This is a genomic window from Ruegeria sp. CK3 (assembly GCF_056536565.1).
Genome location: NZ_JBQFPV010000003.1, coordinates 171,239 through 379,520, shown reverse-complemented (window position 1 = coordinate 379,520; position 208,282 = coordinate 171,239). Strand labels below are relative to the sequence as shown.

General features: G+C 57.6%; 175 protein-coding genes, 1 tRNA gene, 2 pseudogenes and 1 riboswitch (1 of these 179 only partly in view). Of the genes and pseudogenes, 76 read left to right on the top strand and 102 right to left on the bottom strand.

Annotated features, from left to right (window positions below; translation table 11 throughout):
• Together ACR0C3_RS05960 and ACR0C3_RS05955 are read right to left on the bottom strand one after the other, a co-directional pair.
• Positions 1–261: pseudogene (locus ACR0C3_RS05960) on the bottom strand (BCCT family transporter); the annotation flags it as partial.
• A gap of 75 nt (positions 262–336) precedes the next feature.
• Positions 337–1,281, bottom strand: a complete 945-nt coding sequence (locus ACR0C3_RS05955) for a PDR/VanB family oxidoreductase (protein ID WP_480757661.1) — start codon at positions 1,279–1,281, stop codon at positions 337–339.
• 256 nt (positions 1,282–1,537) lie between these two features.
• Here ACR0C3_RS05955 and ACR0C3_RS05950 point away from each other — a divergent pair, with 256 nt between their 5' ends.
• The 5 genes from ACR0C3_RS05950 (at position 1,538) to ACR0C3_RS05930 (ending at position 8,010) form a co-directional block, all read left to right on the top strand.
• A complete protein-coding gene (locus ACR0C3_RS05950; protein ID WP_170641360.1) occupies positions 1,538–2,443 on the top strand; it encodes a LysR substrate-binding domain-containing protein in 906 nt (301 codons plus the stop codon).
• Between the two features lie 103 nt (positions 2,444–2,546).
• Entirely contained in the window at positions 2,547–3,704 is a 1,158-nt protein-coding gene (locus ACR0C3_RS05945) for an aromatic ring-hydroxylating oxygenase subunit alpha (RefSeq protein WP_480757660.1), read from the top strand.
• Positions 3,701–5,152 carry an aldehyde dehydrogenase family protein gene (locus tag ACR0C3_RS05940; protein WP_480757658.1) on the top strand — a complete coding sequence of 484 codons (1,452 nt, stop codon included), beginning with the start codon at positions 3,701–3,703 and terminating at the stop codon, positions 5,150–5,152. Before ACR0C3_RS05945 ends, ACR0C3_RS05940 begins: the two co-directional genes overlap by 4 nt.
• A gap of 2 nt (positions 5,153–5,154) precedes the next feature.
• Positions 5,155–5,394 (top strand): hypothetical protein, encoded by a 240-nt coding sequence (locus tag ACR0C3_RS05935; protein ID WP_170463900.1) that lies wholly within the window; start codon positions 5,155–5,157, stop codon positions 5,392–5,394.
• A 195-nt stretch (positions 5,395–5,589) separates the two neighbouring features.
• Positions 5,590–8,010 (top strand): GcvT family protein, encoded by a 2,421-nt coding sequence (locus tag ACR0C3_RS05930; RefSeq protein WP_480757656.1) that lies wholly within the window; start codon positions 5,590–5,592, stop codon positions 8,008–8,010.
• 375 nt (positions 8,011–8,385) lie between these two features.
• Here the strand turns inward: ACR0C3_RS05930 and ACR0C3_RS05925 are convergent, their stop codons facing one another.
• The 4 genes from ACR0C3_RS05925 to ACR0C3_RS05910 all read right to left on the bottom strand — a co-directional run bounded on the left by ACR0C3_RS05925 (position 8,386) and on the right by ACR0C3_RS05910 (position 13,838).
• Positions 8,386–10,599 carry an NADP-dependent isocitrate dehydrogenase gene (locus ACR0C3_RS05925; protein WP_480757655.1) on the bottom strand — a complete coding sequence of 738 codons (2,214 nt, stop codon included), beginning with the start codon at positions 10,597–10,599 and terminating at the stop codon, positions 8,386–8,388.
• 222 nt (positions 10,600–10,821) lie between these two features.
• Positions 10,822–11,853, bottom strand: coding sequence for a trans-3-hydroxy-L-proline dehydratase (locus tag ACR0C3_RS05920; RefSeq protein ID WP_480757653.1), 1,032 nt, complete (start codon positions 11,851–11,853; stop codon positions 10,822–10,824).
• Positions 11,854–11,976: 123 nt separating this feature from the next.
• Positions 11,977–13,035, bottom strand: a complete 1,059-nt coding sequence (locus tag ACR0C3_RS05915; RefSeq protein WP_480757652.1) for an ABC transporter ATP-binding protein — start codon at positions 13,033–13,035, stop codon at positions 11,977–11,979.
• A complete protein-coding gene (locus ACR0C3_RS05910; protein ID WP_170767812.1) occupies positions 13,032–13,838 on the bottom strand; it encodes an IclR family transcriptional regulator in 807 nt (268 codons plus the stop codon). The genes ACR0C3_RS05915 and ACR0C3_RS05910 overlap by 4 nt, the downstream gene beginning before the upstream one ends.
• A gap of 138 nt (positions 13,839–13,976) precedes the next feature.
• Here ACR0C3_RS05910 and ACR0C3_RS05905 point away from each other — a divergent pair, with 138 nt between their 5' ends.
• The 10 genes from ACR0C3_RS05905 to ACR0C3_RS05860 all read left to right on the top strand — a co-directional run bounded on the left by ACR0C3_RS05905 (position 13,977) and on the right by ACR0C3_RS05860 (position 25,265).
• Positions 13,977–15,236 carry an ABC transporter substrate-binding protein gene (locus ACR0C3_RS05905; protein WP_170659262.1) on the top strand — a complete coding sequence of 420 codons (1,260 nt, stop codon included), beginning with the start codon at positions 13,977–13,979 and terminating at the stop codon, positions 15,234–15,236.
• A gap of 93 nt (positions 15,237–15,329) precedes the next feature.
• Entirely contained in the window at positions 15,330–16,253 is a 924-nt protein-coding gene (locus tag ACR0C3_RS05900) for a carbohydrate ABC transporter permease (protein WP_480757651.1), read from the top strand.
• A 1-nt stretch (position 16,254) separates the two neighbouring features.
• Entirely contained in the window at positions 16,255–17,103 is an 849-nt protein-coding gene (locus tag ACR0C3_RS05895) for a carbohydrate ABC transporter permease (RefSeq protein ID WP_170377452.1), read from the top strand.
• 22 nt (positions 17,104–17,125) lie between these two features.
• Entirely contained in the window at positions 17,126–18,466 is a 1,341-nt protein-coding gene (melA, locus tag ACR0C3_RS05890; RefSeq protein ID WP_480757650.1) for an alpha-galactosidase, read from the top strand.
• Positions 18,467–18,521: 55 nt separating this feature from the next.
• Positions 18,522–20,231, top strand: coding sequence for an IlvD/Edd family dehydratase (locus tag ACR0C3_RS05885; protein WP_480757648.1), 1,710 nt, complete (start codon positions 18,522–18,524; stop codon positions 20,229–20,231).
• A complete protein-coding gene (locus ACR0C3_RS05880) occupies positions 20,231–20,995 on the top strand; it encodes an SDR family NAD(P)-dependent oxidoreductase (RefSeq protein WP_480757647.1) in 765 nt (254 codons plus the stop codon). The genes ACR0C3_RS05885 and ACR0C3_RS05880 overlap by 1 nt, the downstream gene beginning before the upstream one ends.
• Before the next feature lie 4 nt (positions 20,996–20,999).
• The gene (locus ACR0C3_RS05875; RefSeq protein ID WP_480757646.1) at positions 21,000–21,893 is read left to right on the top strand and encodes a 2-dehydro-3-deoxygalactonokinase; all 894 of its coding nucleotides are present in this window, start codon (positions 21,000–21,002) and stop codon (positions 21,891–21,893) included.
• The gene (locus ACR0C3_RS05870; RefSeq protein WP_425085378.1) at positions 21,890–22,495 is read left to right on the top strand and encodes a 2-dehydro-3-deoxy-6-phosphogalactonate aldolase; all 606 of its coding nucleotides are present in this window, start codon (positions 21,890–21,892) and stop codon (positions 22,493–22,495) included. Before ACR0C3_RS05875 ends, ACR0C3_RS05870 begins: the two co-directional genes overlap by 4 nt.
• On the top strand, positions 22,492–23,352 hold the full coding sequence (locus ACR0C3_RS05865; protein WP_480757645.1) for an SMP-30/gluconolactonase/LRE family protein: 861 nt from the start codon (positions 22,492–22,494) through the stop codon (positions 23,350–23,352). Before ACR0C3_RS05870 ends, ACR0C3_RS05865 begins: the two co-directional genes overlap by 4 nt.
• Positions 23,349–25,265 carry a beta-galactosidase gene (locus ACR0C3_RS05860; RefSeq protein WP_480757643.1) on the top strand — a complete coding sequence of 639 codons (1,917 nt, stop codon included), beginning with the start codon at positions 23,349–23,351 and terminating at the stop codon, positions 25,263–25,265. The genes ACR0C3_RS05865 and ACR0C3_RS05860 overlap by 4 nt, the downstream gene beginning before the upstream one ends.
• 10 nt (positions 25,266–25,275) lie before the next feature.
• Here ACR0C3_RS05860 and ACR0C3_RS05855 read toward each other — a convergent pair whose 3' ends face one another.
• The 10 genes from ACR0C3_RS05855 to ACR0C3_RS05810 form a co-directional block, all read right to left on the bottom strand.
• On the bottom strand, positions 25,276–27,237 hold the full coding sequence (locus ACR0C3_RS05855; protein ID WP_480757641.1) for a beta-galactosidase: 1,962 nt from the start codon (positions 27,235–27,237) through the stop codon (positions 25,276–25,278).
• A complete protein-coding gene (locus tag ACR0C3_RS05850; protein WP_480757640.1) occupies positions 27,234–28,880 on the bottom strand; it encodes an amino acid ABC transporter permease in 1,647 nt (548 codons plus the stop codon). The genes ACR0C3_RS05855 and ACR0C3_RS05850 overlap by 4 nt, the downstream gene beginning before the upstream one ends.
• 65 nt (positions 28,881–28,945) lie before the next feature.
• Positions 28,946–29,695 (bottom strand): basic amino acid ABC transporter substrate-binding protein, encoded by a 750-nt coding sequence (locus tag ACR0C3_RS05845; protein ID WP_480757638.1) that lies wholly within the window; start codon positions 29,693–29,695, stop codon positions 28,946–28,948.
• A gap of 27 nt (positions 29,696–29,722) precedes the next feature.
• Complete coding sequence (locus ACR0C3_RS05840; protein ID WP_480757637.1) at positions 29,723–30,763, bottom strand: LacI family transcriptional regulator; 1,041 nt, start codon at positions 30,761–30,763, stop codon at positions 29,723–29,725.
• Positions 30,764–31,510: a sugar phosphate isomerase/epimerase family protein gene (locus ACR0C3_RS05835; protein WP_480757636.1), complete on the bottom strand. Its 747-nt coding sequence runs from the start codon at positions 31,508–31,510 to the stop codon at positions 30,764–30,766.
• A 78-nt stretch (positions 31,511–31,588) separates the two neighbouring features.
• A complete protein-coding gene (locus ACR0C3_RS05830) occupies positions 31,589–32,671 on the bottom strand; it encodes an ABC transporter ATP-binding protein (protein ID WP_480757635.1) in 1,083 nt (360 codons plus the stop codon).
• Positions 32,672–32,674: 3 nt separating this feature from the next.
• Complete coding sequence (locus ACR0C3_RS05825) at positions 32,675–34,330, bottom strand: alpha-amylase family glycosyl hydrolase (RefSeq protein ID WP_480757634.1); 1,656 nt, start codon at positions 34,328–34,330, stop codon at positions 32,675–32,677.
• Positions 34,331–34,339: 9 nt separating this feature from the next.
• Entirely contained in the window at positions 34,340–35,488 is a 1,149-nt protein-coding gene (locus ACR0C3_RS05820; protein WP_480757633.1) for a carbohydrate ABC transporter permease, read from the bottom strand.
• 3 nt (positions 35,489–35,491) lie between these two features.
• Complete coding sequence (locus ACR0C3_RS05815) at positions 35,492–36,499, bottom strand: carbohydrate ABC transporter permease (RefSeq protein WP_170377422.1); 1,008 nt, start codon at positions 36,497–36,499, stop codon at positions 35,492–35,494.
• A gap of 55 nt (positions 36,500–36,554) precedes the next feature.
• Positions 36,555–37,913 (bottom strand): ABC transporter substrate-binding protein, encoded by a 1,359-nt coding sequence (locus ACR0C3_RS05810; RefSeq protein WP_480757632.1) that lies wholly within the window; start codon positions 37,911–37,913, stop codon positions 36,555–36,557.
• A gap of 216 nt (positions 37,914–38,129) precedes the next feature.
• Between ACR0C3_RS05810 and ACR0C3_RS05805 the strand changes: the two genes are divergently transcribed.
• The 11 genes and pseudogenes from ACR0C3_RS05805 (at position 38,130) to ACR0C3_RS05755 (ending at position 47,398) form a co-directional block, all read left to right on the top strand.
• Positions 38,130–39,167, top strand: coding sequence for a substrate-binding domain-containing protein (locus ACR0C3_RS05805; protein WP_170481250.1), 1,038 nt, complete (start codon positions 38,130–38,132; stop codon positions 39,165–39,167).
• A pseudogene (locus ACR0C3_RS05800) lies at positions 39,164–40,465 on the top strand (GH1 family beta-glucosidase); the annotation flags it as partial. The gene ACR0C3_RS05805 and the pseudogene ACR0C3_RS05800, both read left to right, overlap by 4 nt.
• Positions 40,466–40,531: 66 nt before the next feature.
• On the top strand, positions 40,532–41,491 hold the full coding sequence (locus ACR0C3_RS05795; RefSeq protein ID WP_480757670.1) for a glucokinase: 960 nt from the start codon (positions 40,532–40,534) through the stop codon (positions 41,489–41,491).
• 28 nt (positions 41,492–41,519) lie between these two features.
• Positions 41,520–42,446 carry a carbohydrate kinase family protein gene (locus ACR0C3_RS05790; protein ID WP_480757631.1) on the top strand — a complete coding sequence of 309 codons (927 nt, stop codon included), beginning with the start codon at positions 41,520–41,522 and terminating at the stop codon, positions 42,444–42,446.
• An 18-nt stretch (positions 42,447–42,464) separates the two neighbouring features.
• On the top strand, positions 42,465–43,130 hold the full coding sequence (locus ACR0C3_RS05785; protein ID WP_480757630.1) for a D-lyxose/D-mannose family sugar isomerase: 666 nt from the start codon (positions 42,465–42,467) through the stop codon (positions 43,128–43,130).
• Positions 43,131–43,280: 150 nt separating this feature from the next.
• The gene (locus ACR0C3_RS05780) at positions 43,281–43,472 is read left to right on the top strand and encodes a hypothetical protein (protein WP_480757628.1); all 192 of its coding nucleotides are present in this window, start codon (positions 43,281–43,283) and stop codon (positions 43,470–43,472) included.
• Complete coding sequence (locus ACR0C3_RS05775) at positions 43,469–43,957, top strand: hypothetical protein (protein WP_480757626.1); 489 nt, start codon at positions 43,469–43,471, stop codon at positions 43,955–43,957. The genes ACR0C3_RS05780 and ACR0C3_RS05775 overlap by 4 nt, the downstream gene beginning before the upstream one ends.
• 35 nt (positions 43,958–43,992) lie before the next feature.
• Positions 43,993–44,196, top strand: a riboswitch (cobalamin riboswitch).
• 58 nt (positions 44,197–44,254) lie between these two features.
• Complete coding sequence (locus ACR0C3_RS05770; RefSeq protein WP_480757625.1) at positions 44,255–44,650, top strand: DUF1636 family protein; 396 nt, start codon at positions 44,255–44,257, stop codon at positions 44,648–44,650.
• Entirely contained in the window at positions 44,647–45,423 is a 777-nt protein-coding gene (locus ACR0C3_RS05765) for an ABC transporter ATP-binding protein (protein ID WP_170641309.1), read from the top strand. Before ACR0C3_RS05770 ends, ACR0C3_RS05765 begins: the two co-directional genes overlap by 4 nt.
• Before the next feature lie 12 nt (positions 45,424–45,435).
• The gene (locus ACR0C3_RS05760) at positions 45,436–46,386 is read left to right on the top strand and encodes an ABC transporter substrate-binding protein (RefSeq protein WP_480757624.1); all 951 of its coding nucleotides are present in this window, start codon (positions 45,436–45,438) and stop codon (positions 46,384–46,386) included.
• Between the two features lies 1 nt (position 46,387).
• Positions 46,388–47,398 carry a FecCD family ABC transporter permease gene (locus ACR0C3_RS05755; protein WP_170641305.1) on the top strand — a complete coding sequence of 337 codons (1,011 nt, stop codon included), beginning with the start codon at positions 46,388–46,390 and terminating at the stop codon, positions 47,396–47,398.
• An 8-nt stretch (positions 47,399–47,406) separates the two neighbouring features.
• Here ACR0C3_RS05755 and ACR0C3_RS05750 read toward each other — a convergent pair whose 3' ends face one another.
• Both ACR0C3_RS05750 and ACR0C3_RS05745 read right to left on the bottom strand, forming a co-directional pair.
• Complete coding sequence (locus ACR0C3_RS05750) at positions 47,407–48,162, bottom strand: response regulator transcription factor (protein WP_480757622.1); 756 nt, start codon at positions 48,160–48,162, stop codon at positions 47,407–47,409.
• Complete coding sequence (locus ACR0C3_RS05745; RefSeq protein WP_480757621.1) at positions 48,135–49,325, bottom strand: GAF domain-containing sensor histidine kinase; 1,191 nt, start codon at positions 49,323–49,325, stop codon at positions 48,135–48,137. Before ACR0C3_RS05745 ends, ACR0C3_RS05750 begins: the two co-directional genes overlap by 28 nt.
• 224 nt (positions 49,326–49,549) lie before the next feature.
• Here ACR0C3_RS05745 and ACR0C3_RS05740 point away from each other — a divergent pair, with 224 nt between their 5' ends.
• From ACR0C3_RS05740 to ACR0C3_RS05715, 6 genes are all read left to right on the top strand, one after another.
• Entirely contained in the window at positions 49,550–50,563 is a 1,014-nt protein-coding gene (locus tag ACR0C3_RS05740) for a substrate-binding domain-containing protein (protein ID WP_480757619.1), read from the top strand.
• Positions 50,564–50,579: 16 nt separating this feature from the next.
• On the top strand, positions 50,580–52,037 hold the full coding sequence (locus ACR0C3_RS05735; protein ID WP_480757618.1) for a sugar ABC transporter ATP-binding protein: 1,458 nt from the start codon (positions 50,580–50,582) through the stop codon (positions 52,035–52,037).
• Position 52,038: 1 nt separating this feature from the next.
• Positions 52,039–52,965 (top strand): ABC transporter permease, encoded by a 927-nt coding sequence (locus ACR0C3_RS05730; protein WP_480757617.1) that lies wholly within the window; start codon positions 52,039–52,041, stop codon positions 52,963–52,965.
• Entirely contained in the window at positions 52,962–53,936 is a 975-nt protein-coding gene (locus ACR0C3_RS05725; RefSeq protein ID WP_480757615.1) for an ABC transporter permease, read from the top strand. Before ACR0C3_RS05730 ends, ACR0C3_RS05725 begins: the two co-directional genes overlap by 4 nt.
• Complete coding sequence (locus tag ACR0C3_RS05720) at positions 53,933–54,844, top strand: SMP-30/gluconolactonase/LRE family protein (protein WP_480757614.1); 912 nt, start codon at positions 53,933–53,935, stop codon at positions 54,842–54,844. Before ACR0C3_RS05725 ends, ACR0C3_RS05720 begins: the two co-directional genes overlap by 4 nt.
• Positions 54,845–54,946: 102 nt before the next feature.
• Entirely contained in the window at positions 54,947–56,680 is a 1,734-nt protein-coding gene (locus tag ACR0C3_RS05715) for a thiamine pyrophosphate-binding protein (RefSeq protein WP_480757613.1), read from the top strand.
• Here ACR0C3_RS05715 and ACR0C3_RS05710 read toward each other — a convergent pair.
• Complete coding sequence (locus tag ACR0C3_RS05710) at positions 56,674–57,552, bottom strand: LysR family transcriptional regulator (RefSeq protein WP_170679915.1); 879 nt, start codon at positions 57,550–57,552, stop codon at positions 56,674–56,676. The two genes, ACR0C3_RS05715 and ACR0C3_RS05710, sit on opposite strands and share 7 nt — an antisense overlap.
• A gap of 116 nt (positions 57,553–57,668) precedes the next feature.
• Here ACR0C3_RS05710 and ACR0C3_RS05705 point away from each other — a divergent pair, with 116 nt between their 5' ends.
• The gene (locus ACR0C3_RS05705) at positions 57,669–59,219 is read left to right on the top strand and encodes a proton-conducting transporter transmembrane domain-containing protein (protein ID WP_480757612.1); all 1,551 of its coding nucleotides are present in this window, start codon (positions 57,669–57,671) and stop codon (positions 59,217–59,219) included.
• Positions 59,220–59,234: 15 nt separating this feature from the next.
• Complete coding sequence (locus tag ACR0C3_RS05700; protein WP_480757611.1) at positions 59,235–61,640, top strand: YbcC family protein; 2,406 nt, start codon at positions 59,235–59,237, stop codon at positions 61,638–61,640.
• 43 nt (positions 61,641–61,683) lie between these two features.
• On the opposite strand, the gene ACR0C3_RS05695 is transcribed toward ACR0C3_RS05700, so the two are convergent.
• From ACR0C3_RS05695 to hutI, 13 genes are all read right to left on the bottom strand, one after another.
• Positions 61,684–62,829 carry an iron-containing alcohol dehydrogenase gene (locus tag ACR0C3_RS05695; RefSeq protein WP_480757609.1) on the bottom strand — a complete coding sequence of 382 codons (1,146 nt, stop codon included), beginning with the start codon at positions 62,827–62,829 and terminating at the stop codon, positions 61,684–61,686.
• Positions 62,826–64,208 carry an aldehyde dehydrogenase family protein gene (locus tag ACR0C3_RS05690; protein ID WP_480757608.1) on the bottom strand — a complete coding sequence of 461 codons (1,383 nt, stop codon included), beginning with the start codon at positions 64,206–64,208 and terminating at the stop codon, positions 62,826–62,828. The genes ACR0C3_RS05695 and ACR0C3_RS05690 overlap by 4 nt, the downstream gene beginning before the upstream one ends.
• A gap of 94 nt (positions 64,209–64,302) precedes the next feature.
• Positions 64,303–65,664: a glutamine synthetase family protein gene (locus ACR0C3_RS05685; protein ID WP_480757607.1), complete on the bottom strand. Its 1,362-nt coding sequence runs from the start codon at positions 65,662–65,664 to the stop codon at positions 64,303–64,305.
• A 185-nt stretch (positions 65,665–65,849) separates the two neighbouring features.
• Entirely contained in the window at positions 65,850–66,611 is a 762-nt protein-coding gene (locus ACR0C3_RS05680; RefSeq protein WP_480757606.1) for a methyltransferase domain-containing protein, read from the bottom strand.
• Positions 66,608–67,228: a pimeloyl-ACP methyl esterase BioG family protein gene (locus ACR0C3_RS05675; RefSeq protein ID WP_480757605.1), complete on the bottom strand. Its 621-nt coding sequence runs from the start codon at positions 67,226–67,228 to the stop codon at positions 66,608–66,610. Before ACR0C3_RS05675 ends, ACR0C3_RS05680 begins: the two co-directional genes overlap by 4 nt.
• Entirely contained in the window at positions 67,225–68,511 is a 1,287-nt protein-coding gene (bioA, locus tag ACR0C3_RS05670; protein WP_480757603.1) for an adenosylmethionine--8-amino-7-oxononanoate transaminase, read from the bottom strand. The genes ACR0C3_RS05675 and bioA overlap by 4 nt, the downstream gene beginning before the upstream one ends.
• Positions 68,508–69,128 carry a dethiobiotin synthase gene (gene bioD / locus ACR0C3_RS05665; RefSeq protein ID WP_480757602.1) on the bottom strand — a complete coding sequence of 207 codons (621 nt, stop codon included), beginning with the start codon at positions 69,126–69,128 and terminating at the stop codon, positions 68,508–68,510. The genes bioA and bioD overlap by 4 nt, the downstream gene beginning before the upstream one ends.
• On the bottom strand, positions 69,125–70,258 hold the full coding sequence (locus tag ACR0C3_RS05660; protein WP_480757601.1) for an 8-amino-7-oxononanoate synthase: 1,134 nt from the start codon (positions 70,256–70,258) through the stop codon (positions 69,125–69,127). The genes bioD and ACR0C3_RS05660 overlap by 4 nt, the downstream gene beginning before the upstream one ends.
• Positions 70,255–71,235, bottom strand: coding sequence for a biotin synthase BioB (gene bioB / locus ACR0C3_RS05655; protein ID WP_480757599.1), 981 nt, complete (start codon positions 71,233–71,235; stop codon positions 70,255–70,257). The genes ACR0C3_RS05660 and bioB overlap by 4 nt, the downstream gene beginning before the upstream one ends.
• A 127-nt stretch (positions 71,236–71,362) precedes the next feature.
• Positions 71,363–73,045 carry a urocanate hydratase gene (hutU, locus tag ACR0C3_RS05650; RefSeq protein WP_480757598.1) on the bottom strand — a complete coding sequence of 561 codons (1,683 nt, stop codon included), beginning with the start codon at positions 73,043–73,045 and terminating at the stop codon, positions 71,363–71,365.
• On the bottom strand, positions 73,042–73,833 hold the full coding sequence (hutG, locus tag ACR0C3_RS05645) for an N-formylglutamate deformylase (RefSeq protein WP_480757669.1): 792 nt from the start codon (positions 73,831–73,833) through the stop codon (positions 73,042–73,044). The genes hutU and hutG overlap by 4 nt, the downstream gene beginning before the upstream one ends.
• Positions 73,833–75,371: a histidine ammonia-lyase gene (gene hutH / locus ACR0C3_RS05640; protein WP_480757597.1), complete on the bottom strand. Its 1,539-nt coding sequence runs from the start codon at positions 75,369–75,371 to the stop codon at positions 73,833–73,835. Before hutH ends, hutG begins: the two co-directional genes overlap by 1 nt.
• Positions 75,368–76,576 carry an imidazolonepropionase gene (gene hutI / locus ACR0C3_RS05635; RefSeq protein WP_480757595.1) on the bottom strand — a complete coding sequence of 403 codons (1,209 nt, stop codon included), beginning with the start codon at positions 76,574–76,576 and terminating at the stop codon, positions 75,368–75,370. Before hutI ends, hutH begins: the two co-directional genes overlap by 4 nt.
• Before the next feature lie 82 nt (positions 76,577–76,658).
• Here hutI and ACR0C3_RS05630 point away from each other — a divergent pair, with 82 nt between their 5' ends.
• Together ACR0C3_RS05630 and ACR0C3_RS05625 are read left to right on the top strand one after the other, a co-directional pair.
• On the top strand, positions 76,659–78,017 hold the full coding sequence (locus ACR0C3_RS05630) for a formimidoylglutamate deiminase (RefSeq protein ID WP_480757593.1): 1,359 nt from the start codon (positions 76,659–76,661) through the stop codon (positions 78,015–78,017).
• A gap of 78 nt (positions 78,018–78,095) precedes the next feature.
• Positions 78,096–78,797 carry a GntR family transcriptional regulator gene (locus ACR0C3_RS05625; RefSeq protein WP_170555019.1) on the top strand — a complete coding sequence of 234 codons (702 nt, stop codon included), beginning with the start codon at positions 78,096–78,098 and terminating at the stop codon, positions 78,795–78,797.
• An 18-nt stretch (positions 78,798–78,815) separates the two neighbouring features.
• Here ACR0C3_RS05625 and ACR0C3_RS05620 read toward each other — a convergent pair whose 3' ends face one another.
• A complete protein-coding gene (locus ACR0C3_RS05620; protein ID WP_480757592.1) occupies positions 78,816–79,772 on the bottom strand; it encodes a LysR family transcriptional regulator in 957 nt (318 codons plus the stop codon).
• Positions 79,773–80,130: 358 nt separating this feature from the next.
• Here ACR0C3_RS05620 and ACR0C3_RS05615 point away from each other — a divergent pair, with 358 nt between their 5' ends.
• Genes ACR0C3_RS05615 through ACR0C3_RS05605 form a run of 3 tightly spaced genes read left to right on the top strand, consistent with a single transcriptional unit; the run spans position 80,131 to position 87,047 of the window.
• A complete protein-coding gene (locus ACR0C3_RS05615; RefSeq protein WP_480757590.1) occupies positions 80,131–83,868 on the top strand; it encodes a beta strand repeat-containing protein in 3,738 nt (1,245 codons plus the stop codon).
• Between the two features lie 60 nt (positions 83,869–83,928).
• Positions 83,929–85,680, top strand: a complete 1,752-nt coding sequence (locus ACR0C3_RS05610; protein ID WP_480757588.1) for a type I secretion system permease/ATPase — start codon at positions 83,929–83,931, stop codon at positions 85,678–85,680.
• Positions 85,677–87,047: an HlyD family type I secretion periplasmic adaptor subunit gene (locus ACR0C3_RS05605; RefSeq protein ID WP_480757587.1), complete on the top strand. Its 1,371-nt coding sequence runs from the start codon at positions 85,677–85,679 to the stop codon at positions 87,045–87,047. The genes ACR0C3_RS05610 and ACR0C3_RS05605 overlap by 4 nt, the downstream gene beginning before the upstream one ends.
• A 77-nt stretch (positions 87,048–87,124) precedes the next feature.
• Here ACR0C3_RS05605 and ACR0C3_RS05600 read toward each other — a convergent pair whose 3' ends face one another.
• Positions 87,125–87,742, bottom strand: coding sequence for a TetR/AcrR family transcriptional regulator (locus ACR0C3_RS05600; RefSeq protein ID WP_170667073.1), 618 nt, complete (start codon positions 87,740–87,742; stop codon positions 87,125–87,127).
• Between the two features lie 147 nt (positions 87,743–87,889).
• On the opposite strand from ACR0C3_RS05600, the gene ACR0C3_RS05595 reads away from it, so the two are divergent.
• From ACR0C3_RS05595 to ACR0C3_RS05580, 4 genes are all read left to right on the top strand, one after another.
• Entirely contained in the window at positions 87,890–88,819 is a 930-nt protein-coding gene (locus tag ACR0C3_RS05595) for an AEC family transporter (RefSeq protein WP_170555007.1), read from the top strand.
• 105 nt (positions 88,820–88,924) lie between these two features.
• Complete coding sequence (fghA, locus tag ACR0C3_RS05590) at positions 88,925–89,758, top strand: S-formylglutathione hydrolase (protein ID WP_170555005.1); 834 nt, start codon at positions 88,925–88,927, stop codon at positions 89,756–89,758.
• A gap of 3 nt (positions 89,759–89,761) precedes the next feature.
• The gene (gene sthA, locus ACR0C3_RS05585) at positions 89,762–91,219 is read left to right on the top strand and encodes a Si-specific NAD(P)(+) transhydrogenase (RefSeq protein WP_480757585.1); all 1,458 of its coding nucleotides are present in this window, start codon (positions 89,762–89,764) and stop codon (positions 91,217–91,219) included.
• Positions 91,216–91,671, top strand: a complete 456-nt coding sequence (locus ACR0C3_RS05580; RefSeq protein WP_480757583.1) for a YaiI/YqxD family protein — start codon at positions 91,216–91,218, stop codon at positions 91,669–91,671. The genes sthA and ACR0C3_RS05580 overlap by 4 nt, the downstream gene beginning before the upstream one ends.
• An 84-nt stretch (positions 91,672–91,755) precedes the next feature.
• Here ACR0C3_RS05580 and ACR0C3_RS05575 read toward each other — a convergent pair whose 3' ends face one another.
• Entirely contained in the window at positions 91,756–92,997 is a 1,242-nt protein-coding gene (locus ACR0C3_RS05575) for an MFS transporter (protein ID WP_480757582.1), read from the bottom strand.
• A 149-nt stretch (positions 92,998–93,146) separates the two neighbouring features.
• On the opposite strand from ACR0C3_RS05575, the gene zapE reads away from it, so the two are divergent.
• The 7 genes from zapE (at position 93,147) to ACR0C3_RS05540 (ending at position 101,718) form a co-directional block, all read left to right on the top strand.
• Entirely contained in the window at positions 93,147–94,205 is a 1,059-nt protein-coding gene (zapE, locus tag ACR0C3_RS05570) for a cell division protein ZapE (protein ID WP_480757580.1), read from the top strand.
• Positions 94,206–94,530: 325 nt separating this feature from the next.
• Positions 94,531–95,823 (top strand): amidohydrolase family protein, encoded by a 1,293-nt coding sequence (locus ACR0C3_RS05565; RefSeq protein ID WP_480757579.1) that lies wholly within the window; start codon positions 94,531–94,533, stop codon positions 95,821–95,823.
• Between the two features lie 48 nt (positions 95,824–95,871).
• Positions 95,872–96,855, top strand: a complete 984-nt coding sequence (locus tag ACR0C3_RS05560) for a BMP family protein (protein WP_480757578.1) — start codon at positions 95,872–95,874, stop codon at positions 96,853–96,855.
• Positions 96,836–98,230 carry an amidase gene (locus ACR0C3_RS05555; RefSeq protein ID WP_480757576.1) on the top strand — a complete coding sequence of 465 codons (1,395 nt, stop codon included), beginning with the start codon at positions 96,836–96,838 and terminating at the stop codon, positions 98,228–98,230. The genes ACR0C3_RS05560 and ACR0C3_RS05555 overlap by 20 nt, the downstream gene beginning before the upstream one ends.
• Positions 98,227–99,747, top strand: coding sequence for an ABC transporter ATP-binding protein (locus ACR0C3_RS05550; protein WP_480757575.1), 1,521 nt, complete (start codon positions 98,227–98,229; stop codon positions 99,745–99,747). Before ACR0C3_RS05555 ends, ACR0C3_RS05550 begins: the two co-directional genes overlap by 4 nt.
• Positions 99,737–100,780 carry an ABC transporter permease gene (locus ACR0C3_RS05545; protein ID WP_480757574.1) on the top strand — a complete coding sequence of 348 codons (1,044 nt, stop codon included), beginning with the start codon at positions 99,737–99,739 and terminating at the stop codon, positions 100,778–100,780. The genes ACR0C3_RS05550 and ACR0C3_RS05545 overlap by 11 nt, the downstream gene beginning before the upstream one ends.
• The gene (locus tag ACR0C3_RS05540; RefSeq protein WP_480757573.1) at positions 100,777–101,718 is read left to right on the top strand and encodes an ABC transporter permease; all 942 of its coding nucleotides are present in this window, start codon (positions 100,777–100,779) and stop codon (positions 101,716–101,718) included. Before ACR0C3_RS05545 ends, ACR0C3_RS05540 begins: the two co-directional genes overlap by 4 nt.
• Positions 101,719–102,228: 510 nt before the next feature.
• Here the strand turns inward: ACR0C3_RS05540 and ACR0C3_RS05535 are convergent.
• The 4 genes from ACR0C3_RS05535 to ACR0C3_RS05520 are packed head-to-tail and all read right to left on the bottom strand — an operon-like array spanning position 102,229 to position 108,483.
• Complete coding sequence (locus ACR0C3_RS05535) at positions 102,229–103,503, bottom strand: bifunctional folylpolyglutamate synthase/dihydrofolate synthase (protein WP_480757571.1); 1,275 nt, start codon at positions 103,501–103,503, stop codon at positions 102,229–102,231.
• Positions 103,500–104,432 carry an acetyl-CoA carboxylase, carboxyltransferase subunit beta gene (gene accD / locus ACR0C3_RS05530; protein WP_170641235.1) on the bottom strand — a complete coding sequence of 311 codons (933 nt, stop codon included), beginning with the start codon at positions 104,430–104,432 and terminating at the stop codon, positions 103,500–103,502. Before accD ends, ACR0C3_RS05535 begins: the two co-directional genes overlap by 4 nt.
• 60 nt (positions 104,433–104,492) lie before the next feature.
• Positions 104,493–105,389: a CPBP family intramembrane glutamic endopeptidase gene (locus ACR0C3_RS05525; RefSeq protein WP_480757570.1), complete on the bottom strand. Its 897-nt coding sequence runs from the start codon at positions 105,387–105,389 to the stop codon at positions 104,493–104,495.
• Positions 105,376–108,483 carry an ABC transporter transmembrane domain-containing protein gene (locus ACR0C3_RS05520; RefSeq protein ID WP_480757569.1) on the bottom strand — a complete coding sequence of 1,036 codons (3,108 nt, stop codon included), beginning with the start codon at positions 108,481–108,483 and terminating at the stop codon, positions 105,376–105,378. The genes ACR0C3_RS05525 and ACR0C3_RS05520 overlap by 14 nt, the downstream gene beginning before the upstream one ends.
• Positions 108,484–108,687: 204 nt before the next feature.
• Here ACR0C3_RS05520 and ACR0C3_RS05515 point away from each other — a divergent pair, with 204 nt between their 5' ends.
• The 3 genes from ACR0C3_RS05515 to ACR0C3_RS05505 all read left to right on the top strand — a co-directional run bounded on the left by ACR0C3_RS05515 (position 108,688) and on the right by ACR0C3_RS05505 (position 111,424).
• Positions 108,688–109,449, top strand: coding sequence for a DUF6478 family protein (locus ACR0C3_RS05515; protein ID WP_480757568.1), 762 nt, complete (start codon positions 108,688–108,690; stop codon positions 109,447–109,449).
• An 11-nt stretch (positions 109,450–109,460) separates the two neighbouring features.
• Positions 109,461–109,820 (top strand): hypothetical protein, encoded by a 360-nt coding sequence (locus ACR0C3_RS05510; RefSeq protein WP_480757567.1) that lies wholly within the window; start codon positions 109,461–109,463, stop codon positions 109,818–109,820.
• Positions 109,821–109,897: 77 nt separating this feature from the next.
• Positions 109,898–111,424 carry an MFS transporter gene (locus ACR0C3_RS05505; protein ID WP_480757565.1) on the top strand — a complete coding sequence of 509 codons (1,527 nt, stop codon included), beginning with the start codon at positions 109,898–109,900 and terminating at the stop codon, positions 111,422–111,424.
• 46 nt (positions 111,425–111,470) lie between these two features.
• Here ACR0C3_RS05505 and ACR0C3_RS05500 read toward each other — a convergent pair whose 3' ends face one another.
• From ACR0C3_RS05500 to gpmI, 3 genes are read right to left on the bottom strand one after another with little or no spacing between them, the layout of a single operon-like run.
• On the bottom strand, positions 111,471–112,808 hold the full coding sequence (locus tag ACR0C3_RS05500) for a S41 family peptidase (protein WP_170377303.1): 1,338 nt from the start codon (positions 112,806–112,808) through the stop codon (positions 111,471–111,473).
• Between the two features lie 6 nt (positions 112,809–112,814).
• Positions 112,815–113,945: a murein hydrolase activator EnvC family protein gene (locus tag ACR0C3_RS05495; RefSeq protein ID WP_480757564.1), complete on the bottom strand. Its 1,131-nt coding sequence runs from the start codon at positions 113,943–113,945 to the stop codon at positions 112,815–112,817.
• The gene (gene gpmI, locus ACR0C3_RS05490; protein ID WP_480757562.1) at positions 113,942–115,456 is read right to left on the bottom strand and encodes a 2,3-bisphosphoglycerate-independent phosphoglycerate mutase; all 1,515 of its coding nucleotides are present in this window, start codon (positions 115,454–115,456) and stop codon (positions 113,942–113,944) included. Before gpmI ends, ACR0C3_RS05495 begins: the two co-directional genes overlap by 4 nt.
• 213 nt (positions 115,457–115,669) lie before the next feature.
• On the opposite strand from gpmI, the gene ACR0C3_RS05485 reads away from it, so the two are divergent.
• Both ACR0C3_RS05485 and ACR0C3_RS05480 read left to right on the top strand, forming a co-directional pair.
• On the top strand, positions 115,670–116,803 hold the full coding sequence (locus tag ACR0C3_RS05485; protein ID WP_480757561.1) for a DUF819 family protein: 1,134 nt from the start codon (positions 115,670–115,672) through the stop codon (positions 116,801–116,803).
• A gap of 3 nt (positions 116,804–116,806) precedes the next feature.
• Positions 116,807–118,228 (top strand): pyridoxal phosphate-dependent decarboxylase family protein, encoded by a 1,422-nt coding sequence (locus tag ACR0C3_RS05480; protein WP_480757560.1) that lies wholly within the window; start codon positions 116,807–116,809, stop codon positions 118,226–118,228.
• Here ACR0C3_RS05480 and ACR0C3_RS05475 read toward each other — a convergent pair.
• From ACR0C3_RS05475 to ACR0C3_RS05460, 4 genes are all read right to left on the bottom strand, one after another.
• Positions 118,225–119,895, bottom strand: coding sequence for a sulfatase-like hydrolase/transferase (locus tag ACR0C3_RS05475; protein WP_480757559.1), 1,671 nt, complete (start codon positions 119,893–119,895; stop codon positions 118,225–118,227). The genes ACR0C3_RS05480 and ACR0C3_RS05475 overlap by 4 nt on opposite strands.
• Positions 119,896–119,958: 63 nt before the next feature.
• Positions 119,959–120,195 carry a (Na+)-NQR maturation NqrM gene (nqrM, locus tag ACR0C3_RS05470; RefSeq protein ID WP_170377292.1) on the bottom strand — a complete coding sequence of 79 codons (237 nt, stop codon included), beginning with the start codon at positions 120,193–120,195 and terminating at the stop codon, positions 119,959–119,961.
• Between the two features lie 15 nt (positions 120,196–120,210).
• A complete protein-coding gene (locus tag ACR0C3_RS05465) occupies positions 120,211–121,236 on the bottom strand; it encodes an FAD:protein FMN transferase (RefSeq protein WP_480757558.1) in 1,026 nt (341 codons plus the stop codon).
• 66 nt (positions 121,237–121,302) lie between these two features.
• Entirely contained in the window at positions 121,303–121,488 is a 186-nt protein-coding gene (locus ACR0C3_RS05460; protein WP_170377287.1) for a hypothetical protein, read from the bottom strand.
• 112 nt (positions 121,489–121,600) lie between these two features.
• Here ACR0C3_RS05460 and ACR0C3_RS05455 point away from each other — a divergent pair, with 112 nt between their 5' ends.
• Complete coding sequence (locus ACR0C3_RS05455) at positions 121,601–122,125, top strand: CBS domain-containing protein (protein ID WP_170472451.1); 525 nt, start codon at positions 121,601–121,603, stop codon at positions 122,123–122,125.
• 43 nt (positions 122,126–122,168) lie between these two features.
• Here the strand turns inward: ACR0C3_RS05455 and ACR0C3_RS05450 are convergent, their stop codons facing one another.
• A complete protein-coding gene (locus ACR0C3_RS05450) occupies positions 122,169–122,912 on the bottom strand; it encodes a metallophosphoesterase family protein (protein ID WP_480757556.1) in 744 nt (247 codons plus the stop codon).
• Between the two features lie 125 nt (positions 122,913–123,037).
• On the opposite strand from ACR0C3_RS05450, the gene ACR0C3_RS05445 reads away from it, so the two are divergent.
• The gene (locus ACR0C3_RS05445) at positions 123,038–124,051 is read left to right on the top strand and encodes an NAD-dependent epimerase/dehydratase family protein (protein ID WP_480757555.1); all 1,014 of its coding nucleotides are present in this window, start codon (positions 123,038–123,040) and stop codon (positions 124,049–124,051) included.
• A gap of 15 nt (positions 124,052–124,066) precedes the next feature.
• On the top strand, positions 124,067–125,350 hold the full coding sequence (gene tviB / locus ACR0C3_RS05440; RefSeq protein WP_480757553.1) for a Vi polysaccharide biosynthesis UDP-N-acetylglucosamine C-6 dehydrogenase TviB: 1,284 nt from the start codon (positions 124,067–124,069) through the stop codon (positions 125,348–125,350).
• A gap of 48 nt (positions 125,351–125,398) precedes the next feature.
• Here tviB and nqrF read toward each other — a convergent pair whose 3' ends face one another.
• The 6 genes from nqrF to ACR0C3_RS05410 are packed head-to-tail and all read right to left on the bottom strand — an operon-like array spanning position 125,399 to position 131,271.
• Positions 125,399–126,622 (bottom strand): NADH:ubiquinone reductase (Na(+)-transporting) subunit F, encoded by a 1,224-nt coding sequence (gene nqrF, locus ACR0C3_RS05435; protein ID WP_170659344.1) that lies wholly within the window; start codon positions 126,620–126,622, stop codon positions 125,399–125,401.
• 10 nt (positions 126,623–126,632) lie between these two features.
• Complete coding sequence (gene nqrE / locus ACR0C3_RS05430; RefSeq protein ID WP_170377273.1) at positions 126,633–127,241, bottom strand: NADH:ubiquinone reductase (Na(+)-transporting) subunit E; 609 nt, start codon at positions 127,239–127,241, stop codon at positions 126,633–126,635.
• The gene (locus ACR0C3_RS05425) at positions 127,241–127,894 is read right to left on the bottom strand and encodes an NADH:ubiquinone reductase (Na(+)-transporting) subunit D (protein ID WP_152460184.1); all 654 of its coding nucleotides are present in this window, start codon (positions 127,892–127,894) and stop codon (positions 127,241–127,243) included. The genes nqrE and ACR0C3_RS05425 overlap by 1 nt, the downstream gene beginning before the upstream one ends.
• On the bottom strand, positions 127,894–128,721 hold the full coding sequence (locus ACR0C3_RS05420; RefSeq protein WP_480757552.1) for a Na(+)-translocating NADH-quinone reductase subunit C: 828 nt from the start codon (positions 128,719–128,721) through the stop codon (positions 127,894–127,896). Before ACR0C3_RS05420 ends, ACR0C3_RS05425 begins: the two co-directional genes overlap by 1 nt.
• Complete coding sequence (locus ACR0C3_RS05415) at positions 128,714–129,922, bottom strand: NADH:ubiquinone reductase (Na(+)-transporting) subunit B (RefSeq protein ID WP_170472437.1); 1,209 nt, start codon at positions 129,920–129,922, stop codon at positions 128,714–128,716. Before ACR0C3_RS05415 ends, ACR0C3_RS05420 begins: the two co-directional genes overlap by 8 nt.
• 5 nt (positions 129,923–129,927) lie before the next feature.
• Complete coding sequence (locus ACR0C3_RS05410) at positions 129,928–131,271, bottom strand: Na(+)-translocating NADH-quinone reductase subunit A (RefSeq protein WP_480757550.1); 1,344 nt, start codon at positions 131,269–131,271, stop codon at positions 129,928–129,930.
• 296 nt (positions 131,272–131,567) lie between these two features.
• Between ACR0C3_RS05410 and ACR0C3_RS05405 the strand changes: the two genes are divergently transcribed.
• The 5 genes from ACR0C3_RS05405 to ACR0C3_RS05385 all read left to right on the top strand — a co-directional run bounded on the left by ACR0C3_RS05405 (position 131,568) and on the right by ACR0C3_RS05385 (position 135,826).
• The gene (locus ACR0C3_RS05405) at positions 131,568–132,683 is read left to right on the top strand and encodes a THUMP domain-containing class I SAM-dependent RNA methyltransferase (RefSeq protein ID WP_480757549.1); all 1,116 of its coding nucleotides are present in this window, start codon (positions 131,568–131,570) and stop codon (positions 132,681–132,683) included.
• Positions 132,684–132,788: 105 nt separating this feature from the next.
• Positions 132,789–132,865: transfer RNA gene (locus ACR0C3_RS05400), tRNA-Pro, on the top strand.
• Positions 132,866–132,889: 24 nt separating this feature from the next.
• Positions 132,890–133,810, top strand: a complete 921-nt coding sequence (locus tag ACR0C3_RS05395; RefSeq protein WP_480757548.1) for a hypothetical protein — start codon at positions 132,890–132,892, stop codon at positions 133,808–133,810.
• Between the two features lie 19 nt (positions 133,811–133,829).
• Complete coding sequence (locus ACR0C3_RS05390; protein ID WP_480757547.1) at positions 133,830–134,258, top strand: plasmid mobilization protein; 429 nt, start codon at positions 133,830–133,832, stop codon at positions 134,256–134,258.
• Complete coding sequence (locus tag ACR0C3_RS05385; protein ID WP_480757546.1) at positions 134,252–135,826, top strand: relaxase family protein; 1,575 nt, start codon at positions 134,252–134,254, stop codon at positions 135,824–135,826. The genes ACR0C3_RS05390 and ACR0C3_RS05385 overlap by 7 nt, the downstream gene beginning before the upstream one ends.
• A gap of 556 nt (positions 135,827–136,382) precedes the next feature.
• Here the strand turns inward: ACR0C3_RS05385 and ACR0C3_RS05380 are convergent.
• The 8 genes from ACR0C3_RS05380 to ACR0C3_RS05345 all read right to left on the bottom strand — a co-directional run bounded on the left by ACR0C3_RS05380 (position 136,383) and on the right by ACR0C3_RS05345 (position 146,469).
• The gene (locus ACR0C3_RS05380) at positions 136,383–136,763 is read right to left on the bottom strand and encodes a hypothetical protein (protein ID WP_480757545.1); all 381 of its coding nucleotides are present in this window, start codon (positions 136,761–136,763) and stop codon (positions 136,383–136,385) included.
• A 547-nt stretch (positions 136,764–137,310) separates the two neighbouring features.
• A complete protein-coding gene (locus ACR0C3_RS05375) occupies positions 137,311–138,132 on the bottom strand; it encodes an SDR family oxidoreductase (RefSeq protein ID WP_170329059.1) in 822 nt (273 codons plus the stop codon).
• 134 nt (positions 138,133–138,266) lie between these two features.
• A complete protein-coding gene (locus ACR0C3_RS05370) occupies positions 138,267–139,862 on the bottom strand; it encodes an aldehyde dehydrogenase family protein (RefSeq protein ID WP_480757544.1) in 1,596 nt (531 codons plus the stop codon).
• Between the two features lie 104 nt (positions 139,863–139,966).
• Positions 139,967–141,829, bottom strand: a complete 1,863-nt coding sequence (locus tag ACR0C3_RS05365; RefSeq protein WP_425085312.1) for a cation:proton antiporter domain-containing protein — start codon at positions 141,827–141,829, stop codon at positions 139,967–139,969.
• A gap of 93 nt (positions 141,830–141,922) precedes the next feature.
• Entirely contained in the window at positions 141,923–142,912 is a 990-nt protein-coding gene (locus ACR0C3_RS05360) for an AraC family transcriptional regulator (protein ID WP_170329055.1), read from the bottom strand.
• A 673-nt stretch (positions 142,913–143,585) separates the two neighbouring features.
• On the bottom strand, positions 143,586–144,356 hold the full coding sequence (locus ACR0C3_RS05355) for a VOC family protein (RefSeq protein WP_237217125.1): 771 nt from the start codon (positions 144,354–144,356) through the stop codon (positions 143,586–143,588).
• 4 nt (positions 144,357–144,360) lie between these two features.
• On the bottom strand, positions 144,361–145,443 hold the full coding sequence (gene rsgA, locus ACR0C3_RS05350; protein WP_171181864.1) for a ribosome small subunit-dependent GTPase A: 1,083 nt from the start codon (positions 145,441–145,443) through the stop codon (positions 144,361–144,363).
• A 390-nt stretch (positions 145,444–145,833) separates the two neighbouring features.
• A complete protein-coding gene (locus tag ACR0C3_RS05345) occupies positions 145,834–146,469 on the bottom strand; it encodes a cation efflux transmembrane domain-containing protein (protein ID WP_170459099.1) in 636 nt (211 codons plus the stop codon).
• Positions 146,470–146,541: 72 nt separating this feature from the next.
• Between ACR0C3_RS05345 and ACR0C3_RS05340 the strand changes: the two genes are divergently transcribed.
• Positions 146,542–146,958: a MerR family transcriptional regulator gene (locus tag ACR0C3_RS05340; protein ID WP_170459097.1), complete on the top strand. Its 417-nt coding sequence runs from the start codon at positions 146,542–146,544 to the stop codon at positions 146,956–146,958.
• 210 nt (positions 146,959–147,168) lie between these two features.
• Here the strand turns inward: ACR0C3_RS05340 and ACR0C3_RS05335 are convergent, their stop codons facing one another.
• The 6 genes from ACR0C3_RS05335 to ACR0C3_RS05310 form a co-directional block, all read right to left on the bottom strand.
• Positions 147,169–148,026: a DUF302 domain-containing protein gene (locus ACR0C3_RS05335; protein ID WP_170617466.1), complete on the bottom strand. Its 858-nt coding sequence runs from the start codon at positions 148,024–148,026 to the stop codon at positions 147,169–147,171.
• Between the two features lie 16 nt (positions 148,027–148,042).
• Positions 148,043–148,417: a DUF4345 domain-containing protein gene (locus ACR0C3_RS05330; RefSeq protein ID WP_170382456.1), complete on the bottom strand. Its 375-nt coding sequence runs from the start codon at positions 148,415–148,417 to the stop codon at positions 148,043–148,045.
• A gap of 126 nt (positions 148,418–148,543) precedes the next feature.
• Entirely contained in the window at positions 148,544–150,106 is a 1,563-nt protein-coding gene (locus ACR0C3_RS05325) for an arylsulfatase (RefSeq protein ID WP_170443616.1), read from the bottom strand.
• A 314-nt stretch (positions 150,107–150,420) separates the two neighbouring features.
• Complete coding sequence (locus ACR0C3_RS05320) at positions 150,421–151,491, bottom strand: linear amide C-N hydrolase (RefSeq protein ID WP_480757543.1); 1,071 nt, start codon at positions 151,489–151,491, stop codon at positions 150,421–150,423.
• A 576-nt stretch (positions 151,492–152,067) separates the two neighbouring features.
• A complete protein-coding gene (locus ACR0C3_RS05315) occupies positions 152,068–152,655 on the bottom strand; it encodes a hypothetical protein (RefSeq protein WP_480757542.1) in 588 nt (195 codons plus the stop codon).
• Positions 152,655–153,089, bottom strand: coding sequence for a helix-turn-helix domain-containing protein (locus ACR0C3_RS05310; RefSeq protein ID WP_131726293.1), 435 nt, complete (start codon positions 153,087–153,089; stop codon positions 152,655–152,657). The genes ACR0C3_RS05315 and ACR0C3_RS05310 overlap by 1 nt, the downstream gene beginning before the upstream one ends.
• Before the next feature lie 353 nt (positions 153,090–153,442).
• Here ACR0C3_RS05310 and ACR0C3_RS05305 point away from each other — a divergent pair, with 353 nt between their 5' ends.
• Complete coding sequence (locus ACR0C3_RS05305) at positions 153,443–154,537, top strand: tyrosine-type recombinase/integrase (protein WP_058281578.1); 1,095 nt, start codon at positions 153,443–153,445, stop codon at positions 154,535–154,537.
• A 400-nt stretch (positions 154,538–154,937) separates the two neighbouring features.
• Here the strand turns inward: ACR0C3_RS05305 and ACR0C3_RS05300 are convergent, their stop codons facing one another.
• The 4 genes from ACR0C3_RS05300 to ACR0C3_RS05285 form a co-directional block, all read right to left on the bottom strand.
• Complete coding sequence (locus ACR0C3_RS05300) at positions 154,938–155,828, bottom strand: EamA family transporter (protein WP_480757540.1); 891 nt, start codon at positions 155,826–155,828, stop codon at positions 154,938–154,940.
• A 58-nt stretch (positions 155,829–155,886) separates the two neighbouring features.
• Positions 155,887–156,510, bottom strand: coding sequence for an NAD(P)H:quinone oxidoreductase (gene wrbA, locus ACR0C3_RS05295; RefSeq protein WP_480757539.1), 624 nt, complete (start codon positions 156,508–156,510; stop codon positions 155,887–155,889).
• Positions 156,511–156,616: 106 nt separating this feature from the next.
• A complete protein-coding gene (locus ACR0C3_RS05290; protein ID WP_480757537.1) occupies positions 156,617–157,666 on the bottom strand; it encodes a LysR family transcriptional regulator in 1,050 nt (349 codons plus the stop codon).
• A 178-nt stretch (positions 157,667–157,844) separates the two neighbouring features.
• Positions 157,845–158,300: an Lrp/AsnC family transcriptional regulator gene (locus tag ACR0C3_RS05285; protein WP_170423874.1), complete on the bottom strand. Its 456-nt coding sequence runs from the start codon at positions 158,298–158,300 to the stop codon at positions 157,845–157,847.
• A 115-nt stretch (positions 158,301–158,415) separates the two neighbouring features.
• Between ACR0C3_RS05285 and ACR0C3_RS05280 the strand changes: the two genes are divergently transcribed.
• The gene (locus ACR0C3_RS05280; protein ID WP_480757536.1) at positions 158,416–159,615 is read left to right on the top strand and encodes a methionine gamma-lyase; all 1,200 of its coding nucleotides are present in this window, start codon (positions 158,416–158,418) and stop codon (positions 159,613–159,615) included.
• Positions 159,616–159,629: 14 nt separating this feature from the next.
• Positions 159,630–162,002, top strand: a complete 2,373-nt coding sequence (locus ACR0C3_RS05275) for a 1-deoxy-D-xylulose-5-phosphate synthase N-terminal domain-containing protein (RefSeq protein WP_480757534.1) — start codon at positions 159,630–159,632, stop codon at positions 162,000–162,002.
• Positions 162,003–162,914: 912 nt separating this feature from the next.
• Here the strand turns inward: ACR0C3_RS05275 and ACR0C3_RS05270 are convergent.
• From ACR0C3_RS05270 to ACR0C3_RS05165, 22 genes are all read right to left on the bottom strand, one after another.
• Positions 162,915–163,841: a 3-hydroxyacyl-CoA dehydrogenase NAD-binding domain-containing protein gene (locus ACR0C3_RS05270; RefSeq protein ID WP_480757532.1), complete on the bottom strand. Its 927-nt coding sequence runs from the start codon at positions 163,839–163,841 to the stop codon at positions 162,915–162,917.
• Positions 163,841–164,587 (bottom strand): SDR family NAD(P)-dependent oxidoreductase, encoded by a 747-nt coding sequence (locus tag ACR0C3_RS05265; protein ID WP_480757531.1) that lies wholly within the window; start codon positions 164,585–164,587, stop codon positions 163,841–163,843. The genes ACR0C3_RS05270 and ACR0C3_RS05265 overlap by 1 nt, the downstream gene beginning before the upstream one ends.
• Positions 164,580–166,001 carry an aminobutyraldehyde dehydrogenase gene (locus tag ACR0C3_RS05260; protein WP_480757529.1) on the bottom strand — a complete coding sequence of 474 codons (1,422 nt, stop codon included), beginning with the start codon at positions 165,999–166,001 and terminating at the stop codon, positions 164,580–164,582. The genes ACR0C3_RS05265 and ACR0C3_RS05260 overlap by 8 nt, the downstream gene beginning before the upstream one ends.
• A gap of 12 nt (positions 166,002–166,013) precedes the next feature.
• Positions 166,014–166,943, bottom strand: a complete 930-nt coding sequence (kce, locus tag ACR0C3_RS05255; protein ID WP_480524894.1) for a 3,5-dioxohexanoate:acetyl-CoA acetone transferase — start codon at positions 166,941–166,943, stop codon at positions 166,014–166,016.
• Positions 166,944–167,097: 154 nt separating this feature from the next.
• Positions 167,098–167,892, bottom strand: a complete 795-nt coding sequence (locus ACR0C3_RS05250) for an SDR family NAD(P)-dependent oxidoreductase (RefSeq protein ID WP_480757528.1) — start codon at positions 167,890–167,892, stop codon at positions 167,098–167,100.
• A 1-nt stretch (position 167,893) separates the two neighbouring features.
• Positions 167,894–169,426, bottom strand: coding sequence for a choline-sulfatase (gene betC / locus ACR0C3_RS05245; protein ID WP_480757527.1), 1,533 nt, complete (start codon positions 169,424–169,426; stop codon positions 167,894–167,896).
• A gap of 96 nt (positions 169,427–169,522) precedes the next feature.
• On the bottom strand, positions 169,523–170,662 hold the full coding sequence (locus ACR0C3_RS05240) for an aromatic ring-hydroxylating oxygenase subunit alpha (RefSeq protein WP_480757526.1): 1,140 nt from the start codon (positions 170,660–170,662) through the stop codon (positions 169,523–169,525).
• Positions 170,663–170,758: 96 nt separating this feature from the next.
• A complete protein-coding gene (locus ACR0C3_RS05235) occupies positions 170,759–171,796 on the bottom strand; it encodes a GlxA family transcriptional regulator (protein ID WP_480757525.1) in 1,038 nt (345 codons plus the stop codon).
• Between the two features lie 750 nt (positions 171,797–172,546).
• A complete protein-coding gene (locus tag ACR0C3_RS05230) occupies positions 172,547–174,730 on the bottom strand; it encodes an esterase-like activity of phytase family protein (RefSeq protein ID WP_480757523.1) in 2,184 nt (727 codons plus the stop codon).
• 763 nt (positions 174,731–175,493) lie between these two features.
• Positions 175,494–175,745, bottom strand: coding sequence for a hypothetical protein (locus ACR0C3_RS05225; protein ID WP_480565616.1), 252 nt, complete (start codon positions 175,743–175,745; stop codon positions 175,494–175,496).
• A gap of 812 nt (positions 175,746–176,557) precedes the next feature.
• Complete coding sequence (locus ACR0C3_RS05220) at positions 176,558–177,487, bottom strand: SMP-30/gluconolactonase/LRE family protein (RefSeq protein WP_480757521.1); 930 nt, start codon at positions 177,485–177,487, stop codon at positions 176,558–176,560.
• A 92-nt stretch (positions 177,488–177,579) separates the two neighbouring features.
• Positions 177,580–179,082: an aldehyde dehydrogenase (NADP(+)) gene (locus ACR0C3_RS05215; protein WP_480757520.1), complete on the bottom strand. Its 1,503-nt coding sequence runs from the start codon at positions 179,080–179,082 to the stop codon at positions 177,580–177,582.
• 1 nt (position 179,083) lies between these two features.
• Positions 179,084–179,995, bottom strand: coding sequence for a dihydrodipicolinate synthase family protein (locus tag ACR0C3_RS05210; protein ID WP_480757668.1), 912 nt, complete (start codon positions 179,993–179,995; stop codon positions 179,084–179,086).
• Positions 179,996–181,171, bottom strand: a complete 1,176-nt coding sequence (locus ACR0C3_RS05205) for an L-rhamnonate dehydratase (protein WP_480757519.1) — start codon at positions 181,169–181,171, stop codon at positions 179,996–179,998. It lies immediately after the preceding gene.
• 10 nt (positions 181,172–181,181) lie between these two features.
• Complete coding sequence (locus tag ACR0C3_RS05200; protein ID WP_480757518.1) at positions 181,182–182,186, bottom strand: 4-hydroxythreonine-4-phosphate dehydrogenase PdxA; 1,005 nt, start codon at positions 182,184–182,186, stop codon at positions 181,182–181,184.
• Complete coding sequence (locus ACR0C3_RS05195) at positions 182,183–183,145, bottom strand: YncE family protein (protein WP_480757517.1); 963 nt, start codon at positions 183,143–183,145, stop codon at positions 182,183–182,185. The genes ACR0C3_RS05200 and ACR0C3_RS05195 overlap by 4 nt, the downstream gene beginning before the upstream one ends.
• A 74-nt stretch (positions 183,146–183,219) precedes the next feature.
• Positions 183,220–184,371: a substrate-binding domain-containing protein gene (locus ACR0C3_RS05190; protein ID WP_480757515.1), complete on the bottom strand. Its 1,152-nt coding sequence runs from the start codon at positions 184,369–184,371 to the stop codon at positions 183,220–183,222.
• A gap of 84 nt (positions 184,372–184,455) precedes the next feature.
• Positions 184,456–185,583, bottom strand: coding sequence for an ABC transporter permease (locus tag ACR0C3_RS05185; protein WP_480757514.1), 1,128 nt, complete (start codon positions 185,581–185,583; stop codon positions 184,456–184,458).
• A gap of 11 nt (positions 185,584–185,594) precedes the next feature.
• Complete coding sequence (locus ACR0C3_RS05180; protein ID WP_480757512.1) at positions 185,595–186,356, bottom strand: ATP-binding cassette domain-containing protein; 762 nt, start codon at positions 186,354–186,356, stop codon at positions 185,595–185,597.
• A gap of 119 nt (positions 186,357–186,475) precedes the next feature.
• A complete protein-coding gene (locus ACR0C3_RS05175; RefSeq protein ID WP_170644348.1) occupies positions 186,476–187,522 on the bottom strand; it encodes a substrate-binding domain-containing protein in 1,047 nt (348 codons plus the stop codon).
• Positions 187,523–187,542: 20 nt separating this feature from the next.
• Positions 187,543–188,562 (bottom strand): ABC transporter permease, encoded by a 1,020-nt coding sequence (locus tag ACR0C3_RS05170; protein ID WP_480757511.1) that lies wholly within the window; start codon positions 188,560–188,562, stop codon positions 187,543–187,545.
• Positions 188,563–188,573: 11 nt separating this feature from the next.
• Entirely contained in the window at positions 188,574–190,079 is a 1,506-nt protein-coding gene (locus tag ACR0C3_RS05165) for a sugar ABC transporter ATP-binding protein (RefSeq protein WP_480757510.1), read from the bottom strand.
• A gap of 127 nt (positions 190,080–190,206) precedes the next feature.
• On the opposite strand from ACR0C3_RS05165, the gene ACR0C3_RS05160 reads away from it, so the two are divergent.
• Positions 190,207–191,244 (top strand): LacI family DNA-binding transcriptional regulator, encoded by a 1,038-nt coding sequence (locus ACR0C3_RS05160; protein ID WP_480757508.1) that lies wholly within the window; start codon positions 190,207–190,209, stop codon positions 191,242–191,244.
• A 176-nt stretch (positions 191,245–191,420) separates the two neighbouring features.
• Here the strand turns inward: ACR0C3_RS05160 and ACR0C3_RS05155 are convergent, their stop codons facing one another.
• The 7 genes from ACR0C3_RS05155 to ACR0C3_RS05125 form a co-directional block, all read right to left on the bottom strand.
• A complete protein-coding gene (locus ACR0C3_RS05155) occupies positions 191,421–192,977 on the bottom strand; it encodes an arylsulfatase (RefSeq protein WP_480757507.1) in 1,557 nt (518 codons plus the stop codon).
• A 178-nt stretch (positions 192,978–193,155) separates the two neighbouring features.
• A complete protein-coding gene (locus ACR0C3_RS05150; RefSeq protein ID WP_170473361.1) occupies positions 193,156–194,172 on the bottom strand; it encodes a DUF2955 domain-containing protein in 1,017 nt (338 codons plus the stop codon).
• The gene (locus tag ACR0C3_RS05145) at positions 194,162–195,226 is read right to left on the bottom strand and encodes an HlyD family secretion protein (RefSeq protein ID WP_170377197.1); all 1,065 of its coding nucleotides are present in this window, start codon (positions 195,224–195,226) and stop codon (positions 194,162–194,164) included. Before ACR0C3_RS05145 ends, ACR0C3_RS05150 begins: the two co-directional genes overlap by 11 nt.
• On the bottom strand, positions 195,223–196,302 hold the full coding sequence (locus ACR0C3_RS05140) for an AI-2E family transporter (protein ID WP_170377195.1): 1,080 nt from the start codon (positions 196,300–196,302) through the stop codon (positions 195,223–195,225). Before ACR0C3_RS05140 ends, ACR0C3_RS05145 begins: the two co-directional genes overlap by 4 nt.
• Before the next feature lie 180 nt (positions 196,303–196,482).
• The gene (locus tag ACR0C3_RS05135) at positions 196,483–196,752 is read right to left on the bottom strand and encodes a potassium channel family protein (RefSeq protein ID WP_475220604.1); all 270 of its coding nucleotides are present in this window, start codon (positions 196,750–196,752) and stop codon (positions 196,483–196,485) included.
• 141 nt (positions 196,753–196,893) lie between these two features.
• A complete protein-coding gene (locus ACR0C3_RS05130; protein ID WP_480757505.1) occupies positions 196,894–198,507 on the bottom strand; it encodes a mechanosensitive ion channel family protein in 1,614 nt (537 codons plus the stop codon).
• Positions 198,504–199,829 (bottom strand): mechanosensitive ion channel family protein, encoded by a 1,326-nt coding sequence (locus ACR0C3_RS05125; RefSeq protein WP_480757504.1) that lies wholly within the window; start codon positions 199,827–199,829, stop codon positions 198,504–198,506. Before ACR0C3_RS05125 ends, ACR0C3_RS05130 begins: the two co-directional genes overlap by 4 nt.
• A 419-nt stretch (positions 199,830–200,248) precedes the next feature.
• Here ACR0C3_RS05125 and ACR0C3_RS05120 point away from each other — a divergent pair, with 419 nt between their 5' ends.
• On the top strand, positions 200,249–200,554 hold the full coding sequence (locus ACR0C3_RS05120; protein WP_480757503.1) for a DUF1254 domain-containing protein: 306 nt from the start codon (positions 200,249–200,251) through the stop codon (positions 200,552–200,554).
• Positions 200,555–200,891: 337 nt separating this feature from the next.
• Here ACR0C3_RS05120 and ACR0C3_RS05115 read toward each other — a convergent pair whose 3' ends face one another.
• Positions 200,892–201,803: a LysR family transcriptional regulator gene (locus ACR0C3_RS05115; protein WP_480757501.1), complete on the bottom strand. Its 912-nt coding sequence runs from the start codon at positions 201,801–201,803 to the stop codon at positions 200,892–200,894.
• 113 nt (positions 201,804–201,916) lie between these two features.
• Here ACR0C3_RS05115 and ACR0C3_RS05110 point away from each other — a divergent pair, with 113 nt between their 5' ends.
• Both ACR0C3_RS05110 and ACR0C3_RS05105 read left to right on the top strand, forming a co-directional pair.
• Positions 201,917–202,852 carry a VOC family protein gene (locus ACR0C3_RS05110; RefSeq protein ID WP_480757500.1) on the top strand — a complete coding sequence of 312 codons (936 nt, stop codon included), beginning with the start codon at positions 201,917–201,919 and terminating at the stop codon, positions 202,850–202,852.
• 14 nt (positions 202,853–202,866) lie between these two features.
• Positions 202,867–203,487, top strand: a complete 621-nt coding sequence (locus ACR0C3_RS05105; RefSeq protein WP_480757499.1) for an alpha/beta hydrolase — start codon at positions 202,867–202,869, stop codon at positions 203,485–203,487.
• Here the strand turns inward: ACR0C3_RS05105 and ACR0C3_RS05100 are convergent.
• Positions 203,449–204,399, bottom strand: a complete 951-nt coding sequence (locus ACR0C3_RS05100; RefSeq protein ID WP_480757498.1) for a LysR family transcriptional regulator — start codon at positions 204,397–204,399, stop codon at positions 203,449–203,451. The two genes, ACR0C3_RS05105 and ACR0C3_RS05100, sit on opposite strands and share 39 nt — an antisense overlap.
• A gap of 137 nt (positions 204,400–204,536) precedes the next feature.
• Here ACR0C3_RS05100 and ACR0C3_RS05095 point away from each other — a divergent pair, with 137 nt between their 5' ends.
• The 5 genes from ACR0C3_RS05095 to ACR0C3_RS05075 all read left to right on the top strand — a co-directional run.
• Positions 204,537–205,361, top strand: a complete 825-nt coding sequence (locus ACR0C3_RS05095; protein WP_480757497.1) for a pirin family protein — start codon at positions 204,537–204,539, stop codon at positions 205,359–205,361.
• Entirely contained in the window at positions 205,295–205,549 is a 255-nt protein-coding gene (locus ACR0C3_RS05090) for a DUF1427 family protein (protein ID WP_480757496.1), read from the top strand. The genes ACR0C3_RS05095 and ACR0C3_RS05090 overlap by 67 nt, the downstream gene beginning before the upstream one ends.
• 30 nt (positions 205,550–205,579) lie before the next feature.
• Positions 205,580–206,284 carry a hydrolase gene (locus ACR0C3_RS05085; RefSeq protein WP_170680874.1) on the top strand — a complete coding sequence of 235 codons (705 nt, stop codon included), beginning with the start codon at positions 205,580–205,582 and terminating at the stop codon, positions 206,282–206,284.
• 132 nt (positions 206,285–206,416) lie between these two features.
• Entirely contained in the window at positions 206,417–208,150 is a 1,734-nt protein-coding gene (locus ACR0C3_RS05080; RefSeq protein WP_480757495.1) for an amidohydrolase, read from the top strand.
• 24 nt (positions 208,151–208,174) lie between these two features.
• A protein-coding gene (locus ACR0C3_RS05075) for a GNAT family N-acetyltransferase (RefSeq protein WP_170644293.1) crosses the window boundary here: on the top strand, positions 208,175–208,282 show its 5' end (the start). The gene runs 201 nt beyond the window's last position; the window shows 108 of its 309 coding nt (coding positions 1–108); its start codon is at positions 208,175–208,177; the stop codon falls past the right edge of the window.

Sequence of the window (208,282 nt, the reverse complement as noted above, 5' to 3'; positions counted from 1 at the left end):
AGCCGGCAGCAGCGCAACGATGGCCAGAAAGAAGAAAAACAGACCTACGATGACCACGTAGAAGCTGTTGAAAACCTCCAGAATCTGAGAGTTCCAGCTGCCCAGAGTGCTATTCGCATTCGCCGGAAAGATCAGCGCCCAAAGCACAAGGGCGACCATCACGCCCTTACTGATCAGCGCAATCGGAACGCTGTTATTCTCATAAAAACCGCTATCCGCGGTCTTAATGTCCAAATCCGTAAACGGTTCTTTAATCGACATCAATTTCCTCCCATTTTCACGTTTCTTGTAGACGTTTCGCACCGGAATAATCCGGCTTGCTGTCAGGTTATGTTCTTAAAGTGCAAGGACCAGACGATCGGATTTTGCTCTGGAAACACAGGTGCATAGGTAGCTGTTCGCGGCTTGCTCCTCGGGCGTCAGTATGCCGTCCCGGTGGTCCACCTCACCTTCGACGACGTCCACCATGCACGACCCGCACAGACCTTCAGAGCAACCGAAATCCACGTGCACCCCGTTGGTTCTGAGGACGTCGAGAATGGTTTCATTCTTCAACACCTTGTAGACGGCTCCAGTCGACTGGACCTCGACTTCAAAGCTGTCGTTGGGCGCGTGTTCGATATCGGAAGCAGCGGCAAAACGCTCAAAGTGGATGGCCCCTCCGCGTAGAGCGCTGCCAGACTCGAGGACCGCGTTCAGCATCGGTTCCGGACCGCAGGTATAGACATCAGCGCCCATCGGCATGGATTGCATGACGGCGGTCAAATCGAACTGCCCGTCTGTGTCGTCGCAATGCAGATGGTACCACTCATCCAGCCCCAAAGCGCGAAACTTGTCATCCATCGCGGCTAGATCTTTGGATCGGACCAAGTAATAGACCCGGAAATCCTGGCCCCGATTCAGCAGCTCACGCGCCATCGCGACCATCGGGGTGGCACCAATACCGCCCGCGATAAGAGTCACGTGGCGATCATGGCTTTCCAGTTTGAAATGGTTGCGCGGACCTCCGATGGCGAGTTCGCCCCCCTCTTCCAAGGCGTGCATGGCCAGCGACCCCCCGCGACCACTATCCTCGCGCTTGACGGCGACGTTCAGGGTGCGGCCGTCCTGGCTCCAACTCCAGAGAGAATACTGACGCACCAAATCGTCACCAAGGTGGATATCCACGTGCGCGCCGGGTTCGAGTCCGGTGAAACGCCCCTGTTCGATTTCGAAGCAGAAATCCGAAGTGTCCAAGCTGAGTTCAGTTTTTCGGATCAGACGCGCTTTCTGAGTGTTCATCGGGCTACTCACCTTATCTTTCGCCGAAAAGAACCGCAGAAAGGCGGTCGTTGTGTCGGCCTTGGTGTTGACTACTACCTGGCTTGGGTCGGGGCGCGCCTCGTAGGGAGGGCAAAGAACTGCAATACCGCCCTTCGAGAAAGGCGGAACTTTATCGGGCGCAAAACTGCAGAAAAAAAGATAGTTTTCAATTGCAATATTTTTCGCACTCAGGTGAAGGTAGCTCAATCAAAAACCTCAGAGCCACGTATCCCTCATGTCGCGACGCCACTACAATCTGCCTCCGCTTGCCTCGCTTTCTGCTTTCGAGGCCGCCGCCCGGCACCTCAGTTTCAAGGTTGCTGCAAGCGAATTGTCCGTCACGCCCGGCGCTGTCAGTCATCAGATCAAAGCATTGGAGACCGAGCTGGCATCCCCGCTTTTCATACGTAAACATCGCGGCGTTGAACTGACCGAAGATGGCGCAGCGCTGCTAGAGGCACTGGGAAGCTCTTTCCTGAAAATCTCAAAAGTTCTTGAACAGATTCGCAGTGGGGATTCCGACAATCATGTCACCGTGGGGTCCACAACAGCGGTTGCTGCCTTGTGGCTGTCCCCATCTGTTATTCGGTTTTGGCAGGACTATCCGCACGTAAAAGTGAACCAAATGGCCGAGGACACGTATTTCGCAGATCGCTCTGACGTGGACTTTTTCATTCGATACGGCAAAGACCCGAATGCCTCTCTGCCGCATACCAAGCTGTATCGGGATATCCTGACACCGGTTTGCAGCCCCGAACTGGCGGAAGATCTCAAAGGGGCCAACCTCCGAGACCTGACAGAACACCGCCTGATTCACCTTGCAACCAAACACAGCAACTGGACCACATGGACGGACTGGTTTCAGGCGTTAGGGTTTAATGAAAGTATTCAGACGCAGGCGCGTGTCAGCAGCTATGCTCTGGCCCTGCAGGTCGCCAGAAAGGGCGCTGGCGTCGCCCTCGGCTGGAAGCGTTTGCTAAAACCCATGCTGGATTCCGGAAAACTTGTGGCTTTAGAGGATTTCAACATACCTGCGCCGCATAACTTCTATCTGGTTGAACGGGAAAACGATAGCCTGTCAGAAGGGGCGCTGGCCTTGAAGGAATGGCTGCTGAATGAGCTTGAGGAGAATTCGGTTTAGCTCCCCTCATCTATCGGTTAGGATTTTTAGTATTGAATGCAGGGCCTCTGCGCTGCCAATGGAGACCAGAAAAACGCCAATTCAAAAGTCTTAGGAGTGACCGATGAACAAGCATGCACCGCTTTCGTCTGTTCTGACCCCGGTAAACACAGCAAAGGGGCTGCCGAACGCGCATTATATCGACCCTGAAGTGTTTACCGAGGAACGCGACTCGGTCCTGTTTGCGAACTGGTCCGGGATCGGCTTCGGCAAGGATATCCCTGAGGCAGGAGATGCCTATCCCATTGATTTTCTTGGCATGCCCCTGTTGATGGTTCGTGATCGCGACGGTCAGATTGGCGTGTTCCAGAACACCTGCCGCCACCGTGGCATGATCCTGGTCGACAAACCTCAGAAAATCCGCGGCGCCATCCGCTGCCCCTACCACAGCTGGTGCTACGGCCTGAACGGTGAGCTGCGCACGGCCCCTCATGTCGGTGGCCCCGGTCAGAACACCCACGAAGATCTGGATTTCTCGGAACTGGGTCTGATCCGCATCCGTTCCTATGTCTGGCGCGACGTGATCTTTGTTAACGTCGACGGCAACGCCCCCGAGTTCGAAGAGGCTCACGGTGAGCTGATGGAGCGTTGGAAAGAGTTCGAACAGCCCATGTATCACGGCGGCGCAGGCGCGTCGGTCCGGCTTGAGCTGAATTCGAACTGGAAACTGGCGGTCGAAAACTTCTGCGAAAGCTACCACCTGCCCTGGGTTCACCCCGGTCTGAACAGCTATTCGCGCCTGGAAGACCACTACAACATCAACGAGCTCGGCAAATACTCAGGTCAGGGCACCCTTGTGTATCGTCAGTTCGAAGGGGAAGACGGCTCGAAACTGGCTGATTTTGATGGCCTGAGCGAGAAGTGGCACGAAGGCGCGGAGTATATCGTGGTCTACCCCAACACCCTGCTGGGCGTTCAGCGTGACCACGGTTTTGCCTTCATCATCGACCCAATCAATCATGAGCGGTCGAACGAGCGGATTGAGCTGTATTATGCTCAGAAACCCGAAGACAGCCCCGAACATGAAGGCCTGCGTGCGCAAAACGCGGCGCTTTGGAAAACCGTTTTTGAAGAGGACGTCTTCGTGGTCGAAGGCATGCAGAAGGGCCGCCATGGCATCAAATTTGACGGTGGTCGCTTCTCGCCCGCAATGGACGGCCCCACCCATTGCTTCCACCACTGGGTCGCAACGCAGATCGAAAAGGCACGCGCGGAGGCATGACCACTTTTTTGAAGGACGGCTTGGCCAGGAATTTCCTGGCCGGGTCGTGGGTGGAGGGCGACAAGGGCGCCTCCATCGCGGTGGAAGATCCCGGCAATCAGGATCACGTGGCAGACTGCGCGCAAGCCGGTGAGGAATCGCTGGCTCAGGCGCTCGAGGCCGCACGCGCCTCATTCGATCACGGTGATCTGGCAGACATGAACCCGGCCGAGCGTGGCCGCCTGCTGATCCGCATCGCGCAGGAAATCCGCAACCTTGCGGATGAGGGGGCAGAGTTGTTGTGCCGTGAAAGCGGCAAAACACTGGACGCGGCCCGAGATGAGATCATCGAGGCGGCTCAGTATTTCGAATATTACGGCGGCGTCGCCGATAAGATCGAAGGCAAGTCGATCCCATTGGGCCCCGACTATGCTGATTTCACCGTATTTGAACCCTACGGCGTGTCGGCGCAGATCGTGCCGTGGAACTTCCCTGTTTCGATCGCCGGTCGTTCGCTCGCGCCCTCTATGGCGGCGGGGAACTCGACCATCATCAAATCGCCCGAGCTGGACCCGCTTGCGCTAGCGATGCTGGGCGTCGCCTTGGAGCGCGCCGAGGTGCCTGCCGGTGCGGTATCGATCCTGAACGGGATCGGCTCGGATCTGGGCGCGAAACTGGTGGCAAGTTCGCAGGTGGATCAGATCGTCTTCACCGGATCGGTGCCGACCGGCCAGCATATCCTGCGCTCGGCTGCCGACAACGTGGTGCCTTCGTTGATGGAACTGGGCGGTAAATCCGCAGCCGTCGCCTTTGACGACGCGGATCTGGATACGCTGATGTCCAGCCTGCAAAGCGGTATTTTCTACAATGCCGGTCAGGTTTGCTCTGCCATGGCGCGCGTGTTGGTGCATCGCTCGATCTACGATCAGGCTGTGGAATGCGCGGCTGCGCTGGCCAATGGCCTAAGCGTCGGCCACGGGCTCGAGAACCCTGATCACACTCCGGTCGTGTCCAGCCTGCAGCTGCAGCGCGTGGAAGAGATCACCTCAACCGCCCGTCAGGACGGTGCGCGGGTCGCAGCCGGTGGTGCGCGACTGGATCGCAAGGGGTATTTCATGGCTCCGACCATTCTGGCTGATGTCGACGCCGCCAGCCGCATCGCGCAGGAGGAGGTCTTTGGCCCCGTCACCTGCTTCACGCCCTTTGATACCGAAGAAGAAGCCGTCGCCATGGCCAATGGCACCGAATTCGGTTTGGTCGCGGGCATCTTCACGCGCGATCTCGCCCGTGCTCATCGGGTGGCGCGCAAATTGCGGGCAGGTCAGGTTTTCGTCAACGAATGGTTCGCCGGAGGTGTCTCAACCCCGTTTGGTGGCGTCGGCAAATCCGGCTTCGGTCGCGAAAAAGGGCTTGAGGCGCTCTACAATTATGTTCGCACCAAAAACATCGCCATTTCGCTAAAGGGATAGCCATGGATCGCGAAGCCTTAGACCGTGAACTGCTAGAGGCACATGCCAATTGCGACCAAGAGGCGCTTGTGCGCCTGTATACGATTGCCGCCGACGAACGAGAGCTGGCCCAGGACATTGATGCCGCCTGTTTCTATCTAACCCACGCCTTCGTCTTTGCGCTCGAATCCGGCCACCCAGAAGCAAGCAATCTGAACAAACGGCTGGCTGACTATGGCCGCGCCCACAGACTGGAGTTCTGAGCAATGTCGGCAAGGCACAAGTGAAATCATACGTGGTACTTTGCGGTGCCCCGTATCCCCAAGAAGTGAATGCAGGCTGTGTCTCTGGTCAAACCGGGTGCTCAGTTGACGCGTTTAGAACAGTTATGGGTCTGAATCGCCATATTCTTAACGAAAGACCGGTTCTGACATGACACAGCAAATCAGGAAGATGAAATGCGCGAAGAAGCACAGGCGGTAGTAATCGGCGGCGGGGTGATCGGTTGCTCAATCCTCTACCATTTGGCCAAATTGGGATGGTCCGATGTGGTCCTGCTGGAGCGGGATGAGTTGACCTCTGGCTCAACCTGGCATGCGGCAGCCAACATTCACGGTCTGCATGACAGCACCAATATCAGCCGCATCCAGCACTATACGATGAACCTGTATAACTCGCTGGAGGAAGAAACCGGCCAAAGCTGCGGTGTCTTCCAGCCCGGCTCGCTGTATCTGGCTCAGACTGAAGAGCGGGAACATCAGCTGAAGCTGCAGGCGGCCAAAGCCAAGCTCTATGGCATGAATTTCTATGAGATCAGCATTGAAGAGGCGCAAAAGCTGAACCCGCTGGTCAATTACGAAGGCATCCGTTGCGTGATGTTCGAGCCCGATGGCGGCAACGTTGACCCGTCGGGCGTGACCAACGCCTATGCGGTCGGTGCCCGCCAGCGCGGCGCCGAAATCCATCGTTTCACGCCCGTCACCGCGACCGAACAGCAGGAAGACGGCACGTGGATCGTCAAAACGCCCAAAGGTGACATCAAAACGCCTTGGGTCGTGAACGCGGCAGGCCTCTGGGGCCGCGAAGTCGCCAAGCTGGCTGGCATCGAGTTGCCGCTGCAGCCCACCGAACACCAGTATTTCGTGACCGAGGCGATGTCTGACGTCGAAGGCCACGGCACCCGCCTGCCCTCTGTCTCGGACCGCGATGGCGAGTACTATCTGCGTCAGGAAGGCAATGGCCTGCTGGTCGGGGCCTATGAAAAGGACATGAAATTCTGGGCCGAGGAAGGCACTCCGCTGGACTTCGCCCATGACCTGTTCCCCGACGATCTGGAGCGGATCGAAGAAAACATGATGAACGCGATCGAACGCCTGCCCGCCGTGGCTGAGGCCGGGATCAAGCGCGTCATCAACGGCCCAATGATCTGGTCTCCGGACTCCAACGTGCTGATGGGGCCGGTGCCCGAGGTTGATGGATATTTCTGCTGCAACGGCATTATCCCCGGATTCTCGCAGTCGGGCGGCATGGGCCTGATGGCGGCGCAGTGGATCATCGAAGGGGAAACCCAATACGATATGTTCGCATGGGATATGGCGCGCTTTGACACCTGGGCCACCAAGGAATTCACCATGGCCAAGGTGCAGGACCAATACGCGCACCGTTTCGCCATTCACTTCCCGAACGAAGAACGCAGCGCAGGCCGCCCTGCCCGCGTGCGCCCAATCTACGAGACGCAGAAAGCCATGGGCGCGGTCTTTGGCCTGAACGTCGGTTGGGAACACCCGCTGTGGTTCGCGGATGAGCCGGGGGTCGTCGATACAAACGGATTCACTCGTCAGAACTGGTGGGCCCCGGTTGGCGAAGAATGCAAGATGCTGCGCGAGCGTGCGGGGATCATCGATATTTCGAACTTTGCCAAATACATCTGCAAAGGCCCCGGTGCTGCGGATTGGCTAAATGCTGTCTTCGCCAACAACATGCCCAAGGCTATCGGCCGGTCGTGTCTAACGCCGCTGATCTCGAAACGCGGCGGTATTGCCGGGGACTTCACCGTTACCCGCGTGGCCGAGGATGAGTTCTGGGTCATTGGATCGGGTATGGCGGAACGCTATCACAAGCGCTTCTTCAAGCAGGTCCCCCTGTCCGAAGGCACCACATTTGAAAGCCACACCGAGGCCATGTGTGGCTTCAACGTGGCTGGTCCGCAATCGCGCGAGATCCTGCAGCGGCTGACCAACACGTCGCTGGCGAATGAGGATTTCCCATTCATGCGCTCGGCCAAAATCGAGCTGGCAGGCGTTGAACTTCTGGCCCTGCGTGTCTCCTTCACGGGCGATCTGGGGTGGGAGCTGCACTGCAAGACCGAAGATCAGGCGCGCCTCTACGATGCTCTGCTTGAGGCGGGCAAAGAGTTCGGAGCAGGCCCGGTTGGCAGTCGTGCCCTGATGTCGATGCGCGTTGAGAAGGGTTATGGCTCGTGGAGCCGCGAATACAGCCCCGAATACTGGCCGCATGAGGTGGGTCTGGACCGTCTGTGCAAGTTCGAGAAGGATTTCCTCAACAAAGACGTCGCCCAGAAAGTGCTGGAAAACCCTGCACGCGAACAGCTCGTCCTGCTTCATCTGGATGAGTCCGACGTGACGGCCTCCAACGCGGACGCTACTGGCGGTGAACCGATCTTCAAGGATGGCGAAGGCATCGGTCGCGTCACCTCGGGCACCTATGGCTATACCGTCGGTATGTCGCTGGCCTTGGGTTACGTCAAAAACGCCCAACCCGGAGACGAGGTTGAGGTGATGGTTCTGGGCCAACCCCACAAAGCCACTATCCTGCACGAGCCACCCTTTGACGCGGCGGGCAAAGTTCTTCGGGGCTAAAAGTCGAATAAGCATGCTTAAGCCAGTCCTGCTCTGGGCTGGCTTTTTCATTTCTGCACTAAAGTTGCGTGGCACTGCAAAGGCGCATTCAACCCAGCTACGCGCAAGCAAATTTTAGACAAGCAAATGGCCAGCACCCCAAATGCTGGCCATTTTCGAGTGAGTGATAGGCCCGAAGGCCTCACCGGTGAATCTCTTGTCTTGGACAAGTTATCAAGCGGGGACGGATCAGTGTATTGGGGGAATCCCGTAGATCATGCAGTTTTAGTCATGTCTTGCGGGAAAAGTTTCGCAACAGTCTGAAGAAAAAGGAAAACTGGTCGGGTTTCCGCACCAGTGGGAAGGACCCGCGCCACTAGGGCGCGGGTCGTTTTCTTAGCCGATGATGGCGTTCAGCGTCGCACTTGGGCGCATCACAGCCGCGGTTTTGGCAGGATCGGTGTGGTAGTAGCCACCCAGATCGGCAGCCCCACCCTGGGCCGAAGCAAGCTCACCCAAAATCTGCTCCTCCTTTTCGGCCAGAGCAGTTGCAAGCGGCGCAAATTCAGCTGCCAGTTCGGCATCATCCGACTGCGCGGCCAGGGCTTCGGCCCAATAGCGCGCGAACCAGTAGTGGCTGTCACGGTTGTCGGGCTGACCGACCTTACGGTTGGGGGACCGGTTGTTGTCCAGAATGCCCTGCGTTGCCGCCTCGGCCGCAGCACCCAGAACACCTGCCTTGGCGTTGCCCTTGCTGTCGGCGAGGAAGTTCAGCGATTCACCCAGCGCACAGAACTCACCCATCGAATCCCACCGCAGGTGGTTTTCTTCGACCAGCTGCTGCACATGCTTCGGAGCGGAGCCGCCTGCGCCGGTCTCGAACAGACCACCGCCGTTCATCAGCTTGACGATCGACAGCATCTTGGCCGAGGTGCCCAGTTCGAGGATCGGGAACAAGTCAGTCAGATAATCCCGCAGCACGTTACCGGTGACGGCAATGCTGTCATTGCCAGCGGTGATCGTCTCCAGCGACTGACGTGTCGCCTCACGCGGAGCCATGATCAGGAATTTATCAGCAACACCAGCCGCTTCCAGCGCGGGCTTAACATATTGGATCAACTCGGCATCATGGGCACGGTTTGCGTCCAGCCAGAAGATCGCCTCGGATCCGGTCAGGCGCTGACGATCCATCGCCAGTTGGATCCAGTTCTCGATGGGCGCTTTTTTCACTGTGCAGGCCCGCCAGATGTCTCCGGCCTCGACCTCATGCGAATGCAGGGTTTCGCCATTGGCCAGAACGACGCGGATTGTGCCATCCGCTGGCGCCTGGAACGTGGTCGGGTGCGAGCCGTACTCTTCGGCCTTTTGCGCCATCAGGCCAACGTTGGCCACCGCACCGGCAGTGGCCGGGTTCAGCGCGCCATTGGCTTTGAAGAAGTTGATGGATTCGTCATAAACCGACGCGTAGCAACGGTCAGGGATAACACAGTTGGTGTCGCCTTTGGCTCCGGTTTCATTCCAGCCTTTGCCACCTGCGCGGATAACGGCGGGCATCGAGGCGTCGATGATCACATCGGACGGGACGTGCAGGTTGGTAATGCCACGGTCCGAGTCGACCATATACATGGACGGACGATCACCCTTGATCGCGTCGATGGCAGCCACGATGTCGGCATTGTCCTTCACGCGGTCCAGCAGATCCCCAAGACCCGAGTTCGGGTTAACACCCAAGGCCTCAAGCTCTGCGCCGAATTTTTCGAACACAGGAGCCAGCCACGCGCGTACGGCATAGCCGAAGATGATCGGGTCGCTGACCTTCATCATCGTCGCTTTCATGTGCAGCGAGAACATGGTGCCGTCTTTCTTGGTGTCCTCGATGGCATCGGCCAGGAAAGAGGACAGCGCTTTGACCGACATGAAGGTCGCGTCGGCAACGGTGCCCTCTTCCAGCGGCCAGCCGTCTTTCAGCACGGTCACGCTGCCATCTTTGCCGACAAATTCGATCTTCGCGTCACCGGCTTGTGCTGCGGTGATCGTCGCCGATTTCTCATTGGCGTAGAAATCGTTGCCGGACATCGAGGACACTTTGGTCTTGCTGTCCGACACCCATTCCCCCATCGAATGAGGGTTCTTCTGGGCGTAGTTCTTCACCGCCCGCGCCGCACGGCGGTCACTGTTGCCTTCGCGCAGAACCGGGTTCACCGCCGAGCCTTTAATGGCATCATAGCGGGCACGGATCGCCTTTTCTTCGTCATTCGAAGGCTCTTCGGGGTAGTTGGGGATGTCGTAGCCCTGCGACTGCAACTCTTCGATCGCGGCGACAAGCTGAGGAACCGATGCCGAGATGTTGGGCAGCTTGATTACGTTGGCGTCGGGCGTTTTTACCAGATCGCCCAATGCGGCCAGATCATCTGTGATGCGTTGCGCGTCGGTCAGCTTTTCTGGGAAGGTCGAAATGATACGGCCTGCAAGCGAAATATCTTTGGTGCCAACGCTGACACCCGCCGCCGAGGCGAATTTGCGAATGATGGGCAGGAATGAGGCGCTGGCCAGCTCAGGCGCTTCGTCTACAATGGTATACAATATGTCGAAGTTCGATTTATCTGCCATATTCTTTCACCTTTTTTAAGCCTTTAAGGGGCAATCGCTGCAAGAGTTTGGGCCGCTTTATTGCGGCGCGGGAGGGGCGCGAATGACATAACACCCCTGAGTGACTCTGATTTGACAGGGCTTCCCTTAAATCAGGTTTGCGTTGGGATCAATCGTCTACTGGGGGCGCAAATTGCCACGGTTGAGGAAAAACACGCCAATCGGCTTTTGATTGCGCACCTTTCAGCGCCCAACGCCCCAAGTATCACTTAACCGATATCCGCCGGGCCAAGGGTCATCCGGGTCCAGCATGTGCTGATGAACGCCAGTGATCCAACCTCGGCCGCTGATCTCGGGGATGATGGCCGCATGGTCCCCAACCTTGGCTTCGTCGACAATCCGGCCGGTGAAACGCGATCCGATGATCGAAACTGCCTCAAAAGTCTGACCGACCTTCATCTGGCCCTTCGCCGCCATCAGGGCCATGCGCGCCGAGACCGCCGTTCCGGTTGGCGAGCGGTCAACTTTGCCGGGCTGGATCGCAACGGCGGATTTCCCTGTCAGTCCGGTTTCGGTTGTCTTCAAAGGCCCGCAAAAAGCGCAGAAAGAGATATGGTTCCAAGCCGCGTTTTGCGGGTGGGTAAAGCCAAGCTGATCATTGGCGGCATTGGTGATGGCAACGCCCAGACGGGCGATATCGCGGGCCTCGGCCTCCACAATTTCGAACCCCAAGGCCTCGGCATCGACCACCACGAAACTATCCCCTCCATAGACCGTATCCACGGTGAGGGTGCCAACGCCTGTCACCTCCAGACGGACCGCGATCTTGTCTGCAAAGCTTGGCAGGTTTTGCACATAGATACGCTGGGCTTTGCCATCCCGACACTCTGCCCGGACCCGTACCAAACCGCCCGGAGCCTCGAGTGTCATATGCGTTTCCGGCTCTTGCATGGGAATGATACCGCTGTCCAAAAGAACAGTGGAGACACAGATCGAGTTTGACCCCGACATGGGCGGCGTGTCTTCCGGCTCCATGATAATGAACGCCGCATCCGCCTGCGGATGTTTCGGAGGGACCAGCAGGTTGACGTGGCGAAAGACGCCGCCTCGGGGTTCATTCAGCACGAAATTGCGCAAATTCTGATCCTGCGCAATGAATGTGCGTTGATCCCACAGGGTTTCTCCGGGTGGTGGCTGCACGCCACCGACGATGACGTCGCCCACTTCACCTTCCGCATGGGCCGAGATCACGTGGATGGTTTTAACGCTGCGCATGGGGCCTCTCTGCTCGAAATGAGTCGGGCCTACTGGCCTCGTTTGGACCAGTTCAGAGAACGACCCCGTTTCGGTCAAGCCTTAACCTGCGCTCAAAACACCCCGGTTGAACTTGAATCGCTGCTACCTAAAACGAATGCCAGTCTCAGGGTCGAACACCATGGCACGCTCGGGTTGGACCGAGATCCCGATTTTCTCACCTGTGGTGCTGCGTTGGTCGTCCCGTTCTTCAACGATCAGTTTGTCGCCATTTGGGGTCAGAAGATAGGAATAGGACACGCCTCCAAGCGCCTCGGTCAAATCAACGGTGCAGGTGTCGGCACTGCGGTCGATCTGGATGTGTTCGGGTCGCATCCCTAGGGTCACCTTGCTAACACCAGCCGGAACTTGGGCCGATACCGGCAAAGGCTGACCCAGTGCCGGATGCGTGACGTGTCCGTCCGCATAATCGCATTCGAGAAAGTTCATCGCTGGCGAGCCGATAAAGCCCGCCACAAACCGGTTGTCCGGATCACGATACAGGTCCATCGGTGCGCCCACCTGCTCGATCCGGCCATCGCGCAGCACGACGATCTTGTCGGCCATTGTCATAGCTTCGACCTGATCGTGGGTTACATAGATCATGGTGGCGCCAATCTCCTGATGGAGGCGCGCGATTTCGACCCGCATCTCAACCCGAAGCTCGGCATCGAGGTTGGAGAGCGGCTCGTCAAACAAGAACACTTCGGGGCCGCGCACGATCGCACGCCCAATGGCGACTCGCTGACGTTGACCACCGGACAAGGCCTTGGGCTTGCGTTTAAGGTATTGATCCAGCTTAAGAATACTGGAGGCGTCCCGAACCTTCTGGTCGATCTCTACCTTGGGAACGCCGTTCATGCGCAGGCCAAAACCCATATTCTCGGCAACCGTCATATGCGGGTACAAAGCGTAGGTTTGGAACACCATCGCCACACCGCGTTTTGCAGGATCCATGTGGGTCACTTCGCGCGCGCCAATATGAATTTGGCCTTCCGATGTTTCCTCGAGCCCCGCAATCATCCTCAGTAGGGTGGACTTACCGCAGCCTGAGGGGCCGACAAACACACAGAATTCACCATCTTCGATTTCCAGATCAATCCCGTGGATAACCTGAGTCTGGCCGTAGCGTTTGATCGCCTGATTGAGCGTTACACCTGTCATGTCGATTGCATCCTGTTGTTCTGTCCATTCGGGCGGGTTTCAGGGAACCGCCAAGCCTGCGCCTCGGTCGCGATCTGGTCGGCAACGCGCCGCACCCGAGGGACCCAGGCCTCTAGTTGATTGAAATCCATCCGCCCGGTTGAACCGGTCACGGAAATTGCGCCCAAAACGCGCCCGCCCGAGGTCAGAACCGGACAGGCTACGCAGATAATGCCGGGCTCATGCTCTTCATCGTCGATCGCGTAGCCTCGTCTGCGAATCAGTTCTAGATCTGCCCGCAAAGCCGCCTCCGAGGTCAGCGTCTTATCTGTGAAACGGTGATAGCTTTGCTGGGATACGGCGCGGTCCAATGCGGGCCCATCCAGAAACGCCATCATCGCCTTGCCTACGCCGGTGCAATAGGCCGGGCCGACTTTGCCGGCTTGAGAATACATCTCTACCGGTTGGGCCGCGTTGCGTTTGTCGACATACAGAACCTGATTGGAATCCAGCTGCGCCAAATGCACCGTTTCGCCCGTCTCGGAGCTGAGCGTATCCAGAAACGGCCGCGCAATAGGGGCCAGAGAGCTTTGCGTCCACGCCGTATGCGCCAGACGGACCAGCCGGAGACCCGGCGAATAGGTCTGGCGGTCTGGCTCATAGGCCAGCATGCCCTGATTGGTCAGCGATTGCAGAAAGCGATAGAGCGTCGCTTTGGGAAAGCTGCTGCTCTCCAGTAGTTCCGCGAACCGCACAGGGCGCTCGAACGAGGCCACGTGCTCCAGCACATCACATGCTTTGCCTATTGTTCCGTCACCAGCCACGGGCGTGTGTTCTCCTCCGTTTGACCGCCGTGTTTGCACGAGGGTCTTGACAAGACTAGCCGAGTCGATGTGTAGTTTTCAATATATAAAACACGGTTTCATTATTTGGAACTAAAATGGAAGCTAAGGGAGGACACCATGCATTCCATGTTCAAGCGCACCGCTGCCGCACTGGCGGCGAGTGTGGCACTAGCTGCACCCGTCGCCGCCGAACTGACCGGCGAACTGCGCATCTTTCTTGACACCTCGAACCCGGCGCCGCGCGCGACGATGGAAGCGATGATCGCACAGTTTCAGGCCCAGCACCCGGATCTGGCCATTGAAACCACAGTGATCGACCGCGAGGCGTATAAGACGCAGATCCGCAACTTCCTGACGGCTGATACTCCGGATGTTGCTACATGGTATGCCGCAAACCGCATGAAGCCTTATGTTGAGGCGGGTCTGTTCGAAGATGTTTCGGACCTATGGGCCGAACCTGAGATCGCCGAAAACCTAGCCTCGACCAAAGGTGCGATGACCCTTGATGGTAAGCAGTGGGGCGTGCCCTATACCTACTATCAGTGGGGTGTTTACTACCGCAAAGACATCTTTGATGAGCTGGGCCTGACCGAGCCGACCACCTGGGAAGAAGAACTGGCGAACTGCCAGAAGATCATCGACTCGGGCCGCGCCTGCTATACCATCGGGACCAAGTTCCTGTGGACCGCCGGCGGCTGGTTTGACTATCTGAACATGCGCACCAACGGGTTCGACTTCCACAACCAGCTCGCCAATGGTGAAATCAGCTGGGAAGACGATCGCGTCAAGCAGACCTTCGCCAACTGGAAGCAGCTGGTCGACATGGGTGCCTTCATCGACAACCACCAGACCTATAGCTGGCAGGAAGCCCTGCCCTTCATGGTGAACGGAGACGCAGCCGCCTATCTGATGGGCAACTTCGCCGTTGCGCCTCTGCGCGAAGCGGGTCTGACAGACGATCAGCTGGACTTCTACCAGTTCGTCGCGATCAACCCTGATGTTGAACTGGCCGAGGACGCCCCGACCGATACGTTCCACATCCCGGCCAACGCTTCGAACAAGGAAGCCGCGCGCGAGTTCCTGCGCTTCGTCGTGTCTCCGGACGTCCAGACCGAAATCAACAATGGCTCAAACCTGGGTCAGCTTCCGGTCAACGCGCAATCCTCGGTGGATGACGACAAGTTCCTGCAGCAAGGTTTCACCATGCTGTCCTCGAACAGCCCCGGCGGTGTCGCACAGTTCTGGGATCGTGACGCTCCGGCGGAAATGGCCAAGGTCTCGATGGAAGGCTTCCAGGAATTCATGGTCAAGCCCGACAATCTGGACAAGATTCTGGCCAAGCTGGAACGCGCTCGTAGCCGTATCTACGACAACTGATCTGGCAGGGGCCGGGTAGAAAACCCGGCCTACGCCTTCCTCAATTGCAAGGCGGGCTGAAGCTCGCCTTCGCCCCCAGATCCGAGATAGCCCATGTCAGCCGTCGACACACCGGAACAGGAAAGCTGGTTCCATCGCAACCAACAACGCATCGCGCCCTGGCTTTTCCTTGCGCCGGGCCTGTTGTTCTTCATGGTCTATGTGATCATCCCGGTCTTTCAATCCTTTAACCTGTCACTCTACGAATGGGATGGGCTGGGCGCCGCGGAATACGTAGGGTTCCGCAACTACGAGGACCTGTACTGGGAGTGGGTCGATCGCGATGCGTTCTACATCTCACTCAAGAACAACCTGATTTGGTTGATCCTGTACCTGGCAGCGATCCCAGCGGGCCTGTTCATCGCCCTGTTCCTGAACCAGACGGTCTGGGGCATTCGACTCTACAAGTCTCTGTTTTTCTTCCCGTTCGTGATCTCTCAAGTCGTTGTTGGGCTGGTTTTCACGTGGTTCTACGACCCGACATTCGGGTTGCTGAACGAATTCCTGGGTTTCTTTGGCCTTGGCCCGCTGAATGTGCTGGGGGATGAAAAACTGGTCACATACGGCATCATCGTCGCTGGCCTGTGGCCGCAGACAGCCTATTGCATGATCCTGTATCTGACCGGCCTGAACGCCGTGGACCCCGAACAGATCGAGGCCGGACGTCTGGACGGTGCGAAAGGCGGGCGGATGCTGTGGCACATCATCCTGCCGCAATTGCGCCCGGCGACGTTTATCGCCTTTGTCGTAACGATCATTGGCGCTCTGCGGTCCTTCGACCTGATCTCGATCATGACGCAGGGTGGGCCGTTCGGGTCGTCCCGCGTGCTAGCCTATTACATGTTCGAGGTCGCCCTATCTGAATACGGTTTCCGCATGGGATATGGCGCCGCCATCGCCGTAATCTTGTTCCTCATTATGCTGTGCTTCATCGCCTATTTCCTGTGGTCGATGTACCGCGAAGAAAGGGGGCACTGAGATGTTTCCCAAACCCATCGAAAAACAACCCCGCGCGGCGCAGATCACTTATCAGGCCATGCTGCCCATTGCCTTGCTGCTGTGGCTCGGCCCCTTGCTCGCCGTTGCCTTGTTCTCAATCAAGCCCGAGGCGGATTTCACCAACGCAAACTACTGGGGCCTGCCGTCCCGGTTTGAGGGCGCGGTCAATTACGGGCAGGTGTTCTTCAACTCGGATATGCCGAGGTATCTGCTGAACTCGTTCATGATCACCATTCCAACGGTGATTGGAGCGGTCGCGCTCAGCTGCATGACCGGGTTCGCGCTGGGGATCTATAAATTCAAGTCGAACCTATGGATTTTCTTCATGTTTGTGGCGGGCAATTTTGTCCCGTTCCAGATCCTTATGGTTCCGGTCCGCGACCTGACCTTGGAGCTTGGCCTGTACAATACCAAAACTGGGCTGGTCCTGTTTCACATCGCGTTCCAGACCGGGTTCTGTACACTGTTCATGCGAAACTTCATCCGCGCGCTGCCTTTTGAGCTGATTGAAGCCGCGCGGGTCGAAGGCATCAGCGAGGTCCGTATCTTCTGGTACGTGGTCCTGCCGCTGATGAAACCCGCCATCGCGGCGCTGAGCGTGCTGATCTTCACCTTCATCTGGAACGACTATTTCTGGGCCGTGGTCCTGACCCAAGGGGCTGAAAGCCAACCTGTGACGGCCGGGATCACCAGCTTCAACGCACAGTACCGCGCGGCATATCAACTGATGAGCGCGGGTTCCCTCGTTGCCGCCTTGCCGCCGGTGGCCATGTTCTTCTTGATGCAGAAACACTTCATCGCGGGTTTGACCCTTGGAGCTGTTAAATAACGCCAAACGAGAGTTTTGCAAAATGACCAAAATCACCTTTATCGGCGCGGGTTCCACGATCTTCATGCGCAATATCGTGGGCGATGCGCTGCTGACCCCTGCGCTTGCCGACAGCCATTTCGCGCTGATGGATATCGACCCGCAGCGTCTGGCCGAAAGCGAAACCGTAGCGCGGGCCATGATCCGTTCGGTCGGCACCGGAGCAACGGTGACCACCCACACCGACCGCCGCGCGGCGTTGGAGGGGGCTGATTTCGTCATCACTGCCTTTCAGGTCGGCGGGTACGAACCCTGCACGGTGACGGATTTTGAGATCCCCAAGCAATACGGGTTACGCCAGACCATCGCAGACACGCTCGGGATCGGAGGGATCATGCGCGGGCTACGCACCGTCCCGGTACTGTGGGGCGTGGCACAGGATATGATGCAGCTCTGCCCCAAAGCGACGCTGTTGCAATATGTGAACCCGATGGCGATCAACACCTGGGCTCTGGCCGAGCAATTCCCGGACCTGAAACATGTCGGCCTATGCCATTCGGTACAGAATACGGTCGAAGAACTCGCTCACGACCTAGACCTGCCCAAGGATGAAATCCGCTACAAAGTGGCAGGCGTGAACCACGTGGCCTTCTTCCTGCGGCTGGATCATCAGGGTCGCGACCTCTACCCCGCATTACGCCGAGGCTATGCGCACGGTACTCTACCGAAGCCACCTCTGTTGATGCCACGTTGCCCAAACAAGGTTCGGTATGAGGTGATGGACCATCTGGGCTATTTCTGCACTGAGAGCTCGGAGCATTTGGCAGAATATGTGCCGTGGTTCATCAAGGACGGTCGGCCCGACCTGATCGAACAATTCTCGATCCCGCTGGATGAATACCCAACCCGCTGTGTCGAGCAGGTCGCGGATTGGAAGGAACAGGCCAAGACACTAACAGACGGGCGCGATGTCTCGGTTGTTCGCAGCCACGAATTCGCGGCGGACCTGATGAACGCCGTCGTTACAGACAAGCCCTATACGGCCTATGGAAACCTGCCCAATACGGGTCAGATCCCGCAATTACCCTTGGGCGCTGCGGTGGAAACCCCCTGTCTGGTCGATTCAAACGGCGTTCAGCCCTCGGTCGTTACCGACATCCCGCCGCAACTGGTGGCGCTGATGCGCACCCAAATCAACGTGCAAGAGCTGACCGTCCGGGCGCTGACCGAGCAAAACGCCGAATACATCTACCATGCTGCCATGATGGACCCACACACCGCGGCCGAACTGGACCTGCGCCAAATCCGGAGCCTTGTCACGGACCTTCTGACCGCGCATTCGGACTGGCTGCCCGACTGGTGCCGCCCACTTCGCGCCGCATGATCTTCAATTCATCGCGAACCTCAATTCTAGCCTCAGCCAAAGAACCAAAGCCAGAATGACAAAGAAACGCCGCTCATCTCATTGGTACGGAAAACTCGACAAAGACGGTTTCATCCACCGTTCCTGGATGAAAAACCAAGGCTTCCCTGACCACGCCTTTGACGGGCGCCCCATCATTGGCATCTGCAACACGTGGTCTGAACTGACGCCCTGCAACTCAGGCTTGCGAGATCTGGCCGAAGGCGTGAAGCGCGGTGTGTGGGAGGCTGGGGGCTTCCCGGTCGAATTCCCGGTCATGTCGCTGGGCGAGACCCAGATGAAGCCCACCGCCATGCTGTTCCGCAATCTGCTGGCCATGGATGTTGAGGAATCCATCCGCGCCTACGGCATTGACGGCGTTGTTCTGCTGGGCGGATGTGACAAGACCACGCCAGGGCAGCTGATGGGCGCGGCCTCGGTCGATCTGCCCTCGATCGTGGTCAGTTCCGGGCCAATGCTGAACGGCAAGTTCAAGGGCAAGGATATCGGATCGGGCACCGATGTCTGGAAGTTCTCGGAAGAGGTCCGTGCGGGCGAGATGACCCTGCAGGATTTCATGAACGCTGAATCCGGAATGTCGCGCAGCGCCGGGGTTTGCATGACGATGGGTACGGCCTCGACCATGGCCTCGCTGGTCGAAGCCATGGGAATGTCGCTGCCAACCAACGCCGCGCTGCCCGCCGTTGACGCCCGCCGCATGGCGCTGGCACACCTGACCGGCAAGCGGATTGTCGAGATGGTGGACGAAGACCTCAAACCCTCAGACATCCTGACTAAGGAAGCATTTAAGAATGCCATTCTGGCCAATGCCGCCGTGGGTGGCTCGACCAACGCCGTAGTCCACCTGCTGGCGCTGGCAGGTCGGGTTGGCGTCGATCTGACACTGAAAGACTTTGAAATCGGCTCTGAGATTCCCTTGCTGGTCAACTGCATGCCGTCTGGCAAATATCTGATGGAGGATTTCTGCTACGCGGGCGGCGTGCCTGTGGTTCTGAATGAAATCAAGTCCTTCCTGCGCCCTGCGAAAACGGTTCTGAACAAGGATATCTCGGCCCACTACGACGGGGCAGAGTGCTACAATCGCGACGTGATCCGCCCCTTCGATGATCCGGTCAAACCCGCAGCCGGCCTGCGCGTTCTGCGCGGCAATCTGGCCCCAAACGGAGCCATTGTGAAACCATCGGCGGCAACAGATGAGTTGCTGGAAACCGAGGCCGAAGCCTTTGTTTTCGAAAGCATCGAAGACCTGAAGGCCAATATCGACCGCGAAGACCTGCCTGTGACGCCCGAGACCATTCTGGTTCTCAAAGGGTGCGGACCCAAGGGCTATCCCGGCATGCCCGAGGTCGGCAACATGCCGGTCCCGGCGAAACTGGTGAAAGAAGGCGTGCGCGACATGATCCGCATTTCGGACGCGCGCATGTCCGGCACCGCCTTCGGTACTGTCATCCTGCATGTCAGCCCCGAAGCGCAGGCCGGTGGCACATTGGCACTGGTCAAAACCGGCGACCGCATCCGCGTCTCCGCCAGCAAGGGGGAGCTTGAGCTGCTGGTCAATGAGGCGGAACTCGACACCCGCCGAGCAGCCTGGCAGCCGGAGGCACCGCATTACACGCGCGGCTACGCCCGCCTTTATATCGACCACGTGCTGCAAGCCGATCAGGGCGCTGACCTTGATTTCCTTGTCGGCAAAGACACACGCCTCGTTACAAGAGAGAGCCACTAATGGACCAACCTGCTCTATTCCAGGACCTGAAAGGGGCCTCAGTCTATATCACCGGCGGCGGCTCGGGCGTTGGCGCTTCGCTGACCGACGGGTTCATGGCTCAAGGGGCCAACGTAGCCTTCATCGGTCGCTCGGATGCAAGTGCCTTCGTGGAAGAAATGCGTGCCAAACACGGTCGCGCGCCCTTGTTCATGCAGGGCGATATGACCGATACGGAACTGTTGCACGCCACCATGCAAAAGGCCGCCGATGCCCAAGGACCGATCAAAGTGCTTGTCAATAACGCCGCCAACGATCAGCGCCACTCTCTGGAGGAGACGACCTCGGACTTCTGGGACTGGATGATCGAGGTTAACCTGAAGGCCTACTACTTCGCCTGTCAGGAAGCCGCACGCCAGATGGAGAATGGCGGCTCCATCATCAATTTCAGCTCGATCAGCTATATGATGGGCAACGCGGGCTATCCGATCTACACGACCTCGAACGCGGGCATCACCGGCATGACCCGCTCGCTGGCGCGCGAGCTTGGACCGAAACGCATCCGCGTCAACGCACTGGCCCCCGGTTGGGTTCTGACGCAAAAGCAGATGGACATGTGGGCCACGCCCGAAGATTTGGCGGCACATTTGGATCGCCAATGCCTGAAAGAACATCTAAAGCCCGACGACATGATCGGACCCACCTTGTTTCTGGCCTCGGACGCCAGCCACGCCATGACCGGACAATGCATGGTTGCCGATGGTGGCGTCGTGGTAACGGGGTAGAGTTATGAAACCAGAATGGATCGCAGCGGACTGGGGCACCTCGCACTTGCGCGTCTGGGCGATGGAAGGGTCGACCCCTATTGACCACGCCCAGTCAGACATGGGCATGGCGCGCGTCTCCAAAGGCGGGTTTGAGGACGCCCTGTTGGCATTGATCGAGGGCTGGTTGGGCAATGCCCCTGTCGATGTCGTCGCCTGCGGCATGGTCGGCGCCCGTCAGGGATGGGTTGAAGCGCCCTATGCTGCTGTTCCAACCGCGCCTGTGAAGGGCGTTCCGATCCGCGCGCCGGCCACAGATTCCCGGATCCGCGCCTTTGTCGTACCCGGTTTGAAACAGGCGTCCCCGCCGGATGTGATGCGCGGCGAAGAAACGCAGATCGCGGGATTTCTGGATACGCACCCTAACTGGGATGGGGTAATCTGCTTGCCCGGCACTCACACAAAATGGGTGCAGGTCAGCGCGAATGAAGTGGTCAGCTTCCGCACGTTCATGACCGGAGAGCTGTTCGACTTGCTACGCGGTCAATCGGTCCTTCGGCACTCGGTGACCGAAGGTTGGGACGAGGCCGCGTTTGCTGAGGCCGTCGAGGATACTCTGTCCAAACCCGAACAGCTTGCCGCCCGTCTATTCAGCCTGCGGGCCGCAGATTTGCTGCACGGGCAGGATGGCAGCACGGCCCGCGCGCGTCTGTCCGGGCTATTGATTGGGGCCGAACTTGCGGCCTCACGCCCCTATTGGCTGGGTCAGCAGATCGCGATCATCGGGGCCGAGGGGCTGTCGGCCGCCTACGCGCAAGCGCTGCAACCGCAAGGCGCGTTTGTCGAGATGGCCGACGCCACCACATCCACTCTGGCCGGGTTGAACAAAGCCCGCAATATGACAAGAGAAACCGTATGAGCCGCCCTATCATTGCCATTCTGCGAGGTTTGACCCCCTCGAGCGCCGAGAAAGTCGGTCGACTTCTGATCGAAACCGGGATCGACCGGATCGAGGTGCCGCTGAACTCACCGGATCCTCTTGAGAGCATCGGGACTCTGGTCGAGGCGTTCGGCGATCGCGCCCTGATCGGCGCGGGCACGGTGCTGACCCCTGAGCAGGTTGAGGCCGTGCGGGATGTGGGCGGCAAGCTGATTGTCTCACCCAATGCCGATCCTGATGTGATCCGGCGCAGTCGCGAACTGGGGCTGCAATCTTGGCCGGGCATCTTCACCCCGACCGAGGCCTTTTCGGCCCTCAAAGCGGGTGCAACCGGTTTGAAGCTGTTCCCTGGCTCCTTGGCTGGCCCTGCCGGGCTGTCTGCTTTGCGGGCGGTCTTGCCTGCGGGCACGCAGATCTTCGCGGTTGGCGGTGCGGGCACAGACAACTTCGAAGAATGGATCGCAGCCAGCGCGGACGGGTTCGGCATCGGTTCGGCCCTGTTCAAGCCGGACATGGAGATCGCGGAAATCTCGGAACGCGCCATCCGGATCGTAGCCGCCTATGACGAGGCCGTTGCATGAGCGTCACTTTCGACGACCGCCCGTGTATTCTGGGCGAAGGTCCCCTCTGGCATCCAGAGCGGAAGCAGCTGTTCTGGTTCGACATCCTCGGCAAACGCCTTCTGACCCGCGAGGACGAGGCGCAGAAAAGCTGGGATTTCGACGAATATGTCTCAGCCGCAGGCTGGGTGGACCGTGACACTCTGCTGATGGCCTCGGAATCCGGGTTGTGGCGGTTTTCGCTGGCCACGGGTGAGAAATCACTGGTTGTCCCGCTAGAGGCTGAAAATCCCGTCACCCGTTCGAATGACGGCCGCGCCGATCCGTGGGGCGGGTTCTGGATCGGGACGATGGGCAAAAGCGCGGAACCCGGTGCTGGCTCAATCTACCGGTTCTACAAGGGCGAGTTGCGCCGTTTGGCGCCGGGTATCACCATCTCAAACGCGATCTGTTTCACTCCGGACCGGTCCTGCGCCTACTTCGCAGACACCGCGACTCGACAGGTCATGCGGTGGGATCTGAACTCCGAAACCGGCTGGCCTGAGGGGGAACCTTCGGTCTTTCTGGATCTGAACGAAGACGGTTTGAACCCGGATGGTGCGGTGGTTGATTCCGCTGGGAACGTTTGGATCGCTCAATGGGGGGCGAGCCGGGTCGCGGCCTATGATCCGACGGGCAAGTTCCTGCGCGCGGTCACCATTGACGCCGCTCAAACGTCTTGCCCCGCCTTTGGCGGAGACGATCTGACGACGCTGTTCTGCACGACGGCCCGCGAAGGGCTGAGCACTGAGACGCTTGAAACACAACCCGCTAACGGAATGACCTTTGCCGAGCCGAACGCAGGCCAGGGCCAACCGGAACATAGAGTCCTTCTATGACCCCCGAACTAGGCGTTTGCTACTACCCCGAACACTGGCCCGAGGCTGTTTGGGCCGAAGATGCCGCGCGCATGGTCGAAACGGGCCTGAGCTGGGTGCGCATCGGCGAATTCGCCTGGAGCCGGTTGGAACCCTCGCCCGGCGACCTGCAATTCGACTGGCTGGATCGCGCCGTCGAGGTGCTGGGATCGGCCGGTTTGAAGGTGGTTATGGGGACGCCCACAGCGACGCCTCCGCGCTGGATGCTGGACAAACACCCCGATATGCTGGCCGTCGACGCCCAAGGTCAGCCGCGTAAATTCGGGTCACGTCGGCACTATTGCTTCAGCCATGCGGGCTATGTCGACGAGTGCGTCCGCATCGCCCGGATCTTTGGCGAACGCTACGGCCACAATCCGCATTTGGCGGCTTGGCAAATCGACAATGAATATGGCTGCCACGACACCACGATCAGCTACAGCGCCCCTGCGCTCGCAGCGTTTCGGCTTTGGTTGGCGGATCAATATGGCAGCATCGACGCCCTGAACGACGCTTGGGGCAATGTGTTTTGGTCGATGGAATACGACCATTTTGACCAGATCGACCTTCCAAACCTAACCGTGACCGAGCCGAACCCTGCCCATGTTCTGGCCTTCCGACGCTTTAGTTCTGACCAGGTGGTGGCGTTCAACAAGGCTCAAGCCGAAGTGTTGCGCCCGCTGACCGATGCGCCGCTGTCGCATAACTACATGGGACGTGTGCTTGAGTTCGACCATTTCGATGTTGGCGCGGACCTCGATATCGCCACCTGGGACAGTTATCCGATTGGGTTTCTATCGGACCGGTTGGAGGACGACGCCGAACACAAGGCCAAATTCCTGCAGCAAGGCGATCCGGATATGCAGGGCTTTCACCATGACCTCTATCGCGCGGTTGGCCGTGGTCGTTGGTGGGTGATGGAGCAACAGCCCGGCCCCGTAAACTGGGCCCCCTACAACCCCGCTCCCCTGCCCGGTATGGTCCGGCTGTGGTCGCTTGAGGCCGTGGCCCACGGGGCCGAGGTGGTCAGCTACTTCCGCTGGCGCCAAGCACCATTTGCGCAAGAGCAGATGCACGCAGGCTTACTGACACCAGACAGCCGCGCGGCCCCCGGTCTGGCCGAGGCGCGCCAGACGGCGGACGAACTGAAGGCCATCGATCCGGTGCACCAGAAACAGGCGCAGGTTGCGATCCTGTTCGACTATGCCTCGGATTGGGCGTGGACCACGCAGCCGCAGGGCGCAGGTTTTGACTATTTCCGGCTGGTATTCTCGGCCTATCGCGCTCTGCGTCGGGCCGGGCTGTCGGTGGACATCCTTTCACCTCAGCACCTGCCGAAAGGTTACGCCGTTATCCTTGCGCCGGGAATAGCCACTATTGACGCCGAGTTGGAGGCGCGTTTATCTGAGGCCTGCGACCTTGCCATCCTTGGCCCGCGCAGCGGCGCAATCACCCGCGATTTTCAGATCCCACTGTCAGGTCGCCCCGGCCTTGACGCGGTCGATTGCCATGTCGATCTGGTTGAAACCTTGCCGCCGAGTGTCAAACGCCCGGTCGTCGGGGGCGGAGCCGCGCAGCACTGGCTCGACCGTCTGTCGGGAGACGGAGCGGACCTATTGCAGTTTGAGGATGGTACCCCTGCTGTGAAAACGGGGGACGGAATTTGGTATCTGGCGGGTTTCCCCGACGAGGCGCTCTGGGATCGTCTCATCGGACTGGCGGCGCACCACACCAGCCTAACGCTGCAGCCGATGCCCGAGGGCCTGCGGCTTCGGGAATCAGCCGCGCATACGTTTCTTATCAACTACAATGCCGATCCAGTTGAATGGAACGGACACACCATTGCGGGCTGCGACGTTGTAATCCTCGAAAACAGCGCGTCCTCGGAGGGTTGATACGGGCGCGCTATTCCGTCCAGATCGCAAGATTGTGAGGGGCGACCGGGTCTTCTCCGACCAGAAGAGAGCGCTTTGAGTTCTCAGACAGCGGTTGATCTTGATCGCCGAAATTGAAGGCAAAGCGCAGGTCCCCGCGTCGGGTGAGCCTCAAATCTTGATGCGTTTCGATGACCTGCAGCCCCGCCCAATCCAACACGTCGCGCAGAATGTTCTGCAACAACGCGCCGCTCGGGACCATCGCAAGATAGGTCGTTCTGTCCGAGCGAGTGACCGCCGGGCTGCCATTCTGATATCGACTGACGAATTGGCCGATAACATCTTCACTTGTCTCGATAATTTCGCGCCATCCCGTGAATGGCCGCGGGTTTTGCTCGCCCAACTGCACGGCTTCATCCGCAAGATCGGGCAAGGACTCGACTCGTAAAACGCGAACACCTGTCAAATCACTCAACACTCCCGGCGCGAGGCTATCCGGGCTGTGCATATCTGGCGTCTTGCTACCCAACCGCGCCCCGATCAACAGTTTCGCTGACGTCGCCTGAAGTCTTGAGGCCAAGTCGTCGCTGACAATCATGCTCTGCGGCAAAACGATCAAGGCATAGCCATCGAGGTCGTCCTCTGGCCCGACAAAATCCAGCTCGACGCCGAAACAGCGCAAACCCGCGTACCAGTCTAGTAGGATGTTCGCATTGGGAAACTCATCGTCATGCGGCAGGATATCCGCCGCCCAGATCGACGTATAGTCGATCAGCATTGCAACTTGGGCCTTCTGCCTTTTGGCCGGCGGCAAAGCCGCGCGATCCTTCACCACCTGCGCCAATTCAACCGCTGCCTGATCCGGACTGCCATCCGACCGTAAAAGCGCGGTGTGGAACTGCTCCTGAGCGAACTTGGCCTGCCGCCAGCGAAAGAACATCACCGCCTGCGCACCATGAGCATAGGCTGCCCAGGTCCACAGCCGGACCGCTCCATCTGCGGGCGAAGGGTTCTTTTCCGCCCAGTCGACGGGACCGGGTTGCTGCTCTAACACCCACATGCGCCCGCGTCCCTGCGAACGATAGAGATCGCAGTGAAACCCCTGATAGTCAGGTGCCCCGGTTCGCAAGTAGCGATGCTTGTCCTGATCAGACAGGGATGATCCCAGCAGATTGCCCAGCGGGTAGCTGTCGAAGCCTACGATATCCAGATCGGCGCCCACCGCGTGGTGATCATACTCGAAACTGCCCGCCATGAAGTTATGCGTGATATCCCGGCCCGGCGAATGCGCCCGAAGAATATCCACCTGAGCCTTGTTGAACAGTCGGACCCGGTCCGAGGAATAACGCGCAAAATCCAAAGATTGCGTCGGGTTCGCGGCCGCGACCAAGCCGTTTGGTAGCTCGATCTGGTCAAAACGTGAATACTGCGTGCCCCAGAAGACCGTACCCCATCTCTGGTTCAGTTCTTCAATCGCGCCATAGCGCTCTTGCAGCCACCGGCGAAACCCATTGCGAGCCGCGTCCGAGTAACTGAGGACGGTGTCGTGGTCATTGTATTCGTTGTCGATCTGCCACGCGTGAACATGCGAGTTTTGCCCATAGCGCTGGGCATATTCGGTGGCGATCCGTTTGGACTCCTCAAGATAAACATCGCTGGAGAAGCAATAGTGCCGGCGCGATCCAAAGCCGCGCACGCGACCGTCAGGGCCGACGGGCAAAATCTCCGGGTACTCGTCGATCAGCCATTTGGGTGGCGAAGCCGTTGGAGTAGACATCATGACCCGCAGGCCAGCCTCACCCAAAATCCCGATGACCTCATCCAGCCAACCCCACTCGAACTGACCGCGCCGGGGCTCGATCAGGCCCCAGGTGAACTCGGCAATCCGCACCCAATCGAGGCCCATTTCGACCATACGCGCGGCATCGTCTCGCCATTGGGACGGGCCCCATTGTTCGGGGTAGTAGCAAACGCCCAGTTCAAGTTTGCTCATCTGGTGTCCTTCGCGGTTCGCCGTTCGATCCATTTCAGGAAGCTGGCGCAACCCAGAGTGATCACGACATAGAGGATCGCCGCCGTGTTGAAGGGCGCAAACGGCAGGAAGCTGGAGGCTTGGAATTCGCGCATGCGTTGGGTCATGTCGCGCACCGACAGGATCGACAGCAGCGAGGTGTCTTTGATCATCGCGATGAATTCGTTGCCCAAGGGCGGTGTGACAATCCGCAAGGCCTGTGGCAGCACGATCAGCCGCGCAGTTTGCCAGCGTGACAGGCCCAGCGAGCTGCCAGCCTCGAGCTGGCCTTTCGGTATAGCTTCGATGCCGGATCGGAAGATCTCGGCCATATAGGCGGAATACCCAACCGAAATGGCGATGATCCCGCGCGTCATGTTGGTCATGTCGATACCACCGCCAGTAGCATCCTTGACAGCGCCCGCCAGAGGAAGGCCGATATAGAGGATGATCACCAGCATCGGTATGCCTCGGATCGTGTCCACGAAAAACTCGGCGCCGACCGCAAGCGGGTGCAGTTTGTGTTGGGACCCACCGACCGTCAGTGTCAGCAAAAGGAAACCGAAAACCGCGAAAGCCAACCCCGGATTTCGGAACTTGTCCGGCAAAAAGCTGGTTTGCCAGATCACAGGATAGCCCTGCGAGTGGGCCTCAACTGGAACAAAGGCGCCCGAGACGCTGTCGACGGTCTCTATCTGCTCAATCGCGGATGCAGCGTCCGGGGCGCTCCGGATCCGGATTTGCTGATCGCCGCCGCCCTCGAATTCGCGGAAGCGGATCACGTCGGCCTGCGCCTGAGGGGTACCGCGTACGATGGCAATACGGCCCTCGGTATTGCCGACAAGGACATAGCTGACCTTGGGCTGCATGAAGAAAAAGGTGGACACCGCAAGCAACGCAAGGCTGATCGCTCCATAGACCATCGTTGTCCGGGCCTTTGGCTGGAAAGACTGCAGCCCCACCCAGATCAGACCAAGGATCGCTGCGAAGATATAGGCAAAGATCGCGGCGCGGAACGTGATGGCGACGCCTGTTGCGAATTGCCAATGGGCCATGAACATCAGGTAGAACAGCGCGGCGCCCGTCAGAATTTCGAACCCAAGCTGCACGCGCCCGCGCAAAGGTTTCGTCAAACGACTAGAGATCAGGCACAGCGCGATGATCACAGCATAGACAGCCAGCAGGATCTGCAAGCCGCTCTGAACTTGTGCCACCACTTCGGGAAACAAAACCCACGTTTGGTTGGTGCGATCAATCAGGGTCGAGGTATTCTCGCTGAGCGCATGAAAAAAGACGGACTCGGCGAAGGGCATCAGGACATGCGGGGCGACAAAAGCCAGAATGGACAGGCCAACCGCCGCCGGAAAAGCCGTCAATGCCGAAATCCGAAGCCATGCGGGCGCTTGCGCTTCGAACCGGGTGTGCCGGGCGCAAAGATAGCCGAGGATCGCCGTCGCAAGGACAAGCAAGAACCCCACGAAAATCGGCCCTGCATTGTTGCCGATTCCCAGAATGGCGACCAGAGATCGCAAGTATTTGGATGAAGTGGCAAACAGATAGATGATAAATGGCGCGGCTGCGAGCAACACGAGGTTGCTCGGGCGGATCGAGCTGAGGCGCGACATGGGGTTCTCCGCTAAGTCAAAGCCCCGGCGGCAGAACCCGCCGGGGCTGGAGGGGGTTCAAAGGATCAGTTGGTGCCCCAGTATTTGGCTTTCAGCTCATCCAACGTCCCGTCTTGCTGAATTGCGGCCAGACCTTCGTTGATCGCATCGACGGTCGGATCACCTTCCTGAAACACGATCCCCAGAGGGTCGGATTGCAGGCCGGTAATGCCCACGGTTAACTCGCCCGCGAACTCCTGCTCATACGCGGTGGCCGAAGTTCCGTCGATGATCACGCCTTCGACGTCAGCGTTCTGCAACGCCAGAATGGCGGCCGAGAAGTTGTCATAGAGGCTGACATTCTCGCGCCCGACCAGCTCTTCCGCCAGCTGAGCGTTGGTTGTTCCGGTTTGAGCGGCCAGCTTGAGACCTCCGGCCTTGAAGTCATCCAGGGTCGTGTCGCCCTTGTCGACTTGCAACAGGATGGCCTGGCTGACCACGATATATGGCTCAGAGAAATCCATGGTCTCTTCCCGTTCCGGCGTTATCGAAACGCCCGAGATGACCAGATCGAACTCACCTTGCTGAAGGGCTGCGAAGATGCCGTCCCACGCGGTATTGACGAAATTCGGCACGCAGTTCACGCGCTCGCAAATGGCGTTCATCACGTCGACGTCAAAGCCCACGATCTCGCCCGTTGTCTCGTCGACGGTCTCCATCGGTGGATAGGTCGCGTCCGTTCCGATCTTTAATACGCGCCCATCCAAATCAGCGGCAAAAGCGGCCGGAACCGTCATCGTTGCAACCGCTGCAGCGGCAAGTAGATGTTTGAACATGTTCGGTTTCTCCTTTATTGGGTCAGGTCAAATCGCCGGGTTCGGCGGAGGTGTGTCAGGTTGCCGCTCGATTAACGTGGCCCTGATCTTCTTTTGAATTTCGGACGGATCGACCCCGTCCAGTGATTTTAACATGAACGCGCCCAGCAACCGGCTGGTCTCGTCAATCGGCACGTAATAGGCGCTGGGCGCAGGCACGAAATACTTGCTGAGTTGGAGGTCATCGGTCGAAATGACCACAACATCGCGCCCGACCCTGATGCCATCTTCGGCGGCAGCCGACAAAACGCCCAATGTCATCGCCTCATTGGCGCAAATGATACCGGTCGGGCGGTCTTTACGCTGCATCAGGCTGCGAAAAGCCTCTTGGCCGCTTTGCGCCGTTGTGGGGCCGTTGTAGATCAGATCGGGTTGAACGGGCACGCCCGCCGTCTGTAGTGCGGCGGCATAGCCAGTCTGACGCTGTCCGGTGTAAACCAATTCGTCGGGTGGATTGATGAGAGCAATTCGTCGATGACCTAAACGCAACAGCCGCTCTGTGGCATCATGCGCTGCACTTTCGCTATCGAAATCGACATAGGGATGAGGTTCAGAACTGTCGCTCATGCCATAGGTTACAAAGGGGAAGTTCTGACTTTGTAGATAGGCGATACGCGGGTCGTTTCGTCGGGTGCCCGAAAAGATCACCCCATCCGCCGAGCGTTCCTGTACGATCGTGCGAAGGGCGGCCATCGCGTCGTCCAGATCAGCCACACTGCACACGCTCAGCTCATAGCGTGACCCCTGCAAAGCGGTTGAGATGCCAGCCACAATTCGGGTGAACTCGACACCCTCCCACTCCTCGGTTGCGTCAGCGGAGACGCCCACCAGTACCGCGATCCGGTAGGACTTGTTCGTGCGCAATTTCAGCCCAGCAAGGTTTACTTTGTAACCCTGCTCCACGGCCACTTTCTGTATCTCTTCACGGGTTTCGCGTTTGACCGAGTCCTCCCCGCGCAACGCATTGGATACGGTACCGACGGAGTAGCCTGTCTGCTTGGCGATAGACTTGATCGTTGCGCGGGCCATCTAGATACGACCTTTCAAAAGATCGGTCAGAAAGCGCCTTCCTGTTGTCAGAGTCTTTGCCGGGCTAGGAGGCTCGTCATGTTCAACGAACAGATCCGAACAGGCGGTGCGATCCAGAGCGTCAAGAACCGGGCTCCAGTCTATGTCGCCCTGCCCTAAATCCCGCCACCTAGCGTCGCCCTTTTGGCTGGGATCCACGTCCTTAGCATGGACCGAAACCACACGGTCGGCATAGCGCTCAATCATCTCAACCGGGTCCAGGTAGGCCGCCCCCAGCCAACCGATATCGGGCTGCCAATAGACGTTCCCTGTCTCCAGGATCATCTCCAACGGCGTCTGCGAGGGGTACCCGACCAGGTCGAAATCGTGGTTGTGATAGGCCAGTCTAACGCCCGAACCTGACAGTTGCGCAGCCCATTGCGATAACTGGCCCGACACAGCCTTCCATCCCTCGGCAGTGTCGGGCCGCGCCGCTGGTGCCAGCCAAGGCATGACGGCAACTGGGCATTCCAATCGTTCCAGAAGGTCCTGAATTTCGGGTAGTCGCCCCTCGAACTCTTCCCAGTCGAAATGCGCCGAACGGACCCGCAAACCAGATTGCGCAACGATCCGGGCCATCTGACGCGCTGTCAGGTCGTGCAACCCAGTCGTTTCGACATCTGCATAGCCACAGGCCGCCGCCAATTGCAGTTGATCGCCAAGATCACCACAATTCCGAACTGTGTATAGCTGCGCAGAAACCCGCATTTGCCACCATTGAAACGTTTCAATAATGGTTGAACGGGGCTGTATGAGTTGTCAAGCGGCTTGAAGCAGCGCGCCAAGTCACTTGCGCATGGACAGACCGTTATGGAACAGATGCACTTTTTCCGGCCGTGCTGTGACCGAAACCTGCTGCCCGCGAAGGTTCCGTTGAATACCAGGCAATTTGGCGATGACCTGATCCGCGCCGCTGGATTTGGCAAAATAGAGCAGAGTCACTTCACCCAACGCTTCGGTGAAATCAACCTCGCCGCTCAGCATCGGGTCGCTATCCGTCAAAGTGAAATCTTCGGGCCGGACGCCGATGTTTACCTGCTTGCCTTCATCCTCGGGCCCGGTCGGGATCGCGGAAATCGCCATGCCTCCGCCCTCCAAGGCTATCGTCGTCATCTGCCCAGTGCCAGTGATCGTTCCGGGTAACAGGTTCATCGAAGGCGAGCCGATGAACTGGGCAACGAACTCATTGTCCGGGGTTTCATACAGCTCAAGCGGGGTGCCAACCTGGGCGATGCCTTTGTTGGCCAGCACAACGATGCGGCTGGCCAAGGTCATCGCCTCGACCTGATCATGGGTCACATAGATCATGGTGCTGTCGGGCATCGCCTCTTTGAGGCGCGCAATCTCAATCCGCGTGGCGACGCGCAGCGCTGCATCGAGATTCGAGAGCGGCTCATCAAACAGATAGACCTTGGGGTCCCGCACAATCGCCCGCCCGATCGCGACGCGCTGGCGCTGACCACCAGAAAGGGCTTTGGGTAGGCGATCAAGATATGGGTCCAATTGCAGAATTTGAGCCGCGCGCTCAACAGCAGCGTCAATCTCTGCGGCGGGCCGTTTGGCGATCTTGAGCGCAAAAGACATATTCTCGCGCACGGTCAAATGCGGATAGAGGGCATAGGATTGGAACACCATGGCGATGCCGCGCTGCGCGGGCGGCACGTCATTCATGATCTGACCTTCGATCTCCAGCGTGCCGCCGGTGATCTTCTCCAGCCCCGCAATCATCCTGAGAAGCGTGGATTTTCCGCACCCGGACGGGCCGACAAAGACGATCAGCTCGCCCTGCTCTATATCCAGATCGATGTGCTTCAGAACATCGACTGGCCCATAGGATTTCGCCACATCTGTGAGTTTGAGTTCTGACATGACTTACCCCTTGTCCCTGCGCATCAGGCAGAATTCGGCAGGTTGCAGCGTGACGCGACCTTCACCCGTGACACTGCCAATGTCCTGTCCAATTGCCTGCCAGCTGCCGGAGGGCAGATCGACCTGCCCCGCTTCGCGTCCCAGATTAAAGGCGCAGAACACCTCTTCACGGGCGTTTTCGCGGCGGAAAACGAGGACGGCTCCGACTTGCTCCATCTCCGATTGTGCCCCCGCAGCCAGTGCCGGATGCGCATGTCGCAGAGCAATCGCGCGGCGATAGTGATGCAGCATGGATTGATCATCCGCCTCCAAACGATCAACCGCACGTTCGGACTGGGCCGCACTGACAGGCAACCAAGGTTCGCTGGTGCTAAAGCCCGATTGTTCGGCCTGAGTAGCCCAGACCATTGGCGTCCGGCATCCGTCACGGCCTTTGAACTCAGGCCAGAACTCAACGCCATAGGGGTCTTGCAAACGCTCAAAAGGCACATCGGCCTCAGGCAGACCCAGTTCCTCGCCCTGATACAGACAGGACGAGCCCCGCAGGCACATCATCAGAACCGCGTGTTGACGCGTTGCTGCATCGCTGAGGTTCCAGCGGGAGGCATGGCGTTGAACATCATGGTTCGAGAACGCCCAGCAAGGCCAAGCATCTCCGGCCTTGGCCTGAAGCTGGTCGAACACCTGTTTTGCGTAAGCCGCTGTCAACGCGCGTTTTTCCAGGAACTCGAACGCATAGCACATGTGCATACGGGCGTCACCCGAGGTGTATTCCCCCATGATCTCAAGCCCGCGCTGCGCGTCACCGACCTCACCCAGACAGGCGCGTCCTTCATATTCGTTGGTCAGCGCCCTCAGTCGTTCTAGGAAGGCGATGTTTTCCGGCTGACTTTTGGAATAGAGGTGATTCTGGTGGTTATATGGATTCACCGCGGGCGCAATCGAGGCATTGCGTTCCTCAACCGGCAGCGCGGGGTTATCGCGCAACTGCCTGTCGTGGAAATAGAAGTTGATCGTGTCCAGGCGGAACCCATCGACCCCCATTTCGAGCCAGAACCGGGCCACGTCCAGCAGCGCGTCCTGCACCTGTTCACAGTGGAAGTTCAGGTCCGGCTGCGATGTCAGGAAGTTGTGCAGGTAGTATTGCAGTCGGCGCGAGTCCCACTGCCAGGCAGATCCTCCGAAGATCGACAACCAGTTGTTCGGCGGCGTCCCATCAGGTTTGGGGTCGGCCCAGACGTACCAATCGGACTTCAGATTGTCTGTTGAGGCACGGCTTTCGGTGAACCACGGATGTTGATCCGAAGTATGCGACAGCACCAGATCAATCATCACTTTCAGACCCTTTGCGTGGGCCTGATCCAGTAGCTCTTGGAAATCCTCAAGCGAGCCGAACATCGGATCGACATCACGATAATCGCTCACGTCATAGCCGAAATCCTTCATCGGCGACTTGAAGAAAGGCGAAATCCAGATCGCATCGACGCCGAGCGAGGCGATATAGTCGAGCCGTTGGGTGATACCCTTCAGATCTCCAATCCCATCGCCATTGCTGTCCTGAAAGCTGCGCGGATATATCTGGTAGATCACGCCGCCGCGCCACCACTCGGATGTCGCTTTGGTTGAGTTCGAAAGCTCTACGGTGTTTTGCACGTTCATCAGACGCCTCTATTTGACGGATCCGGCCAACAGGCCCCGGACCAGGTATTTTTGCATTGCGAAGAACACGACCAGCGGCACAAAGATCGACACAAAGGCCGCCGTCGCGAGGATTTCCCAGTTGCCGCCTCGTGTGCCCAAAAGCTCGACGATGCGGTTGGTCATGACAGTGGTCTGGCCGGTCGCGTCGATCAGGAAGACCTTGGCGACCAGCAGGTCGTTCCATGTCCAAAGGAACTGAAAGATCGCGAAAGAGGCCAGCGCGGGGAAGCTGAGCGGCAGGATCAGCTTGGTGAAGATCTGGAACTCGGTCGCGCCATCGACGCGAGCATTCTCGATCAGATCCCGCGGCAACCCGGCCATGTAGTTGCGCAGCAGGTAAATCGCCAGTGGCATACCAAAGCCAGTATGGGCCAGCCAGACGCCCAGATAGCCTTTGCCAATCCCGATGTTCAGGTGGAATTTCAACAGCGGGATCAGCGCCAATTGCAAGGGCACGACCAACAGCCCAACGACGGCCGCGATCAGCAGCGCACGGCCCGGAAACTCCATCCACGCCAGTGCATAGGCTGCGAATGCCGCAACGAGGATCGGGATGATTGTCGCGGGAATTGTAACCGTTAGCGTGTTGAAGAAGGCTTTGGCCATACTGTCGGAACTGCTTTGATCCAGCAGGACCTTTCGATAGTTGTCCAAGGTAAATTCAGGCGGCAATTCGGCCGTAACGAACACGCGGGCACCTCGGTTTCCGGTGAACTCCTCGGTGTTCTCCATCCTGTAGGCGCCGTCCGCATCAACGGTGATCGTGCCGCCTCGACGCAGCTCGGCAATGTCACCGGGGACAAAGGCATCAACCTCACGGGCACTGATACCCCAGTTGGAGATCTTCACCTGCTCGTCATCCCCGAAAAGCTGGCCTTCGATCACGTAAAGGCCATCCACCAGCACCTGCGTTTCAGGTGCGGCGCTGCGCAGGGTCAGGTTCTGCTCAGACGGAAAGATCGATCGCCACCAGCCACTGCCCGAGATCTGATCCGCAGTCCGGAAAGATGAGATCAGCAGACCGAGGGTCGGGATCACCCAAAGCACCACTAGAAAGACAACCGAGGCATGTACGACCCAGCGCAGTGCCGGTTTGGTTCCTGCAATATCGCTCATGGCCTACTCCATTTCCTTGCGCGCGTTGCGCACGTTCCAGATCAGGATCGGAGTGACCAGCAACATGATCACCATGGCCGAGGCCGACCCCACCCCCCAATCATTGGCGCGGAACAATTTGTCGTACATGTAGTTGGCCAGCACCTGCGTCTCCCATTGGCCATTGGTCATGGCAAAGACGATGTCGAAGACCTTGAGGACGGTGATTGTGATCGTCGTCCAGACCACCAGAATTGTTGTCTTGATCTGAGGCACTTTGATCTTGAAGAAAATCTGGAACGGGTTAGCCCCGTCCAGAATGGCGGCCTCGACCGTTTCCTCGGGGATGCCGCGCAAGGCCGCCGACAGAATCACCATGGCAAATCCGGTTTGAATCCAGACCAGAACGATCATCAGGAAGAAACTGTTCCAGAACGGAACGGTCAGCCATGTTTGCGGTTCAGTCCCGCCGAAAAAGATATAGAGGGCGTTTAGAATACCGATCTGATCCTGTTCCGCTGGGCGCGCGTCATAGACCAGTTTCCAAATAACCGAGGCCCCCACGAAGGAAATCGCCATCGGCATGAAGATCAGCGACTTGGCAAAATTGCCCCAGCGGATGCGATCGGTCAGCTGCGCCACGAGTAGACCAAAACCGGTCGACATCGCGGGCACCACGATGAGCCAGAACATATTGTTGCGCATGGCTTCCCAGAATTTCGGCTCAGCCGCCATCTGGGTGTAGTTGTCCAGACCGACCCATCTGTACCCGCCGCCGGGCACGCGCTCCGTGAGTGAAAGGCGCAGCGTCTCAACCACCGGATAAGCCAGATAGAGGCCAAGCGCCGCCAGCGCGGGGAACAGGAAAAGCCAGGGTCGGATCATGTTCGCGCGGTTGATATTGCGCCCTGCGTTCGGCCCGCGCGGCGGGAACAGGACTTTGTCCAGGAATTGGTTCGAGAGATAGAAGTAGCCCACGCAACCCGACACACCGATGATGATGGTCAGCAGGCCCTGAAGTGCCGGTGTCATGATGCCCTCGTCGGTTTGAAAACGGGGCGGCCAAATAGCCGCCCCGAAGCGTCAGTTACTTCGCGGCATCCCACGACGACTGGATTTCGCCCGCAACAGTGGCCGCGTCCTTCGCGCCCGAGGAATAGTCGACCATTCCTGTCCAGAACGTGCCCGCACCGACTGCACCCGGCATCAAGTCTGAGCCGTCAAAGCGGAACGTGGTGGCGTTGGTCAGAATCTCGCCCTGCCCGCGCTGTGTGTCATTGGCATAATTCTCGGGGTTTGCCCCCAGATGCGGCGTCAGGAACCCGTCCTGAGACATCATGATCTCATGCGCAAACGGGGTCTTGAGGAACTCCATGAACACTTCAGTCGCCGGGCTTGGGTTTGTGATAGTGAACAAGGTGCCCGCGCCCAGAACCGGTGTGCCCAGATCTTTCTCAGCGTAGGCCGGGAAATAGAAGAAATCGGCGTCCACGCCCAGCTCTGTTCCTTCCGGGAAATAGGCTGGTATGAACGAGGCCTGGCGGTGCATCATGCAGGCAGGCGGGCTGTCAAACAGGCCCTTGGGGCTATCGCGGAAATCGATCGCAGCCGTGTCGTCTGCGTTCCCAACCACATAATCGTCATTGCGGGTAAAGCTGCCATATTCTTCGATCGCGGCAATCACGCGCGGGTCGTCGAACTTCATCTCATTCGAAACCCATTGGTCATAAACCTCGGGCGGTTGCGTGCGCAGCATCAGGTCCTCAACCCAATCCGTTGCGGGCCAACCCGTCGCGCCACCGGATGCGAGGCCGACACAGAGTGGCGTCTCACCGTCTTCGACCATTTGATCCATAAGCGCTTTGAACTCTTCCATCGTCTCAGGGACCTCATAGCCGAAGTCCTCGAAATTCTCGGGGATGTACCAGACCAGAGACTTGACGTTCACGTTGAAGAAGAAGCCGTAGAAATCCTTGGCTCCGTCTGCGTTTTCAAACGTTCCCAAATCGACCCAGGACTGACCGGCGGCGAAATTGTTCTTGATCCAGTCTGCCGATCCTTCGGCAAGCGGTGTCAGATAGCCGTTCTTGGCCATGTTCGCCGCAAGGCCAGGCTGAGGGAAAACCGTCAGGTTTGGCGCTGATCCGGCTGCTGCGTCGATCAAAATCTGCTGTTCCAGCGAGTCCGAGCCGACATAGCTGGAGTTTGCGCCCGTTGCCTCATCGAAATAGGCGACCAGATTTTCGAAGGATTGTCCTTCACCTGCAAGCCAAGGGCCGAAAATGGTGAGGTCCTGACCGCTCAGATCATGAGCGTCTGCAAAAGCCTGAAACCCGTCCCAGTCAAAGCCACCCTCTCCAACGGGGTGGATCATTTGACCCTGTGCGTGAACTGCCCCGGCAGTCAGGGCAAACGTGGCCACACCTCCATACAGCGTGCGTTTCATGAAATCTCCTCCCAATACTCTCCAGCGCCTTCGCGTTACAATTTTCAAAGCGCTTTGAATGATTATTGTTATCCGCTAACATTTTTACTCTGTCAATGAGTCGTATTTTCGAATAAGTCAGAAAAACATGCTTGCCTGTTATCACAACAGGTTGGCCGGCGCACAAAACAGGACCTCACCAGTAAAGCCTTCGATTTGAAGGCGCTTTGACTACCTATGAACCTCAAGCAGCTCTCTGAAACACTGGGTCTTTCGCAAACCACGGTCAGCCGGGCACTAAACGGCTATCCTGAGGTCAACGCTGAAACACGTCTGCGGGTCGAGGCTGCAGCTGCCAAACATGGCTACCGCCCCAACAGTCGCGCCAAGGGGTTGGCGACGGGCAAATCCATGGTCATCGGTCACGTCATCCCCAGCTCATCAAGGCATGAAATGGTGAACCCGATCTTCGGCGATTTCGTCGCCGGAGCGTCAAAAACATATGCCGAGCACGGCTATGACATGATGTTCACCAACGCCGATGACACCTCGATCGAGGCGGCTTATCGCAATCTCTTTCAACGCGGGGCGGTCGATGGTGTCGTGCTTCAAGGCCCAAAGGTCAACGAGCCAAGGATCGAGGTTCTGACGCGGATGGCGGTGCCGTTTATCGTTCATGGCCGCTCAACCGGTGTGCAGGCTGCATATGACTGGATTGATGTGAACAACAAAAGTTCGTTCCAGCGCGCGACGCAGTTTCTGATTGATCTGGGCCATCGTCGCATCGCCCTGATCAATGGGCTGGAGGATATGGACTTTGCCCAACGCCGTCGCGCCGGATATCTGGACGCTCTACAGCAAGCCGGCTTGACGCCGGATGCCGCCTTAATGCGCAGCGCTGAAATGACCGAGGTCTATGGTCACCAGGAAACACATCAGATGCTGCAGATCGCAGAGCCACCGACCGCAATTCTAGCCTCGTCGATGATCACAGCCATAGGCGTGCGCCGCGCCTTGGAAGAAGCCGGGCTGCAGATGGGGCGGGATATTTCGGTCATCGCCCATGACGATGATCTTTCCTACCTGAAAAATGGTCAGGATGTGCCGATCTTCACAGCAACGCGGTCCTCCGTTCGGGACGCTGGCGAAATGGCGGCCGAGATGCTGATCCAACGGATCAAGTCTCCGGGTGCGCCGGTAAATAAGAGGTTACTTGAGGCCGAGTTGGTCGTCGGGCGATCAACCGGGCCTGCGCCCAGTGGGGTTCGACAATGAAATATACACGCAACGACTTCCCCGACGATTTTCTATTCGGCGTCGCAACATCCGCCTACCAGATTGAAGGCCACGCACAGGGCGGTGCGGGTCGGACGCATTGGGACAGTTTCGCAGCCACGCCCGGCAATGTCGTCGGCGCGGAAAATGGCGCACTCGCTTGCGATCACCTGAATCGGTTCGAAGAAGATTTTGATCTGGTTCAGGATGCAGGATTTGACTGCTATCGCTTTTCGACCAGCTGGGCGCGTGTATTGCCCGAAGGTCGAGGGCAAGTAAACCAAGCCGGGCTCGACTACTACGACCGCCTGGCGGACGCGCTGCTTGAACGCGGCATCCGCCCCTGTGCGACGCTCTACCACTGGGAGTTGCCTTCGACGCTTGCCGATCTGGGGGGCTGGCGCAATCGGGATATCGCCGGATGGTTCGCCGATTTCACTCAGGTGATCATGGGCCGTATCGGAGACCGCATGTATTCGGTCGCGCCGATCAATGAGCCTTGGTGCGTCAGCTGGCTCAGCCATTTCGAAGGCCTTCACGCACCGGGTTTGCGCGATATTCGTGCGGCCGCACGTTCGATGCATCATGTCCTTCTGGCCCATGGCAGCGCCATTCAAACAATGCGTAGTTTGGGCATGTCCAATCTGGGTGCTGTCTTCAACCTCGAATGGGCGGAGCCCGCTGATGATAGTGCTGCTGCTCAACGCGCGGCAGCACTCTATGACGGGATCTACAACAGGTTCTTTTTGGGCGGAGTGTTTAAAAAAGCCTATCCCGACAACGTGCTGCAGGGATTGGAGCCTCATTTGCCCGAGGGTTGGCAAGATGATTTCGACACAATCGGGGCACCGGTCGATTGGTGCGGCTTGAACTACTACACCCGCAAGTTGATTACCTCGGCAGACAGCACCTGGCCAAGCCTGACCGAAGTGCCCGGCCCTCTGTCCAAAACCCAGATGGGTTGGGAAATCGACCCCGACGCCCTGACCCGTTTCCTGAAAAGAACCGCAGAAGACTATACCGGTGATCTTCCGATCTATGTTACAGAGAACGGCATGGCGAGCGCCGAGCGCCAGCAGGACGATGAGCGCATCGCCTATCTGGACGATCACTTGACGGCGGTGCAACAGGCTTTGGCTGCGGATGTTCCCGTGAAGGGGTACTTCATCTGGTCTTTGCTGGATAACTACGAGTGGGCCTATGGCTATGAAAAACGGTTTGGATTGGTAGACGTGGATTTTGAGACGCTGGACCGCAGCCCCAAAGCCTCCTTCGCTGCCGTAAAGGCCGCACTTTCCGAGGGTGCCGCCGACCGGCAGGCCTATCGCCAGCCGTCCGGGTCTTTGCGACCACATTGGACATTGGTGGCCGATATAGGTGGTACGAATACGCGACTGGGCGTTGTCTCTGATGGTAAGCTGACCGCATTGCACAAACATCCGACGGGGACCCTGCCCGATCTGCTGAATGCGTTGCATAATATTCGGGCTGAGATCGGCACGGCGCCACAAGCCGTGGTCGCAGCCGGAGCCGGACCAGTGCGTGACGGGCGCATCCAACTGACCAACGCGAATTTGGACCTGTCCGAGGACGCTCTGGCCAATGCGACAGGGGCCACCAACACCTACGTGATCAATGACTTCACCGCAGCAGCGTGGTCCGTGGCTGAAGTTACGGAGGCTGAGGTATCTGTCCTGCAAGGCTCTGCCACTCCACCGATGGGCACGCGATTGGTCGTGGGGCCTGGAACTGGTTTGGGCGTCGGTGCGCTGCTCTACTCCGAGGGGCATTTCCACACAGTTTCGGGCGAAGGCGGCCATGTGGGCCTGTCGCCGCGCACGCGGGATGAGGTCGACGTTTTCGACGCAGCCCGTCAACTGGCACCCGAATGCTTTTTCGACAACAGCCTTGTGCTGGAGGCCGAGATGTTCCTCAGCGGAACCGGCCTGCCAATACTGTATCAGGCCGCAGGCATGGCGGCAGGCCAGGCTCAACCTCCGGTTCGCACCGCTCGAGATATCCTGCAGGACGCACGTGACGGTAAGGACCGGATCGCCGTTCGCACCGCAGATTTGTTCATCAGCCATCTGGGTGCTTTGATCGGTGACATGGCCGTCACCGTGATGCCTGCCGGTGGCGTGTTCCTTGTAGGCGGCGTCGCCGAGAAAAACCGCTGGATGTTTGGCGAAACCTTCCGTAACGCGTTCAATGCAGGCGGGCGCTTCAGCGAGTTGCGGCAGTCGATGAACCTTTATATCTCGGAACAGGCCGAATTTGGCATTGTTGGCGCTAACAACTTCTGTAAAAATGCGCTTCAGCGATAACTGAGCGCATTTTGGAAGAGGATGTGGGATGATCCTATGTTGCGGAGAAGCCCTGATCGACATGATTGCCGAACCGACCCTGTCCGGGCGGGACGGTTTCGTTCCCCATTCTGGCGGAGCCATATTCAATACCTCTATCGCTTTGGGCAGATTGGGCGCGCCCGTAGGCTTGCTGACAGGTCTGTCCTCGGACATGTTCGGGCAGCAATTGACCGGTGACCTGCGGGCCAGCCACGTGGACACGACACATGTGATTGCCTCGAACAGGCCGACCACGCTGGCTTTCGTTCAGCTGAAGGACGGTCACGCCACATACACGTTTGTCGATGAAAACACTGCGGGTCGGATGCTACGGGCCGAGGATATGCCGCGTCAACTCACCGCGGTTTCAGCGCTTTATTTTGGTGGCATCAGCCTTGCCTGCGAGCCCTGCGCGGATGCCTATGCAGCGATGCTGGCGCAACACGGCGCGAACTGTGCTGTGATGTTGGACCCCAATATCCGACCCGGTTTTATACAGGATCAAACCCGCTACCGCACGCGGTTGAACCAAATGATCGAACAGGCCGATATCGTCAAAGTCTCGGATGAGGATCTGGACTGGATCATCCCCGGCCCGGAAAGCCATGATCAGAAAGTCCCTTTGCTACTTCAAGCAGGCCCCTCTGCCGTCATCGTCACCCGTGGAAGTGAGGGCGCCTCAGGGTATCTGGCCAACGGCACGGTGGTTTCAGTCCCTGTCAAACCGGTGCAAGTTGTGGATACGGTTGGCGCGGGGGACACGTTCAATGCAGGGGTTCTGGCCTCGCTGGAACAGGCTGGCCAGCTGACAAAGTCCGGCTTGAAAGCACTGTCCCCGGATGCGCTACGTGACGCTTTAACCTTGGGCGCAGAGGTGGCTGCCGTCACCGTCTCGCGCGCCGGAGCAAATCCGCCCTGGTCGCATGAATTATAGCCCTACGAAGAGTCCAAGATGAAACGATCCGAAATCAACCGTATCAAGACCGAAGCCCAGGCATTCATTAGTTCATTTGGTGCCGTTCTGCCGCCTTTCGCAGATTGGACACCTGACCAGATGCGCAGCGCCCAGGCGGACAGTATTCGTGCCCATGGGCTAGGTTGGGATATCACCGACTACGGTCAAGGCAAGTTTGATGAACTTGGGTTGTTTCTGTTCACCCTGCGCAACGGTAACGTCAGCGATCTGAGCCGGGGGCGCGGTATGCTCTATGCCGAAAAACTGCTGATCTCTCGCGACAAACAGCTATCGCCGATGCATCGCCATATCGTCAAAGCCGAGGACATCATCAACCGTGGGGGCGGCGATCTAGTTATGGAAATCTATGCGTCGGACCCCGATGGCGGTATCGACCGCGATAACGCGGTCACCGTTCCAAGCGATGCCTGCCCTGTCACCATACAGCCCGGAGAGCATCTGCGCCTGAAGCCAGGTCAGAGCGTGACCTTGATGCCCGGCGTCTGGCACGCCTTTTGGGCGGAAGGTGCGGATTGTTTGATTGGCGAAGTCTCAACCGTGAATGACGACCGGACGGACAACGTATTCGAAGACCCGATCCCCCGCTTTGCAACAATAGAAGAAGACACAGCCCCGGATTTCCTGTTGGTTGCCGACTACTGACTTCATTAAGACTTTCGCGCTTGTATTTTCTGACTGTTTTTGTCAGTTAACGGCTGACCCAGTCAGATTCCGTTGGAATCATCGCCCGGTCCCAATTTTGCGACCGAAAGATAACCTGACATGCGAAAATCCCTCGCCGACCTGTTGGCCATGGACGCCGTTGCCAGCCGCTATGGCTGCGCATTGAAACCAAAACTGAGGCAGGCGATCGAGGCTGATCTCACTTTTCCAGCTCGCGCCGCATCGCCGCGCCCTGAAACGCCGGTTGATCCCAACACACTTCCGTTAAACGTCCACCCATTGGTTGCGAAAACCCTCAAACCCAAAAGGGAACGCGCATGAAACACTCGGCATCCAACCACACATTGCCATTCACCGATTTTGACGGTTTCGAACGCGGTTTGCTGCCTGTCATTCGGCACTTCATCCTTAGCTTCACCGAGCCGGAAACGCAGGCTTGGCAACATGCTTTCACGGTCGCAACCGAACGCTGGGGGCGTGATCAGGAGCTGGTTCTGGCACATCTGGTCTTCAAAATCATCAAGGCCACGCTACGCACCCGCCCTTTGGGTCTGGTCTTCAACGACCCGCTTTGTGTTGAAAAACGGCACGAACTGACATGTGAGGAGCACGCCCTGCTCCGGATGCTGCATCACATGCGCCGCGACGAAACTCCAGCAGCGCGCGATGCCTTGAACGAATTGACCGGAGGCTACCCGGACGCGCACCTGATACAGGCCGGTTTGACCTTGGCCAGCCAGTTCCCAACAAGTGTCGTCCGACCGGGCCAACCCGCCCGCAGGCCAACCCTGCGCGTGGTCCATTAGCGCGATTCCGGCGCTTGACAAGAGGAGCGCGAGCAGACTAGCTGCTCTGGATGGTTCCCTACGGTCTGTGCCTGAGGGATGAAAATGGGAATACGGTGCGGCCCAAAGGCCAATGCCGTGACTGCCCCCGCAACTGTAAGCGGAGAGCGACGCCACAGAACCACTGGCCCCTAAGGTCGGGAAGGTTGGCCGAGCAACGACCCGCAAGTCAGGAGACCTGCCATCACAGATTAACCAACCCGGGGCGGGGTGTCCCGGAAGGAGGCTCGATGGCACATCTGCGTGCTGATGCAATTCATGGCTTTTGCCTTCACTTGGCTTTTGTTCAAGTCGGCCACCCGTGCCGTGGCTGATCATTTCGTCCTGATATGCGGCACGTGCAAAGGGCCGATCCCTGCGCATGAGGCGAAAGAAGCGTTGGACGGCCAGCTGCCCGAGGGGTTCTCGACACGTCTGATCGAATGTATGGCCGGGTGCGACCGCCCGATGACGGTCGGGCTGCAGGCCAAGGGCAAGGCGCAATATCTGTTTGGCGATATTCAATCCCCTGCCGATCTGAGCGCTTTGGCTGAGTTCGCCCATCAATTCCGCGACAGCGAGGATGGCTGGACCAGCGCCTCTACCCGTCCCTTGGCGCTCTATACCAAAACCCTGTCGCGCATGCCCTGCCTGCTATCGGAGGACACGGCATGAGCTTTCTGGTCGCTGAAAACCTAGAATACTACGCCCTGAACGGCGATGTTCTGCTGCGCGACACCTCGTTCACGCTTGAGGAAGGCGCGATATTGGCCGTTGCTGGCCCGAACGGAGCCGGCAAGACGACGCTGCTCAACCTCTTGTGCGGGGTCGCAAAGCTGGCGCTGGGGGATGTGCGCATTCAGGGGCAAAGCCTGCGGAAACTGTCGTCGCTGGAACGGGCCAGACGGATTGCCGTTGTCGGCCAGCAGGAAATACCCGACGGGCGGCTGCAACTGCGCGATTATGTGGCCCTTGGACAAATCCCGATCAGGGCCGACAAATCCGCCGAAGCTCTTAAAACGGACCTGCAGCGCGTATTAGACACCACCGAACTGTCCCATCTGGCTGGTAAACAGATGGCAAAACTGTCCGGCGGAGAGCGTCAGCGCGCCCATATCGCACGGGCTTTGGCGCAGAACCCCTCGCTGCTGTTTTTGGACGAACCGACCAACCATCTGGACCCGGATGCCAAGGGGCACATGCTGTCTCTGGTGGCCGAGTTGGGTGTGACGGTTGTGATGATCGTCCACGATCTGGTCATGATCCCCGAATTCGCCAGCCACGTCGCCCTGATGAAGAACGCACAGCTTACGGCCTTCGGCCCGGTCGCCGAGGTTCTTACGCCAGACCGCGTGCGCGAGACTTTTGGTGTTGACTATTTGTGTTTCCAGCACGAAGGACGCGTGATCCCCGCGCTGGACATCCGAAAACGAAAGCTTTCATCTTAACAGGAGAGATTGATGAAACTGAAACTTTTGTCCGCTGCGGTACTAAGCGCACTGGCGGGCAGCGCTGCCGCGCAAGAGATCACCGTCGACAATTGCGGTGAACCTTTGGTGTTCGACACCAAGCCCGAGCGGATCGTAGTTCATGACATGAACATGACCGACATGGCCTTTGCACTGGGTCTTCAGGACAGCATCGTTGGTCTGACTGGCATCACTGGCTGGTACAAGACCAGCCCCGATTTCGACGCGCAACGCGGTGACATTCCCGAACTCGCTCCGAAATACCCGACGGTCGAGAACCTCGTCGCGGTTGAACCCGACATGTTCTTCGCCGGTTGGTATTACGGCATGAAGCCCGGAGGTGATGTAACCCCAGACACGCTAGAGCCCTTTGGCATCAAGACCATGGTGCTGACCGAAAGCTGCATCCACCTGAACAAAGACCGCCCCGAAGCCAGCATGGACCTGCTGTTTGATGACGTACTGCGTCTGGGCACTGTCATGCAGGTCGAAGACAAGGCGAACGCGCTGGTCTCGGGCTGGAAAGACCAACTGGCCGCAATCGAAGCCAAAACCGCCGATCTGGAAAAACCCCGTGTCTTCCTGCTGGACAGCCCGGCCGATGCGCCCTTTACCGCAGGCAAATATGCCATTCCCGACGCGATGATCGCAGCGGCTGGCGGCGTCAACGTTACCCATGACATGGACACTAGCTGGGGCCGCACCTCGTGGGAGGCTGTCGCCGCCTCGAACCCCGAATTCCTTGTCCTGCTGGACTATCAAACCGGCAACGGCGCGGCGGATACCTTCAAGTTCCTGCAGGAACACCCGGTGATGTCGCAGACCGATGCAGTCAAGAACGAGCGCTGGATCGGCCTGCGTTACGAAGAGCTGACACCGGGACCGGCAAACATCGAAGCGATCGAGAAGATGGCAACGGCGATGCACCGGGGAAACAGTTGAGATGACGAAAACGGGCCAAGCGGTCCTGCTGGGGGCGGTCATTCTGACCGCCCTTTTGCTGCTGTCGACGATCTACGGCACCACCCCGATCCCCTTGGCCGAGGTTTTCACCGCGATTGGGCTGGGTACTGGCGTGACTGAGGGCGACATGTCCCCTCTGCACCGGATCGTCTTTGACCTGCGCCTGCCCCGCGCGTTGTTTGCGGCTGTGATTGGGGCCGGGCTGGGTGTTGTCGGGGTCGTTTTACAGACGACAACGCGCAATGATCTGGCTGACCCGTTTTTGTTTGGCCTCTCGTCCGGGGCCGCTGCAGGTGCCGTTCTGGTCATCACTGTGACAGGCGATGTTCTGGGCATCTGGACCCTGCCACTTGCGGCCTTTTGCGGAGGCCTGATCGCTTCCGGCATTGTTCTGGCCCTGGTTCAAAGCCTGCGCACCAGCGCTCCGGAAAAGCTGATCCTTGCAGGCCTGGCTGTATCTTTCCTGTTTTCGGCCATCACCAACTATCTGATTTTCGCGGGCGACAGCCGCGCCGCGCATTCCGTCATTTTCTGGATGCTAGGCGGCCTTGGTCTGGCCCGGTGGGAGACCTTTCCACTTGTCGTGCTAGGGCTGACCCTGATCCTAGGCTATTCCCTCTATCGCAGCCGCTGGCTCGACGCGCTTCTGACGGGGGATTTCACGGCCTCGACGCTGGGCATTCCAGTACAAGGCCTGCGATTCCGGATGTTTCTGGTCGCGGCCTTGGCCACTGCCAGCTTTGTATCGGTGGCAGGCGTGATCGGGTTTGTTGGCCTGATGGTTCCGCATATCGCCCGAGGCATCGCCGGAACGCTCCACCGCAATCTCTTGATCACATCCGCCGTCGTCGGGGCCATCCTGCTGACACTATCAGACATTCTGTCCCGGCTACTTCTGGCCCCGCAGGAGCTGCCGGTGGGGATCGTCACAACCTCGATCGGGTCGCTGTTTGTATTCCTCTACCTGTTCAAATCCTCACGGTCTGACTAGCTGGGCTTTCATGCCAGGTTTTGCCGACGTTCAAGCCAGCTCCCCAGCTCTTTTTCCGCCGAAAAGATGCTCTCACGGTTCAGTATCTGAGAAGTCATGGCCTTTGAAACCGCCCGGACACGTTTGTTGATCGCGATATCGCTGGCATCCACCGGCAGATCGCCCACATCCAGCTTTTCATAGATCGACAGCAGCCGGTTCTGCACCGTCCTCAGGGCCAGCTTACGACGCAGCGCGATGGTTTTGTCGGGCAAACCAAGAGCGAGATCGGAAAGAATTGCCAGCTCAACCTCCGTCAGCGCCTCGCCCGAGCGGCTCTGTTCGCGTTGGATCTGGTGGATTTCCCGGTCCACCATGATCTGCGCCTCGATCAGAACGGCGCGCAAAGCCAGATGCATTCGTGAGGGGCTGGCCGTTTTCAAAACATAGCCATAGGCGGCCTCTTTCGGAACGATCCGCGCAATGCCGCGCAGATAGGCCTCGTCCGAGTAGTTGGACCAGAACAGAATGCGGGTTGCGGGGCGTTCAGACCAAATCGTCCGTGCGGCCTCAATCCCGTTGCGTTCCTTCATGCGCAGGTCCATGACAATGGCCTCAACACCGTTCTGCCGGGCCTGCTCTTCCCCTTCCCGACCGTTCGAGGCGAGGCTCAGGTCGGTCACCTCGGGCAAGGCATCTTGAACCAACTCCCGCAGGTAATTGGCGTGCATGGCGTCGTCTTCGACCAGCAGAACCTTCATGCCAACACCTCGGTTTTCGGGCATTCCGAAGCCGGTAGGCAGACCGTTATCTCGGTCCCGCCATTGTAGTGGATCTCAAACTGCGCCGCGATCAGCCGCGCGCGGGTGCGCATGTGCGTCAGCCCGCCCGAAGCCTGCCGGATTTCAATTGCCCCCATACTCTGCCCATTGTCCCGCACGCGAAGGTGCAGCCCGTCCACGCATTCAATCTCGACCTCAATACGACTGGCCGAGGCGTGCCGAACCGCGTTGTTGATGGCCTCTTGTGCGATACGGAACAAGGCGATGCGCTTGGTTTGCGGCAGTTGGTCGACCATTCCGCCGGACAGATCGCGCACGTCAATTTCGACCCCTTCATCCGGGTCAATTGCGCGTTCAAGATGGGTTCGCACGGCGTGCTGAAAGCCGAACAGCTCCAGCAAAGACGGAATCGAGGTATCGATTATCTCGCGTAATCCCTGAATGCAGTTCCTCATACTGCTGCGCAGCCCGTCCAGATCCTGAGGCGTTTCGCACCGTTCCAAATCCCGGCTGATCCGCGTCATATCGGCTAGAGTCTGATCGTGCAGATCCATCCCTATCCGTTGGCGTTCCAGCTCTAGCGCGTCTGTCAGGCTGAGGGCCCCAAGCCGCAGCCCCTCTTCTCGCGCCTGTACCTCGGTCCGCATGATCGCCTCACGCCGAGCCTGTTCGTTCGCACGCAGAGCATAGAAATACGGGGCCAGAATATCCGCAATATTGCGAACCTGTTCGACAGCCTGTTCATCATAGAAATCAAAATTTTGTGACGAACAGTTCAAGGACCCGATCGTGCGGCCCAGCACTTTCATCGCCACATTCACGCGGCTGCGCATATTGTGTTTGAGGATGGGATCATAGTCCCCGCCTTCGAACACATATCGCGGGTCCTCCGGCGCGTTTCCGGTCAACATGTAGTCGCAATCTCCCCGCAGGATATCGCGCACGGGCGAGACCTCGACCGGGGCGCGGGTGCGGCTCCAACTGGTGCGCAGGCCGACCTCATAGCTTGTGTTAAGCCGCCCTTCCTCGTCGATCAGGCAGACATCCAGATGGTCAATTTCCAGAATGCGCACGATCTCGGATTTGACCGACCGCAATGCGGATTTGATATCCAGATTGCCCGCCAGATGGTTCGAAATCCGCAAGTAATAGGCAAGATCGGCCATGTGTTCTCTTTCGCAGCGCCAGCCTGCCGCAACCGGCATGGGCGAGTATATCGACCAGCGGATCGAGTGTCATGCGGGTCGCCGCAGCCTATTTGCGGGAACCCGCAAGGAATGCGCGCGTCCTACTCTTACGCCGCGCGTGCCCTTCAGAGACTTTAGGCACGTCGGCCCCGTCAGGCTGGCACCAAAATCGTGCGGCGCTTGGGCCGCTTTGGGAGGAAAACATGACACTAAAGGCCATATTGCTCGGCGCTGCGGCCGGGTTCATCACCCTGACAGCCCCGGCTGCCGAAGCGGATACATCCGACAAACGCATTGCTCTGTCCAACAACTACGCAGGTAATTCGTGGCGGCAAGCCATGCTGGAAAGCTGGCAGAAAAACGGAGATCAGGCCGTCGCGGATGGTGTTGTCGCCGCTGCTGACGCCTTTACGACCTCGGAAAATCAGGCCACCGAGCAGGCGGCTCAGATTCAGAACATGATCCTACAGGGCTATGACGCGATCGTAGTCAACGCCGCCTCGCCCACCGCAATCAACGGCGCGGTCAAGGCTGCGTGCGATGCGGATATCACGGTTGTATCCTTCGACGGCATCGTTCAGGAACCCTGCGCGTGGCGCATTGCGGTCGACTTTCAGCAGATGGGACGCGAGCAGGTGAAATACCTGGCCGAGCGCTATCCTGATGGCGGCAACCTGCTGGAAATCCGCGGTCTGGCTGGAGTGTTCGTCGATGACGAAATCAGCGCCGGTATTCATGATGAGGTGAAGAACACCAATTTCGAGATCGTGGGCTCGGTCCATGGGGATTGGGCGCAGGATGTGTCTCAGAAGGCCGTCGCCGGTATCCTGCCCAGCCTGCCCGAGATCGTGGGCGTCGTAACCCAGGGTGGTGACGGCTATGGGGCGGCGCAGGCCATCGGGGCCACGGATCGTCCAATGCCAACCATCGTGATGGGCAACCGTCAGGACGAACTTCAGTGGTGGTCGGATGAGCAGGACGCAAACGGATATCAGACAACCTCTCTGTCGATTGCACCAGGCGTCAGCACGCTGGCCTTTTGGGTCGCCCAGCAGATTCTGGATGGGCAAGAGGTTCCGAAGGACCTGACCGTACCCTTCCTGAGAATCGATCAGGCGGATTTGAAGGACGCCCTGAAAACAACGCCCAAAGGCTCGGTCGCCAACGTGGAATACACGCAGGATCAGGCCAAAAACGTTATCGCGTCAGCTCAGTAAGCGCGTGAAGACTGACATGAATACGGGACCCGGAGCCACCACCGCTCCGGTTGTCTCTCTGGAGCAGGCCCATCTGTCCTATGGGCCTGTTCTGGCCCTGCGTGATGCAACGTTGAGCATCAGTGCAGGAGAATGTGTTGGACTGGTCGGCCACAATGGGGCCGGGAAATCCACGCTGGCGAATGTGATAAACGGCCGCCTGACGCAAACTCAGGGCGCCGTCCACCATCGGAACGCAGATCCCGCCCTGCGCAATAGTCAAAACGCGCAGAATGCAGGTATTCGTAGCGTGTTTCAGGAGCTGTCGCTCTGCCCGAACCTGACCGTGTTGGAGAACCTGCGCATTCCCTATCGCAACATGCCGCGCAAAGGCTGGCGGCGGGTTGCGCGGCAAAAGATGCTTGACGCGCTGAATCTTGTCTTTCCGGGTCATGGCATCCACGCCCGCGCCACGGTTGGAAACCTGACCATAGCCGAGCGTCAGATGGTCGAGATCGCCATCGCCTTTGCCGACCGCGACCGAGAACCCACCCTTGTTATTCTGGACGAGCCAACCTCGTCCCTTGACGCCGCCATCGCGCAACAATTGCTGGACCATATCAAAAGGTTCTGCGCCAAGGGCGGCGCTGTGCTGTTCATCTCGCACATGATGGGTGAGATTTTCGAAGTCTCGACTCGGATCATCGTCATGAAAGATGGCCAGATCGTTGATGACCAACCTGCCAGGCAGTTCACCCGTGCCTCGATTGTGGATGCGATGGGGCATGTCGCGCCTGATGACGACACCTCGGGCGCCGGGCGGGCAGATCGGACCCTTGGGGCCGAGGTCGTACAGGCGGCAAATGGGCTGAACGCCCGCGCGGGTGAGATCGTCGGGCTGGCCGGGCTTGCGGGCCACGGACAGGCCGAAGCACTGGCGCAAATCTACTTCGACCACGCCCCAAAATGGAAATCCGCACGCCAGCCCGAAGTTGTCTTTGTCGCCGGAGACCGCGCCCGCGACGGGTTGATGCCGCTCTGGTCGATCCTGCGAAACCTCTCGCTGACCACCCTGCCCGAGTTCAGCCGGAAAGTGATGGTAGATCGCGGTAGCGAGGCAGACATGGTTCAGACCTGGAAAGACCGTATCGGCATTCGCACTGACAACCTAATGAACCCGATCCTGTCCCTGTCTGGCGGCAACCAGCAGAAGGTTCTGTTTGCCCGCGCGCTGGCCTCCTCCGCGCCGATTGTGTTGATGGATGACCCGATGCGCGGCGTGGATGTGGGCACCAAGAAAGATGTCTATCAGATGATTCAGGCAGAAGCCGCAAGAGGCCGCAGCTTCCTTTGGTATTCGACCGAGACCGACGAAATCCTTGAATGTGACCGGGTCTTCGTGTTCCGCGCCGGTCAGATTGCAGCCGAGCTAGAAGGTGATGAGATCACCGAGGAGAACATCCTCCAAGCCTCTTTCCAGATGCAGGAGGCCTGAGATGACCAGCGACCGTTTGCGCCTTTTGCTGCCCGTTCTGTCTCTGGCCGTCCTGTTGGGGGCCGTATTCTATCTGCAACCCCGCGCGATGAGCTATTTTGGCCTGAACCTCCTGTTCAATCTGGCGATCCCCGTGGCCCTGGCGACCATCGCGCAGATGATGATCATCATGGTCAACGACATCGACCTGTCCATCGGCACCTTCGTAAGTTTCTGCGCCTGTGTCACAGCTACTTTCGTGCATGACACGCCGCTGCTGGGCTATGGGATTCTGGCCGCTGCGATTCTGGCCTACGCGGCACTGGGGGCCTTGATCCAACTGCGCGGATTGCCCGCAATCGTCGTGACCCTGGGCATGTCTTTCGTGTGGGGTGGGCTAGCGGTGCTGATCCTGCCCTCACCCGGCGGAGCATCGCCTGAATGGCTGAAAACCCTGATGAATTTCAAAACCCCACTGGTGCCGGTTGCCGTGATTGCTCCGCTGGTCGTGGCCTTTGTCGTGCATCTGCTGATCAAACGGTCCTGGTTGGGCGTGGTCCTCCAAGGAGTTGGCGGCAATGAACGCGCGATGGAACGCGCTGGCTGGTCCGTCGTCCGCCTGCGGGCCTTTGCCTATGGATTGGCGGGCCTGTTCGGAGTGCTGGCCGGCATGTGCCTCGTCGGCCTGACCACGGCGGCAGATGCCAATATCGCGTTGCGCTATACGCTGTTGTCGATTGCGGGCGTGATCCTTGGCGGAGGCGAATTTGTCGGCGGCCGCGTCTCGCCCTTCGGGGCCGTTATCGGGGCGCTGACCCTGACCCTCGCCGCCAGTTTCCTGTCCTTTCTGCGCCTCTCTCCGGATTGGCAGATCGGTGCACAGGGCGCGATCTTGATCCTCGTTCTGGCCGTGCGCCTGTTCTTTGTCCGCAAGGAGGTCTTGGCATGAGTGACCAAACTACCTCTGGCACCGGCACAAATCCCTTGCGGAAACTCGTTCAGAAACCGTGGCTCTGGGCTTATCTGGCTGCGGGGATTACCTTTGTCGCTACCAGTCTGCTGGCCGGATCCGGGGCGGGGTCCCTACTCTACGCGGCGCTGACCTTTGCCTCCTTCTCGGCGATTGTCGGCATCGGGCAGATGCTGGTGATCACGCTTGGACCCGGAAATATCGACCTGTCCGTTCCGGCTACGATGACGTTAGCCGCCACGCTTGCGCTAAAGTTCATGGACACGCAAACCGCGTTGATCCTGCCAGGTTTGCTGATTGCAATCGGGATCGGGATTGGCTGTGGTATCGTGAACTTTGCACTGATCCTGGTACTGCGCATCCCGCCCATCATCGCAACTCTGTCTGCCTCTTTCCTGTACCAATCGCTGGCGATCTGGTCGAACCGGGGGCTGCGTATCAAGCCACCGGAACCCCTGGCCGAGTTCGCCTCGGGCGGGACTTTCGGGGTTCCGAATGTCGCCTGGGTCGGCATCGCGCTGGCCGTCTGCGCATGGCTGTTGCTCGAGCGTGCGATTGCAGGGCGGTGGATCTCGGCCATCGGGCAAAACCTACGCGCGGCAAGGCTCAGCGGAGTTCCGGTGAACGCGGTGCGCTTTGGCATCTATGTCAACTCAGCCGTTTGTGCCGCCTTAGCCGGGTTTCTGCTGGCTAGCTTCTCGGGCGGCGCCAACCTGAACATGGGCACCGAATACATGCTCATGTCCATCGCAGTCGTCGTCATTGGCGGGTCGTCCATCGGCGGAGGCAATTCGAACGTACCCGGCATCTGGGGGGCGGCGCTGTTCATGTTCCTGATCGTATCGATGCTGAATTCATACGGTCTGGGCGCCGGAATTCGCCTGATTTTGACCGGGCTCGTGATTGTGGGTGTGGTCACTCTGGCCAGCCGAAAAGGATATAGCGCATGAGTCATTCGCAGACATATGAGGTCATCCGGCCTGCGTTTCGGGACCTGATCCACTCCAACCTCACGCTGGCACGGATCGCGACGGGCCATGTCTGGACCGAGGGGCCGGTCTGGTTTCCCGCGCATGAAACGTTGCTGTTCTCGGACATCCCGAACGCCCACATGTATCGCTGGACCCCGCATGGCGGCACCAGCCTGTTTCGCCAGAGCTCGAACTTTTCCAACGGCAACACGTGTGATCGCGAGGGGCGGCTGCTGACTTGCCAGCACGCAACCCGCTCGGTTGTACGAACCGAACATGACGGGCAACTGACAACAATGGCTGACCGTCATGATGGCCGCCGGTTGAATTCGCCCAACGACGTGATCACACGGTCGGATGGCTCGATCTGGTTCTCGGATCCGACTTACGGCATCCTCTCCGATCTCGAAGGTCACAAAGCCAAACCCGAACAGGAAGGCAGCTTTGTCTTCCGCCTTGATCCGGACAGTCCGGAACCCACCATTGTTTCATGCGATTTCGTGCAGCCGAACGGGCTGGCATTCTCTAAAGATGAAGGCCGCCTGTACGTCGCCGAATCCGGCAGCAGCCATGACCCGGACGTTCCTTCTTTACTGAAGGTCTTTGATGTCCAGCCGGACGGCGGGCTTGGCAAACCCAGCGATTTCGCCGCGATTGATAAGGGTCTGCCCGACGGGCTACGCGTAGACCAATACGACAATGTCTGGTGCTCAGCGGCGGACGGGGTGCATGTGTTCTCGCCCGACGGCGAGCTGCTGGGCAAGGTGAAAACGCCCGAGACCGTCGCGAACCTGTGTTTTGGTGGCCCGCGCGGCAATATGCTGTTCATCACCGCAACCACTAGTGTTTACGCAGTTCACGTGAACACCAAGGGCGCTGTAGGATAAGCAAATTCTGGACTTCCGATCCTCGCCTAGACATGGTGGCGATGTGCGCAAACCCCCTCAAAAGGGTTTGCCCGAAACACGCCACCAACGAAGGTCCACCTGATGAACCAGCCCCAAACGACACGCATGAATGGCGCGCAGATCATCCTGAAAATGCTGGAGCTTCACGGCGTTTCCCATGTTTTCGGTCTGCCCGGTGAGACAACGATTGGCTGGTACAAGGAATGGCGCGCCAATAGCGGGATTGAGTTCGTGCTGACCCGCGATGAACGCACTGCGGCTTTCGCTGCGGAGGCCTATGCAAAGATCACCGGTCGCCCCGCCGTACTTGAAGCGCCCAGCCCCGGTGTGACCCATTGCACCCCGGGTATTACCGAGGCGTTCCTCAGCTCGGTGCCGGTGATCTATTTCAGCTCGGACATTCCGATCAATCAGGACAAAAAGCACGGTCTGACCGGCGTCGATCAAACTCGGCTCTATGACAGTATCTGCAAGGAAAGCTTCGTGCTGACCAATGCGAGCGAAATCCCGTTCCTGATCCGACGGGCCTTTCGCGTGGCGACCTCGGGCCGTCCGGCGCCGGTTCATATCCGCGTGCCGATCAACATATTCGGTGAAGAGGCAGAGATCACCGACCTGTATGCCGAACCGGACTACAGCACCTATCCCGCGCACCGGCCGGTCGCGGATCACAGCAAGATCCGCGCTGCAATCGACGTGCTGTTGGCGGCGCAGAAACCTGCGATTGTCTGTGGCCAGGGCGCGCTGATCTCACAAGCCTCAGACGCGATTCTCGAACTGGCTGAGCGGCTGCAAATCCCGGTCGGCACCACCACGCCCGGCAAAGGCACCATTCCAGAGGATCATCCATTGGCCCTGCGCGTCATCGGTGGCCGTGGCGGGATGGAGTATTCGAACCAATACCTGCTCGAGTCCGACACGATCTTCTTCATCGGTTCAAACACCGACAGCGCTGGAACGGATCACTGGAAGCTCTATGGCGATCCCTATACCAAAGACTTTCTGCACCTTGATATTGCCGAGGCGCATGTCGGAAACACCTTTCCGCTGAAGGTTGGCCTTGTTGGAGATGCCCGCGCAACCATCGAATTTATGGTCGAAATTCTGAAGGCTGAGCATCCCGGCCTTCAACGGACGCAATTGGATTTGAACCCGATAAAACAAACCGCGCTGGACAAGGTCTTCAACTCGAATATCCCGATGCCCGAAGGCACGATCTCACCGGTCAAGCTGTCTCAGGTGTTGGACCAGATCATGCCCGATGACGCGATTGTCACTTCTGAGCCCGGCGTCAGCGCGATCTATCCTTCGGCGCTGCTGACGTTTCGCAAAGCGGGACGGCGCTACATCACCAACTACTCGATGGGGGCGCTGGGGTATTCGGTGCCTGCCGGGGTGGGCGCGATCTATGCCCATGACGGCCCGGTCATTTCCTTCACCGGAGACGGATCGTTCGGGTTCGTCATCGGCGATATGGAGACTCTTAAGCGCAGCGGCAAGAACATCACTGTTATCCTGACCCGCAACGACACGTTTGGATGGATCAGGGGTGAGGCGATCCTGCTCGACGATGTGGATGAGCCCTGGACCACCGATTTCGGACGCGTCGACTATTGCAAGGTTGCAGAAGGGTTCGGCTTCAAAACCGCCCGGATCACCTCCGAGGTCGATATCGAACCCATCCTGTCCGACGCCATCGCCAATCCCGGTGCGAATTTCATTGAGATGATGGTGCCCTCACAAGACAAGATCATCCCCTTCGTGCCCAATTGGGTCCGCGTCGCCCGCGCAAAGAATCTGCCCCATTTCTATTGAGGCAGGCTATAGGTCAGCAACTCCCGCACCAACGGGTTGGGAAAACGACGTTTGAAGGTGACAGCGTGAAAGCTTTCCTTGATGCGGGGATGTTCCTCGGCCTCAACCAGGCGGCCCGAGGAAAGCTCATCCTGCACAACGATCGGAGCCACAAGTGCAAGGCCGATATCCTCACGCGCGAGCAGGCGCATCATCGCCATGTCGTCCACTTCAGCCGCGATCTGAGGCCGGACAGACATGCGGCTGGCCATCGAATCAAACGCCGTGCGGACGCTGTTATTGGTGGTTGGCAGGATAAAGGGCTGTTCTTCCAACAGATCCCGGATCGGGCGCTTTGGATCCAGTCGCGCCGGCGTGCCGACGATACTGACGGGTTGTTCCGCCAGATGGTGTGTTTCAAAACTGGTCAGGCTGTCACTGGCGGGCTCATGATTCATGAGAACCAGGTCGAAATTCAGCGTCTCCAGCCCCTCAAGCAACTCGCTGGGATTGCCTGATCGCAGGATCACCTCAACATCTGAGCGCGCCAGCATTGGGCGCAGAAAGCCGATCTGAAAGTTCCGTGACAAGGTCGCCTGCGCACCAACTCGCAGCGCCGTACGCGCGTTGCCCTCATCCTGCAAAGTGGCAACAAGTTCTTGCCCTGTCGCGAAAATTGCGTCCGCATGGTCCAGCGCGATACGCCCGGCCTCGGTCAGATGCAGCTTGCGCCCGCGACGTTCAAACAGGGGGTGGCCCAGCCGCTCTTCGAGCTCTTTGATCTGAACAGACAGCGCGGATTGCGACAGGTTCAGCCGTTGGGCTGTCCGGGTCAGATTGCCATCATGGGCGACCGCCCAGAAGTAACGTAGGTGATGATAGTTAAGCGGCATATTGTTCTATTTAGTAGAACGTAATCTCTATAACAATGTATTTTTCATACACAGGATTGCGCAATATGTCCTGCTCAACCGGCCAAATCAGGCTGGACTCACAAGGAACGCGCATCATGACCTACCTGTTTCTACCCCTGCTTAGCCCGCTGATCTTGCTGGCATCGGCTTACTATGCCAGCCGCAATCCGGGACTGCGGCCAAACCGCGTCGTCAGGCTGTCGGAATGGGCGGCATTGGCGGCTTTCGTAGGCGCCGCACTGTCGGCCCTGATGCTGGTTCTTCACGGCCCCGGCACCTCGGGGTTGATCGGGTTCTGGGGTGTTGGCCTCTCCGTACGACTTGATGCGGTTAGCGCCATCATGCTGGTTCTAGTCAGCTTCATCGGATGGATCGTCCTGCGCTACTCGGCCACCTATATGGATGGAGAGGCCCGGCAGGGTGCGTTCACCGGCTGGATGTCAGCAACACTCGCCTCGGTTCTGTTGCTGGTGATGTCGGGCAACCTGATCCAACTGCTTGCCGCGTGGATTGCGACCAGCCTGCTGCTGCACCAATTGCTGCTGTTCTACCCCGAGCGGACCACCGCCCGGCGGGCGGCGCGGAAAAAGGCCGTCGTGGCGCGTATCAGCGAAGGCGCGCTGGCCCTCGCGGTGGTTCTTTTGATCGCAACCTATGGCACCACGGACATTGCCTCGATCCTGTCTTCGGCTGAACCCAACGGGCTGACCATCGCCGCCGCCCTGCTGATTGCGCTGGCGGCTATCATGGCCTCGGCCCAGTTCCCGGTCCATGGGTGGCTGACCGAGGTGATGGAGGCCCCGACCCCCGTCTCGGCCCTTCTGCATGCGGGCGTCATCAACGCCGGAGGGTTCCTGCTGATCCGCTTTGCCGACGTGATGCTGGCGGCGCCGGGCATCATGGCGCTGCTTGTGATGCTGGGTGGGTTCACCGCGCTGTTCGGCGGTCTGGTGATGCTGACGCAACCTGCGGTGAAGACCTCTCTGGCGTGGTCGACCATTGCCCAGATGGCCTTCATGATCATGCAATGCGGGCTGGCCCTGTTCCCGCTGGCAATGCTGCATATCGTGGCGCATTCGCTCTACAAGGCGCATGCGTTTCTCAGCGCAGGCGAGGCCGTGCGCAACGTTGCTGCAATTCGCCGGCCCGGCCCAGTCGCTGTGCCAAGTGCGCGGAACGTGCTGCTGGCCTTTGCCACCGGCGTCCTGATCTACGGCATCGTCGCCACGACCTTCGGCGTAGACGGCAAATCCGTTCAGGCGATTGCCCTTGGCGTGATCCTGATCTTCGGCGTCGCCTATCTGCTGGCGCAGGGCTTTGCTGATGCCGCACCCGGCGCGTTGACCCGCCGCACTGTAGTCTATGCTGGCGTAACCTCGATCAGCTACTTCGTCCTGCAGATCATCGCCGTGCACTTGACCAAGGGCACCCTGCCCGCAGCGCCTGCGCCCGGGCCATTGGAGTGGACGCTAATCATTCTTGCCCTGATCAGCTTTGGCGCGGTGGCCCTGGCGCAATCGACCTTCCCGCTATGGGCCTCGCACCCGGCGGCGGCTGGTATTCGGGTGCATCTGTCAAACGGGCTCTATGCCAACGCAATCTTTGACCGGCTGCTGGACGGATGGTCCAAGCGCCAGACCGTGTAAGAAGGGTTTTTCAAAATGTATATGAAGCACGAAAGCTATCCCGCAGCCCTTCTGGAACTGGTCGCGCTGGCCAATGACGCGGTGCGTCAAATCCCGCCGTTGTTCCCGCTTGCCTCCAACGTCGCGGTGAACCCGTTTCTGGGACAAACGCAAGAGACGCTGGCCGTGACCTCGGCCCGGCTGGCGCAGGTTGCAGGCACGCGGATCACGCCGGACCGGACGGTATTCGCACAGAAACTGGCAAGTGGAGAGATCACCGAAGCCGATCTGAGGGATGCCCTCGCCAGCGTCGAAAGCCGCTTTGACACGCCCAGTTTCGAGGATCTGCAAGCCGCACTCGGGTCCGAGACCGCGAAGCTGTCCCCCCTGCCCACGGTTGCCGATCTGGCCGCCGAGGTTTCCGGCATCGACTGGCCCAGTCTGATTGACGAACGGATCGGGGCCTGGGCCGCTAGCCATTTCGATCAGGGTCAGGCCATGTGGCAACCCAACCGCACAGGCGGTGCCTATAGCGCGTGGCGCGAGTTCGCCTCACGCGATCTGACCCCGGAAATCCACGGCTTGAAAGGGTTCGGAGCCTTCGTAGCCGGCACCAACCGCTCGCAATGGCGGGCGATTGGCCGCGCTTCTGAGGCACTGGGCGTTACCCCTGAGGCGGCCAGCACCGCCTTCCATCGCTGGCTGATGACACTGGGCGGTTGGGCGCAATATGCCCGCTATCTGCTATGGCAGGCTGAATTGGAAGGGCAGACGGATACAAGCACCACCGAACTGCTGGCCATTCGCATGGTATTCGAAGAGGCTCTGTTTGGTCTCTACCACGATCAGATTGCCGATCGCTGGGCTGAAACCATTGCCCAACATGAAGCCCCCATCACCCCGACCCGCGATCTGGTGATCGACGCGGTGCTACAGGACGCCTCGGAGCGCGCGCAACAGCGCAAATTGGCGCAAACCCTCAGCGCACGTCAGCCGCGCAAGGTCGAAGGCCGTCCCGAGGTGCAAGCGGCCTTTTGCATCGACGTCCGCTCCGAAGTCTTCCGCCGCGCGCTGGAATCGCAGGACAGCGGGATCGAAACCATTGGTTTTGCGGGCTTCTTCGGCCTCGCCAGCGCCCACAAGGCAGCCGGTTCAGACGTGACCGAGATACGGGGGCCAGTCCTGTTGAACCCGAACGTGTGCTCCCACGCGGCCGAGGGCGCGCAGGCTGACCTGAATCGCCGCTACACCGCACGGGCCAAACGGGCCTGGGGCCGGTTCAAACTGGCCGCGGTCTCGTCCTTCGCGTTTGTCGAGGCAACGGGCCCGGTCTATGCGGGCAAACTGCTGCGTGATGCTCTTGGCAAGGGCCACGGGTCTACGAAGTTCGACCCTGCGCCGAAGCTTGACGACGCGATCGACCTGCCAGCACGTATCGCCTCGGCCAAAGCCATCCTTGGGGCGATGTCTCTGACCAGCAACTTCGCTCGCGTCGTGATGCTGGCCGGTCATGGCGCGGATGTGACCAACAACCCCCATGAAAGCGCCCTGCAATGTGGCGCATGTGGCGGTCATGCCGGTGACGTCAGCGCCCGCCTTCTGGCCGGATTGTTGAACGATCATGCAGTACGTGAAGGGCTGCGCGCCGAGGGGATCGACATCCCGGCGGACACGCTGTTTCTGGCGGCGATGCACCACACCACGACCGACAAGGTCTCTCTGTTCGATCAGGATCAGGCGACGGGTCATTGGGCCGCGCAGATCGCACAGTTGAAAACCTGGCTAACATCGGCCGGACAACTGGCCCGGTCCGAGCGTGCCGCGCGTCTGCCGCGTGCCAAGGGGGCCAATGACATCGCCCGCCGCGCCACCGACTGGGCTGAGCTGCGCCCCGAATGGGGTCTGGCAGGGTGCCGCGCCTTCATTGCCGCGCCGCGGTCCCGGACCGATGGCACGGGTCTTGCGGGCCAGTCCTTCCTGCACAGCTATGACTGGCGCGCGGATGAGGGCTTTGGCGTGCTGGAACTGATCATGACTGCTCCGGTCGTAGTCGCCAGCTGGATCAGCCTGCAGTACTACGGCTCAACCGTTGCGCCCAGCCTGTTTGGCGGCGGTAACAAACTGCTGCACAACGTGGTTGGCGGCATCGGCGTGGTCGAGGGAAACGGCGGCGCTTTGCGCCCCGGCTTGCCTTGGCAATCCATACATGACGGAGAGGCCTTCCAGCACGATCCGCTTCGGCTGTCGGTCATCATTGAGGCCCCACGAGAGGCGATGAACGAAATCCTCAGCCGCAACGAAACAGTGAAAGAGCTGTTCGACAATCGTTGGCTGCACCTGATTGCCGTGGATGAAAACGGCGATCTGGCCTGGCGTTACACCAAGGATCTGGAATGGGTCGCGATGGCGCGGGCCGAGATCAGCGCCATGGCGGCTGAGTAATAACTGGAAGGCCCGGCGAGGAAACCCGCCGGGCCGTCTTATCCTAAAGCGCGGCGTGGAACAGCTGCGTCAGGTTCTCTTTCGTCAGCTGGATCGGATTGCCCCCGCAGGAGGGGTCAATGATCGCGCCTTCGACCAGTTCGGGGATCCGGTCCTCGGTCACGCCCAGTTCCGACAGCTGGCGCGGGATGCCGAGCGCATCGTTGAATTCCTGTACAAAGGCGCGGAACCCGTCAAAGCCACCATCGATCCCCAGATAAGCGGCAGCCTGTTGGAACCGATCCGCAATGACGGGTGCGTTGAATTCCAGCACAGCGGGCATGCAGACCGCGTTGGTCGTGCCGTGATGGGTGTGGAACACCGCGCCAATCGGATGGCTCATGGCGTGAATCGCGCCGAGCCCCTTTTGGAACGCCGTCGCCCCCATGGCCGCCGCGCTCATCATCTGCGCGCGCGCCTCAAGATCAGTGCCATCCCCATAAGCACGCGGCAGATAGTCCTTGACCAACCGCATCCCCTCAAGCGCGATGCCTTGACTCATCGGGTGGTAATGCGGGCTGGAATAGGCCTCGACACAATGGGCAAAGGCGTCAAGACCGGTGCCTGCCGTGATGAACTTCGGCATGCCCACGGTCAGTTCCGGGTCGCAGATCACCACGGTGGGCAGAACCTTCGGGTGAAAGATGATCTTCTTGGCGTGGGTCTCGGAATTGGTGATGACACTGGCACGCCCCACCTCGGACCCTGTCCCGGCTGTGGTCGGCACCGCAATGATTGGCGCAATCACATCCGCATCCGCGCGGGTCCACCAGTCGCCGATATCTTCAAAATCCCAAACCGGCCGCGTTTGACCCGCCATGAAGGCAACCATCTTGCCAAGATCCAGCCCTGAGCCGCCGCCGAAGGCAATCACCCCATCATGCCCGCCCGCATTGTAGGCTGCGACCCCGGCTTCGAGGTTCTTTTCATTCGGATTCGGGTCCACATCGCTGAACAGACCTCGACCCAGCCCGGCGGCCTCAAGAATGTCCAACGTCACCGTGGTAATCGGCAAATCCGCCAACCCCTTGTCCGTCACCAGCAGAGGGCGCTTCGTCCCTGCCGCCGCACAGGCCTCGGGCAGTTCCTTGATGCGGCCAGTACCGAATTTGATCGCGGTCGGGTAGGACCAGTTTCCAACAAGGCTCATGATGTTACCTTCTTCAAATGGTAGGATTTTGGACGGGTCAGGTTGTGATACCCGATGACCGACAGGCCACCGCCCCGCCCGGTATTCTTGCAGCCGGTCCAGCACAGACCCGGGTCCAGATAGTCGGCCCGGTTCATGAACACAGTGCCGGTTTCGATCTGGTCGCCCACCCGCGCAGCCCGGTCCACATCCCGGGTCCACAGGCTGGCGGTCAGGCCAAATTCGCTGTCATTCATCAGCGCGATGGCCTCCTCGTCCGAGGACACTTTCATAATGCCCACGACCGGCCCAAAACTCTCATCCCGCATCACGCGCATATCATGGGTGACATTGGTCAGGATCTGAGGCGTCAGATAAGCACCACCGTCATCCTCGGGGAATGTCTCAATATGGGCCGCCGCGCCATCCGCTACAGCCTCGGCAATCTGAGCGCGCACTTCATCGGCAAAGCGCACATTGGCCATCGGGCCCAGCGTCGTCTCAGGGTCCAGAGGATTGCCGAGCTTGTAGCCCTTCACGATCTCGACCGCCTTCGCAACGAAGTCGTCAAAAAAACTTTCATGCACGTAGATCCGCTCAATCCCGCAGCAGCATTGGCCCGAGTTGAACATCGCCCCGTCGATCAGAGTATCCACGGCGGCATCCAGATCGGCATCCTCCATCACATAGCCCGGATCTTTTCCGCCAAGCTCGGTCCCGACGCCTGTGAAGGTGCCAGCGGCTGCACGTTCCATCGCCTGCCCGCCGCCGACCGAGCCAGTGAAGTTCACGAAATCAAACGCATTTCCGGCAATCAGATCAATAGTCACATCGTGGCTGAGGAAGATATTCTGAAACACATCCTCGGGCAGACCAGCCACGTGGAACGCCTGCGCCATCCTCTCGCCCACCAACAAAGTCTGGGTGGCATGTTTCAGGATCACGGTATTCCCGGCGATCAGCGCCGGAGCCACCGTGTTGATCGCCGTCATATAGGGATAGTTCCAGGGGGCCACCACAAAGACCACCCCTTGCGGAACGCGCTTAATGTACCGCCGAAACGTCTCATCCTCGCCCACGGCGATATCGGCAAGCGCGCTTTCAGCATTCTCCGCCATATGGCTGGCGCGTTCATTGAACCCACCAAACTCACCACTGTAGCGCACGGGCCGACCCATCATATGGGCAAGCTCAGGCACGATCTCATCATTCATCGCACCAACCGCCGCGACACCGGCCATCACAAGATCAACTCGCTCGTGCAAGGACCGCGCCGCCCAAGCCGCCTGCGCGGCGCGTGCCCGAGCCGCCGCCTCAAACGCCACGTCCCGAGATAGCACCTCCCGCTCCGCAAAAACCGACCCATCAATCGGTGAGACACACTTTAACATCTGCCCCATAGTCACTCCATTTTCCGAAAAAACAGGATCCCCTGCTTCATCTGGCCCAAAATACCTCGGGGAGCGCGAGGGGCTGGCCCCTCGCTCCTGCCCTCTACGCGCGCTCAAACCCACGGGCAACTTCCCAATCGGTTACCACACGCGCAAATTCTTCGATTTCCACCTCAGCGGCCCGAGCGTAGTGATCCACCACCTCATCCCCCATAGCAGCCCGCAACATGGCCGAACCACGCAAAGCGCTCAATGCTGCACCAAGATTGCCGGGGATCATCCCCGTATCGCCCTGGTAAACGTCGCCGGTTGCCGCAGGTTGCAACTCCGATCCCTCTTCAATGCCGGCAATTCCCGCCGCCAGCATACCGGCCATCACAAGATACGGGTTCATGTCCGACCCTGGGATCCGGCATTCCACACGTATGGCCTTGGTCCCATCTCCACACAGGCGAAAGCCAGCCGTGCGATTATCCACCGACCAAATAATCCGTGTCGGCGCAAAGGTGCCCTTCATGAACCGTTTGTAACTGTTGATGTAAGGGGCCATAAAATACGTGTAGTCCGGGGCGTATTTCAGCAGGCCGGCCAAGTAGCTTTTCATCACATCCGACATGCCAAGTGGATCGCTTTCATCATAGAAAGCAGGTGCGCCGTCCTTCCACAGGGATTGATGCACATGGCTGGAACTGCCGACCTTGTCGTGATGCCACTTTGGCAGGAACGTTGCCGCATGACCATGCTGCCAGGCGATCTCTTTCACTGCATTCTTGGCGATTGAGTGGTATTCGGCCGTTTCCATCGCTGGCGCGTATTTGATGTTCAGCTCTTCCTGCCCGGTTTCGGCCTCACCTTTCGAGTTCTCAACCGGTATCCCCGCATCCCACAAATGGTTGCGGATCGGACGCATCACATGCTCTTCCTTGGTGGTCTGGAGGATATGATAATCCTCGTTGTAGCCGGAAATCGGCTCAAGATCGCGAAAGCCATTTTTGCGGATTTCGTCAAAGCTTTTTTCGAAAAGGAAAAACTCCAACTCCGTCGCACACATCGCTTCATAGCCCATGGCCCTCAAGCGGTTGACCTGCGCCTTCAACATCGCCCGAGGCGCATGCGGCACCTCTTCATGCGTGTGATGATCGAGAATATCGCACATCACCATCGCAGTGCCCTCAAGCCACGGCACCGGGCGCAGGGTCGCAAGGTCGGGCTTCATGACGTAGTCGCCATAGCCCCGCTCCCAACTGGTCGAGGCATACCCATCCGGTGTGCCCATCTCAAGATCGGTGGCCAGCAAGTAGTTGCAGCAATGGGTTTCTTCCCATGCGCCCGCAACGAAATGACCCGCGTGAAAGCGCTTGCCCATCAGACGGCCCTGCATGTCGACAAAGCACACCAGAACGGTGTCTACCTCACCCGCTGAAACCTGCGTTTTGAGATGTTCGAATGTAAGTGTCGCGGTCATTCTGCCCCCTCCTTCAAATTCCTGATGGCGGGCCACAGCAACGCCAAAATCTCAAATGCTACCGTGGCGACCTGTGGCAGCGAACGCAACAGATCATTGCGACGTTTCGGTATGAGATTTCACAATCTGCGCTTGAGTACCTGCAAACGCTGAAAAGACGGACGTGATCTAGTAACCGCGAGGTCTCAGACCTGCGGCTTGCGCGCGACGATCCAGACGGGATGATAGCTGAGAGAGACGCCGTTTTCGGTCTGAAACTGGCGCGTGTACTCTGCCTCGAACCGGGCGAGTGTGGACTTTGTCCAGACGCTCTGCGCACGCCCGTTGACGCCGGTCTTGCGCAAATGGCGCAGAACATGGCGCGGCGTGGGGAAGTACGAGGGCCGCAGCGCCTCGCCTGTCGCAAGCACCTCCATGTGCGCCCTAGCGGCGGCAGCCATTTGGTCAGGGTTGCACAAACCGGGGGCACGGGCCGAGGTGCCGATTTGGTTCAGTTCCCTATATTGTTGCGGCCCAAAGCCCGAAATCACCAACCAACCGCCAGGCGCCAGAGACCTCGCCGCTCGTTCCAAAAGCGCCTGCGGGTCTTCCATCCACTGGATCATCGACGCCGAGGCAAAAAGATCAGCATTCTCGGGCCAGAACACCCGCCGCGCATCCCCGCAGATAAACTGCGCGCCCATCTCATCCGCTGTTTGGCGGGCTTCGGTTGCGATATCATTCAGGGTGAGGCCTTCAAAACAGTGAGCCTGACACAGAAGTCGCGTGAAATGCCCAGTTCCGCAACCCAACTCAAATCCGCGTTCAAACTTGGTCGGGGCACCGTGTCGGCGCATCTCTTCCACCAGTTTCTGGGCCACCCAGGCCTGTTGGCAGGCCGTGTCGTGATAGCTTTGAAAGCTACGGCTGAAGCTACGCTGAACCCGGTCCGAGAGTTGCACTGTCATGCCAGCCACTCCGCCCAGCTTTGCCCCGCGCGGAACGGGACATGAGGACCTTCGACAGTTCGAATACTATCAGCATGCGAGGCCCATGCGGCCTGTTGTGCGTTAGTAGGAACGATACGGTCTCGGGTGGGAATCCAAATACGATCAAAACCCGGATCTTCAGCTGGGCCACGGTCGATCACCGCGCGCAACTCAGCCCGAGCCGACGGGATATCCAGTTCGGGAACCTCTCCGCTGACGCCCGCGCGACGACAGAATTTAGCAAAGCTGGCCAGAGACAATTGATCTGCAGTCGCTCGAATCATATCGGGCGCGATCCCATGCTCGGCACTTGCCGGGTTCAGCGTGCCGCTGACTGCAACCAAGCGATCTGGACGCATCCCCGTTTTGTTCAGCCAGTGCGCGGCCGAGGCGACGCCGAAAGAGAAAGCTAGCAGATTCAATCGGTCGAACCTCGCTAAGTCCGGCAGCGGGTCATTCAGCCGGGTATTACCCTCAACGAACAGCACATTTTCCCCACCTGTGAGGCCAGAAAACGGCGCAGGACCCAACGCCCATCCCCCGAACACGAGGATCAGATCGGGGTTATCCGAGCATGCCAGCCAGTGATACCTCATCCGGCACCTCCGGCGAGATCGAACATGGCAGCGGTGACGCGGCTCAACTCATCTGGCGAGATGATGTAGGGCGGCATGCAGTAAATATTGTGCCCAAACGGACGCAACCAGACGCCTGTTTTTGGGGCTAGGCCATGGGCCACGGCAGGGTCGACACGGTCCTTCATCTCGATCACGCCAATGGCACCCAGAACCCGCACATCCGCAACATCGGGCAACTCACGAGCCGGAGCGAGTTCGTCCTGCATCTGTTGCGCAATCCCCGTGACCTCAGCCCGCCAGTCGCGTTGGACCAATTGATCGAGGCTGGCAACACCGGCGGCGCAGGCCAGAGGGTTGGCCATATAGGTCGGGCCATGCATCAGCACCCCGGCCTCGCTTTCGCCGATGCCGTGCGCAACCGCCTCGGTCGCTATGGTGGCGGCCAGTGTAATGTGCCCACCTGTCAAGGCCTTGCCGAGGCACAGGATGTCCGGCACCACGTCTGCGTGATCCATGGCAAACAGCTCGCCACTGCGGCCAAAGCCCGTGGCGATTTCATCGAAAATCAGGAGAACATCATACGCGTCACACAGCGCCCGCGCACCCTTCAGCCAGTTCGGGTGGTAGAAATACATGCCACCCGCACCCTGCACGACAGGCTCCAGGATCAGCCCCGCGATCTTGTCACCCTTTTCGTCCAACAACTGCTCAAGTGCCATCAGCCCGTTTTCGGCGGAGTCCTCCGACCAGTCCTGATCGAACCGGATGGTCGGGCGCGGCAGAAAATGTTGGATGGACAGAGCGCCCTTGAACAGTCCGTGCATCCCGGTCACCGGGTCGCAAACGCTCATCGCTTTCCACGTATCGCCGTGATAGCCGCCCCGGATGGTGGCGAACTCTGATCGCGCGCCGCAGGCTTTGGCGATCTGGTACTGCACCGCCATTTTCAACGCGACTTCGATGGCGACCGAGCCGCTGTCACTGTAGAAGATGCGATCCAGACCGTCGGGTAGCATTCCGATCAGCCTGTGACCCAACTCAACTGCGGGCGCATGAGTCAGGCCTCCGAACATAACATGCGGCAGTTGCGCCAGTTGGGCCTGCATCGCCTCGATAATGGCCGGGTGGCGATGGCCGTGAACGGTACACCACCAGGAGGACATGGCGTCGATCATCTGCCTGCCGTCCTCACGCGTCAGCCAGACGCCCTCGGAGCCGGTGATCAGATGCATCGGGCCGGGATCCAGCACATGGGTGTAGGGGTGCCACAGGTGGCGGGCGTCAAACTCGAGCGGGGTCATAGAGCCCTCCGGATCGCATCAAGGTCGATGGTCTGGAACGCATCCGACAGTTTTTCACGGGTCAGGTCCGAGAGGTAGGGCAAACGCCCCAGATGCCGGACCTTGCACATCTGCGCGATGGTTTGTTCGACCTCTGGCTCGGGGTCGCCGACAAAGGCAACGCCAACGACATCGCACCCCGCATTGCGCAACGCCATCAGGGACAGCGCCGTGTGGTTGATCGTACCAAGCGCGGTGCGCGCAACCAAAACCACGGGGGCTTTCCATTGCGCGAAGAGATCCAGATAGAACACCTGCCGGTTCAGAGGAACCATCACGCCCCCTGCCCCTTCGACAACCAGAGGGCCATCGACCTGCGGCAGTGCCAGTTGGGCAATGTCGATCTCGACCCCCATGTCCTCGGCGGACAGGTGCGGCGAGGCGGGCATGTTCAGTCGGAAGGCCTCGGGCAGAACCTCGGCGCCGGACAGATCGCGCACGATGTCTGTGTCGGTCGCATCTTCAAGCCCGGATTGCACCGGCTTCCAGTAGGTAGCTCCAAGGGCGGCGGTCAGACCGGCGGAGAATACAGTCTTGCCGACGCCGGTGTCGGTTCCGGTGATGATCAGCGCGCTCATGCGGCCTCCGATTGATATGCCGCCAAAACGTTAAACAGGGCCGAGATATCGGCGCTATCTACATTGCCGGTGATGGAAATCCGCAAGCGTGACGTCCCGCGCGGTACCGTTGGCGGGCGGATGCCCCTGACGTCGAACCCTTGCGTCTGCAAGCCCTGCGCCATCGTCATCGTGCGCGCATCATCGCCCAGAATGACCGGAATGATCTGGCTGTTGAGCGCAGCCTCAGCAATTCCAATTGCGCGCGCCGCATCATGGGCATGGCCAATTCGCTTCTGGGCGTCGTCGACCAGACCTGTCTGAGCAGCCAGCGCCTCAAGGGCCGTACGAACCAAAGCGGCATTCAAAGGCGACGGCGCGGTGGCAAAAATGAAGGGGCGTGCGCGGTTGATCAGCGTGTCGATCATGACCTTGGGGCCGCAGATCAACCCTCCGGCAACGCCCAGACCTTTGCCGCAGGTGTGCAGCGTCAACAGATGGCAGTCGAGGTCATGCGCCATCCCCCGTCCCTGAGGTCCGAACACGCCGGTCGCATGGGCTTCGTCGACGACCAGAACAGCTTCCTGCTCTCGCGCCAAACCCGCCAGATCGGAAAGAGGGGCCAGATCCCCTTCCATCGAATAGACGCTTTCGACTGCGATCCAAATTTGGCCCGCGCCGCCCTCGGTCCGCCACTGCTGCGCCTTTTCACGCGCGTCGCCGACATCATTGTGCCGAAACGACCGCAGATCGGCCCGGCAAGAGCGCATGCCCTCATGCGCGCTGGCGTGAACCAAAGCATCAAAGAGGACCAGATCCTCGGCCGCAGGTAGGGTTGCGAAAATCGCCTGATTGGCCTGAAACCCACCACCCATGAACAACGCCGCCTCGGCCCCAAAGAACGCGGCGGCTTCGGCCTCCAGCGCTTCATGCTCGGCGTGATTGCCGCGCAATAGCCTAGAGCCGCCAGAGCCAACCGGAACACCGCGCGACAAGGCCTCTTGCGCGGCCTCTTGCAGAAGCCGCGATCCGGCAAGGCCCAGATAGTCATTCGACGCGAAATCCAATCCCGACGCAGGCGTCAGGACCCGGCGGCGATGCCGGGCCTGCAAGGTGTCGAGCATGGATTCGAGCCGAGCAACAGCCTTCATTCAGCGGCTTCCTGGCCCGCCTGATCCCCGGCTTTCTCGGCTTGCAGACCAAGTTTGGCGAACAGGATCATATCGGTGTCCTCTTCGGGGTTTTGCGCCGTCAGCAGCGTTTCACCCACGAAGATCGAGTTCGCACCGGCGAAGAAACACATCGCCTGCATCTCGTCGCTCATCTCCCTGCGGCCAGCCGACAGGCGAACGTAAGAGGTTGGCATCAGGATACGCGCCGTCGCTATGATGCGCACAAAGTCGATCGGGTCGATCGGCTCGGCGTCGGCCAAAGGTGTGTCGGCCTGCGGCATCAGCATGTTGATCGGAACCGAATCCGGCGCGGGCTGCATGTTGGCCAGCGTCAGCAGCATGTCGATACGGTCGCCCGTATGCTCACCCATGCCCAGAATACCGCCGGAACACACCTTGATTCCAGCTTCTTGCACCCGGTTCATCGTGTCGATCCGGTCGGCGAAGGTTCGGGTTGTGATGACCTCGGAGTAGTAGCGCTCAGACGTGTCGATATTGTGGTTGTAGTAGTCAAGGCCTGCATCGCGCAGCTGCACGACCTGTGTGTCGTCCAGCATGCCCAACGTCATGCAGGTCTCCATTCCCATGGCCTTGACGCCTTCGACCATCGCGACCAAAGCTGCCATGTCCCGCGCCTTGGGCTCACGCCAGGCAGCGCCCATGCAGAACCGCGTCGCGCCACCATCCTTAGCCTTCTTCGCCTCGGCCAGAACACGCTGCACCTCGATTAGTTTGGAGGCAGGCAGGGTCGAGCCATTGCGGGCCGATTGAGAGCAATAAGCACAATCCTCGGCGCAGCCTCCGGTTTTGATCGACAGCAGTTTCGAGGTCTGGATTTTGTTCGGGTCGAAGTGCTCACGATGGACGGTTTGCGCTCGGAATAGCAGATCCATCAGCGGAAGATCATGAACAGCTTGCGCGGATTTCTTGGTCCAGCCGGAATGAGGGATGATCATTTTATCTATAAAACTCTCGGCAGCTTGCATTGCGTCGAGTTTATTATCTACAAAATGTCACGACGCAACCCGGCATGCATCACAAGTTCAATATGACGCATCAATTTGCTGATCGCTGACCGAAGCTCTATCCCAGAATACCCGGTAGCTGCAGCCCGTGTTCGCGGGCGCAGGCCCTGGCATCCTCGTACCCCGCATCTGCGTGGCGCCACACGCCTGAGGCCGGGTCGTTCCACAAAACCCGCTCCAGCCGTTTGGCCGCTGCATCGGTACCATCGGCGCAAATGACCACGCCCGCATGTTGGCTAAAGCCCATGCCGACCCCACCGCCATGATGCAAAGACACCCATGTGGCGCCCGAGGCCGTGTTCACCAGCGCATTCAGCAACGGCCAGTCCGAAACAGCGTCCGAGCCGTCCTTCATCGCTTCGGTCTCGCGGTTGGGTGAGGCGACGGACCCGCTGTCCAGGTGATCTCGGCCAATAACAACCGGGGCCTTCAGCTCTCCGGTGCGGACCATTTCGTTGAAGGCCAGCCCCGCTTTGTGACGATCCCCAAGACCGATCCAGCAGATCCGTGCGGGCAGGCCTTGGAAGGCGATACGCTCCTTCGCCATGTCGAGCCAATTGTGCAGATGGGTGTTCTCGGGGAACAGCTCTTTCATTTTGGCATCGGTTTTGTAGATATCCTCGGGGTCGCCAGACAAGGCGCACCAGCGGAACGGGCCGACCCCGCGGCAAAACAGCGGGCGAATATAGGCGGGCACGAAACCGGGGAAGGCAAAGGCGTTCTCGAGCCCTTCATCCTGCGCCACTTGGCGAATGTTGTTGCCGTAGTCCAGCGTTGGCACGCCCGCGTTCCAGAAATCGACCATCGCAGCGACATGTTGGCTCATCGACGCGCGCGCAGCTTTCTCAACCGCTTTGGGATCGCTTTCGCGCTTGTCTTTCCACTGCGCCATGGTCCAGCCCAGCGGCAGGTAGCCGTTGACCGGGTCATGGGCGCTGGTCTGGTCGGTGACAATATCGGGGCGCATGCCGCCGGCTTGCATCCGGGCGTAAATCTCGGGGAAGATTTCGGCTGCATTGCCCAGCAGGCCGACCGATTTCGCCTCGCCCGCCTTGGTCCAGCGATCGATCATGGCAAGCGCTTCGTCCAGCGTTTCGGCCTTTTCGTCCAGATATTTGGTGCGCAGACGGAAGTCGATGCTGTCCGGGTTGCACTCGACCGCCAGACAGCAGGCCCCGGCGAAAACCGCCGCCAAAGGCTGCGCGCCACCCATGCCGCCCAAACCGCCGGTCAGAATCCACTTTCCGGTCAGGTCGCCGCCATAGTGCTGACGTCCGGCCTCGGCAAAGGTCTCATAGGTGCCCTGCACGATGCCCTGCGTCCCGATATAGATCCACGAGCCAGCGGTCATCTGGCCGTACATCATCAGGCCCTTCTTATCGAGCTCGTTGAAGTGATCCCAATTGGCCCAATGCGGCACGAGGTTCGAGTTCGCGATCAACACCCTAGGCGCATCCGTATGCGTCCGCACAATGGCGACCGGTTTGCCGGACTGCACAACCAGTGTCTCGTCTTCTTCCAGATCCTTGAGGCTGGCCACGATCGTATCAAAGTCGTTCCACGTCCGTGCCGCGCGCCCGATGCCGCCATACACAACCAGCTCATGCGGGTTCTCGGCCACGTCCGGATGCAAGTTGTTCATCAGCATCCGCAGCGGCGCTTCGGTCATCCAGCTTTTGGCGTTCAACTCTGGCCCGGTGGGTGGATAGATATCACGGGTGTTCTTGCGAGGGTCGGTCATGATGCAAGCTCCAATGCTGTGTCTTGGACGGCGTCCAGAATGTCGAATAGCCAGCGGCGCAAACGGCCGGCTTTGCGGTCGTCATAGGACCATGGCGGGCGCTCGGTCGTCAGGTAGGTAGATTGCGCCAGCTCCATCTGAATGGCGTGCAAACCCTCGGCCGGGCAGCCATAGTGGCGCGTCGTCCAGCCGCCTTTAAACCGTCCGTTTATAGCGGTGCTGTAGGGTGATGAGGCTGCGAACTCATGGGCCGCCGCCTCGATCTGTGGCGCGCAGGTTGTGCCGTTGTTCGTGCCCAAATTCAATTCCGGCAAAACCCCGTCAAACAGGAACGGAATGGTGCCGCGGATCGAGTGACAGTCATACAGAACAGCAATGCCATGGATCGCCCTAACCCGATCCAATTCGACCTTGAGCGCAGCATGGTAAGGCGCGTGAAACGCGGCGAGGCGATCTGCGATGTCTTTGTCGGATGGCGGCTGATCCCAGATGCCATTCCCATCGAAATCGGTCAGCGGAACCAGTGTAGTCGTGTTCTGACCGGGATAGAGCGACAAGCCCGACGGATCGCGATTGGCATCAATCACATAGCGGTGGAAGGTCGCTCGGACCGTCGTCGCCCCGGTCAGCAACCCGTCGTAGAGCGTGTGGACATGCCAATCCGTATCCGTCAGCGCCCTGCCCCGCGCGTTCAGCCTGGCCTGAACCTCGGGCGACACATAGGTACCGGTATGGGGCAGGCCCAGAACGATGGGACTATCGCCTCGGGTGACCTCAACCGGGTCCATCACGCGCCCAACTCCGGCATGGCAACGCCAGTGTTACAGGCGATTTCACCCCTGGAAATCAGTGTCGAGGCTGCCTCGATATCCGGCGCGGTATAGCGGTCGTCCCCCAAAGGCGGCACCACAGCGCGCAACCGGGCCATCACGCCCTGCAAAGTTTCACTGGTTGGCAATGGCGCGCGGAACTCGATCCCTTGCGTGGCGCAGAGCAGTTCCACCCCCAGAATACGCTCCAGATTGGTGACCATCTGCCCCAAACGTCGCGCGCCATGGGCTGCCATTGAAACATGGTCCTCCTGATTGGCTGAGGTCGGCGTAGAATCCGTCACGCAGGGGTTGGCGAGATGTTTGTTTTCGCTCATCAAAGCCGCCGTCGTGACCTCGGCAATCATCAGGCCCGAGTTCAGCCCCGGATTAGGCGTCAGGAACGGCGGCAGATCAAAGCTGAGGACGGGGTCCACGATCAGCGCGATGCGGCGTTGGGCGATGGCTCCGATCTCGGCCACAGCCAGCGCGATCATATCGGCGGCGAAACCAACCGGTTCGGCATGAAAGTTACCGCCCGAGACAATCAGCCCGGCCTCTGACAGGACCAGAGGGTTGTCGGTGGCGGCGTTCGCCTCAAGCTCAAGCGTTGTGGCGGCCTGTCGGATCACGTCCATTGCCGCACCGACGACCTGCGGCTGGCAGCGGATACAATACGGGTCCTGCACGCGCGTATCGCCTTCGCGGTGACTTTCGCGGATCACCGATCCAGCCAGCAGGGCACGCATCGTGGCTGCGGCCTCAATCTGGCCGCGATGGCCACGCAGGCTGTGTATTTCAGGCTGCAACGGCGCGGTGGATCCCATGATTGCGTCCGTGGTCAGAGCCGATGTGACCAGCGCGCTCTGCGCCGCTTGCCACGCCCCAAACAGGCCCGCCAAAGCAAAAGCGGTCGAAAACTGGGTGCCGTTGATCAGCGCGAGGCCTTCTTTCGGGCCAAGCTCCACCGGCGTCAGGCCAGCCGCCGTTAGCGCCTCGGCCCCCGGCACGACCTTGCCACCATATTCGGCCTCGCCTGCGCCCATCATGACAGCGGCCATATGCGACAGCGGCGCCAGATCACCAGAGGCCCCGACCGAGCCCTGCGCTGGGATCACAGGCGTGACGCCCTTGGCCAGCATAGCCTCGAGAAGCGTGATCAACTCCAGCCGCACGCCCGAGGCTCCGCGCCCGAGGCTGAGCAGTTTCAGGACCATCATCAACCGCGCATGCGCCCGCGGGATCGCAGGGCCGACGCCGCAGCAATGTGACAAGATCAGATTGCGTTGCAGGGTCGCGGTATCCTCGGCCGCGATCTTGACGCTGGCAAGTTTGCCGAAGCCCGTGTTGACGCCGTAGACCGCCGCGTCGCCCGCAGCGGCATCCGCGATGCGCGCGTGGGCCGCCTGAATGCCGGGATGGCAGGCCGGGTCCAGCTGCACGGCGCATTCGTCTCGGAACACCTGCTCCAACTGCGCCAGAGAAACAGCGCCGGGCGTAAGGGTCAGGGTGGTCAAACTGCGCCTCCGAAAATGCGAGTGTGTAGCGAATTGAAGCCGATGCGATAAGATAGCTCGGCCGGGTGAGTGACGTTCCAGATCGCCAGATCAGCGCGCATGCCGGGTGCAATCTGGCCGCAACCCTGCAAACCCAGCGCGCGGGCCGCGTTGAGGGTCACGCCTTTCAGCGCCTCTTCGGGCGTCATGCGGAACAGGGTGCAGCCCATGTTCATCGCCAAAAGCAGAGAGGTCATTGGGGCCGAACCCGGATTACAATCCGTCGCCAAAGCCATCGGGACATTGTGCTTGCGCAGCAGATCAATGGGCGGAGATTGCGTTTCGCGCAGGGTATAGAAAGCACCGGGCAGGATCACACCAACAGTGCCTGCACCAGCCATTGCCACCGCGCCCTCTTCATCGAGATACTCGATATGATCCGCAGACAGTGCGCCATAGCTGGCCGCCAGCTTTGCGCCGCCCAGGTTGGACAACTGTTCGGCGTGGAGTTTGATTGGCAGGCCAAGCTCTCTCGCCACATCAAACAATGGCACGAGTTGGTCGGGCAGAAAGGCAATCCCTTCGCAGAAGGCATCAAGTGCATCAACCAGTCCCTCGGCATGGGCGGCGCGCAGGGTTGGAATGCAAATCTCACTTATGTATGCGTCCGGATTGTCCTTGTACTCCACCGGCACCGCGTGGGCGCCAAGAAAGCTGGTAACGACCCGCACCGGACGGTGGTCTTGCAAAGCCCGCGCGGCGCGCAGCATGGTCAATTCGGTCTCGCAATCCAAACCGTAGCCAGATTTCACTTCGATGACCGAGACACCTTCGGCCAGCATCGCATCCACGCGCGGCAGCGCCTGAGCGATCAGGTCATCCAAACTGGCATCGCGCGTGGCCGTTACCGTCGAGATGATTCCCCCTCCGGCGCGGGCGACCTCTTCATAGCTCGCCCCATTCAAGCGCATCTCGAACTCGACCGCGCGGTGGCCGCCGTGGATCACATGCGTGTGGCAGTCGATCAGAGCGGGTGTCACCAGACGGCCTGCACAGGACGTCTCAGACGACCCGGCAAAGGCTTCGGGCAATGCGGCCTGCGGCCCAACCCATGCGATTTTTTCGCCCTCGATCACAATTGCCGCTGACTCGATCACCCCATAAGGCGCGCCATTCTCCACCATGGTTGCGGCGCTCAAATCATTCAGGATGTGGGTTGTGGGCATTTGATTCTCGCAGTGGATGCAATTCTCTCTTTTCTAGTACATTCCAATATGCTTTATGTCTATCCATAAAATGGAGAGCTACATGACCATCTTCGCGAAGCGCGCATTGTTACCAACAGGTTGGGCAAAAAATGTCAGGCTGGACCTGAAAGGCGGGCACGTTGCCGCTGTGACAGTTGGCGCTAAAGCGCAGGACGCAGATGTCACGGTCGACACCCTGTTGCCTGCGCTGGCCAACCTTCACAGCCATGCCTTTCAGCGGGCCATGGCAGGAATGACCGAATACCGACGCGCCGGGCGCGACAGCTTCTGGACCTGGCGCGATGTGATGTATCGATTTACTGCACAACTGACGCCCGATCAGATTCAGGCCATCGCCGCACTGGTCTATATGGAGATGCAGGAGGCCGGGTTCGCCTCCGTCGGAGAATTCCACTATCTGCACCATCAACCCGGCGGCGCACCCTATGAGCGGTTGGCCGAGCTCTCTGACCGCATCATGGCTGCCGCTGTCGAAACGGGCATCGGCCTGACGCATCTGCCCGTCCTCTACTCCTATGCCGGTGTCGGAGAAGTGCCTTTGGAACTCGGGCAACAGCGGTTCGACAACGACGTGACCCGTTTCCTGCGCTTGGTGGACGAGGCGAAAGCGGCCAGCGCTTCACTTCCCGAGGATGTCCGGGTGGGTATTGCCCCGCATTCCCTGCGCGCGACCTCACCCGCCGATCTGAAAGAAGTGCTGAACCATAAAACCGGTTTGGTTCATATCCACATAGCCGAGCAGCCCAAGGAGGTTACGCAGGTGCAGACTGGCCTGGGCGCGCGCCCGGTCGAATGGCTGCTGGGTAATGCCCCTGTCGACAGGCAGTGGTGCTTGATCCACGCCACACACATGACCGATGAAGAGACACGCGCCTTGGCGGCCTCCGGCGCTGTCGCTGGCCTCTGCCCAATCACAGAAGCCAATCTGGGCGACGGCCCGTTCAATGGCTCTGTTTACCTGGCTGCAGGCGGCACGTTCGGTGTGGGATCGGATTCCAATGTCCGGATTTCACTGACCGAGGAGCTTCGGACGCTGGAGTACTCCCAACGCCTGCGTGACCTGTCGCGCAATGTGATGGTAGTCGGCGAAGGGTCCGTCGGACAAACCCTCTATTGCGGCGCCGCGACGGGTGGAGCGCAAGCGCTAGGCCGCAACGCGGGGCAGATCGCAGAGGGCGCCTTGGCCGACCTCGTTGCCATCGACAGCAGCGACCCGGCGCTCTGTGCGTTGCGACCTGAACAGTTGCTGGACGGGCTTGTGTTTGCCGCACAGGACAGGGTTGTGACCGACCTCTGGTCCGCCGGGCGGCATAGGGTCAAGGAGGGGCGCCACGTGGCACGCGACCAGATCGTGACGCGATACAGAAAAGCCATAGCCGAGATACTGCCTCACTTGTAGCGTTCGGCATTCTCTTTACGCGAAGGTCGCCTGCGATACATATTATGAATAAGTTTATTGAGGAAACGGGATCAGATCGTGACGGAACAGAAGAACATCGGTTTTCAGGATATCCGTGACGAGGTGATCAACCGTATCCAAAGCCGCATCTGGCCCCAAGGCAGTTTGCTACCGACCGAACTGGAACTCGCCGCCGAGTTCGGCTGCGCCCGTGCTACCGTGAACCGCGCTCTACGAGAGCTGGCTGAACAGGGCATCATCACTCGTAAGCGAAAAGGCGGGACCCGAGTTGTCACGACCCCGGTCAAACAGGCCAAACTGCCGATCACCGTTGTCCGCCAGACGATCGAGGATATGAATGCCGAGTACCGCTATGCGCTTGTCAGCCGTACGCAGATCGATTGCCCAGCGTGGCTACAGGCCAAGCTGAGCCTGCAGGAAGGTGCACAAATCCTGCATCTTCAATGCATGCATCACGCCGACAACCGCCCTTTTCAGTTTGAAGAGCGCTGGATCAGCGTCGATGCCGTACCTCACGTGGTGAATGAGAGCTTTCTGACCACCGGCCCCAATGAATGGCTGCTGTCCGAGGTTCCCTTTTCCAACGCTGAGATCGCCTTCTCGGCGGTTCCGGCCACCGGGCAGTTGCAGGACTTTCTGTCAGTGCCACCGGGCACACCGTTGTTCCAACTGGAACGCACGACATGGTTCCAAAGCAAACCGGTCACATTCGTCAGAATGACCTTCCATCAAGGTTATCAGATGCGGACCACCTACTAACCCCTTTGCCGAAAACGCTCAGACCGTCGCTGGCTGTTTCGGCGGATCAACTTCCTCGGGTCGATAGGTCGGGATCACTCCGATCGGGGGTTTTTCGCGGATGTATTCTCCGATGCGCGCCAGCATCGGTTTGCGCGGGCAATTTGGCCGCGTCGCCGCCCCGAGATCGCGCAGATGGCCTGGCCCTTCGAACGGAATAAAGCAAAGCGGCCAGTTATCCCGCTTGAACTGCTCGGCCGCCAGGGCGGAGACAATCGTGCAATCGTCTGAGTGGCAGATATGACGGCAGATTGTCTCGAACCGCAAAGCGGTCAGATCAAAGCGCTTACTGATACGGCTGGAGGGATCCTGCTTGGGCAACCGATCTTCCAGCGCATAGCCGAAACTGTGGGGCAGCCGGATGAAATCATGCACCGGCACCTCATCGGAAGAAATCGAAGGCAGAGTATGCAGCGGATGCCCCTCGCGCAGTGCCAGAAACAGAGGCTCGGACCAGATCGAGGTGAAATCCAGCGCGTCGCTGTTGTTGATCTTGGCCACCAGCGCCAGATCCAGCGCGTGATCTTCGACCATCTTCAACATCTTTTGCGGCAGGTCCTCGATCATCGTCACCCGCATGCGCGGGAACAGAGTGCTGAACAGCTCCGAGAAGTACTGCGTCAAATAAGGGGCCAACGTGGGCGTCATGCCGATGGTAAAAGGCACTGCCTCGGGGTCGCGGAACTCGGTCGCTGTGTCGCGGATCTTTTGTGCGTCATTCAGCATCCTTGTTGCAATGCCGACAATCCGCGCGCCGCAGGCCGTCGGGCGGACCTCATTGTTCAGTCGCAGGAACAGCTCGACCCCCAACTCCTGTTCGAGTTTCTTGATCTGGTTGGACATCGCCGGCTGGGACACGTTGCAGGCTGATGCGGCCTGACTGAACTGGCCGTGCTTGGCGATGGCAATGACGTATTCCAAGTCTCTCAGGTTCATGACGGGGCAATTCAAACAAATATATAGGTCAAGGTACCTGTGAGACTACGCGCTGCCCCCTTGTTTCAGAAGCCCGGACAGCGATTTGAGGGGAATTTGACCCGCACATCCCGTCACAAATAGGTGAAACGTCGTCATCAAATAAGTGAGCGACCCGCGTTTTCCCATCGCATCGCCGTTAAAATCAAGGCTGCGGCCCGTCAAGACTTCACGAAATCCGTGAGTATTTGCGTTGGTTATACCCCCGATTTGGAGCATGAATTTCCGCCGACTATGTGCGGGGCCTACTGATTTGATGCGTCGGTTGCCCGATCGAACGGGCCACCTGCACCACGCAACAAACCAGACGGAGTGACCAATGCTGTCCCAATTCGTAGAAAGCCTGCGCGCCCGTCTCTTGACCACGTCAACACTGGCGCAAGAGACCACACGTGACGGCCAAACCCTTTTCAACAACTTCTTCCAGAACACGATCGTGGATGACACGCCCGCCTTTGTTCTGGCCAACGACTTTTCGCGCCTGCTGAACTTTAGCGAGATTATCACCAACAACGCCGTCGCCGCCGTTCAGGCGCAGGGTGAGGATGTTGACGTGTTCAATTTCCGCTCGGGTTTGATCGAGGCGAATAGCGGCCCCGATGCGCTGGCCACCGGCGTTCAGGTCACCGGCAGCGCCGCTGTGCGCAACTTTGGTGAGATCACGGGCGACTTTAACGGTGTTCAGTTTGCAGGCCCCGACAGCTCGGGCAGCCTGGATAATTTCCGTGGCGGCGTGATCTCCTCCGACAGCCGTGCCGTGGATATTCAGGGCCAGGGCATTGATGTGCGCAACTTCGGCGACATCCTTGGCACCGGATATCAGCGCAACGGCACGATCTACACCAACAGCACCGCCGAGGATATCTCGATCTCGAACTTCACGGGCGGAACCGTGGATGCTGGCGAAGGCAATCAGGGCGCCGGGATCTCACTTCAGGTCGGGGATGAGGTCGGCGACCGAGTGGAAACCGATATCTTCAACGGCTTTGGCGGCACCATTCAGGGCCGTGGTCAGGCGGCATCGAACACCGGTCTGGCAGGTGACGGTATCCGCATCAACAACGGTGCCGAGGGCACGATCCTCGAGACCGAGATCCTCAACAGTGGGCTGATCACATCGGAAAGCACGCAAGGCACCGCAGCCGGTATCCGCATCGCGGATGGCGCAAGCGCCGAGGGCGAGATCCTGAACACCTCGACCGGGGTGATCGAGGGTGCTGCAAACGGCCTCTATATCGGTCAGGGCACGCATGATCTGGATGTTCTGAACTTCGGCACGATCCAATCCGACAGTCGCGCGGTGAACATCGACGGCACGGGTGTGAACCTTGTGAACGGTGGCGATATCCTTGGCACGGACAGCCAGCGCAACGGCACCGTCTATGCCGACGGCTCCGCTGATGATTTCGCAATCAACAACCTGGTCACCGGTACGATAGACGCCGGCGAAGTTAATGAAGGGTCGGGCTTTGGCGTTGAAATCGGCGGAACTGCGGATGGCGCATCCTCGTTCACGCTGGACAATGCGGGCACCATTCAGGGCCGCGGCAACGCAGCGGCTGGCTCCAACGCGGCTGGCGACGGTATCCGGGTCGGCAATGTGGGCAACATCGGCGTCACCGATGCGGTCATCAACAACTCGGGCACCATCGACTCCGAGGGCGCAAATGGCACCATCGCGGGTGTCCGTTTCGTCAACGGTGTGTCGTTCCAGGGTGAGTTCAACAACTCGGGCCAGATTTCGGGCGTTCAAAACGGTGTCTATTTCGGCAACCCGGTCGCCGGTGAAGGCGCGGATCACACCGGTGGTGTGTTCAACAACCTCGAAACCGGGGTGATCTCGTCCGACAGCCGCGCGTTCAATATCGACGGCATCGGCCTGGAAGTGAACAACGCAGGTGAGATCGTCGGCACCGACAGCCAGCGCAACGGCACGGTCTACGCCGATGGCACGGCGCAGGACTTTACCTTCAACAACCAGGAAACCGGCCTCGTCGATGCGGGTGAAGGCAATGAAGGCTCGGGCTTTGGCGCCGAGATCGCAGGTGAGAATGCGTTCACGCTGAACAATGACGGCCTGATCCAGGGTCGCGGCAACGCAGCGGCGGGCACCAATGCCGCAGGCGACGGTATCCGCATCGGCAATGTCGGCAACGCTGGCACGTTCACCGGCTCCATCACCAACGCGGGCACCGTCCTGTCCGAAGGTGCAAACGGAACCGTAGGTGCGTTCCGCGCGGTGAACAACGTCAACTTCCAAGGCCAGTTGGTCAACGAAGAAGGCGGCGTATTCGCAGGTGTGCAAAACGGCGTCTACTTCGGAACTGGCGATCACACCGGCGGCTCGTTTGTGAACCGTGGAACAGTCACGTCGAACAGCCGTGCGGTGAACATCGATGGCGAAGGGCTTGAGGTCGTCAACGAAGGCGAAATCCTGGGCACCGGCGATCAGCGCAATGGCACCGTCTATGCCGATGGCACTGCCGACAACTACACCTTCAACAACACCGGTCTGGTTGATGCGGGTCTGGGCAACAACGGCTCGGCCGTGTCGCTGCAAACCGGCAATGTTGAAGGCGATATCGTGTCGGCAGCCATTCTGAACGAAGGCACCCTGCAAGGTCGCGGCGACGCGGTTGAGGGCAATCAGGTCGGCGATGGCCTGCGCCTGTTTACCAGCCAGTCCGAGGCCGGATTTGCCGGGGTGGTCGTCAATGAAGGCCTGATCGCAGGGTCCGAGACCTCGGACGCAGCCGCAGGTATCCGTGTTGACGGTGGCCTGAACCTTCTGGGGGCGATCCTGAACGAAGGTGAGATCCGCGGGACGGTCAATGCGATCGACGCCTCGGATGCGGGTGACGTGACCATCGTCAATGACGACGAAGGCGTGATCAACGGCAACGTCCTGCTGGGCGCTGGCGATGACATTTTTGTCGATCTGGGCACCACCAACGGCACCATCGACGGTGGCGCGGGCGACGACGTGCTGATCGCGGGCGATGCGGACAATGTTCTGACCGGTGGTCTGGGCAATGACTTCATCGACGGTGGTGAGGGTGTCGACACAGCCGATTTCTCGGATCTGGATGTCGCGGTCGAGGTGCGCCTGGGCGCCAATGGCAATGGCACGGCAACCCGCGATACAGGCTTCAATGTCTCGGTCAAGGACGCCGTGATCTCTGCCCCCGGTCAGTTCGGTGCGAACATCGCCAATGGTGCGGCTTTTGTGGAACAGGCGCTTCAGGGCAACCTGTACTACAACATACACACTTCGGACTTCCCCGGCGGCGAAATCCGCGGGCAGCTGCTGGTGGACAGTGTCGAGACCGAGCATGGCATTCGCACCGTCACCTTAAGCGGCGGTCTGGACGCGGCGCAGGAACCGGGGCCGACCTCGGACAGCGAAGCCACCGGCGAGGCGACTGTGGTCATTACGCAGAACCTGCACACGGGTGAGGTGACCTATTCCAGCGAGCTGAGCGTTGTGGGCCTGAATGAGGCCGACCTTAACACGCCGATCCCAGGTGTTGTCTCGGCTATCCATCTGCACAACGCTCCGGCTGGTGCAAATGGTCCGGTAGTACAGGACACGCTGGTAGATGCTGGCGCCACTCTCGACGTGAACGCCACAGGCGGCACCGGTGTCATCGGTCAGGACGTCATCGACAACCAGATCGAGGTCGATGTTCTGCAATTGATCGAGAATGTGATCGGGTCCGACGATGGAGACATCATCATCGGCAGCGATCTCGACAACAAGCTCAGCGGTGGTGACGGCGATGACCTGATCTCGGGCGAGGGTGGCAATGACATCCTGATCGGCGGCGCAGGTGCGGATACCTTCACCTTCGGCGCGAACTTCGGAGACGACGTGATCCAGGACTTCGAAGTTGGCCTCGACCAGCTGCAATTCGGCGATTTCGGCCCCGATTTCGGCGGTGCGGTGAATGTCGCACAGGATGGGAACGACGCCGTGATCTCGTTCGGCACCGAAGGCTCGGTCCGTCTGGCGGGCGTAAACACCACCGATCTGACCGAAGACGACTTCGTCGCTTAATCGAAAACGGACGGGGCGGTTTTGACCGCCCCGTTTGCCAAACCGGAAAAGGGCAAGACGATGTTTCAGAACTCCAACCCCGTTCAAACCGCATGGGCCTCGTTGCGCAAAGGGTTTGTTGCCGTCGCTTTCTTCAGCCTGTTTCTCAACCTGCTGATGCTGGCCGGGCCGCTCTACATGCTGCAGGTCTATGACCGGGTCCTGACCAGCCAGAATGTCGACACGCTGATCGCGCTGACCCTTTTGCTGGGCGGCGTCTTTGTCGTGATCGCCTGTCTCGACCTGATGCGGATGCGCATCCTGGGCCGCTTGGCCGCCCGGTTCGAAATGGCCGTCGGTGCGCCCGTTCTGGGGGCCGCCATGCGCCGCCGGGTTCAGGGCGAGGCACAGAGCGCCGAGAATCTGGTCGACGACGTCAACGGATTTCGCGAGTTCATCTCGGGCTCGACCCTGACCGCCTTTTTCGACGCGCCGTGGATTCCCATTTACCTGCTGGTCCTCTATGTCCTGCATCCTCTGCTGGGTCTGCTGGGACTTGCCGGAGCCGTCACCCTGACCGTCATGGCGCTGATCAACAACGCCCGCGCGCAGAAACCGATGCGAAACGCCGCCGAGGCCCGAGGGCGCTCGGACGCGCTGTTCAAGACCTCGGATCGCAATGCCGAACTGGTCCACGCGCTGGGCATGAAATCCGATCTGGTGCGCCGTTGGACCGCCCTGCAAACCGACGCGCACGCCCATAAAACACGGGCGGCTGACCGTATCGCTGGCTTTTCGGTCCTGTCCAAGACCATCCGTATGGGCCTGCAATCGGCCATTCTGGGCTTGGGCGCGGCCCTTGCCATTACCGGCGAATCCACCGCTGGTGTCATGATCGCCGCCACTATCGTGTTGGCGCGAGCGCTGGCGCCAATTGATCAGCTCATCGGCCAATGGCGAGGATTTTTGGCCGCGCGCGGATCGTATTCCAAAATCAAAGCACTGACCGAAGATTTCGCCGAAGAAACACCCAACCTGCACCTGCCCCGCGCCTTCAAGACGCTGGACGTGAAAATCGCTCAGGCCGGTCCGCCGCGCGCGATCAATGCCACCATTCGGGGGATCGACTTCGATCTGGCCGCGGGCGACGTTCTGGCCGTTATTGGCCATAGCGGCTCTGGCAAGACGACGCTAGGTAAGATGCTGGCCGGGATCTGGCACCCGCAACGGGGTGAGGTTCTGCTGGATGGCAGCCCGATGTCGAAATGGAACGCCGAGGATCTGGGCAAACAGATCGGCTACCTGCCGCAGGATGTTGAGCTGTTCGACGGTACGATCCGCGAAAACATCGCCCGTTTTTCTGTCGCCATCGACGACGCCGAGGTTTTTCGCGTCGCGCAGGAAGCTGGCATTCACGAAATGATCAGCGCCCTGCCCGAAGGCTATGAAACGCGCATCGGTCAGGGGTTCTTTCTGTCCGGCGGTCAGCGGCAGCGTCTGGCCCTGGCCCGCGCGCTTTATGGTGATCCGTTTGTGCTGGTGCTGGATGAGCCAAACTCGGATCTGGATGCCGAAGGGGAACAGGCCTTGCGCGATGCCATTCTGGCCACTCAGGCCCGTGGCTCTATCGCCATCGTCATGACCCACCGCCCCGCAACCTTGCAGGCCGCCAATAAGGTCATGGTTATGCGGAACGGGTCCCAAACCCAGTTTGGCGACAAGGATGACGTGCTGAAAGTCAATCGCCGGAATGTTCTGGACAGCTCGGGCAAGGGCACCCGCCCGACCCCTCAGCCCGTTCCCGAAACGCAAATCACAGGAGCAGCCCAATGACACAGATTGTCCCGCACAACGCCCCTCGCAATGCGCTGTCGCTTAATGAGGCAGAGTTCATCGACATCTCGGACACCTCCCCCCGGATCGAACGCTATGTCTGGGTTGGCGTCATCACCCTGATGGCCTTTGTCGGAGGCAGCGCCTACTGGGCCTTCGCTTCGAAACTGGACGGGGCGGTGGTTGCTCCTGCCTCCTTCGTGGTCGAAGGCGATCGCAAAACGGTCGAGCATCTGGACGGCGGCATCATCCGCGACATCCTTATTGCTGACGGAGATTTCGTTCAAAAAGGACAGCCCCTGATCCGGCTAGACAGCACCGATATCGATGTCGACCTAAACGTTCTGGGCAGCCAGATGGGCGAGCTTTCGGTGCGCCGAGCACGCCTTCTAGCACAGATGAGCGGTCAGGATTGGTTTGATGAGGCCTCGGCCTTGGTCGGTTTCCAGGCGGGCATGGAGCGGCTCCATTGGACCTCCGCCTATCTGACGCAGAAGCAGCTGTTTGACGCCGAAGCCCGCGCCCGCCAGACAGAAACCCGGATCAACGAACAGCGGATATCGGGCCTGAAGGATGAGGCCCAAGGGCTGGCCGAACAGCGCGTCAGAACCCAAAACCAGATCGAGATCACTCTGACCGAACTGACCAACCTGCAGACCCTGCTGGACAAAGGGCTGGTTGCGGTCACCCGCGTCAGCTCGCGCCAGATTGAACTGCAGCGGCTCTACGGTGTCGATGCCTCGTTGCGCACGCAGATTGCGCAGGCTGAAAATCAGGTCAGGGAATTGGAACTGACGCTGATCAGCCAGCAAAAGCTGCGGGCTGAGGTGATCGCGGAGGAACTGGCGGTGGTCGAAGCGCAGCTTGATCTCGTGCGCCCGAAATATGTAGGCACCGCCGAGCGCCGCAAGCGGATCGAGCTGTTGGCCCCGACCAGCGGGCGAGTGGTCAATCTGGCGGCTTCGACCACGGGCGGTGTCATTCGCCCGGGCGAACACATCATGGACATTGTCCCGGCGGATCAGGCGCTGATTGTCGAGGCGCGGGTCAAAACCGGTGATATCGACAAGCTGCGGATCGGCCAGTCTACCCGCATCCGCCTGTCGGCATTTGCACAGGCAGACGTCCCCGAGGCCAGCGGCAAGATCTTCGATATCTCGGCCGACGCTTTGGAAGATGAACGCACGGGCGAGCCCTACTACAAGGCGCGGGTCAAACTGGACCACCAGCAGCCCGAAGCGGTGGCAGCGCTGGAACTGGTGCCGGGCATGCCAGCTGATCTGTTCGTCAATACCGGCGAGAGGGCCGTTATCGCCTATCTGTCACAGCCCATCAGCGACCGGTTGGCTAAAACCTTTATCGAGTGAGTGGGTACTCAGGTAACGAGTAAAATTTTTACCAGTGGGAATGGTCTGCAGATGGGGCTGCAGGCCATTTCACATTGTCAAACGCCGTAGCGGGCCATGAACATATCGACAGCTTGCAGGGCAACCTCGTCGATCTCGGCCTGAGAGAACTCTTCCTGAATGCCAAAGGCGGCGCGCAGCCATAGGCGAACTTTGCACAGCTCGGCGAATTGCTCGGCTGCGATCGTCACGTCCTCGATCACCAATTCACCTTTGGCGACAGCTTTTTCCAGATATTCTACCATCTTGCGCTGACCATTCTGAGGTCCGGCTTCGTAAAAAACCCGACCAAGTTCCGGGAACCGGTCCCTTTCGGCCACGCAAACGCGGAATATCTGGCGATTGAAATCCGACACGAAAAAGCTGACCAACTGCGTCGCGGTAATCGTCAGAACCTCACGCACAGGTTTGGTTTCGTCGATCATCGAGATCACACGTTCGGCCATGCGTCGGCACTCGGTCTGCGCCACCTCGACAAACAGCAGACGCTTGTCGGGGAAGTAGCTATACAGTGTCGCCTTCGAGACACCTGCCGCCCGCGCGATATCATCAACACTGGCCCCTTCGAACCCATCCGCGAGAAAAACTTCTCGGGCCCCGCGCAGAACCTGGTCGAATTTTCGGCCGGTGCGCAGGATGGTGGCGGATTGGGTCATGATGGCTCCTTCAGCGGGTTGTGGATCGAATTTATAAACCGATCTGTTCAGACACAAGGATTCTTGGTGTTTTCTGACGGGCCGTCACCCAAAACACCGTTCGATCCGTGACTTGCAGGTCGCGCGATCCATGTTAGGAGGGTACCCATGGTCGAGATCTTTCTGCGCACCCTTCCCTTCTTCGTGATCATCGGCCTGGGTTACTGGGCCGGGCGCACGCGGTTTTTCACTGAGGAAGCCACCGCCTATCTGACGAAATTCGTCTTTTTCTTTGCCCTGTCGGCCATGCTGTTCCGCTTTGCCGCCACCCTACCCTTTGCTGAGATTTTCAACGGGCGGCTGATCATCGGTTATCTGATCGGGACACTTGCGGTCTACGCGCTGGCTTCGCTGGTGGCATGGATACGGGGCCTCGACATCCCCACCGCCGCGGTTGAGGCCCAGTGTGCCGCCATCGGCAATGTCGGCTTTCTGGGCCTGCCCATGCTGGCTATGCTGCTGTCCGAGGCCGCGATCGGACCCGTCATGCTGATCCTTGCGGTGGATCTGGTGGTGTTTTCCTCACTCATTGTGATCCTAATCAATGGCGGCCGGGACGGAAAGCTAACGGTCAAAACGCTGCGCCTGATCGGGGTCGGGTTGCTCAAGAATCCAATGATCGTGTCGATCTCGGCCGGGTTAATCTGGTCGGCGCTGCAGATTCCGGTCCCCGGTCCGATGAACGATTTTCTGACCATATTAGGTGGGGCCGCAACGCCCGGAGCACTGTTCGCAATTGGCGCCTCGCTAGCCGGAAAATCGGCGGAGCGGATCGAAATCGCGGGCTGGCTGAGCTTTTGCAAGCTGATCGTCCACCCCGCCTGTGTCGCCGTCGCCCTGCTTTGGCTGGTTCCAGTCGATACATTCTCGGCCACGGTTGCAATTGCCGCCGCTGCGCTACCGGTTGCGGGCAATGTCTACATGCTGGCGGCACATTATGGGATCGCACCTCAGCGCGCCTCAGCGGCGATCCTGCTGTCTACGGCGGCCAGTATTCTGACGGTTCCGCTGATCATCGGATGGCTGACCGCTTTGTGAGCGTGCAACCCCACCAAAAAGTCATGCGCATGGCGACCGCCGCACTTTACGAGGCGTCCTTAGGGCGATAGCCATGGCGCGACCCTAAATTAAGGACTCGACCAGATGGAAACCCTTTCGGAAAATGCCTGTTTTGGTGGTGTGCAAGGTGTCTACCGCCATGCCTCAACCGCCTGCCAATGCGATATGACCTTTGGCCTGTTCCTGCCTGCCGAGGCCAAGGACGGCCCCGTTCCGGTGTTGTGGTACCTGTCTGGCCTGACCTGCACCCATGAAAACGCGATGACCAAGGCCGGTGCACAGGCCTGGGCCGCCGAACAGGGCATCGCCATCGTGTTCACCGACACTTCGCCCCGCGGCGAAGGCGTCGCCGACCACGAAGACTATGATCTTGGCCAAGGCGCGGGTTTCTACGTCAACGCAACGCAAACCCCGTGGGCCCCACATTTCAACATGTGGGACTATGTGGCCGAGGAACTGCCCGAGCTGATCGCCGAGAACTTTGCCATCGACATGGATCGTCAGGCAATCACCGGCCATTCGATGGGCGGCCATGGTGCGCTGACACTGGCGATGAACCTGCCGGGACGCTATCGCTCGGTTTCGGCCTTTGCGCCAATCTCGAACCCGAGCGGCGCGGATTGGGGCCGCAAACAGCTGAGCGCCTATCTGGGCGATGATGAGGCCGTTTGGGCCAAGCACGACGCCTCGCTCCTGATGAAAGAGGTCGGTTTTGACGGCCCTGTCCTGATCGACACCGGTGCGAACGACCAGTTCATCGACCTCCTGCGCCCCGAAACTTTGGCTTCGGCCATCGCCGAGCGCCGCCAGCAGGCGACCTATCGTCTGCAACCAGGCTATGACCATTCCTATTTCTTTGTGTCCACCTTCATGGAAGACCACATCACGTTCCACGCCGAAGCGCTGTACGGAGACTGAGGCATGAGCAAGTATGACTATGACCTGATCATCATCGGGTCTGGCCCCTCGGGCCGGTCTGCGGCAATTCAGGCGGGCAAATTGAAGCGCCGAGTGTTGGTGATCGACCGGCACGACCGTTTCGGCGGCGTCTCGGTGCATACCGGCACGATCCCGTCCAAAACCCTGCGTGAAACCGTGCTGAACCTTTCGGGCTGGCGTGAGCGCAGCTTTTACGGCCGCTCTTACCGGGTCAAGGAACAGATTCGCGCCGAAGACCTGAAAGCCCGGCTGCACATGACACTCGACCACGAAGTTGACGTGCTGGAGCATCAGTTCAACCGAAACCATGTGGATACTCTGAACGGGCTGGCCTCGTTCACGGGTCCGCATGAGATTGAGGTGGCGACGGATAGCGGTGAGAAAACCCGCCTGACCGCCGCAAAGTTTCTGATTGCGACCGGAACAAAAACCTATCGCCCGGACTATGTGCCGTTCAACGGCAAAACCGTTGTGGATGGCGATGAGTTTCTTGAAATGGCCGAGATCCCTCGGTCGCTGGTCGTGATCGGTGCCGGGGTGATTGGTGTTGAATACGCCACCATGTTCTCGGCCCTGGATGTCCGTGTCACCCTGATCGAGCCGCGCGACACCTTCCTTGATTTCATCGACAAACGCCTGATCCACGATTTCACCCATCAAATCCGCGAGAATGGGGTAGATCTGCGGCTCGGGTCGGCCGTCGAAAAGATCGAAGATGCGGGCGAGCATGTCGAGGTCACTCTTGAAAACGGTCGTCACGTCCGGGCCGAGATGCTGTTGTTTGCTGCCGGTCGGATGGGCGCGACCTCGACGCTGAATCTGAAAGCTGTGGGCGTGGTAACCGATCACCGCAACCGGATCAGCGTCGATCGCAAGACTTACCAGACCGAAGTGCCGCATGTTTACGCGACAGGAGACGTGATCGGGCACCCATCGCTGGCCTCGACCTCTCTGCAACAGGGTCGCGTGGCGGCCTGTCATGCGCTTGAAACCCCGACACTGCCGGAAAGCCCTTGGTATCCTTACGGGATCTATTCCGTGCCCGAAATCTCGACCTGCGGCATGTCCGAGGAAGAATTGCAGGAGCGCGGCATCCCCTATGAGGTCGGCGTGGCGCGGTTCCGCGAAACCTCGCGTGGGCATATCATGGGGTTGGAACATGGCATGTTGAAGATGCTGTTTTCCCTGAAAACCCGCCGGGTGCTTGGTGTTCAGATCGTGGGCGAAGGCGCGACGGAGCTGATCCATATCGCCCAAGCCGTGCTGAACCTGAAGGGCACGGTGGATTACTTCGTGCAGAACACGTTCAACTATCCGACGCTGGCCGAGGCCTATAAGATCGCCGGACTGGATGCGTTCAATCGGATGCCGATCCCAGAAGAGTTCAAGGTCAAGAAAAAGCCTGACGCACCCACCAAGAAAGAGGCGAAGAAGGCGTGACAACGCTTTATGTCGATGGTGACGCCTGCCCGGTCAAAGCCGAGGCCGAGCGGGTCGCGACCCGACACAAAGTGCCCATGGCGCTGGTGTCGAATGGCGGGCTGCGGCCATCGGCAAACCCTCTAGTGCAGGTCGTCATTGTGGCCGAGGGCGCGGATGAGGCGGACAAATGGATCGCCGAGCGTTGCGGTTCCGGCGATGTCGTGGTCACCTCGGACATCCCGCTGGCCGCCAAGTGTGTCGAGGCCGGTGCCCGTGTGCTAAGGCCCAACGGTGAGGCTTTCACTGCCGCCAATATCGGCCAGCAACTGGCGATGCGCGACCTGATGGCGGATTTGAGAGCGGCGAACCCTCTGGGCGCAGGAGGTGGCGGCAAACCCTTTGGAAAGGCCGATCGCTCGCGTTTCTTGGATGCGTTGGAGCGGGAATTACGGGCGGCGCAACGCAGCTGAGCCTCCCGTCAGTTAAGGACGCATCAAAGATGCGTCCTCGCCTGTTGGGCCAAGCAGCGCGTGCCGCGCTGAGGGTGCGCCCAGCTATGCAGCGGCGGCGGTTGGACCTCGGTTCTCGCGAATGGGCAGGTGGACAATCGCGCTAAACGCGCCCACGGCGATACCGATCCACCAAACCATTGTGTAGTCGCCATAGACGTCATACATCCGACCGCCCAGCCAGATACCAAGGAAACTTCCAAGTTGGTGGCTGAGAAAGACAATTCCATACAGCGTACCCATGTAGCGCAGACCATAGAGATGCGCGACCAGACCGGATGTCAGTGGTATTGTGGCCAGCCAGAGAGAGCCCATAGCCAACGAAAAAACGATGACCGAAATTGGGGTGATCGGAAAAATGATGAACACGACAGCAGCCAGCGTGCGCGCCGTATATACGATGGCCAGCAAGTATTTCTTAGGGAAGTGGTTCCCAGCCCAGCCTGCCAAAAGCGTGCCGCCGATATTAGCCAGCCCGATCAGCGAAATGGACAACGCACCCAAGGCGGACGTGGTCGTAATGCCTATCGAATGCAGCACGCCACCCGGCTGGATGGGGCCGCACATCTCGGTCACGAATGCTGGGAAGTGAGCTGTGATAAAGCCGAGCTGATAGCCACAACTGAAAAAGCCGAGTGAGATCAGCGTGTAAGACGGATCTCGGAGAGCACGCCCCAAGATCTGGCCCATGCTTTCTTCCAACTCTGCTTTACTGCTTGGCTGAGGCGCGCGCATGAAAGGCAGGATCAGCACCAGGCAGAGAATTGCGACGGCGAACACAATATAAACCTGATGCCAGGGCAGGAAGGTCAGCATCCATTCGGCCGTTGGCGCGCCCAAAACCTGACCGAAACTGCCCGCAGCAGTGACGATGGCCAAAGACATGGATCGGTTTTCGTCAGAGGATGCCCGCCCAACAACAGCCAGAACCACGCCGAAGCCGGTCCCTGCAATGCCAAACCCGACCAACCATGCGTAGATCTGGTGTTCAAACGGAGTGATGGACCAGGCTGAAAGCACCATACCAGCGGCATAAGTCAGCGCGCCAAGCACAATGGCCTTTCGGTCGCCGATCTTTTCAGCGATGGCGCCAAAGATCGGCTGCCCGATCCCCCAGGCCAGATTCTGGATCGCAATGGCCATTGAGAAATCGGTGCGCAGCCAGCCGAACTCAGATGCGATCGGGATCTGGAACACCCCAAACGAAGCGCGCACCGCAAAACTGATTGTAATGATGATACAGCCCACGATCAGAATCGGATTCAGCAGACGTGCGGAGTGCGGCATGGGGACCTCAGACAAACAAGTTGTGCGACGCTACTGTTTTTCGTCGCCCCGTCAATTCAGTAGATTTGCGGTTCGACATAAGGAAAATTGATGCGTGCCTGAAAATGCCCGCTTTTCAACGCGTAGTGCGGGCGCTATGGCTCAAACCCATGACGGATCTGATTTCGCTGTATAACGAACGTATCTCCGATGGGTCTCTGACGCGGGATGACGCGCAGGAAGCTGTTCTGCCGCATTTTGAACGTATCAGGGCCGAGTTGAGCGCACCGGTGAAGCGAGGCTTGTTCCGCAAGGCTCCGCCACCACCCAAAGGGTTGTACTTGTGGGGCGGGGTTGGGCGTGGGAAGTCCATGCTGATGGATATGTTCGTCGATGCGCTGGAAGATATACCAACGCGGAGGGTGCATTTTCACGCGTTCATGCAGGAAATCCATGCGGGTATGCACAAGGCACGCAAGGATGGTGTTGAAGACGCGCTGGCCCCGGTCGCGCAGGATGTCTTGAAATCGGTAAAGCTGCTGGCGTTTGACGAAATGCAGATCACCGATATCACGGACGCCATGATCGTCGGACGCCTGTTTGATCTGCTACATGCGGGGGGGGTGGTCATCGTCACGACCTCGAATCGGCATCCGGATGATCTGTACAAGGACGGTTTGAACCGACAGCTGTTTTTGCCTTTCATCGCCCATATCAAAGAGCAGCTTCAGGTGTGGGAGCTGGTCTCACCGACCGACTACCGCCAAAACCGCCTTGAGGGCGCGCCGGTCTATTTCTCGCCAATTGGCCCGGAAGCGCGAGAGAAGATACGCACCGTTTGGGCGGATCTGTCCGGCGGCACGGCCGAGCCCTTGATCTTGCAGGTCAAAGGCCGCGCTGTTGAGCTGCCAGCTTTTCGCAATGGGGTTGCGCGGGCCTCGTTCTACGACCTGTGTGGACGGATGCTGGGTCCCGGGGACTATCTGGCTATCGCCGAAACGGTCAAGGTTTTGGTGTTGGAGGATATTCCCCGCCTGTCGCGCAACAACTTCAATGAGGCCAAACGCTTTGTGACGCTGATCGACGCGCTGTATGAGGCCAAAGTTCGGTTGATCTGTTCTGCAGCGGCTGAGCCCGAGATGCTTTATGTCGAGGGCGAAGGTACTTTTGAATTTGAGCGAACCGCTTCTCGCCTAAGGGAAATGCAGGACCAGGATTGGGGGAAGTAGGGGCGTTGCCAAGTCGTTGATCGCACTGTTGGTTGGCACACGTCGCACTTGTCAATTTTGGCCAAATGCCTTGATGCCGCAGCAAATAGATTGGTGCCAAGGCGATAACCGCGCCATTAATTTAATGCGGTCAGGATATTTGGACGGCGCGGATGGCTCCATAGCCGCCATCCATCGATACGACGAATTGCTGCGTTCGCATTCCGCTTTGCAGGCATTCGAATTGCGTTAGACAATCCGAAGCGCTGGTTCCTGAAACACAGCAAAAAAATGTAGCATTTTATCAGAATACTTTTACCTTGTGGTCAAATTTGGGGGAAGATGAATGCTCGACATCATCATTAAACAAGCCCAACTGCCGGATGGCCGAGGGCCGGTGGATATTGCGATCATGGGCGACCGCGTCGCAAAGATTGCCCCCAAGATCGAGGCTGAAGCAGGCGAAGACATTGACGCGGCTGGGCGCTTGGTTTCGCCCCCGTTTACCGACCCGCACTTCCATATGGACGCGACCTTGAGCCTCGGAACGCCTCGCATGAATGTCTCGGGTACACTATTGGAAGGCATCGCGCTTTGGGGCGAATTGAAGCCCCTGCTGACACCCGAAGCAGTAATTGAACGCGCCATGCGATATTGCGACCTTGCCGTGTCGCAGGGATTACTGGCCATCCGATCGCATGTGGATGTTTCATCCACACCTTTGGTTGGCGTCGAAGCGCTGTTGGAGGTCCGCAAGCAGGTCGCTCCCTATATTGATCTGCAACTGGTGGCATTCCCGCAAGATGGCCTTTACCGCGCAGAGAACGCAGAAAAAAACTTGATCCAAGCGCTTGATATGGGTGTCGATGTCGTGGGCGGCATCCCGCATTTTGAACGTACAATGTCGGAAGGCGCCCGGTCGGTCAGAAGACTGGCCGAGATAGCGGCGGACCGAGGCCTGATGCTGGATTTACATTGCGATGAAAGCGACGATCCAATGTCGCGCCACGTGGAAACCTTAGCCCATAAGACCACGCGCCTTGGGCTTGGCGGGCGGGTAACGGCAAGTCATGTCACCGCAATGCACTCGTATGACAACTACTATGCATCGAAGCTCATACCGCTAATCGCAGAAAGTGGCATGAACGTGGTGCCCAATCCTCTCATCAATATCACGCTGCAAGGCCGTTCGGATACCTATCCGCGTCGTCGGGGACTGACCAGAGTGCCAGAGTTGCGCGCGGCAGGTGTAAATGTCGCCTTTGGGCAGGATTGCACGATGGACCCGTGGTATTCGCTTGGCTCCGCCGACATGTTGGAAGTGGCTCATATGGGCGTGCATGCCGTGCCGATGACATCCCGCGACGCGATGGAGTGGGCGTTTACGTCCGTTACCCAGAATGGTGCAAAAGCAATGGGCTTGCCTGACCCAACGATCCGCGAAGGCGGCCCTGCCAACATGGTTGTGCTGCAAGCGCAGGACCCCATTGAAGCAGTTCGCATGAAAGCCACCCGGCTTGCCGTTATAAAAAACGGAAAGGTGTTGGCCCGCACACAACCACGTATGGCCGCGCTTTCTTTGCCTGGCCGTCCCACGACCCTGGATCCCGCAGATTACGCACCCAGACCAAATACTTAGGAAGCTCAATAACAAGAAGAATTGTCACCAACAGAAGAGGATTTACCAATGAAGCTCACCACAACCCGCCGTCAACTGATGGTCGGCGCTGCGGCCACGCTGGCCCTGCCAGCTTATATCCGTCGCGTGAATGCGCAATCTGCGATCCGTGTCGCCGGCGTGCACATGTCTCCGGTTGAAAATGCGTGGAACAGCCGCATTCACCTGGCGATGCAGGAAGCCGCCGAAGCTGGCCTGATAGAGTATGAGTTTTCAGAAGGAGTAGCTCCGACCGACTATCCCCGCGCGATGCGCGAATATGCCGAGGGAGGTGCGCAAATCATCTGGGGTGAATCTTATGCTGTGGAGCGTGAAGCACGCGAAGTGGCGGGCGACTACCCCGACACCGCGTTTCTGATGGGGTCTTCCGGTGGGCCAGAAGGTGACAATTTCGGTGTCTTTGGCACACGCAACCACGAGGCAGCCTATCTGGCCGGTATGCTCGCGGGTCAAATGTCCGAAAGCAATGTCTATGGCTCGGTCGGTGGTTATCCGATCCCCGAGGTGAACCTGTTGATCAATGCTTTCCGCTTGGGCGTAAGCGAAGTGAACCCAGACGCCACCTTCGTCAACGGCTTTATCGGTGCATGGTTCGATCCGGCCCGCGCGCAGGAAGCTGCAATCGCCCAAATCGATGCGGGCGCAGACATACTGTTTGGTGAGCGCATTGGCACTGCGGATGCGGCCCAAGCGCGAGGTGTAAAGGCCATCGGTTCGCTCATCGACTATACTCCACGCTATCCGGGCACGGTCTTTGCCAATGCAATCTGGAATTACGGTCCGACCATCCAGGCCATCGTCGCGGATGTTCAGGCCGGTAATCCAACGGGTCGTAATTACACGGAATATTCCTTTATGGCTCATGGCGGCAATGAACTGATCTATGTCGCCGATGAAGTGCCTGCCGACGCCATCCCGGGGATGGAGGCCAAACAGGCCGCGATTCAATCCGGTGAATGGGACGTTCCGATTGATGAAAGCGAGCCCTCCTGATCCTGAGGGCTATGCCGTGACCGATGCAACGGCTCTTGCAGCTGCCATCGCGGCAGGGCAGATCTCTGCCTGCGAACTGATGGAATCCAGTCTTGCCGCCTGCCACGCACGGGCGGATTTGGGGGCCGTGGTATATCTGGACGAAGAAATGGCCCGCGATGGGGCAAAGGTGGCAGACGCCTTGCCACCAGACCAGCGCGGGCCATTTCATGGGGTTCCGTTCTTGGTGAAAGACCTAGGGGGTTTCGCAAAAGGGCTTCCTGCGGCGGCAGGATCTGCAGCAATCCGTGCGCGATGTCGTAGACCCGAAAGCGACAGCCACCTGCTGCACCGTCTTCGCCGAACCGGCCTGATCCCTTTCGGCTTGACCGCAACACCGCCCTTTGGCCTTTCACTAACATGCGAACCCGATGGCGCGGCTGTGACCCGTAATCCATGGAACCCCGCACTGACACCCGGTGGTTCATCCGGCGGCGCCGCAGCCACGGTTGCAGCTGGGATTGTTGCAATTGCTCATGCCACGGATGCCGCCGGGTCCATCAGGGTTCCCGCTGCATGTTGCGGCTTGACCGGGCTCAAGCCATCTCGTGGCGCGGTGCCCGGAGGCCCTGATTTTGCCAATCACCTGATGGGCATAGCGTCTGAGCTGGTCCTTGCGCGGTCGGTCCGCGATGTGAAGACCGCCTTTGACGCGGTAGCTCAGCCCATGGCCCCGGTATATCTGCCAGAACGCCCCCGTGTCGCATTGGCCTTGCCGGAGCGGTGCGGTGCCGACCAGTGCAAGGCCGCGAAAAGTGCTGCCGACGCGCTGCGCGATGCAGGCTGTGAGGTGTGCGATATTCCTGCCCCCGACCAACTTGGGGATGAGGCTCACGCAATCGCCCGAGCCATACTCGCTGTTTCCTTGGCCGAGTGGCTGACTGCGCTCAGGATAACTGGTGATGAGATTCCACCACTTGCCGCAGCCATGGCTGCCGAGGGCCGTGCGACGTCCGCCACGGCGCTTTTTGCGGCCTCGCGACAACTCGCACGTCTGACAAATCGATCTCGCAAGCTTTTTAAGTCTACCGATGCTGTCCTGATGCCGATCCTCTCGTCTGCGCCGCCCGTTGTTGGCGCTTTGGATCTGTCCGGCTCCTCCCCAGACGATCACATGGCGCGGCTCGAGGCTTTTGCCCCGAACGCAGCACTTGCAAATGTAGCGGGCTTGTCAGCTTTGGCGCTGCCTTTTGGCATGGCAAATGGTCTTCCAATCGGCGTTCAGCTGATTGGTCCCCCCGGCTCGGATTTAGCGCTGCTGAAACTTGGCGCACTTATCGAAGCCCGCGCGCCCACAATCCCTTTTCCACACCCAATCGCAGGCCTGCCCGCATGACCAAGGTTCTGGAACTAAACAGCATTACCAAGCGTTTCGGAACGCTTACCGCAAATGACGATGTGACGCTCACACTAGAAGAAGGGGAAATTCTCGCTCTGCTGGGCGAAAATGGTGCGGGCAAGACGACGCTGATGAATATCCTGTTTGGCCACTACGCGGCCGATAAAGGCTCTGTCAGGGTGTTTGGCAAAGAGTTGCCCCCGGGTCTGCCACGCGCAGCGATCGAGGTGGGTGTGGGAATGGTACACCAACACTTCACGCTTGCGGGCAACCTCACGGTTCTTGAAAACGTAATGCTTGGTTCCGAGCCTCTGACGCGCACGCGTTCTGCTCGTGGCGAGGCGCGCAAGAAACTGTTGCATATCTCAGAGCGGTTCGGCCTGCCCGTGAACCCCGAAGCCAAGGTCAGGTCACTGTCCGTGGGTGAGCGCCAGCGCGTCGAAATTCTCAAAGCGCTCTATCGCGACGCGCGCATACTGATCTTGGATGAACCGACTGCGGTTCTGGCCCGGCCCGAGGCGATGCGCCTGTTCGAGACGCTGCGCGATATGACGAAAGAAGGTCTCTCACTTATCTTCATCAGCCACAAGCTGCATGAGGTCATGGCTGCCTCTGACCGTGTGGCGGTGCTTCGTGGCGGCAGGATGGTCGCGGAACGCAAAACACCCGAAACCACACCAGAAGAGTTGGCGGAACTGATGGTTGGCCGCAAGGTGGAGCGTCCCGTACGTCAAGACCATGTGATTGGAGCGCCAGTCCTGATCGCAAAGGATGTGAGCGTTATAGAAGACGGTGAGTTGCGGCTGGATGATGTGTCTTTCGCTGTCCATGCCGGTGAAATCCTTGGTATCGTTGGCGTTTCAGGCAATGGTCAGTCCTCCCTCGGAGCGCTGCTGTCAGGATTGGTACACCCGAGTGCGGGTCAGTTAACACTTTTGGACGAAGATATCGGCCATCTGGGTCCGCGCGGCATGATCCGCGCGGGGGCAGGCAGGGTGCCTGAAGACCGGCATGCAGAAGGCGTTGTGGGCGAATTGAGTTTGTGGGAAAACGCGGTGCTTGAGCGCCTGCGCACACCGAAATTTTCGCACCGCGGCTTTGTTCGACAAGGCGCCGCCCGGGATTACACTGCGTGGCTGATCGAACGTTTTGATATCCGCGGCGCGAGCCCCGATACGCGAACAAGGCTGCTGTCCGGCGGCAATATGCAAAAACTGATCCTTGGCCGGGTTCTGACCAATGGGCCGCGCTTTGTGCTCGCAAACCAGCCAACGCGTGGTCTTGATGAAGGGGCAATTGCTTCGGTTCATGCCGAGCTTTTGGCAGCGCGGGCGGAAGGTGCCGCAATCCTGCTCATCTCGGAAGAATTGGAAGAAGCTGTAGCCCTGTCAGACCGAATACAGGCCATCGTAAAAGGGCGCTTGTCAGAACCGATATCGGCCGATGAAGCCGACCCACAACGCCTTGGCCTGATGATGGCAGGTGTTTGGAAGGAAAATGATGATGCGGCTTGAACGACGCTCACATGTGCCGCTGCACCTCGCGATCATTGCACCACTGGCCGCGATCTTTGCTGCATTGCTTTTGGCCGCAGGTCTCATCGCTGCTGCTGATGTAAATCCTCTATCGGCTTATGGCGAAATGGTGAATGGCGCATTCGGCTCGCGCCTTTCCATCGCCGAGATGCTGACCCGCGCCACTCCGCTTATCTTTACGGGGCTTGCCGCAGCTGTCGCCTTCCGAGCGCGGCTTTGGAACATCGGGGGCGAGGGACAGTTCTTTGTTGGGGCGCTAATCACCGCTTGGATCGGTCATTCACTCGGGGTTCCAGGGTGGATAGGTATTCCGATCTTGATGTTGTCAGGCATGGCGGCAGGCGCGGCCCTGTTGGCAGGGCCTGCCTTTCTACGCTTGCGTTTCGGCGTAGATGAGGTGGTGACAACCCTGCTACTCAATTTCATCGTGATCCTTTTCGTTGGTCTCATGATTGAGGGTCCTATGCGCGATCCGCTGGCCTTTGGGTGGCCCTCTTCGGTGCCCGTAGACGGTGAATACCGCCTTCCGGATCTGATCCCCCGTACACGTCTCCATATCGGATTGCTTTTTGCTATCGTTGCAGCAGGTGCTGTTTGGCTGATCCTTGCGCGCACTGTTTTTGGTGCTGAAACACGCGCCGCAGGTTTAAATGCCAGCGCTGCTGCTTTTGCCGGAATTTCCCTGCCCCGAACGATCATGGGTGTGGCCCTGCTTTCGGGCGCGCTGGCTGGGCTTGCCGGGTCTGTCGAAGTCATGGGGGTCACTGCGGGTGTCACCACCACTATGAGCCCCGGATTTGGCTATGCAGGCATTGTCGTCGCCATGCTCGCCGCTTTACATCCGGCCGGAGTGGTCACTGCCGCTGTTTTCGTCGCCACAGTTTTTGTCGGGGCCGACGCCATGAGCCGTGCGACGGGTGTTCCCAGTTTCATTGCCGATGTGATTGTGGCGCTTTGCCTGCTCACCATGATCGTGGCCCTTCTTTTCACAACCTACCGGTTGCGCCGATGAGTGATGCAATTGATCTTCTGCTGAATACCAGTCTTTGGGCTTCCGTGCTGCGTATTGCGACACCGCTCATATTTGGTGTTCTTGGAGCGTTGCTTTGCGAACGTTCGGGCGTGCTCAATCTGGGAATCGAGGGGATCATGACCATGGGGGCGATGAGCGGTTGGCTTGTCGTCTACATGGGCGCACCATTGCTTGCAGGCCTCATTTTTGCAGCGTTTTGCGGCGCGGTGATGGGATTGCTTCATGCCATGCTGACAGTTCCACTTGGGCTTTCGCAACACGTCTCAGGGCTGGGCATAACGCTTTTTGCATCCGCTTTAGCCTATTACCTTTACAGGTTGCTTGTTGAGGTGGGAGATTTGCCCCCTACGATCGAGGCTTTTAAGCCGCTCGATATTCCGATCCTCTCAGATCTTCCCGTTTTGGGACCGATCCTTTTTAGTCAAGCTTTGCCGACCTATCTGGCGCTCGCTGCGGTGGCTGTGATGGCCTATGTTCTTGCCCGCACGCCCTTGGGGTTGGCTATTCGTATGACCGGAGAGAACCCTCATGCGGTTGAGGCGCAGGGGCTGAACCCGATCCGTATCCGTATCGGCGCAGTTGTTGTCGGGTCGGCTTTGATGGCGGTGGGCGGGGCCTTCCTGACCACAACGGCGTTCAACAGCTTTTTCCCGGGCATGGTGCAGGGGCGCGGTTGGATCTGCATTGCATTGGTAGTCTTCGCTGGCTGGCGACCCGGTAAGGCTTTGATTGGCGCGATGTTGTTCGCTTTCTTCGATGCCTATCAACTACGATTGCAGACAACGGTTGAAGGTGTGCCATATCAGTTGTTCCTTATGGCGCCGTATGTACTTTCGATCGTCGCGCTCGTCCTTGTTGCCCGCAGAGCCGAAGTCCCCGCAGCTTTGATGGCACCCTACCGACGCGGCGAACGTTAGTGGCATATGTTCGAACGTTTTGGCCAGGAAACGATAGACTCATCAAATAACCAGCTACTCGACCAGACAACGAAGTGCTAGGCACAAGACCTAGATCACAATCCGGAATTCTCTGCAGAATGTCTGATTTTTCACTCTCCGGCGTCATTCAGTCGCGCAGATTGAAAACCGGTCCTAAGGTCGTTTGAATGTCTGCTACCGAATTTGCGTCCTGACAAGCTCGCGCACGCGGCGAATAGCCGGTTTCCGCCCTTTTCGATGAACACAGCGCTTATCGCATTGGTCGCTTTTGGACTCGAACCGGACCTTCGATGCGGCTGACGCAAATGGCTGCCTTGGGCCGATTTTTTCGTTCGTGCTTGGACGCTGCCCCATAGATCACATCAGGGGTGATAACTTCTCGACCACAACTGAAAATGCGACTATGGAACGGGCTAAGGTCTCTGCCGCCGCCACTACTGGCTGCTCCCATGGGATTTCTTCGGCCAAATGAAGTCCCGCGGGCGGATCTTAACCGTTTTCGCGCAGGATATTGCCCGCAAGGTAGAGAGACCCGCAGACCAGAATGCGCGCCTGCGGGTCTTTGGCGACGATTTTGTCGAGCGCCTCTGCCACGCTGTTGGCAGTTGATGCGGGCAAATCGACTTTGGCGGCAGCGGCGGCTGTTTCTTCGGCGCTGAGGGTTGCAGCCTCACCCGGAATGGAAACAGCGGTCAGGCTCTGGGCCTGATTGGCAAGCGGCGCGAGGTAGCCTGTCACGTCTTTGGTGTTCAGCATACCGCAGATCATATGGGTCGGGCGTTTCGGCAGGTTCGACAGAACCTCGGCCAGAGCGATCCCAGCTGCGGCGTTGTGGCCTCCGTCCAACCAGAGTTCGGCCTGCCCTGCAGCTTGCACAAGCGGGCCGGTCTTAAGGCGTTGCATCCGCGCGGGCCATTCGGCCTTGGTGACAGCGGCCTCATAAGCGGCGTCGCCAAGGTTGAGATGGCGCAGAACGGCCAGGGCCGCTCCTGCGTTCTGGATCTGGTGGGCACCCAAGAGGTTGGGCAGTGGGAGGTCACGCAAGCCGGTTTCGTCCTGATAGATCAGGCGGCCATTTTCTTCGGTAACGTGCCAATGTTGACCATATGCAATGAGAGGCGCGCCAAGACGTACGGCGGTCTGTTCAATGACCTCCATCGCCTCATCAGGTTGCGGGCCGACGATGCAAGGCACGCCGCGTTTGATGATACCGGCCTTTTCAGCGGCGATTTTCGCCAGCGTATTGCCCAGAAACTGCTCATGGTCGATCGAGATCGGGGTGATCACCGTCACGGCGGGTTGATCGATCACATTGGTGGCGTCCAGACGCCCGCCGAGACCGACTTCGAGCAGGGTATAGTCCGCCTTGGCTCGTGCGAACGCCAAAAGAGCCGCGCAGGTCGTGATCTCGAAATAGGTGATGTTCTCGCCGCCATTGGCTGCGTAGCACTCATCAAGCACCGCCGTCAGGTCGGGTTCCGAGATCAGCTCTCCGGCTAGACGAATACGTTCATGGAACCGGGCGAGATGAGGTGAGGTATAGGCATGGGCCGACAGCCCCGCCCCCTCAAGCCCGGCTCGGATCATCGCCTGGGTCGAGCCTTTGCCGTTGGTTCCAGCGATATGGATCACTGGAGGCAGCTTGTTCTGCGGGTTGTCCAATGCCTCTAGCAAACGCCAGACGCGATCCAAGGTCAGGTCGATGATCTTGGGGTGCAGCGCCATCATCCGGTCGAGGATGGCGTCCGATGTTTGGGCGGTCATTTCTGATCCGTATCTTCAGCAGGTGCGTCTGCGGCGGCCTCCTCCGGTTCCGGCGCGGGCAAATCACCTTTAATCGCAGGAGGCTGGTTCATCAGCATGCGCGTGATGGTGATCAGCTCTTCTCGCAGCTCGGTACGTTTGGTCACGCGGTCGAGCATACCGTGGTCCAGCAGATATTCGGCGCGCTGGAACCCTTCGGGCAGTTTTTCACGGATAGTCTGCTCGATCACGCGGGGACCCGCAAAACAGATCAGCGCGTTGGGTTCCGAGATATGCACGTCGCCCAGCATCGCGTAAGATGCAGTCACACCACCGGTGGTTGGGTGGGTCAGAACGACGATATAGGGCAGGTTCGCCTCTTTCAGCATCTCGACGGCCACGGTGGTACGCGGCATCTGCATCAGGCTCAGGATGCCTTCCTGCATCCGGGCACCGCCGGCGGCCGAGAACAGGATCAGCGGGCGCTTTAGCTTAACCGCCTCTTGCGCGGCGGCGATGATCGCGTTGCCAACATACATGCCCATCGAACCGCCCATAAACGAGAAATCCTGCGCCGCCGCAACAATCGGGGTACGCCCGATTTCGCCCGTAGCGACCAGCATGGCTTCTTTTTCGCCCGTTTTCTTCTGGGCCGCCTTCATGCGATCGGGGTATTTCTTCTGATCGCGGAACTGCAGCGGGTCATCTTTGGGCGCAGGCACCGCAACTTCGGTGAAAATCCCGCCATCGAACAGGTGGCCAAAGCGGTCACGCGGCGTGATTGCCATGTGGTGGCCACACTGAGTGCAGACGTTCTGGTTTTCGGCCAATTCGCGATGGAACAGCATCGTTCCGCATTCATCGCATTTGTGCCACAGATTTTCTGGCACTTCTCGGCGCGAGAAGATCGAGTTGATCCGGGGGCGGACGTAGTTTGTGATCCAGTTCATATCAGAGCCTTGGATTGTGCGGCGTTGACGTCAAATAAGACGCTACGGAAAGAAATGCAATCAGCGCCTGATGACTAGTCGTGCTGTCAGCCAGCAAACCATCATCGAGGCGAAATCCACCCACAACCACTGCCGCAATACTCCACCGTCCGACATATCGTAGGGCAGCACGAAAAGGGCCAGACCACTAAGCGTATCGGGCAATGAGATAATCAGGAGAGAGATCACATTATTGAAGAAATGCAAGGCGATAGCTGGGCCCAAAGTGCCAGAACGAGCCGTCAGATCAGCCGCCAGAACGCCGAACACACAGGACCAGACTGCAACCAGCAGCGCGTTGTCGCCAGCAATCCCCGGCGCATAGTGACCCGCTGCAAACAAGGCCGAAGGCACGCCTACCCAGATCAGCGGTGACTGAAACCGCGCAGCCAGAGATTGCTGCAGGTAGCCGCGAAACAGGATCTCTTCGGCGCTGGTCTGAATCAGCACGGCGCCTGCCGCGAACGGCAGCAGTACGATCCAGGTCGAGAACGCCAGGTTCTGGGTCAGCGGATCCCCCATTCCGTAAGGCGGTAGGGCTGCCAGTGCCAGACCGAGAACCACCAAGGCCACCAAAACCCGTGTGAATTGACTGATCGCCAAACGACGCTCTCCGAGAATCGCCCAAAGCGACCTTTGCTGCATCTGTTTTGCAGCAACAGCGACGCCTATCGTCAGAAACCCAAAGCTGGCCAGCAGGACAAATGTCGCGAGGGGGGACGTACCGCGCAAAAACCCTTGGGCCTGAGAGGGGGGGATGAGGGCTCCGATGATCGCAAAAAGAACAGTGTTCGCCGCCAAATAGAGCGCGCAAACAATCACCAGCCCGACCAGCAACCGCCACAGGTCAGGGCGCGCGCGGGCGTCGCGCACCAGATGTTCATGCGCGGCATAGGCGGCGGGTTCAATCATTGTCATCGGCCTCATCAAGAACGGTTTCCTGCACCACGTCCGGGAAGACATCCGCCGGGTTGGCAACCGTGTTCACGCGCGTGGCGAGCGTGGTCAGGTATCCCGCAACGGTCTGCAGCAACTGCGTCGCGACCGAGGCGTCGCTTTCGACGACGGCGCGCAGTTCTTCGGCCCCGATACGCAAGAAGGCGCAATCTGTGTTGGCGACCAGATCAAGTTGTCGGCGGTCTCCAGTGATGATCGACAGGTCACCGATCAAGCGACCCGGCTCAACAATCGATATGGGGCGTTTGTTGCCATCTTCATCCGACCAGTCCAACCGGGCCTGACCCCGGATGCACAGATAGGCTGCGTCCGCCGTCTGCCCGCGCGAGAAGATCACCTGCCCCGCGGCGACGTCATACCATTGTGCCGAGAACGCCAGCAGCCTTTGGTTCCGCGCGTCGATGCCCGAGAAAAGCTCGGTGGTCGAGATGATTTCGAGCTTTCTGCTGAGGTCGGCAGTTGCCCCCTCTTGATGCAGAACGGGCGTGCGTGAGACCCCATCTATGCGGCCATCCTTTACCTCGACGAACAGGTCATAGGCTTCGGGATGAGCAAAGTGATCCTCCATGAAGATCATGATCGACTCGGGCAGTAATTCCCGCAAGCGCAGCCGGGTGCGCAGGCGACTTTCCGAATCGTGGCTGGCCAGCGCCTTATCGAGGATCAGGATATCGGGCCGCTTGATCCCCGCACGCGAGAACGATGCGCGTTCTTGGAACACCGTAGGCAGGTTGTTCCCCCCCAAGCCCGAGGGTAGGTCGAACATGGTAGCTGCAGCGCGGCGGCGCAGACCGGCCTCATTCACGGCCTGGGCAACCAGATCCTCAATCTCTTCGGCGTGCGCACCCGCCATTAGGGAAACGCGTCCATAAAGGACATTCTCGATCACGGTTAGACGCGGGAAGTAGGCGTCTGGTGACAGTGGGACGAACATCCCATCCAGCGCCTCATGCATAGCGGCGGATTGCTGTTTTCGGATCGCAAGGATCTTGTCCTTGTATTCATCCGGAAAGTCGGGGCCAATTTGCTCGGCCGTCAACAGGAACGGCACCGTCAGCATCAACGCACAATCTGGTTCTGAGACCGCATCGTCCCCTTTGGTTTTCAGGCGATCCTTGATGTCCAAAAGCCTGTGATACATGTCTTTGGACATGCCCAACCGCAGGAAAAGCGGGTGATCGGTGCCATCGCGACCAAAGGCCTGGTCCAACGTCTCGATCACCGTGCTGGCCATGTTCATTGCTTCTTCGGCCAGATCATGGCTGCGCAACATGTTTCGGAACCGCTGATCACCGGCCAGTGACTCGGGCGTGATATCCCGCGCGGGCGTTGCAAATAGCAGGTTACCACCCAAAGGCACCGCCGGATTGAACTGATCCGGGTCGAACCGATAGACATAGCGATCGAGGCCCTTGTCCTGCAATTTCTGGGCCACTGTCTCGCGAAGTTTCACAAGCTCTTGCGCCAAGCCTGGATGCAATTTCGGGTCAAACTGCGTGCGCAGGGTGCGGCGCAACATGAACTCGTCAATGCCCATCGCCTCGACCAGTTGGAACCACCACGCGCGGATGTCGTCGATATCATCCAGCCCGGCCAGCCCCGGATCGACCCACTCATCCTCGAGCGAGTCTATCGGATTGCCGGACCGCACGGCCTCGATCTGGCGGCGGGTCGGGGCCTTCTTTGCCTCAGCTTCGTGCTGAGGATATGGGCGCAGCGGCATCAGCAGGTTGTCACCCAGAGTTCCATCGAACAGGTAAGGCCGCGAATAGGCGTATCCGATCCGAGCAGCAATCACCGCCTGATGCAGTTCGTTGAGATTCTGCCCCGCCAGCAGGACCTCTCCCTGAACCGGCACCACCTCACGCGTCAGAAGCTGCGCCAGAGCGGTGCGTTCGGCCGCGTTGGTCGACTGAATCGCCACCCGCGCGCCCTTGGGAATTCTCAGATCGATATCTTCCAGAATGGTTTTACCGTCATCATCGCGCACGGTGATGTTGCGCAGTTCGATATCGCCGGTGAGGTGCGGGATGACCTCGGGCCGGCCCTCGAACAGGTGTTCGGGGATCATGTTAGACGGGGCGAATCTTTCGGTCACGATCTCCCATCGCAGCGACATGTCCTGCACCTGATTGTAATAGGTCAGCAGATCCTTCCATGGACCACTCAGATCCTTGTACGCCCCCAAAGCGGCGACCAGAGCACCCACCGTCACCTCACCCGTGATCGCCAGATATCCACCGACCGAGTAGAAAAGGAACGGCGTCATCTGAGTGATCAGATTGTTGAGGAACTTCATGAAGAACTTTTTGTTGTAGATCTTGAAGCGGATCTCGAACAGGTTCCCTAGACGGTAGCTAAATTGCGCCAATCGGTAGCGCCAGCCGCCATTGGTGCGCAGATCGCTGATCCCGGCGGCACTTTCGCCGATCTCGGAACTCAGGTGGCGGACCTCTTGAATGCGTTCTTTGTTCAACAGGTTGATCTGACGTTGCAGTTTCGGGATCAACCACGCCTGCAGCGGGATGAGGGCGATACTGGCCAGCCCGAACCAGACGCTCTGCATGAACAGGAAGGTGACGATGGTCATCATCTGACCGAACTGGAACACCGGCTGGGCGATGGCATCGCCCATCAGACCACCCATCGGCTCGGCCTCGGAAGTGATCATTGAAACCAACTCACCCTGGCTGGTGGTTGCGAAATACGATTTCGGAAAGCGCATCGACCGGTTGATCAGCGTAAATCGCAAGCGACGCAGCATCCGTTCCGCCAGAACGCCCTTCATCGTGTTGATGCGCATCTTCATCAAGCCGCTGGCGATCACAGTGGCCAGAAAGGCAAAACACAGGATCATAAGGTATTGAATTTGCGTGACGGTCACCCCCCAGATCGTGACCGTATCCGCGGGCGCACCAATGGCGTCGTTGATGATCTGCTTGGGCAGCTCAAGCGAGGCATAAAGGAACGGAAACGAAAGAACCGTCAGAACCAACAGCACAAGCTGTTGTTTTTTGGAGTGTTTCCAAATGAACGAAAACAGGGTGGGTTCCATGGCCGGGCCTTGTCGAATGAAAAACTGATGCGTGGCGTGGTTGCTGGCGACCCGCTTTTTCAAGAGGCCCGACCCTAAGCACAGACCCAGCGTAATGCAAGAACCGACCGTGCCCAGACCCACCGAAATCCGACAGATCAAAATTCCGGGTTTGTCCCCCGCCCGGTCTTTGACTAAAGAGGTCCTACGTCGGACGAAGGGACCATGGGCAGGATTCTCGAACGCTATTTTCACCGCAGGGTTTTGGACCGCTGGCGCAAGGCCGCGCAGATGGCGGCTAACGCCTCTCAGGCCGAACTGCGACGCCAGCGCGACAGTGCGCGCGCGCTCCAAACACAACTCAGACAGGTGATTGATACGGCGGATATGCGGCTACGCGACCCTCAAATCGGCTCGAACCAGTTTCCCAAACCGATCGGCACGGATTGGAGCTGGCGGCCCGATCTGTGGCGATGGCCACTTTCCACACCTGGCCTTGCCTCACCCCCGCGCAAAGCGTCCCTCAATGATCAGGTGCAGGTGTTTCATGACTGCCCACAGGCCGAGATCGCACTGCGCCAGAAGCGAAACCGTCTGCCCAATGATCTGGCCCCTTTCAACTTTGAGGTCGAGGTTTTTGGTTTCGAAGGCAGTTTTCTGTCGCTTTCGATCCAACTGCCTAGCAACGCCTCTCAGGGTCTGAGCCTGCAGCACCTTATTCGTCTGGATACGCATATTGACGCGGAGCAGGAGATCGACCTCTTTGCCCGGCTGAACATCCTGAGCGGCCCGAATACCGAACAGGTTCTGCGCAAGCTTGATCTGACCAACCCGTCGCCCAGCGTCGATTTCGATCTGGCCCATCTGCCGTTGAATGAGAAACGGATCGAGAAGGTCTGGTTGGACCTAATCCTTGAAAACCCCGGCATGAACAGCGTCACTCTGCGCGACCTGACTTTGTGCCGCCACCATCGCGCTGATTTGTGAGGTCCTTGGGAATGACTGAGCCACTACTGACCCGGACCCGGTTTGAGAACGGAATTTGGCAAGGGCATCTGCGCGCCCAGACCCAGCCGGATATTCAGGTGCTGTACCGGGGTGAGGACGTCGAAGGTGTTACACTCTCGGATGTCGAGGACGGCTGGTCCGTGACAATCCCGGTGCCGATCGCAGCTCTGTCGGACGGGGTCCATTGCTTTGTCATATCCGAGCGCTCAACGGCCAAGAAACTCGGTGATTTCACGGTGATTGCGGGCGAACCTACCGCCGACGACCTACGCGCCGAAGTCGAGCTATTGCGCGGTGAGCTTGACATGCTCAAGCGAGCTTTTCGCAGAATTTGCCGGGACCCGAGCTGAGCCACTACCCGGGTTTTCCTATCTTTTTCGCCATTTACATGCATCATTGAGGCAGCCGCAACACTCCGGAAGCCGCCATGGATCGCAAAAGTATCATCAAAGTCATTGCCTTGATGGTGACCGCATTTGGCATCGGCATCGACTTTACCGGGGCTCTGATGCTGGTTCCGTCAATCGAAAGCAGCTTTGACAGCGATATCACCAGCACCCAGTGGGTTCTGAACATTTACGCACTGTTCTTCGCCATGACCATGGTCGCCGGAGGGCGTTTGGGCGACATGTACGGACACCGCAGAGTGATGATCATCGGCCTGTCGATCTTTCTGTTTGCCTCGGTGATGTGCTTCTTCGCCCCCGGCCTCGATTTCCTGATCGGCGCGCGTGCCTTGCAAGGTATTGGTGCAGGATGCGTCTGGCCCTGCACCTTGGCCTTTGGGGCCACCAAAGTCTCCAAACAGGAACACCGCGCGCTTGTCATGGGTCTGATCCTGGCGGGCGTGACCACGGGCAATGTATTTGGCCCAATGATCAGCGGACTTGCCGTCAGTTTCGGTGAATGGCGATACTTCTTCCTCGCCAACGTCGTGTTCTCCTGCATCTCGATGGCAACCGCACTGATTTTGATGGAGCGGGAGACCCAGCACAAACAGGGCGAACATATCGACTTTGCCGGGATGGGGATCCTGTCCTTTGCCGTGCTTCTGTTGCTCTATGGGTTGGACGTGGGGGCCGATTGGGGCTGGTCGTCGATCCCGCTTTTGCTGCTATTCTTTGTTAGCGCCATTCTGTTCCTGCTGTTTCCGCGCGTTGAAAAGCGGGTGAAAGAGCCGCTCCTATTGCCGCAATTAATGCAAAATAGAGAGTTTCTGATCACGCTTGGCCTGAATATGTTCAACGTCTCAGCCGCCTTCGTCGCGTTGTTGTACTTTCCGCAATACATGCAAAAGGTGCTGGGCTGGACGACTTTCCAATCGGCACTCGGGCTGGCCCCTCTGACCATCCTTCTGGCGGTGGGGTCGATCGTCTCTGGCACCCTTTACAATGATTTCGGCCCCAAACGCCTGCTGTTTTGGGGCTATGTTCTGGCGACCGTTGGGTCGGCCAGCATCGTCATCTTGCCCAGCAGTTTAGGCTACTTCCACATCTTACCGGGTATGGCCATGATCGGGCTGGGTGCGACCCTGACGGTCGGGCCGTCCGGAACCGCTGCGGTCTGCGCGGTCAAACCCGAGCGCGCCGGGCTGGTTGGTGGCCTCAGCTTCATGACGCATCTGGTCTACGGGGCAATCTCGGTCGCCTGTGCGACGGCCATCATGTATGCGGTGTCGCTGTCTACCCTGCGGGACAAGCTTGCCGCCGCCGGCATTGATCTAACCGATGCCGAACAACGGGCGATCAACGGCGGTTCCCTTAGCACCGACTCTGCACATGCGGTGATGGCAAAGCTGAGCGCGGATCAGGTCGATACGGTCAAGTCCGCCCTAACAACCGCCTTTGACAGCGGCATGAGCATGGCCTTCATCTTTTCCACGATTTCGGTCTCGTTGGGCATTCTTCTGGCGCTGATGCTGGACGAAGCCAAGCTGCACAAGATCGAAAGTTGAAAGGGCCGCGCCTGGCGCGACCCTTTGGTTTTTACTGAGACTCGATTTACTGAGACGGGCCGTCAGGATTGAACGCCGACAGACCTTTGAGTATGTCGATGGCATAGGCCAGCTGGTAATCCTCTTCCCGCAGCTCAGCGGTGGCTTCAGCTTTGGCGCGGTCTTCTTCGATCTGACGGATTTCATCCTCGCTGAGGCTGTCATTGTTCAGACTGCCGCGAAGATCCGCCTCGGAACGTGCCGGACGATCATCCTCTTCTTCGGTTTCCGGAGCCGGGCGCGGTTGTTCTACGATGATGTCCGGGCTGACACCTAACGCCTGGATCGAGCGGCCAGACGGCGTGTAGTAACGCGAGGTGGTCAGACGCATCGCACCGTCACCGCGCAGCGGCATCACCGTCTGCACCGAGCCTTTACCAAAGCTCTTGGTGCCAACAACAATCGCGCGACGGTGGTCTTGCAGGGCGCCGGCCACGATTTCAGAGGCCGAGGCCGAGCCGCCATTGATCAGCACCACAATTGGCTTGCCTTCGGCCAGATCACCGGGAGTCGCGTTGAATCGCTCGCCGTCCTGTGGGTCACGCCCACGGGTCGAGACGATCTCACCTTCGTTCAGGAACGCGTCCGAGACCTTGATCGCCTGCGTCAGCAGACCGCCCGGGTTATTGCGCAGGTCCAGCACAAAGCCATTGACCTTGTCGATTCCGCCCGCTTCCTCGATCTGCTCTTCCATTCCAGCTTGCAGGTTCGGGAAGGTCTGATCATTGAACGTGGTCACACGCATGACGACGCTGGTGCCCTCGGTCCGGGCGCGTACAGCGGTCAGTTTGATCGTATCGCGAATGATGGTCACATCGAACGGATCAGGCTCACCTTCACGCACAACTGTGATCACGATTTCCGAGCCGACAGGGCCGCGCATCAACTCAACGGCCTTGTCCAGCGTCAAGCCCAGAATGCTTTCGCCATCCACATGGGTGATGAAATCTCCGGCCTCGATCCCGGCTTCATCGGCGGGCGTGTCGTCGATCGGCGAGACGACTTTGACAAAGCCTTCCTCTTGCGTGACCTCGATACCAAGCCCACCAAACTCACCCCGGGTCTGCACGCGCATCTGTTCGGCGTCGTCGGGCGACAGGTAGCTGGAATGCGGATCAAGCGAGGTCAACATGCCGTCAATCGCGGCTTCGATCAGCTCTTCTGGCTCAACCTCTTCGACATACTGCGCACGGATCCGCTCAAAAATATCACCGAACAGGTCGAGTTGCTGGTAAACATCGGCCTTGCTCTCGGCCTCCTGCGCCAGCAGGGGTCCTGCGATCTGAGTTGTTGCAATGATGCCTGCAACCGTTCCGGCCAGTCCGGCCATCACAAATTTCTTCATACTCGTTTATCCATCCTTGCTGGTCCGAAACCACGACTCGGGGTCCACGGGGCTGTTATCTTCTCTGACCTCTATATAGAGCGTTTCTGACCGGTCAGTTCCAGTGCCATCACCACGAGTTGACAAAATAGCACCGATTTCCGGCGTTTCACCGGGCATCAAACCGACCGGAGTGCCCTCTGGTATCACTTGACCTATGTCTCCGTAGACTTCCTGCAAGCCCGAAAAGACAAACAGAAGACCGGGCTGAGGCTCAAGAATGATCAGATTTCCTAGGTCCAGAAGAGGCCCTCGGTAGCGAATTGTTGCCGCCGTGGGCGTTGTCACCAAGGCACGCGGGCGCGCACCAAGCACGAGCCCCGGCCGCGTTACGCCTGCTGCGTCTGTTTCCCCAGCCCGGTGCAAAAGAACGCCCTGAACCGGCAGAGGCACGTCGCCTTTGCGGCTTTGAATAGAGGCGTCACTTTGCGCGATCTCCCCTTCCGATATTTCTGACAGCCCGGTGGCAAACCCATCCAGTGTTTCGGTCGAAGAGATCAGGATCGCCGTTTTGATCGGGTCCTCAACAAAGCGTTGCGGCAACTCGGTGCGATCCGCGATGGCCTCGCTCAGGCGGGTGCGGGCGGCCTGCACACCGGTCAAACCCTCCGTCAGGGTTTCCGCTGCGTCCTCCTGCAGCACTCGCAAAGTCTGGACCTCTTGCAAATCCTGCGCCAAAGCCTGCGCTTTTGCATTCAGACCCGGTGTCACCTCAGACAACATCATCCCGGCCCGCGCAGCCCCCAAGGGGCCCGAGGGGTGAAGCATCAGCACTGGCGGGGTAGTCGTTTCAATGGTTTGCAATACGCCCAGCAACTGCGCGACATCCTGTTCCCGTGCGCGCAGCTCGGCCGACAGCTGCGCCTCACGCGTGGCGGCCATGCGCAACCCGTCCCGCATGGCGGACAACCCAGCCTCGTAAGCTTGGATCGTCTCTGTTAGAGCGCGCACCCGGTCGCGCGCGCTTTCAGCCTCAGACAGCGAGATTGACGCCTGTTCCAACATCTCGGCCGCCGCCAGCGCCGCTTGAGATGGGGTGTTCTGCGCCTCAGCCGGGCCACACAAAACCACCGCCAAGGCTGCGGCCAGAATCCTCATGACAGCAGGCTTTCCCCAGTCATTTCAGGCGGTTTGGGCAGGTTCATCAGTGCCAGCAAGGTGGGCGCAAGGTCCGACAAACGCCCGGAGCGGAGCGTCGCCCCCTCAGGCCCGCCAACCAAAGCCACCGGTACCGGATTCAACGTGTGCGCGGTGTGTGGGCCACCTGTCTCCGGGTCCACCATCACTTCGCAATTGCCGTGATCGGCGGTGACGATCATCGCCCCCCCGGCTTTTCCCAGCGCGGCAACCACGCGAGCCAGACCTTGATCCACGGCCTCGCAGGCTTTGATTGCAGCGCCAAGGTCTCCGGTATGGCCGACCATATCGGGGTTGGCATAGTTTGTGACAATCAGATCATAGCCCGCTTCGATGGCCTCAACGAACTTGTCCGTCACCTCGGCCGAGGACATCCCGGGCTGTAGATCGTAGGTGGCCACTTTGGGCGACTTGGGCATGAAGCGATCTTCGCCAGTTTCGGGGACCTCCTTGCCGCCGTTCAGGAAGAAGGTGACATGGGGGTATTTCTCGGTTTCGGCCAGACGGAACTGACGCAATCCCTGCTTGGCCACCCACTCGCCCAGAGTGTTCACGATGGCCCGTTTGGGGAACACCGTCGTCATATAGGCGTTGTGGCCGTCGGAGTATTCGACCATGCCAAGCAGGGCAGACAATGCTGGACGCGGGCCGGTGTCGAAATCGTCAAAGCCCGGCTCGGCAATCGCGCGCAGAATTTCCCGCGCGCGGTCGGCGCGGAAATTCAGGCAGAAAAACCCATCACCATCTTTGACACCGTCATAACCTTCCAGCACGGTCGGCACGATGAACTCATCCGTCTCGGATTGGTTGTAAGCGTAGTCAACCGCTCCATGCGCCGAGGTACCGGCTCGGCCCTGACCTTTGATCATGGCGTTGTAGGCTTTGCTGACACGCTCCCACCGGTTGTCGCGGTCCATGGCGAAGTAACGCCCGCAGACGGTGACGATACGCGCGCCTTCGGGCAGACGTTCCTCAAGCTCGGCAATGTAGGTGAAGGCCGATTTCGGAGCGACATCGCGCCCGTCGGTCACTGCATGCAGAGCCACCGGAACGCCGGCATCCGTGATCGCTTTGGCCGCTGCAACGATGTGGTTCACATGCCCATGAACACCGCCATCCGAGGCCAGCCCCATCAGATGCGCCGTCCCGCCCGCGGTTTTCACTTTTGCAATGAACGCCTGCAGCGCGTCATTTTCGAAGAATGAGCCATCCTCGATCGCCAGATCAATCTGGCCCAGATCCATCGCCACCACACGGCCCGCGCCGATATTGGTGTGCCCAACCTCGGAATTACCCATCTGACCGCTGGGCAAGCCCACATCCGGGCCATGCGTAATCAGCGTGGCATGCGCGCCCTGCATGATCGCATCGAATGTTGGCGTATCGGCCAAGTATGGCGCGTTGGCCTGAGTGTCTTCGGACAATCCCCAACCATCAAGAATACACAGGACTACGGGTTTGGGCGTGGCCATTTTGGTCTCCGGTAACTGCTCTTGGCGAACCTTCTATCGTCTGACCGCTTTGGGGTGAACCGCCTTTGCGCCCATCGACGCAGATTTAATCGTTTCGCAAAACGACCCTGACATCCGGATTTCCTTACCCTAAAGGAACGTGAACCTTACGTCAGACCACCTTGTGCGAACCGCGCGGTGCTGCCTAGTCTCACCCTCAAGGAGAGGGAACCTATGCAGCCAGAGATCGCCGTCTTCGCACTGATCTACCTTTTGGCGCCCGCCGCGATGATGCTGCTTACGCGGCATTCGACTTTGGCCGGGCGGCTGGGGCCGATTGTGTTGTGCTATATGGCCGGTTTGGCGCTGGGGCTGTCTGGCCTGCAGCCTGACGTGGCTGGTCAGGTCCGTGATGGGGTCATGGAGGCTAGCTTAGGACTGGCCCTGCCTTTGCTGCTGTTTGGAGTCGACCTTGGGGCATGGGGGCGGATCGCAGGTTCTGCGCTCTTGTCGATGGCGCTGGCCGTTGTTTCGGTCACGCTTGTTGCAACGGGCCTTTTCTTTGCTTTCCAAGCAGGCGGCACCGCGCAGAGTGAGCAGCTTTCCGGCATGGCAGTGGGGATGTATACGGGCGGCCTTGCGAATATGGGCGCGATCAAACTAGCGCTCGATATCCCCGAGAACCGATATCTGCTGTTTGCAACCGTCGATACTGTTGTCGGCGCAGGTTACCTGCTGTTTGTTCTGACGCTGGCCCCGTTGGTTTTTGCCCGCTTTCTTAAGCCGTTTCCGGCTGCCCGCGACACGCAGCTTCCTGACGCGGTCGAGGCCAATGCGCCAAATATGCTCCGTCAGGGGGTGGTCGCTTTTCTGGTTAGTGCGTTTTGCGTGGCCGCGGCGGTGCTTCTGGCCCCTCTGTTCAGCTTTGCGCCCTCACAGGTCATGACCGTGGTTCTTCTGACATCTCTGGGTCTGCTTGGTTCGGTCACACCGTCTTTGCGCAAAAACCGGGCCGCACCTCATATGGGTATGTACCTGCTTTACGTGTTTTCGTTCAGCGTTGCGGCTTCGATGGATCTGGTGGAGTTGCGCGATATGGATCTGTCCGTTCTTGGCTTTGTGCTGATTACCACCTTCGGCAGCTTCGGTTTGCACGCCCTGCTTGCACGCACCGCCGGGGTCGACCGGGATACGTTCCTGATCACCTCGGTCGCGGCGGTCATGTCGCCTGCTTTTGTGCCTATGGTCGCGCGCAGCTTGCGCAACCCTGCGATCTTGATGTCAGGCATGGCAACCGGCATTCTTGGCTTTGCCATCGGGAACTATCTGGGCATTTCACTGGCGCTACTGCTGGCAGGAAAGGGATAGGACGTGGATCATCAGAAATTGCCAGAGAAAGGCCGCCCCGAGGGCGATATCCTGGACCAGTTAAAATCCTTTGCCGAAAACGACCCGAACTACCGTGAGGGCCGGACGTGGAGCCTTGTGTATCATCTGGACGATGACCACGACGCCTTCACAGCCAAGGCCTATAGCGCGTTCTCCTCGGCCAACGGATTGAACCCGGCGGCGTTCCAAAGCCTCAAGCGGATGGAGACGCAGATCATCTCAACCATGGCTGGGCTGCTGAAGGGCGGACCGGACACCTGTGGCGTGGTCACTGCGGGCGGCACCGAGAGCTGCCTGATGGCGGTCAAAACCTACCGGGACATGGCGCGCAAAAAGCGTAAAGTGACCCGTCCGAACATGATCCTGCCTAAGACCGCTCATGTCGCCTGGTTCAAGGCGGCCGAATATTTCGGCGTTAAGGCGCGCCTTTTGCCGATGACGCAGGACTACGCCACCTATATCTCCAAACTTGCGAGGATGATTGACGCGGGCACGGTGATGATCCTCGGCTCCGCGCCGGAATACCCGCATGGGACGATTGATCCGATCGCCGAGATGGGCGCGATCGCACAGTCCAAAGGCATTCCATTGCATATAGACGCCTGCGTCGGCGGGCTGATCCTGCCCTTCATGGAGCGGAACGGCGTTGACCTGCCCGATTGGGATTTCCGGGTGCCGGGGGTGACGTCGATCTCGGCTGATCTGCATAAATACGGCTATGCGGCCAAGGGGGCGTCGACCATCCTTTATCGCAATCTAGACCTGTTGAAGCACCAGATGTTCGTCTGCCAGGACTGGCCCGGAGGGGTCTTTGCCTCGCCCGCCTTGCTGGGTACCAGACCGGGAGGCGCCTATGCCGCCGCCTGGGCTGTGATGCAGAAACTGGGAGAGGACGGCTACTGCCGGTTGGCGAAAGACACGACCGAAGCGGTCGAGACGTTGAAGGCGGGAATAGCGGCGATAGACGGGCTGCGCATTCTGGGGAACCCGCAGGGACCGTTGCTGGCTTATGGCTCAACCGATCCGAAGCTCAACATCTATGCCGTGGCGGACCAGTTGGAGCGCGCCGGTTGGAGCATCAATCGCGTTCAGAACCCAGATGGCATCCATTGCATGGTCACGGCTAAACACCGGCATGTCACCGATGAATACCTGAGCGATCTCGCCCAGGCGGTCGCGACCGTTCGCGCCAACCCTGAGCTCGCCAAATCCGGAGGGGCCGCAACCTATGGCATGATGGCCCATGTCCCGCTGCGCGGCATGGTGAAATCCAAGGTGCTGGATGTGTTTGCCGAGATGTACCGGGCCGGTGGTGGAGATTTGCATCTGGATGACGGCAAGACCCCGAACCTGCTGGAACGCGGCATGGCCCGATATGTTCAGTGGAAAGCGCGGCGCAGTTAGTCCTTCAGATAACTCTTGTAAGGCTTGGCTTTCCGGTTTCGGTATTTGACCGTCAGGTCTAGCGGCATGTCATTTTCGTCGTAGATCCCCAACACGATCCCCCTGCCCCGGCTTTTGGTTCGCATCTCGATCAGTTGCTGTTCAGACCGCGTCGTGCGCTGTGACGGGCGGCGTGCCCAGGCGAACAGGTGGTCATACATTTCACCGATCACTTCAGCATGATCTTCGCTGTCGCCCAGATCAACCAACTCCTCCGGGTCGTTTTCCAGATCGAACAGAATCGGACGGTGCCCACCCTCACAATGGATCAGCTTCCAACGTTTGTTGGCGACCATGAACATCACCGCATCGCGGACAGAGGCTTTCATCCGCTCGGCAATTGGTGATGTGGAATAGTCGTATTCGCAGATCACCACATCCCGAGGCAGGTCCTGTGCCTGTCCATGCAGGATCGGCAACAGGGAATGACCTTCGAGGATATGATTTGAGACGTCGCCTCCGGCCACTTCGACGAATGTCGGAGCAAGATCAATGGATTCGACCAGCGCATCGCTCACTGTGCCTCGGGTCGCGTCGGCCTCGGACGAGGGATCGTAGATAATCAGCGGCATTTTGGTCGAGGTATCGTGGAAGAACGTCTTCTCGCCCATCCAATGGTCGCCGAGAAAATCACCATGATCCGAGGTCAGAACGATCATCGTGTCCTCCATCCGGCCGGTCTGCTCCATCCAGTCAAACAACCGGCCCATCTGATCATCGGCCTGCTTGATCAGACCCATATAGGCCGGGATCACCGCCTCACGCACATCCTGGCGCGAGAAAGTCTCACCAATTTTGGTCTCCATGAACGCTTTCAACACCGGGTGCGCGTTTTGGCGTTCCTCATCGGATCGCACCACCGGCAGCACATGCTCAGGCCCGTACATCAAGGCATATGGCTCTGGCACGATATAGGGCCAGTGCGGTTTGATGAAGCTCAAATGGCAGCACCATGGGGCGTCATGGGTTTCCATGAACTCGATCCCGCGCCCGGTCAGATAGGGAGTCTCGCTGTCTTCTTCGGCGATATTTGCAGCCTCCGAGGAATTCTTCAGGAACCAGCCAGACAGAACATTGCCATCTGCGTCCAACCCGGAATTTGCAAAGTCATGCCAAGGGTTGTCACTTTCATAGCCTTTGTCTCGCAGATACTCATTATAGACCTTGGCCCCATCGGGGTCATAAAACCCGTCCGGCCCTTCAGGGCGCATGCCGTCATCTCGTTCGAAGACATCAAAACCACATTCCGCCACACGAGCGCCAATCAGGCTGTCCGGTTCAAGGCCGAGCCGCGCCATGCCCTCTGCATCCGCGCGCATATGGGTTTTGCCAACCAGCCAGCATTCCATCCCCGCCTTGCGCAGGTGGTCGCCCATGGTCATCTCGCCAACCTTCAAGGGGATCCCGTTCCACGAGGCACCATGCGAATGTACGTACCGACCCGTATAGGTCGACATGCGCGAACTGCCGCAAATCGGCGATTGGATATAGGCGCGATTGAATCGCACACCCCGAGCCGCCAGACGGTCGATATTGGGCGTGTGGAGGTGCGGATGCCCGTAGCAGCTCAGGTAATCCCAGCGCAGCTGGTCGAACATGATGAACAGGATATTCTTGGCTTTGGCCACACGCGCCTCCGATCTGGTCCGGAGGCTATCTAGCCAATTCCCAGCAGGTGGTGCAAATGCTGATTAGGCCTGACGCTCCATCTGCTCCAGCATCTTCTTGGCGCGTTTGCATTGCAGCTGGTCCCGCAGAGGGCTGTCGGGGTCGATGTCCTTTTGGCAGACCACGCATTTATCCGCGCCCGAGATCGCGTTCAAACCGCCGCAGCTGCCCTTGATGGTTTTACCCATCAACATCACGCCCAGCGACATGCCGACCATGACCAGAGACAGAAGAATAAAGGCCAGAATGAAGGTGCTCATCTCGGTTCCTACCAATCAGTTGGTGCCCAGGGCGCCTTTAAACGCGCTGCTGTGCGAAGTTATATAGGCATCATCGCCGCCTGTCACATCCCGCGAGATGAAATACACGGCAAGTTTATGCTCTTCGGCCAGTTGCATACCCTTTTCCTGACCAAGCGCCAGCATTGCAGTCGCCCAGGCATCCGCCATCATGGCGTTTTCCGCCAGAACCGTGACCGAGGTCGTCCGGTGCGTGATCGGGCGCCCGGTTGTGGGGTCGATGATATGCGAATAGCGCACGCCGTCCTGTTCAAAGTAGTTCTTGTAGTCGCCCGAGCTGGCCATCCCGCGATCGTCCAGCGACACGATCAGCTGCAGGCTCTGGGACCCGGCCTGAGGCTTTTCGATCCCGATCTGCCACGTTTCGCCCTTGTCGTTCTGGCCTTTTGAGACCAGATCACCGCCGATCTCGACCAGATAGTTTTCGATGCCTGCGTCCCGCAAGGTCTCGGCGACGGCGTCAATGCCATAGCCCTTGGCGATGGCCGAGAGATTGATGCCAACCTCAGGCTCGGATTTTGCCAGAGTTCCCTCCTTAGCATCCAGCGTCAAAAGCCGCTTTTGTCCAACGCCCGCCAGCGCGGCCTCGATATCAGCATCCGACGGCACAGGGTCTTCGGGCTTGCGCGGGCCAAAACCCCACAGCTCGATCAACGGGCCGAGGGTGACGTCAAAGGCTCCATCGGTTTTGTCGTGGACGTCATTTGCAGCGGTCAGAACCAGTGCGAATTCGTCGGATACCGCAACAGGGTCGGTGCTGGCGGACGCCGAAAAGGTCGAAACCTCGGAATTCGGATCCCAGTTCGACATCTTGGCGTTAACCGCGGCGAGAGTCTCCTCGACCGAAGCAGCCAACGCGGTTTCATCCAGATCCTCGCCAATTGCAGTGACATTGAAGGTCGTGCCCATGGTCTCACCCGACAGGCGCACCACATCGGGTTCCTTGTCGAACAGGCAGCCAGTCAAAAGGGTGGCAAGGGCCAGCGCAGGCAATAGACGCATGGATCAGTCTCCGGGAAAAGTAGTGCCCGGCATATGCCAGCCACCCCGGTCAGAGTCAAACCGGCTTCACAACTTCAGCGGCAAAAAGCCCAACATCAAAAGGCCGATCCCGGCTGGAAGTCCGAACAGCCACGCCCGCTTCTGCCACCCGTCCGGCTGCTGTTTCCACACCATGCGAAAATTATGGCCGCAGACCACCACAACAAAGAAAATCAGCGCAGCAATGGGCGGTGTCAGATAGATGTCACTCACAGGCTTGGACTCCGGGTTTTCGCCGATGCGGGCATTTGCACCCTATACAGGCCATTTAGCTGCGCTAAGGTGAAAGGGAAAGACTTTGCAAGAACCAAAAAGGAGATTGCCCATGGCCCCAACCTCATACCAGGCCCCCACACGCGGCGACAAGCAGGACAAGTCCACCTACAGCCAGTCGACGGGATCGAACCTGTCGCAGTCGCAGACGACCGTGGCGAAACTGCTTGAGGGGAAAGGCGACGCGGTGTTCTCGGTCCGTCCGAACGAGACGATCCACACGGTGGTGAATATTCTCAAGGAAAAACACATCGGCGCTGTTCTGGTCACTGATCAGAACGGAGCGCTGCAGGGCATCCTGTCCGAGCGCGATATCGTGCGCCGGATGGCTGACACGCCCGGCCAGACGCTGCCACAATCGGTCGAGGATCTGATGACCAAGGAGGTTCAGAGTTGCTCGCCCGATGATACGTTGAATGCGGTTCTGAAAACCATGACCGAGGGTCGCTTCCGTCATATGCCGGTGGTTCGTGATGGACTTTTGTGCGGTATGATCACTATCGGTGACGTGGTGCATTTCCGTCTGAAAGAGCTGGAATACGAAGCGCTGCGCATGAAGCAGATGATCGTAGGCTAAAGCAACCCGGCCCGCGGCGACCTGACGCCTCGGGCCAGACAACCTAAGTTGTTGCCGTGAACGTGACCCCTCCGGGAAATAGCTCGGCAGCGGTCAGGCAGTTTGTGGCGAAAGCGCCGGTGTCGATCGAAATCACCCCGTCCCGAACTTGAGCCTGATCCACGATCGTGTGCCCATGCACCACCCATTGACCATCCCGGCGCGGCTGCTGTCGGAACTTGGGGTGGCCCCAAAGGCAGGTTTTCCGGTCCTGTTTTTCTGCTGATGTCCGAGGGTCCAGAGCGGCGTGAACGACCGAGACATTGCCGCTGGTCCATATCAAGGGCCTATTGGTCAGCCAGTCCACGAGCGCCTCGCCCATTGCAATGCGCAAACGCTCTGCCAGATCGCCCTTGTCGGCGTCGACATTCTGTATGCCAAAGGAGGCAAGCGTCTGGACGCCCCCGTTGTTCATCCACAGCGGGCCAATTCCGAACGGATCCTCAAGAAACCGCAGTAACATCTCTTCGTGATTGCCCAGCAGGCAGGTTACACGCCCATTCGAGGTCAAACTCAGATGTTTCAGCTGCCGCAACACCTGTGCGCTGTAGTCGCCCCGGTCGATATAGTCGCCGACAAACACCCAAGGCAGGCCCTCGTCGAGCTTCGGCAGCAGGGCTTGCAACAGGTCCAGACGTCCGTGGATATCTCCGACCGCAACGAATGGCACCTCGGGCCTCATGCCCGACACATCCGCGCCGCGCATTCCGCCCGGTCCAAGCAGCCCTCTGATCCAGCCCGTCACCATGCAAAGACCTCTACTCTGACCGGCTGCGACGGACAATCAGCAATCGGTCCGGAAACGGGCGGTTGACCAATGGGCGCGCAACCTTGATAGACATTGCAGACGGGTCGCCGAAGCGTGAGGGATGTATGAAGCGGGTTTTGATCACGGGCACGGCCGGATTTATCGGCTTTCACTTGGCGAAGCTGTTGCTGTCCGAAGGGTTCCGTGTGCATGGCTATGACGGGATGACCGACTATTACGACGTCGCCCTCAAACAGCGTCGCCACCAGATGTTGCTGCAAAATCCCGGCTTTACCACCACCGAAGACATGCTGGAAAACCACGAACGACTGATGCAGGTCGCGGATGAGTTCCAGCCCGAGGTGATCATCCACCTCGCCGCACAGGCCGGTGTGCGCTACAGCCTGGAAGAGCCACGCAGCTACATCAACTCGAACGTCGTCGGCACGTTCAATGTGATGGAGGTCGCGCGTCAGCACAAGGTTCAGCACCTTCTGATGGCCTCGACTTCTTCGGTCTATGGCGCCAATGAGGATATGCCATTTACCGAGGTCGAAAAGGCCGACACGCAGCTGACGATCTACGCGGCGACCAAGAAGGCCAATGAAGCGATGGCCCATTCTTATGCCCATCTTTGGGACCTGCCGACCACCATGTTCCGGTTCTTCACGGTCTATGGCACGTGGGGGCGGCCCGATCTGGCGCTCTATAAGTTCGTCGACGCGATCCTCGAAGACCGCCCGATTGATATCTACAACCACGGCGACATGTATCGCGACTTTACCAATGTCGAGGATCTGGTCCGTGGCATCCGTTTGCTGATCGACGTGCCTCCGGAGCGGCCCGCCGGCGCTGATGAGATCGAGGACGGCGACAGTCTGTCCCCCGTCGCGCCGTACCGCGTAGTAAATATCGGCAATGGTGACAAGGTGCGCCTGATGGATTTCATCGAAGCCATCGAAGCCGCGATCGGCAAAGAAGCCATCCGCAACTACATGCCCATGCAAATGGGCGACGTCCCCGGCACATGGGCCAATACTGACCTATTACAACGCCTGACAGGGTACCGACCGGAAACCAATTTCAAAGACGGGATCGCGCAGTTTATTGCGTGGTTCCGCGACTATCACGGCAAGTAGAGGGCCAAGACCAGAATGCTGGAAACCAATCCTGACGCCCGCAAAATCGCCGTGATTGGGTTGGGCTATGTCGGCCTGCCGCTGGCGGTCGCTTTTGGAAAAATCGGCCCAGTGGTCGGGTTTGATATCAATGCCGCACGTATCGACGCCTTGCGCAATGGCAAGGACGCAACGCAAGAGGTCGAGCCCGAAGACCTTGCCACCGCATCGGGTCTGAGTTTCACCACGCAAGCGTCCGACCTTGCGGCGTGCGACACCTTCATCGTCACGGTGCCCACCCCAATCACCGCAGGCAAACAACCTGATTTGACACCTCTACTCGCGGCCTCGGAAACCGTGGGAATGGTCCTGAAACCCGGCGATCTGGTGATCTACGAATCCACCGTCTATCCCGGCGCGACCGAGGAAGACTGCGTACCAGTGCTGGAACGCACCTCGGGCTTGAGTTTCAACACTGATTTTTTTGCCGGCTACAGCCCCGAACGGATTAATCCCGGCGACAAGACCCATCGGATCGCGGATATCTGCAAGGTAACCTCGGGCTCGACCCCAAAGGTGGCGGAACTGGTCGATGCGCTCTACGCGCGGATCATCAAAGCCGGAACGCACAAGGCCGAAAGCATACGCGTGGCTGAGGCTGCAAAGGTGATCGAAAACACTCAGCGCGACCTGAACATCGCGCTGGTGAATGAGCTGGCGATGATTTTCGGCCGGATGGAGATCGACACCGAGGCCGTCTTGCGCGCCGCGGGGACCAAGTGGAACTTCCTACCCTTCCGCCCCGGTCTGGTAGGGGGGCACTGCATAGGCGTGGACCCCTACTACCTCACCCACAAAGCCGAAGCCGTGGGCCATCACCCTCAGATCATTCTGGCCGGGCGGCGGCTGAACGATCGGATGGGCAGTTATGTTGTGTCTCAACTGGTCAAACGCATGACCCGCAACGGCATCAATGTCGGAGCAGCGCGGGTTCTGGTTCTCGGCCTGACCTTCAAAGAAAACTGTCCTGACCTGCGGAACACACGCGTCGTTGATATCATTGAGGAATTGCAGAGCTATGGCATCAGCGTTGATGTCCACGATCCCCATGCCGACCCCGCCGCAGCCGAGGCTGAATACGGCCTCTCGCTTTCAAGTTCCCCTCAGGACGGAACCTATGATGCAGTCGTTTTGGCCGTCGCGCATCAGGAATACAAAGACACCGATCCGTCAACATTCCGAGCCTACGGCAAACCCAACAGCGTGGTGTTCGACATCAAGTCCTGCCTGCCAAAGGACGCGAGTGACTTGAGGCTCTAACCCAGTTCCAAAAAAGAAAACCGGCGCAAAATGCGCCGGTTTATTTTTTTACCCGCCGAAATCGTCGAGCATGATGTCTTCGCGGTCCACACCCAGATCCAGCAGCATGTTGATGACCGACTGGTTCATGATTGGAGGACCACACATGTAGAACTCGCAATCCTCGGGCGCGGGGTGGTTCTTGAGGTATTCCTCGAACAGAACGTTGTGGATGAAGCCGGTATAGCCTTTCCAATCGTCCTCGGGCTGTGCGTCCGATAGGGCAACGTGCCAGTCGAAATTGTCGAACTCTTCGGCCAGCTGATCGAAATCCTCGACAAAGAACATCTCTTTCTTCGACCGCGCACCGTACCAGAAGCTGATCTTGCGATCACGGTTCTCAAGACGCTTGAGCTGGTCGAAGATGTGGCTGCGCATGGGCGCCATGCCCGCACCACCGCCGATGAAGACCATCTCTTTTTGGGTTTCGCGGGCGAAAAACTCACCGAACGGACCCGAGATGGTGACCTTGTCACCCGGTTTCAGGTTGAAGATGTAAGACGACATCTGACCCGGAGGGATGCCATCGGATCCCGGAGGGGGCGAGGCAACACGGACGTTCAGCATGATCATGCCCTTTTCGTCCGGATAGTTCGCCATGGAATAGGCACGCTCAATCGGTTCAGCGACGACGGACTCGTACTGCCATAGATTGAAGCGATCCCAGTCTTCGCGATATTCCTCTTCCACATCGAAATCGGTATATTTCAACTGGTGCGCGGGAGCTTCGATCTGGATGTAGCCACCAGCGCGGAAGTTCACGTCCTCGCCTTCGGGCAGGTCCAGGGTCAGAGCCTTGATGAAGGTCGCCACGTTCTCGTTCGAGCGAACGGTGCATTCCCATTTCTTAACGCCAAAGACTTCCTCGGGGACTTCGATGTCCATGTCCTGCTTGACCGCAACCTGACAGGACAGACGGTCACCACAGGCCGCTTCACGCTTGGTGATGTGGCTTTCCTCGGTCGGCAGGATCGATCCGCCACCGGAATGCACCTTCACCCGGCACTGCGCGCAGGTACCACCGCCACCACAGGCAGACGGAACGAAAAGCTTTTCGGCCGCCAAGGTCTGCAGCAGCTTGCCACCGGCAGGGACCGAGATGGTCTTTTCGCCGTTGATGGTGATGTTCACATCACCGGTCGAGACCAGTTTCGAACGGGCGGCCAGAATGATCGTCACCAGCGCGATGACGATCACTGTGAAAAGGGCAACGCCTAAACCAAAAGTTTCCATTCTGCCCTCCTTACAGTTTCACGCCCGAGAAGGACATGAAGGCCATCGCCATCAGACCGGCGGTGATGAAGGTGATCCCCAGACCTTGCAGGCCGTCGGGAATGTCCGAGTATTTCAGCTTTTCACGAACGCCCGCCATTGCGGTGATGGCCAGTGCCCAACCAAAGCCTGAAGACAGCCCATAGGTGGTTGCCTCGGCAAAGTTGTAATCCCGTTCCACCATGAACAGCGAACCACCCAGGATGGCGCAGTTCACCGTAATCAGCGGCAGGAAGATCCCCAGCGCGTTGTAGAGCGGCGGGAAATACTTATCCAAAACCATCTCGAGGATCTGAACCATCGCCGCAATCACGCCGATATACGAGATCAGACCAAGGAAGGTCAGATCAACATTGGGGAACCCGGCCCAGGACAGCGCACCCGGCTTGAGAAGGTAGTTCAGCAGAAGGTTGTTGGCAGGAACGGTGATGGCCTGCACGACCATGACCGAAATTCCCAGACCCAGCGCGGTCGAGATCTTCTTCGACACGGCGATGAAAGTACACATCCCCAGGAAGAAGCTGAGCGCAAGGTTTTCGACAAAGATGGCCTTTACGGCCAGTGAGATCAGACCTTCCATCAGTGGGCCTCTACCTGCTGAATTTTGTATTCACGCTCTTCCACCTGGTTTGGCTTCCATGTGCGGAAGGCCCAGATGATCAGACCGATGATGAAGAACGCCGACGGGGGCAGCAGCAGCATGCCGTTGGGCACGTACCAGCCGCCGTTGTTGACGGTCTCCAGAATGGTGACACCGAACAGCGACCCGGCACCGAACAGCTCACGAATGAAGCCCACCAGCAGCAGGATCAGGCCGTAGCCCATACCGTTGCCCATGCCGTCGATAAAGGACGCAACCGGAGGGTTCTTCATCGCAAATGCCTCGGCGCGGCCCATCACAATACAGTTGGTGATGATCAAGCCAACAAAGACCGACAGGGTTTTCGAGATCTCAAACGCATAAGCTTTGAGGATCTGGTCCACTAGGATCACCAGCGAGGCGATGATCACCATCTGCACGATGATCCGGATCGAGCCGGGAATCTGGTTGCGCAGGCACGAGATGAAGAAGGACGAGAACGAGGTCACGAAAATCACCGCCAGCGCCATCACCATCGACACCTGCAGCGACGAGGTCACCGCAAGCGCCGAACAGATGCCCAGCACCTGAAGCGTGATCGGGTTATTGTCGACAAGCGGGTCGACCAGCATCTCTTTCTTGGTCTGGGACATCAGAGCTCTCCTGCTTGCAGTTTGGCCAGAAACGGTGCGTAGCCCGCATCGCCCATCCAGAATTTCACCAGGTTATCGACACCCACCGAGGTCAAGGTCGCCCCCGCCAGCGCATCGATATAGAAGTCGGGTCCGGCGGCCGGCTGGGACTTCGACACGGTGATTTGTAGATCACCATTGTCATCACGCAGCTTCTTACCGTTCCACAGCGCCTTCCAGCGCGGGTTGTCCACCTCGGCCCCAAGGCCGGGGGTCTCACCGTGCTGATAGAATTGAAGGCCATAGATGTCGTTGCCGTTGTTCTCCAACGCGATAAAGCCGTAGAGCGTAGACCAAAGACCGTAGCCATGCAGCGGCAGGATCACCTTGTCCAAGCCCCCTGCATCATCGCGCAGCAGGTAGATCACGCGATAGTTCGACTTGCGGCCGATACCTGCTGGGTCATCATCCAGAGCGACGCTCAGTTCAGGGTCGCTGGCGGCTGCGATATCGTCGAACGTGGCCGGGTCGAACCGATCATCGACAAACTCACCGGTCGCCAGTTCCAGCACATGAGGCTCAAACGCGGCGAAGGCTTCGGTCACGTCGATACCGGGCTCATAAACGCCCGCCACCTGCAAAACGTTGACCTGTTTGTCCTTCAGACGGTTGGTCTCCTGAACCGGGCGCAAGCTAACGGCGGCTGCGGACACGACCATCGAGGCGACCAGGCAGACAGCAACCGCGATGACAATCGTCTTGCCGACAGAGTCCGGCGAGGCTGCCAGGAACTTGGCGATCGCGCCTTTAGGAGCCTCGTTTTGATCTGGGGATTGCGTATCAGACATGGCGACGCGCCCTCCGTTTGATATTGGCTTGGACGACGAAGTAGTCGATCAGCGGAGCAAAGACGTTACCGAACAGAATGGCCAGCATCATGCCTTCGGGGAAAGCCGGGTTGATGACACGGATCATCACAACCATGATACCGATCAGCGCGCCATAGATGTAGCGACCCATGTTGGTGTGGCTGGCCGAAACCGGCTCGGTCACCATGAAGGCCAGACCGAAGGCATACCCACCAATGACCACGTGCCAGTACCAAGGCATCGCGAACATCGGGTTTGTGTCCGAACCGATTAGGTTCAGCAGCAAGGTAAAGCCGATCGTGCCTGCTAGACAGCCGACAATCAGGCGGTAGTTGGCGATCCGCGTGGCCAGCAAGAAGGCCAGACCGATCATACAGGCCAGCGTTGACGTTTCACCGAAACTGCCCTGGATCGAGCCGAAGAACGCGTTCCACCAAGTTATGCCATCAGCGGCCAATGCCTGAAAGCCCTGCGACGCGGAGACGGACAGGGCAGTCGCGCCCGAGAAACCATCGACCGGTGTCCATACCGTGTCACCGGACATGCTCGCCGGATAGGCAAAGTACAGGAACGCACGACCGACCAGAGCCGGGTTCAGGAAGTTCTTGCCGGTGCCACCAAATACTTCTTTCCCGATCACGACGCCAAAGATGATGCCCAAAGCTACCTGCCACAAAGGCGCAGTCGCAGGCATGATCAGCGTGTAAAGCATTGAAGTAACGAGGAAACCTTCGTTTACTTCGTGGCCCCGCACGGTGGCAAAAATGACCTCAAAGATACCACCCGCGACAAGCGTCACGATGTAGATCGGCAGGAAATAAGTGAGCCCGTGCATCACGTTGGCAAAGACGCTGGAGGGGTCCAGCGAGATACCAAACATCTGCAGCAGAGCAATCCGCCATCCGGTCGCGGATTCAGGCCCCAGCAGCGCAATGGCCGAGTTCGCCTGATAGCCGGTATTGTACATCCCCCACAGGATACAGGGGATCGTCGCGATCACGACGTAGGTCATGATCCGCTTCATGTCGATATACGACCGAGCATGCGGCGCGGCTGTGGTTACAGTTTTCGGAGTGTAGATGAAGCTTTCCACCATCTCGTAGATGGGGAAGTACTTCTCGTACTTGCCGCCCTTGGTAAAGTTTGGCTCGATCCGATCAAAGAAGCTGCGCAAACCCATTTGGATCAGCCCTCCTTTTCAATCTTGGCGAGGCAGTCGCGAAGCGCCAGCCCATATTCGTATTTCGCCGGACAGGCAAAGCCGACAAGGCCCAGATCCTCTTCGTCCAGCTCCAGTGCACCCAGTGCCTGAGCGGTATCGGTGTCCATCACCAGCAAGGCCCGCAGCAGCTGCGTCGGCAGGTAATCCTGCGGCATCAGCCGCTCGAACACGCCTGTCGGCACCATCGCGCGGCGGCCACCATTCAGGTTGCTGGTCAGACTATACAGTTTGTTGGACAATGCCGAACCCAGAACCGGTTGGACCGAGTATTTCGACGGCATCGGACGAATCCAGCCCATCGGAATCTGATCGTGGTCTTCCCGGATGATGGTGATCTGACGTGCGAACCGGCCCAGATAGGCGGTCGGTCCCTCGGCTTGAGTACCCGACAGAACCGAGCCCGAAATAATCCGGGGTGTTCCGTCCAAGTTGATCTCTTCCTTCGTCAGCTCATCTGTCGAGGCACCCATGGCGGTGCGGATCAAACGCGGCTGACGTGCGCCCGGTCCGGACAGAGCGATCACGACATTCGGGTCCAGATGGCCGGACTGCATTAGGCGGCCAATCGCGATGACGTCCTGATATCCGATGGTCCAAACCTGTTTGTCGCCTGCGAGCGGCTCCAGGAAATGAATGTGAGTACCCGCCAGACCGGCAGGGTGCGGGCCTGCGAAGGCCGCCGCTTCCACTCCGGCAACATCTGCGCCTGGAACTGCGTCGCCATCTTTGTGGCACAGGTAGGTCTTGCCATCGGAAAGCTTGGCAACCGCCGCCAGACCGGCGGCAAAGGCGTCCCCTGCATCGGCGATGATTACGGCGGCATCAGCGGCCAGAGGCTCGCTGTCCATCGCCGTTACAAAGATCGCCGCCGGTTTGGTGTCGGGCGTCGGCATTTTCGAATAGGGCCGTGTGCGGAACGCCGTCCAAAGACCCGCCGCGCAGAGTTTTTCTGCCACGCCCTCGGCCGTGTCGCCATTGCCCACGCCCGAGAAATCAACACCCGCGTCATTCGGGTCAGAGATTTCAATCACAACGCTTTGCAAAACGCGGCGCGCACCACGGTTGATCTGAATGACCTTGCCGGTCATCGGAGCAACCATCATCGCCTCGGGGACGTCCTTGTGGCAGAATAGCGGGGTACCACGCTGCACCTCGTCGCCTTCCTGCACCAGCATGCGGGGCTTCAACCCCAAATAGTCGCCGCCCAAGGCCGCAACCTGGCTGAATTCAGGCCCCGGCTGGATCGTTTGATCCGGGGCACCCTCGATCGGCAATTCCAGCCCTTTTTTCAGTTTGAAAGTTTGCATCTCGCTACTGTCTTCCAAGCCTCTCTCCTGCGCCAGCTATCATCGCCCAATTAGAAGAGGCATCTGATAGCGCGGATGATAAACCGACCGGGTCGCAAAGAGCTATTTGCTGGTCGGAATCCGCAGGCGTGTGTCTGATGTCGGTCCTTTACGCGCCGACGACCAGAAACGCAAACCCGTTAGGCTCGAAATTATCTATTGTTTGTCACTTTGTCTTAATCGAATGTTCATATTGGCGCTAACACACCAATATTTTGCCGGGCGCACCTCTGCCGCATCCGGTGTAAGCAACAAAAATGAGCATGACCCACGACCTTGATATCTTCCTGGTGCCAACACCGGGCCTCGAAACCCCGCTCTACGCCGAGGCCACGCAGCACGGATTCGCAGGCGCACGTATCGTGCCCGGCGGCGTCAGCTGTACGGGCGATTGGTCAGAGGTCTGGCGGGCCAATCTTGTCCTGCGCGGTGCCAACAAGGTTCTGGTGCGCATCGGCAGCTTTCCTGCCGTCCATCTGGCCCAACTGGATAAACGCGCGCGTAAGTTTCCCTGGTCGAACTTTCTTCGCCCCGACGTGCCCGTCAAGGTCGAAGCTACAAGCCGCAAGTCTCGCATTTACCATGCCGGGGCGGCGCGCCAGCGTATTGAGGGCGCAATCTCTGACACCCTGGGCGCAGCGATTTCTCCCGAGGCCGATCTGCGTGTTCTACTGCGCATCGAAAAGGATCTCTGCACGCTGTCGATCGACAGCTCGGGTGAACCGCTGCACAAGCGCGGTCACAAAACCGCTGTCGCCAAAGCCCCCATGCGCGAGTCCATGGCCGCTATGTTCCTGCGCGAATGCGGGTTCGAGGGAACGGAGCCGGTTCTCGACCCTATGTGCGGCTCGGGCACCTTTGTTATTGAAGCTGCCGAGATCGCCCTTGGGCTGGCGCCGGGACGTTCGCGATCCTTCGCTTTCGAGCAGCTGTCCGGGTTCGACAAAGCGGCGTGGGAGGCAATGCGGAGCGCGTGGCGCCCATCCGAGAGCCCCCTTCAGTTCTACGGCTCCGACCGCAACACAGGCGCTGTCGAGGCCGCCTCTGTCAATGCCGAACAGGCTGGTGTGGCGGAACATACCCGTTTTCAGCATCGTGCCGTCAGCGATGTCAAACCACCCCCCGGACCCGCTGGTCTGGTTATCGTGAACCCCCCATACGGCGCACGGATCGGTGACGAAAAACGTCTGCGTTCGCTCTATGGCAGCCTTGGCAAAACGCTGATGAACCGCTTCCAGGGGTGGCGCGTCGGCGTTATCACCAGCGCCCCTGCCCTCGCCCGCGCGACGCGCCTGCCTTTTCTGCCCACTGGTCCGTTCGTCGATCACGGCGGCACGAAAATTCGCCTATATAGAACCGAGATTTTGCAATAGTGCGGTCAGCCCAATCCAGCAGAACGCGCCAGGACTTTTCCAGTTTCGCGCACAAGAAACCCTCTTGCGCATCCCAACCCACGCGTATAGACCCGCCGCCACGGTCGGAGTGTAGCTCAGCCTGGTAGAGCACTGTCTTCGGGAGGCAGGGGTCGGAGGTTCGAATCCTCTCACTCCGACCAATAAAATCAATCAGTTAAATACGAATGAACTGCGCCGCCGCAGCAGCATACCCGGATTTTGTCCGGATTATTCTGTTTTCAGGGTCTGGTTTCCGAAGAAAAGTGAAAGAAAAACCGCTGAGGGGGCGGCCACCCACCTCAACGGTAATGCAAATTTATCTGCACGAACAGAATACCAAATTCGCAGCCGGTCCGCAATCGCGGGAGGTGCATATGTCTAGGCTCAATCGCTTTGAATGGCTCAAGGCCGTTCTGCAATGCGCTGACCTCAACTCGTCAACTAAGGTAGTTGCCTCAGCGCTTTCGGTACAGTTCGCCAACGACAGGACCGGCCAACTCAATCCCTCACTAAAAACGCTTGATGAGTTCCTGGTCGGAATGTCGCTAGCAACCATCAAACGCTGCCTCAAACAGCTTGTCGAGTTCGGTTGGCTGTTTCGAACTGAAGGGCGTGGCGCAGGCAATCACACAGAATACGACCTTCGCTCCCCAACAAAAATCATCCCGTTTCGCCGGAGGAAAAAGGATGCACCGATGAGCCTTTCAGAAGGGCGAAAGGGTTCGCCCGTGAGAGACAAAGGGCGCATGGGTGATCTTTCCTATATAAAGAAAGAACAATCCATAGAACAAAACCTCGCGCTTGAGCCGGATCTGCCGAATGGTGGGCCATCCGACTCGGCGCGCGTGGGCAGTGCGCAACCCGAATTCGTCTCGCGCCAATCTTTCGGCTGCCGCCAATGGGAGCAGTTCACCGAACGAATGTTTGGTGCTTGGATCGACCGGGTACTTCCTGAAGCCATCGAAAACAACGAGCGCGGCTACTGGCTCCCCGGCAGGTTCCCTCCAACGAACAAGAACGAGTGGCCCGTGTTGCGCAGCTGGCTCATCACCGAAGGCTGGACCCTGTTTGCACCATCGAAGCAGGAACTGTGCCATGCGGTCTGAGCAAAGAGCAAGGCGACCCATGTCATACGCTGGCGCTGCTGACACGGGACCTTGCAAGGGGTGGCAAGCCTCCCCTTCGAACCCCACCGGCGGAGGCACGCCGCCCGCCAAAGCGCCGCTCACCGAGACCTTCGTCTTTCGATGTAGCGTTGCTGAGAAGGCTGAGCTTCGCGCCAAAGCCGAAGCTGCCGGAGTGTCTGCCGCGACCCTCTTGCGCGAAGCCTTGGGTCTGACGGAAGCACGTCGTCGCAAGCCTGCGCCTCGCGTCGACCCCGCTCTGGTCCTGGCACTAGGGCGCATTGGCGGTAACCTCAACCAGGTTGCGCGGGTTGTGAATCGGGCGCTTCTGATTGGTCGGGTTGACATGGATACGCTGGCCGTCGCCCGACAACTGGTTGTGATTGAACGCCAGCTTACCAAGATCCTTGATGAGGCACGACAATGCTGATCAAGTTCTTTCCCAATGGCAAAGGCGCGGGTGCTGGTCCAGTTGGCTATCTCGTCACGCGTGAGGTCTTGGCCTATGACTCCAATCGCGATCTAATCCGCGATGCTGATGGCCAGCCCATGACGGTCATACGCGATCCTTTGCCTGAAGTGCTGCGCGGCGATTCCACCCGCACCGAGGCCCTGATCGACGCCAGTCGCAATCAGTGGACCTACCGCGCGGGCGTCATCAGCTTTGCCAGCGAGGACGCACCCACCGAAGCCCAGCAGGTCGAAGTCATGAACGCCTTCGAGGCACTGGCATTCGCTGGTATGGACAGTGAGCAATTCGACTTGCTCTGGGTCCGGCACAGCCACGAAGACCGAGTTGAGCTGCATTTCTGTACACCGCGTTTGGAGCTGACAACCGGTAAAAGCCTCAACATCGCGCCACCTGGCTATCGGACAGCCTATGACAGTCTGCGCGACTTAATGAACAAGACGCACGACTGGGCCGATCCGATGGATCTGGAACGCACACAGGAGGTTCAAGCCACCGTTGAGGCCCCAACTAGGGCACAGGGCCGCGAAGAACTCCACGAATGGATCTTAGACCAGATCAGCATCGGCACCATCACCGACCGCGCAAGCATGGTCGATGCTCTGACCGACGCAGGTTTCGATATCCCCCGCGTAAGCAAAAATTACATCACGGCCAAAGACCCCGACACAGGCGAACGCTGGCGATTGAAAGGAGAGATTTTCCATGACGACTGGCAAGCCGACCCGGCTGAGCGAGAAATTGAACGCGGACTTGGACAAGATCCGAAAAGAGCACGCCGCCTTGATGGATTCTCAATTGCAGAGCTTCAGGAGCGATATTCAAGCATGTGTAACACTCGCGCGGAATACAATCGAAGCCGATACCCGCACGTTTTTGGATTGGAGCGGGACGACCTGGCAGAGTCACATCGACAAGATCAAATTCCTGATTCAGATCTCACCTTGGGCGGTGATAACGGCCTGTATGGTGTTGATCGCAGCAACCTTAGGACTGACTTTTCTGTGGAGCTGGAAACTCTCAACGATAGCCGCCTCGACGCAGCTAGAGAGGTTGGGCATCCAGGCGGTACTTCACGAGGGAGCGACTTATTTGATCCTGCCGCCAGAAACATCAAGCATGCGCACCTGTTCGGTGGCGAGCCGATTGGTTTCTTGCATCAGAGTGGAGCCAAACTAGATGGACCAATCCCTGACAGCCTTGGAGCGAGATTTGCTCGCGTGCGTCGAGCAGTTGGTGACGGCTTGCGAGACCTCCGCCTCGGAATTGCGCAATTTGGAAGAACGCTCGACGACCGGGATCGAGGCCAGGCTAAATGGCTTAACGCAGTGCATCGAGCTGCTGATGAAATCACATCTCAAGTCCGTAGCTACATTGGCCGACTTGCTGACCGAAGAACAGAACTACACCACGCTGGAAGAGAACTTGCAGACGAGTTTGAAGCTAGCGAGAGCCGCCGAAACTTTGCTGCAAGAGAGCTGAATCATGGGCTGCTTGAACGAGACCAAGACTACGGCTTCCATCTTTGATCTGAAGGAATGACGATACCCACTCATCACGAACGCTTCACCATGAGCTTCCGCCAATCCTGCGCCTGCGGGATTGACTACAGAGAATTTGAAAGAGTCGACTCGCTACCGATAGGCATTCCACTAGTTGCAATTGCAGGGGTTTGGGGCGATTGCTACAACTTACGGTGTCTGTTTATGGACACTGACGGAAATCAGTATTTGCGGAATGTGTTCAGGACCAAAAACGGCTACTTGATACCAGAACTTGGGGTCGATGCGAAAATGATCAAAATAGGCCAAGTTGTTCTAGCCTAGCGCTCAACTGCGTATTCTCAGTGAATTCGTAGCGTGAGAACTTTTCGGTATTGCACTTCTTGCATTCGTCTAGAAAGTAGAGACTCCGGTTCCCCAAAGATCGTGGGAACGTATGAGCGTTAGTCCTTTTTCCAAATGCCTTTGACCCTGTGGCGTCGCAGAATCGACACCTCATGCGGTCACCAAGAAATCGAGGCTCGTCCTCCGGTCCCACTAGTTCCTGAACGATTTTATCATAGAGTTTCACTTGTAATCCTACTCAGGTGGGCCTGGGCTGTTTTTTGCGCGTTTCTGGCGATCTAGGGCGCAGTGAGCGCCTGCTCCAACAGTCGTCTCCTGCACCGATCTCGAAAGCATCAGAAATGGCGGCAACTGGAATATCGCCCAGGTGAGCACTTTCGATCTCTGCCATAAATCTTTTTGTCGATTCTTCTAACTTCCAAAGGGCTCTGATTTCCCTCCCGGATTTGATGTTCTCTGCCACTACATCGGTGTTTATTCGCAGCCAAACAGATCGCCCCCATTGTCTCTTGAAAGGGAGAAACTCACCAATAGAACTTGTGAAGAACTCAGCTTCGTATTCTTGCAAATCAAAGCCTTTAGGGAAATCAAAGAGGCTAACCCCTCCTTCAGCCCGCACAAAAGGCGTGCCTCCATAACGCTCACTATCTGGCAACGGGGGATCTACAAAATGAAACCTGTATCTAGAATTTTCTCAAACCGAAGTACGGACGTGGTGTGCCACATACTTCCCTCAAGGTACTTTGAAATAAAGTCTGGTATTGTTACCATATTCTTTGAGTCTAAGCTTTCATATCAACCATGGATTGCGACAAAACGGGCCTCATTCAAACGGTCTTTCGCCATCGCTTAGGGTTATTACTCGAAATGGTGAAGAGTATCGGTTCTGACGCTCCCTGCAAGGTCCGCATTGGGCTGCGACCTGCCGATTTTCCCTACAGCATTTTTTGGCACGGTAAAGGCAACTTTGGGCTCTTTTTCCATTCGGCACCAACCGCAGAGAATGGCAGCTCCGAGCCCACTGTAACCGATGCTGCAAAGTCACCAAACGTCCGCTAAAGTCGTCTGGGGGAATGATCTAAGTGTCCAGCATCGATAGTGGACTCTGTGGGCGTGCGCTGTAAGTAGGTGGGAAAAGCGGTTTGGGGAGGCCGCTCACGATTAAGTTAAAGCCCCAGTTGTCCTTTCATCATAGCAAGGTATTCAGCGTCATCCATTGCCTTACGGGCTGCGATTACCTGCTCGGCATCCGGGCCTGCGATGTAGCGCAATTGATCGCTGCCATCTGTGGCGGCCTGCATGATCGTTTCTGCCACCATAATGGGGTCAGATCCTTGTGAGCCAGCGGCTTGCATAGCGGCGAGCGCCTTGTCCATAAAGGGACCATACTCAGCCTGCTCCGGGTCATAGTTAATCATTGATCCAGTTGTTTCAGCAAAGTTGGTATTGATCATTCCTGGCTCGATCAGCTTCACTTTGATTCCTATAGACTCAAGCTCGTAGGAGAGCGATTCCATCATGCCCTCTACGGCAAATTTTGAACCGTGATAGAGCGTGCCAAGCGGGAAGGTGATTTTGCCGCCCATGGAAGAGATGGTGATGATGGTTCCTTCACCTGCTGCCCGCATGTAGGGAAGCACGTTTTTCGTGACCAGCAGCGCACCGATGACGTTCACGTCGAACTGCATACGGATCGCTTTTTCGGGCGTGGATTCCAATATGCCATATGCGCCGTAACCAGCATTGTTCAAAAGCACATCGATCTTGCCAAAGCGCTCAATCGCCTCAGCCATCGCGCCTTTGATGGTCTCTTCGTTGGTCACATCGAGAGCGGTCACCAACACATTGTCTAACGCGTTCAGCTCGTCATCATCTTTTGGGTTGGAGCGCACGGTTGCGACAACGTTCCAGCCCTTCTCCTGAAAGAACTTGGCGGTCATGCGCCCGATGCCGCTGGAGCACCCTGTGATTAGAATTGTTTGTGTCATATTCATCTCCTGCCATGGTCTATGTATGCCTCGCCGGATTGGCGAAATCGGGCGCGATGCAAATCAAGAGATCACGCCATTCTTAGTGATCCCGATGGGCCTCATGCCCACCGGGTTGAATCAATGGGCCGTCATCAAAAGTCTTTGCCGTGCAGGCTGTCCAAGGCCATTTGCCCGGCGAGCTTGGCGAACCGGCCCCAGCTTTGATCGACCGAGTATTTGGACGCGTTCACCAACATGTGGTCCACTTGCTTCCGGTTCGTGAAGGCGAAGGCAGACGCCCCAAAATCGTCGATAATCACCGATTTCACGACGTTCTCGAAGTTCAGACCGTTGCCAAAATTGCCTACTCCAGAAACAAAGTCGTCTGTTGTCTCACCACAACCGCCCCATGTCAGATAGGCATTGAGCCAGATATTGGGTGGCACATTGTTGACCGCGATACCGCCATAGTCGAGCTCGTGAACGGCTGAGTGAACAGCCGCTTCGTTGGCTTTGAAGGTGTCATTGTCCACGAGCATCATGCAGCCAAGCGTGCCGAGCAGACGATTGTTGCAAAAGTCCACGGCTTTGGTGAGGTAATCGCCTGCGTCGTTTTCCGTATCCAAAGGAAGCTCGCTGAAGATTTGGCAGAAGGCTTCATTGCTGACCGCAAAATCATCTTCACCAATGCCCGGTATGAACACGAAGTCACTGTTGGGGTGGTTGCCGCCTTCGGGTTTCAATACCTCTGCGGTTGGCTGGTTCTCGAGGAACGCTTCCTTGGTCTTATCAACACCTGGATAGTAAGTAGAGGTCCCGAAAGTTGTCTCAGAGATCGCATTGCGCAACGCCTTGATGAACTGATCGCGCTGCGGCCAGTTCTTCGACGTGATGATCGTTTGTGGCCGTCCGCAAACCGCGCCGCCATTAAGCTTGCCGACCGATGCCAGTTGGATCGCCCAATGCTCGATTTCCTTGTCAGTCCACTTCCCCGGAACGATGAGGCAGGGGTTGTTGCCACCACACTCTGAAACGAGCGGAGCGCTCGCTGCGTTCTGGATCGCGTGGGCGACGCCGGTCGATCCGGTAAAGTAAATCGAGTGAAGCCCCTCGAGGGCGGACATTTCGCGTCCTTGATCGCCGTCGATGAAAGCCAGCGCGCCACGCTCGATGAGCGGGGCGAAAATCTTCGCCCACACCTTGTCAGACTCTTCGTTCAGCTGGTGCGGCTTGTGGATCACGGCTTTGTTTTCGAGAAAGAGCGCCATCGCGATCTCGATGGAGGAGCTGTAGTTGCCGGCTCCAGAGACCGCGATAATGCCGGCAGGCCTATCGAGGGGATTGACCTGCTTTGGCTCACCGGCGACATGCAGGAAGCCTCTTACTTTGCCTGCAATCAGCTTGTCTTTCTTGTAGAGCGGAAAAACCTCGATCTCGGAGCGATCATCCGGCAACTGCTTGATACCGATTGGCTTTGGCAATTCTCCGTGCACAAGCGACTCATGGAGATGCCGGATCCCCATCAGCGTATTGCCCATTGCGTTGACGGTCGTGACAATCCCTTCTGAGTGAGAAACGCCCTCTGCGCCAACCTGTTCATTCTTCATCGCTGCATCGGCGGTGCCCAATTCATCGCAGTATTTCAGGATGTTCTCCTGAATCTCCACAATAAGGGCTAGCCGTTCCACGACCGAGGTTTCGGCCCATGCTGTCGGATTGAGGCTGTCAAATGCGTCCTGCGCTTTCATGGGCAGTTCCTTAGGTAATAGATTGAATTCACAGAAATTTCTAACAAGCACTCAAAAAACCAACAATATCATTTGGTGCCATTAGACTTGCCGAAGAGGACGGATCACTCTGCTCGATTTGTCTTCGCCCTGTGGACGCGGTCCCGAAGCTCGGCCTCCCACTCACTTTGCGTCTCCTGATATTTGGCGACCATTTCCTCGTTTTCATGTATTGCGACGCCAGGCTTGTGAAGCTCAGCCGTCTCCAACATGCGGGTTCGCTCAAACGCGTCATACTCATCCATCATGCGTCCTGCGGCGTCTTTGCTATGCCCCAGAGCCTCCAACGCTGATCGCGCAGTGCGTATCGAGCTGTCATAGGTTTCACGGATGATGTCGCGGCACCCTGCATCCCACAGATCGAAGACGTGAATGCGGTCATAGGCACGGGCAATCACATGTACATTTGGATGGGTTTCGCAAACATAACGGACGAGCTCAGTGGTTTGATCCTTGCCATCAATGGCAACAATCAAAAGCTTGGCTTCGTCGATGCCCGCAGCTTTCAGGAGGTCGTGGCGAGTGGCATCTCCATAGTACACTTTGAGGTCGATTAGGCGCAGCATCTCCAATTGCTGGCTGCTGTAATCAACGACAGTCGTCTCATAGCCAGACGCACGCAATGCGATATTGACGATTCCGCCAACGCGTCCATGCCCGGCGATGATGATACCCGAGTGATCTTCGATCTCGTCTGATGCGGTGTCCTCATCAGAAATGTAGCGCGGTACGATCAAACGCTCATAGACGATAAACATCAGCGGTGTTGCCAGCATTGAGAGCGCAACCACCAACAACAAAGTGTCGGCGACACCGCCAGGGATGACGGCATTTGCAACGGTGAAGGAGAGCAAAACAAAGCCGAACTCACCTGCCTGCGCGAGACCCAGACCAAAGAGCCATTGGTCGCTGCCTCGGATTTTGAAAACCCGTGCCAAAGCCAGCAATATGATGGCTTTGACCGCGATCAGGCCAAAGGTCAGCCCCATGATGGATCCGAAGCTGCCAAAGAGCAGATCGAAATCCATACCGGCGCCAACGGTCATGAAAAACACGCCCAGGAACAGGCCGCGAAACGGATCAATATCGCTTTCAATTTCGTGGCGATATTCGCTGCTGGCGAGAACGACACCCGCGAGGAATGTGCCAAGTGCCGGCGACAGGCCAACCATTGTCATCAGAAGCGCAATGCCAAGTACCACCATCAGGGCTGTGCTCACAAAGAGCTCGCGCAGCCGCGCTCTGGCAACAAAGCGGAAGAGGGGAGTGACGAGATATTGTCCGATCACAATCACCCCACCAATGGCCATGACCGTCACGATGGCGGTCTGCCAACCGCTGAGATGTTCAACCAGAGAAATGTTGAACCCGGAGCCGGCGTGATCGTCTGCGTGGCCCGAACCGTGGCTAAGCGCTTCGGTAAGCTCCGGCAGGGCGAGAAGCGGGACCAATGCCAGCATTGGGATTACGGCGATGTCTTGCGCGAGTAGCACAGAGAAACTGGACTGCCCGCCGTCGGAGCGTGACAGGCCTTTCTCCTTCAGGGTTTGATTGACAATCGCCGTTGAAGAAAGAGCGAGCACCAAGCCAATAGCGAGCGAGACGGTCCAGGGCTGGCCGAGCACGAGAGCGATCAAGGCAAAGGCTATGGTCGTCAGACCGATCTGCAGGCCTCCAAGTAAAAAAATTCGATTGCGAAGTGCCCAAAGCTCGCGTGGGTTCATTTCCAGGCCGATCAAAAACAGCATCATTACAACGCCGAACTCGGCGAAATGCTGGAGAGCGATGACGTCTGCTCCGATCGCGCCAAGTATGGGGCTGAGCGCAATGCCCGCGATCAAATAGCCAAGGACGGACCCCAGGCCAAACCGCGTCGCCAGCGGGACCGCGATCGCACCGGCAAAGAACAATGAAAATGTGATGAGCATGAAATCAGCCGACAAACTCAAACTCCCAGAAAAGGTTGATATGTGTCGCGCGCAGCCTGATGACCATGCTGTCCTCGTTGTAACCCCGCCACTTCATTTATTTAGAAAATTCAGTTCAACCTTTGACACACCTCTCGCTTCCGCTGGGGTCTTGCCCGTCCAGCGTTGGAAAGCGCGATAGAATGAGTTTGGCTCTCGGTATGCCAACAAAAACGAGATTTCTTCGATGCTTAGATCTTCTTCGTTCAGATAGTGCATTGCCAGTTCCAAGCGCGTTGATGCGAGAACCTTCTTGAAAGTTTTGCCTTCTTCACTCAATTGGCGCTGCAGGGTGCGTTTGGATATGGCCATCTTTTCGCAGATCGCTTCAATGCTTGCTTCTCCTGATGGCAGCATTTCGCGTAGGGCGTTCTTAACCCTAGTAACGAAGACCACTTTCGGCTCCTGTGCTGCCATTCGGTCTCGAAGTTGCTTCTCGAATTCTGGCCAGGTTTCCTCGTTCTCGGTGACCAAGAGCAGATCGGCATCTTGCCGATGCAGAGAAATCTGTGCGCCTCTCTCAGGTTCGCATCCTAAGTATGAAATCACTTCATCCCCTGGATGTTCAATGAGTGGTAGTTCTATGCGCGCCGGAACGATATGCTTGATGGTGTGGCAACGAATGCATTCCAGCAGAAAGATTGCTTCAAACCAGACCATTTGCGGCGGGATTTGAATTTTTGGGTCTACTGATCCGATTGCGACATGCAGGTAATCACCTTCCTCGGAGACTTTCAGGGTTACCGGTGCCATCAGTGGTTTGAACACTGACAAGCGGTCAAGGCCGGTCCGAACATCAGGCGAACAAGAAAACGCAAACATCGCAGGCGTAAAATGCGCGTGTGCAAAGAGTTTGCCCAAAGTGAGCGATAAATCGGGGCGGCCGGCTTCAGCTTCAACAGCTCGCCACAGATCGAACACTTGCGAAGGCGTCAACTCGACACGCTCGTCGCGTGTCAAATCTGCGGTGAGCCGGGCTCGGCGCGCGATCCGCTCGGGTGAAATATTTAGTAATTTGGCCACCTGCGCGATGTATTTGGCCATAGGGTAAAGGCGGTTTGGCGTTTTAGCCTCCTATAACAAGGTTTTGCGTCACCCCTTAGTGTACGCGTCACTTCAAGTGGACCATAGGCCTGAAGAAAATTGGCACGTTCAGATGGTATTTTGGCGCAATGTGATTGTCTGGTCGGTTGATTGCCCATGGGAAATGACCCGCTAGCCCAATATATTTTCACTAAGGATTGTCCCATGCGTGCGCACGGCCCTGACGATTTGGGTTATGGAGTTATGGAGTGTTCAACATCGGACTTTTGGAGTGTAATAGAACGCTGGGCATTGCGCGCACAAAGCGCCCGGTTCCTTACAACATTGAGCAACGCTTAACGAACCACGACTTCAAATATAGTAAACCTAAGTCGCGCTCGCCGGACACACTGTTGTCGATAGTCAGATTGGTCACCGGATAAAACCTAAACTCCGCCAGTGAAAATGCGAAGAAAGAACTAGAGTCAGTCTTGGCGATATGAGGGCAAGGCTCGCGGATATGCGGGCATCGTCTCCATAGCGGTCACTGGCGCAGCCACAGCGAAAGCTCACTTTGTCCTGCGTAGAAGTCGTTCACACCTAGTGCAGCGAACGGCTGCCCTGAGCCCTGAGTCACGGATGCTGCAGAGCGGGCAAATGTCCGCTCTGCAATTCCTGTGAAGAATTTGGCAAGCTAATAGAGATTCGTTGTCTGCTTAACGCCGAGAGCAAACGGCGCACCGTTTGGATCACACAGGATGGGGCTATCGGCTTGAACGGTTTCATTATCATTCACAGAAGCCAGACGCGCCCCTTTGGTTTCGGCAGCACGGGAGGCATCGGAGACTGAAGCAACCTTGATGCAAGGAACCCAAGATGCGTTTGAGGCAGTTGACCAAGTCGCGGCATGCTGGATTGCAACAAGTTGGCCCTGAGGCTCGAGGAGGGTGACGCAATCCTTGCCCCGCTGGGGAGAAACCTGCCATCCGAAGAGTTCGATGTAGAACGCTTGCGGAAAGTCATTCCCGTTGCTGACATACACTTCAGGGCCGAACTGCCTTTGCGGTACGGGGAAAGTGTGCCGAGACAAAGAAATCCCCACTAGAGCACCGAGCGGATCGCGGACGAGCGCATTGCGACCGACACCCGGCACCTCGAATGGCTCCCGAACGATCTTACCTCCGAGTGTACCGACGCGGTTGATCGCTATGTCCACATCGGGAACTTCGATGTAAGAGATCCAGCCATTTTCCTGCTCCAGGGGCGTCTCAATCAATCCCGCACCCGCTTCGTCACCGGAAAGGGCAAGGACGAAATCCTGCTCGCCGCCACCCCATGCAAAATCCGATGCCCGCTCGACTTCATACGTCCAGTTGGCGACGTGCTGGTAGAATGCCATCGAACACGCCCTGTCCGATGTGAAAAGGTCATGCCATACGAATTGACCTGCTTTCGACTGTGTCATCGTCTTACTTCCTGACATCTTTGAGCTTTTTGACACCGCGGACCATCTTCCCGAACGCCTTGTCGCGCGACCTTCGTTCCGCAAGACTCGCGGAATTGAAGGCGTCTTCGGCCATGAGCTTGCGCCATCTGCTAAGACGACCGCCATCAAGAGCACCCTCATCGATAGCCTTCAGAACAGCGCATCCCGGCTCGGATTCGTGCTGGCAGTCCCTGAATCGACACCGCACGGCCAACTCCTGAATGTCGGCAAAGAGATCATCAATGCCGTCAGCTGCATCGGTGAGCTGCAATTCCCGCATACCCGGGGTGTCCAGTATCAGACATCCATTGGGCATTGCATGGAGCTCGCGCCGCGTTGTCGTATGCCGCCCCTTGGCGTCGTCCTCGCGAATAGATTGGGTCTCGATGGATTGGCTCTGGAGCAATGCATTGGCTAACGTCGATTTCCCAACGCCAGATGAGCCGAGAAACGCCACCGTCTTGCCGGGCCTGCACCAAGAAGTCAGTTTTGTCCGGGGCGCGTCTCCGCGGGCGTCAAGTGCGACCACATCGATCATGTCCGACACCGTGCGGGCCGTGTCGATGTAGCTTTGCGAGTCCGTCAGGAGGTCGGTCTTTGTGACGACGATGACAGGCGTGATCCCTGCCTCAAAAGTGAGAGCTGCATAGCGTTCCAGCCGGGCCACTTTGAAATCCTGATTGCAGGACGTGACGATAAAGGCGGTATCAATGTTCGCCGCGATCAGTTGTTCCTGCCGGTCGGTTCCGGGCGCACGCCGTTTGATGAGGCTCGTGCGCTCTAGAACCCGACTGGATCGCGGGCGCAAAGGATCCAGCATCAGCCAGTCCCCTACAGTTACATCGGCTCTGGGAGGAAGTATCGTATCGATGCCGTCACCGAGGGCGTGCAGGCCATTGCGATGCACTTCGACAATTCGAACGGGCGGTGTCACCGACAAATCTTCTACGCTGATCTGCTGGGCGAAAAACGGTTGCCATCCCAATGCCTGAAGAGGGTTGAAGTCGGAGTGTCTTCCGGCGTTGCGTGCGCGAAGCGGAAGGAAGTCTGAGTAATCCCTTATCATAGGGTGTCACTTTCATGTCTCTGGCCCAAGTCTGATCTGGGCGCTGTTGGTGAGAAAAAAGTTTGCACATCAAAACTCACCGTCGGCCATAATGTGACGGTGTTTCTTCAGATGTTGAATGTGCTCCGGGAGGCGCGCTGCCTCCCTTCCTTACCGGGACATGAAATCTCCATTTCAGATTATGTGCACATAGGATGAACGCGTGCACAACACAACAGTTGACGGCTGATTAGGAACTCTTCTTCAGTTACCGTAGCAGCAATTCAACAGGAAAAAGACTATGTCAGCTTTGTCCGCTGAGCAGTCATTTCACGAATAACTACTTCGAGCCTATACCCCCCAAGAAGCCGCGCTATGGCGAAGGTCTGTTTTTGCGCTTGGTCGGCAGCATCATGCTTCCGCGTGCTTATGGTCGGTCATTTCCCGGCGCTCAGCCAAGGCTTGGCGCACAATTTGGAAGGCAGACGACAGAAAGAGCCCGGCCATGACGGTTGCCACGACAAGATCAGGCCAACCTGTTGACGTGCCCCAGACACCAAGTGCTGCAAACATCACTGCCACGTTCCCAATCGCGTCATTGCGCGAACACAGCCAAACCGACCGAACATTGGCATCACCATCTTTGTAGCGGACCAAAAGCAAGACGCTTGCTAGATTGGTAAGCAACGCGAGAAAGCCGACGCCCCCCATTATCTCTGCAGTTGGAACGCCCACAAAGAAGACGCGATAGACAGTCGATCCGAACACCCAAAGGCCCATCATCAGAAGGCTGATGCCTTTGAACAGTGCTGCATTCGTTCTTGCGCGGAGAGAGGCCCCGATAACAGCAAGCGAAATGCCGTAGGTGAGCGCATCGCCTGCGAAGTCGAGTGCGTCTGCCTGCAGCGCTTGGGATTTGGCCAAATGACCCGCTGTCATCTCGACAAAGAACATCGTCGCGTTGAGCGCGATCACGATCCAAAGCCGTCTTTTGTAGTCATCTGAAACACCGTCAAACTTGGCGTCATGTCCGCAGCAACCAGCCATGGGAATCCTCTTTCATCTTTGGTTGTTCATGATGTAATGTCTCTAGCGACTAGAGGTTCAAGAGGTTTCTTCATGTTTTCCATTGGCGAGCTTTCTAAGCGCACAAAGGTCAAAGTTCCGACCATCCGGTATTACGAGGAAATGGGACTACTGCCCGAGGCAGAGCGCACGTCAGGCAACCAAAGACGATACGACCAAGCTGGGTTAGAGCGGCTGAGCTTCATCCGCCATGCGCGTGATCTTGGGTTTTCAATTGAAGCAATTTCTTCGCTGATCGAATTGCAGGAGCACCCCGACCGGTCGTGCGAGGCTGCGACGGATATCGCAACATCTCAACTTGAAGAGGTCCGCACCAAGATCAAACGCCTCCGAACACTTGAAAAGGAACTCAACCGGATATCGAAGGGCTGCAATGGTAAAGGCGTTTCCGAAGACTGCTACGTATTAGCATCGTTGGCCGACCACGGCTTGTGCGACAGAGACCACTAGAACACCGAGGGAAGCGGACATTTGACCGCTAAAAGTTAACGGCAGCTAAGTCCGCTTGTCGGGATTTGCAAAGTTCAGTTTGGAATGTCCGGCTAGGGCTGCCTCCAGACATAGGCACGGGAACCAGCGAAGGTCGACTGCGAGCCCAAAGTGGACAACGAAAAGATGGCCAATCGGTATAGGGTTTCTATTGCGGTTTCCTATCAGCGGCTACTCTATTGCGTTTTGAAATGTTGCGGTAAGCCGTTTGTTCAAACCGTGATGAGGTTCGGCTGAAGAACCGTAGTGCAACTCAGCCAAAGCAGCGATGTCATTGAAAATGACTACGGAGCCGCCTTCTTCATTCGCGTAAACCAATAGTTTTTGGCAAAAGGCATCCAAACCAATTGCCGGAAAGCCCGCCATAGCCACGCCACCGGGTGCTGGTCCGCCGAACAGTAAAAGTACCGCCTCCGGCAGGTCCACCCCCAGTTGGGACGCTTCGGTCGCAAAATCGATTTCACCGAACCAGACAGTATCGTCCTGCCCCATGACAGCTGTCCTGAGACGTTCGACTGCCTCTGGTACGCTGAGCAGAGTTTGCAGTTCGATGATCCCGTAGTCGGCAAACAATCCGTTGGTCGGCGCTGATGTTGCATCCAAGTCGTTTAGAACTTCGAGCATCTTGCTCTGAAACGCACTCAACGAAGAAGCGTCCGTGAGCCCATGCCGGACTTTGAGAAATTGAGAGTCTGTGTAGGCGATCTGTGGACGACCATCCTGATCGAAGGAAAGAACGCGAAAAGGAAGGTCCAGACCTGCTCGCACGTTCTCTTTCAGAATGGGCGTGTTTATCTCTGGATCAGAGAAAAGGAGCACACGAGACGCTGGCATTTCTACACCTTCGACTTTGGCCAGTCGCGCGTGATCTATCGATGCGATTGGCGTAGCTCCCGCTTCTTCAACGGCAGTCTCAAGCACTAAGAAGTTTTCGTCCACCGCACTCTGGGCAGATGACGATTGTGCAAGAGCCGATGTCGAAATTGATGAAGTTGCAATCATCGAGAGAACAAAGAAAAACCTCAGCATCTTTTCACTTCCTGTTTCATCGTGCTTTTTTCAGTGAAACCGCCGCCAGAGCTGCAAAAGCTATCTCGGCCGCAAGGTAAAAGAGAAGTATCCCGTTCGGAACTCCATCGATAAGAATGCTTAGTATGCGTCCAACGGCCAGTCCCGACATAAACAAAAAAAGAACCCAAAGCGCCGGTCGTTGTAGATCTGGTTTCACCACGGCCGCTAACCAAAACAAAGCGTTTGCCAGGTAAAGTCCCATAATCGCACGGAAGACATGCGTCTGGTTCGTTCCTTCCACCGAAAATCCCAGCAAAACTGGGATCGAACTGCTTGGCATCAGACCGTATGATAACGCGATTGGCATGAGGCCGACGGCAGCAAGCAGAAGGACCAATCTAGCACTCATGGAGGACTCCGTCTCGTAGAGGTTTCGCTTTTTGCGAGATTCCTAGTCGGTTATTTTGGGCATCCGATGATCCGAGCCGGATGCCCACGCTGCGGTGGGAAAGGCGTATTGGTTGCCTAGCTTCCTCTACTGAGAGATGCCGCCTTCGGTTGATGTTTGTTCTTCAACATGGTCTTGATTGGCGACCGGCTTCCCGCGCGGAGGGAACTCCTCGAAAGTAGCGAGATGTGCCTGCACTAACCGGGCGGCTGGGCCGAATGCCCACATTTTCTCACCCATCCAGCGGACGTACATACCGCTTTCCTCCGCAGCTTTTTCGTAGGGATCGCGGCGGAGGTTGAAAAGCAAGGGGGCGACCAGTTCTTCCTTCGGGCCTGACCAGCCGTGGTTTTGAACGACAAAGTGCGCTTTCCAATCGTTGTAGCGTACTGCTTGGAGGTCCGTACCCTGATAGTAAATCAGCTCGCGGCGATTGCTCTCTTCGTCCTCACCGGTCAAGTAAGATAGTTGGTTGTAGCCATCCAAGTGTACTTTGTACCCTTCATAACCATCTAGGAGCTTTTCTCTTAAGTCTGTGGGGCCTCCCGCCGCGGCTACAAGTGTTGGCATCCAATCCATTCCGCTGAAGATACCGTTCAAAACCTGTCCTTCAGGAATTTTGCCCGGCCAGCGAATAATCGCGGGAACCCTGAAGCCACCTTCCCAGGTAGTACCCTTTTCCCCATGAAACGGCGTCGTACCGCCATCGGGCCACGTCAGTGTTTCTGGGCCATTGTCGGCGGTGAACATCACTATGGTATTATCGGCAACTCCCAGATCCTCAAGGTGGCTGAGAACGTTACCAACGTTGTTGTCCAACTCCTTCATGACAACATCCTGAAGTCCGCGCCCATTGCCCAACATAGCTTCGTATTCGGGGCTGAGGTGGGTCCAGACGTGTGCACGGGCTGGAGCCATCCAGACAAAAAACGGAGTGTCCGACTCTACTGCACGAGAAATGAAGTCCTTCGTGTAAGATGTCACTTCGTCATCCAAAGTCTTTTGGCGCTCAGGAGGCGCAGGCCCGTCATCAATAATGCGCTGCTTCCCGACTTTTCCAAATCGCGGGTCGACTGTTTCGTCTACTTCCTCTGTTGCAAATGAATGAATGATGTTGCGAGGCGCAAATTGCGCGTTGAATTCTGGGTCGTCTGGCCAATCCGGATCAGACGTATATTCCATAGCATTCAGGTGGTAGAGCCAACCCCAATACTCGTCGAAACCTTTTGTAGTCGGTAGGAACTCATTGAGGTCGCCTAGGTGGTTTTTTCCAAACTGTCCCGTCGTATACCCCAACTTTTTCAGGAACATCGGAAGCGTTGGGTCATCTGGGTTTAAACCTATCGGATCACCCGGCAGTCCAACCGTGTGCATACCAGTCCGTATTGGCAATTGTCCGGTCATGAAAGCTGATCGACCGGCAGTACAACTTGGCTCGGCATAATAATCTGTGAGACGAGCACCCTCTGACGAGAGACGATCCAAGTTCGGCGTCTCGATGCTTTTGACACCTCCGTGGTAAACGCCGACGCTCGCCCAACCTACGTCATCTGCCATGATGACAAGAATGTTGGGCGGGGTATGTTCGTCGGCCCAAGCTCCAGTGAAAGCAAAGCAGACGGCACCCGTTACTGAGATAAGCTTGTTCATTAAGACCTCCCGGCTTGGTACTACTTACCAACCATAGGAAAAACATCGGCTTAGAGGAACGGTCTGATTTGTTAACTTTTTGGGCTCAGCACCTTGGTGCAAGAAATTTTTTCGGCCGCAAAGTCCGCATCTCAGAGGGTGTAAAGCTCATAGTGAAGGTCCGCTTCGGGCTGCCTCCAGTCACTAGTGCGAACAGTGGTGAACGCGGCTTCGAGCCTAGCGCCGGTAATTCGCTGGAGCGGTAAACCCTCCATTCCGAAGTTTTATTGGGCCGCAGCCAGCGGTGATGCCGCCACGGCCCACGTGGTAAAACGTCAGTTCGTTGGGGTCACATCGACTAACGTTGGTTCGCGATCACCGCTGGTTTCAAAGACGATCATCTCGTCTCCCATAGCTCCGAAGTCAATCTGCTTCATATCGACCATATGCACCGTTCTGTCGTACATCGTGTGATAGTAGTAGACGAGGTTGAGGGAGTCCGCAGCGGTCGTGATCTGAGTTGCGCTGTAAAGCAGGTCGTCCGACTGCACATCGTCTTGAGCGCCCTCCGCTGCATCGGCCGGAATGTTGAAATTATCCAGAATGCGAAACGCCTCGCGCACGGTGTCATAGCCACCTTGCGTCTCCCGCGCCGTCTGAGAAAAGGCGACTGCGCGGACGAACCGGGATGGGGGTGTGAAGTCGCCTGGCAGCCCTATCATTCCACTCCCAGCGCCAAGGGGCGCGAAAGTAACGCCACTTGCCTCAACTTCCGGAAGCCCAAGGGCCGACAGGTTTACGTAGTTGTTAAGGTTCGTCATGTGCCAATCGTAGTTTGGCGAATTGGTGATCACGCCAAGCGGAGCATCGAAAATCGTCAGTTCACCGTCAATGTACTCGACAACGATCCTTCCGCCGAACCGGTCAGCAACCAACATATAAAATGGGAAGGGAAATCCGAGAGTCTCATCTACGACCCCGACAACACGGACATTCGCCAACCCGGTGGCAGCCTCTTCAACTGTCTCAAATTGGGAAAGGACATAGCTGGCTAGCAAATCGCCGGGAATCGTGTTGCCGGAAAGGTCAGGGTCGTACTCCTGATACTCGGTGAAGCCGGGCAGATAAAACAACCCGGCGGTCAACCCAGCTTCGTTGATGCCATCTGCGGGAGCCCCATGATCCAACATGCTGATACCGACCATTCCAAATCGGCCGGTCCAGTTTGCTCCGTCTCGCTCATCTGGCATTTCGCCTGCGGTATAAGTGAAACCTCGCGGAATAATGTTGATCTTTGTCTCAAGATCGAACGGCCCCCATTCGGCGGTCCTTGCGCGAACGATGCTTCCATCCTGCCCTGTCAACATGATGCCAGTGCATCCCCAGGCCATCGATACTGAAGCCACAAAGGCTATGGTCGCTTTTGGTAATATCCGAAATAGCTCGATATGACGCATGGTCGTACTCCAATTGGACTGATCTGATCTCATGAACTCGCTCGACCAAGCTACCACACCGGTTCTCAAGTTGAATGAAGTTTGCATGATCTTCAAATAGGCAAGAAAGTCCGCCTATTCCTTCCGTCGGACTTTGCAAAGTCCGACTCTGAATGTCTGGTTTGGGCTGAGACCGGTCCTCAACAACCATTGAGCCTATGGCAACTTTGTCCGCAGCCTTGCCATCCGACACTGGAATTTGAACGTCCGGAATGTGCGGTTTTTGACCTACCGCATATGCGAAAGACCGACTCTCGCTAAACGGCAGGAACGGGCTCAACGAGCCTGTCGAGGCGCTGAATATTAGCCTGAAAAAATCTCTTATTTTCAATGATCCTATCAGGGCAAACACGCGCTGCAACCAAATGTTGAAGTACAAGTTCCAGGGAATGCAAATCCTAAGCCCGAGCGAAAGGCCGCAGCAGTCTGCAAATAAATCGATAGAACTAAAACTCATGCTTCCATCATACTTTTGAGGGAACCAGTCTATCCAGAAGCATCCGGACTTGAGTTCAAGATTAGATTTCTGTGTTCCAGATAGACTTGGAGAGAGGAGTTTTGCAGAAATTCAGAAGCATCATTGGTTGGGCGCGCAAGTCTTGCTTCTATAAACGCAAGAATACACACAACAACAAGCCCGGCTAGTATCCAAAGGTACGCGAAAAGCCCTAGTAGATCTGGGCTGGTAACTTGAACGGCTATCGGAGGGGTGAGAAGAAGAATTGTAAGCATCAAACCTTTTTTCAACTTCTTCTGCTTCTGCAAATAATCCGTAGATATTTCCTCAACCTCATGCTCCAGCCTACGCACCCATGACAAGTACTCGTCTTCTAGTTGGCCACGTAAATAATGGCCGCAACGACAAAACTCTCTAGAAAGATACTCAATCCCTCCGCAGGCCTCACATTCCGTGGCATTCGGGCAACCTCTAGTCGGCCTAACTCCGTTGGAGCTTCCAGGTTGGTACGGTGCATCAAGTTGGGTCTCTTCTAGGATGCTATCTACCTTGCCCAACACGCCCACTTTGCGCGGCCTCAATTGCTCGGCTTTTCGCAAAACTTCGTTCTCTAACATCAAGCGACTAACCTTAAGATGGTGTCAATTCTGGCTATATCGGGCACTTGGTTAAGGCCCTCAATCGTTTCGGGGCTCAGAGCTTCTTTGAAAAGAAAATCTATAGCGTCCCATTTCTTTTCGGGTGCTACAACAAGGCCGCGATTAATTATTCTGTGCTCAACTGCGATTCCAAGTTTACGATAGGCATGCGCCATTTCCGAATGTCGGCGGCTTTTGCCTTCAGCAGTGTCCCCTTCGAGCATCCAGAGCGGATCGACATCGAATTCTTCATAAACCTTCAGAAGTAGGGTGGCGGTTAGGTCGCGTTGGCCACGTTCATAGTACTGATATGCACTTCGACTGATGCTAAGTCGTTGCGCCATTTCTTCTTGTGACAGACGCGCCTCGGTTCGGACAGCCGCAAGGCGCACCCCTAGGTCAGGAACAGTCATGATGTACCTTTTTGTGGTTGCATTGACCACGATTATGGTTATCTCTATTCAATGTAACCGCTGATAGAGGCATTTGGTTCGTTTTAGGTAGCATTATCGTAGTTTTGTTTCGATCTGAACGCAAAACGAAAATTTTGCCTCGATATGTGTGCAGTCATTGAGGAGTTGAAATTGCAAAAAATTCTCGAGACACCAAGGGAATTAGCTGAACGAGTGGGCATCCCCGTTTCCAACGTTCGCTATCTAATCCGCGAAGACATGCTGGATCATATTTATACAGCCCCAGGCCGACGAAACCCCAAGATTCCCAATGGTGCGTGGGAACGATACCTCGATCAATTTACGGTGAAAGCATGCCCCGCAAACCGACCCCGCCCCGCCTTGCACGCGACCGAAAACGCCTCGCCGATGGCAATTGGTACATCTACTGGACCGAAGGGGGACGCAGCCGTGAGCACTCGACTGGCACTGGGGATCGCGACCAGGCTGAACTCTACTTCGCAGAATGGAAGCTAAGGCGCTTCAGGCCGGATCGCGCGGTCGAGCCACACGAATTCTATGTGACTGACGCAGTTTCGCACTATCTGGCGAAGCGATTTGACGACGTTACTGACCCGGAGCGTTTGGCCAATGCAGCAAAGCCAATCATCAGGTTTTTTGATGGCTATGCCGTGGGCGATATCAACGATGTGCTCATTAAAGAATACTGCCAGAAACGCCGGAAGAGCCGTCGAGACAAGGGGCTGAAGGACGGCACCTTGCGAAGGGAGCTCAGTTTGCTCTCCACTGCTATCCGGCGTGCCGAGGAAGATCAGCTAATCACGCGCAAAATAACGGTCCGACTACCTCCGAAACCCGAGGGTCGTATCCGATTCCTGACATGTGATGAAGCGCTAAGGCTAATCCGGGTATCGCGGAGCTTCGATACGCCTCTGGAGGATGGCGTGCCGACCGAGTCAAAGACTGAGCACCTGACTCTGTTTCTTAGGATCGGATTGCTGACCGGCCAGCGAAAGGAGGCGATCCTATCCTTGCGCTGGTCTGATATCGATTTTCATAGCAACATCATCTACTGGAACCCCGTTGGACGGCGCCGCACGAAAAAGGAACGCCCGAGTTCTAGGCTGCCTGCGCGTCTGAAGAAGCACCTGCTATGCCGACGAAGGCGGTTTCCGGTAGACGAATTCGTAGTCACCCATCGCGGCAAGTCACTGCAGAACGTCAAACGCGCATTTAGGACTGCCGTTGTGGCGGCAGGCTTGGAGACCGAGGGGGACCGAAAAGTCGTTCCACACACTCTGCGGCACACCTGTGCGACCTGGCTAATGCAAAAGGGGGCGCCCAAGTGGGACGCCTGCGGCTTCCTGGGTATGACCCACGAAACGCTTGAGAAGAACTATGGGCATCATCACCCTGATCACCAGAGAGGAGCGGCGGATGCAATCTGATATCCAGATCATTTCCGGATATAGATCGGTACAAACGTGAACAAAGGAACAGTGAAATGATAGTACATTACAATAATTACAATGGGTTAAAGTCAGGCCCGTTCCTTCGGGAGGCAGGGGTCGGAGGTTCGAATCCTCTCACTCCGACCAATAAAACAAGGCGCCCAAGGGCGCCTTTGTTGTTTTCAGAGGAATGGCCACAACGATATCCGTAACGTTTCGTTCGATAGATGTGCTCAGTTCGTTCACTACCGACATCCACCAACTACTGAATTGGCACTTAATATCCTTTAATTTATAATTCCCGCTGCGTTCGTAAGCGCATCTGGACTGTAGGACCTATAGACGTTTTCCAGGGTTTCGCGCGAGGTTGCAAAATAGGCCGTGGCGTCCTCCAGTGTCATGCCGCGCATGCTCGTCTCCATTTTTTCAAACCCGAATTGTCCCTTCGACTCACGCTTTGGCCAACCACAACAGAACCAATAACTATGGCTGATCCTATCGACTGAGTGAGGCTAAGCGTTTGTCCCAAGTATACCCAGCCGAGCACGACAGCTGTAACAGGACTCATCATGCCAAGCATCGAGACTGCACTGGGCTCCAGGCGCGCTATGCCGCGAAACCAAAGAGCATAGGTTGCTGCAGCACCGATCAACCCGAGCCAAATAAGGCCGGCGACATTTGTCGCGCTGAGCACAGGTAGAGGCGGCTCAAGGAACAGTGCGATTGGCAACAGTATCAAACCACCGGCTGTTAATTGCCACGCAGTGAAACTCAGCGCCGAGACCGGAGGTTGCCATTTACGGCTGAGAACAGTGCCAGCAGCCATTGACGCGGCTCCTCCCAAACCCGCTACGATACCGATCCAATCAAGTTGTGCTTCTGGTCCGATCAGCAGCAGAGACACACCCATTACGCCAGTCGCGGCGGCGCCAAGTGCACCAAGTCGGATTGGGGTTCCCAGCCATCCCCACGCCATCAAAATCACGATCATCGCTTGCAACGATCCTAGGGTGGCGGCCACACCACCAGGTAACCTATACGCAGCAACGAAGAGTAGCACCCAGAAAAGAGCGAAATTGAGGCTGCCTAAGACGAAAGTGCGACCGAGCCATTCGCGTGGTGGAACGCAGCGCGTCACTGCAAGCAACAACAAGCCAGCAGGTAGAGCTCGCAACACAGCCAGGGTAATCGGATAGCCAGCCGGGAGCGCTTCGGTAGCTACCAAATAAGTGCTTCCCCATACCGCTGGGGCGAGTGAGGTGAGAAGAATATCGGTTAAGCGTGACATTGTATGTCTCCCGGCTGAAGCGTTTGAGAATTTGAGTGAGACGACAGAGCAGCGCGGGTTACGCTGCTTCCGCTTGCAGATTTGATCCAACCAGGCACTCTGCAACCCTTGCAACATGAGCGCCCTGGAACCGCGCTCCGGCCAGGTCAGTTTCGGTAGGCTTGCGGGAACCATCAGCACCGGCGATCGTTCCGGCACCATATGGTGCGCCGCCAATGATTTCTTCTGATGTAGTCTGAGCGGCAAATGTGTAGGGCATTCCGGCAATCAGCATCCCAAAATGTTGAAGCGGAACTTGCGTTGTAAGAAGGGTCGCCTCGTGCCCACCATGCTGCGAACCCGTAGATGCAAAGACCGCCCCGACTTTACCAACCAGAGCATTCCTGGCCCAAAGCCCGCCGGCCTGATCCAGGAACGACTTCATTTGACCGGCCATCATGCCAAATCGGGTCGGCGTTCCCAGAATTATTGCATCATAGCTTTCCAGGTCTGTCGGCGAGGCAATAGGTGTATCATCGACGACATAGCCGGCCTTTTGGCGGACTTCTTCAGGGACGGTTTCGGGCACACGCCGAACGTCAACTTCGATGCCAGGAACACTTCTGGCGCCTTCAGCCTCGGCACCGGCCAATGCGCGGACGTGGCCATAGCTTGAGTAGTAGAGAACGAGAATACGTGACATAAGAGACCTCTCAGGGCTGTGACTTGTTCCCTGAGAGAATGGAATTTGTTGCACCGCCAATTAAGTCTCGCTCTTTGACATCACTCTTTACCTACATTGAACAATGTCACGACCTGAGAGCCAGGCGCAGATGATCAAGAAAGGCTTTGACCTTTGCGTCCATTCCCAAGCGAGATGCCGTAACGGCGAATACTTCCGGCGCAGGCAGTTCGTAGTCAGGAAGAACTCTCACCAAGGCCCCGCTAGCTTCAGGAGCATCAGAGACGAACTCGGGCAGAGTTCCGATACCTTGCCCCGCTATCAGCAGATCCCGCAAAACGAGGCTGTTGCCAACCCTCACACGTGGATCAAGCTCCAATGTTGTGACGCCGTTAGCGGCCGAGAGCTTCCAGCTCGTCAAATGATCAGCAAGCAAAAAGCCGATGATTGCGTGGTTTTTCAGATCCGCCGGCTGGGTCGGCGTCCCGCATCGCTCCAAATAGTCAGGAGACGCAAATATTCTCTGCCGCATCACGCCAATCCGTCGGGCAACAAGTGCCGAATCCGGCATGGCAGCGCGGATGCGTATCGATAGATCGAACCCGCCCTCGACCATATCGATCACCTTGTCGTCCATCGAAAGCGTAAATCGCAAATCGGGATAGGCTTCCAAAAACTCGGGCAGCATCGGTGCAATAATGGTTTGACCGAAAGAGCTTGATGCATTCACCCGAAGGTGCCCGCGCACTGCTTTTGAACCATCCCTGATCGTTTGTTCCGTTTTTTTAACAGCATCGAGGATTCCAATTGCATCCTGGTAATAAAGGCTGCCGGTGTCAGTCAGTGACATGGATCGGGTCGTTCTGGTCAGAAGGACGGTTCCCAGACTTTCCTCCAGAAGCTTGATTTCTCTGCTGAGAAGCGCAGGAGAAACACCAAGGTCTTCCGCCGCACGGGCAAAGCTACCGCGTTCAACGATACGGCGAAAAGCTTGCATGACTGACAGTTTGTCCAACTTCAGGCCCCCGAGCAATTTTTGAGCCGCCCAGTTGGGCGTAACGAACTGCACGTTATACGACTGCGTCACTGGTGCGAAGGGGCGGCACGCCTGAATTGCTGGCGTTGATTTCCGGGCGATTGCAGAAGATGCAGAAAAGTGCCTCAAGGGTTCAATCAAGCTTCTCTCTTGAAGTCGCCACACGAACTTCCAAAGGAACAACAGAACATACAATCAAAGTACAGCCTTCAATACGCTTCACCGCTAATTACCGGCTATCCAAAGAGCACTTAGAAGCAACGGAGCATACAAAATTTTAGGTAGGCACTCGGAGACAATTGATTCTAACGCGGCCCATCTATCCGGGCGGAAAAATTGCGGTCTTTTTTACCGTTCCATAGACAAAGCTGGTATCGATTGAGGCTATCCCACCGATCGGATGAATCCGGTGACGAATAAATTCCTCGTAGGCCTCGAGATCCGATACCAAAACCCGCAATTGGTAGTCCATTGCCCCGGTCAGCACGTGGCATTCAAGAACTTCATCGATCATCCGAACGCGCTTTTCGAAATTCTGAACGTCCGTTTCGTTGTGCCGCTCCAACCTGATACGCACGAAGACGGTAATGGCCATCCCATACGCGGCAGCGTCAACGTCGGCGCTGTATCCCTTTATCACTCCGTTGGCTTCCAGGTTTTTGACCCGACGCAAACACGGTGAGGGAGACAAGTTCACCTCGTCGGCAAGATCCTGGTTCGTCATGCGCCCGTCCCGCTGCAGCGCTCGAATGATCTGCCTGTCCTTAGCGTCCATTTCACCCTCTTGCTTAGCAGAATATGCCAATATTGCTACATATGTTGGTAGATTTCGCAACCATTAGCCCAAAGTAAAGGCGCAAACTAGCTTCAGCATAATTCAGGAGCTTCTAATGACTCGTCCAACCGGATTTGCCACCCGTGCCATTCACCACGCTTATAACCCTCTGGAAAATGACGGTGCGCTGACACCACCGCTGCATTTGACGTCCACGTTTACCTTTGAAACCGCAGAGGCTGGTGGAGAGATGTTCGCCGGCGAGCGTGAAGGTCATATCTACAGCCGTATTTCAAACCCTACATGCGACCTTCTTGAGCAACGCATTGCCGTGCTTGAAGGGGCCGAGGCCGGTCTAGCTCTTTCAAGCGGCATGGGGGCGATCACGGCAGTGCTTTGGACCCTGCTGTCGCCAGGTGACGAAGTCATCGTGGACAAAACGCTTTATGGCTGCACCTTCGCCTTCATGCGTCATGGTTTGGCTAAATGGGGGGTCACCATCACACATGTCGATATGACAGACCCTGAGAACCTGAAAGCGGCCGTTTCTGACAAAACCCGCGTTGTCTATTTCGAAACTCCGGCCAATCCGAACATGCGCTTGGTGGACATCGCCGCAAGCGCCGCAATTGCGCATTCGGTCGGAGCAACGGTCGTCGTCGATAACACTTATGCCAGCCCGTATCTGACCCGCCCGATCGAGCACGGCGCAGATATCGTTCTGCACTCCGCCACCAAATACCTCGGCGGGCATGGCGATGTGGTAGCCGGTCTGGTGGTAGGAACCGCCGAACAGATTGCGGAGATCCGCCTTGTTGGGATGAAAGATATGACCGGCGCGGTAATGGCGCCTTTCAACGCGATGCTAATCCTGCGTGGTCTGAAAACACTAAACCTGCGTCTGGATCGTCATTGTGTTTCTGCCAAGGTCGTCGCGAAATTCCTCGAAGCGCACCCTGCCGTTGGTGAGGTTTATTTCCCCGGTCTTGAGAGCTTCGCGCAGCACGATGTAGCGCAGCGACAGATGTCCCAACCCGGCGCTATGATAGCGTTCGAGATCAAGTCTGGCCTTTCCGGTGGAATTGAATTCATGAACCGCCTGAACATGATCCAGCGCGCGGTGTCGTTGGGCGATGCGGAAACACTGATCCAGCACCCAGCATCGATGACCCATTCGACATATACGCCCGAAGAACGGGCCGAGCATGGGATCAGTGACGGCCTAATCCGCCTGTCCGTCGGGCTGGAGGATGTTGAAGATATCCTTGCAGACCTGGAGCAAGCTTTGCCCTACCCTGCCCGCAGCGCCGCCTGAACCCGGAGACCACCATGCACATTGATCCCACCCAACTGAAGATCGTTGAACAGCGCCTGCTTTGGTTGTCTCATTGGATGATCCACAATGCCAACCATGTCCGACCAAAGGTGGATGGGATCAAGATCGGTGGCCATCAGGCTTCGTCCGCTTCGATGGTGTCGATCATGACCGCGCTTTATTTCTCGGCCTTGCGGCCTGAGGACCGGGTTGCAGTCAAACCCCATGCGTCGCCGGTGTTTCATGCAATGCAGTATCTCATGGGTAATCAGACCCGCGAGAAGATGGAGAATTTCCGCGGATTTGGGGGTGTGCAAAGTTATCCCAGCCGGACAAAGGACATTGATGATGTTGATTTCTCGACTGGGTCTGTGGGTTTAGGTGTCGCGACCACCTCGTTTGCGTCGATCATTCAAGACTACATCAAGGCCAAAAGCTGGGGGTCAGACGCGCCAATGGGACGTATGGTTGCCCTGGTAGGCGATGCCGAACTGGATGAAGGCAATGTCTACGAGGCGTTACAGGAAGGATGGAAGAACGACCTCCGAAACACGTGGTGGATCATCGATTACAACCGACAGTCGCTGGACGGTATCGTCCGGGAAGGACTGTTTGAACGGATCGAGAAAACCTTCGACGCGTTCAGTTGGGATGTCGTTCGTGTCAAATATGGGATTCTTCAACGCGCGGCCTTTGAAGAACCCGGCGGCGACCGCCTGCGTGACTGGATCGACACTTGCCCCAACCAGGACTACTCGGCGTTGACTTTCATGGGTGGTGCGAATTGGCGACAGCGTCTCATGGACGATCTGGGGGATCAGGGGGATGTGACCGCTCTGATCGAACGGCGCACGGATGCAGAGCTCGCTGCCCTTATGGAGAACCTCGGCGGCAATTGCGTCGAGACCATGGCCCAAACATTTGCCGACATCGATCATGATCGCCCAACATGTTTCCTGGCCTACACAGTCAAAGGATGGGGCACTCCCATTGCAGGCCACAAAGACAATCACGGCGGGCTGATGAACAACAGCCAGTTCGTCGCATGGCAGTCGCATATGGGTGTGCCGAAGGGTGAAGAATGGGAGCCGCTCGCGACGGTGCAAGATCCAGACGCATTCAAAGATTTCCTGGCCAGCACCCCGTTCTTTGCCAAAGGTCCGCGCCGCTATTTTGATGACAAATTGGACGTGCCGCCAATCGAAATCGACACCAGTCGCGAAATCTCGACCCAGATGGCGTTTGGCAAGATCCTAGACGATCTATCAAAAGGCAACAGCCCATTGGCTGCACGTATAGTGACAACCTCTCCGGATGTGACAGGCACGACAAGCCTTGGTCCTTGGGTGAACCGGCGCAAACTGTTCGCCCGATCCGAGCAAGCCGACGCCTTCATAGAACACCGGATCCCTTCGACGGCGAAATGGGAATTCACGCCGGAGGGGCAGCATATCGAGCTTGGTATCGCCGAAATGAACCTCATGTTGCTTCTGGGAGCGGCGGGTCTGTCGCATTCCCTATTCGGTAAGAGGCTGATCCCAATTGGCACCGTCTATGATCCATTTGTCAGCCGCGGCCTCGATGCGCTGAATTACGCTTGCTATCAGGACGCGCGCTTCATGCTGGTTGGCACACCATCGGGTGTCACGCTCGCGCCAGAAGGTGGAGCACACCAATCCGTTGGAACACCGCTCATCGGGATGAGCCAAGACGGGTTGGCCGCTTTTGAACCCGCCTTTGCCGACGAGCTGGCGGTGATTATGGAATGGGCCTTCGACTACCTGCAGCGTGATGGCGAAGGACAGCCCGACGAGCGCACATGGCTGCGCGATGAAACTGGAGGGTCTCTCTACCTGCGCCTGACCACCAACCCGATTGAACAGCCCGGTAAACGTGTCGACGACGAGTTCCGCCAAGGTGCCATTGATGGGGCCTATTGGTTACGAAAACCCGGGCCCAATTGCGAAGTTGTAGTCGCCTATCAAGGAGCAGTCGCGCCGGAGGCAATCAAGGCTGCCGGTATGATTGGTGAAGGCCGTCGCGACATAGGTGTATTGGCCGTGACATCCGCAGATCGCCTAAATGCCGGATGGACCGCCGCTCAACGAGTGCGTTCTCGCGGTAACCAAGAGGCACGCTCCCACATCGAAACCCTGATGTCCGACCTTCCGCCACACTGCAAGCTTGTCACCGTTATCGATGGTCATCCTGCAACTCTATCCTGGCTCGGGGCAGTGCTTGGACATCAGACTATCCCAATGGGTGTCGAGCATTTTGGTCAGACCGGAACAATCAGTGATCTCTATCGCCACCACTGCATTGACGCAGACGCCATCCTAGAGAAAGTGAATGGCCTGACTCATGGCAGAGCTCTTCACCGCGCATAAGTGGGCTGGATCTGGGCAATAATGTAGAGAACAAACTAGCACTGAACATAGACCACGATAACTAGCGGACCTTGTAGACAGTGCTCTGAGGTTCAATGAACCTGCCGAACCTGAACTTGGCTGGTTTGGTTGGCGATGACGCTTGGAAAACAGGGCTCCTTTGACTAAAAATCAATAACTTGGCCCTCTGCACCGATCTTCGGGAGGCAGGGGTCGGAGGTTCGAATCCTCTCACTCCGACCAGTTATCATATTAGCGACAGCATATTGCCGCGATAACTTCAATTTACTTTCAGTTGCCTATTGTTTCGCGCAGCGCTGGGATAGCACCAAAAAAATCCGTCTCAATTATGAAAAGTACTTCTCAGTGCAGCGCCCCTCACAATTAAAATCTGCACGATTGTCAAAAGCAAAGCCTTAAGGCGATTTCCCTCATGCTATGATGGTAGGTTCTTCAAGTCCCCATCCGTCCGACTCTTTATCTGTAGACTACTACTTAATCGGCATCGAGGCATCTAATCCATCGATTTGCTGCCTCAGCATCTACCAGATCGCGCTTGGTCAACTCGCTTTTCAGGCTCCCCCTGAGGCATCTGGCAAGCGCGGCGGGCGTGAACCAGTTGGCAGCACCAGATGATCATCGAAGACGGAGCCGTCTGTTTCGGTGCGCACCTAACTGTTTACCCGGTCTATTTCCACGTCACGGCAGCCTGTGCGCAGAGTGATGTCATTCTCACCGCGATAAGCTTCAGGCCGCCCCAGAAGAACCACCGTGACAGTGGAGGGCGTTGATAGGGCAGCGCGGCTCCTCTCCGACCAGCGTGATCGGCTCTTAATGCCCACGCTTGCGCAAGTTAGCGCAGTCCGAAAACCCGGCATGCCCGGTGCCAATAGCCAAAACGTGGTTCATCAACTAACGCAAACCTGAAGTGGCTTTCTGCATCGCCAGGATCAACGCGTCGCGTTTTGCTGACAGCTCGGCTGGGCTTTGCCCGCGTGCCTCGTCGCGTACGCCTTCGATCAAGGTACGCGAAACATCGTCATCCAGACGCACCTGCCCCATATCATCCCACCAGCTGTTAAACGTGTCGGTGAAATGATCGAAAAACGCCTGAAGCCCGCCTGCGCCTGCGCCCAGGTTGAACAGCATGGTTGGCCCCATCGCGGCCCAACGCAGGCCGGGTCCTGCCCAGACTGCCTTGTCCACGTCTTCGACGCTCGCCACGCCTTCGACCACCAATGAAATCGCTTCGCGCCAGATTGCGGCTTGCAGGCGGTTCGCGACGTGGCCGTTCTTTTCCTTGTTCACCCGGATGGTTACCTTGCCCACAGCTTCGTAAAACCGCTCGGCCCCGTCCACTGCCGCCGGGTCGGTCAGGTCATTGCCCAGAATCTCTACCAACGGGATCAGGTGGGGCGGGTTGAACGGATGCCCTAGAACGAAGCGTGCGGGGTCTTTCCAGCCTCCCTGCATCTGACTCAGCATCAGGCCCGAGGCCGAACTGGCGACAATGGCCTGCGGGTCCAGAACTGGCTCGATCTCGGCAAAGGTAGCGTGTTTGATGGGCAGGCGTTCAGGCACGTTTTCCTGGATGAACGCGGCTCCGGCGACTGCCTTAGCGGCACTGTCGTGAAAGCTGATTGCGTCAGGGGCGCCGTTCTCAGTGAGTCCCAGCTCGGTCAGGGTTGGCCAGGCCATCTCGACATAGTCGCGCACCTGCTTTTCTACCTCCGACGCCGGATCGAACACCGCAACCGAACGCCCAGAAGCCAAGAAAAGCGCCGCCCAGCTGGCCCCGATGACACCACCACCAAGGCAGGCCGTATGTGCAAATTCCATCAGAACAATCCCGGATTGAGGGGCGAGGCAGCAGTCATGCCGCCATCGACCGTGAAACATTCGCCAGACACGTAAGCCGACTGATCCGAGGCCAGCCAACTTACCATGTTGGCAATGTCGGCGGGTTCCCCGAACCGGCCCACCGGGTGGCGGGCCAATGCGTCGGCCATGGCTTTCTCCGGGTCTTTTGCCAAGGCAAACCCGTCCTCGGCCATCTCCGTCATGATCCAGCCCGGACGGATCGCGTTGCAGCGGACTTTTGGCCCATGATCAACGGCAATCGAGCGGGTCAGCCCGTGAACAAAGGCCTTGGACGCATTGTAAAGCGCCATGCTTGGGTCCGCGACCATGCCAGAGATTGACCCAATATTGATGATGTTGCCGCCATGTTCGGCCATATCCAACAAGGCCACGCGGCACATGTTGAACACGCCTTTGCAGTTCACGTTCATCACCAGATTCCAATCGTCATCATCGCTTTCGGCTACGGTTTTTTCGACCTGAACGCCTGCGTTGTTGACTAACAAGGTGACGCGACCGAATGCGTTGTTTGCGGCTTTGATGAGCATCGCCGCATCGCCGGATTTCGACACATCTGCCGTGACCCAAACGACCGCTTCCGGCATGTCCTCAGGCCGGACGCCGCGTCCGCATGTGACAACATCAAAACCGTCTGCCAACAGCCGGTCCACAATAGCCCGGCCAATCCCCCGGCTTCCGCCGGTAACAATCGCGCAATTATCCATGAGCGATCATCACATGTCTGACGGCGGTGTAGGCATCGAGTGCAAAGACGCTCATATCACAACCGGTTCCCGAAGATTTCATCGCCGCCCAGGGCATCTCCGGGGTCGCGACGCCGTGGGTATTCACCCAGGTAAATCCGTAACGCAGTTTCGCCGACATCCGCATCGCCCGCCCGGTATTGTTGGTCCAGACCGACGAAGCCAGCCCGAACGGCCCGGAATTGGCAACCCGCAGCGCTTCGTCCTCGTCGCTGTACCGCGAGATCGTAACGACGGGGCCGAAGATCTCGTTGCAGAATACTTCCGCATCATGGGGCACATTGGCGAGAACCGTGGGTTCATAGAAGAAGCCGGGGCCGTCGATCATCCTAGCACCGGCGACAACCTCGCAAGTGTCGCGCGCCCGGTCGACAAATCCGGCCACGGTGTTGCGTTGTCCGACCGAGATGATCGGACCCATTTCCGTACCCTCAGCCTTTTGCGCACCAACCTTGATCTGCCCAACCTGATCGAGCACAGCGGCGACCACTTTGTCATAGACGGCATCCTGCACCAGCAAGCGACAGGGTTGCGCGCAGTCCTGACCGGCGTTGAAGAACGAGCCATAGCGCACGGTTTCTGTAACCGCGTCGATATCGGCGTCGTCAAAGACAATCACGGGGGCCTTGCCGCCCAGCTCCAGATGCACGTGCCGGATCTGACGAGAGGCCGCTTTCATCGCCTCGGCCCCGGTCGCATTGGACCCGGTGATCGAAATCGCCTCGATGCGCGGGTCGTTGATCATCTGGCTCCCGATCTCGCGGCCCGAACCGTGTAGAACGTTCACGACGCCTTTGGGGGCGATGTCTGCAATCAACTCGGCGGCCTTCAATGTGGAAAGTGGCGTAATTTGAGAGGGTTTCAGCGTCACGGGACAGCCCGCCGCCAAAGGCGCAGCCAGCTTCCAGGCGGCCATCATCAAAGGGTAGTTCCAGGGCGCAATCGCCGCCACCGGTCCGACCGGATCTTTGCGGATCATGCTAGTGTGGCCGGCTACGTATTCGCCCGCCGTCACCCCGGACATCGTGCGCGCGGCACCAGCGAAAAAGCGGAAGGTGTCCAGCGTCAGCGGGGTTTCATCGTTCAGCGCCGAGGGCCAAGGCTTGCCTGCGTCCAGACTTTCCAACTCGGCCAACTCCTTGATGTTGGCTTGGAGGACATCCGCGATATCTGTCAACAACTGCGACCGTTCCGCCGGGCTGGTCTGCCCGAACGTGTCAAACGCCTCATGCGCAGCGGCGGCTGCAGCGTCTGCTTGTTCCGAGGTGGCGGCATTGATGGTGCAAATCTCTTCTCCGGTTGCCGGGTTCAGGACCGGGATCGCTGCCCCGCCTCCTTCTACAAGCTCACCATTGATCAACATCTTTGTCTGCATGTGCTCCCCTCCTTAGAATGCCACCTGATCGCCGCCTTTCAGACCCAGACGCGCGCGCGCCTCGGCGGGGGTGGCAACCTGAAGCCCCAAATTTTCGACGATCTCCCGAATTTTGCGAACTTGCTGAGCGCTGGACACAGCTTTCTCTCCGGGTCCGATGTATAGGCTGTCTTCCATACCCACCCTCACGTTCCCCCCAAGCAATGCGCTTTGTGTGGTGAACGGCATCTGGTGGCGACCGGCGGCCAGCACCGACCATTCATAGTCATCGCCAAACAGCTTGTTGGCAATCGTGTGCATGTGCATCAGGTTGTCCAGATCGGCCCCCACCCCGCCCAAGATGCCAAAAACCATCTGCACGAAAATCGGCCCCTCGATCCAACCCTGATCAATGATCCACGCCAGGTTATAAAGGTGGCCAAGGTCATAACATTCGAACTCGAACCGGGTACCGTGGCCCTGACCCAGTTCCTTTAGGCAGTATTCGATATCCGCGAAGGTGTTGCGGAAGATGAAATCGCGGGTCATGTCCAGGAATTCGGGCTCCCAATCGTGCTTCCAGTTCGAATACTTGTCCTTCATCGGGAAAATGCCGAAGTTCATCGACCCGATATTCATGCTTGCCATTTCCGGGCTGGCGACCGTCGCGGCGCGAAGGCGTTCTTCGCGCGACATGCCCAACCCACCGCCCGTAGAGACATTTATAACCGCATCTGTCGCTTGCTTGATGCGCGGAAGGAATTCCATGAACAGGTCGGGGTTCGGGTCGGGCTTGCCGGTTTCCGGGTCGCGCGCATGCAGGTGGATGATCGAGGCGCCGGCCTCGGCGGCCTCGATGCTGGCGGTTGCGATTTCGGTCGGAGTGATGGGCAGGTGCTCCGACATGGTGGGGGTGTGAATGCCGCCTGTAGGGGCGCAGGTGACGATGACGGGCTTGGTCATGTGATTGGCTCCTCGAAGGTCTTAGGGACAACTAAGAGGTGGCGTGGGTTCTCTGGCATGCCCCAGATCGGCTTTCGCCAAGCCATCTCTCTAAACGCGAACAGAGGCATCCCAGCAGCGACCTCCGGCTCTTGAGAGCGCAGCGCTTCTGACATCACAGTCTCATCTGCTGGACTTGCGCAGACAGTCCGCCGTCCAATACCCAAAGTTGACCGCTCGCATAGCGGGCCTCGTCCGAGGCGAGCCAGTTGACAAGGTTCGCAATATCCTCGGGCGTGCCATAGGTGCGCATCGGGTGTACGTCGCGAACAGCCTGTTGCAGCTCGTCAATCGACTTGCCTCCGCCGCCGGACCCGTCGCCGGTGAAGAAACTTTGCAGCATTGGTGTGTCGATAAAGCCCGGGCAGATCGCGTTTACGCGGATGCCCTCAGGGCCGTGGTCACAAGCCATGGCGCGGGTCAGCGCATGCACCGCGCCCTTGGTGGCACAATAAGCCGCAAGGCCGGGATCGGCGATGAACCCATCATAGCTGCCAAAATTGATGATGCTGGCCGAAGCGCCGGTTTTCGCCGCCGCGCGCATAAGGGGCAAGGCGTATTTCGAGGTCAGGAAGGTGCCGGTGCAGTTTACAGCGAAGCTTTGGTTCCATTCCTCAAGCGTGGTGTCTTCGATGGTCTTCTCGATCTCGATCCCGGCTGCGTTCACCAGAATATCGAGCTTGCCTTCGTCGGCCTCGATCTGCGCCATCGCAGCTTTTACCGCAGCCTCGTCTGCCACGTTCATCGCAACAAAACGGCTACCATTATCGTCATGTTCGGCCAATGATCCCTGCGGTGTCAGATCGGCGGCATAGACGATCGCCCCTTCACGCAGAAAGCGCGCTACGATTGCCCGACCAATCCCTCCACGACCACCAGTTACGAGGGCGATTTTTCCCTGTAGTTTCATATCAGTCGTCCTTTTGCGGCGGGAACCGATAGCGGCCTGCGGCCTCGGTCCAATCCATATGGTTGCGCACATATTGCTGGCTGGCATCAGAGGGTGGGTTGTAATCCCAATGCTCCCCGGCATCGGCTTCCATCGCCGCATGAAGCGCGCGGCGGGATTTCTGCGTAGCGATCACATCTGTGCGCAGCTGGTCGCTGTTCCAGCGGGCTCTGACTTCGGCGGCAAAGCCTGCGGCGGCTTTGGCATAGGCTGGATCAGCAGCGACATTCACCTTCTCGAACGGGTCAACCGACAAGTCAAAAAGCTGCGGTGGATCGATGTCGCAATGGATGTATTTCAGTGGCCCGCGCCGGATCATAAAGACCGGCCAGGGGGTCATTTCGGCGCAGTATTCACCGATCGCCTCGTCCAACGGGTCGGCCTCACCGCGCGCCAGCGGCATCAGTGATCGGCCGTCGACCGTTTCGCCAAACATGTCCGGGGGGCCGCCTCCGATATCAACAAAGGTGGGTAACAAATCCAGTAGCGAACAGGCGTTGGGCGCGCGGCCTTTGGCCACCCCCGGCCCGGCCATGATCAAGGGCACCCGAGCCGAGTGTTCGAAGAAGTTCATCTTGTACCAGAGGCCGCGCTGGCCCAGCATGTCGCCGTGATCTGCAGTGACAATGACGATGGTGTTGTCCAGCTCGCCAATGTCTTCGAGCGTCTTGACGATCTTGCCAACCTGACTGTCGAAGAAGCTGACATTGGCCAGATAGGCATGGCGCGCGCGCCGGACTTCTTCGTCTGTCAGAGGAACATAGCTGGCTTCGATCCCATCCATGACACGACGCGAGAACGGGTCTTGGTCTTCGGGTGACAATGTGAACTCGGGCAGATCGATATCATCATCGTCATAGAGGTCCCACCACTCAGGCTGCGCGACATAGGGATCATGTGGGTGAATGAAACTGGCGACCATACAGAAAGGTGCTTCCGATCCGTGCGCCCGATCGCGCCCGCGATCTATCAGCCAGCGGCGCGCGGCAAAGCCGACCTCGTCGTCATAGTCGGTCTGGAAGGTGGCGACGGCCACACCGCTTTCCTTGACCGTCTGCATATTGTGGTACCACTTGTCGATGCGCTCATCATGGGCCTCCCAATCGGGCGTCCAGGCGAAATCGGACGGGTAGATGTCGGTGGTCACGCGGTCCTGAAACCCGTGTTTCTGGTCGGGGCCGACAAAGTGCATCTTGCCCGACAGGCAGGTGTGATAGCCCAACGTTTTCAGGTAATGCGCGAAAGTTGGCACGCTGGCGCGGAATTCGGAGGCATTGTCGTAGGCGGCGATACGGCTGATCAACTGGCCGGACATGAAGGCGAACCGGGAAGGTGCGCAAAGTGGTGAGTTGCAATAGGCCGCATCAAACCGCATCCCGCGCGCGGCCAGCGCATCGATATGCGGTGTCTTGGCGACCGGGTGGCCATAGGCCCCGCAAAACTGCGGCGCCAATTGGTCGGCCATCACGACGACGATATTTGGTGTTGCTGGCATGATGCTGTTCCTCCTTGCCTGCCAATATGCGGTGACTGCGCGCGTTCAGTCACGGGCGGGGAGGATGTTGGAACTGCATTCTTTTGGAAAACTGACTCACCTGGCGGCCCTTTTGTATGCGTCCAAAACAAGACCGTGGAAATGGTGCACCGCATGTTCCGACATGCCCGAGCCATCAGGGTCGTTCACGATGCGGCCCGCGTCGAAGGCTGGAGTGTTCATCCCTTTCTGCACGCTTTCAACGATGTTGATGTCTTCAACCTGTAACACTTCGTCCAGATAGCGGATCGTTTCGACCTCGGCCTCGTTGGGCTCCTTGGTCTCAAGGAAGAAGTCATAGGTTTCCAGCGTCCGGTCGGGGCCTGCAGGGATGATGTTGAGGATGATCATCGACGACCCACCTGGATACCGCATAATGCAGGTATTGGGCCATAGCCACCAAACGGCATGGGTTTTCACCGTGGCATTCGACACGTCATAAGCGCTGTTGGTCGTGTTGCCCGCATCTGCCATGTGACTGGAATAGATGCCGTGCGTGGTCACCTTGTAGGTGTCCATATCGACAAGTTCGCAAAAATCCTTGTGAGCGGTCGGACAGTGGTAACACTCCAGGAAATTGTCGACCACGTTCTTCCAGTTGGACTTGATGTCATAGGTCAGTCGATGAGCAAATGTCAGCTCTTCGATATCCGGCGCCCAGTGGCGGATTTCGGTTTCCAGATCGCCGGACAGCTCCGACAGGGGTGAGGCCTCTCGATCCAGGTTTACATAAACAAACCCACAAAATTCCTCTACCTGCACCTCATCCAGACAAATCTCTTTGGGCTCGAATCCATTCAGATTCTCGGTATGCGGGGCACGCACCAGCTGTCCATCCAACTTGTAAACCCAGGCGTGATAAGGGCACATGATGCGGGTCGTATTACCTTCGCCCGACAAAAGCTGATGGGCGCGGTGTTTGCAGACATTGTAGAACGCACGCAGAACGCCCTCCCGATCACGTACCACAGCTACCGGCTGACCAGCGATCTCGATCGTGACAAAGCTGCCTGGTTTGCGCAGCTTTTCGACATGGCAGACCCATTGCCACGTCTTGGCGATGATCTCGCGCAAGTCCACAGCATGCCAGGCTGGATCCGTATAGGCCTCGGCCCGCAGCGAAAACGAACTGGATGGGTTTTCGTGATAGCCCTTGGAAATATCCGCGAATTGCTGGGACGTTGGCTGTTCAGTCATTGAGGGCGTCTCCTGTGAACAAATCCCTGCCGAGTGACTCGGTCAGAGGTACAGGATCGCGTCTCTCACATGCGATCATTGTGCACAGTTCGCCGTTTACTTAACTTTATTCGCCATCTGCTCATCCGTCTTGCGGTGCATGGGCCAGGCTCGAAATTCAAAAGGAACGCGGCCTTCCACCCGATCATTGCGCGGTGACAGCCCAAACCGTTCGCGGTATGCGCGGCTGAAATGAACCTGGCTGGCAAAACCCGAGGCCACCGAAACCTCAAGCAAAGACATATCTGTCTGTGTCACCAGCCCGCGTGCACGGTCCAGCCGGATGTCACGATAATACATGGTTGGAGTTTTCTTGACGTGCCGCGCGAACAGCCGATTCAACTGGCGTTGTGACAGGTTTATGGAATCACAGATCTCGGGAATGCTTAGCGGTGTTTCTAGGTTCTGCTCCATCAACGCTATCGCCCGTTTGACCGCTGTGGGGGCCAGTTGACCCATCGGCTCGGCCAGTCCCGGACTTTGCATAGCGCCTTGGGGGCGCACGGTCTGGTGAAAAACGTATTGTGCTGCCGCATTGGCCAAAGCGTCGCCCTTGGTGCCCTTGATGATATGCAAGGCAAAATCCAAGGCTGCCGCGCCGCCGCAACAGGTGATGCGGGCCTTGTCGAATACGAACAACTCCTCACTGACCTCGACATTGGGATAGAGCTCTTTAATCGCGTCGATATGCTCATAGTGCACCGTGGCCCGACGCCCCTTGAGCAAACCAGCTTCGGCGAGGATGAAAGCCCCGGTGTCCAGCCCGCCCAGCGTGCTCCCTTGACCGGCCCAACGCCATAGCGACGTATGAAGCGGGGTTGAGTTGTAGGCTTCCGGCGCCCAACTGGAAGAGACGATCACGAAATCCTTGCGCCCTTCCTGAACCTCGGCCAGTGCAATCGTGTCGATGGTCATGCCGTTGCTTGCAGTGCAAGGACCACCGTGCAGGGATGCGATCTGCCAATGAAAACGTGCCTTGCCTTCGAGATAGTTTGCGGCGCGAAACGGGTCGATGAAACCCACTGTCGCCGCCATGTTGAAGTTTGGCGTTACAAGGACAAGAAGTGTCAGAATGTTGTTTGGTTGAGACGCCATAAGGCCATCTAGGTTAAATGGGCGTCGGGATTGGTCAATACTATCATTTCGATCAGGACCAACACGTTTCGTCTGTTAGTCGCGGTTTAAAGAATGCCTGTTGGTCGAATTCGCATTCGGCTCAGTCGGACAAGAAGTATTTCTGCCTAGGTGCCAGCGATCTGAAAGGCCGCTTTTCTCAAATCGGCATAGGCTGGTTGGGGCTTAAAGGGTCTGTTCAGACTCAGCGCAGAGAGTAGTGAATCGATCCTTCTATCGAATTTTCACGACATCATTGTTAGTCTTTGAGCATTAACGCACCGGGCAGCGATGTTGCTAACGTTGTCATCCATCAAAAATTCCACAAACTTCGCGAAAGTACACACATGTGCGAACGACTCGGCAGACCTGAGATGACATGCTAGGTCGCCGGTTTTTCTAGCGTATGAGAGCCAAGTACAATTGATGGCCCGTGAGATTAACCACCACAATGCGAAGTGGTTCGGCACCGAATGGGATGGCAGGATGCGCTACCACAAGATCACCCCTTTTGGCCGCGATGATGACAGGTCGGAGTTCTTCAACTTTGTCGAGGCGTGGTGGCAACTCGAAGTAGATCCCCGAAGAAAGCGACAGAGGAAAACAACTTTCCAATCAGGCTGCATGTAAAAGTTCATGAGAAACGATACGGCCAAAGGGATCAAAACTGGCTTTGAATGCAAAAGCCCCGCGCAATCTCTGCGCGGGGCCTTTTGATTTCTGATGTTTAGTCTAGTTCCCAGCCGAAACCGAGCCGATCGACCAGAACATCGTCTCGCCCGAGGCATCATCGACGCCGTCATTGTCGGTCATAACGAATGCCTCGCCCGAAGGCAGGATGGCCAGACCTTCGATCTTGTCCAGTACGTAACCGCCAGTCGAAGTCAGGTCGGGCAGCAAGTCACGGACCTCTTCCTTACTGACCACGGGCAGCTCACCACCCAGCGGGGCCGGGGTCATTTCAGACAGCGGGATGCGGTATATTTTCTTGGTGACTGCACGGTGGTCGTGCTGGTTGTCGCGTTCGATGACATAAACATGGTCACCGAATGCGGTGATCTCCGACAGACCTACCCAACCAGTTTCCGGGTCAGCTTTGGGATAGTGCACTGCGCCCCATTCCTTGGTTTCAAGGCTATAGGCGACAAGTTTCACGTGGTTTTTGGGGTCGTCCTTCCATTCGCGCTGAACTGCCATCCACAGGGTGTCTCCAACCTTGGTTATGCCTTCGAACCCGAAGCGTTTTTCGACGGCCATCAGTTCCGGCGGCAGGCCGATCTCACCCTTGCGGTCCTTGATCTTGCCTTCGGCCGAGACATGGTAGATCGCGTGGGGGATAACGCGATCGGTGCGGCCTTCAGAGGCGACATAGAAGCCACCTTTGCCGTCCAGCGTGATGCCTTCCAGATCCAGCTTTTGCGCCGGGTTGCCGTCCTGACGGTGGATACGAATGACGTCCATGATGCGGGCAGGTTGCTGGCTGGGATCGATCTTGAAAATCGAGGGCTGGAAGCCGTAGAAGCTGTCATTGACCGCATAGATCATGCCGTCCTCATCCGCGACCAGACCGGACAGCGCGCCCCATCCGATCAACTCATCCGCGCCGGCGGAGGTCAGATGCGGATAAGCGGCGGGTGCATCCTGATATTCGAAGATCGACAAATGCGCACGCGGGCCGCCATCTTCGATCAGGTCTTTTTCATTGGCCGAGACCAGCAGATTGCGCTCAGGGATAGCAACGTAGCCTTCCGGCCCCACGCCCGAGGGCAGCAGTTGTTTCAGAACCGGGTTGGCCGGATCGGTGGCGTCGTAAACACCCACGATCGAGGCGCGTTCGGCACCCACAAAGATCATCGGCGTACCACCAAAGGTCGCTGCAGTTACGCTTTCTGGTTCTACACCTTTTGCGTCTGAGCGTTTGTCGGGATAGTGCCCGATCTGGATGATCGCCTTCTCAAAATCGGTACCGTTCTCGTAAACAACGTTGCCGTCCTTGTGGAAGATCGTCCAGCCGCGCGAGCCGCCTTCGTAGTCACCTTCGTTGGCGGTGGCAAAATGGTTGTCGTCGATCCACTTCACCGCATCAGGCTCGCGCAGGCGACCCTCTTGGCTTTCGGTGAAGATCAGCGCGCCGCGCTCATCCGTGGCGTCAATGCCTTCCAGATCAACCGCGCCAGCCGAGAAATGGCTGATTACGTTCCCGTCCTTGTCAACAACCGCGATGTGGTTGTTTTCCTGCAGGGTGATGACGGTTTCGCCCAGAGCGTTGATGTCCACAAACTCAGGCTCGGGGTCAGTGGGCGCGACGTCTGCCAGGCCGGTCAGTGAGGCCATTGCCATGCCCGCGCAATCCAGCGCGCCATCCTTCAACGGCACCAGCGCCAGCGATCCAGCAGGCAGTTGAGGGATAGCACCGTCGTTCAGGTCTTCGTCACGTTCGTTTTCGATCGCAACCGCGACAAAGTTTCCATCCGGCGCAATCGCGACGCTGTCGGGTTGACCACCCAGATTACAGGCGCCGGTTTCCGCCTTGCCTTCGATGTCGACCGAGATCAGTTTGCCCGACGGGGCGGTGTAGCTTTCCGAAGTGTTCACGCCCACAAAAGCCGTCCCACCAACGATCCCAACTGACGTCGGCTCGCCGCCCACTTCCATCGCGCCCAGAGGTGCCGGGTTCGCTGGGTCGGTGATGTCGACCATGCCGATTACGCCTAACGGGCTATCGGTATAGACCAACGTCATCCCGTCTGCAGTAGCAGCGATGATCTCGGGTGAGGTCTCACGTTCTGTATCAGTTCCCTCGGCCATATTCTTGACGACGGGGAACGATGCAATTCGGTTGAAATTCATTTCTGCCGAAGCCTGGCCAGTGGTCAGGGCAAGGGCAGATGTCAGGCAGACAAAGCGCAACGACATCGGGTGGTATCCTCTCTCACTTGAATGAGAAGGGGATGAACCCGGGTCGTTGCGGTTTTGTGACGGTTTGGATTCAGTTTGGTGACAAACGCAAAAAAGTAAAGTTCGCATTGTATTCAGTGACCAATTCGAACCCCGTCAGGTCAAAGGTTGTATCGCGAGTTTTCAGCTTATTAAAACGAGACCAGATACTCGTGTTGGTCGCGTCCCGTGCTTCGACACGAGCCAACTGTGGCAAACTCGTTCAGGCGCGAACCTCCTGTCGCTGTGTCCTTATTTCCCATACGGATTGTCCCTTGGATAAGTCGCGTGGGGATGATCTATTCAGAGCACAAAGTCACGTATGCTGTAATCTGCACAGATTTCTGCATGATTCAGGAAACAAACATGGAACTGGAGCCATACGAGCCAAAGCTGTCGTTAGAGTTTCCGAAATTCGATGTCCTTCTTGAGGAATCAACTGAAGTGCATGAGCGTTGGGTAAATTGATCGGCTAGTTGGCAGCAGGTATTTTACGTTTAGTCGCGATGTAAGCGAACTTCTTGTTTCGACGGACCCAGATACGTTGTTGACCAGATCGGCCCGCCTCTGATCAAAAAGGCCGCGGGTTGTTCTTTCGAGCGCTGCGTCGGTCAGGAACAAGTCCAGGGCACAGATCACCTTTACGCAGGGAGCCGCCCAGTCGATAACCTTGAAAAACGCCTGCGCTGGATTTGTGGTGCGGCTTACGTCAACTCCTTCGCCTACCATTGCCTGCACGCTCTTACATCCTCGGCAGAGGAAATGCGGGCTGAAAACTAAGGTCCATCAGGCTCTCTTCGAAGGGAAACTCCGACAGAAGTTCTACGCCGGTCTCTGTCAACAACACCTGTTGTTCCAGCTTGACACCCTCATGTCCCCTTTCGTCGCCGATATAGCTTTCGACACAAATGGTCATGCTCGCCTCGATCACACCGTCATAGCTCGCATCGGGTAGGTCGCCACGGTGGTAAAGAAAGGGGAATTCGCCGGTCATCCCGCAGCGATGCGACGACAGGTAGTCGCGGTTGGCATAGTATTTCTCCGGAATATCTCAGGCCTGTTCAGCATAGTTTCGAAAACTCATGCCTGCCCGCAAGATTGACATGTTGTGATACAACTGCTCCAGCGCGGTCTAGTAGAGCGTACGCTGCGCGCCCCCTTAAGGTTTGTCGTAAACTCTGCGGTGTCGCTATTCTGGCTCAGCCCGCGATTGAAAGCCTTCGGTCTGTCGGATCAGGCCTGTGCTGTGGATCTGGTCACGTCCGACCAGGCGAAGTCCGGCTTACTTGGTTCGCGACCTGCTGCATGAGCAAAATCCCAAAGCACGATTAATGGCCGGCATGCGCTTTTGCTTTCAGTCGGGACACATACAGAGAATGCAAAGAGCGAGCCCCAAAGCTACAAATGAAACGGTTGTGAAGAATGTCAGCCTAGTTCGAGAGCACGACGCGGGTTTGAGGCTTGTAGCGTCTCCGGATCTGTCATCTGGAAAAGGTATGGGTGGGAGCGCGGGCGCCTAGCAGGTTGGCCAGTTCCGGTTCAATGATGCCATTCGACTGCGTGTTTGAATGCTGCAGCCTTACTCGCATTGCGGACACTCGCTAGGTTCATCTAAAAATGCCTTGCAGACCCTGTTACTACGATTTGCACGGCAGGCACAAAGGACGCGTTTAAAGCGGCTTATTGAAAGAAGTAGCAGTTCTTTGATAAGCATGGCTGTGACTAGTTCAAAAAACGTTCGATTGGTATTTGCGTCGGCGTCTGTAGATGTCTCCTCTGCTTCCAACCCCACTTTCGCAAGTAAAATCAAACCGGTGAGACACCGTTCACATTAAGATAGATCGCGTAAAGGCTGCTTGTTCCCGCCGCAAAGAGCCGGTTTAATTTGGCCCCGCCAAAACAAACATTTCCTACCATCTCGGGTATGTGCACCTTGCCGATTAGATCTCCTTGCGGGTTCAGGCAATGAATACCGTCCGCGGCGGAACTCCAGATGCGGCCTTCACGGTCTGGCCTGAAACCATCGAACAGCCCCGCGGAACACTTCGCAAACACCTCGCCCCCCGTCAGAGTTTTTCCGTCGCTCGCGACGCCGAACCTGCGAATATGCGCCGGACCGTCTGGGTCATGGGTGATGCCTGTATCAGAGATGTAGAGAGTGTTCTCGTCCGGTGAAAAGGCCAAGCCGTTGGGTTTCACGAAGTCGGTGGCGACGGCTGTCACCTCGCGTGATGTCGGATCCACACGAAACACATGGCAGGCCCCGATTTCGCTTTCGGCGCGCTCCCCTTCATAGTCCATCATGATCCCATAGGAGGGATCGGTGAACCAGATCGACCCGTCCGATTTGACAACGACGTCATTAGGAGAGTTCAGGCGCTTTCCCTGCCATGCGTCTGCCAGAATCGTAACAGAGCCGTCATGTTCAGTCCTTGTGACACGCCGGGTCAGATGTTCGCATGACACCAACCGACCCTCGCGATCCACCGTGTTACCATTGGCATTGTTCGAGTGCTGCCGAAACACTGAGACCGAGCCATCGGTGTCATCCCAGCGCATCAAGCGGTTGTTGGGGATGTCAGACCAGACCAAATAGCGCCCGGCGGCAAACCAGGCTGGCCCTTCGGACCAACGGGCGCCGGTCCACAACCGCTCGACTCGCGCGTGGCCGATGAAACAGGCTTCGAACTCTTTTTCGATGACCTCAAATCCGGTGCCATCCAGAACGCCGTACATCCATTTGCTCCTTTATTTGTCCTTTAGCCGCCGCCGAACCTGTGCGTTCGTGGCGTTTTGGGGTCAGGCCACAGATAGCCTGACGTGTATCCTCAGCCCTGCAGTTCATTCGGCAGCAAAGCACCGGGCATGTTCTGATAACTGACCGGGCGCAGCCATCGCGCAATACCGAGAGTGCCGACAGAAGTCGCGCGCACATCGGTGCTGGCCGGGTATGGCCCGCCATGCATCATCGCCGAACACACCTCGACACCAGTAGGGAAGCCATTGGCCAACAAACGTCCGGCTTTCTCTTCGAGAATAGGCATCAGAGTGCCGGCGAAGTCATGATCTGCATCATCCATGTGCAGCGTCAGGGTCAGTTGGCCTTCCAGTCTTTCGGCAAGAGCCACCATCTGATCCGTGTCGTCGCACAGAACGATGATACCCGCTGCGCCAAACACTTCGTGCTGCAATTTGGGGTTTGCCATCCACTCTATAGCGCTGACTTTGAAAAGCGCAGGCAGGGCTGCGCGTTTGCCAACGGCAGAACCGCAGGACGTGACCTCGGTCATCAGATCACGGAAGGCGCGGACGCCCTGTTCGTATGCATCGAGGATACCGTCGGTCAGCATCTTCTGTTCCGCCGCTTGGTTCAGTGCTGCCACACACGCGGTTTCTAATGCGTCGGCACCTGGCCCATTTAACATGACCGCGACGCCGGGGTTGGTGCAGAATTGTCCTGCCCCCATGGTCAGCGAAGCTGCCCAGCCCGCGCCAATCTCTGCCGCACGCGCGTCCATAGCGGTGGGCAGACAGAACATTGGGTTGACCGAGCCAAGCTCGCCGTAAAATGGGATCGGGTGTGGACGCGCATGACACAGATCATAAAGCGCCCGGCCTCCGGCCAGTGATCCGGTAAAGCCAACGGCCCGAATATCTGGATGTTGCACCAGAGCCGAGCCAACCTCGCGCCCTGACCCTTGCACGATCTGGAACGTGCCCGCTGGCATGTCGCAGAGCTCAATCGCCTTGGCGATGGCCTGTGCCACCAATTCGGCGGTACCCGCATGGGCGCTGTGGCCCTTGACGATCACCGGGCATCCAGCGGCCAAAGCCGAGGCGGTATCCCCGCCCGCCGTTGAAAAGGCGAGCGGGAAGTTCGACGCACCAAAGACGGCCACCGGGCCGATGGCTTTGTGCGTCAGGCGCAGATCAGGGCGGGGGAGTGGCGTCCGATCAGGAAGTGCGCCGTCTTTGCGGATATCGAGATACCCGGTCTCTTCGATCAGATCGGCAAACATGCGCAACTGCCCGGTGGTGCGGCCGCGTTCGCCCACCAGGCGCGCCTCGGGCAGTCCAGTCTCTGCCATGCCGGTCTGGGTAATCTCCTCCCCCAGAACGTCCATCTGCTCGGCAATCGTGCGCAGGAACGCTGCTCGCTCGACCCGCGATTTGCCCGCAAACGCGCGAAAGTCACGGCGAGCGGCTCGACAAGCCTCGTCGACCTGCGCAGCTGTCGCCTGCGCAAAGTTCTGCCCGTCCAGATCATCTGAGGCGCGCAAGTTGTCAGAGCCGACCCATTTGCCGTCGATCAGGTTTTGTCCAAGGATCATCTTATTTTCCCCACTTCAGAACCATCGGGTCCAAAGGTTTCAAAAGGTCGATCAACCGGTCGCGGATCGCCGGTTGAAGCGGGTCAATCGGGTGGCGGCAGAACTCGGATCGGATCACGCCGCCTTCAACCATCGCCGCCTTGCAGGACTGCCAGCCGCATTGGCGGTTTTCGTGGTTGATAACCATCGCCACGCGCCCGTAAGCGGCGGTTGCCTCATCAATGCGACCTGCATGGTGATGGGTGATGACCGGCTTGATCTGGTCCACGATCATACCCGAGGTCATCGAACCCGTGGCCCCCGCATCCAGATCGGCCAGCAGGGTAATCCCCTCTTCACCATCAAACGGCGCTTCAATCGCGTCGCCGCCTTCGGCAATCAGCGCCCGCAGCTTGTTGGCCGCCCGAGGGCATTCGATCTTGAACAGCTTCACCATCTCGATCTCTTGCGCCATACGCACCAGCAGAGGCACCGGCAGGTCGACACCCGACAAAGGCGCATCCTGCACCATGATCGGAATGCCGACCTCGCCCACGGCTGCAAACTGTTGATAGGTCTGCTGTGCGTTCCCTTTCAGAAGCGCACCGTGATAGGGCGGCATCATCATCACGATGTCTGCGCCCAAGTCCTTGGCAAATTGCGCCCGTTCCACCGCGATCTGCGTGGCGAAATGGCTGATCGTCACAATCATTGGAACACGTCCCGAGACGTGCTCAAGGCTGAGCCGAGTCAAAGTCTCGCGCTCGGCATCAGAGATCAGGAACTGTTCCGAGAAATTCGCCAGAACACAGATCCCATCCGCGCCCTGATCGATCAGACAATCAAGAACGCGCTTCATCCCGTCAAGATCAAGCGTTCCGTCCTCGTTGAACGGTGTTGGCGCAACTGGCCAGATACCGGTGTAGGTCATGATTTACTCCGTAATCTGGAAGTGTTTGAGGTGTTTGTCCGTGATTTCGATCCCAAGACCCGGCGTATCGTCATCCAGATCAAGGAACCCATCAACGGCTTCGGGGTCACCTTCGAAGATGTAATAGAAAAGCTCATTTCCGACCTCGATATCAAAGACGGGGAAGTACTCGCTGATCATGCAATTGGCGTTGGCCATGGTCAGATGGTAATTGTGCATCTGGCCCGCATGGGGGATCACGGGCACCTGAAACGCCTCGGCAATCGCATTGATCTTTTGCGCTGCGGTGATGCCACCCACCCGGTTCGTGTCATATTGAAGGACCGATACGGCCTTTTTCTCGATCAGGTCCTTGCAGCCGATGACCGAGAATTCATGCTCACCGCCCGAGATTGGCACGATATTCATCGCATTCAGCTCGCGGTAGCCTTCGACATCATCAGCGATGACCGGTTCCTCCAGCCAGCGGGGTTCGTATTTGACCAGTTTAGGCAGCATCCGCTTAGTGTAGTCGAGATTCCAGCCCATGTAGCATTCGAGCATGAGATCGACGTCATAGCCGATGACCTCGCGTACGGCCTCGACCCGCTTGAGGTTCTCGCGCATCCCAGCCATGCCGTCTTTTGGCCCCCAGCCAAACCGCATCTTATAGGCGGAATAGCCGTGTTTTTGTGCCTCGGCGGCCTCGGCCTGCATCACGTCGATAGGCCCGGAATAGAGCTTGGAATAGTAGACCGGGATTTTTTCCTTGGTCCGACCGCCCAGCAGCTTGAAAACCGGTTTGCCCGCCAGCTTGCCCATCAGGTCCCAGATCGCCAGATCGACGGCCGAGATCGCGATCATCCCGATCCCTTTGCGCCCCCACGCATGGCTGCGGCGGTACATCTTTTCCCAGAGGTAAGCATAGTCGAACGGGTCTTCGCCGATCACCAGCGGAGCAAACCATTCGTCAATGGCCGCCTTGACCACCGAAGGAGCCAAGGCCGCGTTGCCGATACCGATGGTGCCGTCTTCGGTCTCGATCTCGCAGGTTAGCCATTGGTGGAACCGGAAAGACGACATCGCATCGCCTTTTTCGTACAGAACGTCCGAGGCATTGGTGCAGAAATTGCCCGTCGGCGGCACGGTAGGCCCGGTCCAGTTCCAGACGCGCGTGCGCACGGATTTGATTTTGGTCATCTTTGTCTCCTCAGTCCGCGCTGCGTTCGTCGCGATGTGTTTTCGCCATGCGCACCAGCAGATCGAACGTCTGCCGTGTTGCGCCCGGGTTGGCCTTGTTCTGTCCGGCGATATCAAAGGCTGTGCCATGCGCGGGGGTTGCGACCGGGATGGGCAAGCCGCCGGCCACGGTCACGCCGCGCTCAAACCCCATCAGCTTGATCGCGATCTGGCCCTGGTCGTGATACATGGTCACTACCGCATCGACCTCGCCCCGCTGCGCCTTTAGGAACACGGTGTCCGAGGGCCACGGGCCGGTCACATTCATCTGTTTCTGCTGAGCCTTGCGCACGGCGGGCTCCAGAATGTCGATCTCTTCTCGACCAAACTTGCCATTGTCCCCAGCGTGGGGGTTCAGGGCTGCTACGGCGATGTTCGGGCGCGCGTTGCCCGCTTTGCGCAGCGTGTCATTGGCCAAACTGACAGCCTTCAGGATCCCGGTTTCGGTGATATTGGCCGCCACATCCTTCAACCCGATATGTGAGGTCACGCGGGTCGTCATCAGCTCATCCAGAACGTTGAGTTCAGAGTGATAGCCGGTATGCCCCATGTAGCGCGCCATGTAGCGGTGCTCGTCCTCGGCATTCAGCCCGGCGGCGGTCATAGCGGCCTTGTTGAACGGGCCGAACAGGATACCATCCACCTTTCCCGCCATCGCCAGATCCATTGCTTTGTCGAGACAGCGGAGCGACGTCGTACCGCCCTCGACGGTGACCTCCGCGATCTTCACGTCCTCGGGCGCGATGGTGTCGAGTTCAAGATGTGACAGGCCCGGTTGATTTGCCACTGCATCCACCGTGTTGATCGGCACGTTCAGATCAGCCTGTTCCGCGCCGCGCTTCCACAGGTGACTGTCTCCAACAAGCACAATGTCCGCGGCCTCCTGCACGCCCTCCTGATTGAGCAGTTTGGCGATCAGTTCCGGTCCGATCCCCGAAGGGTCGCCGGGCACAATAGCGATACGAGGCTTGGTCATGCCGCGTTCTCCCAGTGTTTTGAAAATCCGTCGGGCAAGATGACCATCACGTCCGGTTCCTTGCCCGTGTCAAAGGTCTGCACCACCTCGAACGTATCAAGGTTGAACCGCTGCACCTGTTCGCAATCGATAGCGATATAGGCAAAGGCAGCCTCATCATCGATGCACAGTGCCAGCGGGTTCGCGGGCGTTTTCTGTTCGTGCAGCATCTCGCCCGTGGCTTCATCGAATACCGAGAACGACCCCCCGAAATGGTTCATCGTCACCAACCGGTTGCGTTTCTCGTCGTAGTAGATGCGGCAGGGATCATCTGGCGTTGGAAAGGTGCGCTCGATCTCAAGCGTACCGGTGTTGACCACGGCGACGGTGTTGGAGATACGCTGAGAGGTATAGAGCGTCTGTGCCTGTTCACGCAGACAGCGCCCTTCAGGTTTCTTTCCGGTTTTGATTGGGATCGGCGAAACCGACGCATCATAGGGATTGAACACGGTCACGTTGCCTGAGGTCAGGTTCATTGAGTACGCTGTTCGCCCGTCTCTGGTCAGCGCAAACAGATGACACTTGGTGCCGCCGGTTGGCGTGATGTGATCCCAGCCTTGATCGAAGGCACGGGGGTTTTCCTTGACCAGCAGATGGCCTGTCCATTCGGACAGCACGTAGAGACGCCCCTGCCCGTCTAGCCCAATCCCGTGTGGACGGGCATGCTCACCCAGATCGTAGCTGTGCACGATTTCCTGTTTGCGGATGTCGATCACGATCACGGACCGACCATCGGTGCCTTCGATACCGGAATTCTGCACGCCGTAATGACCGACATAGGCATAGTGAAACTCGTCATCGACCACGAACTCATGAGGGAAATGCGGCAGACCCAACCGCCCCTGCCGGGCACCGGTTTCAATGTCATACCAGCTTACGCAATGGCTGCATTTTTCAATCAACATCATGGATTGCGCCATTCGGGCTCTCTCCGTCTTTGGTTACTTCATGTGCCTGTGGCCAGTCCCGTTAGGGCCAGCCACAAGCAGGTTTTTTAGCGCTCCAATGCGCCCACGCCCGAGAACCGGAACGCTTCCTGTTCCAGCGCATCAATCTCCTCAGCGCTCATCTGGTCATGCGCGACGGTGATACGACCCAAGAACACAAAGGGCAGTTCGTCCTGCCGGCCCTCCATATGCGCCTTGATCGCTTCGGCTGTCGCCGCCCCCACATCGTCACCCATGCGCATCGGGGTCGCGTCCAGCTCGCCCCGGCGAATGGCGTCCAGCTCAAGGCCGGTGCCGCCCCAACCGGTCGAGAACACGTCTTTCTCTTTGCCGACCGCAAGCTGAGCTTCGACCGACCCCATGGCCATCGCGGTGTTGGCGTTATGGATGATGGTGGCTTCTGGATAGGCTTGCAGGATCAGGCTGGTGCCCTCAAAGCCGCCTTCGCGCTGGTACTCACCGTAATGTTCGTAAACGGTGGTCCAGTTGCCTTTCTCTTCGACGCAGGCCTTGAAATCACCTGACCGCTGGTCGTCGGTAATGCCAGGAATTCCGCGGTTCATAGCCATCGTGACATCGCTGCCCAGCCGTTCCAGCATATAGTCGCACATGGTCAGGGCACCGGCCGCTGAGCTGAAGTCGAACCACGCGTCGGGCTGATTTTTCAACTCCTTTGGCGGCGTGTGGAAGGCCCAGACGAAGGTCGCAAACCCGTCACTTCCGGCCATCTTGTCGATATTGTCAGCTTGGATGGCCAGTTCCGACGGGCCGAAGATCACGAAGTCATAAAGGTCCGCATCCTGAACCACCTGATTGGCATAGGTCGATTGCAGGCTGTGTTCGATCTGACGGCTGGCAAACTCGGTTGTTTCATACTCAATCCCCAACTCGTCTAGACGTTTGGTCATCGCCAGATAGTTGCGCGCCCAGAAGTCGGAGGTGTCCGCAGAAGGATAGATCAGTGCGATCTGCAAAGGTGCATCCTGAGTGCCCTCATACTTAACCGCCTCAGCCCCTGTCATTGCCTGCAAGGCTTCCAACTTGCCGTCGGCATTAACCTCGCCCGGGACCCAGTAGTCCCGATCTTCGATACCCGGCAGTTCCTTCAGCGGTAGCTTTCCGTGCCCATCAGCAAAGGCCGCAGTGGCACACAGGCAGAATGCGCTTGTCGTCAGTAGTGCTTTGTTCAATTGTTTCACGGTAAGTCCTCCCTTTCGCGAACATTGTGGGGTCTTGCAGGTGCGCCAGGACTCCTACCTCCGGGCGCACCACTTTTGTTTGCCTTAGCCGCTTGGCGTAGGCTCGGTTGCCAGTCCCGCCCCAAGGGCCAGCAACAGGATCAGAGCGCCGATCAGAGCGGCGGAAAAGCGGATGAGTTTCTGCGCCTCTTTGCTGCGCAAACCCGCCAGCAGGCCATGCGCCCCGTCCCGGTCTTTCTTTTGCATCCAGGTGTAGAGCGCGACCGAGCTGACGATCACCACGCCCGAGGCGACGGATTGCCAGAAGAACTCGATCCGCAGAGTCACCAGTGCGTTGATCATCATCGACAGCAGCAGCACACCGGCCAGAGAGCCCAGCATCGAGGCGCGCCCACCGAACAGGGACGTACCGCCCACGACAACCGCCGCAATGACGTGCAGGTTGAAATACGGGGCCGAGGTCGCCTGAATGGCGTTCAACTTGCCGGTCAGCATGACACCAGCCATCGCCGCAGCGGCACCCATCAACACATAAGCATAGATCTTATGCCGATCGACGGCCACGCCAGTCATTTCACTGGCTTCCGGGTTCGAGCCAATGGCAATCGTGTAGCGCCCGAAATAGGTGCGTGTCAGCACGACATAGCCAATGGCCATTGTGATCAAGCCCAGCACCACAGGCACCGGAATAAAGCCCGGAATCTGGCCACGTCCGATTTCGGTGATCAGATCGGGGAACCGTGCGAGCACCAGACCTTTTGCAATCACCAGCGCCAGGCCGCGATAGACAAGGTCCATTGCGAGGGTTCCGATCAGGTCCGGCACTTTGAAGCGGGTAATAACCAGACCGTTGATCAATCCCATGATCGCACCCAGCACAATCGCCAGAGGAACAGCTACCCAGGTCGGGAACCCATATTGCTTCACCAGAAAGGCCATGAGAATGGCCGATAGCGCCGCGATCGAGCCAATCGACAGGTCAATCCCGCGCTGGGTGATGACAAAGGTCATCGCCATCGCCATCGGCATATACAGCGCCGCATCCAGCAGGATCAGATTGAGGTTAGTGAGGCGGAAATACCGGGCCGGTTCCGCGATCCCCATGAAGATGAGAATGGCCAGGATCATCACCATCGGGCCGATAAAGGCCAGATAAGGCTCCAACCGGTCCATGATGGTTCTTTGTTCAGTGTTTGTCATCGCCGCGGACATAATGTTCTCCTTCACGCAGCTGCATCCTGGGCGCCGACAATCAGGCCCAGAACGTCTTGAACGGAACTCTCCGCAGTTTTAACAACGCCAACGGCGCGGCCCCGGCGTTGCACATGCACGCGGTCCGCCACTTCGAACACGTCATCCAGCGAGTGCGAAATAAGGATCACAGCAAGGCCCTGTTCACGCAGCGCCTTGATGAGTTTCAGCGTCCGCGCCGTTTCCTGCGGCCCTAGCGCGGCGGTAGGTTCGTCCATCACCAGCAAGCGCAGGTCTTCGTGATAGACCGCGCGCGAAATAGCGACCGCCTGGCGTTGACCGCCTGACAGGCTTTCCGTCATCACATCCATCGACCGCAGCCGCACACCAAGACGTTCTTCCAGAACCCGAGCGGCCTCAGATTTCATGCGTTTGTTGTCCAGAAACGGAATGCCGAGAACGTTCCTGGTCAGCTCGTTACCCAGAAACATATTGGCCGCCGGTGTCAGATGATCGGCAAGTGCAAGGGTCTGATAAACCGCGTCGATCCCGTTTGCGATTGCGTCAGAGTGGCTGGCCATCTCCAATGGTTTTCCATCCATCAAAATGTGACCTTCGGTGGGTTGATAAACTCCGGTCAAAATCTTGATCAGGGTGGACTTGCCCGCCCCGTTGTCCCCGACTATGGCGAGTACTTCACCCGCATAGGCCGTCAGATCAACATCTTGCAGCGCGGTCACCCCGCCGAACCGTTTAGTTATTCCCAGCATTTGAACCAATGGCTGTTCGCTCATGGTTTCCTCCTTTGCGCAAAGCTCCGCCAGGGCGGTCGAAAGACCGCTGAGTTGGCTTTGCGCTTTGTCATCTTTTCGAGCGGGGTCCTCGCCTATTCAGGCAAGGACCACCGGATCGGTTATTTGCCCCAGATCTTTGCGTAGGCTTCGCGATAGGGGCTGTCCGGGTCGAACTGATTGCTATCGCCCAGCTTGGCCAGACCTTCCTCGGTAACCAGTGCGGGCGACGTGACATAGCCCGAGCACGCCTCGCCCTGAATGGCACGGTTCAGTTCATCGACCAGTTGCCAGCCTTGCAGGTTAAGTGGCTCGGCCACGGTGATTGTCTGGTAGTTGCCGCTGCGGATACGCTGAAACGCAGCCTCTGATCCATCACCAGCCGAGCCCGCTTGAGGCCCGTCGTCTGACGAGATACCCGCCGCCGCCAATGCAGGCCCCATGAAGTCAAAATACAGATCGTTGATCGCAAGCGCGTGGGTCCACTGGTCGCCATATTTCTGCAACAGGCTCGTGGTCAGTGGCCCCATCCGGGCCGAGGTATCGGCGATTGGCGTATCGACATATTCCAGCACGGTACCGCCCGCAGCTTCGATAGTTTCTTTGATCCGGTCGGCCTTGTCGATGGCGATCTGATAGGTCGAGTCAGTGAAGATGATCGCCCCCACCCCGTCGCCGCCGTCTTCCATGGCCCATTCAGCAGCCACTTCGGACACTGTCATCGCGTCGGTCGAGACATTGGCAAAGATGCCTCCCGGCGCGTCACATCCGATCTTGGGACCGGAATGCCACGCGACCATCGGAATACCAGCACTGACAACGCCTTCCAACGCGGCCTGCTGCTCAATGGCGTCAAAGCCATTGATGATGATCCCATCCGGCTGCAGCGCCAGTGCCTGACCGATGGCCCCGGTCCGGCCTTGAATGGACCCCGCTCCATCCAGCACGCGCACGTCCCATCCAATGGTGCCAACTGCTTCCTCGACGCCATTGGTCACCCCAAGAATGCCACCATTTTTCAGATCGCCAGCAACGACGACAATTGATTTGCCCTCGGCGGCTTTGGGTCCGCTGGTGGGGCCGTCAAACGCTGTCTCGGCGGTCACCGGAAACCCCAAACCTGTGAGCAGCGCGGCAGCGGATACCGCCATGAAAGTCCGTTTCAGCATAATCTCCTCCCTTATGCTGTTTACTTTTTGGCGCCTTTGCGACGTTGAGCGTAACCGGCGATACCGATTGCGATCAGAAGCGTGACACCGTTGAACATCGGCTCGACCCAGAAGGATCCACCGAATTGCTGAATGCCCGAGATACCAACAGCCAGGATCGCGACACCCACGACTGTTCCCCAAACATTCACGCGTCCCGGCTTGATGGTCGTGGACCCAAGAAAGGCCCCGACCAAAGCAGGTAACAGGAATTCAAGACCGACCGAGGCTTGCCCGATCCGCAATTTCGACGCCAAGAGCACGCCCGCAAAGGCGGTAATCAGCCCCGAAGACATGAAAGCGCCAATGACGAATTTCCTAGTCGGAATACCGTTCAGCTGCGCAGCGCGCTGATTGGCGCCAATCGCGTAGAGGTACCGACCGATGGGCGTGTATTCCAAGATCAGCCACATCGCGACCGTGATCCCCAGCACGTAGAACCCGGTGATCGGCAGACCGAAAACAAAGGTGCCGTTGATGGCATAGAAACTCTCCGGCAACGCGCCGACCATCTGACGTCCGCCTGTGTGCCACAGCGCCAGCGCATACAGGACCGTGCCTGTGCCCAGCGTGGCAATAAAGCTGTCGATCTTGGCAACCTCGACCAGCAGACCGTTCAGGAAACCAGTCAGCAAGCCCAGCAGCAGAACAATCGCCACCGCAATCGGCCATGGGATGCCGTACAAGGTCTGTAGAGAGATCGCCAGGATATGCCATAGTACAATCCCATACCCGACCGTCAGGTCGATACGGCCTGCCGCCATCGGTATCATCGCACCCAATGAGAGAAGCGCAATTATCGCCTTGTCCGAGATAATCGCCCGTAGGTTCAGAAGCGTCGGGAAGGTGTTTGGCAGGAGAATCGAAAACAGGATGATCAGAAAACCTGTCAGCAGAACCAACCCGTAAACCGGCAAGAACCTGAAAATTCGAGTTCTTAACGAGGCGTCTTTCAACTCGGCCTTGGTCGGTTCCAGCGCATTGGATTCAAGCGATTGCATAGTCGTATTCCTTAACTTGCCACGGCGTTCGAGGCCGAGGCAGCCTGTATCAGGTTTTCAGTGGTCAGTTCGGTGCCGGTCAGTTCACGCACGATCTGACCCTGGCTGAAGACAATGGCGCGGTGGCAGATGGCAGCGACTTCCTCGAAGTCGGTTGAAACGACGATGATGCCGACGCCTTCCTCCATCGCGCGGTTCAAAAGCGCGTAGATTTCCGCTTTGGCCCCAACATCGACACCCGCGGTCGGATCTTCGCAGATTAACAGCTTGCGTTTGGTTTCAAGCCAGCGCCCGATGACAACCTTTTGTTGGTTCCCGCCCGACAGGCTCTCAATCGTCATGCTCTGATCATTTGGAGACAGGGCCACGTCACCACCGATCCGCGCGGCGCTCTCTGTCTCGGCCCGGTGACCCATGAACGATAGCAAGGACCGCCCGATGGCCGCGGGGTTCAGGAAGGTGTTCTCGCGGATGGTCAGCGACATCGCGACCGATTCCTCGGTTCTGTCCCGCGCCACCAAACCGATCCCAGACGCCATCGCAGTCTGCGGAGAGCTCAGGTCAGGCGTTTCACCATGCAGGGTTATCTGGCCACTAAAACCTTCCGACCCGAACAGTGCACGAGAGACATTTTCATGACCTGCCCCGCGAAGCCCGACAAGCCCGACGATTTCATTTGTCTGCAACTTGAAACTGACGTTATGCGCTGCTTCCATGTTCAGGCCAGACACCTCAAGCAGCGTCGCACCCGGAGGTGCGTCTGGCTTCATCACCTGCCGTGTCTTGCGACCGACGATCATGTAAACTAGCTCTTCGGGAGTTGTATGGTCGATGCTGCGCAGACCGACCATCTCGCCGTCTCGTAGCACGGCAACCCGGTCAGCAATCTGAAATATCTCGTCCAGCCGATGCGACACGTAGATCATGCCGACGCCTTGTTCCTTCAACGGGCGCAGCGCTTCGAACAGTCGCTCGACCTCATCTGCGGGCAGAGATGCGGTTGGTTCATCCAGAACCAAATAGTCGCAATCCACCGCCAAAGCGCGGGCAATCGCGACCAGAGATTTCTCGGTTCGCGACAAGTCCTGCACCCGCGTGGTTGGCTCGAATTCACACCCCACCTTGTCCAGCGCGTCCTGAGCAAAGCTCTCCACGGATTTCCAATTGATCAGACCGCCTTTGCGGGAATAGCCCAGAGCAAGCGCAATGTTCTCGGCCACGGTCATCCATTCGATCATGCCCAGATCCTGGTGGATAAAGGCAACGGACTGACGCTCGCCAAAACCACCCGGGCGATGTTCGTAGGGTTCGCCATTGATCAGAACCCGCCCTTCATCCGCCTTGTGAATGCCGCCAAGGATTTTGATGAGGGTCGATTTGCCAGCTCCGTTTTCGCCAAGCAGGGCAACAATCTCACCACGCTCGACGTTTAGCGAAACATCCCGCAGCGCATAGGTGCCGCCAAAATGCTTCTTTATCCCGTCAAAGAACAGATTGTTTTGTGCAGTGCCGGGCACGGCAGTCTCCTCCTGGACCTGGGTGACCCTGATGCTCCTCAACATCGTATTGAGTTACCCGTAACGTTACGCTAGCATTCGCACAGACCCGGTCATTGTCAATAAAAAAGAGTTACCCGTAACGTAAATGAGCAGTGATACTGATAAATCAAGCAAAAACAACAAAGTAAGCCTTGCTGAGGTGGCGAAGGCTGCGGGCGTGTCGAAGATGACAGCCAGCCGAGTCCTGCGCGACGAAGGTGGGTTTTCGGAAAAAACGCGCGCCAAGGTCATGGCCGAAGTGGACAGATTGGGCTACCTGCCGAATCGCTTGGCGACCGTTTTCGCGGGTGACAAGAAGTCCACTTTTGTCGGGGTCAGCATCCCCGAATTGGGCAACGAGATTTTCGCGCAGGTTCTTGAGGGCATCGACCGAAAACTCGGTGCGTTTGGGCACCAAACTGTGCTCGGCCTCACCGAGCACGAAATCGACCATGAGGAAAAATGGATCGAGACGGTGCTTTCCTGGCAACCTGCCGGGCTGATCATCACCGGTCGCTCGCACAGCCAAAAAGCGATCCAAATGCTACGCGGCGCAGGTATCCCGTTGGTCGAAATCTGGGATTTCAATTCAAGCCCGTTGGACATGTGCGTGGGGCTCAACCACTTTGACAGCGGCTACAGTATGGGTCGTTATCTGGCTGGAATGGAGTATCAAAAGTTCGGCTATGTCGGCACTTCACATGACGTCGCAAATGCCGCAACCGCACGTCTGAACGGATTTTCCAAGGCCATCGAAGATGCAAACGGGCGGCTTGAAAAACAATTGCTGTTGAAGGACACGCCAGGCTTCTATACCGGATTTTACGGCACCGAGCAGCTGCTTGCCTCCCACCGCGATATCGAAGTTGTTTTCTACCAGAACGACAATATGGCGATTGGCGGGCTTCACTATGCTCAAAAAATCGGATTGAGCGTTCCGAACGACATTGGAATTGCCGGATGGGGCGACTTACCCATTTCAGCGATTCAACCCTATCGGTTGACGTCAATTGCAGTACCCCACCTTAAGATTGGACAGATCGCAGCCGAGATGGTTCTGGCCCAAATAAATGGGGAGCCAACGAAGTCCACCAAGGACGTCGGATTTCGGCTTATTCCTGGGAGTACGGTAGGAAAAACCTGACCGAATGGGTAAGTTGGGAATAGCCGTTAAGGCGGTGCAAGAAATGTGGCCTGACTTTCCCGGCCCATTACTACCCTTCGCGAGTACGCCGGGATGCGACCCTTCGAACTAGCTACTCGCTGCAAGCCCAAAGCTGCGTCCCTTTCAGAGGTCGGCAGAGCGAACAAAGCCGCCATTCAGTCATTGGTTGGTTCGTAGGGATCCGGCGTTCCTGGGGGGATCGGAGGAAACTCCTCGAATGTAGCAAGGTGTTCCTGCAACTGCGGCAGCGCCTTTTCGGCCGCCCATGTGTGTGGGAAGAGAACGCTTTCGCGCTCGTGTGGATCATTCAGAAGGTTATAGACCCTTGGTGTGTCGAAAGACTCCGTCGCGCCAAAGGCCGTTGTGTTCTCTTTGAACAGAACTTTCCAATCCTTCCATTTTACACCGAATATCTGCTCGCCCATGTAGACAATCACGCCTTCTCGGTTCGATCTCGGCTGGACGCCCAGAAAGAACTCGGACTGGTCGATGCCATCAAAAGCCCGGTCGTCCGGCACTTTGCCTCCTGCAAACGCCGCCAGCGTTGGAAAAAGGTCCATCGAGTGGACAACGTCGTTGCTTTCTGAACCAGCGGGGATCTTTCCAGGCCACTTGATCGCAAAAGGCACGCGCATGCTGCCTTCGAGGCTGGTGAACAGAGTGCCGCGCCAAGGTCCTGCAGTACCATGTACCGCAGGAACCGGCGAGACATTGGCGTTTCCAACCGGAAGAGCTTCGGGGCCGTTGTCTGCAGTAAATATCACCACGGTGTCGTCGGATACGCCTGCCGCCTCGATCGCATCAACGATACGTCCAATATAGCTATCTGTTTTAAGTAGAATGTCGGCCCAGACGCCGTTTCCAGTAGCGCCATCAAACTCCTCGGACGCGATATTTGGATAGTGGGTCTGCGTGTAAGCAAGATAGATGAAGAATGGCACGTCTTCGGCACTCTTAGCTTCGATAAAATCGATGGCCTTTTTCGTCAGGTCGCCATCTATCTCGCCGCGGTAGTCCAAGTCATAGTCCCGCGCAACGGTCGCCGGTTCGCCTGCAATACCCTGCATCACAACTGGCTCTTCCATGTTTGCTTCGGCAAATCCCGGAAGCGTGCGCCAGACTGTAACGTCCGTGGTTTCAACACCGTAAAACTCGTCGAATCCTTGATTCGTTGGATAGCGCCCGTCGGTCCATCCAAGGTGCCATTTTCCGTACATGGCCGTGTTGTATCCGGCGTCTTTGAGCATCTCGGCCATCGTGATTTCCCACTGTGTCAGACCGTAAACGCCGCCTCCCAGTGGGACTGTATGGTTTCCGCTCCGAATGCCATATCGTCCTGTCATGGTTGCTGCGCGAGACGGCGTGCACTGACTCTCGACGTTGAAGTTCGTAAGCCTTAAGCCCTCAGCGGCCAGAGCATCCATTTCCGGAGTGGCGGTGCCACGAATGATTCCACCGCCATTGAACCCTGGCTCACCCCAGCCAAAGTTATCGAGAAAAATAAAGACTATATTGGGCTTGTCCTGAGCTGAGGCGACAGTGCCAATTAGAAGAGAAAGCAACAGTAGGAATGTTCGCGAAAACCGCTTCATGATGACGCTCCCTATAGATATCATTCGTTCGAGACTGGCGAAGTTGGATGCCTGCGGGCGAAAATGACCGTCTTCTAAGGGCTCGCTTAGAACTTTGGCAGCACCTTGAACGAACGGCAACTTTCAGGTCCAGAGTAGCCAGCAAGCGAAGCGGTCCGGTGGCAATTCGTAAAAAGCGGAAAGTAAACTTCCCGATTTTGGATGCATCCTTGAAGTGTGCATTCTGTGTCATGATACGCGACTTAGAACAGCAAAACTTTCAAACCTTCTGTGGAGTGAATTGTCTAACGGTTCCACCTTAGGCTTCTGATGCAGGCTGTCGTTTCTTTTCAGGCCAGAATTCGTCAACCACGACATAGGCAACAATTACGAAGATCGCAGCGCTGGCGACTTGCAGAACTCGCGTAATACTCTTTACGTCAGCTTCGTCGGAAAAGGGCGCAATTGACCCACCGTAGACGATCAAAGCAGTCGTAATTGCAGAGCCAGCGGCGGCGGCGAGCGGGGCTTGTGATTTTCCAAGTGCTCCGAGGGTCAGACAAAAGAAAAAACACAGCAGAATAGAGGTGAGAATGACCGGGGCTATTACGTTTACTTCGTAACAAATGATGGAGACTGCCGCCCCAAGAAGGTTAGCCGTCAGCATTGCTTTCGCTACGGTTTTGCCCGCCGCAGGCATCGCCGCGAGTTGCTGGCTCAGCAGCGCGACAAAAAACAGAACCAGTAGTGCAGATGCACCTGAAACAAAGAACGCCATAGCAAACGGAACTGTGACAAGTGACATCCTGACGATGCGGCGATGTGGGTCAAAGTCTGACGACGTTGCTGCTTTCTTCTGAGCGGCCGTCGGAGGTTCAGCGGGAATTAGCACAAACATCAGCGTTGAAACAAAGCCCGCAAAAAACAAATTCAGCGGTATCCAGTACACGAGCACCAAGGCCAAATCCTGCGATTGCAGAACCAAGTTCGGGATCATCAACGCCCCCATGAGAGCGATAACACCCGGCAATACTCCGGCACCAGAAACCGACCAAACGAAAGACAGGATTATTCCAATCGCCACGAGGATGAGAAACACAACAGGATATGGTGAGAAAATTGAGGACAGCAGGAACGAAATGAACATCAATCCAATTGAGAAGACAAACAGCTTGCCAAATGCCGCCAAAGGCAATGCGGCAGGCGCTTGCAGAAACAGTGCAGTGAATACCGCCCCGACGACTGCGAGTGGCCAACCAAGAAACAAGCCCAACGAAAAGACACCGGTCACACCCAGCGCAAGCCGGGCGACAGAGCGCTGGTCCTCAGTACGCATAGGACAGAATTGAAACCACGCGGATATAGGTACGGCCGACGAGGTTCAGCAACGAGTTGTCACTTAGATACATAATCACATCGGCCTGCCCGTTCAGCTGAAAGCGAAGGTCATCTTCAGCACTTCCAGCTTCATAACCGGGTAAGACGATCCTGACCGGGAACCTTTCAGGCTCTCGCAAGAACCCCTTGGTACTTGGTGCGCTTGCCAATTGCCCGGGTTCATCACCACCACTCAAAGACACAGCGGCACTGAAGCTCTCAATGACGCCAGGGACAATCTTACCGGGATGCATATCCAATACCACATCAACCGGAGACCCTATCGACGCTCTTCCCAGGTTGTTCTCAGTAAAATACGCCTCGATCCAGACGTCTGTTGCATCCAGAAACGTCAATAGATCTTGCCCTGATCGGGCATACGTACCTGGGGCTATCAGCAAGTTTGAGATGACACCTGTTGCCGGAGCACGCAGTTCAGTCCATTCAAGGTTCAGTTCCGCATCCGCCAAAGCAGCCAACGCGCGCTGGATCTTCGGGTTTTCAACCCCATCGTCACCGAGCCTCTGCTTTGCTTTTTCCAGATCCGCTTTTGCGTTCTCAAAGTTTGCCTCAGATTCTGCAAGCTGCCCTCGCGCATCATCAGCCTTTGAGACGGCAATCAGCCCTTTCTTTTCGAGCGCAAATACGCGCTCAGTCTGAAGACGCATAGTGTCGAGATCACTCTGCGCCCTCGCCAGTTTGGCCTGAGCGGCGCTTACTTCGGCTGACGAGGCACCCACCTCCTGAGTGGCCGCCTCGAGATCGGCTTGGGCTTTGTCACGATCGATTTCGTACGGTCTGGCATCAATGCGAACTAAAACATCCCCTGCCGAGACCACCTGACCGTTTTGAACAAGAACCTCGGTCACCGTCCCAGTGACCTGCGGAACGATCTGGGTCGCCACGGCCTTTACTCTGGCATTTCCTGTGAACGGTGTCTTTCTGTCAGCGACCAGATACCAGACGAGAAAAATGAGAATGACGGCTAATGTCGACCAGATCGTCTTCCTCATTCTGCAGCTCCTTCAGCGGCGTCTTCGCTAACCGGTGGTGCGTCAATCCAAACTTTGAACAACTCATAGAAGACCGCAAACAATACGGGTCCCATGAAAATGCCGATCAAGCCATAGGCCATCATGCCTCCCAGAACCCCGATGAGGATCACAAGCATCGGCGTTTCAAGGCCTTTTGAGATAAAGACGGGGCGCAGGAAGCTGTCCATTATGGTCACGGGAATGGCCAGTATGGTGAAGATCAAAGCTGCACCTCCGGACATGGAACTCCATGCATAGATGATCACTGGTATAAGCACCAAACCGGGTCCAATCTGGATGATCGAGAGGATCAGGCAGACAAACGCCAGCGTAGCGGCCGAGCCTATCCCAAACAGCACCAACAATATCCAAACGACGACGGCTTGAATGGCGGCGACACCAATTACACCCTTAGTGACATTTCGGATCGTTGCGCCTGCCAGAGTAACGAATTCACCACCACGCGGCGCAAATACACGGTTGGCAAAGCGCTGAAGGCCCTGAACCATACTTGGTCCGGGACTGAACAAAGCCCCCATTATCAATACCGACAGGGCAAGGCCAAGAAGCCCAATTCCGATCCCCAAAACCTTACCAAAAAGGGACTTGGTGATTTCAAGAATTTGGGTGCCGTATTTTGCAAGCGCACCGTCCAGATTCCGCTCGAACATGCCCCAAACATCAGCAATTTTCCCGCCGACTACCGGTAGTTCCTTGAGACCTTCGGGTGCTGGAGGGATTTTTATTTCGCCTTTGTCGGCCTGTTCCGCAAACTCGGATCCAAGTTCAGCAGCACCGGAAACCGCAGTTGCGACAGGCCCCAGGGTCAGAACAAGGCCCAACAAAACCAAGATCGTCGCTGCAAGCTTCTTTCGCCCTCCCAATTTGGATTGCATCCAATCAAACACCGGATAGAGCGCCACGCAAAGGATCGTTGCCCAGATGACCACGCTTGCGAGCGGGGCCACCATGACCAATGCGCTATAGAGAAATAGTCCGAGAAACAGCAAGCGTATCGCTAGATCGACAATCTTTGCGTCCTGAGTTTTTTCCATTCCATCCCCCTGGGTTTGTTTTCTGATTATTATACTCAAAAAACGTTATATGTATATTATTTTGAGATTGGGCTGATCACCTATCGATTTGAAGACACAAGTGAATCCGCAATAGGGTTTGAAATGCGCTGGCAATCTGATGCCTGTGCACGAACTCGGTTGGACGAAACCAGGTGCAGTTTATTCGTCTGTTTTCTTGTCGTCTTGGGATAAGATCGTATCAGCCACAGTGGTCGCAGCAGTCACAAAAACGCCCAGCCCTACAATGATGTAAAACATTGTGAAGATTTTCCCCACTGCGGTTTCAGGTGAAAAATCACCAAACCCTACGGTCGAAATTGTAACGACAGAAAAGTAGATTGAGTCGAGCCAACTCCAACCTTCTACAAAGTGGTAGAAGACCGAGGCCCATAAAATCATTCCGACCGTGAAGGCCAAAAGGCCTTTCACTCTGCCATCCTTAAAGGCCGTTCGTATCCCTCTGGTGATTCTGGTAAGCGCGTTCATTGGACTACCTTAGCAACTGACACATAATTACATAGCAGTTTTCGAATTTATTATGAATCGCCTATCGTCGTTTGGTCAAAGACCCTATTCAACTTCATGAGCAAGCCTGCCGTTCCATTCTTCTGTCGAAACTTTGGGTTCAGGCGGATCTGCTATGTAGGACGGTGTCATGATCTGTGTTCCGTTTTCATTGAACACTTCGACTATATTCTCGCGAAGATCGGACAAGATTTTGGGCAAGCTCGATCCACGCGACGTATACGCATTGATCTCATAATTGATCGCGTAGTCAGCCAGTTGCGTCCAAAGGACAAAGGGTTCCGGCGTCTTTTTCAAACCTTGAGTTCGAAGAGCTGCCTCCACAAGCATAGCTTTGATTTTCTTCGGAGGTTCCTCGTATCCGATCCCGACTGAGGTGTGAACCAGCAGTCCTCGCCCATCCACTTTGCGCGAGTAATTCACAACCTCGGAATTTAATAATTGAGAGTTTGGAATACTAATCATCTCGTTTTTTATCGACTTGATGAGTGTTTCCATCAGCTTGATTTCGGTGACATCCCCTATCTTGTCGCCAACCTGAATGCGATCGCCAATGTTTGTACTGCGTCTATAGATAACAAACAGGCCCGCCATCATATTTGAAACAACAGTGTTTGACCCGAGCGAAACCATGATACCTGCGAGAATGGTCAGACCCTGAAAAGCTCGTGAATCAGACCCTGGAATGTAAGGGTAAGCGAATACGAGCGCGATCACGATGATCAATGCCCTGACCAGCATTTTCGTAGGTGCAATCCAATGGTCTTCAAAGTCCTTGATCTTGAAAGCACCATTCTCGAGGTTTTCAAAGAATAGATCGATGCCACGAATGGCCATTCTTGTAACAGCGGCAATGATGGCGAGCATGATCAGGTTTGGAATGTAGCTCATGATTGCCAAGACAACGCTGATGAGCGGCTCACTGACATACTTCAAAAGGATTTGAGCAATACCCTGTGTTTCGGCGAAAGAAAGCAGGACCAGAGAAAGATAGTAGTAGAAGAAGAACAGAAAAAGGACCCACATCAAGATGTGAATTGAATAGACGATGATCGACGCGATAGCCCTGCTCCTTAAGATGGACTTGGTGGCTTCCTCGACTCCTTCCGCCCTCTTCTCCAAGATTTTTCGGATGTATTTCAATAGCTTTTTACGTTTTGCAAAAAATCCATACGAAGCCAAAGCAAAGATTACCGTCCAAGCAAATGCCGCCATGGCACTGCCCACCCTGCCCTCATTGGACCGACCTTCTCGGTATTGGAGGATTGCCGCCTCGATCGCTTCGGATTGAAGCCCCGCAAGAACCTCAATGGCCATTTGTTCGTGTTCAGCATCCGCTTGCGTGGTGATGGTTACCATTTGTCCATCCGCGCGGATTAGTTTTCCGAACTCAGCATCCGAAATCTGCATCTGGACCGTTTTGCTTTGAGACGCATCCGCGACCTGAGCAATTCGCTCTTCGATTTTTGCCGCCCTTTCAATGGCAGGCAATGCGCTCGATCCTCGAACCACGAACAACTCCGCGCCGTCTATAACGACCGGGGCTATGAACTCGGGATCGTCTCTTTCTCCGGGTGTAACGAGGATCTCCTCGGACTGGGCAAACGCGACATTGCACAAGAGAAGAAAAGATACGAACCAAACTGAAAAAGCTCTCATGAGTTTGCTCCTTCCACAGGTATCAAGTGAACATCCCGTTGTGGGAACGGGATCGAAATACCTTCTTCGTCAAACCGTTCCTTTGCTTGACCCGTTAGGTCCCAATAGACTGTCCAATAGTCGTCTGATTTGGACCACGGTCGGCAAAAGATATTGACAGAGTTGTCACCCAACTCACCCACAAAGACTTCTGGCTCCGGCGTTTTCAAACACAGCGCATGTTGGGCTGCCAAGTCTTTCAGAACGTCAATTGCCTGGGCTGCGTTGTCCGAATAGGCGATGCCAAAAACCAGATCGACCCGACGTTCTTCAGATGCGCTCACATTGGTGATCACATCCCCCCAAATCTTGCTGTTTGGCACCACGATGATCTGGTTATCGAACGTTCTGATCTTGGTCGAAACAACTGACATCTCGTCCACAAAACCTGATGAACCACCGACCTGAATATAATCGCCGGTATCGAACGGCTTGAGAACCATGATCATCAGACCGCTTGCAAGATTGCCCAGAGTTTCCTGCAAAGCGAAACCGAGAATAAAAGACAAACCGCCAAGCACCGCAAACAGCGGCGTGACATTCACTCCGAAGAGAGCCAATACGATGAGTATGCCAAGCACAAAAACAACCCAGTAAACCGTTGTGGCTATGAAGCGCTTCAGCATCCTGGAAATCGTTGGAATTTTGCCCAGACCGCGTTCGGTGATCCGTCGCATCATTCTTGCGACAAACATCATGGCCCAGACAGCGAACAAAACGCCCAGGGCAGCCATCAGTACGCCAACGCCGCCATCCCAAGAAAACAGCCAAGCCCAGGCGTTCTGAAAAAGTGTTTGAATATCGGTCGTCTTAAGAGCGCCAGCTTTCAAGGCAAGAATATAGTCGGTGTGAGGCTCTAATTCTTCCGCCTTTGCTCCTTTCAAAGTCCAGGCTTCAAGCACCAGTCGGTAGTTGTTCAGAAAATCTGATCCAGATGCACTTAAGGAAGACAATTGGGACCGTAAGCTGGCCTCTTGCTCTCCTTTTGCTGACCGAAGCTGCAGGTTGATTTGTGCGACGTCTTCGAGTTGCGATCGCACGTAACCCTGCCAACTACCTGCGACGTCAGATAACTCTTCAGCCGTTAACGGGACGAGTAGGATTTCCAAATCATCTGCAGGGATTGTTTTTTCAACCACCTCTTCCAACAAGTTGTTGTTTTCCAGCACAACAATTTCCTGCTCTGGTTCAGTGACTTGAGCGACAACAGGAAACCCATTCGACGACACCGCAACGCACCAAAATAGTAACCAGACCAGTCTAATTCTGCGCAGTCGTTTCATTTGAAGTCCTCTACTCCTATAGCGCTTGAGGAGAGCATAGGAGGACCCATCAAATCTAGACTTATGTTTATTCTTGCATGTTTAAGTGCTGGCAACAGCTATGTTAGGTGCGTCTCGTGGTAGAAAATGGCGATCACTCCAATGAGCCGATTTTACTGCGATGCGAAAATAGAAAACACATTTTTGCAGCCCTTCTAAGCTCGACCAAAATGGGAAACTGGCTTCATCAGATGTGGACACTTTTGGAAAGGTCTTCTCCATGATGCGCTTGAAAGACATCGCAATTGCGAAGGCACATGCTTTCGGCCTAGCTGATGGGGCAACCGGCCAATGAAGTGAGCTCGACCTAGCGAATGCACCACTGCCGAGTGGATGACCTATCATCGAGTTTCGACGCAGCCGTTTGGGCGATTCCACTGATGAATTTCAAGTTTTATCGTGATGCACTTGCCGACGCAGGGGTTGGTCCCAATGACATTGGGTATAATTCAGAAGCCTGGGATTGGCGTTTCCAGACTGCAACACCGAATAACACGACGCCCCACTTCCACAGCTATTGGACTATCGAAGACGGCCCGGTCGTTTTTGAAATGTCTGCGTCCGAAGAGGGTATCGGAATATTCGGCACAATTATGGATGCATGGCAACGCCCTCTGGATGACGTCGGCTCCAACGGTCGGGACCGCGGTTCAGGAGCAAGGTATATGCTGGTACAGCAGGGATAAAACGGCCCTCTGCTTCCGAACGCTCTGGTCTATGAAAAGGACGCAAACTTCAGCTTTGCCGTGCTTCGTCCGATCCTCGCCGGCTGCACCACCGAAGAAGACCTTGCGAAAGCCACGGCGCTGACCAAAAAAAATCAAGGTTTACTAGTTATCTGAAGCAGGCGGTGAGGTGTCGACACAGTATGTCGACATTTACGGGGTGAACTTGAAAACGACGCCTGTCATGGATGGCGGCATATACGGCCACAAGCACCCCCATTTCATGCTCCCGTAAACAATGTCGTTCAATCTGACTTACCCTACGGAGAACCAGCGCCGATTTGCAGCCCAGATGGCTTCAAACTTGTATTTCCAGGTTCGGGTGGTCTTGCACAAATTTTTCAAAGTACTCTGCAAACGTTCCAACGACCGGTGGGAGTTGTTCGTATGGGGGGTAGTACAGCGTCAACCATAACGACGTGATAGACCAGCTTGGCATCACCTGCACGACTTGCCCGCTAGCCAATCCCTTGTCAGTTATGAAATCCGGCAGAACACATATGCCCTCTCCCGCGACCGCAAGAGCGTAGAGGAAGTCTCCATTGTTGGAGATTATCTTTCCGCCTGCTTGAACTGAAACGTTGCTACCTGCATGCGAGAAATCCCAAGTTTCAGCACGACCTTGCGCGCTGTATGACATCAGAAAGTCTGGATTCAGATCGCGCGGATGATCAGGCAGTGGTATGCGTTCAAACAGAGACGGCGCAGCAATCATATGCCGCGGAACTTCGCATAGTTTGCGCCAAATTGTCGATTTATCGGTAGGCGGTCCCGATACACGTACAGCGAGGTCGCAGTTTTCCTCGATCACATCGAGCAGGGTATCGGTGAAGTTGATCTCGACTGAAATATTCGGATAAGCGAGACGAAACCCCGAGATCACTTGCGGCAGCAACGTGACGCCTAGTGATACAGGCGCGGTCAGACGCAGATGGCCCTTATCAGGTTGGTTGGCCCGTTGAAGACTGCGTGTGACCTTTTCAAACCCCTCCAATAGCGGTCTGTACTGCGCAAGGACAGTTGCTCCGGCGCTGGTTAGTGAAACTTGCCGTGTCGTACGCACCAGAAGCTGTGTGCCGAGGTCTCTCTCAAGCTGCGCTATGATGCGTGTTGCTGATGCCGGCGCGATGCCCAGTTCGCGCGCTGCTAGGGAAAAGCTTTTCAGGTCTGATACGGCGCGCAGAACGCGGATGGGCTTAAGCTCGATCATGTCAGCCTAATAATTCCGTTTTCGACAATAATAAAGCCACATACTTATCTATTAACTTTAATAATAGATGCGCCATCTTTGATGCAAGTTGAACACTCGCCAAGGAGCGGAACATGATCAAAGATATCAAAGGGCTGCACCACGTCACATCGATGGCTGCGGACGCCAGCATCAACAACGCTTTCTTCACCAACACCCTTGGCATGCGCCGAGTGAAAAAGACGGTCAATTTCGATGCGCCTGAGGTGTATCACCTCTATTACGGGGACGAGGTTGGAACGCCGGGCTCGGTCATGACCTATTTTCCTTTTGGTCAGATGCCAAAGGGACGCAGAGGTGCCGGCGAGGTAGGTGTGACAGAGTTTGCCATTCCTACAGGTGGTGTCGAATTCTGGAAACAACGTCTTGCATCTGAGGGCGTGACTGGGCTGGCCGATGACACGGTCTTCGGAGAAAAGCGTCTATCTTTTGACGGCCCCGATGGCGATAGCTTTGCATTGGTCGAGTCTGATGCGCGAGGCCGAACAGCCTGGACCAAGGGCGGTGTTCCTGATGAGGCCGCGATTCTTGGGTTCCGGGGCGCTCGGTTCTCTCTGAAGGGTGTTGATGCGACGGGTGAACTGCTGACCTTCATGGGATACCAGAAAGCCGAAACGGAAGGTGACGTCACTCGCTATGTGATCGAAGGGGGCAACGCTGCAGACACGATCGATCTGCAGCAGCTATCGTCAAGCACCCCGACCGCTGGTCAGGGCGCTGGGTCCGTTCATCATATCGCTTTTGCCGTCGAGGACCGCGCCGCGCAACTGCGTGTTCGGCAGGCTTTGCTGGATACAGGCTATCAGGTCACGCCGGTTATCGACCGAGACTATTTCTGGGCGATCTATTTCCGCACGCCGGGTGGTGTGCTGTTTGAGATCGCTACGAACGAGCCCGGTTTTGACCGCGATGAAGACACGGCCCATCTGGGTGAGGCGCTTAAGTTGCCTACCCGCTACGAGCCACATCGCAGCAAGATCGAAAGTCTCCTGCCCACACTTGCATCATGATTTCAGAGGTTGAAATGTCCAAAGATCTCTATCAGGCGCTTGTGCATGCGCCGCAACCCGCCCGTCCGCTTGTCTTTGCCTTTCATGGCACCGGAGGGGATGAGCACCAGCTTGTTGAATTGGCCGGCACTCTTGTCGCTGGCGCCGGGGTCGTGTCACCACGCGGCGATGTCTCTGAGATGGGGGCCGCGCGGTTCTTCCGCCGCACTGCCGAGGGTGTGTATGACATGGAGGACCTTGCCCGTGCGACGGACAAGATGATTGCGTTCATCGAAGCCCATCGCGCATCGCATCCCGGTCATCCGGTTTATGGCTTCGGCTATTCGAACGGGGCAAACATCTTGGCGGCGGTCTTTCTCAAACGCCCGGACCTTTTCGAGCGGGTCGGCCTTTTGCATCCGATGGTCACGTGGGAGCCGAACGCACATCCTAAGCTGATGGGGCAGAAAGTTCTGGTGACCGCCGGACGACGCGACCCAATCACGCCATGGCCAATGACGGAACGCCTTATCAGTTGGCTTTCTGAACATGGTGCCGAGGTCACTTCGGACGTCCATGAAGGCGGACACGAACTGCGAAACTCTGAACTGACGGCTTTAGCCTCCCACTTCAACGGGAATGTCGGCCCTGGGTGAAGGTTCACGCATTGCATTCAACGTAGACAACACGGCGGCTTCTTTGCGCGCCCAGGACATGAACTCATGAATATGCTCTTCACGTTCCCGGCCCGGGTGGCAACATATGAAATAGCTGAACCCGGTTTCCACCACCGGACCGAATGGGCAAACAAGTCGTCCGTCCGAAAGCGCAGAATATACCAACAGCGACCCGCAGAGCGCGACACCCGCGCCTGCGATCGCAGCGTCCACAATCTGGCCACCCGGAGGTCTTTCAAACCGCATGGCTTTCGAAGGATCGACCGCATTCGGAAGCCCGGCGTGTTGGCTCCAAAGAACCCAACTGGGAACCGACCCGTCCAGCATCGGTGTTGTATCGTACAGAACATGCGTGGCCTTGATGTCGGCAGGGGACTTTATGTCAAACGTGTCCAGCACGCCAGGGCTGGCGACCACCAGCATCAACTCGCGGTGGAGCAACTCCGTGTAACGGTCCTCTGGCGGTTCGCTGGTGTATCGAATTTCGATATCGGCGGTCGCGTGGGTTTTGTGGTCCGAAGGGTTTTCGGACTCAATGTGGACCTGAACATCGGGGTGGTCCTTGGTGAACTTGTGCAGCCTTGGCAAAAGCCACTTGCTGATCAGCGCATTGCTGGAACTGATGCGCAGTTTGGGCGTCTTCTTGGGTCGGACCTCATCGACCACCTGACGGATCTGCAAGAACGCTTCGCTGATCGTTGGCTGCAAGCGTTGCCCTTCCGGTGTCAGATGAATCGCGCGGGTCTTTCGCACAAACAAAGCCACCCCAAGGTCGGCCTCCAGCGCCTTGATCTGCTGGCTCACCGCACCCGGCGTTACCGCAAGCTCATAGGCCGCTTCCTTGATCGAGCCGCGCCGCGCCGCGGCCTCAAAGGCGCGCAGACTTAACAAGGAAGGCAATCGGGACAGCGGCATGGCAATACAGAAAAACAGTTTAGCCTAACTAATGCATACCCGCAGAACTTCTGCTTTGTCGAGTTCAAACTAAGCCCCACATCAATGAACAACAGAACTTGGAACTGAGTGAAATGATCAAGATCCACGAAAAAGCATCGCGGGGACGCACGCAAAACGGATGGCTGGATAGCTATCACACGTTTTCGTTCGGCCAGTTCCAAGACCCGACGCGCATGGGGTTCGCCAATCTGCGCGTAATCAACGAAGACAGCCTGATCCCGGGTGGTGGTTTTGCTGCACATGATCACGCGGATATGGATATCATTACACTGGTTCTGGATGGACGGCTGCGCCACGAGGATAATCAGGGCAATGTCGCCAGTATAAGCGCAGGAGAAGTGCAGGGAATGTCGGCAGGCACTGGCGTGCGTCATTCCGAATACAACGGGTCCACGTCGGAGCCCGCAAAATTCCTGCAAATCTGGCTGATCCCGGATCAGGTAGGTGGTCAACCTGCATACACACAAGCCTCGGTTCCGAACGAAGGGGATGTCCTGCTCGCTGGACCCGCCACATTGCACCCTTTGATCCCGTTGAGATCAAGGGCGCGACTGACGCTTCGTCGGTTCACCGAAGGACAAGAACTTGCGCTTTCTGCAAATGGCGAAAGTGACCGCTTCGTTCATCTGCTGGATGGCCTTGCCTATGCCGAGCACGAACGTCTGAGCGCGGGTGACGGAGTACAAGTTCCGCGATCCGAACAGGTCACTATGCAATTGCACACTAACGGGGCTGCGCTGGTTTTCGATATGCCAAGCCCCGTGGCAAGGAAAGAACCTAAAATCCTCAAAATCAGATCAATCGAACCAGAATTGCAAGGAGACCCGACGTGGCTTGGCAACCATATCTCATATCGCTCGCAGCGGGCCTCGGGATTGGGGTCATCTATGGCCTGATCGCAGTCCGCAGTCCCGCCCCGCCAATCATCGCGCTTTTGGGCCTCTTGGGTATGCTCGCCGGAGAAGCTGCAGTGCAATGGATCCGAGGTCATTCCGACGCTGTGTCACAGGCCCTGCATCTGAAATCCTTCGCCGTCACGCAGGCTGAAGAGACGAGCCAACCAACCAAACCCAAAACCCTTTAGCCCCATCTAACCTCAACAAAGGAATGAAAAATGTCCAAACTTGAAGTCCTTACACCTGAGAACAGCCAGATCATCTTCATCGATCATCAGCCGCAGATGGCGTTCGGCGTGCAGTCGATTGATCGTCAGACGCTGAAGAACAACACCGTTGCCTTGGCCAAAGCCGCCAAGATCTTTGACATGCCCACTATCATCACCACGGTCGAAACGGACAGTTTTTCCGGGCACACCTATCCTGAACTTCTGGATGTAAACCCACAGGCGCCTTTGCTGGAACGCACGTCCATGAACTCCTGGGACGATCAGAAAGTCCGGGATGCACTGGCACGAGGAGCTGCGGAAGGTCGCAAGAAAATCGTTGTCTCGGGTCTTTGGACCGAGGTCTGCAATATCACCTTTGCGCTGAGCTGCATGGCCGATACGGACTACGAAATTTACATGGTTGCGGACGCGTCGGGAGGTACGTCGATTGATGCCCACAAATACGCGATGGACCGGATGGTTCAGGCCGGAGTCGTCCCGGTGACCTGGCAGCAGGTTCTGCTGGAATGGCAGCGAGATTGGGCGCGCCGCGATACCTACGATGCTGTCATGGACTTGGTGCGTGAACACTCCGGCGCCTACGGCATGGGCGTCGATTACGCATACACGATGGTCCACAAGGCGCCATCGCGCACCCTCCATACTGGACCAACGCTGGAAGCGGTGCCCGCCGGTAAAGTCGCCGCAGAATAGTCTGTCGCGCAAAGCCCGCTCGGTCCCTTCATCCCTCCCCATGAAACCGAGCGGGAGAATTTCCAAACCTCTCTCAATCTGTGCCCCAGCAGTAGGCACCGACAACTCCCGCTTTGCCAAAGGATGCGCACCATGGCCGCCCCAGACACGATACTCTTCAACGGCAAGATCACGACAATGGATCCCGACAGGCCCGAAGCAGCGGCCGTGGCAATTTCAGGGGATCAGATCACCGCCGTTGGAACGGACAAGGACATGCTTGGGCTTGCGGAACCCGAAACCGAAACCATTGATCTGGGCGGCCAGCGTGTAATTCCCGGCCTGATCGACAGCCATACGCACATCATCCGACAAGGCAACAACTTCGCCATGGAGCTGCGCTGGGACCACGTTCCGTCGCTTGCCGACGGTCTGCGCATGCTGAAGGCTCAGGCAGAGCGTACTCCTGCCGGGCAATGGATCCGCGTGGTTGGTGGTTGGTCTGTTGATCAATTCGCCGAAAAGCGGTTGCCGACGATTGATGAGATCAATGCGGTCGCGCCAGATGTGCCTGTCTACGTGTTGCACCTCTATGATCGGGCGTGGCTGAACAAAGCCGCCCTGCGTGCAATCGGCATCGACAAACACTTTTACGAGCCCTTTGTCTCAGGACGTCTGGAGCGGGACGATCAGGGCAACCCGACTGGTCTCGCGATGGCGCGCCCCAACGCGCAACCGCTTTACGCGTTGTTGGATATGGCCCCCAAGCTGGATTTCGAACAGCAGGTCACCTCGACCAAGCACTATTTCAAGGCGCTGAATGGTCTTGGATTGACCTCGGCTTTGGATTGCGCGGGTGGGTTCCTGAACTATCCAGATGACTACGGCGTCATCACCGAGTTGAACAAACGCGGCGAGCAAACCGTGCGCATCGGCTATCAGCTTTTTGCGCAGCGTCCGATGTTTGAGCTGGACGATTTCAAACGCTGGAATGACATCGTCAAGCCAGACGAAGGAAACGACTACCTGAAATGCGTGGGCGCGGGCGAGATGCTGGTCGCGTCTGCCTATGATTTCGAAGATTTCAGCTACCCACGCCCCGATCTGCCCAAGCGGATGGAGGGGGACCTCAGGCCGGTACTCGAGTTTCTGTTCGAAAACCGCTGGCCGATCCGTTTCCATTGTACTTACGAGGAAAGCGCCCACCGGTTGCTGAGCCTTATTGAGGAGGTCGGTCGTGACAAAGGGTTGGAAGAGCTGAACTGGATTTTCGATCACGGTGAGACGATCTCAGAATCTACAATGGAGTGGGTTGCCCGTCTGGGCGGCGGTATCAGCTATCAAAACCGCATCGCCTTTCAAACCACAGCCTATCGCGACCGTTACGGCGAAGATGCCCTGCGCGAGGTCATGCCGGTCAAGAAGATGATGGCCTCGGGTGTGCCTCTGGCTGCTGGCACGGATGCGACGCGGGTGTCGTCCTATAATCCGTGGTTGGCCATTCACTGGGCCGTTTCTGGCAAAGGTCGTGGCGGAGACGTCATCTGGAGTGCAGCGAACCGCTTGGATCGGCACGACGCGCTGCGTCATTGGACCGCCGCTGGGGCTTGGTTCAGCCGAGAAGCGGGAAAGAAAGGTCAGATCAAGGCGGGGCAATGGGCGGATATCGCCGTGCTCGACCGGGATTATTTCGCGATCGCCGAGGACGAGATCACCGAAATCGAGGCCGACCTGACACTGACGGGCGGCAAGATCGTGCATGCCAAGGCTCGATTTGCGGCGCATGCACCTGCTCCTATGCCAGAGCTTCCAGATTGGTCACCCGTTCCAATTTTCGGTGCACCCGGCGCTTCGACGCAAAGCCAAGGCAGCCTTGCCGCTGAATAGAGGCAAGACCTCAGGAGATTTCCCATGTTGGACGATCAAAAGCTAAAAATCACTTACAGCGAAAGCGATACAAAAGCACGATACGGCGCTTCGGTGTCCGGGATCGTGAGCGAGGCAGAACTGACACTGTCA

Excerpts from the sequence above, each read along its gene's own strand:
- ACR0C3_RS05955 (WP_480757661.1), bottom strand. The coding sequence starts at position 1,281 with ATGAACACTCAGAAAGCGCGTCTGATCCGAAAAACTGAACTCAGCTTG.
- ACR0C3_RS05950 (WP_170641360.1), top strand. The coding sequence starts at position 1,538 with ATGTCGCGACGCCACTACAATCTGCCTCCGCTTGCCTCGCTTTCTGCT.
- ACR0C3_RS05945 (WP_480757660.1), top strand. The coding sequence starts at position 2,547 with ATGAACAAGCATGCACCGCTTTCGTCTGTTCTGACCCCGGTAAACACA.
- ACR0C3_RS05940 (WP_480757658.1), top strand. The coding sequence starts at position 3,701 with ATGACCACTTTTTTGAAGGACGGCTTGGCCAGGAATTTCCTGGCCGGG.
- ACR0C3_RS05935 (WP_170463900.1), top strand. The coding sequence starts at position 5,155 with ATGGATCGCGAAGCCTTAGACCGTGAACTGCTAGAGGCACATGCCAAT.
- ACR0C3_RS05930 (WP_480757656.1), top strand. The coding sequence starts at position 5,590 with ATGCGCGAAGAAGCACAGGCGGTAGTAATCGGCGGCGGGGTGATCGGT.
- ACR0C3_RS05925 (WP_480757655.1), bottom strand. The coding sequence starts at position 10,599 with ATGGCAGATAAATCGAACTTCGACATATTGTATACCATTGTAGACGAA.
- ACR0C3_RS05920 (WP_480757653.1), bottom strand. The coding sequence starts at position 11,853 with ATGCGCAGCGTTAAAACCATCCACGTGATCTCGGCCCATGCGGAAGGT.
- ACR0C3_RS05915 (WP_480757652.1), bottom strand. The coding sequence starts at position 13,035 with ATGACAGGTGTAACGCTCAATCAGGCGATCAAACGCTACGGCCAGACT.
- ACR0C3_RS05905 (WP_170659262.1), top strand. The coding sequence starts at position 13,977 with ATGCATTCCATGTTCAAGCGCACCGCTGCCGCACTGGCGGCGAGTGTG.
- ACR0C3_RS05900 (WP_480757651.1), top strand. The coding sequence starts at position 15,330 with ATGTCAGCCGTCGACACACCGGAACAGGAAAGCTGGTTCCATCGCAAC.
- ACR0C3_RS05895 (WP_170377452.1), top strand. The coding sequence starts at position 16,255 with ATGTTTCCCAAACCCATCGAAAAACAACCCCGCGCGGCGCAGATCACT.
- melA (WP_480757650.1), top strand. The coding sequence starts at position 17,126 with ATGACCAAAATCACCTTTATCGGCGCGGGTTCCACGATCTTCATGCGC.
- ACR0C3_RS05885 (WP_480757648.1), top strand. The coding sequence starts at position 18,522 with ATGACAAAGAAACGCCGCTCATCTCATTGGTACGGAAAACTCGACAAA.
- ACR0C3_RS05880 (WP_480757647.1), top strand. The coding sequence starts at position 20,231 with ATGGACCAACCTGCTCTATTCCAGGACCTGAAAGGGGCCTCAGTCTAT.
- ACR0C3_RS05875 (WP_480757646.1), top strand. The coding sequence starts at position 21,000 with ATGAAACCAGAATGGATCGCAGCGGACTGGGGCACCTCGCACTTGCGC.
- ACR0C3_RS05870 (WP_425085378.1), top strand. The coding sequence starts at position 21,890 with ATGAGCCGCCCTATCATTGCCATTCTGCGAGGTTTGACCCCCTCGAGC.
- ACR0C3_RS05865 (WP_480757645.1), top strand. The coding sequence starts at position 22,492 with ATGAGCGTCACTTTCGACGACCGCCCGTGTATTCTGGGCGAAGGTCCC.
- ACR0C3_RS05860 (WP_480757643.1), top strand. The coding sequence starts at position 23,349 with ATGACCCCCGAACTAGGCGTTTGCTACTACCCCGAACACTGGCCCGAG.
- ACR0C3_RS05855 (WP_480757641.1), bottom strand. The coding sequence starts at position 27,237 with ATGAGCAAACTTGAACTGGGCGTTTGCTACTACCCCGAACAATGGGGC.
- ACR0C3_RS05850 (WP_480757640.1), bottom strand. The coding sequence starts at position 28,880 with ATGTCGCGCCTCAGCTCGATCCGCCCGAGCAACCTCGTGTTGCTCGCA.
- ACR0C3_RS05845 (WP_480757638.1), bottom strand. The coding sequence starts at position 29,695 with ATGTTCAAACATCTACTTGCCGCTGCAGCGGTTGCAACGATGACGGTT.
- ACR0C3_RS05840 (WP_480757637.1), bottom strand. The coding sequence starts at position 30,763 with ATGGCCCGCGCAACGATCAAGTCTATCGCCAAGCAGACAGGCTACTCC.
- ACR0C3_RS05835 (WP_480757636.1), bottom strand. The coding sequence starts at position 31,510 with ATGCGGGTTTCTGCGCAGCTATACACAGTTCGGAATTGTGGTGATCTT.
- ACR0C3_RS05830 (WP_480757635.1), bottom strand. The coding sequence starts at position 32,671 with ATGTCAGAACTCAAACTCACAGATGTGGCGAAATCCTATGGGCCAGTC.
- ACR0C3_RS05825 (WP_480757634.1), bottom strand. The coding sequence starts at position 34,330 with ATGAACGTGCAAAACACCGTAGAGCTTTCGAACTCAACCAAAGCGACA.
- ACR0C3_RS05820 (WP_480757633.1), bottom strand. The coding sequence starts at position 35,488 with ATGAGCGATATTGCAGGAACCAAACCGGCACTGCGCTGGGTCGTACAT.
- ACR0C3_RS05815 (WP_170377422.1), bottom strand. The coding sequence starts at position 36,499 with ATGACACCGGCACTTCAGGGCCTGCTGACCATCATCATCGGTGTGTCG.
- ACR0C3_RS05810 (WP_480757632.1), bottom strand. The coding sequence starts at position 37,913 with ATGAAACGCACGCTGTATGGAGGTGTGGCCACGTTTGCCCTGACTGCC.
- ACR0C3_RS05805 (WP_170481250.1), top strand. The coding sequence starts at position 38,130 with ATGAACCTCAAGCAGCTCTCTGAAACACTGGGTCTTTCGCAAACCACG.
- ACR0C3_RS05790 (WP_480757631.1), top strand. The coding sequence starts at position 41,520 with ATGATCCTATGTTGCGGAGAAGCCCTGATCGACATGATTGCCGAACCG.
- ACR0C3_RS05785 (WP_480757630.1), top strand. The coding sequence starts at position 42,465 with ATGAAACGATCCGAAATCAACCGTATCAAGACCGAAGCCCAGGCATTC.
- ACR0C3_RS05780 (WP_480757628.1), top strand. The coding sequence starts at position 43,281 with ATGGACGCCGTTGCCAGCCGCTATGGCTGCGCATTGAAACCAAAACTG.
- ACR0C3_RS05775 (WP_480757626.1), top strand. The coding sequence starts at position 43,469 with ATGAAACACTCGGCATCCAACCACACATTGCCATTCACCGATTTTGAC.
- ACR0C3_RS05770 (WP_480757625.1), top strand. The coding sequence starts at position 44,255 with ATGGCTTTTGCCTTCACTTGGCTTTTGTTCAAGTCGGCCACCCGTGCC.
- ACR0C3_RS05765 (WP_170641309.1), top strand. The coding sequence starts at position 44,647 with ATGAGCTTTCTGGTCGCTGAAAACCTAGAATACTACGCCCTGAACGGC.
- ACR0C3_RS05760 (WP_480757624.1), top strand. The coding sequence starts at position 45,436 with ATGAAACTGAAACTTTTGTCCGCTGCGGTACTAAGCGCACTGGCGGGC.
- ACR0C3_RS05755 (WP_170641305.1), top strand. The coding sequence starts at position 46,388 with ATGACGAAAACGGGCCAAGCGGTCCTGCTGGGGGCGGTCATTCTGACC.
- ACR0C3_RS05750 (WP_480757622.1), bottom strand. The coding sequence starts at position 48,162 with ATGCCCGAAAACCGAGGTGTTGGCATGAAGGTTCTGCTGGTCGAAGAC.
- ACR0C3_RS05745 (WP_480757621.1), bottom strand. The coding sequence starts at position 49,325 with ATGGCCGATCTTGCCTATTACTTGCGGATTTCGAACCATCTGGCGGGC.
- ACR0C3_RS05740 (WP_480757619.1), top strand. The coding sequence starts at position 49,550 with ATGACACTAAAGGCCATATTGCTCGGCGCTGCGGCCGGGTTCATCACC.
- ACR0C3_RS05735 (WP_480757618.1), top strand. The coding sequence starts at position 50,580 with ATGAATACGGGACCCGGAGCCACCACCGCTCCGGTTGTCTCTCTGGAG.
- ACR0C3_RS05730 (WP_480757617.1), top strand. The coding sequence starts at position 52,039 with ATGACCAGCGACCGTTTGCGCCTTTTGCTGCCCGTTCTGTCTCTGGCC.
- ACR0C3_RS05725 (WP_480757615.1), top strand. The coding sequence starts at position 52,962 with ATGAGTGACCAAACTACCTCTGGCACCGGCACAAATCCCTTGCGGAAA.
- ACR0C3_RS05720 (WP_480757614.1), top strand. The coding sequence starts at position 53,933 with ATGAGTCATTCGCAGACATATGAGGTCATCCGGCCTGCGTTTCGGGAC.
- ACR0C3_RS05715 (WP_480757613.1), top strand. The coding sequence starts at position 54,947 with ATGAACCAGCCCCAAACGACACGCATGAATGGCGCGCAGATCATCCTG.
- ACR0C3_RS05710 (WP_170679915.1), bottom strand. The coding sequence starts at position 57,552 with ATGCCGCTTAACTATCATCACCTACGTTACTTCTGGGCGGTCGCCCAT.
- ACR0C3_RS05705 (WP_480757612.1), top strand. The coding sequence starts at position 57,669 with ATGACCTACCTGTTTCTACCCCTGCTTAGCCCGCTGATCTTGCTGGCA.
- ACR0C3_RS05700 (WP_480757611.1), top strand. The coding sequence starts at position 59,235 with ATGTATATGAAGCACGAAAGCTATCCCGCAGCCCTTCTGGAACTGGTC.
- ACR0C3_RS05695 (WP_480757609.1), bottom strand. The coding sequence starts at position 62,829 with ATGAGCCTTGTTGGAAACTGGTCCTACCCGACCGCGATCAAATTCGGT.
- ACR0C3_RS05690 (WP_480757608.1), bottom strand. The coding sequence starts at position 64,208 with ATGGGGCAGATGTTAAAGTGTGTCTCACCGATTGATGGGTCGGTTTTT.
- ACR0C3_RS05685 (WP_480757607.1), bottom strand. The coding sequence starts at position 65,664 with ATGACCGCGACACTTACATTCGAACATCTCAAAACGCAGGTTTCAGCG.
- ACR0C3_RS05680 (WP_480757606.1), bottom strand. The coding sequence starts at position 66,611 with ATGACAGTGCAACTCTCGGACCGGGTTCAGCGTAGCTTCAGCCGTAGC.
- ACR0C3_RS05675 (WP_480757605.1), bottom strand. The coding sequence starts at position 67,228 with ATGAGGTATCACTGGCTGGCATGCTCGGATAACCCCGATCTGATCCTC.
- bioA (WP_480757603.1), bottom strand. The coding sequence starts at position 68,511 with ATGACCCCGCTCGAGTTTGACGCCCGCCACCTGTGGCACCCCTACACC.
- bioD (WP_480757602.1), bottom strand. The coding sequence starts at position 69,128 with ATGAGCGCGCTGATCATCACCGGAACCGACACCGGCGTCGGCAAGACT.
- ACR0C3_RS05660 (WP_480757601.1), bottom strand. The coding sequence starts at position 70,258 with ATGAAGGCTGTTGCTCGGCTCGAATCCATGCTCGACACCTTGCAGGCC.
- bioB (WP_480757599.1), bottom strand. The coding sequence starts at position 71,235 with ATGATCATCCCTCATTCCGGCTGGACCAAGAAATCCGCGCAAGCTGTT.
- hutU (WP_480757598.1), bottom strand. The coding sequence starts at position 73,045 with ATGACCGACCCTCGCAAGAACACCCGTGATATCTATCCACCCACCGGG.
- hutG (WP_480757669.1), bottom strand. The coding sequence starts at position 73,833 with ATGGACCCGGTTGAGGTCACCCGAGGCGATAGTCCCATCGTTCTGGGC.
- hutI (WP_480757595.1), bottom strand. The coding sequence starts at position 76,576 with ATGCCCACAACCCACATCCTGAATGATTTGAGCGCCGCAACCATGGTG.
- ACR0C3_RS05630 (WP_480757593.1), top strand. The coding sequence starts at position 76,659 with ATGACCATCTTCGCGAAGCGCGCATTGTTACCAACAGGTTGGGCAAAA.
- ACR0C3_RS05620 (WP_480757592.1), bottom strand. The coding sequence starts at position 79,772 with ATGAACCTGAGAGACTTGGAATACGTCATTGCCATCGCCAAGCACGGC.
- ACR0C3_RS05615 (WP_480757590.1), top strand. The coding sequence starts at position 80,131 with ATGCTGTCCCAATTCGTAGAAAGCCTGCGCGCCCGTCTCTTGACCACG.
- ACR0C3_RS05610 (WP_480757588.1), top strand. The coding sequence starts at position 83,929 with ATGTTTCAGAACTCCAACCCCGTTCAAACCGCATGGGCCTCGTTGCGC.
- ACR0C3_RS05605 (WP_480757587.1), top strand. The coding sequence starts at position 85,677 with ATGACACAGATTGTCCCGCACAACGCCCCTCGCAATGCGCTGTCGCTT.
- ACR0C3_RS05600 (WP_170667073.1), bottom strand. The coding sequence starts at position 87,742 with ATGACCCAATCCGCCACCATCCTGCGCACCGGCCGAAAATTCGACCAG.
- ACR0C3_RS05595 (WP_170555007.1), top strand. The coding sequence starts at position 87,890 with ATGGTCGAGATCTTTCTGCGCACCCTTCCCTTCTTCGTGATCATCGGC.
- fghA (WP_170555005.1), top strand. The coding sequence starts at position 88,925 with ATGGAAACCCTTTCGGAAAATGCCTGTTTTGGTGGTGTGCAAGGTGTC.
- sthA (WP_480757585.1), top strand. The coding sequence starts at position 89,762 with ATGAGCAAGTATGACTATGACCTGATCATCATCGGGTCTGGCCCCTCG.
- ACR0C3_RS05575 (WP_480757582.1), bottom strand. The coding sequence starts at position 92,997 with ATGCCGCACTCCGCACGTCTGCTGAATCCGATTCTGATCGTGGGCTGT.
- zapE (WP_480757580.1), top strand. The coding sequence starts at position 93,147 with ATGACGGATCTGATTTCGCTGTATAACGAACGTATCTCCGATGGGTCT.
- ACR0C3_RS05565 (WP_480757579.1), top strand. The coding sequence starts at position 94,531 with ATGCTCGACATCATCATTAAACAAGCCCAACTGCCGGATGGCCGAGGG.
- ACR0C3_RS05560 (WP_480757578.1), top strand. The coding sequence starts at position 95,872 with ATGAAGCTCACCACAACCCGCCGTCAACTGATGGTCGGCGCTGCGGCC.
- ACR0C3_RS05555 (WP_480757576.1), top strand. The coding sequence starts at position 96,836 with ATGAAAGCGAGCCCTCCTGATCCTGAGGGCTATGCCGTGACCGATGCA.
- ACR0C3_RS05550 (WP_480757575.1), top strand. The coding sequence starts at position 98,227 with ATGACCAAGGTTCTGGAACTAAACAGCATTACCAAGCGTTTCGGAACG.
- ACR0C3_RS05545 (WP_480757574.1), top strand. The coding sequence starts at position 99,737 with ATGCGGCTTGAACGACGCTCACATGTGCCGCTGCACCTCGCGATCATT.
- ACR0C3_RS05540 (WP_480757573.1), top strand. The coding sequence starts at position 100,777 with ATGAGTGATGCAATTGATCTTCTGCTGAATACCAGTCTTTGGGCTTCC.
- ACR0C3_RS05535 (WP_480757571.1), bottom strand. The coding sequence starts at position 103,503 with ATGACCGCCCAAACATCGGACGCCATCCTCGACCGGATGATGGCGCTG.
- accD (WP_170641235.1), bottom strand. The coding sequence starts at position 104,432 with ATGAACTGGATCACAAACTACGTCCGCCCCCGGATCAACTCGATCTTC.
- ACR0C3_RS05525 (WP_480757570.1), bottom strand. The coding sequence starts at position 105,389 with ATGACAATGATTGAACCCGCCGCCTATGCCGCGCATGAACATCTGGTG.
- ACR0C3_RS05520 (WP_480757569.1), bottom strand. The coding sequence starts at position 108,483 with ATGGAACCCACCCTGTTTTCGTTCATTTGGAAACACTCCAAAAAACAA.
- ACR0C3_RS05515 (WP_480757568.1), top strand. The coding sequence starts at position 108,688 with ATGGGCAGGATTCTCGAACGCTATTTTCACCGCAGGGTTTTGGACCGC.
- ACR0C3_RS05510 (WP_480757567.1), top strand. The coding sequence starts at position 109,461 with ATGACTGAGCCACTACTGACCCGGACCCGGTTTGAGAACGGAATTTGG.
- ACR0C3_RS05505 (WP_480757565.1), top strand. The coding sequence starts at position 109,898 with ATGGATCGCAAAAGTATCATCAAAGTCATTGCCTTGATGGTGACCGCA.
- ACR0C3_RS05500 (WP_170377303.1), bottom strand. The coding sequence starts at position 112,808 with ATGAAGAAATTTGTGATGGCCGGACTGGCCGGAACGGTTGCAGGCATC.
- ACR0C3_RS05495 (WP_480757564.1), bottom strand. The coding sequence starts at position 113,945 with ATGAGGATTCTGGCCGCAGCCTTGGCGGTGGTTTTGTGTGGCCCGGCT.
- gpmI (WP_480757562.1), bottom strand. The coding sequence starts at position 115,456 with ATGGCCACGCCCAAACCCGTAGTCCTGTGTATTCTTGATGGTTGGGGA.
- ACR0C3_RS05485 (WP_480757561.1), top strand. The coding sequence starts at position 115,670 with ATGCAGCCAGAGATCGCCGTCTTCGCACTGATCTACCTTTTGGCGCCC.
- nqrM (WP_170377292.1), bottom strand. The coding sequence starts at position 120,195 with ATGAGCACCTTCATTCTGGCCTTTATTCTTCTGTCTCTGGTCATGGTC.
- ACR0C3_RS05465 (WP_480757558.1), bottom strand. The coding sequence starts at position 121,236 with ATGCGTCTATTGCCTGCGCTGGCCCTTGCCACCCTTTTGACTGGCTGC.
- ACR0C3_RS05455 (WP_170472451.1), top strand. The coding sequence starts at position 121,601 with ATGGCCCCAACCTCATACCAGGCCCCCACACGCGGCGACAAGCAGGAC.
- ACR0C3_RS05450 (WP_480757556.1), bottom strand. The coding sequence starts at position 122,912 with ATGGTGACGGGCTGGATCAGAGGGCTGCTTGGACCGGGCGGAATGCGC.
- ACR0C3_RS05445 (WP_480757555.1), top strand. The coding sequence starts at position 123,038 with ATGAAGCGGGTTTTGATCACGGGCACGGCCGGATTTATCGGCTTTCAC.
- tviB (WP_480757553.1), top strand. The coding sequence starts at position 124,067 with ATGCTGGAAACCAATCCTGACGCCCGCAAAATCGCCGTGATTGGGTTG.
- nqrF (WP_170659344.1), bottom strand. The coding sequence starts at position 126,622 with ATGGAAACTTTTGGTTTAGGCGTTGCCCTTTTCACAGTGATCGTCATC.
- nqrE (WP_170377273.1), bottom strand. The coding sequence starts at position 127,241 with ATGGAAGGTCTGATCTCACTGGCCGTAAAGGCCATCTTTGTCGAAAAC.
- ACR0C3_RS05425 (WP_152460184.1), bottom strand. The coding sequence starts at position 127,894 with ATGTCCCAGACCAAGAAAGAGATGCTGGTCGACCCGCTTGTCGACAAT.
- ACR0C3_RS05420 (WP_480757552.1), bottom strand. The coding sequence starts at position 128,721 with ATGTCTGATACGCAATCCCCAGATCAAAACGAGGCTCCTAAAGGCGCG.
- ACR0C3_RS05415 (WP_170472437.1), bottom strand. The coding sequence starts at position 129,922 with ATGGGTTTGCGCAGCTTCTTTGATCGGATCGAGCCAAACTTTACCAAG.
- ACR0C3_RS05410 (WP_480757550.1), bottom strand. The coding sequence starts at position 131,271 with ATGCAAACTTTCAAACTGAAAAAAGGGCTGGAATTGCCGATCGAGGGT.
- ACR0C3_RS05405 (WP_480757549.1), top strand. The coding sequence starts at position 131,568 with ATGAGCATGACCCACGACCTTGATATCTTCCTGGTGCCAACACCGGGC.
- ACR0C3_RS05395 (WP_480757548.1), top strand. The coding sequence starts at position 132,890 with ATGAACTGCGCCGCCGCAGCAGCATACCCGGATTTTGTCCGGATTATT.
- ACR0C3_RS05390 (WP_480757547.1), top strand. The coding sequence starts at position 133,830 with ATGTCATACGCTGGCGCTGCTGACACGGGACCTTGCAAGGGGTGGCAA.
- ACR0C3_RS05385 (WP_480757546.1), top strand. The coding sequence starts at position 134,252 with ATGCTGATCAAGTTCTTTCCCAATGGCAAAGGCGCGGGTGCTGGTCCA.
- ACR0C3_RS05375 (WP_170329059.1), bottom strand. The coding sequence starts at position 138,132 with ATGACACAAACAATTCTAATCACAGGGTGCTCCAGCGGCATCGGGCGC.
- ACR0C3_RS05370 (WP_480757544.1), bottom strand. The coding sequence starts at position 139,862 with ATGAAAGCGCAGGACGCATTTGACAGCCTCAATCCGACAGCATGGGCC.
- ACR0C3_RS05365 (WP_425085312.1), bottom strand. The coding sequence starts at position 141,829 with ATGCTCATCACATTTTCATTGTTCTTTGCCGGTGCGATCGCGGTCCCG.
- ACR0C3_RS05360 (WP_170329055.1), bottom strand. The coding sequence starts at position 142,912 with ATGGCCAAATACATCGCGCAGGTGGCCAAATTACTAAATATTTCACCC.
- ACR0C3_RS05355 (WP_237217125.1), bottom strand. The coding sequence starts at position 144,356 with ATGACACAGTCGAAAGCAGGTCAATTCGTATGGCATGACCTTTTCACA.
- rsgA (WP_171181864.1), bottom strand. The coding sequence starts at position 145,443 with ATGATAAGGGATTACTCAGACTTCCTTCCGCTTCGCGCACGCAACGCC.
- ACR0C3_RS05345 (WP_170459099.1), bottom strand. The coding sequence starts at position 146,469 with ATGGCTGGTTGCTGCGGACATGACGCCAAGTTTGACGGTGTTTCAGAT.
- ACR0C3_RS05340 (WP_170459097.1), top strand. The coding sequence starts at position 146,542 with ATGTTTTCCATTGGCGAGCTTTCTAAGCGCACAAAGGTCAAAGTTCCG.
- ACR0C3_RS05335 (WP_170617466.1), bottom strand. The coding sequence starts at position 148,026 with ATGCTGAGGTTTTTCTTTGTTCTCTCGATGATTGCAACTTCATCAATT.
- ACR0C3_RS05330 (WP_170382456.1), bottom strand. The coding sequence starts at position 148,417 with ATGAGTGCTAGATTGGTCCTTCTGCTTGCTGCCGTCGGCCTCATGCCA.
- ACR0C3_RS05325 (WP_170443616.1), bottom strand. The coding sequence starts at position 150,106 with ATGAACAAGCTTATCTCAGTAACGGGTGCCGTCTGCTTTGCTTTCACT.
- ACR0C3_RS05315 (WP_480757542.1), bottom strand. The coding sequence starts at position 152,655 with ATGTTAGAGAACGAAGTTTTGCGAAAAGCCGAGCAATTGAGGCCGCGC.
- ACR0C3_RS05310 (WP_131726293.1), bottom strand. The coding sequence starts at position 153,089 with ATGACTGTTCCTGACCTAGGGGTGCGCCTTGCGGCTGTCCGAACCGAG.
- ACR0C3_RS05305 (WP_058281578.1), top strand. The coding sequence starts at position 153,443 with ATGCCCCGCAAACCGACCCCGCCCCGCCTTGCACGCGACCGAAAACGC.
- ACR0C3_RS05300 (WP_480757540.1), bottom strand. The coding sequence starts at position 155,828 with ATGTCACGCTTAACCGATATTCTTCTCACCTCACTCGCCCCAGCGGTA.
- wrbA (WP_480757539.1), bottom strand. The coding sequence starts at position 156,510 with ATGTCACGTATTCTCGTTCTCTACTACTCAAGCTATGGCCACGTCCGC.
- ACR0C3_RS05285 (WP_170423874.1), bottom strand. The coding sequence starts at position 158,300 with ATGGACGCTAAGGACAGGCAGATCATTCGAGCGCTGCAGCGGGACGGG.
- ACR0C3_RS05280 (WP_480757536.1), top strand. The coding sequence starts at position 158,416 with ATGACTCGTCCAACCGGATTTGCCACCCGTGCCATTCACCACGCTTAT.
- ACR0C3_RS05275 (WP_480757534.1), top strand. The coding sequence starts at position 159,630 with ATGCACATTGATCCCACCCAACTGAAGATCGTTGAACAGCGCCTGCTT.
- ACR0C3_RS05270 (WP_480757532.1), bottom strand. The coding sequence starts at position 163,841 with ATGGAATTTGCACATACGGCCTGCCTTGGTGGTGGTGTCATCGGGGCC.
- ACR0C3_RS05265 (WP_480757531.1), bottom strand. The coding sequence starts at position 164,587 with ATGGATAATTGCGCGATTGTTACCGGCGGAAGCCGGGGGATTGGCCGG.
- ACR0C3_RS05260 (WP_480757529.1), bottom strand. The coding sequence starts at position 166,001 with ATGCAGACAAAGATGTTGATCAATGGTGAGCTTGTAGAAGGAGGCGGG.
- kce (WP_480524894.1), bottom strand. The coding sequence starts at position 166,943 with ATGACCAAGCCCGTCATCGTCACCTGCGCCCCTACAGGCGGCATTCAC.
- ACR0C3_RS05250 (WP_480757528.1), bottom strand. The coding sequence starts at position 167,892 with ATGAAACTACAGGGAAAAATCGCCCTCGTAACTGGTGGTCGTGGAGGG.
- betC (WP_480757527.1), bottom strand. The coding sequence starts at position 169,426 with ATGCCAGCAACACCAAATATCGTCGTCGTGATGGCCGACCAATTGGCG.
- ACR0C3_RS05240 (WP_480757526.1), bottom strand. The coding sequence starts at position 170,662 with ATGACTGAACAGCCAACGTCCCAGCAATTCGCGGATATTTCCAAGGGC.
- ACR0C3_RS05235 (WP_480757525.1), bottom strand. The coding sequence starts at position 171,796 with ATGGCGTCTCAACCAAACAACATTCTGACACTTCTTGTCCTTGTAACG.
- ACR0C3_RS05230 (WP_480757523.1), bottom strand. The coding sequence starts at position 174,730 with ATGTCGTTGCGCTTTGTCTGCCTGACATCTGCCCTTGCCCTGACCACT.
- ACR0C3_RS05225 (WP_480565616.1), bottom strand. The coding sequence starts at position 175,745 with ATGACCGGCGAATTCCCCTTTCTTTACCACCGTGGCGACCTACCCGAT.
- ACR0C3_RS05220 (WP_480757521.1), bottom strand. The coding sequence starts at position 177,487 with ATGTACGGCGTTCTGGATGGCACCGGATTTGAGGTCATCGAAAAAGAG.
- ACR0C3_RS05215 (WP_480757520.1), bottom strand. The coding sequence starts at position 179,082 with ATGATCCTTGGACAAAACCTGATCGACGGCAAATGGGTCGGCTCTGAC.
- ACR0C3_RS05205 (WP_480757519.1), bottom strand. The coding sequence starts at position 181,171 with ATGACCAAAATCAAATCCGTGCGCACGCGCGTCTGGAACTGGACCGGG.
- ACR0C3_RS05200 (WP_480757518.1), bottom strand. The coding sequence starts at position 182,186 with ATGACCAAGCCTCGTATCGCTATTGTGCCCGGCGACCCTTCGGGGATC.
- ACR0C3_RS05195 (WP_480757517.1), bottom strand. The coding sequence starts at position 183,145 with ATGGCGCAATCCATGATGTTGATTGAAAAATGCAGCCATTGCGTAAGC.
- ACR0C3_RS05185 (WP_480757514.1), bottom strand. The coding sequence starts at position 185,583 with ATGTCCGCGGCGATGACAAACACTGAACAAAGAACCATCATGGACCGG.
- ACR0C3_RS05180 (WP_480757512.1), bottom strand. The coding sequence starts at position 186,356 with ATGAGCGAACAGCCATTGGTTCAAATGCTGGGAATAACTAAACGGTTC.
- ACR0C3_RS05175 (WP_170644348.1), bottom strand. The coding sequence starts at position 187,522 with ATGCTGAAACGGACTTTCATGGCGGTATCCGCTGCCGCGCTGCTCACA.
- ACR0C3_RS05170 (WP_480757511.1), bottom strand. The coding sequence starts at position 188,562 with ATGCAATCGCTTGAATCCAATGCGCTGGAACCGACCAAGGCCGAGTTG.
- ACR0C3_RS05160 (WP_480757508.1), top strand. The coding sequence starts at position 190,207 with ATGAGCAGTGATACTGATAAATCAAGCAAAAACAACAAAGTAAGCCTT.
- ACR0C3_RS05150 (WP_170473361.1), bottom strand. The coding sequence starts at position 194,172 with ATGCGTACTGAGGACCAGCGCTCTGTCGCCCGGCTTGCGCTGGGTGTG.
- ACR0C3_RS05145 (WP_170377197.1), bottom strand. The coding sequence starts at position 195,226 with ATGAGGAAGACGATCTGGTCGACATTAGCCGTCATTCTCATTTTTCTC.
- ACR0C3_RS05140 (WP_170377195.1), bottom strand. The coding sequence starts at position 196,302 with ATGGAAAAAACTCAGGACGCAAAGATTGTCGATCTAGCGATACGCTTG.
- ACR0C3_RS05130 (WP_480757505.1), bottom strand. The coding sequence starts at position 198,507 with ATGAGAGCTTTTTCAGTTTGGTTCGTATCTTTTCTTCTCTTGTGCAAT.
- ACR0C3_RS05125 (WP_480757504.1), bottom strand. The coding sequence starts at position 199,829 with ATGAAACGACTGCGCAGAATTAGACTGGTCTGGTTACTATTTTGGTGC.
- ACR0C3_RS05120 (WP_480757503.1), top strand. The coding sequence starts at position 200,249 with ATGAATTTCAAGTTTTATCGTGATGCACTTGCCGACGCAGGGGTTGGT.
- ACR0C3_RS05115 (WP_480757501.1), bottom strand. The coding sequence starts at position 201,803 with ATGATCGAGCTTAAGCCCATCCGCGTTCTGCGCGCCGTATCAGACCTG.
- ACR0C3_RS05110 (WP_480757500.1), top strand. The coding sequence starts at position 201,917 with ATGATCAAAGATATCAAAGGGCTGCACCACGTCACATCGATGGCTGCG.
- ACR0C3_RS05105 (WP_480757499.1), top strand. The coding sequence starts at position 202,867 with ATGTCCAAAGATCTCTATCAGGCGCTTGTGCATGCGCCGCAACCCGCC.
- ACR0C3_RS05095 (WP_480757497.1), top strand. The coding sequence starts at position 204,537 with ATGATCAAGATCCACGAAAAAGCATCGCGGGGACGCACGCAAAACGGA.
- ACR0C3_RS05085 (WP_170680874.1), top strand. The coding sequence starts at position 205,580 with ATGTCCAAACTTGAAGTCCTTACACCTGAGAACAGCCAGATCATCTTC.
- ACR0C3_RS05080 (WP_480757495.1), top strand. The coding sequence starts at position 206,417 with ATGGCCGCCCCAGACACGATACTCTTCAACGGCAAGATCACGACAATG.